The sequence below is a fragment of the Micromonospora sp. 067-2 genome, from assembly GCF_046549295.1.
Taxonomy (GTDB): domain Bacteria; phylum Actinomycetota; class Actinomycetes; order Mycobacteriales; family Micromonosporaceae; genus Micromonospora.
In genome coordinates, this window is sequence record NZ_JAJPWB010000004.1 from 456,278 (window position 1) to 639,599 (window position 183,322).

169 protein-coding genes, 2 tRNA genes, 1 rRNA gene, 3 pseudogenes and 1 riboswitch (1 of these 176 only partly in view) are annotated in these 183,322 nt (G+C 71.4%); of the genes and pseudogenes, 63 read left to right on the top strand and 112 right to left on the bottom strand.

The window, feature by feature from the left end; all coding sequences use genetic code 11:
* A protein-coding gene (locus ACLJN9_RS11895) for a site-2 protease family protein (protein ID WP_410811267.1) crosses the window boundary here: on the top strand, position 1 shows a 1-nt sliver of it. It extends 1,148 nt beyond the left edge of the window; only 1 of the gene's 1,149 nt is visible here; its start codon lies off the left edge, out of view; only part of the stop codon is in view: it crosses the left edge, with 1 base visible at position 1.
* 75 nt (positions 2 to 76) lie between these two features.
* Here the strand turns inward: ACLJN9_RS11895 and ACLJN9_RS11900 are convergent, their stop codons facing one another.
* The 3 genes from ACLJN9_RS11900 to ACLJN9_RS11910 form a co-directional block, all read right to left on the bottom strand.
* Entirely contained in the window at positions 77 to 982 is a 906-nt protein-coding gene (locus tag ACLJN9_RS11900; protein ID WP_410811268.1) for an alpha/beta hydrolase, read from the bottom strand.
* Between the two features lie 146 nt (positions 983 to 1,128).
* Entirely contained in the window at positions 1,129 to 2,367 is a 1,239-nt protein-coding gene (locus tag ACLJN9_RS11905; protein ID WP_410811452.1) for an FAD-binding protein, read from the bottom strand.
* Between the two features lie 32 nt (positions 2,368 to 2,399).
* Positions 2,400 to 3,155: a hypothetical protein gene (locus ACLJN9_RS11910; RefSeq protein WP_410811270.1), complete on the bottom strand. Its 756-nt coding sequence runs from the start codon at positions 3,153 to 3,155 to the stop codon at positions 2,400 to 2,402.
* A 119-nt stretch (positions 3,156 to 3,274) separates the two neighbouring features.
* Here ACLJN9_RS11910 and ACLJN9_RS11915 point away from each other — a divergent pair, with 119 nt between their 5' ends.
* The gene (locus ACLJN9_RS11915; protein ID WP_410811272.1) at positions 3,275 to 3,712 is read left to right on the top strand and encodes a hypothetical protein; all 438 of its coding nucleotides are present in this window, start codon (positions 3,275 to 3,277) and stop codon (positions 3,710 to 3,712) included.
* Between the two features lie 33 nt (positions 3,713 to 3,745).
* Here ACLJN9_RS11915 and ACLJN9_RS11920 read toward each other — a convergent pair whose 3' ends face one another.
* The 4 genes from ACLJN9_RS11920 to ACLJN9_RS11935 all read right to left on the bottom strand — a co-directional run bounded on the left by ACLJN9_RS11920 (position 3,746) and on the right by ACLJN9_RS11935 (position 7,082).
* Positions 3,746 to 4,675 carry an LLM class F420-dependent oxidoreductase gene (locus tag ACLJN9_RS11920; protein ID WP_410811273.1) on the bottom strand — a complete coding sequence of 310 codons (930 nt, stop codon included), beginning with the start codon at positions 4,673 to 4,675 and terminating at the stop codon, positions 3,746 to 3,748.
* A 49-nt stretch (positions 4,676 to 4,724) separates the two neighbouring features.
* Entirely contained in the window at positions 4,725 to 5,762 is a 1,038-nt protein-coding gene (locus tag ACLJN9_RS11925; protein WP_410811275.1) for a hypothetical protein, read from the bottom strand.
* On the bottom strand, positions 5,762 to 6,031 hold the full coding sequence (locus tag ACLJN9_RS11930) for a hypothetical protein (RefSeq protein ID WP_410811277.1): 270 nt from the start codon (positions 6,029 to 6,031) through the stop codon (positions 5,762 to 5,764). The genes ACLJN9_RS11925 and ACLJN9_RS11930 overlap by 1 nt, the downstream gene beginning before the upstream one ends.
* A 307-nt stretch (positions 6,032 to 6,338) precedes the next feature.
* Positions 6,339 to 7,082: a PH domain-containing protein gene (locus ACLJN9_RS11935; RefSeq protein ID WP_410811279.1), complete on the bottom strand. Its 744-nt coding sequence runs from the start codon at positions 7,080 to 7,082 to the stop codon at positions 6,339 to 6,341.
* A 387-nt stretch (positions 7,083 to 7,469) separates the two neighbouring features.
* On the opposite strand from ACLJN9_RS11935, the pseudogene ACLJN9_RS11940 reads away from it, so the two are divergent.
* From ACLJN9_RS11940 to ACLJN9_RS11955, 4 genes and pseudogenes are all read left to right on the top strand, one after another.
* Positions 7,470 to 9,671: pseudogene (locus ACLJN9_RS11940) on the top strand (OmpL47-type beta-barrel domain-containing protein); the annotation flags it as partial.
* Between the two features lie 137 nt (positions 9,672 to 9,808).
* Entirely contained in the window at positions 9,809 to 10,768 is a 960-nt protein-coding gene (locus ACLJN9_RS11945; RefSeq protein WP_410811280.1) for a sugar phosphate isomerase/epimerase family protein, read from the top strand.
* The gene (locus ACLJN9_RS11950) at positions 10,765 to 11,988 is read left to right on the top strand and encodes a multicopper oxidase domain-containing protein (protein WP_410811281.1); all 1,224 of its coding nucleotides are present in this window, start codon (positions 10,765 to 10,767) and stop codon (positions 11,986 to 11,988) included. Before ACLJN9_RS11945 ends, ACLJN9_RS11950 begins: the two co-directional genes overlap by 4 nt.
* A 104-nt stretch (positions 11,989 to 12,092) precedes the next feature.
* Positions 12,093 to 16,130: a ThuA domain-containing protein gene (locus ACLJN9_RS11955; protein ID WP_410811282.1), complete on the top strand. Its 4,038-nt coding sequence runs from the start codon at positions 12,093 to 12,095 to the stop codon at positions 16,128 to 16,130.
* Between the two features lie 117 nt (positions 16,131 to 16,247).
* Here the strand turns inward: ACLJN9_RS11955 and ACLJN9_RS11960 are convergent, their stop codons facing one another.
* Positions 16,248 to 16,802, bottom strand: a complete 555-nt coding sequence (locus ACLJN9_RS11960; protein ID WP_410811283.1) for a Uma2 family endonuclease — start codon at positions 16,800 to 16,802, stop codon at positions 16,248 to 16,250.
* 251 nt (positions 16,803 to 17,053) lie between these two features.
* Between ACLJN9_RS11960 and ACLJN9_RS11965 the strand changes: the two genes are divergently transcribed.
* The 9 genes from ACLJN9_RS11965 (at position 17,054) to ACLJN9_RS12005 (ending at position 25,917) form a co-directional block, all read left to right on the top strand.
* Positions 17,054 to 17,533 carry a hypothetical protein gene (locus ACLJN9_RS11965; RefSeq protein WP_410811284.1) on the top strand — a complete coding sequence of 160 codons (480 nt, stop codon included), beginning with the start codon at positions 17,054 to 17,056 and terminating at the stop codon, positions 17,531 to 17,533.
* A gap of 76 nt (positions 17,534 to 17,609) precedes the next feature.
* The gene (locus ACLJN9_RS11970) at positions 17,610 to 18,806 is read left to right on the top strand and encodes an MFS transporter (protein ID WP_410811286.1); all 1,197 of its coding nucleotides are present in this window, start codon (positions 17,610 to 17,612) and stop codon (positions 18,804 to 18,806) included.
* A gap of 74 nt (positions 18,807 to 18,880) precedes the next feature.
* On the top strand, positions 18,881 to 19,828 hold the full coding sequence (gene sigJ / locus ACLJN9_RS11975; protein ID WP_410811287.1) for an RNA polymerase sigma factor SigJ: 948 nt from the start codon (positions 18,881 to 18,883) through the stop codon (positions 19,826 to 19,828).
* Between the two features lie 82 nt (positions 19,829 to 19,910).
* Positions 19,911 to 21,095: an NAD(P)/FAD-dependent oxidoreductase gene (locus tag ACLJN9_RS11980; RefSeq protein ID WP_410811288.1), complete on the top strand. Its 1,185-nt coding sequence runs from the start codon at positions 19,911 to 19,913 to the stop codon at positions 21,093 to 21,095.
* A 142-nt stretch (positions 21,096 to 21,237) separates the two neighbouring features.
* Positions 21,238 to 22,002: an alpha/beta fold hydrolase gene (locus tag ACLJN9_RS11985; RefSeq protein ID WP_410811290.1), complete on the top strand. Its 765-nt coding sequence runs from the start codon at positions 21,238 to 21,240 to the stop codon at positions 22,000 to 22,002.
* 273 nt (positions 22,003 to 22,275) lie between these two features.
* Positions 22,276 to 22,638 carry a hypothetical protein gene (locus ACLJN9_RS11990; RefSeq protein ID WP_410811291.1) on the top strand — a complete coding sequence of 121 codons (363 nt, stop codon included), beginning with the start codon at positions 22,276 to 22,278 and terminating at the stop codon, positions 22,636 to 22,638.
* 192 nt (positions 22,639 to 22,830) lie between these two features.
* Positions 22,831 to 23,118 (top strand): hypothetical protein, encoded by a 288-nt coding sequence (locus tag ACLJN9_RS11995; RefSeq protein WP_410811292.1) that lies wholly within the window; start codon positions 22,831 to 22,833, stop codon positions 23,116 to 23,118.
* Positions 23,119 to 23,446: 328 nt separating this feature from the next.
* The gene (locus ACLJN9_RS12000) at positions 23,447 to 24,604 is read left to right on the top strand and encodes a glycoside hydrolase family 88 protein (protein WP_410811293.1); all 1,158 of its coding nucleotides are present in this window, start codon (positions 23,447 to 23,449) and stop codon (positions 24,602 to 24,604) included.
* 26 nt (positions 24,605 to 24,630) lie between these two features.
* On the top strand, positions 24,631 to 25,917 hold the full coding sequence (locus ACLJN9_RS12005; RefSeq protein WP_410811294.1) for a BNR-4 repeat-containing protein: 1,287 nt from the start codon (positions 24,631 to 24,633) through the stop codon (positions 25,915 to 25,917).
* Between the two features lie 64 nt (positions 25,918 to 25,981).
* On the opposite strand, the gene ACLJN9_RS12010 is transcribed toward ACLJN9_RS12005, so the two are convergent.
* Positions 25,982 to 26,344 (bottom strand): MerR family transcriptional regulator, encoded by a 363-nt coding sequence (locus tag ACLJN9_RS12010; protein ID WP_410811295.1) that lies wholly within the window; start codon positions 26,342 to 26,344, stop codon positions 25,982 to 25,984.
* A 58-nt stretch (positions 26,345 to 26,402) separates the two neighbouring features.
* Here ACLJN9_RS12010 and ACLJN9_RS12015 point away from each other — a divergent pair, with 58 nt between their 5' ends.
* From ACLJN9_RS12015 to ACLJN9_RS12025, 3 genes are all read left to right on the top strand, one after another.
* Complete coding sequence (locus tag ACLJN9_RS12015) at positions 26,403 to 27,113, top strand: SDR family oxidoreductase (RefSeq protein WP_410811296.1); 711 nt, start codon at positions 26,403 to 26,405, stop codon at positions 27,111 to 27,113.
* A 109-nt stretch (positions 27,114 to 27,222) separates the two neighbouring features.
* Complete coding sequence (locus ACLJN9_RS12020) at positions 27,223 to 27,753, top strand: GNAT family N-acetyltransferase (protein WP_410811297.1); 531 nt, start codon at positions 27,223 to 27,225, stop codon at positions 27,751 to 27,753.
* Between the two features lie 743 nt (positions 27,754 to 28,496).
* On the top strand, positions 28,497 to 29,810 hold the full coding sequence (locus ACLJN9_RS12025) for a pentapeptide repeat-containing protein (RefSeq protein WP_410811298.1): 1,314 nt from the start codon (positions 28,497 to 28,499) through the stop codon (positions 29,808 to 29,810).
* A gap of 373 nt (positions 29,811 to 30,183) precedes the next feature.
* On the opposite strand, the gene ACLJN9_RS12030 is transcribed toward ACLJN9_RS12025, so the two are convergent.
* A complete protein-coding gene (locus ACLJN9_RS12030) occupies positions 30,184 to 30,642 on the bottom strand; it encodes a hypothetical protein (protein ID WP_410811299.1) in 459 nt (152 codons plus the stop codon).
* A 136-nt stretch (positions 30,643 to 30,778) separates the two neighbouring features.
* Between ACLJN9_RS12030 and ACLJN9_RS12035 the strand changes: the two genes are divergently transcribed.
* Positions 30,779 to 31,795 (top strand): tyrosine-type recombinase/integrase, encoded by a 1,017-nt coding sequence (locus ACLJN9_RS12035; protein WP_410811300.1) that lies wholly within the window; start codon positions 30,779 to 30,781, stop codon positions 31,793 to 31,795.
* A gap of 14 nt (positions 31,796 to 31,809) precedes the next feature.
* Here the strand turns inward: ACLJN9_RS12035 and ACLJN9_RS12040 are convergent.
* From ACLJN9_RS12040 to ACLJN9_RS12055, 4 genes are all read right to left on the bottom strand, one after another.
* Positions 31,810 to 31,886: transfer RNA gene (locus ACLJN9_RS12040), tRNA-Ile, on the bottom strand.
* Positions 31,887 to 32,008: 122 nt separating this feature from the next.
* On the bottom strand, positions 32,009 to 33,247 hold the full coding sequence (locus tag ACLJN9_RS12045) for an FAD-dependent oxidoreductase (protein WP_410811301.1): 1,239 nt from the start codon (positions 33,245 to 33,247) through the stop codon (positions 32,009 to 32,011).
* Positions 33,237 to 35,360, bottom strand: coding sequence for an MMPL family transporter (locus ACLJN9_RS12050; protein ID WP_410811302.1), 2,124 nt, complete (start codon positions 35,358 to 35,360; stop codon positions 33,237 to 33,239). The genes ACLJN9_RS12045 and ACLJN9_RS12050 overlap by 11 nt, the downstream gene beginning before the upstream one ends.
* Positions 35,361 to 35,562: 202 nt before the next feature.
* A tRNA-Asn gene (locus tag ACLJN9_RS12055) sits at positions 35,563 to 35,635 on the bottom strand.
* A 258-nt stretch (positions 35,636 to 35,893) separates the two neighbouring features.
* Between ACLJN9_RS12055 and ACLJN9_RS12060 the strand changes: the two genes are divergently transcribed.
* Positions 35,894 to 36,310, top strand: coding sequence for a hypothetical protein (locus ACLJN9_RS12060; RefSeq protein ID WP_410811303.1), 417 nt, complete (start codon positions 35,894 to 35,896; stop codon positions 36,308 to 36,310).
* Positions 36,311 to 36,374: 64 nt separating this feature from the next.
* Here the strand turns inward: ACLJN9_RS12060 and ACLJN9_RS12065 are convergent, their stop codons facing one another.
* The 25 genes from ACLJN9_RS12065 to ACLJN9_RS12185 all read right to left on the bottom strand — a co-directional run bounded on the left by ACLJN9_RS12065 (position 36,375) and on the right by ACLJN9_RS12185 (position 67,342).
* Positions 36,375 to 37,382 carry a sugar phosphate isomerase/epimerase family protein gene (locus ACLJN9_RS12065; protein WP_410811304.1) on the bottom strand — a complete coding sequence of 336 codons (1,008 nt, stop codon included), beginning with the start codon at positions 37,380 to 37,382 and terminating at the stop codon, positions 36,375 to 36,377.
* A gap of 239 nt (positions 37,383 to 37,621) precedes the next feature.
* Positions 37,622 to 38,455, bottom strand: coding sequence for an ABC transporter permease (locus tag ACLJN9_RS12070; RefSeq protein WP_410811305.1), 834 nt, complete (start codon positions 38,453 to 38,455; stop codon positions 37,622 to 37,624).
* Complete coding sequence (locus ACLJN9_RS12075) at positions 38,452 to 39,393, bottom strand: ABC transporter ATP-binding protein (RefSeq protein ID WP_410811306.1); 942 nt, start codon at positions 39,391 to 39,393, stop codon at positions 38,452 to 38,454. Before ACLJN9_RS12075 ends, ACLJN9_RS12070 begins: the two co-directional genes overlap by 4 nt.
* Positions 39,394 to 39,483: 90 nt before the next feature.
* Positions 39,484 to 40,161, bottom strand: coding sequence for a response regulator (locus ACLJN9_RS12080; protein WP_410811307.1), 678 nt, complete (start codon positions 40,159 to 40,161; stop codon positions 39,484 to 39,486).
* Complete coding sequence (locus ACLJN9_RS12085; RefSeq protein WP_410811308.1) at positions 40,158 to 41,345, bottom strand: sensor histidine kinase; 1,188 nt, start codon at positions 41,343 to 41,345, stop codon at positions 40,158 to 40,160. Before ACLJN9_RS12085 ends, ACLJN9_RS12080 begins: the two co-directional genes overlap by 4 nt.
* 1,209 nt (positions 41,346 to 42,554) lie before the next feature.
* A complete protein-coding gene (locus tag ACLJN9_RS12090) occupies positions 42,555 to 44,672 on the bottom strand; it encodes a ThuA domain-containing protein (protein WP_410811309.1) in 2,118 nt (705 codons plus the stop codon).
* 77 nt (positions 44,673 to 44,749) lie between these two features.
* Positions 44,750 to 47,623, bottom strand: coding sequence for a PQQ-dependent sugar dehydrogenase (locus tag ACLJN9_RS12095; RefSeq protein WP_410811310.1), 2,874 nt, complete (start codon positions 47,621 to 47,623; stop codon positions 44,750 to 44,752).
* Positions 47,624 to 47,845: 222 nt separating this feature from the next.
* Positions 47,846 to 48,913, bottom strand: a complete 1,068-nt coding sequence (locus ACLJN9_RS12100; RefSeq protein ID WP_410811311.1) for a polyprenyl synthetase family protein — start codon at positions 48,911 to 48,913, stop codon at positions 47,846 to 47,848.
* Positions 48,910 to 50,331: an alkaline phosphatase family protein gene (locus tag ACLJN9_RS12105; RefSeq protein ID WP_410811312.1), complete on the bottom strand. Its 1,422-nt coding sequence runs from the start codon at positions 50,329 to 50,331 to the stop codon at positions 48,910 to 48,912. The genes ACLJN9_RS12100 and ACLJN9_RS12105 overlap by 4 nt, the downstream gene beginning before the upstream one ends.
* The gene (gene eboE / locus ACLJN9_RS12110) at positions 50,328 to 51,527 is read right to left on the bottom strand and encodes a metabolite traffic protein EboE (protein WP_410811313.1); all 1,200 of its coding nucleotides are present in this window, start codon (positions 51,525 to 51,527) and stop codon (positions 50,328 to 50,330) included. Before eboE ends, ACLJN9_RS12105 begins: the two co-directional genes overlap by 4 nt.
* Positions 51,527 to 52,381 carry a TatD family hydrolase gene (locus ACLJN9_RS12115; protein WP_410811314.1) on the bottom strand — a complete coding sequence of 285 codons (855 nt, stop codon included), beginning with the start codon at positions 52,379 to 52,381 and terminating at the stop codon, positions 51,527 to 51,529. The genes eboE and ACLJN9_RS12115 overlap by 1 nt, the downstream gene beginning before the upstream one ends.
* Positions 52,382 to 52,990, bottom strand: coding sequence for an EboA domain-containing protein (locus ACLJN9_RS12120; RefSeq protein WP_410811315.1), 609 nt, complete (start codon positions 52,988 to 52,990; stop codon positions 52,382 to 52,384).
* Positions 52,991 to 53,067: 77 nt separating this feature from the next.
* The gene (locus ACLJN9_RS12125; protein WP_410811316.1) at positions 53,068 to 54,048 is read right to left on the bottom strand and encodes a sugar phosphate isomerase/epimerase family protein; all 981 of its coding nucleotides are present in this window, start codon (positions 54,046 to 54,048) and stop codon (positions 53,068 to 53,070) included.
* Positions 54,045 to 55,058, bottom strand: a complete 1,014-nt coding sequence (locus ACLJN9_RS12130; RefSeq protein WP_410811317.1) for an SCO3242 family prenyltransferase — start codon at positions 55,056 to 55,058, stop codon at positions 54,045 to 54,047. The genes ACLJN9_RS12125 and ACLJN9_RS12130 overlap by 4 nt, the downstream gene beginning before the upstream one ends.
* Positions 55,042 to 56,208: an inositol-3-phosphate synthase gene (locus tag ACLJN9_RS12135; protein ID WP_410811318.1), complete on the bottom strand. Its 1,167-nt coding sequence runs from the start codon at positions 56,206 to 56,208 to the stop codon at positions 55,042 to 55,044. The genes ACLJN9_RS12130 and ACLJN9_RS12135 overlap by 17 nt, the downstream gene beginning before the upstream one ends.
* A gap of 530 nt (positions 56,209 to 56,738) precedes the next feature.
* Complete coding sequence (locus ACLJN9_RS12140; protein ID WP_410811453.1) at positions 56,739 to 57,932, bottom strand: Gfo/Idh/MocA family protein; 1,194 nt, start codon at positions 57,930 to 57,932, stop codon at positions 56,739 to 56,741.
* 53 nt (positions 57,933 to 57,985) lie between these two features.
* Positions 57,986 to 59,038: a substrate-binding domain-containing protein gene (locus tag ACLJN9_RS12145; RefSeq protein WP_410811319.1), complete on the bottom strand. Its 1,053-nt coding sequence runs from the start codon at positions 59,036 to 59,038 to the stop codon at positions 57,986 to 57,988.
* Between the two features lie 98 nt (positions 59,039 to 59,136).
* Positions 59,137 to 60,264 (bottom strand): ABC transporter permease, encoded by a 1,128-nt coding sequence (locus ACLJN9_RS12150; protein ID WP_410811320.1) that lies wholly within the window; start codon positions 60,262 to 60,264, stop codon positions 59,137 to 59,139.
* Positions 60,261 to 61,769, bottom strand: coding sequence for a sugar ABC transporter ATP-binding protein (locus tag ACLJN9_RS12155; RefSeq protein WP_410811454.1), 1,509 nt, complete (start codon positions 61,767 to 61,769; stop codon positions 60,261 to 60,263). The genes ACLJN9_RS12150 and ACLJN9_RS12155 overlap by 4 nt, the downstream gene beginning before the upstream one ends.
* A 235-nt stretch (positions 61,770 to 62,004) precedes the next feature.
* The gene (locus ACLJN9_RS12160; protein WP_410811321.1) at positions 62,005 to 63,183 is read right to left on the bottom strand and encodes an ROK family protein; all 1,179 of its coding nucleotides are present in this window, start codon (positions 63,181 to 63,183) and stop codon (positions 62,005 to 62,007) included.
* 259 nt (positions 63,184 to 63,442) lie between these two features.
* On the bottom strand, positions 63,443 to 64,456 hold the full coding sequence (locus tag ACLJN9_RS12165) for a YihY/virulence factor BrkB family protein (protein WP_410811322.1): 1,014 nt from the start codon (positions 64,454 to 64,456) through the stop codon (positions 63,443 to 63,445).
* 65 nt (positions 64,457 to 64,521) lie between these two features.
* A complete protein-coding gene (locus ACLJN9_RS12170) occupies positions 64,522 to 65,331 on the bottom strand; it encodes an ABC transporter permease (protein WP_410811323.1) in 810 nt (269 codons plus the stop codon).
* Positions 65,332 to 65,341: 10 nt separating this feature from the next.
* Positions 65,342 to 66,142 carry an ABC transporter permease gene (locus ACLJN9_RS12175; RefSeq protein WP_410811324.1) on the bottom strand — a complete coding sequence of 267 codons (801 nt, stop codon included), beginning with the start codon at positions 66,140 to 66,142 and terminating at the stop codon, positions 65,342 to 65,344.
* Between the two features lie 214 nt (positions 66,143 to 66,356).
* Positions 66,357 to 66,548 carry a DUF397 domain-containing protein gene (locus tag ACLJN9_RS12180; RefSeq protein WP_410811325.1) on the bottom strand — a complete coding sequence of 64 codons (192 nt, stop codon included), beginning with the start codon at positions 66,546 to 66,548 and terminating at the stop codon, positions 66,357 to 66,359.
* Positions 66,539 to 67,342, bottom strand: coding sequence for a helix-turn-helix domain-containing protein (locus ACLJN9_RS12185; protein WP_410811326.1), 804 nt, complete (start codon positions 67,340 to 67,342; stop codon positions 66,539 to 66,541). The genes ACLJN9_RS12180 and ACLJN9_RS12185 overlap by 10 nt, the downstream gene beginning before the upstream one ends.
* Positions 67,343 to 67,758: 416 nt before the next feature.
* On the opposite strand from ACLJN9_RS12185, the gene ACLJN9_RS12190 reads away from it, so the two are divergent.
* Positions 67,759 to 67,986 carry a flavin reductase gene (locus tag ACLJN9_RS12190; protein ID WP_410811327.1) on the top strand — a complete coding sequence of 76 codons (228 nt, stop codon included), beginning with the start codon at positions 67,759 to 67,761 and terminating at the stop codon, positions 67,984 to 67,986.
* A gap of 79 nt (positions 67,987 to 68,065) precedes the next feature.
* On the opposite strand, the gene ACLJN9_RS12195 is transcribed toward ACLJN9_RS12190, so the two are convergent.
* The 3 genes and pseudogenes from ACLJN9_RS12195 to dnaG form a co-directional block, all read right to left on the bottom strand.
* Positions 68,066 to 68,998, bottom strand: coding sequence for an ABC transporter ATP-binding protein (locus tag ACLJN9_RS12195; protein WP_410811328.1), 933 nt, complete (start codon positions 68,996 to 68,998; stop codon positions 68,066 to 68,068).
* A 103-nt stretch (positions 68,999 to 69,101) separates the two neighbouring features.
* Positions 69,102 to 69,635: a hypothetical protein gene (locus ACLJN9_RS12200; RefSeq protein WP_410811329.1), complete on the bottom strand. Its 534-nt coding sequence runs from the start codon at positions 69,633 to 69,635 to the stop codon at positions 69,102 to 69,104.
* Positions 69,636 to 71,538, bottom strand: a pseudogene (gene dnaG, locus ACLJN9_RS12205) (DNA primase). It abuts the gene before it with no gap.
* Between the two features lie 114 nt (positions 71,539 to 71,652).
* On the opposite strand from dnaG, the gene ACLJN9_RS12210 reads away from it, so the two are divergent.
* The gene (locus ACLJN9_RS12210) at positions 71,653 to 72,861 is read left to right on the top strand and encodes a low temperature requirement protein A (protein WP_410811330.1); all 1,209 of its coding nucleotides are present in this window, start codon (positions 71,653 to 71,655) and stop codon (positions 72,859 to 72,861) included.
* Positions 72,862 to 72,868: 7 nt separating this feature from the next.
* Here the strand turns inward: ACLJN9_RS12210 and ACLJN9_RS12215 are convergent, their stop codons facing one another.
* The 3 genes from ACLJN9_RS12215 to ACLJN9_RS12225 are packed head-to-tail and all read right to left on the bottom strand — an operon-like array spanning position 72,869 to position 75,349.
* Positions 72,869 to 73,699: a siderophore-interacting protein gene (locus tag ACLJN9_RS12215; RefSeq protein WP_410811331.1), complete on the bottom strand. Its 831-nt coding sequence runs from the start codon at positions 73,697 to 73,699 to the stop codon at positions 72,869 to 72,871.
* 15 nt (positions 73,700 to 73,714) lie between these two features.
* Positions 73,715 to 74,983: a deoxyguanosinetriphosphate triphosphohydrolase gene (locus ACLJN9_RS12220; protein WP_410811332.1), complete on the bottom strand. Its 1,269-nt coding sequence runs from the start codon at positions 74,981 to 74,983 to the stop codon at positions 73,715 to 73,717.
* Positions 74,984 to 74,995: 12 nt separating this feature from the next.
* The gene (locus tag ACLJN9_RS12225) at positions 74,996 to 75,349 is read right to left on the bottom strand and encodes a VOC family protein (protein WP_410811333.1); all 354 of its coding nucleotides are present in this window, start codon (positions 75,347 to 75,349) and stop codon (positions 74,996 to 74,998) included.
* 253 nt (positions 75,350 to 75,602) lie between these two features.
* Between ACLJN9_RS12225 and ACLJN9_RS12230 the strand changes: the two genes are divergently transcribed.
* Complete coding sequence (locus tag ACLJN9_RS12230) at positions 75,603 to 76,103, top strand: roadblock/LC7 domain-containing protein (protein WP_410811334.1); 501 nt, start codon at positions 75,603 to 75,605, stop codon at positions 76,101 to 76,103.
* 58 nt (positions 76,104 to 76,161) lie between these two features.
* Here ACLJN9_RS12230 and ppdK read toward each other — a convergent pair whose 3' ends face one another.
* A complete protein-coding gene (gene ppdK / locus ACLJN9_RS12235) occupies positions 76,162 to 78,870 on the bottom strand; it encodes a pyruvate, phosphate dikinase (RefSeq protein WP_410811335.1) in 2,709 nt (902 codons plus the stop codon).
* A gap of 375 nt (positions 78,871 to 79,245) precedes the next feature.
* On the opposite strand from ppdK, the gene ACLJN9_RS12240 reads away from it, so the two are divergent.
* Both ACLJN9_RS12240 and ACLJN9_RS12245 read left to right on the top strand, forming a co-directional pair.
* Positions 79,246 to 80,910 carry a beta-N-acetylhexosaminidase gene (locus ACLJN9_RS12240; protein ID WP_410811455.1) on the top strand — a complete coding sequence of 555 codons (1,665 nt, stop codon included), beginning with the start codon at positions 79,246 to 79,248 and terminating at the stop codon, positions 80,908 to 80,910.
* Positions 80,911 to 81,350: 440 nt separating this feature from the next.
* Positions 81,351 to 82,010, top strand: coding sequence for a C39 family peptidase (locus ACLJN9_RS12245; protein ID WP_410811336.1), 660 nt, complete (start codon positions 81,351 to 81,353; stop codon positions 82,008 to 82,010).
* 702 nt (positions 82,011 to 82,712) lie between these two features.
* Here ACLJN9_RS12245 and dusB read toward each other — a convergent pair.
* From dusB to ACLJN9_RS12265, 4 genes are all read right to left on the bottom strand, one after another.
* The gene (gene dusB / locus ACLJN9_RS12250) at positions 82,713 to 83,885 is read right to left on the bottom strand and encodes a tRNA dihydrouridine synthase DusB (protein ID WP_410811337.1); all 1,173 of its coding nucleotides are present in this window, start codon (positions 83,883 to 83,885) and stop codon (positions 82,713 to 82,715) included.
* Positions 83,886 to 83,949: 64 nt separating this feature from the next.
* Complete coding sequence (locus ACLJN9_RS12255) at positions 83,950 to 85,329, bottom strand: glycine--tRNA ligase (protein WP_410811338.1); 1,380 nt, start codon at positions 85,327 to 85,329, stop codon at positions 83,950 to 83,952.
* A 114-nt stretch (positions 85,330 to 85,443) separates the two neighbouring features.
* Positions 85,444 to 85,923, bottom strand: coding sequence for a hypothetical protein (locus ACLJN9_RS12260; protein ID WP_410811339.1), 480 nt, complete (start codon positions 85,921 to 85,923; stop codon positions 85,444 to 85,446).
* 24 nt (positions 85,924 to 85,947) lie between these two features.
* The gene (locus tag ACLJN9_RS12265; protein ID WP_410811340.1) at positions 85,948 to 86,289 is read right to left on the bottom strand and encodes an antibiotic biosynthesis monooxygenase family protein; all 342 of its coding nucleotides are present in this window, start codon (positions 86,287 to 86,289) and stop codon (positions 85,948 to 85,950) included.
* A 29-nt stretch (positions 86,290 to 86,318) separates the two neighbouring features.
* On the opposite strand from ACLJN9_RS12265, the gene ACLJN9_RS12270 reads away from it, so the two are divergent.
* The 8 genes from ACLJN9_RS12270 (at position 86,319) to ACLJN9_RS12305 (ending at position 90,808) form a co-directional block, all read left to right on the top strand.
* Positions 86,319 to 86,576 (top strand): hypothetical protein, encoded by a 258-nt coding sequence (locus tag ACLJN9_RS12270; protein ID WP_410811341.1) that lies wholly within the window; start codon positions 86,319 to 86,321, stop codon positions 86,574 to 86,576.
* Between the two features lie 54 nt (positions 86,577 to 86,630).
* Complete coding sequence (locus ACLJN9_RS12275) at positions 86,631 to 87,578, top strand: metal ABC transporter substrate-binding protein (protein ID WP_410811342.1); 948 nt, start codon at positions 86,631 to 86,633, stop codon at positions 87,576 to 87,578.
* A complete protein-coding gene (locus tag ACLJN9_RS12280) occupies positions 87,575 to 88,336 on the top strand; it encodes a metal ABC transporter ATP-binding protein (protein ID WP_410811343.1) in 762 nt (253 codons plus the stop codon). The genes ACLJN9_RS12275 and ACLJN9_RS12280 overlap by 4 nt, the downstream gene beginning before the upstream one ends.
* Before the next feature lie 2 nt (positions 88,337 to 88,338).
* On the top strand, positions 88,339 to 89,205 hold the full coding sequence (locus ACLJN9_RS12285; RefSeq protein ID WP_410811344.1) for a metal ABC transporter permease: 867 nt from the start codon (positions 88,339 to 88,341) through the stop codon (positions 89,203 to 89,205).
* A gap of 43 nt (positions 89,206 to 89,248) precedes the next feature.
* Positions 89,249 to 89,548 carry an ArsR/SmtB family transcription factor gene (locus ACLJN9_RS12290; protein ID WP_410811345.1) on the top strand — a complete coding sequence of 100 codons (300 nt, stop codon included), beginning with the start codon at positions 89,249 to 89,251 and terminating at the stop codon, positions 89,546 to 89,548.
* Positions 89,545 to 89,943, top strand: a complete 399-nt coding sequence (locus ACLJN9_RS12295) for a Fur family transcriptional regulator (RefSeq protein WP_410811346.1) — start codon at positions 89,545 to 89,547, stop codon at positions 89,941 to 89,943. Before ACLJN9_RS12290 ends, ACLJN9_RS12295 begins: the two co-directional genes overlap by 4 nt.
* Positions 89,944 to 90,022: 79 nt before the next feature.
* Positions 90,023 to 90,631 carry a hypothetical protein gene (locus tag ACLJN9_RS12300; RefSeq protein ID WP_410811347.1) on the top strand — a complete coding sequence of 203 codons (609 nt, stop codon included), beginning with the start codon at positions 90,023 to 90,025 and terminating at the stop codon, positions 90,629 to 90,631.
* A 9-nt stretch (positions 90,632 to 90,640) separates the two neighbouring features.
* Complete coding sequence (locus ACLJN9_RS12305; protein ID WP_410811348.1) at positions 90,641 to 90,808, top strand: hypothetical protein; 168 nt, start codon at positions 90,641 to 90,643, stop codon at positions 90,806 to 90,808.
* Positions 90,809 to 91,013: 205 nt separating this feature from the next.
* Here the strand turns inward: ACLJN9_RS12305 and ACLJN9_RS12310 are convergent, their stop codons facing one another.
* The 5 genes from ACLJN9_RS12310 to ACLJN9_RS12330 all read right to left on the bottom strand — a co-directional run bounded on the left by ACLJN9_RS12310 (position 91,014) and on the right by ACLJN9_RS12330 (position 96,204).
* Entirely contained in the window at positions 91,014 to 93,020 is a 2,007-nt protein-coding gene (locus ACLJN9_RS12310; protein ID WP_410811349.1) for an acyl-CoA dehydrogenase family protein, read from the bottom strand.
* A gap of 119 nt (positions 93,021 to 93,139) precedes the next feature.
* A complete protein-coding gene (locus tag ACLJN9_RS12315) occupies positions 93,140 to 93,643 on the bottom strand; it encodes a DUF6328 family protein (RefSeq protein ID WP_410811350.1) in 504 nt (167 codons plus the stop codon).
* A gap of 151 nt (positions 93,644 to 93,794) precedes the next feature.
* Positions 93,795 to 94,544, bottom strand: a complete 750-nt coding sequence (locus tag ACLJN9_RS12320; protein WP_410811351.1) for a sugar isomerase domain-containing protein — start codon at positions 94,542 to 94,544, stop codon at positions 93,795 to 93,797.
* Positions 94,541 to 95,347: an aminoglycoside N(3)-acetyltransferase gene (locus ACLJN9_RS12325; RefSeq protein WP_410811352.1), complete on the bottom strand. Its 807-nt coding sequence runs from the start codon at positions 95,345 to 95,347 to the stop codon at positions 94,541 to 94,543. The genes ACLJN9_RS12320 and ACLJN9_RS12325 overlap by 4 nt, the downstream gene beginning before the upstream one ends.
* Before the next feature lie 26 nt (positions 95,348 to 95,373).
* The gene (locus ACLJN9_RS12330) at positions 95,374 to 96,204 is read right to left on the bottom strand and encodes an alpha/beta fold hydrolase (RefSeq protein ID WP_410811353.1); all 831 of its coding nucleotides are present in this window, start codon (positions 96,202 to 96,204) and stop codon (positions 95,374 to 95,376) included.
* Positions 96,205 to 96,310: 106 nt separating this feature from the next.
* A riboswitch (TPP riboswitch) is annotated at positions 96,311 to 96,415 on the top strand.
* Between the two features lie 78 nt (positions 96,416 to 96,493).
* Here ACLJN9_RS12330 and ACLJN9_RS12335 point away from each other — a divergent pair.
* From ACLJN9_RS12335 to ACLJN9_RS12345, 3 genes are all read left to right on the top strand, one after another.
* A complete protein-coding gene (locus tag ACLJN9_RS12335) occupies positions 96,494 to 97,084 on the top strand; it encodes an ECF transporter S component (RefSeq protein WP_410811354.1) in 591 nt (196 codons plus the stop codon).
* Positions 97,085 to 97,228: 144 nt separating this feature from the next.
* The gene (locus ACLJN9_RS12340; protein ID WP_410811355.1) at positions 97,229 to 98,662 is read left to right on the top strand and encodes an ABC transporter ATP-binding protein; all 1,434 of its coding nucleotides are present in this window, start codon (positions 97,229 to 97,231) and stop codon (positions 98,660 to 98,662) included.
* Positions 98,659 to 99,459, top strand: a complete 801-nt coding sequence (locus tag ACLJN9_RS12345) for an energy-coupling factor transporter transmembrane component T family protein (RefSeq protein ID WP_410811356.1) — start codon at positions 98,659 to 98,661, stop codon at positions 99,457 to 99,459. The genes ACLJN9_RS12340 and ACLJN9_RS12345 overlap by 4 nt, the downstream gene beginning before the upstream one ends.
* Before the next feature lie 167 nt (positions 99,460 to 99,626).
* Here the strand turns inward: ACLJN9_RS12345 and ACLJN9_RS12350 are convergent, their stop codons facing one another.
* Positions 99,627 to 100,196, bottom strand: a complete 570-nt coding sequence (locus tag ACLJN9_RS12350; protein ID WP_410811357.1) for a hypothetical protein — start codon at positions 100,194 to 100,196, stop codon at positions 99,627 to 99,629.
* A 289-nt stretch (positions 100,197 to 100,485) separates the two neighbouring features.
* Here ACLJN9_RS12350 and ACLJN9_RS12355 point away from each other — a divergent pair, with 289 nt between their 5' ends.
* Positions 100,486 to 100,782, top strand: a complete 297-nt coding sequence (locus ACLJN9_RS12355; protein ID WP_410811358.1) for an MTH1187 family thiamine-binding protein — start codon at positions 100,486 to 100,488, stop codon at positions 100,780 to 100,782.
* A 120-nt stretch (positions 100,783 to 100,902) separates the two neighbouring features.
* On the top strand, positions 100,903 to 102,345 hold the full coding sequence (gndA, locus tag ACLJN9_RS12360; RefSeq protein WP_410811359.1) for an NADP-dependent phosphogluconate dehydrogenase: 1,443 nt from the start codon (positions 100,903 to 100,905) through the stop codon (positions 102,343 to 102,345).
* Positions 102,346 to 102,513: 168 nt separating this feature from the next.
* Here gndA and ACLJN9_RS12365 read toward each other — a convergent pair whose 3' ends face one another.
* The 5 genes from ACLJN9_RS12365 to recO all read right to left on the bottom strand — a co-directional run bounded on the left by ACLJN9_RS12365 (position 102,514) and on the right by recO (position 105,762).
* Entirely contained in the window at positions 102,514 to 103,275 is a 762-nt protein-coding gene (locus ACLJN9_RS12365) for a pirin family protein (RefSeq protein WP_410811360.1), read from the bottom strand.
* Positions 103,272 to 103,499: a thioredoxin reductase gene (locus tag ACLJN9_RS12370; RefSeq protein ID WP_410811361.1), complete on the bottom strand. Its 228-nt coding sequence runs from the start codon at positions 103,497 to 103,499 to the stop codon at positions 103,272 to 103,274. Before ACLJN9_RS12370 ends, ACLJN9_RS12365 begins: the two co-directional genes overlap by 4 nt.
* A gap of 321 nt (positions 103,500 to 103,820) precedes the next feature.
* Positions 103,821 to 104,006: a hypothetical protein gene (locus tag ACLJN9_RS12375; RefSeq protein WP_410811362.1), complete on the bottom strand. Its 186-nt coding sequence runs from the start codon at positions 104,004 to 104,006 to the stop codon at positions 103,821 to 103,823.
* Positions 104,007 to 104,077: 71 nt separating this feature from the next.
* A complete protein-coding gene (locus ACLJN9_RS12380; protein ID WP_410811456.1) occupies positions 104,078 to 104,854 on the bottom strand; it encodes an isoprenyl transferase in 777 nt (258 codons plus the stop codon).
* A 32-nt stretch (positions 104,855 to 104,886) separates the two neighbouring features.
* Positions 104,887 to 105,762, bottom strand: coding sequence for a DNA repair protein RecO (gene recO, locus ACLJN9_RS12385; protein WP_410811363.1), 876 nt, complete (start codon positions 105,760 to 105,762; stop codon positions 104,887 to 104,889).
* A gap of 102 nt (positions 105,763 to 105,864) precedes the next feature.
* Between recO and ACLJN9_RS12390 the strand changes: the two genes are divergently transcribed.
* Positions 105,865 to 106,299 (top strand): hypothetical protein, encoded by a 435-nt coding sequence (locus ACLJN9_RS12390; RefSeq protein ID WP_410811364.1) that lies wholly within the window; start codon positions 105,865 to 105,867, stop codon positions 106,297 to 106,299.
* On the top strand, positions 106,223 to 106,672 hold the full coding sequence (locus ACLJN9_RS12395) for a DUF4097 family beta strand repeat-containing protein (RefSeq protein ID WP_410811365.1): 450 nt from the start codon (positions 106,223 to 106,225) through the stop codon (positions 106,670 to 106,672). Before ACLJN9_RS12390 ends, ACLJN9_RS12395 begins: the two co-directional genes overlap by 77 nt.
* 51 nt (positions 106,673 to 106,723) lie before the next feature.
* Here ACLJN9_RS12395 and era read toward each other — a convergent pair whose 3' ends face one another.
* The 7 genes from era to ACLJN9_RS12430 all read right to left on the bottom strand — a co-directional run bounded on the left by era (position 106,724) and on the right by ACLJN9_RS12430 (position 112,825).
* Positions 106,724 to 107,614 carry a GTPase Era gene (era, locus tag ACLJN9_RS12400; RefSeq protein ID WP_410811366.1) on the bottom strand — a complete coding sequence of 297 codons (891 nt, stop codon included), beginning with the start codon at positions 107,612 to 107,614 and terminating at the stop codon, positions 106,724 to 106,726.
* Positions 107,611 to 107,997: a cytidine deaminase gene (locus ACLJN9_RS12405; RefSeq protein WP_410811367.1), complete on the bottom strand. Its 387-nt coding sequence runs from the start codon at positions 107,995 to 107,997 to the stop codon at positions 107,611 to 107,613. The genes era and ACLJN9_RS12405 overlap by 4 nt, the downstream gene beginning before the upstream one ends.
* Entirely contained in the window at positions 107,990 to 109,411 is a 1,422-nt protein-coding gene (locus ACLJN9_RS12410) for a hemolysin family protein (protein WP_410811457.1), read from the bottom strand. The genes ACLJN9_RS12405 and ACLJN9_RS12410 overlap by 8 nt, the downstream gene beginning before the upstream one ends.
* Positions 109,387 to 109,860, bottom strand: a complete 474-nt coding sequence (gene ybeY, locus ACLJN9_RS12415) for an rRNA maturation RNase YbeY (RefSeq protein WP_410811368.1) — start codon at positions 109,858 to 109,860, stop codon at positions 109,387 to 109,389. The genes ACLJN9_RS12410 and ybeY overlap by 25 nt, the downstream gene beginning before the upstream one ends.
* A 15-nt stretch (positions 109,861 to 109,875) precedes the next feature.
* Positions 109,876 to 110,934 carry a PhoH family protein gene (locus ACLJN9_RS12420; protein ID WP_410811369.1) on the bottom strand — a complete coding sequence of 353 codons (1,059 nt, stop codon included), beginning with the start codon at positions 110,932 to 110,934 and terminating at the stop codon, positions 109,876 to 109,878.
* 131 nt (positions 110,935 to 111,065) lie between these two features.
* Positions 111,066 to 112,469: a serine hydrolase domain-containing protein gene (locus ACLJN9_RS12425; RefSeq protein WP_410811370.1), complete on the bottom strand. Its 1,404-nt coding sequence runs from the start codon at positions 112,467 to 112,469 to the stop codon at positions 111,066 to 111,068.
* On the bottom strand, positions 112,466 to 112,825 hold the full coding sequence (locus tag ACLJN9_RS12430) for a histidine triad nucleotide-binding protein (RefSeq protein ID WP_410811371.1): 360 nt from the start codon (positions 112,823 to 112,825) through the stop codon (positions 112,466 to 112,468). The genes ACLJN9_RS12425 and ACLJN9_RS12430 overlap by 4 nt, the downstream gene beginning before the upstream one ends.
* A gap of 96 nt (positions 112,826 to 112,921) precedes the next feature.
* Here ACLJN9_RS12430 and ACLJN9_RS12435 point away from each other — a divergent pair, with 96 nt between their 5' ends.
* Positions 112,922 to 113,683, top strand: a complete 762-nt coding sequence (locus tag ACLJN9_RS12435; protein WP_410811372.1) for an SDR family NAD(P)-dependent oxidoreductase — start codon at positions 112,922 to 112,924, stop codon at positions 113,681 to 113,683.
* A gap of 72 nt (positions 113,684 to 113,755) precedes the next feature.
* Complete coding sequence (ppk2, locus tag ACLJN9_RS12440) at positions 113,756 to 114,667, top strand: polyphosphate kinase 2 (protein WP_410811373.1); 912 nt, start codon at positions 113,756 to 113,758, stop codon at positions 114,665 to 114,667.
* Positions 114,668 to 114,678: 11 nt separating this feature from the next.
* On the opposite strand, the gene ACLJN9_RS12445 is transcribed toward ppk2, so the two are convergent.
* The 3 genes from ACLJN9_RS12445 to hrcA all read right to left on the bottom strand — a co-directional run bounded on the left by ACLJN9_RS12445 (position 114,679) and on the right by hrcA (position 117,678).
* On the bottom strand, positions 114,679 to 115,413 hold the full coding sequence (locus ACLJN9_RS12445) for a 16S rRNA (uracil(1498)-N(3))-methyltransferase (protein WP_410811374.1): 735 nt from the start codon (positions 115,411 to 115,413) through the stop codon (positions 114,679 to 114,681).
* Positions 115,414 to 115,436: 23 nt separating this feature from the next.
* The gene (gene dnaJ / locus ACLJN9_RS12450; protein WP_172899204.1) at positions 115,437 to 116,582 is read right to left on the bottom strand and encodes a molecular chaperone DnaJ; all 1,146 of its coding nucleotides are present in this window, start codon (positions 116,580 to 116,582) and stop codon (positions 115,437 to 115,439) included.
* Positions 116,583 to 116,655: 73 nt separating this feature from the next.
* On the bottom strand, positions 116,656 to 117,678 hold the full coding sequence (hrcA, locus tag ACLJN9_RS12455) for a heat-inducible transcriptional repressor HrcA (protein WP_410811375.1): 1,023 nt from the start codon (positions 117,676 to 117,678) through the stop codon (positions 116,656 to 116,658).
* A 200-nt stretch (positions 117,679 to 117,878) separates the two neighbouring features.
* Here hrcA and ACLJN9_RS12460 point away from each other — a divergent pair, with 200 nt between their 5' ends.
* A complete protein-coding gene (locus ACLJN9_RS12460; RefSeq protein WP_410811376.1) occupies positions 117,879 to 118,511 on the top strand; it encodes a DUF4870 domain-containing protein in 633 nt (210 codons plus the stop codon).
* Between the two features lie 67 nt (positions 118,512 to 118,578).
* On the opposite strand, the gene hemW is transcribed toward ACLJN9_RS12460, so the two are convergent.
* Positions 118,579 to 119,802 (bottom strand): radical SAM family heme chaperone HemW, encoded by a 1,224-nt coding sequence (gene hemW / locus ACLJN9_RS12465; protein ID WP_410811458.1) that lies wholly within the window; start codon positions 119,800 to 119,802, stop codon positions 118,579 to 118,581.
* A gap of 19 nt (positions 119,803 to 119,821) precedes the next feature.
* On the opposite strand from hemW, the gene ACLJN9_RS12470 reads away from it, so the two are divergent.
* The 3 genes from ACLJN9_RS12470 to ACLJN9_RS12480 all read left to right on the top strand — a co-directional run bounded on the left by ACLJN9_RS12470 (position 119,822) and on the right by ACLJN9_RS12480 (position 122,806).
* Positions 119,822 to 120,631 carry an enoyl-CoA hydratase-related protein gene (locus ACLJN9_RS12470; protein WP_410811377.1) on the top strand — a complete coding sequence of 270 codons (810 nt, stop codon included), beginning with the start codon at positions 119,822 to 119,824 and terminating at the stop codon, positions 120,629 to 120,631.
* 197 nt (positions 120,632 to 120,828) lie between these two features.
* Positions 120,829 to 121,683, top strand: a complete 855-nt coding sequence (locus tag ACLJN9_RS12475; RefSeq protein WP_410811378.1) for a hypothetical protein — start codon at positions 120,829 to 120,831, stop codon at positions 121,681 to 121,683.
* Between the two features lie 220 nt (positions 121,684 to 121,903).
* Positions 121,904 to 122,806, top strand: coding sequence for a phytanoyl-CoA dioxygenase family protein (locus ACLJN9_RS12480; RefSeq protein ID WP_410811379.1), 903 nt, complete (start codon positions 121,904 to 121,906; stop codon positions 122,804 to 122,806).
* Positions 122,807 to 122,876: 70 nt separating this feature from the next.
* Here ACLJN9_RS12480 and ACLJN9_RS12485 read toward each other — a convergent pair whose 3' ends face one another.
* Complete coding sequence (locus tag ACLJN9_RS12485) at positions 122,877 to 123,518, bottom strand: MOSC domain-containing protein (RefSeq protein WP_410811380.1); 642 nt, start codon at positions 123,516 to 123,518, stop codon at positions 122,877 to 122,879.
* A 140-nt stretch (positions 123,519 to 123,658) separates the two neighbouring features.
* On the opposite strand from ACLJN9_RS12485, the gene ACLJN9_RS12490 reads away from it, so the two are divergent.
* Both ACLJN9_RS12490 and ACLJN9_RS12495 read left to right on the top strand, forming a co-directional pair.
* Entirely contained in the window at positions 123,659 to 124,141 is a 483-nt protein-coding gene (locus ACLJN9_RS12490) for a hypothetical protein (protein ID WP_410811381.1), read from the top strand.
* On the top strand, positions 124,138 to 124,452 hold the full coding sequence (locus tag ACLJN9_RS12495) for a winged helix-turn-helix domain-containing protein (protein ID WP_410811382.1): 315 nt from the start codon (positions 124,138 to 124,140) through the stop codon (positions 124,450 to 124,452). Before ACLJN9_RS12490 ends, ACLJN9_RS12495 begins: the two co-directional genes overlap by 4 nt.
* 36 nt (positions 124,453 to 124,488) lie before the next feature.
* On the opposite strand, the gene ACLJN9_RS12500 is transcribed toward ACLJN9_RS12495, so the two are convergent.
* The 7 genes from ACLJN9_RS12500 to ACLJN9_RS12530 form a co-directional block, all read right to left on the bottom strand.
* Positions 124,489 to 125,319, bottom strand: a complete 831-nt coding sequence (locus ACLJN9_RS12500) for a carbohydrate ABC transporter permease (RefSeq protein ID WP_410811383.1) — start codon at positions 125,317 to 125,319, stop codon at positions 124,489 to 124,491.
* Positions 125,316 to 126,302 (bottom strand): carbohydrate ABC transporter permease, encoded by a 987-nt coding sequence (locus ACLJN9_RS12505; protein ID WP_410811384.1) that lies wholly within the window; start codon positions 126,300 to 126,302, stop codon positions 125,316 to 125,318. The genes ACLJN9_RS12500 and ACLJN9_RS12505 overlap by 4 nt, the downstream gene beginning before the upstream one ends.
* Complete coding sequence (locus ACLJN9_RS12510; protein WP_410811385.1) at positions 126,299 to 127,585, bottom strand: sugar ABC transporter substrate-binding protein; 1,287 nt, start codon at positions 127,583 to 127,585, stop codon at positions 126,299 to 126,301. Before ACLJN9_RS12510 ends, ACLJN9_RS12505 begins: the two co-directional genes overlap by 4 nt.
* Before the next feature lie 223 nt (positions 127,586 to 127,808).
* Positions 127,809 to 128,093, bottom strand: coding sequence for a GlsB/YeaQ/YmgE family stress response membrane protein (locus ACLJN9_RS12515; protein WP_410811386.1), 285 nt, complete (start codon positions 128,091 to 128,093; stop codon positions 127,809 to 127,811).
* A gap of 268 nt (positions 128,094 to 128,361) precedes the next feature.
* On the bottom strand, positions 128,362 to 128,646 hold the full coding sequence (locus ACLJN9_RS12520) for a GlsB/YeaQ/YmgE family stress response membrane protein (protein WP_410811386.1): 285 nt from the start codon (positions 128,644 to 128,646) through the stop codon (positions 128,362 to 128,364).
* A 391-nt stretch (positions 128,647 to 129,037) separates the two neighbouring features.
* Positions 129,038 to 130,915 carry a translation elongation factor 4 gene (gene lepA / locus ACLJN9_RS12525; RefSeq protein WP_410811387.1) on the bottom strand — a complete coding sequence of 626 codons (1,878 nt, stop codon included), beginning with the start codon at positions 130,913 to 130,915 and terminating at the stop codon, positions 129,038 to 129,040.
* Positions 130,916 to 131,030: 115 nt separating this feature from the next.
* Positions 131,031 to 131,567: a DUF4240 domain-containing protein gene (locus ACLJN9_RS12530; protein ID WP_410811388.1), complete on the bottom strand. Its 537-nt coding sequence runs from the start codon at positions 131,565 to 131,567 to the stop codon at positions 131,031 to 131,033.
* A gap of 61 nt (positions 131,568 to 131,628) precedes the next feature.
* Here ACLJN9_RS12530 and ACLJN9_RS12535 point away from each other — a divergent pair, with 61 nt between their 5' ends.
* Both ACLJN9_RS12535 and rpsT read left to right on the top strand, forming a co-directional pair.
* The gene (locus tag ACLJN9_RS12535; protein WP_410811389.1) at positions 131,629 to 132,621 is read left to right on the top strand and encodes a phosphotransferase; all 993 of its coding nucleotides are present in this window, start codon (positions 131,629 to 131,631) and stop codon (positions 132,619 to 132,621) included.
* A 182-nt stretch (positions 132,622 to 132,803) separates the two neighbouring features.
* Complete coding sequence (rpsT, locus tag ACLJN9_RS12540; RefSeq protein ID WP_410811390.1) at positions 132,804 to 133,070, top strand: 30S ribosomal protein S20; 267 nt, start codon at positions 132,804 to 132,806, stop codon at positions 133,068 to 133,070.
* Positions 133,071 to 133,201: 131 nt separating this feature from the next.
* On the opposite strand, the gene ACLJN9_RS12545 is transcribed toward rpsT, so the two are convergent.
* The 5 genes from ACLJN9_RS12545 to ACLJN9_RS12565 form a co-directional block, all read right to left on the bottom strand.
* The gene (locus ACLJN9_RS12545; RefSeq protein WP_410811391.1) at positions 133,202 to 133,621 is read right to left on the bottom strand and encodes a hypothetical protein; all 420 of its coding nucleotides are present in this window, start codon (positions 133,619 to 133,621) and stop codon (positions 133,202 to 133,204) included.
* Positions 133,618 to 134,598 (bottom strand): DNA polymerase III subunit delta, encoded by a 981-nt coding sequence (gene holA, locus ACLJN9_RS12550; RefSeq protein ID WP_410811459.1) that lies wholly within the window; start codon positions 134,596 to 134,598, stop codon positions 133,618 to 133,620. The genes ACLJN9_RS12545 and holA overlap by 4 nt, the downstream gene beginning before the upstream one ends.
* A gap of 201 nt (positions 134,599 to 134,799) precedes the next feature.
* Positions 134,800 to 137,187 (bottom strand): ComEC/Rec2 family competence protein, encoded by a 2,388-nt coding sequence (locus ACLJN9_RS12555; protein ID WP_410811392.1) that lies wholly within the window; start codon positions 137,185 to 137,187, stop codon positions 134,800 to 134,802.
* Entirely contained in the window at positions 137,184 to 138,008 is an 825-nt protein-coding gene (locus ACLJN9_RS12560; protein WP_410811393.1) for a helix-hairpin-helix domain-containing protein, read from the bottom strand. The genes ACLJN9_RS12555 and ACLJN9_RS12560 overlap by 4 nt, the downstream gene beginning before the upstream one ends.
* Before the next feature lie 116 nt (positions 138,009 to 138,124).
* Positions 138,125 to 138,841 carry an alpha/beta fold hydrolase gene (locus ACLJN9_RS12565; protein ID WP_410811394.1) on the bottom strand — a complete coding sequence of 239 codons (717 nt, stop codon included), beginning with the start codon at positions 138,839 to 138,841 and terminating at the stop codon, positions 138,125 to 138,127.
* Between the two features lie 157 nt (positions 138,842 to 138,998).
* Between ACLJN9_RS12565 and ACLJN9_RS12570 the strand changes: the two are divergent.
* Positions 138,999 to 139,505 (top strand): annotated as a pseudogene (locus ACLJN9_RS12570) (alpha/beta hydrolase fold domain-containing protein); the annotation flags it as partial.
* A 50-nt stretch (positions 139,506 to 139,555) separates the two neighbouring features.
* Here the strand turns inward: ACLJN9_RS12570 and ACLJN9_RS12575 are convergent.
* The 4 genes from ACLJN9_RS12575 to nadD all read right to left on the bottom strand — a co-directional run bounded on the left by ACLJN9_RS12575 (position 139,556) and on the right by nadD (position 142,223).
* The gene (locus ACLJN9_RS12575) at positions 139,556 to 140,410 is read right to left on the bottom strand and encodes a DegV family protein (protein WP_410811395.1); all 855 of its coding nucleotides are present in this window, start codon (positions 140,408 to 140,410) and stop codon (positions 139,556 to 139,558) included.
* A 72-nt stretch (positions 140,411 to 140,482) separates the two neighbouring features.
* A complete protein-coding gene (locus ACLJN9_RS12580; RefSeq protein WP_410811396.1) occupies positions 140,483 to 141,112 on the bottom strand; it encodes a histidine phosphatase family protein in 630 nt (209 codons plus the stop codon).
* Positions 141,109 to 141,516 (bottom strand): ribosome silencing factor, encoded by a 408-nt coding sequence (rsfS, locus tag ACLJN9_RS12585; protein WP_410811397.1) that lies wholly within the window; start codon positions 141,514 to 141,516, stop codon positions 141,109 to 141,111. The genes ACLJN9_RS12580 and rsfS overlap by 4 nt, the downstream gene beginning before the upstream one ends.
* A 107-nt stretch (positions 141,517 to 141,623) precedes the next feature.
* Positions 141,624 to 142,223 carry a nicotinate-nucleotide adenylyltransferase gene (nadD, locus tag ACLJN9_RS12590; RefSeq protein WP_410811398.1) on the bottom strand — a complete coding sequence of 200 codons (600 nt, stop codon included), beginning with the start codon at positions 142,221 to 142,223 and terminating at the stop codon, positions 141,624 to 141,626.
* Positions 142,224 to 142,368: 145 nt separating this feature from the next.
* On the opposite strand from nadD, the gene ACLJN9_RS12595 reads away from it, so the two are divergent.
* A complete protein-coding gene (locus tag ACLJN9_RS12595; RefSeq protein WP_410811399.1) occupies positions 142,369 to 143,031 on the top strand; it encodes a PadR family transcriptional regulator in 663 nt (220 codons plus the stop codon).
* A 162-nt stretch (positions 143,032 to 143,193) separates the two neighbouring features.
* Positions 143,194 to 144,408, top strand: coding sequence for an FAD-dependent monooxygenase (locus ACLJN9_RS12600; RefSeq protein WP_410811400.1), 1,215 nt, complete (start codon positions 143,194 to 143,196; stop codon positions 144,406 to 144,408).
* A 49-nt stretch (positions 144,409 to 144,457) separates the two neighbouring features.
* Here the strand turns inward: ACLJN9_RS12600 and pepN are convergent, their stop codons facing one another.
* On the bottom strand, positions 144,458 to 146,974 hold the full coding sequence (gene pepN, locus ACLJN9_RS12605; RefSeq protein ID WP_410811401.1) for an aminopeptidase N: 2,517 nt from the start codon (positions 146,972 to 146,974) through the stop codon (positions 144,458 to 144,460).
* Between the two features lie 69 nt (positions 146,975 to 147,043).
* Between pepN and ACLJN9_RS12610 the strand changes: the two genes are divergently transcribed.
* Positions 147,044 to 147,262, top strand: a complete 219-nt coding sequence (locus tag ACLJN9_RS12610; protein WP_410811402.1) for a DUF397 domain-containing protein — start codon at positions 147,044 to 147,046, stop codon at positions 147,260 to 147,262.
* Positions 147,263 to 147,349: 87 nt separating this feature from the next.
* Here the strand turns inward: ACLJN9_RS12610 and ACLJN9_RS12615 are convergent, their stop codons facing one another.
* A complete protein-coding gene (locus tag ACLJN9_RS12615; protein WP_410811403.1) occupies positions 147,350 to 147,757 on the bottom strand; it encodes a hypothetical protein in 408 nt (135 codons plus the stop codon).
* Positions 147,758 to 148,020: 263 nt separating this feature from the next.
* Between ACLJN9_RS12615 and ACLJN9_RS12620 the strand changes: the two genes are divergently transcribed.
* Together ACLJN9_RS12620 and ACLJN9_RS12625 are read left to right on the top strand one after the other, a co-directional pair.
* Positions 148,021 to 149,310 (top strand): cytochrome P450, encoded by a 1,290-nt coding sequence (locus tag ACLJN9_RS12620; protein ID WP_410811404.1) that lies wholly within the window; start codon positions 148,021 to 148,023, stop codon positions 149,308 to 149,310.
* Between the two features lie 103 nt (positions 149,311 to 149,413).
* Positions 149,414 to 150,445: a glycosyltransferase gene (locus ACLJN9_RS12625; RefSeq protein ID WP_410811405.1), complete on the top strand. Its 1,032-nt coding sequence runs from the start codon at positions 149,414 to 149,416 to the stop codon at positions 150,443 to 150,445.
* A gap of 96 nt (positions 150,446 to 150,541) precedes the next feature.
* Here the strand turns inward: ACLJN9_RS12625 and ACLJN9_RS12630 are convergent, their stop codons facing one another.
* The 3 genes from ACLJN9_RS12630 to ACLJN9_RS12640 are packed head-to-tail and all read right to left on the bottom strand — an operon-like array spanning position 150,542 to position 152,494.
* Complete coding sequence (locus tag ACLJN9_RS12630) at positions 150,542 to 151,225, bottom strand: DUF3618 domain-containing protein (protein ID WP_410811406.1); 684 nt, start codon at positions 151,223 to 151,225, stop codon at positions 150,542 to 150,544.
* Positions 151,222 to 151,689: a phage holin family protein gene (locus ACLJN9_RS12635; protein WP_410811407.1), complete on the bottom strand. Its 468-nt coding sequence runs from the start codon at positions 151,687 to 151,689 to the stop codon at positions 151,222 to 151,224. Before ACLJN9_RS12635 ends, ACLJN9_RS12630 begins: the two co-directional genes overlap by 4 nt.
* 31 nt (positions 151,690 to 151,720) lie before the next feature.
* A complete protein-coding gene (locus tag ACLJN9_RS12640; RefSeq protein ID WP_410811408.1) occupies positions 151,721 to 152,494 on the bottom strand; it encodes a hypothetical protein in 774 nt (257 codons plus the stop codon).
* A 229-nt stretch (positions 152,495 to 152,723) separates the two neighbouring features.
* Between ACLJN9_RS12640 and ACLJN9_RS12645 the strand changes: the two genes are divergently transcribed.
* Together ACLJN9_RS12645 and ACLJN9_RS12650 are read left to right on the top strand one after the other, a co-directional pair.
* A complete protein-coding gene (locus ACLJN9_RS12645; protein ID WP_410811409.1) occupies positions 152,724 to 153,215 on the top strand; it encodes a DUF4383 domain-containing protein in 492 nt (163 codons plus the stop codon).
* Positions 153,216 to 153,286: 71 nt separating this feature from the next.
* Positions 153,287 to 153,946 (top strand): DUF6766 family protein, encoded by a 660-nt coding sequence (locus tag ACLJN9_RS12650; RefSeq protein ID WP_410811410.1) that lies wholly within the window; start codon positions 153,287 to 153,289, stop codon positions 153,944 to 153,946.
* 30 nt (positions 153,947 to 153,976) lie between these two features.
* Here ACLJN9_RS12650 and ACLJN9_RS12655 read toward each other — a convergent pair whose 3' ends face one another.
* The 11 genes from ACLJN9_RS12655 to ACLJN9_RS12705 form a co-directional block, all read right to left on the bottom strand.
* The gene (locus ACLJN9_RS12655) at positions 153,977 to 154,426 is read right to left on the bottom strand and encodes a GNAT family N-acetyltransferase (RefSeq protein WP_410811411.1); all 450 of its coding nucleotides are present in this window, start codon (positions 154,424 to 154,426) and stop codon (positions 153,977 to 153,979) included.
* 70 nt (positions 154,427 to 154,496) lie between these two features.
* Entirely contained in the window at positions 154,497 to 155,981 is a 1,485-nt protein-coding gene (gene obgE, locus ACLJN9_RS12660) for a GTPase ObgE (protein WP_410811412.1), read from the bottom strand.
* Positions 155,982 to 156,076: 95 nt separating this feature from the next.
* Positions 156,077 to 156,331: a 50S ribosomal protein L27 gene (rpmA, locus tag ACLJN9_RS12665; RefSeq protein ID WP_109818441.1), complete on the bottom strand. Its 255-nt coding sequence runs from the start codon at positions 156,329 to 156,331 to the stop codon at positions 156,077 to 156,079.
* A 10-nt stretch (positions 156,332 to 156,341) separates the two neighbouring features.
* The gene (gene rplU / locus ACLJN9_RS12670; protein WP_074313742.1) at positions 156,342 to 156,656 is read right to left on the bottom strand and encodes a 50S ribosomal protein L21; all 315 of its coding nucleotides are present in this window, start codon (positions 156,654 to 156,656) and stop codon (positions 156,342 to 156,344) included.
* A gap of 166 nt (positions 156,657 to 156,822) precedes the next feature.
* A complete protein-coding gene (locus ACLJN9_RS12675) occupies positions 156,823 to 157,338 on the bottom strand; it encodes a hypothetical protein (protein ID WP_410811413.1) in 516 nt (171 codons plus the stop codon).
* Positions 157,339 to 157,454: 116 nt separating this feature from the next.
* Positions 157,455 to 160,493 carry an Rne/Rng family ribonuclease gene (locus ACLJN9_RS12680; RefSeq protein ID WP_410811414.1) on the bottom strand — a complete coding sequence of 1,013 codons (3,039 nt, stop codon included), beginning with the start codon at positions 160,491 to 160,493 and terminating at the stop codon, positions 157,455 to 157,457.
* Positions 160,494 to 160,624: 131 nt separating this feature from the next.
* Positions 160,625 to 161,344: a TIGR03936 family radical SAM-associated protein gene (locus ACLJN9_RS12685; RefSeq protein ID WP_410811460.1), complete on the bottom strand. Its 720-nt coding sequence runs from the start codon at positions 161,342 to 161,344 to the stop codon at positions 160,625 to 160,627.
* A gap of 240 nt (positions 161,345 to 161,584) precedes the next feature.
* Positions 161,585 to 162,985, bottom strand: coding sequence for a type VII secretion-associated serine protease mycosin (mycP, locus tag ACLJN9_RS12690; protein ID WP_410811415.1), 1,401 nt, complete (start codon positions 162,983 to 162,985; stop codon positions 161,585 to 161,587).
* Positions 162,986 to 162,995: 10 nt separating this feature from the next.
* A complete protein-coding gene (locus ACLJN9_RS12695) occupies positions 162,996 to 164,489 on the bottom strand; it encodes a hypothetical protein (RefSeq protein ID WP_410811416.1) in 1,494 nt (497 codons plus the stop codon).
* 11 nt (positions 164,490 to 164,500) lie between these two features.
* A complete protein-coding gene (locus tag ACLJN9_RS12700; RefSeq protein ID WP_410811417.1) occupies positions 164,501 to 164,941 on the bottom strand; it encodes a hypothetical protein in 441 nt (146 codons plus the stop codon).
* A gap of 227 nt (positions 164,942 to 165,168) precedes the next feature.
* The gene (locus ACLJN9_RS12705) at positions 165,169 to 167,217 is read right to left on the bottom strand and encodes a TIGR03960 family B12-binding radical SAM protein (RefSeq protein WP_410811418.1); all 2,049 of its coding nucleotides are present in this window, start codon (positions 167,215 to 167,217) and stop codon (positions 165,169 to 165,171) included.
* Positions 167,218 to 167,563: 346 nt separating this feature from the next.
* Here ACLJN9_RS12705 and ACLJN9_RS12710 point away from each other — a divergent pair, with 346 nt between their 5' ends.
* Both ACLJN9_RS12710 and ACLJN9_RS12715 read left to right on the top strand, forming a co-directional pair.
* Positions 167,564 to 168,541 (top strand): hypothetical protein, encoded by a 978-nt coding sequence (locus tag ACLJN9_RS12710; RefSeq protein ID WP_410811419.1) that lies wholly within the window; start codon positions 167,564 to 167,566, stop codon positions 168,539 to 168,541.
* A 51-nt stretch (positions 168,542 to 168,592) separates the two neighbouring features.
* Positions 168,593 to 170,065, top strand: a complete 1,473-nt coding sequence (locus tag ACLJN9_RS12715) for a cryptochrome/photolyase family protein (RefSeq protein ID WP_410811420.1) — start codon at positions 168,593 to 168,595, stop codon at positions 170,063 to 170,065.
* A 39-nt stretch (positions 170,066 to 170,104) separates the two neighbouring features.
* On the opposite strand, the gene ACLJN9_RS12720 is transcribed toward ACLJN9_RS12715, so the two are convergent.
* Positions 170,105 to 170,794 carry a lysophospholipid acyltransferase family protein gene (locus tag ACLJN9_RS12720; protein ID WP_410811421.1) on the bottom strand — a complete coding sequence of 230 codons (690 nt, stop codon included), beginning with the start codon at positions 170,792 to 170,794 and terminating at the stop codon, positions 170,105 to 170,107.
* A 137-nt stretch (positions 170,795 to 170,931) separates the two neighbouring features.
* Positions 170,932 to 174,078, bottom strand: a complete 3,147-nt coding sequence (gene ileS / locus ACLJN9_RS12725; protein ID WP_410811422.1) for an isoleucine--tRNA ligase — start codon at positions 174,076 to 174,078, stop codon at positions 170,932 to 170,934.
* A 385-nt stretch (positions 174,079 to 174,463) separates the two neighbouring features.
* Between ileS and ACLJN9_RS12730 the strand changes: the two genes are divergently transcribed.
* On the top strand, positions 174,464 to 175,636 hold the full coding sequence (locus ACLJN9_RS12730; RefSeq protein WP_410811423.1) for an acyltransferase family protein: 1,173 nt from the start codon (positions 174,464 to 174,466) through the stop codon (positions 175,634 to 175,636).
* Positions 175,637 to 175,781: 145 nt separating this feature from the next.
* On the opposite strand, the gene ndk is transcribed toward ACLJN9_RS12730, so the two are convergent.
* Positions 175,782 to 176,207 (bottom strand): nucleoside-diphosphate kinase, encoded by a 426-nt coding sequence (ndk, locus tag ACLJN9_RS12735; RefSeq protein ID WP_410811424.1) that lies wholly within the window; start codon positions 176,205 to 176,207, stop codon positions 175,782 to 175,784.
* Positions 176,208 to 176,348: 141 nt separating this feature from the next.
* On the opposite strand from ndk, the gene ACLJN9_RS12740 reads away from it, so the two are divergent.
* Positions 176,349 to 177,800 carry a VOC family protein gene (locus tag ACLJN9_RS12740; RefSeq protein ID WP_410811425.1) on the top strand — a complete coding sequence of 484 codons (1,452 nt, stop codon included), beginning with the start codon at positions 176,349 to 176,351 and terminating at the stop codon, positions 177,798 to 177,800.
* Positions 177,801 to 177,830: 30 nt separating this feature from the next.
* On the opposite strand, the gene ACLJN9_RS12745 is transcribed toward ACLJN9_RS12740, so the two are convergent.
* The 3 genes from ACLJN9_RS12745 to ACLJN9_RS12755 are packed head-to-tail and all read right to left on the bottom strand — an operon-like array spanning position 177,831 to position 182,247.
* Positions 177,831 to 178,301, bottom strand: coding sequence for a DUF4233 domain-containing protein (locus ACLJN9_RS12745; RefSeq protein ID WP_410811426.1), 471 nt, complete (start codon positions 178,299 to 178,301; stop codon positions 177,831 to 177,833).
* Positions 178,298 to 179,632 (bottom strand): bifunctional folylpolyglutamate synthase/dihydrofolate synthase, encoded by a 1,335-nt coding sequence (locus ACLJN9_RS12750; protein WP_410811427.1) that lies wholly within the window; start codon positions 179,630 to 179,632, stop codon positions 178,298 to 178,300. The genes ACLJN9_RS12745 and ACLJN9_RS12750 overlap by 4 nt, the downstream gene beginning before the upstream one ends.
* Positions 179,629 to 182,247 (bottom strand): valine--tRNA ligase, encoded by a 2,619-nt coding sequence (locus ACLJN9_RS12755; RefSeq protein ID WP_410811428.1) that lies wholly within the window; start codon positions 182,245 to 182,247, stop codon positions 179,629 to 179,631. The genes ACLJN9_RS12750 and ACLJN9_RS12755 overlap by 4 nt, the downstream gene beginning before the upstream one ends.
* 70 nt (positions 182,248 to 182,317) lie before the next feature.
* On the opposite strand from ACLJN9_RS12755, the gene ACLJN9_RS12760 reads away from it, so the two are divergent.
* Positions 182,318 to 183,004, top strand: a complete 687-nt coding sequence (locus tag ACLJN9_RS12760; protein ID WP_410811429.1) for a hypothetical protein — start codon at positions 182,318 to 182,320, stop codon at positions 183,002 to 183,004.
* A 197-nt stretch (positions 183,005 to 183,201) separates the two neighbouring features.
* Here the strand turns inward: ACLJN9_RS12760 and rrf are convergent.
* Positions 183,202 to 183,318: ribosomal RNA gene (rrf, locus tag ACLJN9_RS12765) — 5S ribosomal RNA — on the bottom strand.
* Between the last annotated feature and the right edge of the window lie 4 nt (positions 183,319 to 183,322).

Here is a 183,322-nt window from a genome sequence, read left to right on the forward strand (position 1 = left end):
ATCATGGAGTTAGCGGCGCGACACGCCGACACCGACGCCGCTAACCTCATGATCGACCTCTCTCGGCGGCGTGCGGTCAGGAGTGGGGACAGGTGTCGCGGTACTCCTGGATGGTGCTGGCGCGCGGGGCGGGACAGAGGAACTGCTCGTAGCGGGTGTCGTCGTCCACGAAACGCTTCAGCCAGGAGATGCTGTACTTCGCGATCGTCACGTTCGGCGAGGTGGGCGCCGAGTGGCTGGCGGCGTTCAGTTCCAGGTACGCCTTGTCCAGGCTCGCCGGCAGGCTCGTGTAGAACGGCTCCGAGTGCGACGTCACCGGCGCCACCGAGTCGTTCTCGGCGCCTACCACCAACGTCGGCACGGTCACGCCCGACCAGTTCTTGACGGTGTGCCACCCGGTCAGCGGGATGGCTGCCTGCAACTGCGGCCTGGTGTTCGCCGCCGACAGGCTGCCGCCGCCACCCATCGAGTGGCCCATCACGGCGAGCCGGCTGCGGTCGATGCGGGTACGCACGGTGCTGGTGTTGCTCAGGTAGTCCAGGGCGGCGAGCAGTTGGGTACCCCGGCTGGCCGGCTGGTCGTACCGGGACAGCGTGTCGATGGTGATCACGACGAACCCCTGCGAGGCCAGTCGCGGCCCGAGCCAGGCCACGCTGGACTGGGTGGCGGTGTAGCCGGGCGAGATCGCCACCGCGCCGAAGGTGCCCTCGGCCGTGCTGGTCGGGTAGTAGATCGTGCCGCCCCGGAATCCGGTGACGCTGGCGGACGGGACGGTGCTCTGGGCGATGGCGAACGGCCCGCGGGTGGCCTCGATGCTGGCCACGGTGGGGGCCGGGCCGCGCTGGTAGGGGCTGGCTGCGGCGTGGGCGGCGGGCGCGGCGCCCAGGCCGGCACCGAGCACGGCCAGGGCGATCGCCCAGCGGGCGGCGCGCCGCGGCCGGCGCGCCGGTGGTACTCCGGTGATGGCGGGTACGGGCTGCATGTCTCCTCCGAGGGGGAAGGAGCCGACGGTCCCGGGACGGGGACCGGCCGAGGGCATCCATCGACATTCGTCATTGTCGTCGGATACGGCTGCCCACATCAATCCCAGCCGCCCCATGCCACCGCGGTATGGCACCGGGTGCGGGGTCAGCGGGGGAAGTAGCGGTCCAGCTGGTCGGTGCGGAACGTGCCCCTGGCGTCGAGGCTGCCCAGCAGGGCGGCGAAGTCCGCGTACCGGGGGTAGCGGGCCGCCAACTCGGCCGGGTCGGTGACGAAGACCTTGCCCCAGTGCGGCCGCGGCGCGAACGGCGTCAGTCGGTCCTCCACCGCGGCCACCACCGGCAGCACCGCGGCGGTGTCGGCGATCCACGTGAAGTGCAGGGCGAGGCTGTCCCGCCGGTGGTTCGGGCTGAGCCACAGCTCGTCCGCCGCCACCGTACGCAGCTCGCACACCTGCAGCACCGGGGCGATCAGATGCGCCACGTCGTCCAGGGCGGCGAGCGCGTCGGCCGCCGCCGCGCGGGGCACGTGGTACTCGGACTGGAGTTCGTCGCCGCTGCTCGGGGTGAAGCCGAGCCGGAAGTGCGGCAGCCGCTCGTGCCACGGGCCGGGCACGCCGAGCTGCGGGGTGCAGTTCTCCGCCGGCATCCCGAGCACCGGGTGCCGCGGCTGGTCGGCCGCGGTGGTGCCGAGCCAGTCCGCCGGCGGCGGCGGTTGGTCCGCCAGTTGTTTGCGCCACACCTCGCGCAGTCGCGGCGTCCGCCAGTCGGTGAACACGCTGACGCTGTACGCCGAGCCGAGCGCCTCGTCCAACGCTTCCCTGGGTAGGTCGAGCCGCGCGTACTGGCGCACCTCGAAGGACGGCACCAGGTCCAGGGTGACCCGGGTGACCAGGCCGAACGCGCCGAGCCCGACCACCATGCCGGCGAAGGTGTCGCCGTCGGTGTCGCGGTCGAACCACAGCAGGTCGCCGTCGGCGGTGACCAGTTCCAGGCCGGCGACCGAGGTGGCCAGGTTGCCGTGGGTCTGGCCCGAGCCGTGGGTCGCGGTGGCCACCGCACCGGCCACCGAGATGTGCGGCAGCGAGGCGAGGTTGGCCAGCGCGTACCCCTGGGCGTACAGCTGTCGGGCGACGTCGCCGTAGCGCAGCGCGCCGGAGACGGTGACCCGCGCCCGGTCGGGCTCCACGTCCACAGCCGGCGGCAGCCCGGCCAGGGTGACCAGGTCCCCGTCGGTGTCACCGAAGCGGTTGAACGAGTGTCCGCTGCCCACCGCCCGGATCCGGTTGCTGCCGGCGACCAGCCGGCGCAGCTCGTCGATGGAGGTGGGTCGGTGGTACGCCCGAGCGGCGTAGCGCACGTTCCCGGCCCAGTTGCGGCGCGGCACGTCGGCCACCGGGCGGTCCTGCTCTGTTGCGGTCACGTGGCGGTCTTCCGATCGGTGGACGGTTGGTCGGCCAACGCGGCGAGGAGTGCGTCCAGCACCGCGTGGACCTGGGCCCGACCGTACCCGCGCTGGGCGACCGGCAGGCCGGCCGTCACGATCCGTTCGATCGCCGCCCGGGCCGCCTGCCGGGTGGTGGCGTCACCGGACACCAGGGCGTCCTGACCCCGCCGGATCAACTGGTCGACCTGGTCCATCCGGTAGCCCCGCACGCCCGCCGGAAGGTCCGGGTCGGCGAAGGCGGCACGGCGTAGCACCGGCAGGTCCACGAATCGCTCGCCGGCGTAGCGGCTGAGCGCGGCGGACACCTGCTCCGGCTGCTCCCGGATCTGATCGAGGATGAGCAGCTCGACGGCGGGCCGGCCGTCGAGTGGGTGGCTGGCGGTCACCGGGGGGCCCAGGGCCACGTCCGGCGTGGGCACCAGCAGCAGTCGCGGTGGCTCCGGCCGGCCGTCGCGCCGGGGTGGCTCGTCGAGGACCAGGGCGTCGACCTCGGCCCACGGGATCGACCGGCGCAGACCCGGCCGCCGGATGGTCAGGCCGTCCGCGTCGATCCCGAACCGGAACGGCCGCAGCGCGCTGGCCAGCGCCACGACGCCGAGCACGACGGCTCCCACCGCGATGATCGTCCGTAGCAGGGCGCCCTCGCGGGGCAGGGCCAGCAACACCACCCCACCGAGTACGCAGACCAGGGCGAGGACAAGGGTTCCCCGACTCCGGCGTAGTTCCACGCTCGGACCCCCGTTTCTGACCGTGGCGTCGGTTCCCGCATCCTCCGACAGACGGGGCGCCACGGACACCGGACGATCGGGCACGGTTGTTCTCGCCATCGTCGGGGAACCCTACGCTCATGAGCACCTATCGTGATCCGGCCGCGCGGGGCGACGTCTTTCCCTCCGAGGAGGAGCTGGACCCGACCGGCAGCGGTGTCGAGCCGGCCAGCGCTCCACCGGTCGGCGGGATGTCGAGCCATCCGTCGCCGACACCCGGTCCCCGACCGACGCCGGCACCCGCACCGGCCCCCACGCCGGTGCCCGCGCCCGGGCCGCCGCCTCGTGCCCCCGGCGCGGGCGGGCAGTCGATCGTGACCCGACACCTGGACGGGTCGGTGGAGGTCGTCACGGACCTCGACGGCGACGGTGTCGCCGACATCGTGCAGGTCGACCTGAACGGCGACGGCGTGACCGACGTCACCTACCTGGACAGTGATCGGGACGGCCGGCTGGACACCGTGCTGCGTGACCCCGGCACGGTCTCCACGGGCGGCGGGGCGCACCGGGACCTCTGACCGCGCGCAGCCCAGCCGCCGCCCGGGTCGGGCTCAGAGCTTCGCCATCACCTCGCTGGCGACCAGCTCGATCTGCTCGAGGTCGGCGAGGTCAAGCACCTGCAGGTAGATCCGCTGACTGCCGTTCTCCGCGTACCGGCCGATGGTGTCGAGGACCTCGGCGGGCGTGCCGGCCAGGCCGTTGGCCCGCAGCTCGTCGGGTTCACGGCCGATGGCGGCGGCCCGCCGTGCCACCTCGGCGTCGTCGCGGCCGCAGCAGAGCACCAGGGCGTTGGACCAGACCATCCCGGTCGGGTCCCGTCCGATGTCCGCGCAGGCGGCACGGACACGGTCGAACTGCGCCGCCGTGTCGGCCGTCGAGGCGAACGGCAGATTGAACTCGTCGGCGTAGCGGGCGGCCAGCCGCGGGGTGCGCTTCGGTCCCATCCCGCCGAGCAGGATCGGCGGGCGGGGCTGCTGGACCGGCTTGGGCAGGGCGGGCGAGTCACCGATCGGGTAGTACCGGCCGGCGTGGTCGAACCGCTCCCCCGCCGGCGTTGCCCAGAGCCCGGTGATGACGTCGAGCTGCTCCTCCAGCCGGTCGAACCGCTCCCCGAGGGACGGGAAGGGAATGCCGTACGCGGTGTGCTCGTCGGCGTACCAGCCGGTCCCGATGCCCAGCTCCACCCGGCCGCCGCTCATCTGGTCGACCTGCGCCACGGTGACCGCCAGTGGGCCGGGCAGTCGGAAGGTGGCCGCCGTCATCAGTGTTCCGAGTCGGATCCGGCTGGTGTCCCGGGCCAGGCCGGCGAGCGTGGTCCAGGCGTCGGTGGGGCCGGGCTCCCCGGTCACCGCGCCCATCATGAGGTAGTGGTCGGACCGGAAGAACGCACCGTAGCCGGCGTCCTCGGCGCAGCGGGCCACGGCGAGCAGCTGGTCGTAGCTGGCGCCCTGCTGGGGTTCGGTGAAGATCCGCAGTTCCATACGTCGAGCATAGGAACCCGGGCCGGGGCGCCGGCCGGGACCGGACCGGTCAGACGTACGGCCGGGTGGCGTACGCGGTCCGGAGCGCGGCCATCCCGGCCGATTTCGGCGACAGGGTGCCCCACCCGGAGTTGAAGTAGTTGGTCCGGGCGATCCGTGGCCCGCGCTCGGCGTTGAGCTTCGCCACGGCGGCCGGGACGGTGGCGATCCAGCCGGGCTGGTCCGGGATCTCGGCCGCTCGCACCCCCCACTCCGCGATGATCACGGGCCGGGACAGCGCCACCGGGCCGAGATCCGCGACCGCCCAGTCCTTCGCGCGCCGAAACCGGGACAACGCGGTGTCGTTGGCGTTGGTGGCGTAGGCGTTCCACTGGAGGAAGTCCAGCCGGGACATCAGTGACTCCGGATGCGTGCGCTGGAAGCAGGCCCGGTCGAAGCCGCCGAGGCCGACCGAGAAGGTGGTGCCGGCCGGCAGCGTCCGCGCCTTGAACCAGGTGAGGATGTAGTTGATCGCCTGCACCGCCCGCGCGTCCGACTCGGCCCAGGTGTACGCCTTGCCGTCCTCCGTGGTGCCGAACTCGTGGTCGGTGTCCAGCTCCGAGGCGAGCTGGATGTTCACCCCGAAACCGAGCGTGCGGTACTGCGCCAGGGCGCGGTGGAACAGCCCGTCGCACTGGCCGTTGAGCACCTGGGTGTAGCCGTACGCCCTCGGCCAGGTCGCGCCGGGACGCTGCTGGATGGTCATCGACGGCGCCGGCACGGTGTAGCTGGTGCCGTCCACGGTGAAGCTCTGCGAGCCGGCGTTCGGGGCCCCGTAGTGCTTCAACTCGAGGACCATGTTCATCTGCACCCCGGTCCTACCCAGGCTGGTCAGCCAGGGCCGGTTGTAGCCGGGGAAGATGTAGCCGTCGGCGAAGCTGCGGTACTGGGTGAGCGAGCGGAAGTTGCCGCCGGCCATGTCGGCGGTCGGATCGGCACCACCGGAGAGGTAGTAGCCGCCGAGCACGGGCTGACTCAGGGCGTAGTCGGCGGTGGCGGTCGCGGTGTTCCCGGCGCCGTCGCGGACCTGGACGGTGACCCGGGGCATCACGCCACCGCCCGGTACACGGCGACCGCGCCGTTGTCGGAAACCCGGGTCCAGGTGCGTCCGGAGTCGTCGGTGACGGTCAGAGCGAGCGGGTCGATGATCGCGCTGACCCTGACCGGGGCGCTGCTGTTGCCCTGCGCGTCGGTGACCACGATGGTGACGGTGAGCGGTTTGGTGTCGGCGTCGGCGTACGTGACGGTCAGCAGCATCTGATCACCCGGTGTGTAGACCGATGCGTTCAGAGCTGCGATCGCGGTGGGAGTGGCCATGTCGGGCCCTCTCTGGTTCGGTCGCCGGGGGCCGGGGCGCGGGAGAGCGACGCCGGACCGACGGGGTCCACGGTGCGGAGAGGCCGGTGGGGCGCGGGGCACGGCGGCGCGGAGAAGAAGCGGCGTCGCCCGGCTTCCGGCGGGTGATGACGTCCTTGTCCCGGTGGGCGGTCGTACCGCTGCGGGCGCCCGGAGCGGTGTGGGGCGCCGGTGCGGACGATGCTGTCCCCGCCGGGCCGGAGGAGTGGGATGTGGCCCGACATCCGTCAGCCTCTCCACCTGCCCCAACAGTGCTCTACCAGGGGCTTTACCGTCTTGTCCGGTTTGCGACACCGTCGATCTGGTCGCCGCCGTGGATCTTCGCCAGTTGCGCGGCGAACTCGGCGTCGGTGAGCGCACCGCGCTGGTGTTGCCGCGTCAACGCGTGGATGTCGCGCCGCCTGTCAGCGACGGGCACCTCACGGAGGGCGCCTGTCCGGTTCACTCGGAGGGACGGGCTCGTCGGTCGGGTACCCGTCGAGGAGGCGTCTGCCACCCGACCGGTGGTCTGCGTACGGCTCTGCCAGTCGCGGTGACATGCCCGCAGCGTCGCCAGGATCTCGTCGTAGTGCTCCGGCCAGGTGGTCAGACGGCCCAGTTCGGGCCGGAAGGTGAACGGCCGGAGGATGTCGCCGCGTTGCAGCGGGGTCTGCACCGGCCCACCGTCGGTTCGGTCGATGGTGATCGCGGCGCGGCCCATGTCCAGGCCCGCCATGGTGGCCACACCGTTGCGGATCTCCGAGACCGATGCCCACGGCACCGTGGTCGTTCGCAGCATGGACCGGGACCGGACGCCGTCGTCACCGACGTAGACCCCGAGCATCGCCTGCCGCACCGCGCCGACGAGGCAGACGGCCGTCCACACCAGCAGGGGGATCACGATCAGTGCTGGTATCCGTCCGTGCACGAACTGGATCACCATGAACACCGCGAAGCCGATGACACCGGGCGGCCCCAGCACCGCGAGGCTCATCGCGAAGTCCAGTGAATAGGGTCGCTGCCATCGGCGCATGCCGCCATGGTGCCCAGCCCTGTCCACCTGGGCCAGACATGGCGGAGAGCTCGGATCCGGTCGGACCTCCTGGCCGCCCGTCCGCCTGCCACCCGCCGGGGTCACGCCACCGGTGATCCAGGTGACGGTTCGGGCACCGGCCATTGTGGACTTTTGTTGCTTTGTAAAAAAGTTGGCATCACATCGACAAAAGATGTAGACGCTTCGATGCCAAGTCAGTAGTGTCGGCGTTCGTAAATATGTTTCATCGAGTAACGCGGGCGTGGCACCGCTTGACCGCGCCCGAAACGCGGCGGGTGCGCTGACCAGCCTCGCGGCCAGCGGCGGTCGGCAGCGCCGTGGCCGGCATGCCGTCGTCCGACCCGGATTCACCTGATGGGGGTATCGATGAGCGGTTATCCAAGACCCGGTCGCCGGCTGACGAGAGCCGGCGCGGCATGCGTCGCAGCAGCACTACTGCTGTTCGGCACGTTGGCCGCGGCACCGACGACCAGCCACGCGAACGACCAGCAGCGGACGCCGACAGCCGGGGCCGAGCGCCGGCAGGCACAGGCACAGGTGCTCACCTGGACCGCCGGTGACGACTTCCGGGCGTACCGCTCCGCACCCGCCACCGCCGTGGCGGGCCCGACCACGCTCGTCTTCGAGAACAGCGCCGCGACCGGCAACACCACCGGCATGCAGCACACCCTGACGTTCGACACGGGTGATCCGGCCTACAACAGCGACGTCGACGTGAACATCCTCGCCGACCCGAACGACGCCAACGGCGGTCGGTGGACCGTGGACGTGGTGCTGACACCCGGGACGTACCGGTACTTCTGCGCGATCCCGGGTCACGGCGGCATGACCGGCCAGTTGGTCGTCACCGGCGGCGGCGCGGACACCACCGCACCGACGGTGACCGCGGCGGTGACCGGCGATCGGGACGCCAGCGGCGCCTACCTGGGCAGCGCCACGGTGACGCTGTCCGCCACGGACGCCGGCTCGGGGGTGGACAAGGTCGAGTACGCGCTCGACGGCGGCCCCTACGGCGTCTACTCCGCCCCGGTGACCGTCAACGCCCCGGGCCAGCACACGGTGAGCTACCGAGCTACCGACAAGGCCGGCAACACCTCTCCGGTGGAGTCGGTGTCGATCACCGTGGTGGCGCCTCCGTCGGAGGACACCACGCCACCCACCGTGACGGCCGCCGTCACGGGCCAGCAGGACGCCGGTGGCGCGTACCTGGGGGCGGCCACGGTGACGGTGTCCGCCACGGACGCCGGCTCGGGAGTCGACACCATCGAGTACTCCCTCGACGGCGGTGCCTACGCCGCCTACGCCGCACCGGTCAGCGTCAACACCCCGGGTGAGCACACGGTCGTCTACCGGGCCACCGACAAGGCCGGCAACACCTCCGCGGCGCAGTCGGTGGCGTTCACGGTGGTGGCACCACCCGCGGAGGACACCACGGCGCCGGCCACGACGGCGGCGGTCACCGGTGAGCGGGACGCCGGTGGCGCCTACCTCGGCGACGCCACGGTGACGCTGACGGCCACCGACGCCGGCTCCGGCGTCGACACCATCGAGTACGCCCTCGACGGGCAGCCCTACGCGACCTACTCGGCGCCGGTCGTGGTGAACCAGCCGGGCGCGCACACCCTGACCTACCGGGCCACCGACAAGGCCGGCAACACGTCGACGGTCCAGTCGGTCTCGTTCACCGTGGCGCAGTCGCCCGGCCCGGACACCGAGGCGCCGACCGCGTCGGCCGCGCTGACCGGTCAGCGCAACGATGCCGGCGCGTACGTCGGCACCGCCACCGTGACGCTGTCGGCCACCGACGCCGGTTCCGGCATCGAGAAGATCGAGTACGCCCTCGACGGTGCCGCGTACGCCACCTATCCGGCGCCGGTGAGCGTCACCGCGCTCGGCGCACACACGCTGAGCTACCGCGCCACCGACAAGGCCGGCAACACCTCCGCCGCACAGTCGGTCACGTTCACCGTGGTGGCAGCGCCGCCGGCGGACACCACGGCGCCGACCACGCAGATAGCCGTACAGGGCCAGAAGAACGCCCAGGGCGCCTACGTCAGCAGTGCCACCGTGGTGCTGGTCGCCAGCGACAGCGGTTCCGGCGTCGACACCATCGAATACTCCCTCGACGGGCAGCCCTACGCCGCCTACACCGCGCCGGTCACGGTGACCCAGCCCGGCGCGCACGCGCTCAGCTACCGGGCCACCGACAAGGCCGGCAACACCTCCGCGGTCAAGTCGGTCTCGTTCAGCGTCGTCGCGCCGCCGTCGGACGACACCACGGCACCCACCGTGACCGCCTCGGTGACCGGCAAGGTCGACGGCCGCGTCTACGTCGGCAGCGCCACCGTGACGCTCACCGCCGAGGACGCGGGCTCCGGCGTCGCCCGGGTCGAGTACGCCCTGGACGGCGGCGCGTACGTCCGCTACCTGCGGCCCGTCACCGTCGACGTGCCGGGGCTGCACAGCCTCAGCTTCCGCGCCACCGACAGGGCCGGCAACACCTCCGGCACCGCCTCGACGACCTTCCGGGTGCGGGCGAGCGCCCCGAAGCCTGCCCCGATGACGGACCGGCCGAGTGAGTCCCCGCACCAACTCTCGGTGGTCGACCACGCCGCGCTCGGCCGTCCGGCCGAGGCGGGCCCGAACCAGCACGACGCGCACCAGCACGACGCGCACCAGCACCACTGAGCGAAGGGACCATCACCATGGCACAGCAGAAGATCGACCGCCGGACGTTGCTGCGGGGGCTCGCCGCCTCCACGGTGGCGGTCAGCGCCGCCAGCCTCGTCGACGCCCCGGCCGCCCTCGCGGGCGAGAAGGGCCGACTGATCCCGAAGGACCACCTCGGCATCCAGCTCTACAGCGTCCGCGACCGGATCGCCCAGGTCGGGTTCGCCGCCGTCTTCGAGGAGCTGTCCCGGATCGGCTACCGCGAGGTCGAGTTCGCCGGCTACACCCAGGATCGCGTCGGCACGATCACGCCCCAGCAGATCCGCCGGCTGCTCGACGACAACGGTCTGAAGGCGGCGGGCAGCCACCGCGGCCTGGGTGACTTCCGCACCAACCTGCAGCAGGAGCTCGACATCGCCGAGATCCTCGGCATGCCCGCCCTCGGCACCGCCTCGGCGCCCACCAACAACCGCACGATCGCCGGATACCAGGCGGCGGCGGCGGAGTTCAACGCCTGGGGCGAGGCCGCCACCGCGCGGGGCATCAAGCTCTACCAGCACAACCACACCATCGAGTTCAGCTTCGCGGTCGACCAGCCCAGCGTCCGGCTGTACGACCTGTTCCTGCAGCTGACCGACCCCCGCTACGTGTTCCTGGAGATGGACATCCTCTGGGCGTACGGCGGGGCCCGTAAGTACCCGGGTTTCAAGCCGGTCGACTACATCAACGCCCACCCGGAGCGCTACCCGCTGTTCCACGTCAAGGACGGCGTCCCGCTGCCCGACCCGCAGCAGGGCAACTCCTATCTCGACGTCGAGTTCGGCGCCGGCGTCATTCCGTACACCGAGTTCCTCAGTGAGCTGAAGGACCGGCAGCGCTTCGAGTTCCTGTGGGAGCAGGACTCGGCGCCGAACGCCCAGCCCAACCCGCCCGGCTCGTTGGGCGCCGCCCAACGCAGCTACCGGCGGCTGCGCCAGCTGCGGGCCCCGAAGTGACCACCTCCGCGTGGCGGCTGGTCGAGGACCCGCAGCCGCACCCGCAGACCCCGGCCTCGCCGCGCCGGTCCGGCTCGGTCAGCCGTCGGATGCTGGTCATGGCCGCGGTCCTGCTGCTCACCCTCGTGGGCGCCGGCGGACTCGCCGCCGCCGACTCCGCCGCCGTCGCGCTGCCCGAACGACCCGACGGGTGCGACCGACCCGACCGCAGCATCAAGCTGTACGCGGTGGAACTGCCCCGCGACGGCAACCTGATCCGGCTCGGCTACGGCCTGACACCGGAGACGGCCTCCTATCCGGGCCCGACCATGGAGATGACCGAGGGTGAGTGCCTCTCCATCACCCTCTACAACCAGGTGCCCGTCGCGACGCTGGAGCAGCTGCGCACCAACCCGTTGCACCCGCTCGGCGTCTCCCTGCACGTGCACGGGGTGAAGTACACCCAGCTGTCCGACGGCACGGCGCAGAGTTCCTCGTACGTGCCGCCCGGCCAGTCGCGCACCTACACCTGGTACGCCGCGAAGCGCAACAAGGCCACCGGCTCCCCCGGCACGGCCGGCTACTGGTGGTACCACGACCACGTGGTGGGTGGCCCGCACGGCACCCAGGGGCTCGGTGCCGGCCTCTTCGGCGGCCTGGTCGTCCGGCGGTCGGGCGACCCGAAGCCCGATCGGACGTACGTGACCGTCTTCGGTGACCAGCAGAGCATCAACCTGCGCCGGGGTGCCGCCACCGACACCTGCGACGAGACGAACCCGCAGCCCGGCCCCACCTGCCTCATCGCCCGCAAGGGAGAGAAGGTCGAGTTCATCGTCGTCGGCATCGGCAACGACATGCACACGTTCCACGTGCACGGGCACTCCTGGGCCGACACCCGCACCGGACGACTACCCACCCAGGGGGACGTCGACTCGGTGCAGATCATCGACAACAAGACGCTCGGCCCGGGTGACTCGTTCGGGGTCCAGGTGACGGCCGGTGACTCGGTCGGGCCGGGGCACTGGATGGTGCACTGCCACATGCAGTTCCACTCGGATGCCGGCATGTCCACGATGCTGCACGTGCTGGACGAGAACGGGAACATGCCGCCGGGCCACGACCACGCCCACGCCGGGGCCGCAGCGAGAGGCGCCGGCAACGCCGCACCGAACGCCGCACCGGCCAACGGGGCCGCACAGCCGGCCAGCGGCGGCCAACAAGCCACCCACCAGCACAGGTGATGTCACCGATCCGCGTGGCCGTCGGATGCGACGGCCACGCGGGCGCCCGGCACCGCCACATCGCCCGGACAGCCCAGGCCAGCCTTCGACCTGAAGGAGTCTAGATGGCTCACGACCACCCGTCCCCGATCACCACGGAACCCGGCCGCCGACCCGATCCGACCATGCCCGTCGCACTACCGCACCGTCGGCGCGGTCTGCTCCGTCGGGCCGTCGCCCTCGCCGGCGTCGCCGCCCTGGCGCTCGGCCTGCAACCCCTGCCCGGCCAGGCCGCCCAGGCGGCACCGGCCGCACCGGCGGCCGCCGCGGCCGTCCGGGTGCTGGTCTTCCACGGCGCAGCCGGCAAGCAGGACGACCCCGTCGCGCAGGCCGCCGAGTCGATCAAGAAGTTGGGCCGTCAGAACGCCTTCACGGTCGACACCTCGGCCGACCCCGGGGTGTTCACCTTCGACAATCTGGCCCGCTACCGCGGGGTCGTGTTCCTCTCCGCCAACGGCGTCACGTTGAACGACGCCCAGGAGGCGGCCTTCCAGGCGTACATCAAGGGGGGTGGTGGTTTCGTCGGGGTCCACGACGCCGTGCGCGCCCAACCCAGCTCGACCTGGTTCACCGGCCTGCTCGGCGCGCGGCCGGGAACCAGCCTGCCGAACGCCGAGAAGGTCGTCTCCGCCACGGCGAGCGGCGAGAACGCGCCGAACGAGACGGCAGCGAAGGCGGTCGACGGGTCGACCGGCACCAAGTGGCTGGTCTTCACGAACACCGCCTCGCTGACCGCGCAGCTCGCCAAGCCCGTGGCGGTGAGTCGGTACGCGCTGACCTCGGCCAACGACTTCCCCGGCCGCGACCCGAAGGACTGGACCCTGCAGGGTTCCACGGACGGTACGACCTGGACCGACCTGGACAAGCGTACGGGTGAGAGCTTCGGCCAGCGGTTCCAGACCAAGCAGTACACCTTCGCCAACACCACGCCCTACCAGCACTACCGGCTGAACGTGACGGCGAACGCCGGTGAGCCGTCGATCCAGCTGGCCGAGCTGTGGTTGATCGGCCCGGACGCCGGCCCCACGCCCGACGCCGGCGTGCAGGAGGCGGTGGTCGACCTCGTCGACCGGCAGCACCCGGCCAACAAGGGTCTGCCGCTCACGCTGACCCGCTCCGACCAGTGGATCAACTGGGATCCGAGCCCGCTCGGCAAGGTGCACACCGTCGCGCAGGTCGAGGAGGGCACCTACCGGCCGGGGCTGAGCGGCAACGGGTCGTTCCACCCGATCTCCTGGTGCCAGGACTACGACGGCGGCCGCTCGTTCTACACCGGCATGGGCCGCACCGGAAACAGCTGGTCGGGCGACCAGCAGTTCCAACGCCACCTGACCGGTGCGATCAAGTGGGCCGCCGGGATGGTCCGCGGTGACTGTCAGGCGACCATCGCCGCCAACTACCGCGTCGAGCGGTTGACCGCGGCCAACCAGCCTGGCCAGCTCGACCAGGTCGGCGAACCGCACGGGCTGACCGTGGCCCCGGACGGCACGGTCTTCTACGTCGGCAAGGCGGCCTGCCCCACCGGCCCGATCGTCAGCTGGGACGACCCCAAGGTCGGCCTGGGCTGCGGCACCATCCACCAGTGGGATCCGCAGACCAAGCAGGTCAAGCTGCTCACCACGTTGCCCGTGATGGGCAACCGGGGCAGCGGCAGCGAGCTGGTCAAGAACGAGGAGGGTCTGCTCGGCATCACCCTCGACCCGAAGTTCGAGGAGAACGGCTGGGTCTACGCGTACTGGATGCCGCACGACTCGATCGACCGCGAGCGGCGCGTCGGCAAGCGGACGATCTCACGGTTCACCTACGACGCCGCCAACACGTCGATCGACCAGGGCACCCGTAAGGATCTGCTCGCCTGGGAGACCCAGATCCACAGCTGCTGCCACGCCGGCGGTGGCATGACGTTCGACGAGAGCGGCAACCTCTACGTCGGCAGCGGCGACAACAACTCCTCCGGCGGCTCCAGCGGTTACTCCGGCAACAACTGGACCCAGGAGTACGCGGGCATCTCGTTCCAGGACGCCCGCCGGACCTCCGGCAACACCAACGACCTCAACGGCAAGATCCTGCGCATCCACCCGGAGGCCGACGGCACCTACACCGTCCCCGCCGGCAACCTGTTCACCGGCCAGGAGGAGGGCGGCGGCAAGACCCGACCGGAGATCTACGTGATGGGCGTCCGCAACATCGCCCGGATCGCCTGGGACCCGGTCAACCACTGGCTCACCGCCGCCTGGGTGGGCCCGGACGCCGGTGCCCCCGACCCCGAACTCGGGCCGGCCAAGTACGAGACGGCGACCATCATCACGTCCGCCGGCAACCAGGGCTGGCCGTACTGCATGGGCAACAAGCAGCCGTACCGGGACCGCAGCAACACCGACGCCACCGTGCTCACCGGCTGGTACGACTGCGACAACCTGAAGAACACCTCGCCACGCAACACCGGCCTGGTCGACATCCCGCCCGCCCGCAACAACATGATCTGGTACTCGCCGCAGGGCGGCGGCCCGGTCTTCGGTGAGCGCGCGGACGGCTCGGGGTTGCCCAGTTACAAGCTCGACGACCAGACGTTCACCGAGCCGTGGCTCAAGGGTGGCGGCCAAGCCATCATGGACGGCCCCACCTACCAGCGCGAGCAGGTGGACACCACCAGTGGCGTGGCGTGGCCGGCGTACTGGGACAACAAGTGGTTCATCGGTGACCAGTCGAACGCCAACAACCGGATCGCCGTGACGGCCGACAAGAAGGCCGTCAAGAACCAGAGCAGGCCGGCCTTCGCCGAGGACCTGCGAGCGATCATCCCGGGCGGCACCGGCGCCAATCAGGTGCAGTCGTGGATGGACGCCAAGTTCGGGCCCGACGGCGCGCTCTACCTGCTCGACTACGCCGGTGGGTTCTTCAGCCTGCACCCCAACCAGAAGCTGGTCCGGATCGTCTACACCGGGGGTTCGGCCACACCGAGGCCGAGCGACGCCACCATCGGGGCCGTCACGTCCAGCGACCCGAAGCTGGTCCAGTTCTCCAGCGCCCGCGCCGGAGGCGTGGCCTGGGAGTGGAACTTCGGCGACGGCACCCCGCCGTCGCAGGAGGCCAACCCCACCCACCGGTACACGGACTTCGGCGCCCACCAGGTCACCCTGGAGGTGACCTACGCCGACGGTGAGGTGGCCACCAGCATCAGGCAGGTCGACGTCGGCTGCACGGCGCCCGACACGCGGCCCACCGTGCACCTGCTCGACACCGACACCGGGGTGGCGAACTACGCCGTCGGCGGCGGGTGCACGGTCAACGACCTGATCGACGACGAGCGCAGCTGGCCCGACCACCAGCAGTTCGTGGCGCACGTCGACCGGGTCACCAGCGAGCTTCGCCTCGACGGTGTGCTCGACAAGAAGGACACGGCGGCGCTGAACAAGGCGGCGGCCCAGTCGAACGTCGGCACGGTCGCCGGTTACGGCAGCATCTTCGACGGCAGCGCGAAGTCCCTCGCCGACTGGCGACAGGCACCCAGCGGGTCGTTCGCGCTGCGCGGCGACGGCTCGATCCGCAGCAGCGGCGGGCTCGGCATGCTCTGGTACGCCGGCCGCGAGTACGCCGACTTCTCGCTGCGGCTCAAGTTCCGCGACGTCTCCGCCGGCACCACGTACGCGAACGGCGGCGTCTTCACCCGGTTCCCCGATCCGCGTACTCCACTGGCGGATCGGCCCGAGGGAAGCTGCGGCACGGTCGGTTCGGCCCGGTCCTCGGAGGCCTGGGTCGCGATCTACTGCGGCCACGAGATCCAGATCTACGACGGCCCCACCGGTGAGCCCCAGAAGACCGGCTCGGTCTACAACTTCGATCCGGTCGACCTGGGCCAGGCCCGACCGACCCCGAAGGGCCAGTGGAACGACTACGAGGTACGCGTGGTCGGGCAGCACTACACGATCATCCGCAACGGTGTCGTGATCAACGAGTTCGACAACACGCCGGGCAAGACGTCGTCTCGTCCCAGCGACCCGCCCACCGACCTGCGTCAGTTCCTCAGCGGGTTCGTCGGGTTGCAGAACCACGGCACGAACGACCTCATCGAGCTGCGCGACGTGCGGGTGCGGGTGCTGTAGCGAGGTGGTCGCCGGGTGCGGGGCAGCACTCCCGCACCCGGCGCCCGAGAGTCCCTGACGTGGCGCCACCGGCCAGCTGGCCGGTGGCGCCACTCGTCGCCCTGTTCGCGCTGGCGTTCAGTCGAAATGGTCGGCGGGAGCAGTCTGGAGCAGCCAGGCCAGCGGCATTCGTGCAGAGTCCTCGTAGGCACCATCCCGGCTCAGCCGGTGCAGGGTGACCGTCTGCGCGCCGTCCCGGTCGACGACCCAGTACTGCGGGATCCCCGCCGACGCGTACTCACGGACCTTGGTCACCGAGTCCATCGCCTCCGAGCCTGGCGAGACAATTTCCACGACGAGTACGACGTCCGCGACCGTGGCCCAGACGCTGCGGATCGGCGGCTTACGCCACACACTGAGGTGGGGAATCCGGCCACCGTCACCGTCCGGTCCGGAGATGCGCACACCGGCGGCCTGAAGCACCTGATCCGCGGGCCATCCGGCCATGATCAACCAGGCGAAGAGGCGGCTGGCGATCATGGCGTGTTCCGAGTCGGGTGGCGGCACGACCGACAGGACACCCTCGGGGCTGGTCTCGTAGCGGTGACCGTTCGCATCGGCAGCGTTCATCGCCGCCACGTCGTTGAGCGTCACAACGGCGGGCATGTGCATGCCAACAGCCTCAGCGCTCATGGGCCCTATCCTAGGCGACCAGCGACGCCGATCACCGCAGCGAAGAAGCGCGTCACCGCTGCGGGCCGTGCGTCTGAGCAACACGACTGACTCCAGCGAGGTCGCCCAACGCACTTGCCGGGGCACGGATCGCGCCCGACGGCCAGCCTGACGCAAGGGGGCTCCACGCGAGCACGCCGAGCCCGTACTGCTCGGTCACGGGCAGGATGTGCGATGGTGCCGCCGTGAGTGTGTCAATGTAGCGTTGACACATGACGTCGGAGCTGGCCGGGTTGGCCGAGGTTCGTGCCACCCGCGCCCGCCTCGACGAGGAGGAGTTGGACCTCATCGACCGGGCGCGTCACGACGGCGCGACGTGGGCGCAGATCGCCACGGCTCTGGGTTTCGGCAGCCGGCAGGCCGCTGAGCAGCGCCGGCAGCGACTGGTTGCCGCGCGGTGGTCACGACGCCAGCAGCTCGACCTCCGGTTCGCACCGCGCATCGTGGCGCTGCGAAACGCCGTGGCCGAGCTCGGGCGGTGGATCGCCGCAGATCGCCGCTGGGACGCTCGGTTCGATCGGGCGGGGCTCGTCCGGAGCACGGTGGAGGTCGCCCTGGATGCCGCCCCGGGTTCGCTGTACGCGTTGGCCCAGTATCTCGTTGCCGATCTCACCGAAGCGGGCGAGCGCCTGCCGGCACCCGTTCGCCTCACCACAGCGAAGATCAAAGCGGCCCTGTCAACGATTGATTGACAGAGTCGCCAGAGCCTTGCCTGCACCGGACTCAATATTCAGGATGTGAGTCATCTTGGCTCAACCTGGAGGGCTCATGCGGCGCAACGCGGGACTGTTCGTGGCGATCTCACTGCTGTCCGGCTTCGGCAGCAGCGCCATGACCCTGGTGGCCGGCATCTGGCTCCTCGACCTCACCGGCTCTACCGGCCTCGCGGCCCTCGCCGGGCTCTGCGTGTACGCCCCGGTCCTCGCCGGTCCGTGGCTGGGCGGTCTGCTCGACCGTGCACCCCGGCGACCCGTGGTCATCGCCGTGAACCTCCTGTTGGCCGCCGCGCTGCTGGCGCTCCTCGCGGTGCGCGGGCCGGGACAGACCTGGCTCATCTTTGCCGTTTCGTGCGCCTACGGCGTCAGCTACGTGCTGATCGACGCGGGTGAGACGGCGCTGCTGCCGTCCGCGCTGTCCCCGACGGAACTCGGCGACGTCAACGGCTGGCGCTCCAGCGCGCAGGAAGGCACGAAGCTCATCGCTCCTTTGGCCGGGGCGGGCCTCTACGCTTGGCACGGCGGTCACGCGGTCGTCGTCCTCAGCGCGGCCGCGCCGGTCCTGGTCGCCATTCTGTACGCAGCGGTACGTCTGAGCCGGACGCCACCCGACCAACCCACGGCGCGGCGTGATGGCCTGCGTACCGGGTTGTCGGTCCTGTTGGGACAGCGAGCGACGCGGGTGCCGGTTGCACTCGCCGCCGTGTCGATTGCCATGTCCGGCTTCACGACCGCGGCGATCTACGCGATCGTCGTCAGGGAACTGCGCCTACCGACGACTTTCCTGGGTGTGCTGGCCAGCGCGCAGGGCGCCGGTTCCATCATCGGTGGGCTGATCGTCGGCCGGCTGCTCACTCGACACGGTCCCGTTGCTGTCGGCGTCGCCGGGACGATGCTGTTCGCCCTCGGCTGCCTGGCGCGTTGCCTGCCGTGGTGGCCGGCCACGATCGCCGGAGCGCTGGTCGCCGGCGTTGGCCTGCCCTGGACCCTGGTCGCGGCGGTGACCGCCGTGCAGACGCACACGCCGTCGGCGCTGCTGGGCCGGGTCTCCGCGACGGCCAACACCGCGATGTTCGGGCCGCTCGTCGTGGCAATCCCCCTCGGCGGCGCGGCCGTTCACCTGGGTGCCCGGCCGCCGCTCCTCGCCGCCGTCGCGATCTGCCTGAGCGCCGCGGCCGCCTCGGCCGACCGAGCGCTGAGGCCGCGCCACGCCAGCCGAACGGCCGGACCGGGTCCTGCGACCCACTGACACGGAGGTCCCTCGCCCCGTGCTGGCGCCGCTGTCACTCGTGCTGCTGGTGGCATCGTGGATATTGTCGAGGCATGCCGCTCGGTCCGGACGAGGTTGAGCTGTTCGAGCGCTCCAGGGCGCGCCTGGAGGCGATCGCCTACCGCCTGCTCGGCTCGGCGAGCGATGCCGAGGATGCCGTCCAGGACACGTTCCTGCGCTGGCAGGCGGCCGATCGGGGATGGGTCGAGACGCCCGAGGCGTGGCTGACGAAGGTGCTCACCAACGTGTGCCTCAACCAGCTCACCTCGGCACGGGCCAGGCGTGAGACCTACGTGGGCACGTGGCTGCCCGAGCCGGTGCTCGCCGGAGACCGGATGCTCGGCCCGGTCGACACCGCCGAGCAGCGCGAGTCGGTCTCGATAGCGGTGCTCACCCTGATGGAGCGGCTGTCGGCCAAGGAGCGTGTCGTGTACGTGCTGCGGGAGGCCTTCGGCTACTCGCACGGCGAGATCGCCGAGATCCTCGGCGTCACCGAGTCGAGCTGTCAGCAGACCTACCGGCGTGCCAAGCAGCGTGTCACGACCCCCGAGCGGGCCCGCGCGGAGCTCGACAGGGCGGCCGTACGGACGATCGTCGCGGAGTTCCTGGCCGCCGCCACCAGCGGGGAGATCTCCCGGCTGGTGGAGCTGCTCAGCGACGACGTGACGAGCATCGGCGACGGCGGCGGCAAGATCCCGGCCCGTACCAGCCCGCTCGTTGGTGCGCCGGCGGTGGCGAGGTTCCTGCGCGGACTGTTCAAGCCCACCGACGTCAAGCGGAACCTGGTCGGCGGCAGCCCCGCGTTCTACGCCGAGGTCGTCAACGGTGGTCCCGCAGTGGTCGTCGTCATCGACGGCCAGGTCCTCGGCGTCATGTCCCTGGAGGTGACATCGGAGGGTGTCGCTGCCATTCAGAGCCAGGTGAACCCCGACAAGCTCGTACGGGCCACGCGCCAGTGGGCCGCCTCCGAGCACGGGGAACCTCTCCACGGCGGCTGGTGACCCAGGTCATAGCCCACTCCTGTCAGGAATCGCGTCGCTGTCCGGTTCAGGAAGCGACCACGACCGAGACAGGAGTACCACCATGAAGCACCGCATCGTCGTCCTCGGGGCCGGATACGCCGGCGCCACCGCTGCGGGGCGCCTCGCCAGGCGGCTGCACCCCGGCGACACCGAGATCACCGTCGTCAACGCCGACACTGACTTCGTCGAGCGGGTCCGCATGCACCAGCTCGCCACCGGACAGGACCTCAAGCCCCGCCCGCTGAGCAACATCTACGCCGGCACCGGCGTCACGGTTCGCCCGGCGCGGGTCACCGCCGTCGACGCGGATCGCAGGACCGTCGCGCTCGTCGACGAACAGGGCGCCGAGGAGATCGCGTACGACACGCTCGTCTACGCCCTCGGCAGCGCGTCCGCGGACCACGGCGTTCCCGGCGCCGTCGAGCACGCGTACGACATCGCCGGTAGGCCCTCGGCGCTGCGGTTGCGCGACCGCCTCGACCAGGTCGCAGCCGGCGGGACCGTGCTCGTCGTCGGCGGCGGCCTCACCGGCCTCGAAGCGGTCACCGAGATTGCCGAGGCCCGGCCGGACCTCGACGTCGCGATCGCCGTCCGCGCCGGCCTCGGCGACTGGCTCAACGAGAAGGCGCAGCAGCACCTGCACAGAGTCTGCGACCGCCTCGACATCACCGTCCACGAACACACCGACATCGCGCGGGTTCAGGCGACCGGCGCGATCACCGTCGACGGTCGGGCCATCCCTGCCCAGGTGACCGTGTGGGCGGCCGGCTTCGCCGTCCACCCCATCGCCGCCGCCACGACCCTGACCGTCGCGGCGACCGGGCAGATCATCGTCGACGCCACGATGCGCTCGGTCTCACACCCCGAGGTGTACGCCGTCGGCGACGCCGGGCTCGCCGAAGGTCCGGGTGGCAGGCCACTGCGGATGTCCTGCGCCTCCGGGATCCCGATGGCCTGGCAGGCTGCCGACGCCATCGCCGCGCGCCTGACCGGTCGGAAGATCCCCAGGGCGCCGCTGCGCTACTTCAACCAGTGCGTCAGCCTCGGCCGCCGCGACGGCATCATCCAGTACGTGACAGCCGACGACCGGGCCAAGCCGTCCCTCCTCACCGGAAGGCTGGCGGCCCGCTACAAGGAGGTCGTCTGCAGGGGCGCGGCCTGGGGGATCTCCCACCCGGTGCTGTACCCGGTACGCCGCCACCGCATCGTGACGGCCCGAACGGGGATTCGCGCAGCGGCCTCGTAGAGACGGGTGCCAACCGAGTTGCGTCGAGCATCGACAGGGGCGGACGCCTCAACGATCATCACGAGACGCTTCTCTGTGGTCCGCGCTGCTCCCGCCGATCGACTTGGACGGCGATCGGTACTCGGATCTACCATTCCCGGTCATGCGTGGGTTCTTTACGGCTGGGCGCCGAAGGCTGTCGTATCTGGACTTCGGCGGTTCGGGTGCTCCGCTCCTGGCTCTTCACGGGCACTACAACGAAGCGTCGGCATTCGCACCACTGGCTGAGGCGTTGGCACCGCGGTGGCGGGTGATCGCCCTCGATCAGCGTGGGCACGGCGCGTCGGATCGTGCCGAGAGCTATGAGCGTGACGACTACGTCGCCGATGTCGCCGCCTTTCACCGGCATCTGCGGGTCGGCCCTGCGGCGGTGCTGGGTCACTCTCTCGGCGGTGTCAACGCCTACCAGTACGCCGGCCGGCACGCGGACCGGGTGACCGCGCTGATCGTCGAGGACATCGGCGCGGTCGTGGACTGCGACTGGTCGTTCACCACCAGGCTCCCCCGCCACGCGCCAACCCGCCATGCGCTGGCCGCCGCCCTGGGCACGGCGGCTCCCTACCTGGAATGTTCCTTCCGCCGGTCGAAGGACGGCTGGGGCTTCTCGTTCGACATCGACGACACGGTGGCGTCCCAGAAGGCACTCAACGGGGACCACTGGAAGGACTGGATCTCGGTGAGCTGCCCCACCCTGCTGATCCGTGGAACGCGCAGTGATGAGCTGGCCGCCGAGCACGCCCGCGAGATGATCACCCGTCGCGCCGGACGGGCCCGTCTCGCCGAACTGCCAGCCGGTCACGTCGTGCACCACGATGCGCAAGCGCAGTTCGCCGCCACCGTCAGTACCTTTCTGTCCGTGCCCGACTGAATCTGGGAGCCCCAACCCGGCCTCGTCCTCGGTGCGCCGGTGGGTCAACGCCGCACGGTCGCCCGCCACCCGCCGAGGATGAAGAGGGCTCCTTAATTGATCTACCCCTTCGACCGCGACTGGTAGCGTGCAGCCCGACCTGAAGATCACGGGGGAACATCGATGCACCGGAACCAGTTAGTCCTGAGCGGTTTGTCTGTCGCAGCGGTAATCGTGATGTCGGGATGCGACCCGCAACCAACGTCGGAGGCAACCACAGCCTCGCCGGCCCCAGTGGCCACGAGTGCTGCCCCTGCGGCCACGAGCGCTGCCCCGACCAACGACGCGGCCACCGCGAAGGTCTGCGACGCCATCAGGAAAGATATTAAGGACAACGCGGATAAAATTGCCAAGGCCGAGAAGATCGGTCCGCCGGCCGGACACATCGCGGTGAGTGCGCAGTGGACCGCTGGCTCGGCCGCAGTCATCGCGCACTCTATCGGCGCGAGCGAGACGGTCAGCGCTGCTGCCGACAAGGTTCAGCAGGAGATGATGGGCCTGAGCGACGAGTACAACAAATCCGCCAATGCCAAGCCCAGCAGGAAGAAACTGGAAGCAGCCATCAAGGATCTGGACGCCGCCTGCTCGGTGCCCTGACCGCGCTCCGACCAGCCGATCGGCTGTGACCGTCATCGGGCGGGCACAGCCGATTCGCATGTCGGCACCGAGTTCAATCTGAGGGAACTGCTGTCACTCGTCCCAGAAGTCAAGGTCACCTCCCGTGGCCGTTCGCGTTCCGGGGCAGTTGTCGTGCGCGAAAGGGCGCAGTCCGGGATATCCTTGGCGCATATGGCTACCTATCGCAGCGCCTCAGTGCTCCTCTCCTCGGACGGCACCAGGACCCCCGGCACCGCCGCCCTCTTCGCCGAGCCCGCCCGCAGGGGTGGGACCCCGCCCTGGGCAGGCGACTTCCGACCCGCCAACAGCGCCGGCAACGGCCCCAAGAACGCGGTCGGAAAGACCTTCACGTTGGAGCTGCCCGACGGCAGCACCGGCAGGGTCGTGGTCCAGAGTCTCAAGAGCGGCAAGGGTGGCGTCGTGCTGGCGTTGATGGGCGAGGACGCACCTCCCTTCTGACCAGGAACTGATCGCCGTGGCCTGCCGCTACGCGACTCCGCTGATGTCAATGCGCTCGGCTGCTGCCGGGCGCATTGCTCTGTCCGCGGCTGGCGTCATGACCGGACCGCCCATCCCGCTTGGGCGGTCAGTGCCTGCGCGAGCGGCCGCACGGGTTGACATCCATCCATGTCTTCGACTAGACATCAGATGTATGACCGGATGAGCGCCGCGCGGGTCGTGCTTGCCACGCAGCACCGGTGTTTAGGTCAGATGAATCGAGGTTGATCGGCAGCTCGGCGGGACCCTGCAACGCGGGCGACCGGCTGACACGGCAAGGGAGACGTCGATGAGCGACGCTACGATCGGCCGGCGCACCCTGCTGCGTGCGGCTGGCCTGACCGGTGCCGCCGCCGTCGGTGCGGCACCCGCGATGCTCGGGCCGGCTCCCGCCGCCGCCGCGGTGCCCTCGACGCTACCGACGCGGTCCGACCTCATCGCGGTCTGCCGGCGGGTCAACGACCACTGGATCGGAGCGCACGCCGATCCCGGCGACAACCAGTGGGCGCGCGCCACCTACTTCAGCGGCGACATGGCACTGCATCGCGTCACCGGCGAGGCCCGCTATCTCAGCTACGCCCGGCGATGGGCCGAGCAGGCCAACTACGGCCTCAACGGCGGGACGGCGACCCGGCACGCCGACAACCACACGGCCGGGCAGGTCTACTACGACCTCTACGACACCTCGGCCGATCCGGCGACGCTCACGTCGACCAACGAGTCGATCCGACTCATGGTCTACGGCGCCCAGGCGAGCAAGATCAACGACTGGACCTGGGTCGACGCGCTGCACATGGCCATGCCGGTCTTCGCGCGGGTGGCCCGCTTCCGGCGCGACGACGCGTACCTGACCAAGATGTTCGGCCTCTACACCCACACCAAGAAGACCACCAGGCTGTACGACTATCCCGCCGAGCTCTGGTACCGGGACAGCAAGTTCGTTCCGGGTGGCTCCGAGAGCACCACGAAGAACGGCAAGCCGGTCTTCTGGTCCCGGGGCAACGGCTGGGCGATCGCCGCGCACGCCAAGACCCTCGGCCTGCTCGACGCCACCGAGACCCGCTGGCCGGAATACCGCGCCAACCTTCAGGGCGTGGCCCGCTCGCTGGCCCGTACCCAGCGCAGCGACGGCTTCTGGAACGTCAATCTCGGCGACTCCGCCGACTACCCGGGCCCGGAGACCAGCGGCACCGCCCTGTTCGTCTTCGGGCTGTCGTACGGCATCCGGGTCGGCCTGCTCGACCGCGCGACCTACCTGCCGGTGGTCGCGCGGGCCTGGAACGGCATGGTCGCCACCGCGGGACAGGCCGACGGGTTCCTGGGCTACGTCCAGGGGGTCGGGCACAAACCGTCGTCGAGCCAACCGGTCACGGTCACCAAGACCGCCGACTTCGGGGTGGGCGCCTTCCTGCTGGGTGGCTCGGAGTTGTCCAAGCTGGCGTCGTAGGCAATCGATCGAGAGAGGACCGCCCGATGGTGAACCTTCGGCGGCGGGTGACCGCTGCCCTACTGACCGGCGCGCTACTGGCGGCGACGCCGGGTGTGGCCCAGGCCGCCGGCAGCACGGAGACGGTCGCGTCCGGGGTGTACAACTGCCCACGGACCGATGGTGTCGCGCTCTACGACGCCACGGCGAACAAGACGTTCACCGCCTACGGCGGCACCAACCACGACATCTACGTCAAGGCGTACGACCACGCGAGCAACGCCTGGTCGGCTGCGGTGAGGGTGGCGACGCTGAACCTCACCGACGACAACGCCTACCACGACTACCCGGTGCTGACCCAGCTCAGCGACGGACGCCTGGCGATCTTCCGGGCGCAACACAACAAAGCCGCCTGGCTGTACGTCTCCCCCACGCCGCGGTCGATCACCGGCACCTGGTCGGGACGGCGGATCAGCACCGACCTGAACACCTATCCCGAGCCGGTCGTGGTCGGTGCCACGATCTACCTCTTCTACAGCCAGAGCACCGACCTGCACTATCCGTACCGGACGTACCGGGTGATCAGATCGCTGGATTCGGGAAACACCTGGTCGGCGCCGCAGACGGTGATCGACTCGGGCCGCATCGCCGACCAGTTCGCCGAGGTCTACACCTTCGGTGTCTTCCGGCGGGACAACCGGATCTACCTCTCCTGGTCGATGCACGGCGGCCCGCAGGGCCACAACAAGCAGGGCAGGAACATCTACACGGCATACTTCGACACCGCCGACTCGAGCATGCGGACGGTCGCCGGGGCCAGCCTGGGCACGACCATCGACGGCAGCGAGCTGGGCAGGGTCACGGCCGTCACCACCAACCCGGCAGACATCCCGGCCGACAAGTTCCTGCCGGAGGAGAATCCGGTGACGGTGCGGCTCGAGAACGGGACGATCGTGCTCGGGTACGGGGTGCACACCAGGACGACCCGACGCATCGTGCTCGCCACCTTCAACGGCAGCGGCTGGACCAGCACCACCCTCGACTCGACCACGTCGAACTTCAAGGACCTGGTCGCGAGCGGAAGCAGCGTGGAGATCGTCTACGCGAGCGTGGACAACAAGCGACTGCTGTCGAAGCGATGGACGCCGGCCGGCGGTGCCGTGGCGACCAGGTTCGACGTCGCCGTCCCGTACAGCGGAGGGGCGGACACGGTGTTCTACGCCGACTTCGTGGAAAACCGCAGCTCGATCAGCGTCATCGCGTCCACCATCAACCAGGCCACCAGGAACACGGTCGACGACGCACGCTGGCCCGTCTTCGCCGTCCGCGCCTGACGCCACCGCGACAGCCTCGCCGTGATCCACTGTCCCGGCATCGGCCTGCATCGCGGACCAACACTCACAGGTAGTCGCACTCCGGGCTCGGCCCCGACGTCACGTCGATGATGTCGTTGAGCCTGTCCCGGGCGACAGTCAGCTCGGCGATCTGCGTAGTGATCCGGTCCCGCTCCCACACCAGCCGCTCCCGCGACTCCGGCGTGCTCACCTTGGCATCGACGCACGGCAGCAGCTCCGCGATCGTCTTGCTGGACAGTCCCGCGCCGTACAACTGCTGAATCAGCCGCACGCGGCTGACCGCCGCGTCCGCATAGAGCCGCTGCCCGCTTCCACTACGCGTCGCGGCCAGCAAACCCTGCTCCTCGTAGTAACGGAGCGCCCGCACACTCACGCGCGTCCTGCTTGCCAGGTCCCCGATCCGCACAGTGATCCACCTCGCAATACTTGCCTCTGACGTCGGCGTCAGGTTTTAGCGTAGCGACATGCAGATCAACGGTGCAAAAGCTCTCGTGACCGGCGCCAATCGCGGACTCGGCAGGGCGTTCGCCGAGGCTCTCCTCGCCCGCGGCGCCACCACCGTCTACGCCACCGCCCGCCGCCCCGAACGCATCAACATCCCTGGCGTCGTCCCCCTCCAACTGGACATCACCGACCCGACGTCCATCGACGCCGCGGCGGCCGAGGTCGGCGACCTCGACATCCTCGTCAACAACGCCGGCATCTCCACAGATGCCCCCCTACTCGGCTCCTCCATCGAAAATGTCCGCCGCGAGTTCGAGACCAACTTCTGGGGGACCCTCAACGTCACTCGGGCCTTCGCCCCCCGACTTGCCGGCGGCGCGATCCTCAACGTCATCTCGGCGCTGAGCTGGTACACCTTCGCCCCCGCCAGCAACGGCTACGCCGCCTCCAAGGCGGCGGAATGGTCTCTCACCAACGGCGTCAGACTCGAACTGGCCGACCAGAGAACCCAGGTCACCGCCTTGGCCCTGGCCATCGCCGACACCGACATGATGGCCGCCTACGACATCCCCAAACTCCCGCCCCACGAGGTGGTCGCCATGGCTCTGGACGGCCTGGAAGCGGGCCGACTCGAAGTGATCGCCGACTCTCCGACCGCCAACGTCAAGGCCTCCCTGTCACAGGACCCCGCCCTCTTCTACGCCGACATCCCGACTGCCCTCTTCGGCTGACGGAGAGGACGTCCACGGCGGCCGATGATCCCTCGTGGCCAGGGCCAGTAGGGTTGCCCACGGTGGGCGCAGAGGAGCGTCCTCGTCCATCGCGGAACGGGGCGATGATATGCCGAGCGAACACTCCATTCGGTTACGGCCGGTAGTCGAAGTGGACTTGGCCATGTTCCGTCGATTCGCGACGGAGCCAGGCCTCATCGGCCTGGACTGGACCGGATTCAAGGACCCGCAGGCACCGGCGCGGCGCTTCGCCACCGATAGTTACCTCGGGGCGGAAAGCGGCCGGCTCATGGTCGAGGTAGAGGATGAACAGGTCGCGGCCGGGTTCGTGAGTTGGGCGCTGCGGGACTTCGGTGGCCCGACCAAGCACTGGGAGATTGGGATCGCGCTGCTGCCGGAGCGGCGCGGACACGGGATTGGCTGGCGTGCGCAGGCGATGTTGTGCGACTACCTGTTCACGCACGCGCCGTTACAGCGCATCCAGGCCGGCACCCACCCAGAGAACATCGCCGAACAGAAGTCTCTGGAAAAGGCCGGATTCCAGTTGGAGGGCGTGGTGCGAGCGTGTGAGTTCCGGGACGGCCGATGGTGCGACGGGTACCTGTACAGCCGCCTGAGGAACGACCCGTCGCCGTTGTGAGCTGAGCACACGCAGTGGCGCAGCAATCAGGTTGAAGCGGATCTCCTCGTCGGGCAGTCGCCAGACCGTCCAGCGTCCCAAGACGGGGACATGGCGGAGCGCCGCACCAGCCGAACGGCCTTGGCCCCGTCCGGGGACGCTGGACGTGTACGCGGACCTCTTCGAGGACGACCTGGACCAGGTGGCGGACCGTCTCGACCGGGCGGCGGGTCGTGCTGCTGCGGACTCGGTGCGGGACTGAGGGCGTCGGTCCGGACCTCGATGCGCTTCGCCCGGGTCGCCGGCAAAATGGCTGACCAGGGAAGACTGCTGGTGGGGCGGGCGGGACTCGAACCCGCGACCGAGGGATTATGAGATCAAGATGGGCGGCCCGGCGACCTGCCCGAGTGGCCTACTAGCAGCGGAAACGCCTCTCGACATCTCTCACCACTCCCCCGCCGTCCGTCGACCTCTTGCGGACTGGATGCGGACTGCATGGCCTCGGGATTAGAAGAAGATCGCCGATGGCTGGTCGGGTGGCTGCGCACCTGGTGAGGCCGTCCGTTGTTGTCGGATGGCGTCGGGGTCGGACGGTGCTCTTGGCTGTACGGATGGCTGTACAGCCACTAGCCAAAGGAGACGGCCCTGCCTTGAAGATCAAGGCCACTCTCGGCTCTCGTCGGCTCCGTGCTGCCGACCCGGCAACATCCGCCCGACCCTCTCTTGGTGCTTGCCGGTGTTGACGCAGGGGTGATGATCGAGTCATGCCTAGAAGGATCAGGCCCGGCACCCTCGTGCAGTCGCTCGGTCTTGCCCTCTTGATCGCTGGAGCAACTCTAGCCGCGTCGCCGTGGCAGTGGAACGTTTGGCCTTGGCTTGTACGTCATCCCGCGACGTTTGTCATGGCGGCTGGGCTAGGCATTTTCGCTTCAGTGCGCTCGCGCCGGCTAATTGCCAAGTGGTCAGCGCGGGGCAAGGGCGGTATGCAGAACTCCGAGCGAGCCGAGCTTCATTGGATTCTTTCTGACGTTGGCATCGGGTCGACAACAACAGCGGTCGCTCTCGTCGGTGTCGCCGCTTTGATCGTGATGCTGGCGGTTGCCAAAAGCGCTTCCCCAGGCAATGAGCAAGCAAAGCTGCAAATGGAGGCGATTAAATACGGTCTGGGATTTGTCGCCAGCGGCGGTGCGCTAGCAGCTCTACTTCTAGCTGTTCGCCGACAACGGCTAGCGGAGAGATCGCATGAACTAGCGGTTCGGGCGCAGGAGTTGGCAACCAGGTCCCACGAGCATACGGAAAGTGACGCTACGGAGCGTCGAGTAACCGAACTCTACTCAAAGGCCGTCGAGCAGCTGGGGAGCAGCAGTGCGGCTGTGCGGCTGGGCGGCCTCTACTCGCTTGAGCGAGTAGCGCAGGGGAACCCGCCCCACCGCCAGAGCATTGTCGACATAATCTGCGCTTACCTCCGCATGCCCTTCGACCTGCCAACAGGGGCCGCAAGCGGGAACCCAGACCTCAGTCAACGCGCAGAGGTCAAGGACGCGCGAGAAGAGCTGCTGGTCCGCAGGGCGGCCCAAGATATGCTGGCCCGACATCTCAAGAAACTCAGTTTCGACACGGGGAAAGCGGCACCAAGCTTGCACTACTGGGGTCGCCTGAACATCGATCTGTCGGGTGCCTCATTGCATGATCTCGACTTGTGGCATTGCCATGTTGAGGATGCGATCTTTACTGGAGCTAATTTTTACGGTCACGTCCAGCTTCACGGGTGCACATTCGATCGTCGCGCTTTCTTCAGTGGAGCGACGGTTTACGGAACCGCCTATATCGTCGCCTGCGAGTTTGACGGTGTTGCTTGGTTTGACGACGCGACGTTCCATGGTAATACCTACTTCGAAGGATCTAATTTTGCCGGCTACGTCACTATGGAGAATTGTCTCCTGGAGGGAAACGTAGACTTCGACGACGTGAACTTCCGCAAACCGCCGGCAGCCAAGGGGATAGTTTTCAAGGGGCAGGTGAAGAACCCGCCAGAGGTGCTGCGTCCTTATGCCGAAGCGGCTGAGAAAGATCGCTGATGGCTGCCCGTCTCTTCAGTGAGCACCCCGGAGATGCGCGCTGCGCTCCGCCTGCGCCATCCCGTCTGCCGCCGACCCACACACCGTGGAGCGGGCCAGGGCCAGGGCGCCAAGGTGGAGCGCCCTACCGGACGAACGACCTTGGCGCCCTGGCCCTGGTCTGCTCGGCTCGCCTGGGTCGGTGGCTGGCGGGATGGCATCCCACCACCCACGAACCGGAACCGTTCGGCAACTCCATCTCGGAGTCGTCTGGCCCCCGCCGGAGGCATGCCCTTAATCGGCCGGCGCGCCGGCCGATGCCGGCGCTTGCGCCGCCAGCAGGCCGAGCGCGTCCGGCGCGGCTCGCTTGCGGGCCGCCTTGATTCTTAAAAGGTCAATTCGGCAGTGAAACCGTCTCGCCAAGCTGAGTGCAGTAGGCCAGGGTGGCGTCGTCGTGGGTCTTGCCACGCGGCCACTTCCTACCCTGCGGATCGCTGCCTTCCGCTGCTCGGACTTGCCTGATGACTTCGGCTGGTCCCGACTTAGTGATGAGGGCGAGAACTTCCGGCCAGTCTGCGAGTGCGAAGCGATCCGCGATGCGGCTTGCCCCATCACTGAGCAGGACGGCGCTGGTGAGGCCCTGGATTGGTCGGCTTCCGATGAGGGCTTCGGATGCTGCCTGAGCGTCGCCCGCGGCTACCCAGAAACCGCCGGGCTGGTTGCGGTAGGCACGCAGAGCTTCGATGTATTCGCGTCGGGCTTGATCGTGCTCCGGGGTTCCGTTAACGGCGGCGTCCATGGCAGCGCGGTAGTGGCTGCCGACGATTGCCTCTCGGTCGTCGGTGACCACCACGGGGGCGTCTCCGGCTTGGTCGAGTACGAGCACCGAGTCAGCAAGGACGAGGTAGTCCGCGCGCTCGTTGTTGACGCGGAAGGAGCACGCTCGGCACTTCGACCGCAAGGTCGACGCTGAGCGGTGGCATGCCTCAATGAAGACGGCACTCGCCCGCGGTGAGTGGGTTGATCCGGCCCTTGCCCGGATCACCGTTGGTGACTGGGCTGCCCGGTGGTTTGCCAATCAGGTGCAGCTCAAGCCGTCGACTCGCCAGCGGTACGCCAGTCTCCTTCGGATGCAGGTGCTCCCGGTGTGGGAACGGGTCCCGCTTTCGGCAGTCACGCACGCGGACGTGGGCGAGTGGGTGCGCCGCATGACGCAGGCCGGCCTTGCTCCGTCCACCGTTCGGCAAGCCCACCGGGTGTTCTCGCTGCTGCTGGCCCTCGCCGTTCGGGATGGCCGGTTGACCCGCAACGTCACGACCGGAGTGCGGCTGCCACGGGTGGGCCGCGCCGAGAAGGTGTTCCTGACGCACGTCCAGGTGGCCGACCTCGCGGCGGGGGCAGAGCCGCATGGGCTGATCATCAGGGTGCTCGCCTACACGGGCCTTCGCTGGGGCGAGCTGGCGGCGCTGCGGGTGCGACGCGTGGACCTGGTGAAGCGTCGGCTGCTCGTGGCGGAGTCGGTGACCGAGGTAAATGGTCGGGCCGTGTTCGGCACGCCGAAGACGCACCAACGCCGTTCGGTGCCGCTTCCCCGGTTTCTGGTCGAGCCGCTCTCTGGGCAGATCGCTGATCGCGCGGGTGACGAGCTGCTGTTCACGTCCCCGGCCGGCGGGGTGCTGCGCAACAACAACTTTCGCCGTCGGGTCTTCGATCGGGCTGCGGAGTCGATCGGCCTCGCCGGCCTGACACCGCACGAGCTGCGGCACACAGCGGCAAGTCTGGCGGTGGCTGAGGGAGCCAACGTGAAGGCGGTGCAGCGGATGCTCGGGCACGCCTCGGCGGCGATGACGCTGGACGTGTACGCGGACCTGTTCGAGGACGACCTGGACCAGGTGGCGGACCGCCTCGACCGGGCGGCGGGTCGGGCTGCTGCGGACTCAGTGCGGACTGAGAGCGTCGGCCCGGACCTCGACGCGGTTCACACGGATCGTCGTCATCATGCCTGATCAGGGGATTTGCTTGGTGGGGCGGGCGGGGCTCGAACCCGCGACCGAGGGATTATGAGTCCCCTGCTCTAACCGGCTGAGCTACCGCCCCGAACACCGCGCCGGATCTTATCCCGCCCGGCGGTCAACAGCCAGCACCGAGCCGGCCGGCACCCACGCCCTGCACCAGCACGATGGGCAACAGGAATATAACAGCGCGCTCCGCAATGGCGGTTAGCTCGCCCGTAGCTCGTCCAGGACCGCCCCGGCGGCGCGCCAGCCGCTGGCCAGCGCCCCCTGGATGGACGGGCTGTCCCGGTGGTCACCGGCCACGAACAGCCCCTCCCCCAGCGCCACGGGCTTGCGCAGCCGCCCCTGGGGTGGCGGTGCGGCGGGCAGCGCGTCCGGGATGGACACGGTGGTGAGGTGGGTCCAGTCGGCAGTGGAACGGCCGTACAGTCGGCTCAACTCGACCCGTACGGTCGGCTCGGGTGGGGCCGTCGGGCCGACCACCGACGTGGCCATCAGGTGCCGGCCGGTTGGCGCGTACGTCGAAGCGGCGTTGCTGAGCACCACGGTGTTGGCGACGAGCTCGCGTCGGTCGCCGTCGACGAGCAGGATCGGCTCGGTAAGCGGCGGCTCGGGAGCGCTGTGGTAGTAGGTGGTGTAGCTGTGCATCCGTACCGTCGCCAGGGCCGGCAGCAGCGCGGCCGCGGCGGGCGGGTCGACGGCGACCACGACGGCCCGGCAGTGGATGTCACCGGCCTGGGTGCGGACCCGGCGGGGCACGACCTCGGCGACGGGAGTGTCCAGGTCGATCAGGTCGGCCGGCAGCGGGTCGGCGATGGCCCGGGGCAGCGCGGCCATCCCCTCGGCGGGCAGGCCGATTCTGCCGCGCGCGAAGGAGCGCAGCACCATCGCCAGCACGTGGCTGGAGGTCGCCAACTCCCGGTCGACGAACACGCCGGACAGGAAGGGCCGCAGCAGCTCCTCGATGATCGTGTCGGAGAGCCCGGCCCGGCGCAGCGCCGCCTCGGCGCTGGTCTCCGGTGCGGCGAGCAGCCGGGAGGTGGGCAGGGTGGCGCAGCCGGCGGCGAGTGCGGCGAAGCGGAGTCGGTCGCGCAGCGAGCCGACCCCGGCGAGCGCGGTGCGCGGCCCGCCGGTCGGCTCACGCAGCGGGTTGACCAGCCGCAGCAGGTCGTCGCCCTTGCGCACCAGCACCCCGGAGGTGAAGTAGCCCAGGTTGAGCCGGTCGGTGTCCAGCAACGTGCCGAGTCGGGGGTAGGCGGTGTTGAGCACCTGGAAACCGCGGTCGATCAGGTAGCCGTCCACGACGTCGGTGGCGACGCGACCTCCGAGTCGACTGCCGGCCTCCAGGAGCCGCCAGGGCACGCCGGCGCGGTGCAGTCGGCGGGCGGCGGCGAGACCCGCCAGACCGCCGCCGACGATGACGACGTCGGTCTCAGCCAGCATCGCGCGCCTCCCGTTCACCGTTGGCCCGGGACATCCGGCCCGGCCACCAGATCTTCGGCCCGATGTCGTACGCGAGCGCGGGCACCAGCAGCGACCGGACGATGATCGTGTCGATCAGTACCCCGATCGCGACCGCCGTACCCAACTCGACGAGCACCACCAGCGGTAGGACGGCCAGCGCGGAGAACGTGGCGGCGAGCACGATGCCGGCGGAGGTGATCACTCCACCGGTTACGGCGAGGCCGGCCAGCACCCCGGGCCGCGTGCCGCGTCTGATCGACTCCTCCCGCACCCGGCTCATCAGGAAGATGTTGTAGTCGATGCCGAGGGCGACCAGGAACACGAACGCGAACAGCGGGAACGACGAGTCCACCCCGGGAAAGTCGAAGGCGTGGCGGAACAGCAGCGCGCAGAGGCCGAGGGTCGCGGCGAAGCTGAGCAGCACGGTGCCGATCAGCAGCAGCGGCGCGAGCAGTGCGCGCAGCAGCAGGGCCAGGATGACCGCGATGACGACCAGCACCACCGGGATGATGACGTCCTGGTCGCGCCTCGCGGCGTCGGAGGTGTCCACGTTGATCGCCGTGAAGCCGCCGACCACCGCGTCCGCACCAGCCACCTGGTGTACGGCCACCCGCAGGTGACGGATGGTCCGCTCGGCGCCGTCGCTGTCGGGCGGATCGGCCAGGGTGGCCTCCAACTGGACCCGCCCGTCGACGACCTTCGGCGCGGCGGTGGGGTCGGGCGGGCCGGTCTGCTGGCCGGCGCCGACCGGGCGGACCGCGGCGACGCCGGGCACGGCCTGCGCCACCTGGGCCACCTGCCGGGCGGTCCGTTCGGTGGCGAAGATGGTGGCCGGGCTGCCGGTGCCGGCCGGGTAGTGCCGGGAGATGACGTCCTGGCCGTCGACCGAGTCGGTGCGCTGGGTGAACAGGTCGGACTGTCCGAGGGTGGTCGCGCCGAGCTGGGTGAGGCCGAGCGTGAGGATGGCCAGGACGACGGCGGTGCTCAGCCAGATCGGTCGGGCGTGCCGGGCGACGAAGCCGGCGATCCGGCTCCAGACGCCGTGCTCGGCCGTCGGGTCGGTCTGGTCGACCGGGGGTCGCCGGGGCCAGAACGCCCACCGGCCGCCGAGCACCAGCAGCGCGGGCAGGAAGGTGAGCATGACCAGCAGGGTGGCGGCGATGCCGATGGCAGCGACCGGGCCGAGCGCCCGGTTGGAGTTGAGGCTGGACAGCAGCAGGCAGAGCAGACTGACGATGACCGTGCCGCCGGAGGCGATGATGGCCGGCGCGGCGCCCCTCCACGCCGTACGCATGGCGTGCCAGGGTCGTTCGTGCCGGTGCAGTTCCTCCCGGTAGCGGGCGATCATCAGCAGTGCGTAGTCGGTGCCGGCGCCGAAGACCAGCACGGTCAGGATGCCTTGCGCCTGCCCGTTGAGCTTCAGCACGTCGGCGTCGGCGAGCAGGTAGACGAAGACCGACGCCAGGGCGTAGGACATGCCGGCGGCCAGCAGCGGAAAGATCCAGAGCACCGGGCTGCGGTAGACGATCAGCAGGATGATCAGCACCACGACCAGCGTGACCAGCAGCAGTGGTCCGTCGATGGCGGAGAACACCTTGATCAGGTCGGCGAGCAGACCGGCCGGTCCGGCGACATCGACGCTGAGCCCGTCCCGGTCACCGCCGGTGATGTCGCGCAACTGGTCGACGACCGCGCCGATCTCCTCCCCCTCGGCGTCGTCGACCGGCACGACGACCTGGAGTGCCTGACCGTCCTCGCTGGGGATCGGCGGGGGCAGTGGCGCGACCACACCGGGGATCTGGGCGAATCTGGCCGCGTCGGCGTTCACCCGTTGACGGTCGGCATCGGTGATCCCGGCGGTTCGCTCGTAGACGACCAGCGCCGGGACGGTCTGCCGGTCGACGAACTCGCCGGCGAGGTCCTGGGCGCGGGTCGCCTCGGCGTCGGTGGGCAGAAAGGCGGCGTTGTCGTTGGTGGCGACATCGCTGAGGCGTCCGGAGTACGGCCCGGCCACGCCTCCGATGACCAGCCAGGCGAGCACGACCGCCACCGCGATCAGCGTGGCCCGGCCGCGTCCCCCTCTTCCGGACACTCGCACTCACCCCACGATTCGACGCATCAATCGACGCAGCAAGAGCCTAAGCCGACATCCACCATCCTGCCGGGCAGGAAACCCCAGGGAGGCCCAAACACCCATCCCCGGCGAGGCGGGCAGGACACTTCCATGATCGGAGAGCGTCGCCCGGGTACGCACGAACGCCCGTCGGCGCGTGCCGACGGGCGTTGGTGGAAAGCTCCCCCGATTGGACTCGAACCAATAACCTGCCGGTTAACAGCCGGCTGCTCTGCCAATTGAGCTACAGGGGATCGAACATCGCCCGGCGCCGGATCTCCCCGGTGCCCTGCGACGGGACAAGAGTACAGGACATTCGGGGGTGGCGGTCCAGTGGGTTCCGCCCCCGGCGACCCAGCGACAATCCGGATAAATCGTCATCCCCGCACAAGCAGGTATGAGCGGGTAGCAGGATGGGTAGTTAGCTGCGGACAGAGGACGCAGGCGCGAATTGGTCGCTCCCGACGGGCAACCGCCGGGACGACAGCGCGTCAGGTACGGAAGGAGCCGCCATGCGCGGAAAGATCATGTTCCTTGGCGGGCTGGCTGCGGGATTCGTCCTGGGCGCTCGTGCCGGCCGGGAAAAGTACGAAGAGCTCGTGGTCCGGGGCCGCAAGGTGCTCGACCACCCGACCGTCCAGGAGGCGGCCGGGGTCGCGCAGGCCCAGGCCAACCGGCTTTACAGCGAGGGTAAGGACAAGCTCGGCCAGACGAAGCTGGGCGAGAAGCTGGGCAACGGCAGCACCAGCACGCAGCAGCTGACCGCTGCCGACGACGCGTTCGCCGGCACGCCCGCCACACTGGGCGCCAAGGCGGGCTCCGGCTCGGCGGGCACCAGCAGCACGGTCGGCACGACCTCCGGGTCGCCGTCGACCACCACCCCCCGCACCAAGCCGGCTGGCTCGGGCACCAACGCCAGCACGCTCTGACCACCCGCACACTCACGGGCCGGTCGCCGCAGGGCGACCGGCCCGTGGTCTGTCCGGGTGCGGTCTAGTCCTTGCTGCTGAACGCCGCGTCGAAGGCGGCGCTCGGAGCGTCGAAGGCGAGCCGACGAACGAACTGCAACGCCTCCGGGGCGCCGACCAGCCGGTCCATCCCCGCGTCCTCCCACTCGATGGAGATCGGGCCGGCGTAGCCGATCGCGTTCAACGCCCGGAAGCAGTCCTCCCAGGGCACGTCGCCGTGCCCGGTGGAGACGAAGTCCCAGCCGCGGCGCAGGTCCGCCCACGGCAGGTGCGAGGCGAGCCGGCCGCGCCGGCCATCCCCGGTACGCACCTTCGCGTCCTTGCAGTCGACGTGGTAGATCCGGTCGGCGAAGTCGAAGATGAAGTTCACCGGGTCCAGTTCCTGCCAGACGAAGTGCGACGGGTCCCAGTTCAGCCCGAACGCCGGCCGGTTGCCGATCGCCTCCAGCGCCCGCTTCGTCGTCCAGTAGTCGTACGCGATCTCGCTGGGGTGCACCTCGTGGGCGAACCGCACCCCCACCTCGTCGAACACGTCGAGGATCGGGTTCCACCGGTCGGCGAAGTCCTGATAACCGCGCTCGATCATCGACGGCGGCACCGGCGGGAACATGGCCAGGGTGTGCCAGATGGACGAGCCGGTGAAGCCGATGACGGTGTCGACACCGAGCTTCGCCGCCGCCCGCGCGGTGTCCTTGATCTCCTCGGCGGCCCGCTGGCGCACGCCTTCCGGCTCGCCGTCGCCCCAGATCCGGCCGGGCAGGATGTCCTGGTGCCGCTCGTCGATGGGGTGGTCGCAGACCGCCTGCCCGACCAGGTGGTTGGAGATCGCGTACACGTTCAGGTTGTGCTTGGCCAGGGTCTCCCGTTTGCGGTCGACGTACGAGTCGTCGGCCAGCGCCTTGTCGACCTCGAAGTGGTCGCCCCAGCAGGCGATCTCCAGACCGTCGTAGCCCCACTCGGAGGCGAGCCGACAGACCTCCTCGAACGGCAGGTCGGCCCACTGGCCGGTGAAGAGCGTGATGGGTCGCGCCATTGTCCTTCTCCCCTGATGTGATGGGGATTCCGTGTGCGGGACCGGGGCGAGGTGACCGGCCGAGCCGGTGCGGTGACGACCGTGGCGGAGCGCCGGTGAGTGCGGGACACACCAGGGCCCGGCGGGTTGCGCCTCCCACCGGGTCACCGGCCACCACCAGGGTCGCCGCCCACACTCTATGTGCGCCCCGCCGCCCCGCGAAAGCCCCGCGGCCTCGCGGGAGCCCGGCGCCGGACCCCTCAGGCGTCGCGGCGGCGCAGGGCGAGCGTCGCCGCGCCGACCGACACCACCAGCCAGCCCACGAAGACCGCCAGGCCGGCGTCCGGGGAGAGCTGGCCCGAGCTGGACGTGATCGACGTGATCGCCGCGCCCGCGTTGGACGGCAGGTACGGCGAGATGGCGTCCGACCAGCTGTCCGGCAGCAGCGAGGTCACGCCGGGCACCACGAGCAGCAACGCCACCAGGCTGGTGATCGCACCGGCCGTGTTGCGCAGCAACGCGCCCAACGCCATGCCGAGCACCCCGATGCCGGCCAGGTAGACGGCGGCGCCGAGCACCGCCCGCAGCACGCCCTCGTCGCCGAGCGAGATTCCGTCCGCGCCGAGGATGCCCTGGGCGCCGAGGAAGGTGAGCACCGCGACCGGTGCGAACACCGCGAACGAGACGGCGGCGAGAACCACGACCTTCGCGCCGAGCACCGGCCAGCGCCTCGGTACGGCGGCCAGCGACGACCTGATCATGCCGGTGGAGTACTCCCCCGCGACCAGCAGCACACCGAGCGTGCCGATCAGCAGTTGGGCGAGGTTCACCCCGCCGAGGCTCGCGCCCAGCGGGTCGAGGGAGGACGGACCGCCGGGGGCTGTCGGGCCGCCGGGCTGGGGTGGGTTGTTGGCCAGTACGGCGGAGAAGGCCAGGCCCAGGCCGGCCAGGAGAACCACGCTGGCCGCCAGCATGATCAAGGAGGAGCGTAACGAACGAAACTTGATCCACTCTGAGCGGACCACCCGCCACCAGGTGACCCGGGCGTCGGCCGGGATGGTGGCGGTACGGGGGGCGAGCGTGCCGGCGGTCATCGGGCGGTCCTTCCGGCCGGGACTCTCCCGGCGGTCGGCTCGGCGGTGTACTCCACCGCGTCGCGGGTGAGGGTCATGAACGCCTCCTCCAGGGAGGTCTGCTGCGCGGAGAGCTCGTGCAGGGTGAGGCCGGCCGCGGCGGCACGGTCCCCAACCTGCTCCAGGGTCAGGCCGGTCACCTCCAGCAGGCCCGGCTCGCCGCCGGTCACCGTCACGTCCGGCCCGACCAGCAGGTCGCGCAGCATGCCGGCCTGCGGCGAGCGCACCCGTACGGTGTCGTGCGCGGCCTGCGCCACGAACTCGGCGACCGGCACGTCGGCGATCAACCGGCCCCGGCCGATGACGACCAGGTGCTCGGCGGTCAACGCCATCTCACTCATCAGGTGGGAGGAGACGAAGACCGTCCGCCCCTCGGCGGCCAGGCCCTTGAGCAGGTTGCGGATCCACAGGATGCCCTCGGGGTCGAGGCCGTTGACCGGCTCGTCGAGCATCACCACCCTCGGGTCGCCGAGCAGGGCCGCCGCGATGCCGAGCCGCTGGCCCATGCCGAGGGAGAAGCCACCGGCCCGCTTGGCGGCCACCTCGCGCAGCCCCACCAGGTCGATCACCTCGTCGACCCGCTGCCGGGGAATGCCGGTGGTTGCGGCCATGGCGAGCAGGTGGTTACGCGCGGAACGGCCGGTGTGCACGGCCCGGGCCTCCAGCAGCGCGCCGATCTCGCGCAGCGGGGCGGGGTGCTCGGCGTACCGGCGGCCGTTGACGGTCACCGTGCCCGCGCTCGGCGCGTCCAGGCCGAGGATCATCCGCATGGTGGTGGACTTGCCGGCGCCGTTGGGGCCGAGGAAGCCGGTCACGATGCCGGGCCGGACCTGGAACGTCACGTCCGCCACGGCGACTTTGTCGCCGTAGCGCTTGCTCAGGTTGGTCACCTCAATCATGGGCCAACGATGGCCCGCGTACCCGGGGCGCGACGTCGGCCAGCGGCGGACACTTCGGCATACCGCGACCGTGGTACGCCGACCGCCCGACTACCGCGGCGGCTCGGCCACCCGGACCAGACCGCTCTGGTACGCGATCACCACGAGCTGCGCCCGGTCCCGAGCGCCGAGCTTGGTCATCGCCCGGTTGACGTGCGTCTTGGCGGTCAGCGGCGAGACCACCAGCCGTTGCGCGATCTGCTCGTTGGACAGTCCCGCGGCGACCAGCGCGAGCACCTCGCGTTCCCGTTCGGTGAGCGCCCGCAGCCGCTGCGGGTCGGCGCGCGGGTCGGCCTCCGGCTGGGCCAGGAACCGGGCGATCAGCCCACGGGTGGCCGTCGGGGAGAGCAGCGCCTCACCGGCCGCGACGGTACGGATGGCGTCCAGCAACTCGGCCGGCTCGACCCCCTTGCCGAGGAACCCGCTCGCACCGGCCCGCAACGCGCGGAAGACGTGCTCGTCCACCTCGAAGGTGGTCAGGATCAGCACCCGTACCCCGGCCAGCTCGGGATCGGCGGTGATCTCCTCGGTCGCGGCCAGACCGTCCAGCTCCGGCATCCGGATGTCCATCAGCACCACGTCGGCGCGGGTACGGCGAACCAGGTCGACCGCCTCCCGGCCGGTGGCCGCCTCACCCACCACGCTGAGGTCCGGCGCGGAGTCGACCAGCGCCCGGAAGCCGGCGCGGATCAGCTTCTGGTCGTCGGCCAGCAGCACCCGGATCGTCACTCGGCCATCTCCTCGGGAGCGGGCAGGATCGCGCGGACGAGGAAGCCGCCGCCGGGGCGCGGGCCGGCGGTGTAGCTGCCACCCACCGTCTCGGCGCGCTCACGCATACCGAGCAGCCCCAGCCCGGCGCCCGGCGTTCCGTGGTCGGCCGGCGCGGGGTCGACGCCGTCGTCGCGTACCTCGATGGTGATGCCCTCGGGGTCGTAGCGCAGCCGAACCGCGACCCGCGCGCCCGGGGCGTGCTTGTGCGCGTTGGTCAGCGATTCCTGGATGATCCGGTACGCGGCGACGTCCACCGCGCTGGGCAGCGGTCGGGGCTGCCCGGCGAGGGTCCAGTGCACCGGCTGGCCGGCGGCGAAGCCCTCGACCAGCGCGTCCAGACGATTGAGGCTGGGCGCCGGCTCGGTCTCCGCGCCCGGCTCGTCGGCGCGGCGCAGCACCCCCAGCAGGGTGGCCAGCTCGTCGAGAACGGTACGGCTGGCCGCGCGGACGTGGGCCAGCGCCTCCTCGGCCGCCTCCGGCTGCCCGCGCAGCAGATGCCCGGCCACGCCGGCCTGCACACTGATCAACGCGATGTGGTGCGCGACCACGTCGTGCAGCTCCCGGGCGATGCGCAGCCGCTCCTCGGCGACCCGCCGCCGGGCCTCCTCCTCCCGGGTCTGCTCGGCCCGCAGGGCCCGCTCCTCCAGCACGACGACGTAGGCGCGGCGGCTGCGGACCGCGTCACCACCGGCCACCGCGACGCCGAACCACAGCAGCAGCACCACCACCGCCGGGTCGAGCCAGGCCACGCCGAGGGCGGCAACCGCCGCGAGGCCGACCAGCAGTGCGCTCACCCCGCCCGCGACGCCGGCGGTCCGCCGGTCGGTCAGGGTCGCCACGGTGTACGCGGCGATGGCCACCGAGATCACGAACGGTCCGCGGCCGTGGTCGGTGAGCAGTGCCAGCACCACCGCGGCGGTGACCACGGCGAGCACCGGCAGTGGATGGCGGCGACGCAGGGCCAGCGCCGCGCAGCCGACCAGAGCGATCAGCACCGCGCCGCCGCTCAGCGGCGCGCGCGCCGGACCGCCCGGCGGGTCGACCGGCAGCAGCGAGAGTACGAACAGCGCGCCGGCCAGCAGCACGTCGGCGACCGTTGGATGCGCCCGCGCCAGCAGACGCCACCGCGCGAAACGCTCCATGCCGGTCAAGGTACGGCAGCAGGCTGTGCGCCGGCCCGGGTGTCGGCAACGCGCGTCCCCACCTCGGCCTGCCGTCGCGCCATCGGCGGCCTCGGCCAGGGATCCGGCCCAGCCTCGTTGCCCGCCGTCGGTCCACGGCCCGGCCAGGCATTGCCCCAGCCCCCGACTCAGCCCGGCCCAGCCTTTGGCCAACCGCCTCAGCCCGGCCTGGCCTCCGCCTCCGCCTCCGCCTCCGCCCGGCCCGGCCCCCGCCCCCGCCTCAGCCCGGCCCAGCCTTGGCCCCCGCTTCAGCCCGGCCCAGCCTTGGCCCCGCGCCTCAGCCCCGCCCAGCCTTAGCCCCGCCCTCGCCTTGGCCCCGCCGTATTGGCCCCGCCCTCGCCTTGGCCCCGCCGTATTGGCCCCGCCCTCGCCTTGGCCCCGCCGTATTGGCCCCGCCCTCGCCTTGGCCCCGCCGTATTGGCCCCGCCCTCGCCTTGGCCCCGCCCCGGCTCCGATCTCTCCCTTTTCCAGTCCCGGTCCCGCCGGAGCGGTGATGCCCATGAGGCATAAAGATGACTCACAGGCATCACGCTCAACCGAGCGGTACTACCTCCTGCATCCTGCCCCGGCCCCTCGACCCTCGGCCTGGGCCCGGCCCCGCCAGGAGCGGCGATGCCTGTGAGGCATCAAAATGCCTCACAGGCATCACGCTCAACCGAGCGGCATCGCCTCCACCCTCGACCCGGACCCTCGGCGTCGGCCCCTCGACCCGGGTCTGGCTCGCCGAAAGCGGTGATGCCCGTGAGGCATAGAGATGACTCACGGGCATCACGCTCATCCGAGCGGCATCGCCTCCGCCCGTCCACCCCACAGCCCCCGGTCTCCGGATCCCGGGGGCCGGGAGCCGGGAGCCGGGAGCCGCGAGCCGGAAGCCGCGAGCCGCGAGCCGGAAGCCGCGAGCCGGAAGCCGCGAGCCGGAAGCCGAAAGCCGGAAGCCGCGAGCCGCGAGCCGGAAGCCGCGAGCCGGAAGCCGCGAGCCGGAAGCCGCGAGCCGCGAGCCGGAAGCCGCGAGCCGCGAGCCGGAAGCCGCGAGCCGGAAGCCGGAAGCCGGGAGCCGGGAGCCGGGAGCTGAACCGGCCCGCCGGGCGGGGGACGCCTGGCGGGCCGGATCACCTGGGGTTGGCGGAAGGGTCACTCGTCATGGCGGGCGACCCCTGCGCGCTCAGCCCGTCAGGGCAGCGTCCACTTCTGGTTGGCCGCGCCGCTGCAGGTCCAGAGGTGCACGATCGTGCTGTCGGCCGAGTTGCTGCCGGAGACGTCGAGGCACTTGTTCGACGAGGCGTTGCGCAGGGTGCCGTCGACCTGGGCCGCCCAGTTCTGCGCGCCGGTGCCGTTGCAGGTCCAGAGCTGGATCTTGGTGCCGTCGGCGGTACCGCTGCCCGACACGTCGAGGCACTTACCGAGCGCCTTGACGGTCGAGTTCGGCGTCACGGTCCAGGTCTGCGCCGTACTGCCGTTGCAGGTGTAGATCTGGATCTGCGTGCCGTCGGCGGTGCCGCCGTTGCGCACGTCCAGACACTTGCCGCCCAGGCCCTTGACCGCCCCGACCCCCGGCGTGCCGCCGCCGCCACCCTTGACCAGCGTGAAGTCGTCCACGTCGAAGAGCCCCGTGCCGCTACCGGTGAACGTGAGGTAGAGGTTCTGGGTCCCGGACGGGACGTTGGACAGCGTGGTGGTGACGTTGGCATAGGTCGTCCAGCTGCCGGTGTTCGGCACCGCGACCGAGCCGAGCACCGGGCCGGTGGCCGAGCCGGTTCGCACCTGGATGGTGCCGCCCGCACCGCCGGAGACGACCCGCGACGTGAACGAGGTGACCCCGGTCAGGTTCACACCGTTGTACGCGGCCCAGTCACCCGGGTCGATGTAGCCGAGCGTCTGGCCGCCGTTGGCGCCCGCCTTGGTGAACGGGGTGACCCCGCTGGCCGAGCTGAACGCCTCGGCCTGAACTGTGGTGTTTCCGGTGGGCGGCGGGGTGGTGCCCAGCTCCTTGATCCGGACGTTGCGGAATGAGGCGTCGTCACCGTTGCCGTGGTTCTGGATGCCGATGTGGCCGGCCAGTGAGCGGGCCGGGTTGGTGTTGGTGAAGTCGTTGATCTTCACTCCGTTGAGGAAGATCTGCAGCCGCTCACCCTCGACCAGGAGTTCGTAGGTGTTCCACTCGCCCGGCGCGTTGAGCGCCGCGTCCCGGGCCGCGATGTCGGCGGACTTGAACGTGTAGACCGCGCCGGTGGTGCGGTCGGCCGCGTCGGTGGCGTCGATCTGGATCTCGTAGCCGTTGTTCACCGCCGACCACGGGTCAGTCGACGGGGGGAAACCGATGAACACGCCAGAGTTGTCGTCGCCGGCCAGCTTCCAGTCCAGCTTCAGGGAGTAGTTGGTGAACTCCTTGGCGTTGTACCAGAACAGGCCCAGCCCACCCACCGAGGTCAGGGTGGCGTCGGAGTTGGTGAAGCTGCCCGGGCCGGCCTGCGACCAGCCGGCGGTCGAGCCGTTGTAGAGCGACGTGTAGCCGGTCTCGGGCCGGCAGTCGGCCTTGCTCCGACCGGCCGCGTACCGGATGCCACCGAGCAGGTGTGCCCGGAAGGCCGGCTCCGCGTACGACGCCTGGGTGTGCCCGCCGCCGGTGTAGAAGGACCGGCCGCCGCTGTAGCTCTTGCACCACGAGTGCGGGTGATCGGCGCCCATTCCACCGCCGGAGTACGACGACTCGTCCAGGGTGGCCAGCACGTGCGCGGTCGACCGGGCGTTGGTCTGGTAGTTGTACCACTCGTCGGTGCGGGTCCAGGTCTGCGGCAGGTGTCCGGTGGCCGCGTGCCCCCGGTCCTCCACCTTGACGTTGGCCTGCTGAATGGCCGGGTGCGAGGCGAACCACGCGCCGACCAGGTTGCCGTAGAACGGCCAGTCGTACTCGGTGTCGGCCGCCGCGTGCACACCCACGTACCCGTGGCCCGAGCCGATGTACGACTCGAAGGCGGTCTGCTGGCTGGCGTTGAGCACGTCGCCGGTGGTGTTGAGGAAGACCACCGCCTCGTACTGGTTGAGGTTGGCGGTGGTGAACGCGGCGGCGTCCTCCGTGGCGGTGACGGTGAAGCTGTTCGCCGCGCCCAGGTCCCGGATGGTCTGGATGCCGACCGGGATCGCGTCGTGGCGGAAGCCGGCGGTCTTGGAGAAGACCAGCACGTCGTAGGGGGCGTCGGCGGCGCTGGCCGGGGTGGCCGGCGTGGTGCAGGCAAGGACGGCGAGGACGGCGGTGGCCGCGCCGAGGACGGGTCGCAGGAATCTGCGCATGTCGCTCTCCCTTTCGGTGGCGGGGGCCCCGGCGGACCGGGGGGGTGGGCCGTCGGGGCCCCCGCACGCTCACTCGGTTAGGGCAGGGTCCACTTCTGGTTGGCGGCTGCGGTGCAGGTCCACAGGTGCACGGCGGTGCTGTCGGCGGAGCTGTTTCCGGACACGTCCAGGCACTTGGCCGACTGCGGGTTACGCAGGGTGCCGTCGGCCTGGGCGGACCAGTTCTGGGCACCGGATCCGTTGCAGGTCCAGAGCTGGATCTTCGTGCCGTCGGCGGATCCGCCACCGGAGATGTCCAGGCACTTGCCCAACGCCTTGACCGTCGAGTTCGGCGTCACGGTCCAGGTCTGCGCCGCACTGCCGTTGCAGGTGTAGATCTGGATCTGCGTGCCGTCGGCCGTCGCGGCGTTGCGGACGTCCAGGCACTTGCCGGCCAGGCCGGTGATCGGACCGGTCCCGCCGGTGCCACCGCTGCCGGTGGTGAACGTGAACGCGTCCACGTCGTAGAGCGCTCCGGTGCCCGTTCCCGCGAAGGTCAGGTAGAGCGTGGTCGTGCCGGTGGGTGGGTTGGTGATCGCCCCCGTGACGGTGGCGAACGTCTCCCAGCCACCGGTGACGGGGACCGTGGCCGAGCCGAGCACCGTGCCGGTGGCCGAGCCGGCCCGGACCTGGAGGGTGCCACCGGCGCCGCCCGAGGAGACCCGGGCGCTGAACGAGGTCACGTTGCCCAGCCGGTACGGCTGGAACGCGATCCAGTCGCCGTTGTTGATGTCGCCGACGGTCTTGCCGCCCTCGGCCGCGGTCTTGCTGAACACGTTGATCCCGGAGGAGGTGCCGAAGAACTCGGCCTGCCGGTGTCGCGGCGGCAGCGTGTGCTGGGTGTGCGTGGTCAGCCCGCCGGCGTCGGTGTACTCGGCGTCGAAGATGGCGAAGATGTTCGCCGCGTCGTCGTGCTCACCGTCGACCGGGATGGTGATCGTGCCGGAGCAGCCGGTCTTCGAGGTGATCTGGTGACCGTGCTGGTCGTGCCCGAGCACGTAGGTCATCTTGACCTTCGTGCAGTCGATGGTGCCGTCCTCCGGGTCGGTGACCGTGATGCTGAACGGCACCGTGTCGCCGAAGCTGAACAGCTGCCCGTTGCCGGGGTTGTTGATGGTCACCGTGGGCGCGGTGTTGCCGACGCTGATCGTCACGCTGGCGCTGCCGGTGGCACCCTGCGGGTCCCGTACGGTAAGCGTCGCGGTGTAGGTGCCGTTGGCGGTGTAGGTCTTCGACGGGTTGGCCGCCGTCGAGCTGGTGCCGTCGCCGAAGTTCCACGAGTACGTCAGCGCGCCGCCCTCGGGGTCGGACGAGCCGGCCGAGGAGAACGTCACCGCCAGCGGCGCGGCACCGGAGGTCTTGTTCGCGCTGGCCGTGGCGCTGGGCGCCCGGTTGCCACTGCCGACGTAGTCGAAGCGGTACAGCGCGGAGTTGGCGTCACCGTTGAAGTAGCCGGTGCCGTAGTCGAGCACGTAGTACGCCCCGTCCGGGCCGAACGCCGAGTCCATCACCTGCTTACCGACCCAGGGGAAGGTGTCGATGGTTCCCGGGGAACCGTCGGCGTTGACGTGGATCGGCTTGATCCAGCCACGGCCGAACTCGGTGGCGAAGAACTGCCCGTCGAACGACTGGGGGAACTTCGTCGTCGAGGTCGACGAGGCGTTGTAGCGGTAGACCGGGCCGCCCATCGGCGACTCGGAGCCGCCGCCGAACTCCGGAGGGGTGCCGGCGTCGCCGGCGTACCGGATCCAGGCCGGCCTGGCCGCGGGCAGCGTGCCCAGGCCGGTGTTGCGGAACGAGTTGTTGGTCGGCCCGCCGGCGCAGTTGTACTTGGCCCCGCCGGTGTTGGCGGCGAAGTCCCACTCGTTGTAGGTCTCGTTGGTGGTGTTGGTGCCCGTGCAGTACGGCCAGCCGTAGTTGCCCGGCGAGGGGACCCGGTTGAACTCCACCTGACCGGACGGCCCACGGGTGGCGCTGGTGGAGCCCGCGTCCGGCCCGTAGTCGCCGACGTAGACGACGCCGGTGGCCTTGTCCACGCTGATCCGGAACGGGTTGCGGAAGCCCATGGCGTAGATCTCCGGCCGGGTCTTCGCCGTGCCGGGCGCGAACAGGTTGCCGGTGGGGACCGAGTACGTCCCGTTCGTGTTCACCTTGATCCGCAGGATCTTGCCCCGCAGGTCGTTGGTGTTGCCGGCGCTGCGCTGGGCGTCGTACGCCGGGTTGCGGTTGGTCCGCTCGTCCAATGGCGAGTAGCCCGCGGAGTCGAACGGGTTGCTGTCGTCGCCGGTGGAGAGGTAGAGGTTGCCCGCGGCGTCGAAGTCGATGTCCCCGCCGACGTGGCAGCAGAACCCGCGGTCGGCCGGCACGTCGAGGACGTCGACCTTGCTGGCCTGGTTGACGGTGAAGTCGGCGTTGAGGGTAAACCGGGAGAGCCGGTTGACGCCCTGCCAGGCCGAGAAGTCGGTGCCGGTGGCGGGCGCGTCGCCGCCGGGGGTGGAGAGCGGCGGGGCGTAGTAGAGGAAGATCTGCCGGTTGCTGGCGAAGTTCGGGTCGACCCCGACGCCCTGCAACCCCTCCTCGTCGTGGGTGTAGACCGCCAGGGTGCCGATCACGGAGGTGTTGCCGGCCGAGTCGGTGCGGCGCAGCGTACCGTTGCGGGCGGTGTGCAGGACCGAGCGGTCCGGCAGCACGGCCAGCGACATCGGCTCACCCATGTCGGCCACACCGCGGGCGAGCTCGACCTGCTGGAAGTCGGTGGCGTTGATCGGGTGCGCCTGGGCGGCGGTCGGGCCGCCGACTGCGGCCGGGCCGGCGCCGAGGGCGACAGTGCCGGCCGTGGCCGCCAACAGCAGTGCCGATCCGGCGGAGAACCATCGTCGGGATCGATGAGTGGGAGCGTCCTTCATGGACATTTGTGCTGTCCCTTCCTGACGAATGACTGCCAGGCCGGGCGCGCGCCGTCGCGCCAGATGCCGTAGCGGTGGTGGGGTGGTATCGATGCTTACCGCGCCGCCGGTTCACCTCGACGAAACATTGTCGTGTTGGCCACGACACTAAATTGCACGTGTCGATGTGTCTATACCTTCCGCCGAATCGCCGTGAACTTTCGTCGATTCAACTGAAAGTCGCTCAGCTCAGGCGCGGCGGTCGATCGCCTGCCCGGCCAGCGCGACCAGAGCGGCACGGGCCTCCGCGGCCACCGTCGCGTTTTCCAGCGCGGCCAGCGCGGCCTCGGTGCGGACCCGGATCATCTGCTCGATCCGCTCCCGGGCGCCGGTCGCCTCGATGATTCCGCGCAGCTCAGCCGCGCCCTCGGCGTCCAACGCGGGGTTGCCGAACAGCTCCCGCAGCCGGGCGGTCTGCTGCCGGTCGGCTGCGCTGCGGGCCAGCGCCATCATCACCGTCGCCTTGCCCTCGCGCAGGTCGTCCAGGACCGACTTGCCGGTGACCGCCGGGTCGCCGAAGACGCCCAGCACGTCGTCGCGGAGCTGGAACGCGTCGCCCAGCGGATCACCGAACTCGCCCAGCGCGGCGATCAGCTCCGGCCCCGCGCCGGCCAGCGCCGCGCCGATCTGCAACGGCCGGGTCACCGTGTAACGGGCCGCCTTCATCCGGATCACGGTGAGAGCGCTGGCCACCGAGCCGTCACCCACCCCGGAGACCAGGTCCAGGTACTCCCCCGCGATCACCTCGGTCCGCATCAACGCGAACACCCCGTACCCCCGGTGCACCTGCTCGGTGCTCAGGCCGCACTCGTGAAACATCTGGTCCGACCAGGCCGCGCAGAGATCCCCGCAGAGCAGCGCGGTGTTGCGCCCGTACGTCTCGGGGTCGCCGCGCCACGACGATCGGGCGTGCAGGTCGGCGAAGAGCCGGTGCACCGACGGCTCGCCCCGGCGGCGGTCGCTGCCGTCCAGGATGTCGTCGTGGATCAGCGCGAACGCGTGGAAGAGCTCCAGAGCCGCCGCGGCCACCACGATGGGGGTGCCGTCGGACGCCCCGGCGCCACGCCAGCCCCAGTAGCAGAAGAGCGGACGCAGCCGCTTCCCGCCGGCGAGCACGAAGCGGTACAGCGCGGTGAACACGCCTCGCGGCGCGCCGTCGGGCCAGTCCGGGCCCTGCCGGTCGAGGAAACCGGCCAACTCCGCGTCGAAGCGCGCCCGCAGCCCACTCGCGTCGGCCGGCGCGACGGTGACCGTCATGATTTCTCCCCCGGCCGGTCCGCCTGCGTGCCGTCGACGGCCAGCCCGGCCAGCTCCAGCAGCAGCCCCTTGACCTCGGTGGCCGCGATCCGGTCGCGCGCGGCGGCCGGGTCGGAGCAGAGCAGCACCGGGGCGTCCGCCGGGTCGGTCGGCAGCCGCCCGTGCGAGCCGCGTACCGCCCGTGCGCCGGCGTCCAGGCCGATGGCGCTCATGAGGTAGCGCATGCCCAGCTTCTTGCGGGCCAGGGCGACGCCTGCCCGGCGCTTCGCCGCTCCCGGCGCGGCCGGGTCGAAGAACAGCTCGGCCGGGTCGTAACCCGGCTTGCGGTGGATTTCCACGAGCCGGGCGAAGTCCGGGGCGCGGGCGTCGTCCAGCCAGTAGTAGTAGGTGAACCAGGCGTCCGGCTCGGCCACCAGCACCAGTTCACCGGCGCGCGGATGGTCCAGCCCGTGCGCGGCCTTGCCCTCGGCGTCGAGCACCTCGGCCACGCCGGGCAGCCCGGCGCAGAGCTTCGCCACCGTCGCCACGTCGGCCGGGTCCCGGACGTAGACGTGCGCCACCTGGTGGTCGGCGACCGCGAACGCCCGTGACGTCCACGGGTCGAGGTACTCCATGCCGGCCTGGGTGTGCACCCGCAGCAGCCCCTCGGCGCGCAGCAGCCGGTTGACGTCCACCGGCCGGGACACGTCGGTGATGCCGTACTCGGACAGCACCACCACGGTGGCGTCGCGCGCCCGGGCGGCGTCCAGCAACGGCCCGAGCACCGCGTCCAGCTCAGCCGCCGCGGCCGCGGCCTGCGCCGAGGACGGGCCGAACCGTTGCAGGTCGTAGTCCAGGTGCGGGACGTAGACCAACGTCAGGTCCGGTGACACGTCGGCCAGGATCTGCTCGGCCGCCTGACAGATCCACCGCGACGACGGCAGCCCGGCCGTCGGCCCCCAGTAGGTGAACAGCGGAAAGGTGCCCAGCCGACCGGTGAGCGCGTCGTGCAGCTCCGGCGGGTCGGTGTAGCAGTCCGGTTCCTTGCGCCCGTCGGCGTAGTACACCGGGCGTGGGGTGACCGTCCAGTCGACGTCCGCGCCCATCGCGTACCACCAGCAGACGTTGGCGACGGTGTAGCCCGGCTCGGCCCTGCGGGCCGCCTGCCAGAGCTTCTCCCCACCGACCAGCGCGTTGTGCTGCCGCCACAGCAACACCTCACCCAGCTCCCGGAAGTACCACCCGTTGCCGACGATCCCGTGCCCGCTCGGCGGCTCGCCGGTGAGGAACGTGGACTGCACCGAGCAGGTCACCGCGGGCAGCACGGTGCCCAGCTCGGCGGAGAAGCCGCCGTCGGCGACCCCGCGCAGCCGTGGCATGTGCGCCAGCAGCCGCGGGGTCAGCCCCACCACGTCGAGCACCACCAGTCGCCGGCTCATCGCGTCACCCCCATGCTCACGGTTCGCTCTGCGGTCAGGCCGAGGCCGACCAGTTCGTCCCGGGCGAAGGCAAGCTCCGCGGCGATGCCGGCGGCCAGCTCCCCGTCGGTGCCAGGCCGCCGAGCGGCCGGCAGCACCCCCCAGGTGTACGTCTCCACGTCGAGGTGGTCACAGCCGGCGGTCGGGCCGTCGAAGAGCGCTCTCAGTGCCGCGCGGAGCACCGGCAGGGTCGAGCCGAGCGGTTCCTCGGGTGGGGCGTGCAGCGGCACGTGGTAGTGCACCCTCCACGCACCGGGCAGCGCCGCGTCGAGCGCCTCGTCCAGGTCGTCGGCCGCGTACGCCGGATCGGCCGGGTCCGACCCGCCCGCGCAGCCGGCGCCCCGGGTCTGGTGCAGGAAGCGCGGCTCCACCCAGCGGCGCAACGCGTCGGCGCCGCCGGCCGGGTCGGCCGCCTCCACGGCGGCGGAAACCTGCACCTTGACCACGGGCAGGCCGGCCGTCCGCAGTCGTTGCAGTGCCTCGGCCGGCTCCTCCCAGGCGCAGGCCAGGTGGGCCAGGTCGAGGCACACGCCCAGGCGGTCGGTGTCCATGCCGGACAGCAGCGCGGCGGCCTGGCCGGTGCTCTCCACCACGCAGCCCGGCTCCGGTTCGAAGCCGACCCGCACCTCGCGGCCGGTGTCGCGCTGCACAGCGGCCAGGCCGGCGGCGAGCTGGTCCAGCCGACGTCGGGCCGCATCGGCCTGGTCGGCGCCCCAGGGCTGGCGCCAGGCCAACGGCAGGGTGGAGATCGACCCGCGGGCCGCGTCGTCGGGCAGCAGGTCCGCGAGCACCCGGGCCAGGTCCAGGGTGTACGTCAACCGCCGCTCGGTGGTCCAGTCGGGTCGGTAGACGTCGTGCTTGACCACCGGCGCCTGGAAGGCCGCGTACGGGAAGCCGTTGAGGGTGACGACCTCCAGCCCTCGCACGTCCAGCTCGGCGCGCAACCGGCGGCGCAGCGCCGGGTCGGCGGCCAGCTCGGCGGCGACCGGCGCGGCCAGCCACAGGCCGAGCCCGAGCAGGTCGCCGCCGAGCGCCTCGCGGACCGGCACGGCGTAGGTGTCCAGTTGGGCGAGGATGCCGGCGAACTGCTCGGCGGGGTGCACGTTGGTGCAGTAGCCGAGGTGGACGGTGTCGCCGCCGGCGTGCCGCAGCCGCATCAGCTGCCGCCGCGCAGGATCGAGTTGCCGGTCCGCGGGTCCACGGCGGTGGTCTCCTCGTCGGCCAGGTCGAGCCGACCGGACTGCCCGTAGAACTCTACCGGGTTGCGCCACAGCACCTCGTCGACGTCGTCGTCGCCGAAGCCGGCCAGCAGCATCGCCTCACCGGTGGCCCGGGTCAGCAGCGGGTCGGAGCGCCCCCAGTCGGCGGCCGAGTTGACCAGCATCCGGTCCGTTCCGTACTCCCGCAGCAGCTCGACCATCCGCAGCGGGGTCATCTTGGTGTCCGGGTAGATGGAGAAGCCCAGCCAGCATCCGGTGTCCCGGACGAGCTTGACGGTCACCTCGTTGAGGTGGTCGACCACCACCCGGCCCGGGTCGATGCCGGACTCGTTGACCACGGCCAGGGTTCGTTCGACGCCCCGGGCCTTGTCCCGGTGCGGGGTGTGCACCAGTGCCGGCAGGTCGTGCGCCACGGCCAGCGCGAGCTGGGCGGCGAACGCCTCGTCCTCCTCCGGGGTCATCGAGTCGTACCCGATCTCGCCGACCGCCACCACCGCGTCCTTGTCCAGGTAGCGCGGCAGCAGGTCGAGCACCGCACGACAGCGCGGGTCGTTGGCCTCCTTGGGGTTCAGTGCCACGGTGGCGTGGTGCCGCACACCGAACTGCCCGGCCCGGAACGGCTCCCAGCCGATCAACGAGTCGAAGTAGTCGGCGAACGAGGCGACGCTGGTGCGCGGCTGGCCCAACCAGAACGCCGGCTCCACCACCGCCCTGACCCCGGCGGCGGCCATCCGTTCGTAGTCGTCCGTGGTGCGTGAGGTCATGTGGATGTGCGGGTCGAAGATGCGCATTCACGCCTCCGTGGGGGTGCGGGCGGTGAGCCGGTCGAGCAGGTCGGTGGCGTCGGCGGGCAGCTCCCGACCGGCGGCGTGCCGCTCGGCGGCCAGCGCGGCCAGCATCGCGGCCAACTCGGTGTCGGCGCGGGTGTCCAGGTCGGCCACCGCATTCAGCGGCACGCCGGAGAACACGCACTTGAGCACGGCCTGCCGCCAGGCCGCCGGGTCGAGGTGCCGGGCGTACGGGCCGAGCGCCGCGGCGACCAGCCGGGTGTCGTTGGTCCGGATCGCGTCGTGCAGCAGCGGCACCCCGGCGGAGCCGATCGGCAGCAGCGGCAGGGCGCGCAGCACGGCCCGCCGTTCGCCGGCGTCGCCGTGGCGGTAGAGGGCGTCGACGTACGCGGCGTGCTCGACGGGTAGGGCGGTGAGCAGCAGCACCCGGGCCGCGTCGTCGGCGGTCCAGTCGGGGGCGTCGGGCAGCGCGGCCCGCCCGCACCGCCGGCCAGCGGCCGCGAAGAGCCGGATGATCGCGGTGGGCTCGGCCGCGACCCGGCGCAGCGCCGTGTCCAGCCAGTCGGGATCGGGTACGCCCCGCAGCGCGGCCCGTAGTGAATCCGGTGTCATGCCGTCCCCTCCCTCGTGCTGCCCGGCGTGCTCCGCGTGCTCGGCAGGTCTCCAGACACGCACCCCTTTGCTCTGCTTCAACCCAGGCGACGGCCACCGTCCGGTATTCGGACAGTGGCTGTTGCGTCCGCTGAAGCAGAGCAAAGGGGCTCGGCGGAGTCCTCGTTCCCGCCGAGGCCGGCGGCCCGGGCCGCGGCGGCGCGCAGGAAGTCGATCGACCGGGCGGCCACGGCGGGCGCGGCGTGCGAGTCCCGGGGCAGCTCGACGGCGACCAGGCCGCGGTAGCCGGCGTCGCGCAGCGCGGCCAGGACCGGCGGGAAGTCGATCTCGCCGGTGCCGAACTCCAGGTGCTCGTGCACCCCCCGGCGCATGTCGTCGATCTGCACGTTGACCAGGTGCTCGGCCACCTCGTGCACGCACTGCGGCACCGGCCACGGCTCCAGGCACCGGCAGTGTCCGATGTCGAGGGTGATGCCGAATCGGGCCGGGTCGCCGAGCGCGGCGCGCAACCGGCGCCAGCCGGCGATGTCCTCGACCAGCATCCCCGGCTCCGGCTCGAAGCCCAGGGTGACGCCGGCGGTGTCGGCGGCGTCCACCACGGCGGCACAGCCGGCCACCAGCCGGTCCCAGGCGGTCTGCGGTGGTACCGGGGCGGGGCGGACGCCGGCCCAGAAGGAGACCGCCTCCGCGCCGAGATCGGCGCCGACCCGGACGGCCCGACGCAGGAACTCGATCCGCCGGGTCGGGTCGTCGTGCAGCAGCGTCGGGGCGTGCTTGTGCCACGGGTCGAGCAGGTAGCGGGCACCGGTCTCGATCACCACGGCGAGGCCCAGCTCGTCGAGCCGCCGGCTGACGGCGGCGACCCGGCGGATGAGCCCGGGCGCGAACGGGTCGAGGTGGTCGTGGTCCAGGGTCAGCGCCACTCCGACGTACCCGAGGTCGGCGAGGACGGCGAGCGCGTCGTCGAGCCGGTGGTTGGCGAAGCCGTTGGTCCCGTACCCGAGGCGCAGCGTCGAGGCGTCGACCGGTGGCGCGGAGCGGGGCTGCGGCGCGGTCACGTCGGGGAGACCTTCCGGGCCAGTCGCCGACCCAGCGGCGCCGCCGCCGCGACGGCCAGCCCGAGCAGGCCCGCGCCGCCGCGCGCGGTCAGCGCCCCCTGCAGGGCGGGCAGTCCGGTGATGCCGGCGCCGACCGCGGCGCGTACCCGGCCGGCCGACGGGTCCCGGACCACCTGGGCCTGGGCGGTGCCATAGCGGACGGCGTACCAGCCGGCCAGAACCGCGGGCAGCGCCGCAGGACCCAGCGACCACGCTCGGCCGCCACCGCCACCGCCACCGGCACCGCCACCGCCACCGCCACCGCCACCGGCACCGGCACCGGCCGGACCGCCGCTCGCGGTCGGACCCGCGCGGCGGGCGGCGGCGACGGGCCGGACACCACCGGCGGCAACCGGCCGGGTGGCGGGGGCCAGGACGACGGCACTGGCGGCCACCACGGCGGTGCCGGCCAGGGTGCGCAGCGGCAGGGCCACGTCGGCGCCGGTGACCTCGCGGCGGGACAGCGCGGTGACCGTCCAGGTGTGCGCGGCAACGGTCACCGCCGACGGCAGCGCCCGGGTCAACCGGCCGCCGGACGCGCCGAGCAGCACGTCCAGCCCTCGGCAGGCGGCCATCACGGCCGGCCCGGCAGCGGTGTTCTTGGCCAGCAGGTCGTACCCCCAGATGGTGGCTGCCAGCGGCACCGCGAGGGCGGCGGCGCGGCGACCGCCCACGGCGGCGGCCACGCCCACGCCGGCGGCGGTGAGGGCGGCGGCGAGCCCGACCGCGGCGGCCGGCGCCACCCGGCCGCTGGGGATGGGCCGCTCGGGCCGCTCGACGGCGTCCAGCCGGCGGTCGGCCCAGTCGTTGGCGGCCATGCCGGCCCAGTAGAGCAGCACCGAGGCACCGGCCAGGGCGGGCGTACGTCGGGTCAGCGCGCCGGCCGCCGCCGCCCCGGCGACCACGTCCCCGGGCACCGACAGGGCGGCCGGCGCCCGGACCAGCTCGGCAAGGTCAGCCAGCGTGGTCATGGGCACCGTCCCGACCGGCGTGCAGCCGAGCAGTGAAGTCGACCAGTCGGGCCCACTGCTCGGCCAGCGAGTGCGTGGGCGTGCCGAGCGGGTCCTTGAAGAAGAAGCCCAACTCGGCCAGCGGCCCGACGTGACCGGCGGTGTGCGCCGCGGCGGTGAGTCGGGCCAGGTCGAGCACGAGTGGCGCGGCCAGGGCGGAGTCACAGCCGTGCCAGGTGAACTCCATCCGCATCCCGGTGCCGAGGAAACCCGCGAAGGTGATCAGATCCCAGGCGGTCTTGAAGTCGCCCAGCTCCTCGACGTACTCGATCCTGGTGCCGCCCTGCGGCACGTAGCCCAGCGTCTCGCCGAGCACCCGCTGCTTGCTCTGCACCTTGGCCGCGTTGGCGGCCGGGTCGGCCAGTGTGGCGCCGTCGCCGCCGCCGAGGAGGTTGACCCCGGACCAGGACCGCACGGCCAGGTTGCGCATCGCGAACATCGGCGCGAGCACCGACTTGACCAGGGTCTCTCCGGTCTTGCCGTCGTGCCCGGCGTACGGCAGCCGGACCTGTTCGGCCAGCGCGGTGAGGGCCGGCAGCCGCAGCCCGGTGGACGGGGTGAAGTCGACGTACGGGCAGCCGGCCAGCAGCGCCGCGTACCCGTACAGCGAGCTGGGTGGCAGCACCTCGTCCGGGCCGGTGAGGGCGGCGCGCAGGGCGTCCGGATCGGCGTGCCCGGGGTGCGGTCGGGGGGCGGGTTCGGTGGCGGAGACGTTGACCACCACCACCCGGTCCAGCCCGTGCCGTTCGCGGAAGGCGGTGAGATCACGGACCACGGCGGCGGCCCGGTCGGCCTGGGTGGCGCCGACCGGCGCCGGGCGCAGCTCCTGCTCGACCGCGGCCAGCTCGTCGGGGAGCGCGGCGACCAGCCGGCCGGGAATGACACCGGTGTCGGCCAATGCCTCGGCCCGCTTGCACAGCGGAGTGGTGGACAGGTCGTGCCCGCCGAAGACCAGGTCGGCGAAGGACGGCAGGGCGGGGCCGCGCAGGTCCGGAAGCTCGGTGACGCAGCCGGTCGACCCGGCCAGGCCGGCTCGCAGCGCGAGCCCTCCGACGATGCTGGTGGTCGCTACGGAACCGCGCGCTCCTACCAGCCAGACACCCGTTCGCATGGTGCTCCTTCCCGTTCAGGAGGAACCGTCGGTGAAGCTAAATATAGGAATATCAGAATATTTCTCGAAAAGATACGGCCTAGGTGGATGGGCCCCGCCCGCCCGCCTCGCACCGGAAGGACACCGGATTCCGACGTCGGCGTCGGCGGCGACGACGTCGGACCGGCTCCCGGTACGGGTGCAGGCAGACGGGGCTGGTAGGCAGGGTCTGTCGGCGTCTGACCCTGCCTCCCCCGCTATCCAGCCGATCGGGGCATTGGCACACCCCGGCCGGACGTCTCAGGCCGGCGTCTCCGAGGTGTCGCCGGGTGGTGGCGGTCTCCCGGTGCGGCCGGGGAATCCCGGTCCGGCCGCACCGGACGACCGTCCTGCTCGTGCGCCACCGGGCCCTGTGGCCCGGCCGCACACCCTCCGGTGCCGACCTCGTCCCGGCCGCGGGGCGCAAACCGCGGCCGGTCCCTCGCCGGTCGGCTCCGGAAAGCCGGTCGGGCGATGGCGGCGCGAGCACCGCCATCGCGGATGGACAACTGTCAGACGGCCACTGCGGCCAGCGCCGGTTCCACCTCGGTCCAGGAGGAGCCGATCTCCGCCGATCGGGTCACCGCGTCCAGCACCAGCTGGACCTGCAACGCGTCGGCGAACGAGGGAGTCGGGTCGACACCGGTGGCGATCGCCTCGACGAAGTCCCGCATCTGGTGCGTGAAGGAGTGCTCGTAGCCGATGATGTGGCCCGGGGGCCACCACGCCGACATGTACGGGTGCTCACCCTCGGTCACCAGGATGCGGTTGAACCCCTGTTCCACGGTGGGCCGGGTGGCGTCGTAGAACTCGAGCTCGTTGAGGCGTTCCAGGTCGAAGACCACGCTGCCCAGTGAGCCGTTGATCTCGACACGCAGGGCGTTCTTGCGGCCGGTGGCGAACCGGCTCGCCTCGTACGTGGCCAGGGCGCCACCGTCCAGGCGGGCCACGAAGACCGCGGCGTCGTCGACGGTGACCCTCCCGGTGGTCGGACCGTTGCCGTCGACCGGACCGCCGCCGTCCAGGGTGGCCGCCAACCCGCTCGACCCGGCCGGCAACGGCCGTTCCTTGACGAAGGTCTCGGTCACCGCGCTGACGCCGGTGATCCGCTGACCGGTGACGAACTGGGTCAGGTCGATGATGTGCGCGCCGATGTCACCGAGCGCGCCGGAGCCCGCCCTGTCCTTCTGCAACCGCCAGACCAGCGGGAACTGCGGGTCCACGATCCAGTCCTGCAGGTACGTCGCCCGGACGTGCCGGATCACCCCGAGTCGCCCGTCGGCGACCATCTGGCGCATCATCGTGACCGCCGGGACCCGTCGGTAGTTGAACCCGCACATCGATCGGACCCCGGCGACCCGGGCGGTTTCCGCCGCGGCGGTCATCGCACGTGCCTCGGCCACCGTGTTGGCCAACGGCTTCTCGCACAGGACGTGCTTGCCGGCGGCCAGTGCGGCGAGGGCGATCTCGGCGTGGCTGTCGCCCGGGGTGCAGACGTCGACCACGTCGATGTCGTCCCGGTTGATCAGGTCACGCCAGTCCGTCGTGTACGCGTCCCAACCGAGCCGGTCGGCGGCATCGGCGACCTTCCCGGTGTCCCGGCCGCAGATCAACGCCATCCGGGCCCGCGCCGGGAGGTCGAACACGCGGTTCACGGTGCGCCACGCCTGCGAGTGCGCGGCGCCCATGAACGCGTAGCCGACCATGCCGACCCGCAGTTCTTTGTCTGTCGTGGACAAGGTGGGTCTCCCCCCGTGTGTCAGAACCCGAGCTTCTCGTAGCTGCCGGCGTTCTCCTTGGTGATCGTCTCGGAGGCGAGCGTCACTTCCTTGGGCACCTGCAGCTCCGTGAAGTCGCCCAGACCCCGGCCCTGCGCGATGAGTCGCGCCAGCGAGATCGCCGACGAGGCCATCGACGGGTTGTAGGTGACCGTCGCCTTGAGCACGCTGTTGTCGGCCTTGATCGCGTCGATCGCGAGCTTCGAGCCAGCGCCGCCGACCATGAAGAACTCGGTGCGGTTGGCCTGCTTGATGGCGGCGAGCACGCCGATGCCCTGGTCGTCGTCGTGGTTCCAGATCGCGTCGATCTTGGGCAGCGCCTGGAGCAGCTGGGCCGCCTCGCGCTGGCCGCTGTCCGAGGTGAACTCGGCCGAGCGACGGTTGCGCACCTTGAACCCGTACGTCGCCAGGGCCGCCGCGAAGCCGGCGCTTCGCTCGACGGTCAGCGGGATCTCCAGACCGGCGATCTCACCGATCACCGGGTCGCTGACACCCTTGTCCTTGAGCTGCTTGCCGATGTAGTTGCCGGCGGAGACGCCCATGCCGTAGTTGTCACCCTTGATGACCAGCCGCGAGGCCAGCGCGTCGGGGAAGGCGCGGTCGAGGTTGACGATCGGGATGCCCGCCTGCATCGCCTGGAGCGCGACGGCGTTGACCTCCTTGCCGTCGTGCGGCAGCACGACGATGATGTCCGGCTTCTGGGCGATCAGCGTGCCGAGCGTGGAGCGCTGGGCCTCGGAGTTCGACCCACCGTCGACCTCCTTGAACTCCACGTCCGAGTAGGCCCCGGCCTGGGCCTTGGCGTTGGCGTGGATCGCGCCCATCCAGCCGTGGTCGGCGGCCGGGGCCGAGAAGCCGATGACGACCTTCTTGCCCGGGGCGTTGTTGCCGGCGCTGTCTCCGGCGGCCTTGGTCTGGGTGCTGGCCGCCGGGGTGTCGTTGCTGGTGCAGGCGGTGAGCAGGGTGGCGGCGCCGACTGCGGCTCCACCGAAGAGCAACCGGCGGCGCGACAGGTCGCGACTGTGCTGGGTCATGAACGACCTCCTGGGAGCGGGATGTGAGTGGATGAGGGTGTGCGGGGCCCGGCCACTGTCGAGGCTTCTCGACGTCGCCAGGAACAACGTGCGGTGCATCAGGGTGTGGTGGTGAGCCTGTTCCGCGCGAGGAGCCGAGTGAATGACTTGAACTGGAACTGCTGGACCAGGACGGCGGCGACGATAATGCCGCCCTTGACCATGTTCTGCGCCTCGATGGAGAGGCCGTTGATGGCGAAGAGGTTCGTGATGGTGGCGAAGATGATGACGCCCAACAGCGAGCCGACGATCGTGCCCCGACCACCGCTGAGCAGCGTCCCGCCGATGATCGCCGCGGCGATCGCGTCCAGCTCGTACAGGTTGGCCATCGCCGCCTGCGCCGAGGTGGCCTGCGAGGTGAGCATGATGGCGGCGATGCCGCAGCACAGGCCGGAAAGCGCGTAGAGCAGCATGGTGTGCCGGCGGACGTTGATGCCGGCCAGCCGCGCGGCCTCCGGGTTGCCGCCGACCGCAATGGTCCGCCGACCGAACGTCGTCCGGTTGAGCAGGACCCACCCGGCCAGGACCACCGCGCCGAGGATGTAGACGAGGATCGGAATCCCGAGCACCTTGCGCGCCGCGATGTCGTTGATGAACGTGCTGCCCGACACCTGGGTCTGCTTGTTGGAGATCGACGCCGCGAGACCACGCGCGGCCACCAGCATCGCGAGCGTCGCGATGAACGGCACCAGCCGCCCGTACGAGATGAGCACGCCGTTGACCAGGCCGACGCAGATGCCGACGATAAGGGCCGTGAAGATCATTCCAGCGGCGCCGTAGCTCTGGGTGGCCACCGTCGTGCACCAGACCCCGGCGAGGGCGACGATCGCCCCGACCGACAGGTCGATCCCACCGCCGATGATCACGAAGGTCATGCCGACGGTGACCACACCGACGACGGAGGCCAGCTGCAGGATGGCCAGGACGTTGTTCCAGACCCAGTTCGGGTCGCCGTAGAGGTCGGGTTTGGTGACCGCGCCGACCACGATGAGCGCGGCCAGCACACCGACCAGACCGAGGTTTCGCTTGGCGCCGTCGCCGCCGTCCCCCCGCCACCAGGAGAGCCGACCCGTGGATGCTGCCTTGTCGCTGGCCACCGCCGTCTCCGCCGGTTCCACCGGTGGCGACTGCGCCGGAAGCTGCGGGCGCTCCGATGTCGCGGTGGGAGTGGGAGTCGCGTCGCTCATGCCGGTGCGCCTTCCATCAGTGACCCCGCCATCACGAGGTCGAGCACGGTGTTCTCGTCGAGCTCGCCGGCCGCTGCCTCGCGGACGACCCGCCCTTCCCGCATCACCAGCACCCGGTCGGCCAGACCGAGCACCTCGGGCACCTCGCTGGAGACCAGCAGCACCCCGACGCCCTGGGCGGCCAACGCCCGGATGACCTGGTAGAGCTCAGCCCGGGCGCCGACGTCCACGCCCCGGGTGGGCTCGTCCAGCAGCAACAGCTTGGTGCCGCCGAGCAGCCACCGCCCGACCACGACCTTCTGCTGGTTGCCGCCGGAGAGCGTGCGTACCGGCCGATTGACGTCCCGGGGCCGCAGCTCCAGACTCTCGGCGATCCGGTCCGCCTCGGCCCGTTCCTTCGCCGCGTCGGTGAAGCCGAGCCGCGCGTACCGGCCGAAGGTGGCCAGCGTGACGTTGCGGTAGATCGGCTCCCCGAGCAGCAGCGCCTGACTCTTGCGCTCCTCCGGGGCCATCCCCATGCCGGCCCGCACCGCCGCGCCGACGCCGGGACGCAGCACCCGCCCGTCCATCCGGACCACCCCGGTCTCTGCGAGCCGGGCACCGTAGATGGTCTCCAGCAACTCGGAGCGGCCGGAGCCGACCAGGCCCGCGATGCCGACGATCTCGCCCGCGCGCACCGTCAGCGAGACGTCGGCGAACTCGCCGGTACGGGTCAGCCCCTCCACCTGGAGCAGATCGGCGCCGACGGTGTCGTCGGTGGGCCGGTCCGGGAAGACGTACTCGATGGTGCGGCCCGTCATCCGGCTGACCAGGTCGCGGGTCGGGGTGTCGCGCGCCGGCAGGTTGGCCGCCGTGGTCCGGCCGTCCTTGAGTACGGTGACCCGGTCGCCGATCTCGCGGATCTCCTCCAGGCGGTGGGAGATGTAGATGACGGCGATGCCCTGAGCGGTCAACTCACGAATGATCCGGAACAGGTTGCCGACCTCGTCGTGGGCCAGCACGGCGCTCGGCTCGTCCATGATGATCAGTCGAGCCTCGTGCGACAGCGCGCGGGCCATGCTGACGATCTGCTTACCGGCGGCGGGAAGCGACCGGACCATCCGCCCCGGCGGGATCTCACCGTGGCCGAGCCGACCGAGGATCTGCCGGGTGTGCCGGGCCATCGTGCCGCGCCGGACGAACCCGAAACTGCGGTGCTCGTGACCCAGGAAGGCGTTCTCCGCCACCGAGAGATCCTCGACGAGATCGAGCTCCTGGTAGATGGTGGCGATGCCGGCGCGCATCGCGGCCTGCGGGTTGGCGAAGGCGGCCGGCTCACCACGCCACTCGACCTGCCCGGAATCCGGTTGGTGCACCCCGGAGAGCACCTTGATCAGGGTGGACTTGCCGGCGCCGTTCTGCCCGAGCAGGCAGTGCACCTCACCGGCGCGCACCTCCAGTTGTACGCCGTCCAACGCGCGTACGCCGGGGAAGGTCTTGACCAGATCGGTGAGGCGCAGGACCACCTCGCCCGCGACGGTGTCTGCGGGAGCCTCGACCAGCGGCGCCTCGGCGACGGCCTCGGCCGACGCGGTGGCGGGGCTGTCCTCGGGCAGGGCCACGGTCTCCTCCTCGCTCACGACGGTTGTTCGGTCAGCGACTGCGGCCGCACGGTGCCAGCCCTTGTTCGCGACTGCGGGGCTCGCAGAACCGGCTCACTCCTCGCGCTCACGGTGCCAGCCCTTGTTCGCGACTGCGGCCTCATGACGCCTCCGCGAAGGCGACGTCGCTGGCGAGCACGGCCGCGCCGGCGACGCCCGCACGACCGCCGAGCTCGGACAGCACGACGGGCAGGTTGCCGGTGGCCAGTGGCAGCGACCGGCGGTAGACCACGCTGCGGATCTCGGCGAGCAGGATGTGCCCGAGCTGGGCCAGCCCGCCACCGATCACGATCATCGACGGGTTGGTGAAGCTGACCAGGCCGGCGAGGACCCCGCCGACCCGCCGTCCGCCGTCGCGGATCAGCTGGATGCAGGTGACGTCGCCCTCGACGGCACCCTCGGCGACATCGAGCGCGGTCACCGCGCCGCGCAGGGCCAGCCGCTCGGCCAGCGCCGGCGATACTCCGCTGCGGGCGGCGGTGATGGCTTCCTTGGCCAATGCGGCTCCACTGAACAGAGCCTCCAGGCAGCCGACGTTGCCGCAGGAGCACATCGGACCGTGCGCGTCGACCTGGATGTGGCCGATGTCGCCGGCGCAGCCATCGGTGCCCCGGTAGACCTCGCCGGTGAGGTAGATGCCACACCCTATTCCGGTGCCGATCTTCACGAAGAGGAAGTCGTCCACCGAGTGGGCGACCCCGCCGTGACGTTCGCCGATCGCCATGATGTTGACGTCGTTGTCGACCACCGCCGGGCAGCCGTGCTCCCGGCTCAGCAGCTCGCGCACCGGGAACCGGTCCCAGCCCGGCATGATCGGCGGTGAGACCGGGACGCCGTCGCGGAAGCTGACCGGGCCGGGCACTCCGATGCCCACCGCGTCCAGCCGCTCGTACGCGCCGTCGACCCGGGCCTTGTGCAGCAGCTCGTTGACCCGTTGCAGGGTCACCTTCGGTCCGTTGCGGATGTCGGCCGGCTCGGCGTAGTGGGCGACCGGTTCGAGGCGGCCGTTGACCACCTCGACGTCCATCGAGCTGGCACCGAGATCGACGGCGGCGAAGCGCAGCTTCGGGTTCAGCTCGACCAGCGTGGACCGACGCCCACCCCGGGAGGCGGCGAGCCCCGCCTCGGCGACATAGCCCAGCGCGACCAGGCGATCCAGCTCGGCCAGCAGGCGCGGGCGCGGCATCTGGAGCCGGTCACCCAGCTCGGCCCGGGACACGGCCCCCTCGTCGCGGAGCAACCGCAACAGTCGAACGTGCAGGGGGTCGACGGTCCGCACCGGGACTCACCTCTTCATCGGCGTCGTTCACATCGACGCAATGCCGATGTGTTGTGTCCGACACAGTAGGAGCGTTCCGTACCGCCTGTCCAGAGCTTCAGCCGTTCTGTTCCCAACTTTTGTCCGAAAGAACAAAAGCTACTAGTCGATCAAGAAAAGGATCACCGGCCGCCCACGTCCGCTCGCGCGGCGTACCGCTCCCGGACACCAGACCGCCCCGCCTCCCGTTTCCGGATGGCGGGGCGGCTCGTGGGACAGGTCAGTGGCCGTCGGCAGGCTTCCGCTTCTTCTTGAGCTTGCGGTCGTCGCGCAGCTCGACGTACGGCTCGTCGTCGACCGAGTGGCCGGCCGCGATGGCCCGACTGCGCTCCAGCTCGGCGTCGAACTCCGCGCCCAGCAGGATCGCGATGTTGGTCAGCCAGAGCCAGATCAAGAAGACGATCACCCCGGCCAGCGCGCCGTAGGTCTTGTTGTAGGAGCCGAAGTTGCTCACGTACAGGGCGAACAGGCCGGAGATCACCAGCCAGAGCACCACGGCCAGCACGCCGCCCGGGCTGACCCAGCGGAAGCCGCCGTGCCGTGCGTTCGGCGAAGCCCAGTAGAGGATGGCGAACATCAGGCTGACCATGAGGAGCAGGACCGGCCACTTGGCGATGTTCCACACCGTGACCGCCGTCGAACCGACCCCGATCGCGTTGCCGACGATCTCGGCGAGGCGACCGGTGAAGACCACGATCACGGCACTGGCCAGCAGCAGCAGGCCGATCACCGCGGTCACCCCGACCCGGATCGGCAGCGTCTTCCAGATCGGCCGCCCCTCCGGCACGTCGTAGATGGTGTTCGAGGCGCGCATGAACGCCGCGACGTAGCCGGACGCGGACCAGAAGGCGGCCAGTAGACCGATGATCGCCGCGATGCTGGCCAGCCCGCCGCTCTCCTGTGCCTGCTTGATCGCATCGCTGATGATCGTTTGGACCGTATCGTTGGTCACCGCCTGGTTGACGGTGTCCTTGACACCATCGGTGGCGCTCGTGCCGAGCAGGCCGAGGATGGAGATCAGCACCAGGAGGCCGGGGAAGATGGACAGCACCCCGTAGTAGGTCAGCGCTGCCGCCCAGTCGGTCAGGCTGTCGTCCTGGAACTCGCTGACCGTCCGACGCAGAGCCGCCTTCCAGCTGCTGCCGGGAAGGTCGGCGGGGCTGTCCGGCCCGGCATCGGGGCCGACCGGCGCTTTCGCCGGGTCACGCTGGGTGGAAGTCTCGTCGGGGGCCATGGCCCCTCCTCATCGTTGGCGGTGTCACCAGCGAACATGCCCAGATGACGGTGACGAATAACCCACTATGCGTACAGCAACCTGCCCATTCGTCGCGAGGCGACCAGCAGCCCGAGGGCCATCATCGCCAGCAGGTAGAGCACGTCGAGCAGCCACGACCAACCGCCGACGCCCAACGCGACCCCACGGATCAGGTGCACCGACCGGTAGAGCGGAGTGACCTCGACCAGCCAGTGCAGCAGGGTCGGATAGGCCTGCGCCGGCACGAACGTGCCGGAGAAGAGGAAGAGCGTGAACTGGGCGGAGCCCATCAGGTCGAAATCCTGCCAGCTGCGCATGAAGGTGGAGAGCGCCATGCCGAGCGCGCCGAACGCGAAGCCGACCAGTACGGCCGCCGGGAGGGCCGTCAGCGCCCGAGGCACCGAGGTCAGGCCCAGCGCGATCATCACACCGAGGAACGCCGCCGAGTAGGCGCTGCCCCGCAGCATCGCCCAGCCCAGCTCACCGAGGGCGATCTCGAACGGCCGTACCGGGGTGGCGATCACCCCGTCGTACAGCTTCATGTATTTCATCTTGCCGAAGAAGTTGAAGGTGGTCTCCGAGAGCGCGCCGGTCATCGCGGAGGAGGCCAGCATCGCCGGGGCCACGAACTCGGCGTACGAGACCAGCCGCCCGCCCGGCAGCGGCAGGTCGCCGACCAGCGTGCCGACGCCCACCCCGATGGAGAGCAGGTAGAGCAGCGGCTCCACGAAGCCGGAGAGCAGCAGCAGCCAGTAGACCGACTTCAGCGCCGCGACGTTGCGCTCGACCACCGACGCCGACCGCCGGGACGCGGCGGAGACGTCGAGCAGACGAGGCAGGATCAGCGTGACCACGACATCCTCCCTAGACGACGAGCCTGCGCCGGAACGTGCGCAGCGCCAGCAGCCAGCCGGCGAACGCCCAGGCCGCCAGGTAGAGCAGGTGCCCGACGATCGACCACTGTGGGGCGACGCCGAGCGTGGCCGCGCGGCAGAGGTCGACGGCGTGCCAGAGGGGCGTCACGTACGCCAGCCAGCGAAGCGCGTCGGGCAGCGACTCGACCGGAAAGAACACCCCGGCGAACAGCGTCATCGGAATGACCGCGAACCGGAAGAGCATCGCCAGCCAACTGTCGCTGGACACCGACGCGGCGTACGCGAACGTCGGCGCCGCCACGGCCAGCCCGAGCAGTGTCACCACCGGCAGGGTGGCCACCGCCCACGGCGAGCGCAGAGCACCCAACAACCCGGTGACCAGCAGGAACGCCGCGATCGTGCTGAGCACCCGGAACAGCACGAAGGCCAGGTGCCCGGCCAGGATGTCGGCCACCCGCAGCGGCGCCGCGCCCTGCGCGAAATAAGTCTTGATCCACTGGAAGTTGCTGAACACCGGCCAGGTCGAGTCGCCCACGGTCACCTGGAGGGCGGTCGAGGCGATCAGCCCGGGGACCAGCCAGTCGAGGTAGGACACCCCACCGACGCCCTGGTCGACGTACGCACCGACGCCCAGCCCGAAGCCGAGCACGGTCAGCACCGGCAGCAGGAACGAGGAGAACACCCCGGCCCGCCAGGTGCGCCGGTAGCCGACCAAAAAATATTCGAACACGGCGAGCGCCGGCACCCGTGGCAACGCTGGCCCAGCCCGCTCCGATCCCGCCACGCTCACCACGACCACCCCCGCCACATCGCGCCCGCACCCACCGCCATTCCTACCCGAGGGGTACGACAGGCCGCCGGTCGCCCTACGGCGGCTCGCCCGGGTTCGCCCTGCTGATCAACTCAGCTTCCTGGATGTCGAGGTGCCCGCCTCACCCCGACCCTGATAAAGCCAAGCGGATCTTCGTGCGGGTCGGGGCGACAGGCGGATGCCGTCGGGGACACTACCGACGGATGGAGTCCGACCTTACGAACGCGCGCCAGGCGTCGGCCGCAAAGGTCAGCACCGGGCCGGTCGGGTCCTTGGAGTCGCGGACGGCCACCAACCCGGGAAGGTTGTCGGCGACTTCCACGCAGGCGCCGCCGCTGCCGTTGCTGCGGGTGCTCTTGCGCCACCGGGCGCCGGTCAACTCCATGTCTCCGCCACTTCCGCGATCAGGTCGAGGGACTGCTGCTGCGATAGTGCCTCACCACGGATCGACTCCCACACCTCGACCATCTGCCGCACGTACTCGGCCCGGTCGATCACCTGGCCGTGGCGCTGCCCGTCGAGGTAGACGACATCCTCCCCGCTGGATGCGGTGGCGATCACGAAGGGACCATCGAGGCCAGCGTACGCACCGGCGGAGAGTGGCACGACCTGGATTCGCACCCGGGGTAGCGCCGAGCCGACCTTCACCAGGTGGCGCAGTTGCTCTCTCATCACCTCCGGCCCGCCGACGTGGCGGCGCAGCGCGTACTCGTCGACGACCACGCTGAGCAGCGGCGGTCGGTCCCGGGTGAGCACGCCCTGGCGGTCGAGCCTGGCGGCCACCTGCTGCTCGATCTCGTCCGCCGCGAAGAGCCCGGCACCGGCCAGGATGGCGCGGGCGTAGCCCTCGGTCTGCACCAGGCCCGGCACGTAGAGCGGCTCGAACCAACGGAGCGCCGTCGTCTCCTGCTCGACGCCGGCCCAGTCGCGGAACCACGGCACCACTGCCTCCCGGCTGATCCGCCGCTGGATGCGTTCGAACCGCCCGTCGACCGTGAACACGGCGTCACACCGGCGGGCGAAATCCAGGCTCGGCCGACGCTCGGAGGTCTCCACCTTGGCGACCAGCGCCCCGGAATAGCTCAACGCCTCGGCCAGCGCAGCCTGGGACATGCCACTGGCGGCGCGGGCCAACCGCAGCTCCTCTGCGAAGTGCTCCAGCATGGACGAACTCTCCACGGACATCCTCCGTACTTCCTCGTACCGCGCTGGGCCGGTCGGCGTACGCGCTGTTCGTCGGCGCGCGTGATCTCCCACCGTAGTCGGGGTCTCAGCAGACTGTCACGCAGCGGGACCGCTCACGGGATCGGACGGCGGGCGGAACCAGGCCGGGAGCGTCCCGTAACAACGAGGTTCGGGGCGCTCCCTCCCCATCCGACGGAGGTATCCGTGCGACTCAGGTTCTGGCGACGCCGCCGCCCCGCACCACCCGCCGCGCTCGCTCGGCGTACTCCGAACGAGCGGCCAACCTGGGCGACCGCCCCCACCGAGGTCTTCCCGTCCGACGGCCCGGGCCGCCCAGGCCGACTGACCCGGGCGCAACAGTGGCGGGCGAACGGGGGCCGCTGGCCAGCTCAGACCCGGGGAGGATTCTGATGCCCCGCTACCACCCGCACGTGGCGGCGCGCCCTTCCTGGCGCTGCCGGGTCTGCGGTGCCGCGTGGCCCTGCTCTCCGGCTCGTCTGGCGCTGCTCGGCGAGTATCGCGAGAATCGGACCGGCCTGCTCATCTACCTCGCCACGCTGTTCGCCGAGGCGGCCGGGGACCTCGCCGGCCAGGATCGGTTGACCGAACGCTTCATCACCTGGGCCAGAGCCCGATGAGCGGCGATCGTTGTCAGCTCACCGGTGTGACACGCCGCGATGGTTGTGCCTGAACTGCCAACGATCGGCCGGAGTCTCGTCAGTCGACCAGGGTGCGGCCGGTCAGATGCAGGAAGACGTCTTCCAGACCGCTGCGTCGCACGAGCACGTTGGCCGGGCTGAGCCCCAGCCTGGAGACCTCGGCGACTGCCGCGTCGCCGTCGGCCACGTAGAGCAGGATGCGATCGGGCAGCACCTCGACCCGCTCCCCCAGCCCGTCGAGCTTGCTGGCGAACGGCTCCTGCGACTCGGCGGCGAAGCGCAGCTCGACCACCTCGCGGGTGGAGTGCTGCTCGATCAGCGCCCGCGGGGAGCCCTCGGCGACGATGCGACCGCCGTCCATCACCACCAGCCGGTCGCAGAGCTGCTCGGCCTCATCCATGTAGTGCGTCGTGAGCACGAGCGTGACGCCCTGCTGCTTCAGCCGGAACAGCCGCTCCCAGACCAGGTGCCGGGCCTGCGGGTCGAGCCCGGTGGTCGGCTCGTCGAGCAGCACGATGTCGGGCTCGTTGACCAGCGCGCGGGCAATGGTCAACCGGCGCTTCATTCCGCCGGAGAGCGGCTCGACCTTGCTGTCGGCCCGCTCGCTGAGCTGGACGAAGTCCAGCAGCTCGGCCGCCCGCTCCCGGGCCACCCGACGCGAGATGCCGAAGTAGCGGGCATAGACGGTCAGGTTCTCCCGGACCGTCAGCTCCGGGTCGAGGTTGTCCAACTGTGGGCAGACACCGAGCCGAGCCCGGATGGCCGGCCCGTCGCGGACCGGGTCCATCCCGAGAATGCGCAGCTCGCCCCCGCTCGGCGGGGAGGTGCAGCCGACCATCCGCATGGTGGAGGACTTGCCGGCGCCGTTGGGCCCGAGGAAGCCGAACGCCTCACCCGAGCGCACCTCGACGTCGATGCCGTCCACGGCGGTGAAGTCACCGAACCGCTTCACCAGCCCGCGAGCCTGAATCAGTGGTCGCCCCGAAGTCACCGCCCGACCCTAGCGGCCCCCACCGACATCCCCCGCCCCCGCGCCCGAATCGTCGATCTAGGGCATATCGTCGTTGCTGGCGATCGACTGGCAGCAATATGCCCTAGATCGGCGCGGCGGTGGCGGCGCGGGCCGCCGCGACCAGGCGGTCGGTTTCGGCTAGCAACGGCTCGTCGTCGGGAGGGGTGCCGGGGTCGAGGCGGACCGTCCAGGTCAGACCGTCCACTCCGGGCGCCCGCCGGGCCGCGACCCGTGCCGCGCCGCCGGGCACCGGCTGGTGGTCGGTGTACGCGACCGAGCGGGTCACCCGCGCCCGCACCTGGTGTGGCAGCTCCCCCGGGTCGAGCAGCAGGTACGTCTCGGCGGTGCCGTCGACGACCGCCGTGTACCCGTCGCGCTCGGCGAGGGTCTCGGCGGGCGTGACGGTCAACTCCCGGCCGGACCAGACCGCCTTGAGGATGTCGTGCCAGCCGAGCCGGTGGCCACGACCGGGCAGCCACAGGCCGAGGTTGGTGGCCACCACCACCCCGTCACCCTCACCGTTGCCCGCCGCCGCCCACGCCAGCACCCGCTCGTCGGCGGCCAGTGGCGGCCGGTCGGCCGGGGGTAGCTTCGGCTTACGGCTGAACAGCCCCATCTACAGCCCTCCTGCGGCCTGCTCGCGCAGCGCCCGGGCGTGCTGCTCCAACGACAGCAGCTCACCGAAGGCGGCGAAGTACTCGTCCTTGTTGTTGACCGGGTTGATCCGTTGGATCCGTGACTTGAGGTCACGGATCCGGGCCGTCACCGACCCGAACTGCACCCGGGCCATCGTGATCGACACGTACCGCGGGTCCGGTTCGCCGTCGATCCGTAGCGGCTCCACCGACAGCTCGCCGACCAGCGCCGCCGACGCCAGGTCGTCGCAGGCGTCGCGGGCCGACTCGATCCAGACGGCGCCACCGGTCGCCGACGCGGCCCCACCAGCCGACGCGATGGCCGCGCGCACCGACACGTGCACCGGGTGCCGGTATTCGGTGGCCTCGACGGCGTCGAACATCGGGCCGGCCAGCACCGGCTGCTGGAGGGCGAGCTTCAACGCCTCCCGCTCGACCATCGACTGGGGGCTGTCCGGAGCCGGCTCGGGACTCCTGGGCGCGGGCCGGGCGGCGGGTGCGGCGTCCCGGGCGCCGGGCGGTGGGGCGTTGGCGGCGGTGAGCACCGCCCGCTGCACCGGCTCGATCTCCATGCCGAGGTCCATGGCGAGCTTGCGGACGTACTCGGGACGCTTCTCCCGGTCCTTGAGTTGCGCGACCAGCGGCGCGGCCGCGCGCATCGCCTCGACCCGGCCGTCGACGGTGTCCAGGTCGTAGCGGCTGATCACGTGCCGCAGCGCGAAGTCGACAAGCGGCTCGCGGCGGGCCACCAGGTCACGCACCGCCAGGTCACCCTTGGCCAGTCGCAGGTCGCACGGGTCCATGTTGTCGGGGGAGACCGCGATGAACGTACGGCCCACGAAGCGCTGGTCGTCGGAGAAGGCGCGCAGCGCTGCCTTCTGCCCGGCCGCGTCCCCGTCGAAGGTGAAGATGATCTCGCCGGCCACCGAGTCGGTGTCCAGTAGGAGCCGTCGCAGCACCCCGATGTGGTCGGCGCCGAACGCGGTGCCGCAGGTCGCCACCGCCGTGGTCACCCCGGCCAGGTGGCAGGCCATCACGTCGGTGTAGCCCTCGACGATCACCGCCCGGCCCTGCTTGGCGATCTCCCGCTTGGCCTGGTCGATGCCGTAGAGCACGTGCGACTTCTTGTAGATCGGGGTCTCGGGGGTGTTCAGGTATTTCGGGCCGTCGTCGTCGTCGAAGAGCTTGCGCGCGCCGAACCCGATCACGTCACCGGCGAGGTCGCGGATCGGCCAGAGCAGCCGGCGACGGAACCGGTCGATCAGCGAGCCGGAGCGCGCCTCCCGGGACAGCCCGGCGGTGACCAGCTCCTGGTGGGTGAAGCCCTGCTGGCGCAGGTGCTTGGTGAGCAAGTCCCAGCCCTCCGGCGCGAAGCCGCAGCCGTACCGCTCGGCGGCGGCCCGGTCGAAGCCGCGCTGGGCGAGGAACTCCCGCGCCGGGCGGGCCCCGGCGGTGCTGAGCTGCGCCCGGTAGAACTCGACCGCGGCGGCGTGCGCGGCAACCAGACGCTGACGCTGGCCCTGCTGCGGTCGGGGGCGCGGGGTGCTCCTGTCGTCCTCCACGTAGCGCAGCTGGATGCCGGCGCGGCCGGCCAGCCGCTCGACGGACTCGACGAAACTGAGGTGGTCGGCGTCCATCAGGAACTTGATCGCGTCGCCGCCGGCCCCGCAGCCGAAGCAGTACCAGACGTTGCGGGCCGGGGAGACGTTGAACGACGGGCTCTTCTCGTCGTGGAACGGGCACAGGCCCTTGAGATTGCCGCCGCCGGCGGACCTCAGGGTGACCGTCTCGGAGATCACATCCCCGATCGAGGTGCGTTCCCGGACCAGTGCGATGTCCTCGTCCCGGATCCGCCCAGCCATGCGCCACCCCCTCGGCGTACATCCTGCCCTGCGCGACGGTCGGCACGCCGGCCGGGGCACGCCGGGTGTGGCGGCCACCGCTCCCGGCTCGCGGGTTCACGCCCGGGAGCCGGGCCGGCGCGGGGACCATGACCAGATGCGGAGGGTACGGACCGTCGGTGCCGGGCTGCCCGGATGGCTGGCCGGCCGGCTGGGCGTACGCGGGCCGGCTCCGCTGACCGACGAGGCCGGGCACCGCCATGCCACCTGGCTGGAACTGTTCCTGGACGTCATCTTCGTGTACGCGCTGGCGGCGGTGGTGGCCCGGCTGGGCAGTGACCCCACCCCGTCGCCGACCGCCGTGCTGGCCGTGTGCGGGCTGTTCCTGGTGGTCCAGTGGGCCTGGCTGGGGCAGCTCTACTACGACACCCGGTTCGACCCGGACGACCTGACGCACCGGCTGCTGGTGCTGGTCGCCCTGGTCGGTGCCGGCGCGATGACGCTCGGCGTGGACGAGGTGCCGGAGAGCGCGCTGCTGCCGGTCGGCTACCTGATCGTCCGGGGTGTGCTGCTCCTGCTCTACCTGCGGGCTCGGCCGACCAGCCCGAGGGCCCGCACGGTGACCTCGGTCTACCTGGTCGGGTTCGGGCTGGGCTGGCTGATCTGGCTGGTCTCGCTGGCCGTACCGCCCGCGCTCCGTCCCCTGCTGTGGAGCGCCGCGATGGTCATCGAGCTGGCCACGCCCTGGGTCGGCCGACGCCGGCTGGAGCAGTGGCCGGTGGACAGCCGGCACCTGCCGGAACGGGTCGGCCAGTTCACCATCATCGTGCTGGGCAGCGCGCTGGCCAGTCTGCTCTTCGCGGTGCCGGACCATCCCCGCCCGTACATGATCGTCACCGCCGGGTTGGCCTTCGTGGTGCCGGCCGCCGTCTGGTGGGTCTACACCACCTTCGTCACCGTCAACCTTGCGACGACCCGTCTGCGTGGCGGACAGGCGTACACCTATCTGCACATCCCGCTCGGCGGAGCGCTGCTGCTGCTCGGCTGGTCGCTCGGGCAGGCGGTCCGCCTGCTCGACCGTGGCGCGAGCCGCCTGCCGCTGGAGCTGCGGCTGCTGCTGGCCGCCTCGGTGGTGGTGTGGGTGGTGTGTGGGCTGGGACTGTTCATGCTCGCCGCCCGGCCAAGCGCGGCCCGGCTGGCGATCACCGCCTACGGGGTGATCTCGGTCAGCCTGATCGGCGTGACGGTCCGCGAGGCCCGGGTGCTGTTGTTGCTGCTCGCCGCGGCGATCGTCGGGTACGCCGTACTGCTCAACCGACGACTCGCCGCGGTTCGCGAGGAGTGGGACCGGCGGACCGGGGGTTGAAGCGTGCTCAGGCGGGGGCGGGCTCCTCGGCCGCCACCTGCCGGTTCCAGTCGGCCTTGGTGGAGCGCCACCCCTCGTCGTCCATGCCGCGTCGCCAGTAGCCGGAGATGGAGAGCCGCTCGGCGGGCACGCCCCGCTCGGCGCGCAGCAGCCGGCGCAGTTCCCGGACGAAGGTCGCCTCGCCGTGGACGAAGGCGTGCACCTGGCCCGGCGGGAACTCCAGGTCCCGTACCGCCGTCACCAGCGCGGCACCCACCGGACGCGCACCGCGGTGCAGCCAGGTGAGCTGGACCGCACCCGGGCTGAGCAGCTTCTGCTCCTCCGCCGGGTCGGCGATCTCCACGAAGACATGGGCCGGGGCGCCCAGCGGCAGCCGCTCCAGGGCCGCGGCGATCGCCGGCAACGCGCTCTCGTCGCCGACCAGCAGGTGCCAGTCCGCGTCCGGGCTCGGGGCGTACGCCCCACCGGGGCCGACGAAGTGCACCGGGTCGCCCGGACGCAGCGCGGCGGCCCACGGGCCGGCCAGCCCCTCGTCGCCGTGGTGCACCACGTCCACGGTCAGCTCCCCGGCCAGCGGATCCCAGTGCCGCACGGTGTACGCGCGCAGCCGAGGCCACTGCTCCCGAGGCAGGTCACGGCGGATCTCGGCGAGGTCCAGCGGTTGCGGGTACACGACGCCGGGCTGTGCGAAGACCAGCTTGACGTAGTGGTCGGTGAACTCGCCGACCGGCAGGCCGGCCAGCTCGTCCCCGCCGAGGACGAGCCGGATCAGATGCGGGGTGGGTCGCTCGGTGCGCAGCACCCGGACCGAGGTGACGTTCCTGGGGCGTTCCGTCATGCCACTTAGGCTAACCTAAGCTCCACGGCTGTCCGCCGGCGGTCCGCCGCCGACGACCAGGCGGGTGTGCCAGGTCACCGCCGCAGGGTCGGTGAGCGAGGCAACCTGGTCGATCACGACCCGCAGCCGGGCGCCGTCGTCCGGCGCGGACCGCCAGAGCGGGGCGAAGACCGGGTCGAGCCCGTCGGGCGCCCGCCGGATCAGCGCGGCCACCAACTCGGCCAGCATCGCCCGCTGCCGCTCGTAGCGGCCCCGGAAGCCGGAGCGGCGCATCACGTAGCGCAGCGCGATGCCCTTGAGCAGGGCGCAGTGCGCCCGGACCAGGCGCGGCACCACCAGGTCGGCGGCGTAGCGGCGGTGCGGGCCGGGGCCGTACCGCTGCTCGGTGGCGGCCACCGCCGCCGAGACGAAGCGGCCGGTCAACCCACTGGTGGTGGCCTTCAGCGCCGCCTGCGCGCGGTGGCTGCCGTCGTAGGAGACGAGTGGGGCGAGCAGCGGGTCGGCCAGCACCTCGACCAGCACCCCGGCCAGGTCGCCCGGGGACTCCCCGGAGTAGGCGGCGGCCACGTCGGCGCAGAGGGCGGCCCGTTCGTCGGCGTCGTCGAGCAACGGGCGCAGAGTGACGTACCCGCCGTGGATGCCGTCCTCCACGTCGTGCACCGAGTACGCGACGTCGTCGGCCCAGTCCATCACCTGCGCCTCCAGGCAGCGCCGGTCGCCCGGCGCACCCGCCCGGATCCAGCCGAAGACGTCGGCGTCGTCGGCGTACACCCCGAACTTGCGCTGCCCCTCCCGGCGCAACCAGGGATACTTGCCGATCGCGTCGAGTGACGCGCGGGTCAGGTTCAGCCCGGCGGACGAGCCGTCCGGGGCGAGCACCTTCGCCTCCAGTCGGGTCAGCACCCGCAGCGTCTGCGCGTTGCCCTCGAAGCCGCCGCACGGCGCGGCGAGCAGGTCCAGCGCAGCCTCGCCGTTGTGCCCGAACGGCGGGTGCCCGAGGTCGTGGGCGAGCCCGGCGACGTCCACCACGTCCGGGTCGCAGCCCAACCGGGCGCCCATCTCCCGGGCGATCTGGGCCACCTCCAGCGAGTGGGTCAGCCGGGTACGCAGGAAGTCGTCGGTGCCGGCGGTGTGCACCTGGGTCTTGGTGGCCAACCGGCGGAACGCGGCCGAGTGCAGCACCCGGGCGCGGTCACGCTCGTACGGTGACCGGCGGTGACCGGTGTCCTTGGGCGGCTCCTCGACCAGCCTGGCGTCCGCGGCGAAGGACCGCGACGCGGTCAACCGGTCACCCGCCTAGCCCCGCTTCGGGCGCAGGACGCAGAACTCGTTGCCCTCCGGATCGGCCAGCACCGTCCACTCCACGTCGCGCTGGCCGACGTCGACGTGCCGGGCACCCATGTCGACCAGCCGCTCGACCTCGGCCTCCTGGTCGGCGGGGCGCAGATCGAGGTGCAGCCGGTTCTTACGCTCCTTGTTGGCGGACACCGGCACGAAGACCAGACCGGGCAGCCGATCGGCGGACTGGCGGATCTCGACCTCGTCCGGCCTCTCGGTGGTGATCTGATAGCCGAGCGCCTCGGCCCACCAGCGGGCCAGTCGGGCCGGATCGCGGGCATCGACGGTCAGGTTCTCCCAGACGCTGGTCATGCGGTCACCCTTCCCCCTCGGCGGCGTGCGCAATCGGCGGTGTGCGAGCGAGCCAAGATTACGCCCGCCGCAGCTACTCGACCTGCCCACGACGCATCGACGATCGGCCCACAACCGCCGATCGGCCTGGAGTTGTCGACCGATCGCTGAGGGTTATGGGCTCGCGGGCGCAGGTGGCCGCCGGTAGCGTTCCCAGCGCGGAACGTGACCAGCCGACCGACACGCGGAGCCCGACCGGTAAGGGGAGAATCTCGTGGACGCAGACACGGTGGTGGGAACGGAACTACGCGGGCTGCGCCGCCGCCGACCCGAGATAGCCGGCACGGTCCTCGCCGGCACCGACGGGCTGCTCATCTCCAGCGATCTGCCCAGCACCGATGCCACCCATCTCGCCGCTCTCGCCGCAGCCAGCTTCGGGCTCGGCCACCGGGTGGCCGACACCGTCCGGCGTGGTGAGTTCCGGGAGTCGGTCGTCCGCACGACCGCCGGTTGCGTGGTCACCTATCCGGCCGGGCGCACGGCCCTGCTGACCCTGGTCACCGTGTCGCCGGCGGAGGACCTGGAAGCGCTGCACGAGGAGGCCCGTGCCGTGGCCCGCCGGGCGGGCTCGGTAGTGGACCTTCGAGGTGGCGGGATCGGCGCCACCTCGTTTCCGGACGCGCATGCGCCGCTGGCCGTGCGTACCCCGATGGCGACCCTGCCGACGCAACTGCGCCGCTCGGCCCGACCGACCTGGCGTCGCCCGCCGATCTGACGGGTCGGCCGGCGCCGGCGGCGAGCCGCAAGCCCACCGCCGGCGTACGCCGGTGTCGTCAGCGGCTGTCCGAGCCGCCGGTCTCCACCACCGCCCGGCCGGCCTCCAGCCGGGCCACCGGCACGCGGAACGGCGAGCAGGACACATAGTCCAGGCCGACCTCGTGGAAGAAGTGCACCGAGTCGGGGTCGCCGCCGTGCTCGCCGCAGACGCCGAGCTTCAGCCCCGGCCGGGCGGCCCGGCCCTCCTCCGCGGCGATCCGCACCAACCGGCCCACGCCGTCCCGGTCGATCGACTCGAACGGCGAGATGCCGAAGATGCCCAGTTCGAGGTAGCGCCAGAAGAACGCGCCCTCGACGTCGTCCCGGGAGAAGCCCCAGCCCATCTGGGTCAGGTCGTTGGTGCCGAAGGAGAAGAACTCGGCCGCCTCGGCGATCTGCCCGGCGGTCAGCGCGGCCCGGGGCACCTCGATCATGGTGCCGATCAGCACCTCGACCCCGCTGTCCCCGACCACCTCGACAATGATCTTCTCGGCCTCGGCGCGGACCGTCTCCAACTCCTGCACGGCACCGACCAGCGGCACCATGATCTCCGGCTTGGCCGTCCCACCGCCGCGGGCGCAGGTGACCGCCGCCTCGGCGATGGCCCGGACCTGCATGGCGAACAGGCCGGGAATGACCAGGCCGAGACGAACCCCCCGCAGCCCGAGCATCGGGTTCTCCTCGTGCATCCGCCGGACGGCGGCGAGCAGAGCCTCCTCCTTGGCCACGTCCTCGCCGCGCTCCTGCGCGACCGCGACGTTGACTGCGAGCTGCTCCAGCGGCGGTAGGAACTCGTGCAGCGGCGGGTCGATCAGCCGGACGGTGACCGGCAGGCCGTCCATCTCGCGGAAGATCTCCTCGAAGTCGGCGCGCTGCAACGGCAGCAGCGCCGCCAACGCCTCCTCGCGCTCACCCTCGGCCCGGGCCAGGATGAGTCGCTCTACCAGCTCGCGCCGGTCGCCGAGGAACATGTGCTCGGTGCGGCAGAGGCCGATGCCCTCGGCGCCGAAACGCCGGGCCCGCGCGGCGTCCGCGCCGGTGTCGGCGTTCGTCCGGACCGCGAGCCGCCGCCGGCCGTCGGCGTGCGTCATGATCCGGTGTACGGCCCGGACCAGCGCGTTGTCGATGTGCGCGGGGTCGAGGCTGCCCTCGAAGTACTGCACCACCTCCGACGGCATGACCGGCACCTCACCCAGGTACACCTTGCCGGTGGTGCCGTCGATGGAGACGACGTCGCCCTCGACCACGGTCTGCCCGGCCACGGTGAACCGCTTCGCCGGCACGTTCACCTCGATGTCGTCCGCGCCGGAGACGCAGGTCTTGCCCATTCCCCGGGCCACCACCGCGGCATGGCTGGTCTTACCGCCGCGCGAGGTGAGGATCCCCTTGGCGGCGATCATGCCGGTCAGGTCGTCCGGATTGGTCTCCCGGCGAACCAGGATCACCGACTGACCCTCGGCGGCCAGCTCGACGGCACGGGCGGAGGTGAAGACCACCGTGCCGGAGGCCGCACCCGGCGAGGCGCCGATGCCCGTGGCGACCGGCTGGAACTCGTGGTCGAGCTGGAAGCGGGGAAACATCAGCTGGGCCAGCTGCGCGCCGTTGACCCGGTGCAGCGCCTCGTCCAGGTCGATGAGGCCCTCGTCGACGAGCTGCCCGGCGATGACGAACGCGGCGGCGGCGGTGCGCTTGCCGACCCGCGTCTGCAGCATCCAGAGCTTGCCGCGTTCGATGGTGAACTCGATGTCGCAGAGGTCCTTGTAGTGCTCCTCCAGCCGGGCCATGATGCCGAGCAACTCGTCGTAGGAGGACTTGTCGAGCTGCTCCAACTCCTGCAACGGCACGGTGTTGCGGATGCCCGCGACGACGTCCTCACCCTGGGCGTTGGCCAGGTAGTCGCCGTAGATGCCCTGCGCGCCGCTGGCCGGGTCGCGGGTGAACGCGACGCCGGTGCCGGAGTCCGGGCCGAGGTTGCCGAAGACCATGGTCACCACGTTGACCGCGGTGCCGAGGTCGGCCGGGATCCGCTCCTGGCGGCGGTAGAGCACCGCGCGCTCGGCGTTCCACGACTCGAACACCGCCCCGATGGCCAGGTCGAGCTGTTCGCGGGGCTGCTGCGGGAACTCCCGACCGGTGTGCTTCACAAAGATCTTCTTGTACGCGTCGACCAGCCCGCGCAGGTCGTCGGCGTCCAGGTCGAGGTCGTTGTGGGTGCCCTTGGCACGCTTGGCGTCGTCGAGGGCGTGCTCGAACTCCTCGCCGGGCACCTCGCAGACGGTCTTGCCGAACATCTGGATGAGGCGGCGGTAGGAGTCCCAGGCGAACCGGTCGTTGCCGCCGGCCTGGGCGGAGAGACCGACCACGCTCTGGTCGTTGAGGCCGACGTTGAGGACGGTCTCCATCATGCCGGGCATGGAGAACTTGGCGCCCGAGCGGACCGACACCAGCAGCGGGTCCCGCGGGTCACCGAGGCGCTTGCCCATGGCGCGCTCCAGCGACTCCAGGTGCGCCTCGATCTGACCGGCGAGCCCGTCCGGCTGCCGGCCGGTCGCGAGGTACGCCTGGCAGGCCCCGGTGGTGATGGTGAAGCCGGGGGGCACCGGCAGACCGAGGTTGGTCATCTCGGCGAGGTTCGCGCCCTTACCGCCGAGCAGATCCTTGAGGTCCTTGTTGCCCTCGGAGAAGTCATAGACGTACTTGTGATCGACGGTCTCTTGCGCTGCCACCAGAGCCTCCCACGCGCGCCGGAACTGACACTTAACGAAGGTTCAGTTGCTCTCATACCCCGGGGTGAGCCGCCGGTAATCCGGACGCTGCCGCCGTTCGGTGGGCGAAGGCTAAGCGACCATCGAGTGGACTGGGGTTGTTCGGTGACAATAGGCACAGTCATCACGACTATCCGTGTTCATACCGGTTTTTGGAAACGCTTCCACGCGCACGAATACGCATCCTGACCTGTCGCCGTACGCTTGACGGCAACGCAGTCGGTGAAACTCACTTTTGCCATAACTGACGCGAATACACCCTCCGGAGCCGCCGTCGTGTCGACCACCCCCTCCCCCGGACCCGCCGTTTCCCCCGCGGCCGGGTCCACCGGCCCGATCCCGCTGCCGACCCGCGAACCGGACGCGGCAACGCTGGCCCGGGTGGCCGAGCAGGCGGCCGCCGAGCTTCTCGCCCCGCCGGCGCCGGCCCGTCTGGCCGAGGTCGTGCCCGCCCCGCAGCGGGTCCTGCCGGACCCGTCCGAGGACTGGCTGCTGACGGCCGACGCGGTCATCGTGGCCACCGCCGACGCCCCCGCGCTGGCGGTCGCCGAACGGCTCGGCGAGCTACTGCGCCCGGCTACCGGCTTTCCGCTGCCGGTGACCGGTGTCGCCCGACCGGCGGCGTCCGGCGGTATCGCGCTGGTCCTGACCGACGACGCCGGGCTGGGCACCGAGGGGTACCGCCTCGTCGTGACCCGGGCCGGGGTCACCATCACCGCGGTCACCGCCGCCGGTCTCTTCTACGGCGTCCAGACCCTGCGTCAACTGCTGCCACCGGCAATCGAGAGCCCGGCCCCGGTCGGCGAACACTGGCTGCTGCCCGGCGGCTCGATCACCGACCAGCCGCGTTTCCCGTATCGGGGCGCGATGCTCGACGTGGCGCGACACTTCTTCGCCGTCGAGGACGTCCTGCGGGTCGTCGACCACCTGGCCCGGTACAAGCTCAACCACCTGCACCTGCACCTCACCGACGACCAGGGCTGGCGGATCGCCGTCGACTCCTGGCCACGGCTGGCCACCGTCGGCGGTGCCACCGAGGTCGGTAACGGACCCGGCGGGCACTACACCAAGGCCGACTACCGAAGGATCGTCTCCTACGCCGCCGCCCGGCACATCACCGTGGTTCCGGAGGTCGACCTTCCCGGCCACACCAACGCCGCGCTGGTCGCGTACCCGGAGCTGGCCCCGGACAAGGTCGCGCCGCCGCCGTACACCGACACCGAGGTCGGCTTCAGCTACGTCGACCCGGCCAATGAGCGGACGTACGACTTCATCGCCGACGTCCTGGGTGAGGTGGCCGCGCTCACTCCCGGGCCGTGGCTGCACATCGGCGGCGACGAGGCGTTCAAGGTCAAGGGTGGGGTCTACACCGGTTTCGTCGAGCGGGTGCAACGGCTGGTCGCTCGAACGGGTAGGACCGTCGTCGGCTGGCACCAGCTCGCCCCGGCCGCGCACGCCGAGGGGCGGGTGCTCCAGTGGTGGGGCACGGATGGCGAGGACCCGGCCACCCTCGACGCGGTACAACGGGGCGCCCGGCTGATCCTCTCCCCCGGCAATCACGCCTACCTGGACATGAAGTACGCCCCGGACACCCCGCTCGGTCAGGACTGGGCCGGCCTGATCGACGTGCGACGCGCGTACGAGTGGGATCCCGGTGCACACGTGACGGGCGTCCCCGAGGCGGCCGTGCTCGGCGTGGAAGCCCCGCTCTGGACCGAATCGATCACCTCGCTGGCCGACATCGAGGTCATGCTCCTGCCTAGACTGCCCGCCATCGCGGAGCTTGGCTGGTCGCCCCGGGCGACACACGGCTGGGCCGGGTTCCGCGACCGTCTCGCCGGCCACGGGCCGCGCTGGGCCGCGGCCGGCATCGCGTTCCACCCCGCGCCCGAGATCCCCTGGCCCGTCAACCAGGCCGACGGGACCAGGCCAACACCGCGTCGCATCCCCATCCAGACCGGCCCGAACCGCGCCCACGTGTCACGAACGGACAACCCCTAACAAACGCGCGGTACGCCCGATACGCCAGCACCTGCCTCTGTCCTGCCGTGGGCACGGAGCGGGTGCGGTGGGGTTGGGTGGCGTCGGTGCGCGAAGGTTCGGGCGCGGGGTTCAGATGTCCGGTTTGGGTGGGTCTGGGCGTGTGCTCTGGGCCGTTCGGGCGCGGACGTCCCGTGGTCGAGGCCACCCGCGCGGCGGAATCGGAGGCGGGGCCGGGGCGTTATACCTGGCATACCACCACCGCTCTCCGGCCCGGGTGGTCGAGGCAGCCGCCGGGAACACCCGCCGGGCCGCGTTGGTTACACCCCCGGACGCCCGAGCAGGTCCCCCCGGATCGCCGGGTGCGTCCCGTTGGACTTTTCCCCTGTACGTCCGTGCGGCCGCGCCGCCCCCCGAGGACGCTGCCGTGCATATCCCCCGAGGCAGAGGAGCACGCCATCATGCGTACCGATCTGATTCGTAAGACCGCGCTCACCGCTGCTGGGCTCGCATTCACCGGTGGTGCCATCGCCGGTCCCGTGACCGCCGCCTACGCCGCCTCCGACGCCAAGCCCGCCACCCAGACCCAGACCGACCGCAAGGGCCGTGGGGACCGGGAGCTCAGCGTCCGGTACGAGGCTCAGCCGAACTTCTACTACTGCGGCCCCGCCGCCACCCGTAACGCCCTGAGCGTCCAGGGCAAGAACATCAACGTGGACGACATGGCCAAGGAGATGGGCACCACCGAGGACGGCACCAACAGCATCAACGACATCACCCCGGTCCTGAACAAGGAGACCGGCAAGAAGGACGCGTACCACAGCGTGGAGATCAGCAGCGCGTCGGCCGACGACAAGCAGACCGGCAAGCTGAGCGGCGACATCGTCCGCACGGTCGACGACGGTCGTGCCGTGGTCGCGAACATCGCCGGCACCACCACCGACGTCGATGGCGGCGTCCACTCCTTCGAGGGTGGCCACTACATCAGCGTCGTGGGCTACCGTGACGGCGGCGAGACGGTGAAGATCGCCGACTCCGCCGACCCGAACATGGCCTCCTACTGGATCAGCGTGGACCACCTGGCCGACTGGATCGCCACCCGCGGTTACTCCGCCTCCTGACCCGCATCAAGCACCACGAAGGGCCGACCCCACGGGGTCGGCCCTTCGCCATGCCTGAAGAGCCACGCGGTACCCGGTCCGTGTCGAACCCGAGCCGGGTCGGGCCGAACGGCTCCGGGTAGGACGAATTGTGCCGGGCCAAGCCAAGGCCAAGCCAGGCCGGGTGGGACCGGGCGGTGCCAGGCCAGGCCGGGTGGGACCGGGCGGTGCCAGGCCAGGCCGGGTGGGACCGGGCGGTGCCAGGCCAGGCCGGACCGGGCAGTGCGGGGTGGGCGCATGCCTCGCCGCCCCTTTGGAGCTGATGTCGTAAACGAGTCGGTGCAGCGCCGCAGCCGGCCGGCCGGCCGACCGGCCGGCCGGCCGGCCGGCCGGCCGCGGAAGGGTTCGGCCCGCGAGAGAGTCCGGCCCGTGAAAGGGCCCGGCCGCGAACAGGTCCGGTCGGGGACAGGTCCGGTCGGGGACAGGTCCGGTCGGGGACAGGTCCGGTCGGGGACAGGTCCGGCCCGCCGACACCCGCCCACGATTCGTTTACGACATCAGCTCCAAAGCGTGCCAACCTTGCTGCCCGCACCGGAGACCGAGGAGGACGACTCCCCTGGTGGGAGCCGGCGCAGGTTCCGTCTGTCGGTTCGCGACGCGGCGCGACGGCGCTCGACAGGCACCACAGGTGCCGCAGCCGATCGCGTGGTGCCTGGCGAGGGGTCAGCCGCCGGAGTCGTCCATCTCCGCGCCCTCGGGGACGACGTCGTCGTCGCGGCTGGCCAGCCAGCCGTCCGGCAGGGAGACCTTGCCCGGAGAGTTCGTACGGCCGCGCGGTTGGCCCAGGGTGGCCTCCGGGAACGGCTCCGCCGGGTCGAGCTTGCCGAGCAGATCGTCGAGTTGAGCCAGGCTCTCGATCATCGCCAGCGAGCGGCGCAGCTCGCCGCCGACCGGAAAGCCCTTGAGATACCAGGCGACGTGCTTGCGGAAGTCGGTGCAGCCATCCCGCTCACCGCGTGCCGGGTTACGTGCGCCCGCCACGAACTGGTCGACCAGCAACTCGGCGTGCCGACGCATGGCCACCGCCACCTCGCCGAGCGTGGGCAGCCGCCGCTCCGACCGACCGTTGAAGGCGGCCTCCAGGTCGGCGAAGAGCCACGGCCGGCCCAGGCAGCCACGGCCGACCACCACGCCGTCGACCCCGGTGTGCGCCACCATCCGCAGCGCGTCGTCGGCCTCCCAGATGTCGCCGTTACCGAGCACCGGCACGTCGAGGGCCTGCTTGAGGGTGGCGATGGCGTCCCAGTCGGCGGTGCCCGAGTAGCGCTGCGCGGCCGTCCGCCCGTGCAGGGCCACCGTGGCCACGCCGGCGTCCTGGGCGGCGAGCCCGGCTTCGACGTACGTCAGGTGGTCGTCGTCGATGCCCTTGCGCATCTTCACGGTGACCGGCACCCCGGCCGGTGCCGCGGCGTCGACCGCGGCCCGCACCAGCCGGGCGAAGAGCCGGCGTCGCCACGGCAACGCCGCGCCGCCGCCACGCCGGGTCACCTTGGGCACCGGGCAGCCGAAGTTGAGGTCGATGTGATCGGCCAGGTCGCGCTCGACGACGATCCGCACGGCCGCGGCGGTGATCTCCGGATCGGTGCCGTAGAGCTGGAGGCTGCGCGGCTTCTCGTCCTCACCGAACCTGATCATGTGCAGCGTCTTCGGGTTCCGTTCGACCAGGGCCCGGGTGGTGATCATCTCGCAGACGTAGATGCCGCCGCCCTGCTCCCGGCAGAGCCGGCGGAACCCGACGTTGGTGATCCCGGCCATCGGCGCGAGCACCACCGGCGGCCACACCTGGTACGGCCCGAGAGTCAACGGACGCAGCGCAGGCACGGGCGAGGCAGTCACCGGACAAGTGTACGGGGCCCCGACCGACGCTCTCCGCGTCGGCCGAGGCCCCGTGCGCAGCGTCTCAGCAGCCGGGGAGGCGTTCGATCAGATAGCGCTCGACCTGGTCCAGGGGGACGCGCTCCTGGACCATGGTGTCACGGTTGCGCACCGTCACGGCGTTGTCGTCCAACGTGTCGAAGTCGACAGTCACGCAGAACGGGGTGCCGATCTCGTCCTGCCGGCGGTAGCGGCGGCCGATCGCCTGCGAGTCGTCGAACTCGACGACCCAGCGCTTGCGCAGCAGAGTCGCGAGGTCCTTGGCCTTCGGCGACAGCGCCTCGTTGCGGGACAGCGGCAGCACCGCCACCTTGACCGGGGCGAGTCGCGGGTCGAACCGCATCACGGTCCGCTTGTCCACGCCGCCCTTGGTGTTCGGGGCCTCGTCCTCGTCGTACGCCTCGAGCAGGAAGGCGAGCACCGCGCGGGTCAGACCCGCGGCCGGCTCGATGACGTACGGCATCCAGCGCTCGCTCTTGGTCTGGTCGAAGTACGACAGGTCGACGCCGGAGTGCTTGCTGTGCGTGGAGAGGTCGAAGTCGGTGCGGTTGGCGACACCCTCCAGCTCGGCGAACTCGGTGCCGCCGAACTGGAAGCGGTACTCAATGTCCACCGTCCGCTTCGAGTAGTGCGAGAGCTTGTCCTTGGGGTGCTCGAAGAGGCGCAGATTGTCTGCCGACAGGCCGAGGTCGAGGTACCAGTTCCAGCGCTCCTGGAGCCAGTAGTCGTGCCACTGCTCGTCGGTGCCCGGCTCGACGAAGAACTCCATCTCCATCTGCTCGAACTCGCGGGTCCGGAAGATGAAGTTACCCGGGGTGATCTCGTTGCGGAACGACTTGCCGGTCTGCGCGATGCCGAAGGGCGGCTTCTTGCGGGCGACCGTCTCGACGTTCTTGTAGTTCACGAAGATGCCCTGCGCGGTCTCCGGCCGCAGATAGTGCAGCCCCTCGTCGCTCTCCACCGGGCCGAGGTAGGTCTTCATGAGGCCGTTGAACATCTTCGGCTCGGTGAAGGTGCCCTTGTTGCCGCAGTTGGGGCAGTTCAGCTCGGCGAGCGAGGTCAACGGCCTGCCGTGCTTCTCGGCGTACGCCTCTTCGAGGTGGTCGGCCCGGAAACGCTTGTGGCAGAACTGGCACTCGGTGAGCGGGTCGACGAACTCGGCGATGTGGCCGGACGCCTCCCACACCTTGCGGGCCAGGATGACGGCGGAGTCGAGGCCGACCACGTCGTCGCGCTGCTGGACCATGGTCTTCCACCACTGCCGGCGGACGTTCTCCTTCAGCTCCACGCCGAGCGGACCGTAGTCCCACGCCGATCGGGTGCCTCCATAGATCTCGCTGGAGGGGAAGACGAAGCCTCGGCGCTTGGCGAGGCTGACGACGGCGTCGATACGGTCGGCTGGCATGTTTCCTCCTACGCCGGCTGGCGGTCGGCGGGGGCGAGTTGTGGATGGAACGGTCGGTTCGGGACAACGGTACGACCACCGCCGCCCCGAGCCCAGCAGAATACCGGTGGCGGGTCAGCTCACCCCGCAGACCTCCACGCCCCCGGTCTGGCCGTCCTGCTCCAGGCTGACCTGCTGCTGCTCCCGGTCGCCACCGTCGAGGGTCACGTCGACCGGCACGCTCAGGGTGGTGGTGTCCACCTCACCCAGCCGGAATGCGGTGACCTGCGGCTCGGCGGCTGCCCGCCGTTCGAACTCGGGGCGGGACTCGCGCCGCTGCGCGTCGTCGCAGAGCTGCTCGTAGGCCCGCCCGTAGTTCCGCTCGACCAACGCCTGGTAGTAGTCGCTGGTCACGGTGCGGGCCTGTTCCCGGATCGCCTGGACACCGCTGACGGCCAGGCCGACCACGGCCGCGCCGCCTCCGCCACAGCAGAGCAGCACGGCGAGCGCGCCGACGCCGAGGCCGATCCAGAGCCGGGTCCGGCGGCCCTCGGTGGGCGGCGCGGCGAACGGCGGAGCCACACCGGGACCGGGCGGCGGGGCGGGTGCGGTCATAGGAGCAGGGTAGTGCCCGACGGCTCAGCGGTAAGGACCAGCAGCCCGATCACTCTCGGCGACGACGACGGCCCCGCCGGGCGCCGCATTGGCCAGGGCCTCGTACGCGGACGGCTCGTCGACCGACTCGGCGAGCAACGGCACGGCGCTCACCTTCACCTCGAAGGCGCCCAGCGCCCGGCGGTAGGTGCCGACCGACTCCCACTCGGTGACCAGGGACCAGTACCGGGGGTCGTCGAGGGCACGGACCAGCTGGCCGCGCAGGTAGCCGGGTCGGGCGGCCAGCGCGGTGAGGGCGGCGTGTGCCCGCTCGGTGAAGTCCTCGGCGACATCGACGTCGACCACGAACCGGTTGGTCACCAGCACCGGGGGTTCCTCCTCGTAGAGTCTGTGGGATGCAGCGTACGCAGCGCCCTCTGCTGGCTCGGTTGGCCGGGGCGAACCCGACATCGGTGTTCCTGCTCACCCTGGTGGTGGTGCTGGTCGCGTTCTTCACGCCCGGGGTGATCGGTGGGCTGCTGACGCTCGCCGTCGCCGCCTGCCTGATCGCACTGTTGGCCACCACCTGGCCGGTTCAGGCGACGCAGACCCGGCTGATCCGGCTGCTGATGCTGACCCTGCTGGTGGCAGTGGGTCTGGCGAAGCTGCTCTGACATGCACTCATGCGTTTTTGACAATCATTGTCGTTCCCACGGACAGTTGAGGGCATGACCAACCGCACCACGTCCCGCGTTCTGGCCGCCGCCACCGCTCTGCTCGCCCTGAGCGCCGCAGCCGGCTGCTCCACCGGAGGCGCCACCGGCGCAGACCCCCAGCGGGTCGACGTGGTGGCGGCGTTCTACCCGCTCCAGTTCCTCGCCGAGCGGATCGGCGGCGACGCGGTCCGGGTCACCAACCTCGCCAAGCCCGGCGCCGAGCCACACGACCTGGAGCTCAGCCCGAACCAGGTCGGTCAGGTCAGCGACTCCGAGTTGATCGTCTACCTCAAGGGTTTCCAGCCGGCGGTGGACGACGCCGTCGCGCAGGGCGGTGGCGACCGGGCGTTCGACGTGACCGACGTGCAGCCGCTGCTGGCCGCGACCGCCGGCGGGCACAACCACGAGGGCGAGGAGGGGCACGGCGAGGAGCACGACGGCGCCAAGGACCCGCACGTCTGGCTCGACCCGACGCGCCTGGCCGGCATCGGCGACCAGCTCGCCCAACGGCTCGGCAAGGCCGACCCGGACCACGCTGCCGACTACACCGCCCGCTCCGCGGCGCTGCGCGCCGACCTGACGAGCCTGGACGACGAGTTCACGCAGGGCCTGCGGACCTGCCAGCGACGGGAGATCGTGACCAGCCACGCCGCGTTCGGCTACCTTGCCGACCGGTACCACCTCGAGCAGGTCGGCATCACCGGGTTGAGCCCGGACGTCGAACCCTCCCCGCAGCGGCTCGCGCAGGTGATCGAGGAGGCGAAGGAGCACGACGCCACCACGATCTTCTTCGAGACGCTGGTCAGCCCGAAGGTCGCCGAGACCATCGCCGGTCACGTGAACGCCAGGACCGTGGTGCTGGACCCGATCGAAGGGCTCGCCGGCGGCAGCGGCACGGACTACCTTTCGGTGATGCGTACCAACCTGCAGACCCTGCGGACGGCGTTGAGCTGTTCGTGAACGCACCTGTCATCACCGTCGCGCACGGTGCGGTCGGCTACGACGGCCGGCCCGTGCTCCGGGACGTCTCGCTCAGCGTGACCGCCGGGGAGGTGGTCGCGGTGCTCGGCGCCAACGGCTCCGGCAAGTCGACGCTGATCCGCGCCGTGCTCGGGCTGGTGCCGCTCAGCGCCGGGACGGTCGCCCTGTTCGACCGGCCGTTGCGCCGGTTCCGCCAGTGGGAACGCATCGGGTACGTCCCGCAGCGCCTGGGCGCGGGCGGCGGCGTGCCGGCCACCGTCCGCGAGGTGGTGGCCTCCGGCCGGCTGGCCCGACGCGGGGTGCTCCGCCCACCGGGTGCGGCAGACCGGGCCGCCGTCGACGCCGCGCTGCGCTCGGTCGGGCTCGCCGACCGGGCCGCCGACCCGGTCGCCACCCTCTCCGGTGGCCAACAGCAGCGCACCCTGATCGCCCGGGCACTGGCCGGCAGGCCCGACCTGCTGGTCCTCGACGAGCCGACCGCCGGGGTGGACGCGGCCAGCCAGGAGGCGTTCGCCGGCGCGCTGGGCGACTTCGTCGCCGACGGCGGCACGGTGCTGCTGGTGGCACACGAGCTGGGCCCGCTGCGTCCGGTGATCAGCCGGGCTGTCGTCGTACACCAGGGTGGTATCTGTCACGACGGCGCGGTGCCGGACCCGGCCGGCCATCACGCGGAGCCCGACCACGACCACGTGCACCCGCACGGTCCCGACGAGCCCGCCGGGCTGTGGAGCAGCTGAGCATGGAACTCTTCCAGTACCCCTACATGCAGCGTGCCCTGATCGGCGCGCTGGTGATCGGCCTGGCCGCGCCGGCGCTCGGCATCTATCTGGTGCAGCGTCGGCTGGCGTTGATCGGCGACGGTGTCGGGCACGTGGCGTTGACCGGCGTCGGCGCCGGCCTGCTGCTCAACCGCTCACCGGTGCTGGTGGCGGTGATCGTCGCCACCCTCGGCGCGATCGCCATCGAACTGGTCCGCGCCCGCGGGCGTACCTCCGGCGACCTGGCCCTGGCCCTGCTCTTCTACGGCGGAATCGCCGGCGGGGTGCTGCTGGTCGGCCTCTCCGACGCGACAAGCGCGAACCTCAACGCCTACCTGTTCGGGTCGCTGACCACCATCTCGCCCGGCGACCTGACCACCATCGGGGTGCTCGGCGCGGCGATCCTGGTCACGATGATCGCGTTGCGGCCGGCGCTCTTCGCGGTCAGCCACGACGAGGAGTACGCCCGTGTCTCCGGCCTGCCGGTACGCACGCTGAACCTGCTGATCGCGGTCGCCACCGCAGTCACCGTGACCATCGCCATGCGGGCCGTCGGGGTGCTGCTGATCAGTGCGTTGATGGTGGTGCCGGTGGCCACCGCCCAGCAGGTCACCCGGGGCTTCCGGAGCACGATGACCGCCGCGATGGCGCTGGGGTTCTTCGCCGCCGGCACCGGAGTCTGGGTGGCGGCGACGGCGGACACCGCACCGGGCGCCTCGGTGGTGCTGGTGGCGATCGCGTCCTTCCTGGTGGTGGCCGTGGGCGGCGGCATCTGGCGGGGGTTGCGCCGCCGGGCGACCCCGACCGCCGCGGTGGCCTCGGAACCGCACGAGGTCGTGCTGCGGTGAACCTCGTCAGCCGAATGTCGGCGGTATTGGTTATCGTTGCAGGGTGACCAGCGCAACGGGCTATGAGGGGTTCGACGGGGCCGGCGAGTTGCTGCGCGCCCTGTCGGCGCCCATCCGGCTGGCCATCGTCAGCGAGCTGGCCGACGGCGAGCGGTGCGTGCACGAGCTGGTGGAGAAGCTCGGCGCCGCCCAACCGCTGGTCTCCCAGCACCTGCGCGTGCTGCGCGGTGCGGGCGTGGTGCGGGGCTCCCGCCGAGGTCGGGAGATCGCGTACAGCCTGGTCGACGAGCACGTGGCGCACATCGTGGCGGACGCGGTCAGCCACGCCGGGGAGGGATCATGAGCGAGAGTGGCACCGCGGTGCGCAACACCCGGCAGCGGTCGGCGGTGAGCGCCCTGCTGGCCGAGATGGAAGGCTTCCACAGCGCACAGGAGCTGCACGCGATGCTCCGCCAGCGCGGCGAGCGGGTCGGCCTGACGACGGTCTACCGCACCCTCCAGGGGTTGGCCGACACCGGTGAGATCGACGTGATGCGCCCACCGGGTGGCGAGCACCTCTACCGCCGGTGCAGCGATGGGCACCACCACCACCTGGTCTGCCGGGCCTGCGGGAGCACCGTCGAGGTGGCGGGGCCGGCGGTGGAGAGTTGGGCCGAGCGGGTCGCCGCGCAGCACGGCTACGCCGATGTCAGCCACACGTTGGAGATCTTCGGCACCTGCCCGGCCTGCGCCCGCTGACCACGCCGCCGGTCGCGTCCGGGCCGCTGGTCGGCCAGCAGGCAGCAACATCCGGGCCGTTCGTGGCACGCTGTCCGGCGTGAAGATCTACGCCGATCGGTTTCCGACCGCCGCCCGTCAGTTGATCACCGACCTGCTCGTCGTCGCCTGGGTGTACGTCGCGATCCGCGGCGCGCTGTGGCTGCACGACCTCGTGCAGAAACTCGCCGTACCCGGGCAGAAGTTGGAGGGTGCCGGCAGTGGCCTCGCCGACAACCTGGCCGACGCCGGTGGCAAGGTCCGCCGGGTGCCTCTGGTCGGCGACGACCTGACCGCGCCCTTCCAGCGGGCCGCCGACGCCGCCCGAGGGCTCGCCGACGCCGGCCGAGACCAGCAGCACCTGGTCGACCAGCTCGCCCTCGCCCTCACCATCGCGGTGCTGATCTTCCCGCTCGGCCTGGTGCTGTTCGGCTGGCTACCGCTGCGGCTGCGCTGGATGCGTCGGGCCGGATCCGCCGCGAAGCTGGCCGCCGGGCCGGCCGGCCGGGACCTGCTCGCCCTGCGCGCGCTGGCCACCCAGCCGCTGGGCCGGCTCACCCGGATCGCGCCCGACGTGGCCGAGGCGTGGCGGCGCGGCGACGACGACACGGTCGACGCCCTGGCCGCACTGGAGCTGCGCCAACTCGGCCTGCGCGGCCGGGGCCGCTAAGGTCTTCGGGTGTTCTACTTCCTGATCGTCATCGCGGTCCTGCTACTCGGCTACGCCGCGGTCCTGGTCTCCTTCGTCCGCCGGGGAAGGAAGATCCCGCCTGCGGCCTATCTGGGCCTGGCGGTGCTCAACGGCCTGATCCTGGCCGGCATCCTGGCCTGGGCGGTCGCGCGCTGACCTGCGCCGCGCCCCGCCCGTGATCGCGCTCGATCCTGGTTGTGGCGGCATCGCGCACCCGTGATCGCGCTCGATCCTGGTTGTAGCGGCGTCGCGCACCCGTGATCGCGCTCGATCCTGGTTGTAGCGGCATCGCGCACTGACGGAGGGCACTACTTCCAGGATCGAGCGCGATCTTCCGGGTGCGGCCTGCTCGGGGCGCGGCCTACCGCCTCGGCGGGATGCGGCGCCGGACGTCCTCGGCGGTGGACGGGCCGGGCGACCAGGGGGCGACCCAGGGCAGCTCGTCGGACGGGGTGATGACGCCCTCCTCCAGGCCGGCGTAGCGGCCGGCGAGGATCCGTTTCGCGGCGGCGGTGTCGACCGAGTCGGTGTTGTCCCAGAGTGCGCCGAAGAGCGCGTCCACCCGCACCCGGGCCTGCCGGCAGAACAGGTCGGCCAGCTCGATGTTCTCCGGACGGCTGGCCCGTTCGGCGGTGGCCCGGACGCACACCGCCGACATCGCGAACAACTCGGCGCCGATGTCCACCACACGGCCGAGGAACGCCTGTTTGCGCTCCATCTTTCCCTGCCAGCGGGACATCGCGTAGAACGTCGACCGGGCCAGCTTGCGTGACGACCGCTCCACCTGCCGCAGGTGTACTGCCAGCGGCCCGTACTCGGCGTACGCCGAAGGGCTCTGACCTCGACCGACGGCCAGGGTGGGTAGCCACTTCGCGTAGAACGCACCGGCGCGGGCGCCGGCGCGGGCCTTGCGGCCGAGCCCCGCCTCCGGGTCGATGATGTCGCCGGCGACCGACAGGTGGGCGTCGACCGCCTCCCGGGCGATCAGCAGATGCATGATCTCGGTGGAGCCCTCGAAGATCCGGTTGATCCGCAGGTCGCGCAGCATCTGCTCGACGGCGGCGGGGCGTTCGCCGCGGGCGGCCAACGAGTCGGCCGTCTCGTAGCCGCGCCCACCCCGGATCTGGATCAGCTCGTCGGCGATCTTCCAGGCCATCTCGCTGGCGTACAGCTTGACCAGCGCCGCCTCGATCCGGATGTCGTTGCGGTCGTCGTCGGCGACCAGGCAGCACAGGTCGAGCATGGTCTCCATGCCGTACGTGGTGGCGGCGATGAAGGACAGCTTCTGGGCGACCGCCTCGTGCTCACCGACCGGCCGGCCCCACTGCACCCGGTCGGCGGCCCAACCGCGGGCCACGTTCAGCGCCCACTTACCGGCGCCCACGCACATCGCCGGCAGCGAGAGCCGGCCGGTGTTTAGCGTGGTCAGAGCGATCTTGAGCCCCTTGCCCTCACCGCCGATGACGTTCTCGGCGGGCACGAACACGTCGTGGAACCGGGTGAGGCTGTTCTCCAGGCCGCGCAGGCCGATGAACTCGTTGCGCCGCTCGACGGTGATGCCCGCGCTGTCGCCCTCCACCACGAACGCCGTGATGCCGCCGCGCCGTCCCTCGGCGGCCGGCACCCGGGCCATCACCACCAGCAGGGTGGCCACGATGCCGTTGGTTGCCCAGAGCTTCACGCCGTTGAGCCGGTAACCGGTGCCGTCCTCGGTCGGCTCGGCGATGGTCCCCAGCCGGGCCGGGTCGGAGCCGACATCCGGCTCGGTGAGCAGGAACGCGGAGACCTCACCGGCGGCGAGCCGGGGCAGGAAGCGCTGCTTCTGCTCGGCGGTGCCGAACATCTTCAGCGGCTGCGGCACCCCGATCGACTGGTGTGCCGAGAGCAGCGCGCCGATGGCCGGGCTGACCGAGCCGGCCAGCATCAGTGCGCGGCAGTAGTGCAGGTTGCTCAGCCCGAGCCCGCCGTACTTCCGGTCGATCTTCATGCCGAACGCGCCGAGGTCGGCCAGCCCCTGGAACACCGAGTCCGGAATGGACGCGTCGCGTTCGATGGCCGCGCCGTCCACCTCGGAGGTGAGGAAGGCACGGAACCGCCCGAGGAACTCGTCGGCGCGGGCCACGTCGTCCGGATCGGGTTGGGGCCACGGGTCGATCAGGTCGAGCCGGAACCGGCCGAGGAACAACTCCTTGCCGAAGCTGGGCCGGTCCCAGGTGGACTCGCGGGCGGCCTCGGCGACCTGCCGGGCCTCCTTCTCGGTGACCTGCCCGGCCTCCGCCGGCAATGGCGCCGCGGCACCGGCCGTGTGAGGGGTGGTCCCGGAATCGGGGCCGTCCGGTGCTGGTCGGCCGTCCTGCGTCGTGGTCACGACTGCCCCCTCGAACCTCGGTGCGGCTGCGTCGGCATACGCCCTCAACGCCACGCTACCCCCGGTTGTTACCCAGGGGTAGCGCTGCGTGAAGATCGGCTTCTGCCCACCCGCCCCGATCAGCGGCCAGTGGTCACGTCCGGGTCGTCGTCCTCGTCGTCGATGTCGTCCTCACCCCAGTTGCGCCTGGCGAACGGCAGGATCATCCAGAACGTGAGGAACCAGAGGCCGGTCAGCGCGCTGAGCACGAAGGCGATCGGCCGGTCCAGCACGAAGTCGGTGATCAGCAGCACCGCGCTGACCATGGCGATCAGCATGAAGGCGAGGCCACCGGTGGCCATCCGGTGGGCGAACCGCACCAGCTCCGGCTTGCGCCCCTGCCGAAACAGCGCCCGGTGGAACGCCACCGGCGAGATGATCAATGCGGTGGCGGCGGCCGCGGCGAGCAGCGCGACGATGTAGACATCCCGCTGAAACTCGGTGGTCCGGGTGAAGCCGTTGCTGAACGGCAGGGTGAGCAGGAAGGCGAAGAGGATCTGCACGCCGGTCTGGGCGACCCGCAACTCCTGCAACAGGTCGGCGAAGTTGCGCTGCCAACGCTGCTTCTCGGTCTCCTTCGACACGTGCTACCTCCGGTCAGACGGTACTGCCGGCGGATCCTGACCGCCGGCAGCAACGCCAATGCCCCACCCGGCCGAGCGTGAAACAGGTTCACGACACCTCCCGGACACCGCCAGGTCGCCCGCCGTTCACCCGTAAATGGCGGGGTTGGTGTCAGGAGCCGCGCCGGAGGCGGCCCGCGTACCGGGCCTCCAGCGCCGTGTTGTGCGCGTCGCCGTCCGGGATGTTCGCCGACAGGTAGACCGGCGGCCGCTCCCCCGCCGCCAGCAGCCGGGCCACCACCTCCACGGTGACCTGCTGGGCCAGCAGCGCCGCGGTGATCGAGGAGACCGCACCGACGGCGCCTCCACCGGGCAACGGCAGCGTCGCGTCGCCGTATGGAGCGCCGTTGTCGAGCACCACGTCGGCGAGGTCGGCGAGCTTGCGCCCGGACGGGTGCCGGGAGGTCATCGCGCCGGAGTGCTGTGCGGAGGTGATCGCCACCAGCCCGTGGCCGCGTTCCTTGACCAGCGTGGCGAACTCCACCATCGCGCCGTTGACCCCGGAGTTCGAGGCGAGCACGAACACGTCGGCGGGCCGGACCGGGGCCAGTTCGTAGAGCCGGTGCGCCACCGCCGGGTCCCGCTCCAGCAGAGGACCGAGCCGGTCGGCCGGCTCCCCACCGAGCAGCACCAGGTCGCGCAGGGCGATCCGGTTGGTCGGCACCAGGCCACCGGCCCGGCCGGCGATCTCCATGGCGAGGGCCTCCGAGTGCCCGGTACCGAACGCGTGCACCACGCCGTCGGCAAGGACGGCGTCGGCGACCAGGTCGGCGGCCCGCCCCACCGCCGCCCGCTGGCTGGCCGCCACCCGGCCGATCGTCGCGGTCACCACGGCCAGGTAGTCCTCGGCGCTCACCGTCATGTGTCCTCCGTCGTCCGGCTGCGGGCCAGCCACTGCACGGCGAAGTCGACCGCGGCCCGCTGGCGCATCAACCTGCCCGTCCCTGCGCCGACCGGTCCGACACGGACCGCCCCGGTGGCCTCCAGGTCCAGGCCCAACACGCCGAAGTCGGTCTCGTCGAGCCGTACCTCCTGCCACCACACCCACTCGCGGCCGCCGTCGGCGGTGCGCACCGCAGCGCCCACCTGCTCCCGGGGCGGAGCCGACCGGCGGTACTCGGCCAGGTGCAGGGACGTGTTCACGCCGTGGCCCACACCGAGCAGCAGCACGTCGGCGTCCAGCTCGTAGAGCCGGGCCAGTGGCGAGCCCTCACCGAGCATGTCGACCCGGGCGTGGCCGGCCACCACCTGCTCGGCTGCCGGCCCGAGCGCGGCGAACGACACCTGCGGATGCGAGCTGCGCAGCGCTCCGGGCCAGCAGCGGACCGTCTCGGCGAGCACACCCATGTACCGACTCGGTGTGACCGCCGGGTCGAAGCCCGGCATCTCGGCACGGATCAGCGGCCACCAGTCCACCGGCACCGGCGGGTTGCGCCACTGGGCGGGGTCGCTGTTGTCCGGCGTGTGGGTGGGCACCACGATCGTGCCGTCCGGCCCGACAGCGTCCCGCAGCGCGAGCGCCACCGCCTGCGGCCCGCCGCACACGAAGCCCAGCGGACGCAACGCCGCGTGCACCAGCAGCGTCCCGCCGGGGCGTACGCCCAGCAGTCGCAGCTGTGCGGCGAGCGCCCGCCGGGTGCCCGGCGCGCTGGCGTCCGTCGTCACGGTGGCCCCTCCCTGCCCGACGCGGCTCAGGCCGAGCCGGCGACCCGGGCCAGGATCGCCTCGGCCAGCGGGCCTGGCGCGGCGTCCGGGATCCAGTGACTCACCCCGCGCAGCTCGATGAGGCGGTAATCCCCGGTGACGTTCGCGGCGCACGCCTCGGCGGCGGTTCGGCCGATGGCGATGTCGCGGTCGCTCCACACGTACGTGGTGGGTACGGCGACCGGGCCGACGCCGGCCAGGTCGGCGCGGGACATCGCCCGGTACCAGTTCAGTGCGGCGGTGAGGGCTCCCGGCTCGCGCATCGGGTCGGCGTAACGGTTCACCCGCGACGCGTCGCCCACCCCGCCGAGCAGTTTGCGCAGCGCGGTCGCGTTCAACGCCAGCAGCACCTTTTCCGCCTTGTCCGGTTTGCGGAACAGCGCGATGTACGACGAGCGGGCCTTCTGCTGGCCGTCGGTGGCCAGAGCGTGCGCCATGGCCGCCGGATGGGGCACGGACACCGCCGTCAGCGTACGGACCCGCTCGGGGTGCCGGGCGGCCACCGCCCAGGCCACGATGGCGCCCCAGTCGTGGCCGACCAGGTGGACGGCGTCCAAACCCAGTGCGTCGAGTACGGCCACCACGTCGGCGACCAGCTCGGGTATCCGGTAGTCGGCGACCGCCGCCGTTCGGGCGCCCGGCGAGTAGCCCCGCTGGTCCAGCGCGTACGTGCGCAGCCCGGCGGCGTGCAGCACCGGGGCGACCTCGTCCCACTCGCCGGAGTGTTGGGGGAAGCCGTGCAGCAGCAGGACGGGCGCGCCGCCCGACGGACCACCGGTGTGCACCTCGAACGTGAGACCTCGCGCGTCGATCCGCATGATCGTGAGCCTACCCAGCCGCGCGGAGGTCGGGCCGTACGCGGAGGTGACGGTCGCCCTGCTGGGCCGGCACCCCTCGTCGGTGCTAGCGTCAGCGAGACAACTTCATATCCGACAGGGGAGCGCACAGCGCTGAGAGTGCGGGCACGCCCGCAGACCCTCGAACCTGATCTGGGTAATGCCAGCGCAGGGAGTTCGGTCGACCTCCAGCCGCGCCGTGGGTCCGGTGCCACCGGACGCGCGGCGTGCGTCTTCTCCTGGTTCTCTTTCCTGAACTGGGAGCATCGACATGAATCACAGCGACACCAATCGCTGGCGTACCGTCGACATCGTGGTCGCCTCGGTGATCGCCGTCGCCTTCGGCGTCATCTTCTGGGCCTGGGGCCTGGTCTGGAGCGCCACCGAGGGGGCGTTCGCCTTCTTCCCGCCGGCGCAGACCCTGCTCTACGGCGTCTGGCTGATGCCGGCCGTGCTCGGCGGCCTCGTCATCCGCAAGCCCGGCGCAGCGCTCTACTGCGAGACGGTGGCCGCGGTCCTCTCCGCGCTGCTGGGTAGCCAGTGGGCCGGCACGGTGATCCCGCAGGGCATCGTGCAGGGTATCGGCGCCGAGCTGGCCTTCGCCGCCTTCCGGTACCGCTCGTTCCGGCTGCCGACCGCGGTGCTGGCCGGTGCGCTGACCGGCGTGAGCGCCGCCCTGTTCGACTTCTTCGTCTGGAACGCCGACTACGCGCTCGGCGACTACCGGATCCCGTACGCGCTGCTGACCGTCGTCAGCGCCACGGTCATCGCCGGCGTCGGCGGCTGGCTGCTCACCCGCGCCCTGGCCAACACCGGCGTCCTGGACCGCTTCCCGGTAGCCCGCGACCGCGCCCCCATCTGACCCGCGCCGCGCCGCGCCCACCCTCGTTGATCATGAGGTTGGCGGTGGAATGGATCTCTGGAACCCCCGCCAACCTCATGATCGATCGGCGGGGCCGGGGCAGGGAACGGGGCAGGGCAGGGGACGGACGGCTGGGGGTGTGGGGTGAGCGGGGTATCGCTGCGGGGGTTCGGGTGGCGGCACGCCGGGCGGAAACGCTGGGCGGTGCGCGGGGTCGACCTGCGGGTCGAGGCCGGCGAGCGGTTGCTGCTGCTCGGGCCCTCCGGCGCCGGCAAGAGCACCCTGCTCAGTGCCGTGGCCGGGCTGCTGCCCGAGGACTCCGGCGAGCAGGAGGGCACCGTCGAGATCGACGGGCTCGACCCGCGCAAGGGGCGGGAACGGGTCGGCATCGTCTTCCAGGACCCGGAGACCCAGCTGGTGATGGCCCGCTGCGGTGACGACGTCGCGTTCGGGCTGGAGAACCGGGGGGTACCGGCCGGCGAGATCTGGCCCCGGGTGGACGAGGCGCTACGTCGGGTCGGTTTTCCGTACTCCCGGGACCGGAGCACCGCCGCGCTCTCCGGCGGGGAGCAGCAACGTCTCGCGCTGGCCGGCGCGCTGGCGCTGCGCCCCGGCCTGCTGCTGCTCGACGAGCCGACCGCCAACCTGGACCCGGCCGGCGCCGATCTGGTCCGCCGAGCGGTGGCCGGCGCGCTGGACACCGACACCACGCTCATCCTCGTCGAACACCGGGTAGCCGAGGCACTGCCGCTGGTCGACCGCGTCGTCGTCCTGGAGCCCGGCGGCGGGGTCCGCGCGGACGGCCCGCCGCAGGCGGTCTTCGCCAGGCACGGTGCCGCCCTCGCCGCCGAGGGCGTCTGGGTGCCGGGTCACTCCATCGCCCCCCGGCCCGCGACCGCCGCAGCCGGCGACCTGTTGCTCACCGCCGACCGGCTCGGCCTGCCGCCCCGGCTGGGCCCCACCGACCTGGGGGTACGCGCCGGAGAGGCACTCGCGGTACGCGGGCCCAACGGCGCTGGCAAGTCGACCCTGGCACTGCTGCTCGGCGGCCTGCTGCGGCCGCTGGCCGGGCGGGTCACCGCGTCCGCCGAGCTGGCCGGGTCAGATCATCACACTCCCCCGCACCGGTGGCGGGCACCCGCGCTCGCCCGCCGCATCGGTTCGGTCTTCCAGGACCCGGAGCACCAGTTCGTCACCAGCACCGTCTTCGACGAGTTGGCGCTCGGCCCGCGCCGGACCGGCCAACCCGAGACCGCCGTCACGCAGACCGTGACCGGGTTGCTGGACCGGCTACGGCTGGCCCCGCTCGCCGCCGCCAACCCGTACACCCTCTCGGGTGGCGAGGCGCGGCGGCTGAGCGTGGCGACGGCCCTGGCCACCGCGCCCCGTCTGTTGATCTGCGACGAACCCACCTTCGGCCAGGACCGGCGCACCTGGCGGGAGCTGGTCGACCTCTTCGCCGACCTGCGCGACGCCGGACACGGCGTCGTCACGGTCACCCACGACGCGGATTTCGTGGCGGCGCTCGCCGACCGCACCGTCACGCTGTCGCCTACCGACCGGGATGGTCAACGGTGATCAGCATCGAGCCGGTCGCCGCGCCCGGTGCGCCGTTGGCCCGCCGCAACCCGGTGGCGAAGCTCGCCGCCGCGCTGCTGTTCTCGTTCACGCTGCTGGCCACCCTGGACCCGGTGGCGCCGGCCATCGCCATCGCGGTGGAGCTCGCCGTGCTGCCGCTGTTCGGCATTCGCTACCGGGTGCTGGCCCGGCGGGCCTGGCCACTGCTGGCCAGCGCCGCCGGAATCCTGGTCACTCTGGTGCTCTTCGCGGCCGACCGGTCCGGCCGGGTGCTCCTGGACGCGGGACCGGTGCTGGTGACCACCGGGGTGCTGCTCACCGCGCTCGGCCTGGTGCTCCGGGTGCTCGCGGTGGCCCTGCCCGGCGTGATCGTCTTCGCCACCACCGACCCCACCGACCTGGCCGACGCGCTGGTCCAGAACGCGAAGGCACCGGCCCGGTTCGCGATTGGCGCGTTGGCGGCGTTCCGGCTGGTCCCGCTGCTCGGCCAGGAGTGGCAGATGATCAGCATGGCCCGCCGTGCGCGCGGGGTCGACGCCGGGCGCAACCCGGTGGCGAAGCTGCGGCTGTTCACCTCCACGGCGTTCGCGCTGCTGGTCGGCGCGATCCGCCGGGGCACCCGACTGGCGGTGGCAATGGACGCGCGGGGCTTCGACGCGGGCACGCCGCGGACCGTGGCCCGCCGCCAACGATTCACCCGCGCCGACACCCTGCTGATCGCCGGCGCCGCGCTGCTGGCCGCCGGCGCCCTGGCGACAAGCGTCCTCCTCGGCACCTTCCGCCCGCTGATCAGCTGAGTCACCCCCTCACGCCGCCCCTGCGCCATGATCCGCACAACAACAGGGATATTGCTGCCTCGCTGAGCGGTGAGGCAGCCATATCCGTGTTGTTGCTGATCATCGCCCCACGACGCCGGGGCGGCGCGGCGGGCAGCACGGCGCGCGGCGCGGGTGAGGCGGGTTGGTCAGCTGCGGCGGAAGGCGTAGCGGCGGCCTTGGCCAGCTTGTTGACCACGGCCACCGGCTGAGCGGCCTCCGCTGCCCGGTGGGGGCCCGGCCTTCGGTGCCTTCGGTGGCCCGGCCGCCTTCGGCAGGTCCGCCACCGTCGGCGCGTCGACCGCTGCCGGCACGTCGACCAGCGGCACCAACTCACCCGACGCCGCCACCGGCAACGCCCCCTGGTTCGTCGCCACCGGCAACGCCGGCTGGGTCAGCACCGCCGGCAGAGCCGGTTGACGCAGCACCGCCGGCAGAGCCGGTTGGGTCAGCACCGCCGGCAGAGCCGGTTGGGTCAGCACCGCCGGCAGCGCCGGTCGATGCAGCACCGCCGGCAGCGCCGGCTCACCCGACAGCGCCGGCTCACCCGACAGCGCCGGTTCATCCGACAGCGCCGGTTCATCCGACAGCGCCGGCTCGACCGCGAGGGCAGGTGCGGGGCGGGTTGGCGGCGGAGCGTCGCGGCCGGCCGCCGGCTGCGTGCCGGGCGGCGGCGGTGCGGGGGTACAGGACTTCTTCGGTGTGCGCCTGGCGGGCATCCGGGCCTCCTTCGGTGCCGACCGTCACGGCCGGTCCCGCGCTCCGGCGGTCGGTCGGATCGGCTGTTGACCACCGCGGCGCGACGGTCGAATGGGGAAGGGACTGCTCACCGGGTCGGGCACGGCCAGCGCCGCCGAAACGGCGGGTCGGTGATGCGGACGCCCGGGAGCGCACGGACCGCGACGCGGGGCGGCGGGTCGGCTCGGAGAGGGGCGTCAGTTACGCATGCCCGCACGCTATCGGGTCGGCCTACGCCGGCGCAGCCGATTTGCTGGCACCATCGACGCCATGCTGATCGCGTTCTCGGTAACCCCGCTCGGTGTCGGTGAGTCCGTCGGTGACCTGGTTGCCGAGGCGGTGCGGGTGGTGCGCGACTCCGGCCTGCCCAACCGCACCGACGCGATGTTCACCACCATCGAGGGCGAGTGGGACGAGGTGATGGCGGTCGTCAAGCGGGCGGTCGACGTGGTGGCCGCGCAGGCGCCCCGGGTGAGCGTGGTGCTCAAGGCCGACGTCCGGCAGGGAGTGACCGACGCGCTCACCGCGAAGGTGGCGCATGTGGAGGAACGCCTGGCGCAGGGCTGAACGCCACCGGCCGGTTACCGGCTGTCCACGACGCGCCCACACCGCTCCGCACCGAGATACGGTCGCAGCACGGCAGTACGACGGTCGACGGCAGTGCGACGGTGAGAGGTGGCGGCACGGATGGCTGAGCAGGCGAGGGCGCAGATCGGGGTGACCGGGCTGGCGGTGATGGGCCGCAATCTGGCCCGCAACCTGGCCCGCAACGGCTTCACGGTGGCGGTGCACAACCGTTCGCCCGAGCGCACCCGCAGCCTGGTCGCCGAGCACGGCGACGAGGGCGCGTTCGTGCCGGGCGAGTCGATGGCCGACTTCGTGGCGTCTCTGGAACGGCCGCGCGCGGTGATCGTCATGGTGAAGGCGGGTGCGCCCACCGACGCGGTGATCGACGAGCTGGTGCCGCTGCTGGAGGAGGGCGACATCATCGTCGACTGCGGCAACGCCCACTTCGCCGACACCCGCCGCCGGGAGGAGGCGTTGCGCTCGCACGGGTTGCACTTCAGCGGCACCGGCGTCTCCGGTGGTGAGGAGGGCGCGCTGCTCGGGCCGAGCATCATGCCGGGCGGCTCCGTCGAGTCGTACGCCAAGCTCGGGCCGATGTTCGAGAAGATCGCTGCCCACGTCGACGGGGTCTCGTGCTGCACGCACATCGGTCCGGACGGCGCCGGGCACTTCGTCAAGATGGTGCACAACGGCATCGAGTACGCCGACATGCAGCTGATCGCCGAGGCGTACGACCTGCTTCGGGCTGGCCTGGACGCGGAGCCGGCGGAGATCGCGGAGATCTTCCGGGGCTGGAACGGCGGTGAGTTGGAGTCCTTCCTCATCGAGATCACCGCCGACGTCCTCGCGCACACCGACGCGACGACCGGCCGCCCCTTCGTGGACGTGGTGCAGGACCGGGCCGAGCAGAAGGGCACCGGGCGGTGGACCGTGCAGAGCGCACTGGACCTGGGCATCCCGATCACCGGGATCGCCGAGGCCACCTTCGCCCGTTCGCTGTCCGGGCACGTCGACCAGCGTGCGGCCGCCCACCGGGCGTTTCCCGACGCCGGCGAGAAGTGGCAGGTGGCCGACCGGGACGCGTTCATCGAGGACGTCCGCCGCGCGCTGCTCGCCTCCAAGATCGTCGCCTACGCGCAGGGCTTCGACCACATCCGCGCCGGCAGCCAGGAGTACGACTGGGACATCGACCTCGGTGGCACGGCGACCATCTGGCGGGGCGGCTGCATCATCCGGGCCCGCTTCCTGAACCGGATCCGCGAGGCGTACGACGAGCAGCCCGATCTGCCGACGCTGCTGGTGGCGCCGTACTTCGCCGAGGCCGTCGGCGCGGGCGTGCCGAGCTGGCGGCGGGTGGTGGCCGACGCCGTTCGGGCTGGGGTGCCGACGCCGGCGTTCTCGTCGTCGCTGGCGTACTTCGACGCGTTGCGCGCCGAGCGGCTGCCCGCCGCACTGATCCAGGGACTGCGGGACAACTTCGGGGCGCACACCTACCAGCGCGTCGACCGCGAGGGTTCGTTCCACACCACGTGGGCGGCTGACCGCACCGAGTCCCCGGCCTAGGTGCGCGACGCGGCGCCCGCCCGCCGCCCGCCGCCCGCCGCCCGCCGCCCGCCGCCCGCCATGATCGTGCTCGATCCAGGATGTAGTGGTCTCGCTGTTTCGTGAGGCCACTACATCCATGTTCGAGCGGGATCATGGGGAGGGCGGGCGCTCCGTCAGAGGGCGACGTCAGGCGATGGTGGCGTGCATCTCCCAGACGAGGATCTCGGCCGGCTCGTCCGCGGTGACCCGTCGGCCGCCGGTCATGGTGAGTCGGGCCGCGTCGCCGGTGCCGAGCGGGCCGCTGTCCTCGAGGGTCACGGTGCCGTTGGGCACGTACAAGTGCACGAAGGGCGCATCCGGGAGGGTGATCTCGTCGCCGGAGCCGAGCCGGGCGGCGTGCAGGGTGGCGTACCGGTTGCGGATGCGGATCGCGGACGCGCCGTCGTAGCGCTCCATTCCGGAGGCGATCGGCACCAGGCCGCCGCGCAGTAGCTCGTCCTCGATCTCCAGCTGCTCGTAGCCCGGGTCGACGCCCTGCTCGTCGGGGAGCACCCACATCTGCACGAAGTGCACCGGGTCGCTGTGCGGTTCGAGGTTGTTGAGCCGCCAGGCGTCGTTCTTCTCGGAGTGCAGGATGCCGGTGCCGGCGCTCATCCGCTGGGCCAGCCCAGGGTAGATCACCCCGGAGTGCCCGGTGGAGTCCTGGTGCACGAGGGAGCCGCGCAGCACCCAGGTGACGATCTCCATGTCCTCGTGCGGGTGGGTCTCGAAGCCGGCACCCGGGCGGACCACGTCGTCGTTGTTGACCAACAGCAGACCGTGGTGGGTGTTCGCCGGGTCGTAGTGCCGGGAGAACGAGAAGGAGTGCTTGGAGTCCAGCCAGGAGATCCGGGTGGCGAAGCGGTCGTCGGCCCGGCGCAGGTCGACCGCCGGGGCGGGCGCGGTCACCAGGCACGCTGCCTGGTGTCGGCGGACGATGGCGCCCAGGTCAGGGCCGGGTCCCCGGTGGCCAGCTCGGCGATCTCACCGCTGCGCAGCTGCGGCGTGTGGCCGAACTCGGCGCAGTGCTGCTCGGCGATCTCGGCGCAGATGTCGGCCACCTGCTCGCACATCGGGTCGCCCAGGTCGGCCGCGTTCAACGCCATGATCATCTTGTACCGGAGATCCCGCACGCCCACCCCCACCGCCGTCGACCCGCCACCTTCGGACCCTATACGCCCGCGACCGCCCACCACCCCGGAACAACGGCACACCCCAGCGCCCACGCCCACGCCCACGCCCACGCCCACGCCCACGCCCACGCCCACGCCCACGAGCAACGCTTGATCGACACCTCGGTGATGTCGGGGCATCCTGGGAAGGCGGACACGCCGACATCGCCGATCCGGAGTGGATCACTGTTGCGACGGCTGGTCTCCACGGTCGACCGGGCAGCCCGGGCACAGCAGAGCGCCGCCCGCACGGGTGCGGGCGGCGCCTGAGGGGTCGAGGGGTCAGAAGAACCGGCGGCGCTTGGCCTTCTGCGGGCGCATCAGGTCGGCGCCCCTGGTCAGCAGCCGGCTCACCCCGGAGGGACCACGACGGGCCTCCAGGGTGTGGCTGAGGCGGCGGGCACCGGCCGCGGCCAGTGGCACCGCGATCGCCATCACCGCCCACTGTGCGATGCGTTTCTGGATCATGTGAGTTCACCTCCGTCAGTGGCTTCTGACGTCTCTGATACCCAGAGTAACGCGAGGATAAGCGCGTCGGATCAGAGCACCGGGGCGACCGGGTTGGGCAACGCGCCGCCGAAGCGTCGGTCCCGCTGGGCGTACAGCTCGCAGGCGTACCAGAGGTGCCGGCGGTCGAAGTCCGGCCAGAGGGTGTCCAGGAAGACCAGCTCGGCGTACGCGGCCTGCCAGAGCAGGAAGTTGGAGATCCGCTCCTCCCCGGAGGGGCGCAGGAACAGGTCCACCTCCGGGATCTCCGGGTGGTAGAGGTATTTCGCCACGGTCTTCTCGGTGACCTTCGCCGGATCCAGCCGGCCGGCCGCCACGTCCCGGGCGATCGCGGCGGCGGCGTCGCCGATCTCGGCCTGTCCGCCGTAGTTCACGCAGAACTGCAGGGTCAGCGTGGAGTTGTCGGCGGACATCTCCTCAGCGGTCTGCAGCTCGGAGATGACGCTCTTCCACAACCGCCCGGGCCGGCCCGACCAGACCACCCGGACGCCGAGGTCGACCAACTGGTTGCGGCGCCGACGGATGACGTCCCGGTTGAACCCCATCAGGAACCGGACCTCGTCGGGCGAGCGCCGCCAGTTCTCGGTGGAGAACGCGTACGCCGACAGGTACGGGATGCCCATCTCGATCGCGCCCTCGATGGTGTCGAAGAGGCTGTGCTCTCCCGCCTCGTGGCCCTTGGTGCGCGGCAACCCGCGGTCCTTGGCCCACCGGCCGTTGCCGTCCATCACCACCGCAACGTGCTTCGGCACCGCCTCCGTGGGCAGCGCCGGCGGGCGGGCGCCCGACGGGTGTGGTGTCGGCGGCATCGGCTCGCGCCGGCCGGCCCTCTTCGATCGGATCACTCGGCTCTCTCTCTGCTCGCACCGTCCGCCCCGGCTCCGACGTCGCCGCGTGGATGGGGCATCGCGGCCCCGGCACCCCCCGGTGGCGGGACCGTGCCGGCCACCGAGGGACCCCGGTCGACCAGCGGCAGCGAGCGTAGCGCGCGTTCCAGATGCCACTGCAGGTGAGCCGCGACCAGCCCACTGCACTCCCGGCGTACACCGGTCTCGGTGGCGTCGGCGACCACCCAGTCGCCGGTGGCCAGCGCGGACATCAGGTCGATGGTGGCCGGCGCGGGGTGGGCCGCGCCCGGCGGCCGACAGTCCGGGCAGACCGCGCCACCGGCCGGCACGGAGAACGCCCGGTGCCGCCCTGGCGTGCCGCAGACCGCGCACGCGATCAGCGCCGGCGCCCAGCCGGCGAGGGCCATCCCGCGCAGCAGGTACGCGTCGAGCACCAGCGTGGTGGCGTGCTCGCCCCGGGACAGCGCCTTCATCGCGCCGACGGTGAGCTGGAACAGCCGCAGTGACGGCTCCCGCTCCACCGGGGTCAGCCGCTCGGCGGTCTCGGCGATCGCACTCGCCGCCGTGTAGCGGGGGTAGTCCCCGAGGAACCGCTTGCCGTACAGGTCGATGCCCTCGACCTGACTGACGGTGTGCAGTGAGCTGCCGTGGTTGCCCTTCGGGTCGCCGGCGAGCTGGAGGTCGACGTGGCCGAACGGCTCCAGCCGGGCGCCGAACTTGCTGGTGGTGCGACGGATGCCCCGGGCCACCGCGCGCAGCCGGCCGTGCCGGCGGGTGAGCAGGGTGATGATCCGGTCGGACTCGCCCAGCTTCTGCACGCGCAGCACCACCGCGTCGTCGCGGTAGAGCTGTCGGCGGTACCCGGCCATCGGACCATTCTCCCTCGGGGTGTGAAATCAGGGTTGGTTCGGGGTGGACGCGCGGACGAACCCCGATGCGCCCGTCGCGTGCCCGGTCGTAGCGTTTCGGCCATGGCACTGCACCGGATCACCGGCAACCCCCGTTCCCGCGCCGTCGCTCCCCTCGCGCTGGGCGCGGCCACCGCGCTCATCCTGGTCACCGGGTGCGACAACCTGTCGTTCCGTCGCCTCGACTACGACAACACCGAGGCGGCGAAGATCACCACGATCCGGGTGCTGCCCGGCGCGGGCGACCTGGTGGTGCAGGGCACCGGCTCGGCGACCGAGGTGCGGATCAAGCGGGTGGTGCGCTACCAGGGTGGCGAACCCAACAGTCGGTACGAGATCAAGGGCAGCGAGCTGGTCCTGGACGCCGACTGCGGCGACCGGTGCACCATCTCCTACGAGGTGACCGCCGGAGGGCGTCGCCGTGCAGGGCGAGACCGGCTCCGGCGACGTGGAGCTGGGCCGGGTCGGCACGGTCGACCTGCGACTGGGCTCGGGTGACGTGCGGATCGCCGGCGCCACCGGCGCGGTCGGGGTGGAGACCGGTTCCGGCGACATCGTCGTGAGCGAGGCCAAGGCGGCGGTACGGCTACGCGCCTCGTCCGGTGACATCACCGCGCGTCGGCTGAACGGCGCTGTGGACGCCGAGGCGGACTCCGGCAACGTCACCGTCGAGTTGGACTCGCCAGCCTCGGCCCGCGCACACGCCTCGAGCGGAAACGTCACCCTGGTGGTGCCGGCGGCGGGCAGCTACCGGGTCCTGTCCACCGCCGGTTCCGGGGACGCGCGGGTCACCGTCGCCAACAACCCGGCCGCGGCGCTGGTGCTCGACGGTTCGGCGGGCAGCGGCGACGTGACGATCAGCCAGCGCTGACTGGCCAACTCCCCCGGTCACCGGCTGCGCCGGGCACGCGACGCGGGTCGGTCAGAAGCCCAGCTTGCGCAGCTGCTTCGGGTCGCGCTGCCACTCCTTCGCCACCCGCACGTGCAGATCGAGATAGACCCGGGTGCCGAGCAGTTCCTCGATCTGCTTGCGGGCGTTGGTGCCGACCTCCTTGAGCCGGCTCGCCTTGTGACCGAGCACGATCGCCTTCTGGCTGGGCCGTTCCACATACAGGTCGGCGTAGATCTTCATGACCTGACCCTCGGGGATCATCTCCTCCACCACCACGGCGATGGAGTGCGGCAGCTCGTCGCGGACTCCTTCCAGGGCCGCCTCCCGGATCAGCTCCGCGACCAGCACCTGCTCGGGATCGTCGGTCAGCATGTCGTCCGGGTAGAGCTGCGGAGACGGCGGCAGGTAGCTGGTCATCACGTCGACCAGCGTGTCCACCTGATGTCCGGAGACCGCGCTCACCGGCACGATCTCGGCGAACTCCCCCATCTTGCTGACCGCGAGCAACTGCTCCGCCAGCCGACGCTTGTCCACCAGGTCGGTCTTGGTGACCACCGCCAGCACGGTCGCCTTCAACTCGGCCAACTCGCCGGTGATGAACCGGTCACCGCGCCCGACCGGCTCGTCCGCCGGGATGCACAGGCCGATCACGTCGACCTCCGTCCAGGTGGACCGGACCAGGTCGTTGAGGCGCTCGCCGAGCAGCGTACGAGGGCGGTGCAGGCCCGGCGTGTCGACCAGGACCAGCTGTGACTCCGGCCGGTGCAGCACGGCCCGGATGATGTGGCGGGTGGTCTGCGGCTTGTTCGAGGTGATCGCGATCTTGGTGCCGACGATGGCGTTGGTCAGCGTGGACTTTCCGGCGTTCGGCCGGCCCACGAAACAGCCGAAGCCTGCCCGGTAGGGCTGACGGTCACTCATGCCGTCACCGTGCCGAGCACCGTGCCGTCCGGCGCCGCCAGGTGGATCGGCGCGTCGACGGCGAGATCGCGTACGGCGGCGTGCCCGGCGCCGTCCAGCGTCGACGCCTCGGTCACCACCGCTGCCGCCTCCAGCCGGCTCGCTCCGGCCGCCACGGCGGAGGCCACCGCCAACTGCAACGCGGTGAGGGTCAGCGAGGGCAGCGCGACGCTGGCCGCCGCGTACGTCCGGCCGTCGGAGTCCCGGACCGCGGCACCCTCCACGGCGCCGACCCGTCCGCGGGCACCCCGGGCCAGGACGACGAGCTTGCCGTCCTCGGTGCTCAGCGGAGCCGGCGCGGTGGGGGCGGGCCGGGCGGCGGGCGCGGTGGGTGTGTCAGGCATCGGCGGGTTGCCTCTCCTCGTTCCGGTTGTGACCTTGGTCGTCTCCGGGGCCGGCGTGCTCGCCATGCCCCGCGTTGTCCTGCTCGTCGCCCGGTGCCACGCGGCTGACCAGCACCGTGTCGATCCGGTTGCGCCGCCCGGTGGTGCCCTCGGCGACCAGCCGGAGGCCGGCCACCTCGACCTCCGCTCCGGGGATCGGCACCCGCCCGAGCGACTGGGCGAGCAGACCACCGACCGTCTCCACCTCGTCGGCGGGCAGGTCGGTGTGGAACAGCTCGCCCAGGTTCTCCACCGGCAGGCGGGCGGTGACCCGCACCGAGGAGTCGGTCAGGCGTTCGACCGGCGGGCGTTCGACATCGTACTCGTCGGTGATTTCGCCGACGATCTCCTCCAGGATGTCCTCGATGGTCACCAGGCCGCCCGTGCCGCCGTACTCGTCGACGACGATGACCAGGTGGTTGCGGGCCGCCTGCATCTCCGACAGCAGGTCGTCGACCGGCTTGGACTCCGGCACGAAGGTGGCCGGGCGCATCAGCTCGGCCACCGGCAGCTGCTCGGCGGCCGGGTCACCGCCCCGGGAGCGCCGGATCAGGTCCTTGAGGTAGAGCACGCCCAGCACGTCGTCGACGCTCTCGCCGATCACCGGGATGCGGGAGAAGCCGGACCGCAGGAAGAGCACCAGCGCCTGCGAGAGGGTCTTGCCCTCTTCGATCCACACCATCTCGGTACGCGGCACCATCACCTCGCGGGCGATGGTGTCGCCGAGCGCGAAGACCGAATGGATCATCTGTCGTTCGCCGTGCTCCACCACGCCGCGCTGCTCGGCCAGGTCGACCAGTTCACGCAGTTCCACCTGGGTGGCGAACGGCCCCTCCCGGAAGCCGCGGCCGGGTGTGACCGCGTTGCCGATCAGGATGAGCAGCGACGCGAGCGGGTTGAGCGCCCGACCCAACCAGCGGACCAGGGGCGCCACCGCCCGCCCCACGGCGTACGCGTGCTGCCGGCCGATGGTGCGCGGGGCGACACCGACCACCACGAAGCTGACCACGGTCATCGCGCCGGCGGTGACCAGCGCCGCCCGCCAGCCGGCGCCGAAGGAGTCCACCGCGACCAACGCCACCAGCGTGGTGGCGGTCAGCTCGGCGAGCAGCCGCAACAGCAGGAGTAGGTTGAGGTGCCGGACCACGTCGCCGGCAACGGCCTGGAGGGTACGGGCGCCGCGTACGCCGTCCCGGGCCAACTCGGCGGCTCGGGCCGGGGAGACCGCGGCGAGCGCCGCCTCGGTCATCGCGATCACACCGGCCAGCACGACCAGGCCGGCCGCGAAGACGATCAGTTGCAGGTCAGGCAGGCCGGCCGTGGGGCCGGCCGCCAGCAGTGAGGTGGACATCACTGGTTGCGGGTCGACCGCCAGCTCGCCAGCAGTCGGGCCTGGAGCTCGAACATCTCCCGCTCCTCCTCCGGCTCGGCGTGGTCGTAGCCGAGCAGGTGCAGCACCCCGTGCACGGTGAGCAGGTGCAGCTCGTCGGCCGAGGCGTGCCCGGCGGTCGCCGCCTGCTTGGCCGCCACCTCGGGGCAGAGCACGATGTCACCGAGCAGGGCGGGCTCGCCGCCAGCCGGGGCGCTCTCGCCCGGGCCGTGGTCGACGCTGCCCTCGTCCATGGGGAAGGCGAGCACGTCGGTCGGGCCCTCGCCACCCATCCAGCGGTGGTTCAGCTCGGTCATGTAGTCGATGTCGACCAGCAACACGGACAGCTCGGCGAGGGGGTTGACCCCCATCTCGTCGAGGGCGTGCCGGGCGACGGCGAGCACAGCGTCGGTGTCGACGTCGACACCGGACTCGTTGGCGATCTCGATGGACAACTGCTTTCCTCTGCTTTAGCGGCGTCGGCCGGCACGGCCGCCCTGGGCGGGTCGCCCGGGCACGGCGTGAACGCCCTGCGCCTGCTGGTTCTCCCGCTCGGCGTCCCAGCGGGCGTACGCGTCGACGATCTGACCGACCAGCTGGTGGCGGACCACGTCCGAGCTGGACAACTGGGCGAAGTGCACGTCCTCGACGTTCTCCAGGATCTCCCGTACGACCCGCAGACCGCTGGTCGTCCCGCCGGGAAGGTCCACCTGGGTGACGTCACCGGTGACGACGATCTTGGAGTTGAAGCCGAGCCGGGTGAGGAACATCTTCATCTGCTCGGGCGTCGTGTTCTGTGCCTCGTCCAGAATGATGAACGCGTCAGAGAGGGTCCTGCCCCTCATGTACGCCAGCGGAGCGACCTCGATCGTCCCCTGGGCCATCAGCTTCGGGATCGTCTCCGGGTCGAGCATCTCGTGCAGCGCGTCGTAGAGCGGCCGCAGGTACGGGTCGATCTTGTCGTTCAGCGTGCCGGGCAGGAACCCCAGCCGCTCACCCGCCTCGACCGCCGGCCGGGTCAGGATGATCCGGTTGACCTGCTTGGCCTGCAACGCCTGGACGGCCTTCGCCATCGCCAGGTAGGTCTTGCCGGTGCCGGCCGGACCGATGCCGAAGACGATGGTGTTCGAGTCGATCGCGTCGACGTACCGCTTCTGCCCGAGCGTCTTGGGACGGATGGTGCGCCCACGCCGGGAGAGGATGTTGAGCGTCAGCACCTCGGCGGGCCGCTCGGCGGTGCCCTGCTCAAGCATGCCGACGGTGCGTTTCACCGCGTCAGTGGTCAGGGTCTCGCCCTTCTCGATGAGTTCTAGCAGCTCACTGAAGACCCGCTCGGTGAGGGCGTTGTCCGCTGGGGCGCCGGTGATGGTGATCTCGTTGCCACGGACGTGCACGTCACTGGTGACCGAGCGTTCGACGAGTCGGAGGATCTCGTCACCCGCGCCGAGCAGATTGACCATGATCTTCGAGTCGGGAACGGTGATCCTGGTCTGCACCCGGGGCGGGCCGGGAGGTGGGGTGCCGGTCATAGGTTGGGCCGAAGGGCCCTGCGCACCTGCTCTCGATCTCGGCGCCGGCCCTGCTGGCACGACGTGCGGACGTTACACCCATCGTATCCGTTCAACACGGCCCGCATCGCGCCCATTTCCGCTGGCCGCGATCAACTCCCGGCCCGGAAGTCGTACCGGTCGAAGGTCTCCTGGTGCCGGGTGAACCGGTACGTCGCCCAGTGCATCCGGACCACCGCGCCGGCCTCGTCCCGGGTCAACCTCAGCAGCTCGCCGGCCTCCCTCCCGGAGACGGTGCGCAGGACGTCCGGACGGTCCGGCAGTGGGGTGAAGACCGCCGGCGGGCGGCCCGCGGGGTCGCCGGCTCCACGCGCCCGCAGGGTGCCGTCGTGCCAGGAGAAGACGTACTCGAAACCCTCGCCCCACCAGCGGCCGAGCACGCCCCGCAGGGGCGCCGGAGCGGGTGGGCCGGGCCGCCACGGCTCGATCTCGGCCGGGTCGTGCGCGACCGCCTCGGTGAGCAACCGGTGCGGCAGGTCGAACAGCTCCGCCGCCGTGCCGGAGGAGCCGAGCACCGCGGCGCCCATCGCTCCCGCCGTGCCCTCGCCACCTCGCCGGCCGTAGACCGCCGCCAGGAATCCCGGCATCGCCCCGTCGTGCCCCACGTGCACCACCCGTTCGCCCTGCGGGACCAGGATCAGCCCGAGCCCGAAGCCGGCACCCCAGAGCGTCTCGTCGGTGGTGGTGACCGGCCAGCGCATCTCGTTCAGGGTGTCGGGGGCGAGTACCGCGCCGGCCGGGTCCAGCGCCGCCGGGTCGGCGAGGAACGCCGCCCAGCGGGCCATGTCGGTCGCGGTGCTCCAGAGCTGGGCGGCCGGGCCGACCGCGCCGAAGTCGGTCGGCGGCTCGGGACGGGCCTCGTCGGAGTACGCGTCGACCAGGAACCCGGTGGCCGCCGCCGGCCCGGGAGTCACGGTGGTGTCGGTCAGCCCCAACGGCGTCAGCACCCGCTCGGCGAGCACCTGCGCCCAGCTACCGCCGCGCAGCCGGCCGACCAGTTGCCCGAGCACGGCCATGCCCAGGTTGGAGTAGTGGAAGCGGCGACCCGGCGGGAGCACCCGTTCGGCCCGGTCCAGCTCGGCCACCAGCTGGTCGGCGTCCGGTGCGCGCAGCGTGTCCCAGACCTCGCCGAACGGCTCGCGTTGCAGGCCGGAGGTGTGTGACAGCAGCCGACGGACGGTCAGCTCGCCGTGCGCCGGCAGGTCCAGGTGCCGGCCCACCGGGTCGTCCAGGTCCAGCAGCCCGTCGTCGCGGCACTGCAGGGTGAGCACCGCGGTGAACGTCTTGGTCACCGAACCGATCCGGAACCGGGTGTACGCGCCCAGCGCGTCGTCGGTGCCGGTGCCGGTGCCGCCCACGGTGTGCTGCCACAGCGGCCGGTCGGCCCGGTGCAGGGCCGCCGACACTGCCGGCACCCGCGCGTCGGCCTGCACCCGACGGACCAGCCGGCCCAGCCGCTCGTCCACCCGTGCGTCGGGCGTCGGCGCAGGACTCACGCGAGGTCCCGGGCGAGCATCGGGCCGAGCGGCGCGCCACCGAGCAGGTGCGCGTGCGCGTGGAACACCTCCTGCCCGCCGTACGCGCCGGTGTTGAACATCAGCCGGAAACCGTCGCCGAGCAACCCCTCGTCGTCGGCCACCGCGGCGGCCGTGGCCAGCACCTCACCGGCCAGCGCCGGGTCACCCTCGGCGAGGGTGGCGACGTCGACGTAGTGCTCCTTGGGGATGATCAGCACGTGTACCGGGGCCTTCGGCTCGATGTCCCGGAAGGCGAGCGTCGTGGCGGTCTCCCGGAGCACGGTGGCCGGGATCTCCCCGGCGACGATGCGGCAGAACAGGCAGTCGGATCCCATCCGGGCAGTGTAGGGACTGACGGGCCGGGGGCGCCTGTGCGCAGCGTGCGCCGCCGGCCTGTCAGCAGGACAGCCGGCTAGGGCAGGATGCCCTGCATGACGGATCGGGCGGTACTGGTGACCGGGGCCTCGCGCGGGATCGGACGGGCGGTGGCGACGGCGTTCGCCGGCGGCGGCGACCGGGTGGCGATCCACCACCGCGACTCGGCGGACGCGGCCGAGGAGCTGCGCGCGCAACTGCCCGGGGCGGGGCACGTGGTGGTCCGCGCCGACCTCACCGACCCGGAGGCCGTACGCGCCATGGTCGACCGGGCCGCCGAGCTGCTGGGCGGGCTGGACGTCCTGGTCAACAACGCCGGGGTGTACGGCGACCGGGACGACCCGCACCCGATCTTCGGTGCCTCCTACGAGCAGTGGCAGCAGCGCTGGCGGCAGGTGCTGGAGACCAACCTGACCGGCGCCGGCAACGTCACCTGGTGCGCCGCCCAGCACATGCGGGAGCGCGGCGGCCGGATCGTCAACGTCTCATCCCGTGGCGCGTTCCGCGGTGAGCCACAACAGCCGGCGTACGGCGCCAGCAAGGCGGGGCTGAACGCCCTGGGTCAGTCCCTGGCCGTGGCACTCGCGCCGTACGGCATCGCGGTGGCCACCGTCGCGCCGGGCTTCGTGGCGACCGACATGACCACCGAGCACCTGCGCGGCGAGAGCGGCGCGGCGATCCGTGCACAGAGCCCGTTCGACCGGGTCGCCCGCCCGGAGGAGATCGCCGCCGCGGTGCACTGGCTGGCCTCACCAGAGGCCGAGTGGGCCTCCGGCACCATCATCGACCTCAACGGCGCCTCCTACCTCCGCAGCTGATCCGGGGATCCGCGGCAAATCACCGGGGCCGAAAGGTGGCCGTCGGTGGGACGGCGGGTAAGTCTTGCCCCCATGGGTGACTCCACGCTGCTGGACCTTTCCGCCGACTACCGGGTGGTCGACGGCCACGACGACGATCCGGTGCTGCTGCGCCCCGACGGCACCCCCGTCGAGACCTGGCGCGAGACCTACCCGTACGACGAGCGGATGGACCGCGACGAGTACGACCACCACAAGCGGCTGCTCCAGATCGAGCTGCTGAAACTCCAGGACTGGATCAAGGAGTCGGGCGAGCGGCTGGTGATCCTCTTCGAGGGTCGGGACGCGGCCGGCAAGGGCGGCACCATCAAACGGTTCATGGAGCACCTCAACCCGCGCGGCGCATCCGTGGTGGCGTTGACCAAGCCCGACGAACGGGAAGCCGGCCAGTGGTACTTCCAGCGTTGGCTCGCGCACCTGCCGGCGGCCGGTGAGATCGTGCTGTTCGACCGGTCCTGGTACAACAGGGCCGGCGTGGAGCGGGTGATGGGTTTCTGCAGCCGTAAGGAGTACCTGGAGTTCCTCCGTCAGGCGCCCGAGCTGGAACGGATGCTGGTGCGCTCCGGCATCCGGCTGGTCAAGTTCTGGTTCTCGGTGTCCCGCGACGAGCAGCGCACCCGTTTCGCGATCCGCCAGGTCGACCCGGTGCGGCAGTGGAAGCTGTCCCCGATGGACATCGCCTCACTGGACCGGTGGGACGAGTACACCGAGGCCAAGGAGGCCATGTTCTTCTGGACCGACACCGCGGACGCACCGTGGACGGTGGTGAAGAGCAACGACAAGAAGCGGGGCCGGATCGAGGCGATCCGGCACGTGCTGCACCGCTTCGACTACACCGACAAGGACCCCGAGGTGGTGGGCACACCCGACCCGCTGATCATCGGCCCAGCCGGCCTGGACCTGAACCCCGAAGAGGAAATAGTCCCAGTCTTCCCCCGCCCGTGACGCCCGAGGAACTACCAGCGGTTCAGTCGGGTGGAGAGCACCGCGAGCGCTGCCACACCGGCGGTGGAGGTGCGGAGCACCGCCGGCCCGAGCCGTACGGGTCGGGCGCCGGCCTCGCGGAACGCGGTCAGCTCGGCGGCGTCGATGCCACCCTCGGGGCCGACCACCAGGACGATCTCACCGGTGGCGGGCAACTCGGCGGTGGTCAGCCGCTCGTCGGCCTCCTCGTGCAGCACGAACCCGGCTGCGGCGCCGGCGATCCGACGCGCCACCGTCGCGGTGGGCTCGTCCGGCGCACCGGCCACCACCGGCAGCCAGGGCCGGCGGGCCTGCTTGGCGGCCTCCCGGGCGGTGGCCACCCACTTCTCCCGGGCCCGTACGCCCCGGTCGCCGCGCCACTGGGTCACCGAGCGGGACGCCGCCCAGGGCACGATCTCGTCGACCCCGGCCTCGGTCATCGCCTGCACGGCCAGCTCACCCCGGTCGCCCTTGGCGATGCCCTGCACGACGACCAGCCGGGGTACGGGCGCGTCGGCGTACCCCCGGGAGGTGACGGTGAGCTCCAGGCTGCCCCGGCCGACGGCGGTGACCACGGCGGCGGCCGTGCCGCCCCGGCCGTCGGCGAGCAGCAGCTCCTCGCCGACCCGTAGCCGTTGCACGGTGGCGGCGTGGTGCCCCTCCGGCCCGTCCAGGGTCAGCGCGTCGGAGGTGGGCAGGGACTCGACCAGGAACAGCGGCGCGGACACGATGATCAGGCTAGCCGCGCCGGTCAGGCGTGGCCGTTGAACGCGTCGCGCATCCGGGAGAAGAAGCCGCCCTGCTTGGTCAGCTCGGCGACCTCCTCGCCACGGGTCTTGGCGAAGTCGCGCAGCATCTTCTCCTGATCCGGGTCGAGCTTGGTCGGAGTCCGGACGTCCAGGTGCACGTAGAGGTCGCCGCGGCCGGTGCCACGCAGGTGCGGCACCCCGCGGGCACGCAGCCGCAGGGTGCTCGCCGGCTGGGTGCCGGCCTTGACGTCGACGGTCTCCTCGCTGTCCAGTGTCTTGATGGTCAGCCGGGTGCCGAGCGCCGCCGCCGTCATCGGCACGGTGACCCGGCAGTGCAGGTCGTCGCCCTTGCGGGAGTACACGTCGTGCGGCCGCTCGTGGATCTCCACGTAGAGGTCACCGGCGGTGCCGCCACCCGGGCCCACCTCACCCTGCTGGGCCAGCCGGATCCGCATGCCGTCCTCGACGCCGGCCGGAATCTTGACGGTCAGCGAGCGGCGGGTGCGGACCCGACCGTCGCCGGCACAGGTGGGGCAGGGGTGCGGGATGGTGGTGCCGTAGCCCTGGCAGACGGTGCACGGCCGGGCGGAGACGACCTGACCGAGGAAGGTGCGCTGCACCGACTGCACCTCGCCCCGGCCGCCGCACGCCTCGCAGGTGGCCAGGTGCGTGCCGGCGGCCGTACCGGCGCCGGAGCAGGTGGTGCAGAGCACGGCGGTGTCGACGGTGATCGGCGCCTCGACGCCGAACGCCGTCTCGTGCAGGTCGAGTTCGAGTCGCAGGATCGCGTCGGCGCCGGGCCGGGTGCGCGGACGCGGGCCACGGGCGCCGCCTGCCGCGCCGCCGAAGAACGCGTCCATGATGTCCTGGAAACCGACGAACGGGCCGGCCCCTCCCGGACCGCCCGGACCGCCGGCGCCGCCGCCACCCGGTGCGAGCGGGTCGCCGCCCAGGTCGACGATCTGCCGCTTCCGGTCGTCGGAGAGGACCTCGTACGCGGCGTTGATGTCCTTGAACTTCTCCTGTGCCTCCGGGTCCGGATTGACGTCCGGGTGGAACTGGCGCGCCAGCTTGCGGTAGGCGCGCTTGATCTCGTCGTCGGAGGCTTCCCGGCTCACACCGAGGATGCCGTAGTAGTCCCTGGCCACTGCGTTCCGTGTCCTCATGTTCGTCTCGCGTTGCGCCGGTCGGCGGCCGCAGCCGGCCGCCGGCCCTGACTGGTCAGTTCTGGGCCAGCAGCTCGCCCACGTAGCGTGCCACGGCGCGCACCGTGGCGATGGTGCCGGGGTAGTCCATCCGGGTGGGCCCCAGCACCCCCAGGCCGCCCACGATCGTGGCGCCCGGGCCGTACCCGGTGCTGACCACCGAGGCGGCGCGCAGGTTGTCGAACTCGTTCTCGTCGCCGATCAGCACCCGGGTCGTGCTCGGTTCGGTCTCGCCGATGAGCTTGAGCAGGACGACCTCCTCCTCCAGCGCCTCGAGGATCGGCCGCAGCGAGCCCTGGAAGTCGAGCAGACCGCCGCGGGTGAGGTTGGCGGTGCCGGCCAGCGCGATCCGCTCCTCGTGCCGCTCGACAAGCGTCTCCAGCAGCACGGTGGCGAGGGTCGTCATCGTCGGCCGCAGCTCGGCCGGGGCCTCTTCCACCAGCACCTGCACCAGCGGCGGCGTGTCGGACAGCCGGGCCCCGGCGAGCTTCTCGTTGACCAGCCGGCGCAGGTCGGTGACGTCGTCGGCGGGCACCGGCCCGGGCAGCTCCACCAGCCGCTGCTCCACCCGCCCGGTGTCGGCGATCATGACCAGCATCAGTCGGGTGGTGGAGATCGGCACCAGCTCCAGGTGCCGGACCGAGGAGCGGGCGAGGCTCGGGTACTGCACGACGGCCACCTGGCGGGTCAGCTGCGCGAGCAGCCGCACGGTGCGGTGCACCACGTCGTCGAGGTCGACCGCGCCGACCAGGAAGCGCTCGATGGCCCGGCGCTCGGCCGGGCTGAGCGGCTTGACCCGGGACAGTCGATCCACGAAGAGCCGGTAGCCGCGGTCGGTGGGCACCCGACCGGCACTGGTGTGCGGCTGCCGGATGTAGCCCTCCTCCTCCAGCACGGCCATGTCGTTGCGGACCGTGGCCGAGGAGACACCGAGCTGGTGCCGCTCGACGAGCGCCTTGCTGCCGACGGGCTCCTGGGTGGAGACGTAGTCCTCGACGATGGCGCGGAGCACGGCGAGCTTCCGGTCGTCGAGACCCATCCTCCGCACCTCCTGTCGCACGTCGGCCGCCGACCACGGTGGGGTCGGCGGGCCGTCCTGGCACTCGACTGTAACGAGTGCCAGTCTACGTCGGCGTACCCGCCGGCGCGATGATCAAGGTTGTCGCTGTCCGTTCAGCCGGGCCGGCCCGGCGGTGTCGCTCTGGTGCGGCGTTGCCACGGGCCCTTACCGTGACATCCATGACTGAACCACCTCGCCCTCCCGGTTCGGGAGACCCTGGCGCCTTTCCGTCGGACCCGACCTCGGCGCCGACGCCTCCGGGCGCCCCGTACGAGCCGCCCACCGCACCACTGTCCGGGGCATCCGACCCGGGCGGCTATCCCCCGGCCGGTGGCTATCCGCCGCCCACCGGTGACCAACCGCCGTCGGGCGGCTACCCTCCGGCTGGTGGCTACCCACCGCCCGGCGGCCACTCCCCTGGCGGGTATCCGACCGGCGGTGCCTACGGCCCGTCCGGTGGTGGCTTCGCCAACAACGAGGACAAGACCTGGGCGCTGGTCGCGCACTTCGGCGGCGCCGCCGGAATGATCGTCAGTGGCGGCGTGCTCGGCTGGATCGGCCCCCTGGTGGCGCTGCTGGCCCGGGGCAACCAGTCCCCGACGGTCCGGGCGCACGCCGTCTCGGCGCTCAACTTCCAGCTCATCTGGTCGATCGTCGGCCTGGTCGGCTGGGTGCTGTCCTGCATCCTGATCGGCTTCATCGGAGTCGGGGCGGCCATCATCCTCGGTGCCGTGTTCGGCATCATCGCCGGGATCAAGGCCAACGAGGGCGCCCCTTACCGCTACCCGCTGTCCGTCAACCTCATCAAGTGACCCGGGTCGGCCGCTCCCCCGGCCGGCCCGGCGCACCGCCCGAGCCGAGCCGGGGGCGGCGGGCCGCTCAGGGCAGCAGGTCGCGGACCACGGCGTCGGCGAGGAGCCGGCCGCGCAGGGTGAGCACCGCCCGGCCGGCAGCGTACTGCGGGGCGGCCAGCAGGCCGTCGGCCAGCGCACGCTCGGCGCCGGCCCGGCCGGTGGCGTCGAGCACCGCCAGCGGCAGCCCACTGGCGAGCCGCAGGCGGAGCATGACGTCCTCCATGTGCGCCTCGTCGACCGTGAGCACCTCCCGCGCCAGGCCGGGCGACGCGCCACCGGCCAGCCGCTGCGCGTACGCCGACGGGTGCTTGACGTTCCACCAGCGCACCCCGCCGACATGGCTGTGCGCCCCCGGGCCGAGGCCCCACCAGTCCGCGCCGGTCCAGTAGAGCAGGTTGTGTCGGCACCTGGCCTCGTCGGTGCGCGCCCAGTTGGAGACCTCGTACCAGGACAGGCCGGCCGCGTCGAGGGCGGCCTCCGCGGCCAGGTAGCGGTCCGCCGCGACGTCGTCACTGGGGTACGGCAGCTCGCCGCGACGCATCCGGGCGGCCAGCCGGGTGCCGTCCTCCACGATCAGGGCGTACGCGCTGACGTGGTCCACCCCGGCGGCCACCACCTGCTCCAGCGAGGCGGCGAAGTCCTCGGCCCGCTCCCCGGGAGCGCCGTAGATCAGATCCAGGTTGACGTGCTCGAACCCGGCGTCGCGCGCCTCCAGGGCTGCGGCGGTGGCCCGCCCGGGGCTGTGCCTGCGGTCGAGGATCGCCAGCACGCCCGGTGCGGCGGACTGCATGCCCAGCGAGATCCGGGTGTAGCCGGCGGCCCGCAGCAGCTTCAGCGATTCCGGGGTGACCGATTCCGGGTTGGCCTCGGTGGTCACCTCGGCGTCGGCGGCCAGCCCCCAGGTGCGGTCGATGCCGTCGAGGATGCGGGCCAGGTCGTCGGCCGGGAGCAGGGTGGGCGTGCCACCGCCGACGAAGACCGTGTCGACCCGGGGCGGTGGGGTGTCGCCGAGGACCCGGGCGGCGAGTGCCAGCTCGGCGAGCACGGTGTCGGCGTACCCCTCGCGGCTGGCGCCCCCGCCCAGCTCGCTCGCCGTGTACGTGTTGAAGTCGCAGTAGCCGCAGCGGCTGGCGCAGAAGGGCACGTGCACGTACACGCCGAAGCCGCGCTGGCCGACCGCCGCGGTGGCGGCGGGGGGCAGCGATCCGTCGACGGGGACGGTCTCACCATCTGGAAGGACGCCGGGCATGGCCACTAGTGTGCCCGGCATGACCTCTCCCGACGTTCTCGTGCGGGTCGCCACGGCCCGCGGGGTGACCACCCTCACCCTGGACAGCCCGCACAACCGCAACGCGCTCTCCAGCAGCCTGATGACCCAGCTGCTGGCCGGGCTGGCCGACGCGGTCGCCGACGAGGCGGTCCGGGTGATCGTGCTCGACCACACCGGCCCGGTCTTCTGCTCCGGCGCGGACCTGAAGGAGACCGCGGCGGCGTACGCCAGCGGGACGGTGCCGGCCGCGGTGCTCGGCGATGTGCTGGCCGCGCTCTGGGAGTGCCCGAAGCCGGTGCTGGCGCGGGTGGCCGGTCCGGCACGGGCCGGCGGGCTGGGCCTGATCGCCGCCGCCGATCTGGCGGTCTGCGCCGAGGAGGCGACGTTCGCCTTCACCGAGGTGCGGATCGGGGTGATCCCGGCGGTGATCTCGGCGACCGTGCTCCCTCGGCTGCACCCCCGCGCCGCCGCCGAGCTGTATCTGACCGGGGACACCTTCGACGGCCGGCGGGCCGCCGAGATCGGTCTGGTCACCGCCGCCGTACCGGCCGACGAGCTGGACGCGGCGGTCAGCCGGTACTGCGACTCGCTGGTGCGCGGCGCACCCGGAGCGCTGGCTGGCGCGAAGGAACTGCTGCGCCGACCGGGCACCGCCGAGTTGCGCGGCGAGCTGGCCCGGCTGTCCGCCCTGTCGATCGGCTTCTTCCTCTCCGACGAGGGGCGGGAGGGCGTGGCGGCGTTCCGGGACAAAAGACTGACTCGATGGGTGGCCGCTCTGGACGGGGGTCACTCCGATCATGCCGGCTAGGTCGGCGACGGCTGGTCGGCGACGGCTGGTCGGCGACGGCTGGTCGTGGCAGGGGTGGTCGCGGCAGGTGAGATCGCGGCCGTAGCGGGAACGTCGCCGATCGGTACGGGCCGGCAGGCGGGCCCCGAATCGGTCGGACGACTCGGACGACGCCAACGGGGACGTACGCTTGTGGGACTGTCGATCTGGGGGTGTGAGTGCGAACTCGGGCAGCCGTGGCGGGTGGAGTGGTTCTCATCCTCGTCGCCGTGATCGCAGTCTGGCTCGTCGTACGTCAGGTCGGGGACCGTCTGCAGCTGCCGCTGTCGGCACGGAAGTGCACCGTCCAGGCCGACGGCAGGGTCGCCCTGGACGCCGACCAGATGGCCAACGCGGCGACCATCGCGGCTATCGGCACCCAGCGCGGAATGCCGGAGCGGGCCGTGGTGGTCGCGCTGGCCACCGCCTACCAGGAGTCCGGGCTGCGCAACCTTCCCGACGGCGACCGTGACTCGGTCGGTCTCTTCCAGCAGCGCCCGAGCCAGGGCTGGGGCACTCCCACGCAGATCCGCGATACGCGCTACGCGGCGAACCGCTTCTACGCGGCGCTGAAGAAGGTGCGCGGCTGGGAGAAGATGCGGGTCACCGACGCCGCCCAGCGGGTGCAGCGCTCGGCCTTCCCCGAGGCGTACCAGAAGTGGGCCGACAACTCCGAGGTGCTCAGCCGGGCACTGCTGGGCGAGGCCACCGGCGCGGTCGCCTGCACGGTGGGGCGTACCCCGGTGATGCACGGTGCGGCCGCGGTCGCGCAGCTCACCCGCAACCTGGTGCTGGACTGGGGGTTGTCGGGCACGGACACGACGGATCAGACCGGTCTGGCGGTGACCGCGGGCGACCAGCGCGACGGCTGGCGGTACGCGCACTGGCTGGTCTCGAACGCCCAGGACCACGGGGTGAAGCGGGTCCGTTTCGGCGACCAGGAATGGACCGCCCGGGACGGCACCTGGGGGCGGGTGGCCGGCGAGCACGGCGCGGCCGGCCAGGTGGTGGCCGAGGTGTTCGCCGAGGGGTGAGCGCCCGGATCTCCTAACCGGCAGTCACCGCACAATCGGACAAAAGCCTATGCAAGCGGTAATCGATCACGGAAATCTGACGCACCGGAGCGATAGCGCTGCACATGGTCCGCCGGCGAAGCAATCCGGCCGCACGCCCTCCCCGCCGCCGAGGTGATCGCGTTACGATCGGCGGCCTGTGCCAGAAATGGTTTCACCTCATGGGGAGGGGTACGACGCGGTGTTCGATTACGGCGACCGGACCGGCTACGAACCGATCAGCGACACTGACCGCAAGGAGTTCCACGAGCAGGGCTTCCTCCTGCTGCGCAACGTCCTGACCGAGGACCACCGGGCGGCGCTGGAGGCGGCAGTCGACCGCGTCTACGCGGAGGAGCAGGCAAAGGGCAACACCAAGAAGGACGGCACCCTGCACCTGCTGGGCTTCCTGGAGCGCGACGAACTCTTCGGCGAGTTGCTCACCCACCCGATCGCCTTCCCGTACATGTGGGGGCTGGCCGGCTGGAACATCTACACCCACCACAACCACCTGGACGTCACTCCCCCGGCCCTGGAGCCGGAGAAGCCGTACTGGGGTTGGCACCAGGACGGGTACCGGCAGAACTCCGACCCGGAGACGATGGACCCGAACCTGCCCCGGCCGATGTTCTCGCTGAAGGTCGCGTACGTGCTCTCCGACCTCTCCGAGACCGGTCGCGGCGCAACCAAGGTCATCCCGGGCAGCCACCTGAAGAACTCGCTGCCCCGGCCGGCGGACCTCACCGTGCAGAACCCCGACCCGGAGGGCACGGTGGAGATCACCGCCAACCCGGGCGACGCCTTCATCTTCGACCGCCGGCAGTGGCACTCCCGATCGACGAACCTGTCGGCCATCACCCGCAAGATGCTCTTCGTCGGCTACACCTACCGGTGGATCCGCCCGCTGGACGAGCTGCACCCGGACCTTGACGGCGAGTGGTACCGCAACCGCACGCCCGTGCAGCGCCAGCTGATCGGTGAGGGCACCCACACCGCGAACTACTGGGGCATCAACTGGGACGGGTACGTCGACGACGAGATCCCGCTGCGCAAGGAGCTCAAGGAGCGCGGCCGGCTGGACCGCAGCGTCCCCTGGCTCCGCTGAGCCGATCAGCACGAGAGCCCCTGCCATCTCACGACGGCAGGGGCTCTCCCGCGTTTTTCGGGGGTGGTCCTCAGGCGCGGCTGTCGAGCCGGCGGCGCGCGTTCTCGCGGATCTGCTCCGGCAGGTCGTCGGCGTCGAGCAGCCGGGGCAGCAACTCCGGCTCCAACGTCCTGGCTCGGAACACCTCGCCGATGGTCACCCCGTGGGCCGGGCGGTCCAACACCTCGACCGGGTCGCCGGCGCCCACCTCGCCCTCTCGGAGCACCCGCAGGTACGCCCCGGGCGTCGCCCGCACGGTGAACCGCCGGATCAGGTCGCGCACTCCCCAGAAGCCGGCGAACGTGGTGCACGGGGTACGCGGCATCGTCACCTGGAGCACCGCCGTCCCGACCATCCACTGCTCGCCGATCACCGCGCCGGTCACGTCCACGGCGTAGGTGGTCAGGTTCTCGCCGAAGCCACCGGAGCGGATCGACCGGTCCAGCTCACCCGCCCACCAGAGGGCGTCCTCCTCGGCGTACGCGTAGACGGCCTTGTCCGGCCCACCGTGGTGGGCCCGCTCGGCGATGAAGTCACCGGCCAGGCCGCCGGCCCGCACGAGCACCGGCCCGTCCACCGGTCGCTTGTCGATGCCGCTGCGACCACTCGCGTCGCCGGCCCACTGCGCCTCGGTCACCACGCCGAGGTTCACCGCTGCCACCCTGCCCGTCATGACCATCAGCCTAGTGGCGCGTCGGCACCCGGACGTACCCACTTGGTCAACGAAGGAAAGTACTTGCCTATTAGGCAAGTGAGTGGTGTGCTCTTTACCAGGAGCCACGACAGCAGCCACCTTCCCCTCAAGGAGCAGCCATGACCGAGTCGGGCCTCACCCCCACAGCGGCCGCCGACGCTCTCGCCGAGATCCAGGCTCGCCGCGACCAGGCGGTCACCGCCACCCTCGTCCCCGACTGGTACTGGCCCACGTTGGGCGGGCTCATGACGGCCTTCACCGCGGCCGTGGAGAGCCGCCGGCCGTGGTTGGTCGCGGTGGGTTCGGTGGCGTACGCGATCGGCCTGGCCGCCGCCGTGGCCCGGGTCGCGCTGCTGCACCGGGCCCAGGTCCGCAACAGCCTGATCGGTGTACGGGGCGCAACGGCGATCGTCGGCTATGTGCTCGCCCTGGTCGCGCTCGGCCTCAGCGCTGGATTCGCCGCCGAGGCGGCCGGCATGAGCTGGCCGGCAACGGTCGGCGCGGCGACCACCGCCGGCGCGATGACCGCTACCGGGCATCCGATGATGGGTTACCTTCGTCGGGTGATGACCGCCCGACCGCTCGTCAGTGGCGGCCGGTGAGTACCGCCCGTTTCGACGAGCTGATCCACGCACCGACGCGGCTGTCGCTCGTGAGCCTGCTCGCGGCCACCGAGTGGGCCGAGTTCCGCTATCTGCGCGAGCAGCTCGGGCTCTCCGACTCGGCACTGTCCAAGCAGCTCACCACGCTTGAACAGGCCGGCTACGTGGAGATCCGCAAGAGTTTCGTGGGCAAGCGCCCGCGTACCTCGGCGGCCCTGAGCCGGGCCGGCCGGGCGGCGTTCGACGGGCATGTGGTGGCGTTGCAGGAAATCGTCGCCCGCGCGGGGTCCACCCTCCTGCCCGGCGGCTGACGCACAGGCCGGACGCGGTCCTACCCGGTCGACGTGTCAGCCCTTGACGGCGCCGGCGACCAGACCGGAGACCATCCGCCGCTGCACCAGGAGGAAGAAGAGGATGACCGGCAGGGTGAACAGGGTGGACGCGGCCATCACCGGCCCCCAGTTGGTGTCGTCCCTTCCGAAGAAGAAGGTCATCGCCACCGGCAGCGTGTAGCGACCCTGGTCGTTGATGAACGTCAGCGCGAAGATCAACTCGTTCCAGGCGGTGATGAAGGAGAAGATGCTCGTCGCCACCAGCCCCGGTGCCACCAGTGGGAAGAGGATCCGGCGGAAGGTCTGGGCTCGGCTGGCCCCGTCGATGGCCGCCGCCTCCTCCAACTCCTTGGGCACGGCGGCGACGAAGCCACGGAGCATCCAGACCGCGAACGGCAGCGAGAAGCCGAGGTACGTGAGGATCAGACTGGGCAGGGTGTTGTAGAGCCCGAGCCGCTGGATCATCAGGAACAGCGGGATGACCAGCGCCTCCAGCGGGATCATCTGCACCACCAGCAGCATGATCAGGAAGCTGGTCCGCAGTTTGAATCGGAACCGCGCCACCGCCGTCGCGGCGAGCAGGGCGACCAGACCGCTGAGCACCACCGTCGAGACCGCGACCAGAGCGCTGTTGAGGAAGAAGTCGAGGAAGCTCACGCCGGGGATCAGGTTGCCGGTCAGGATCTCCCGGTAGTGCGTCAGCGTCGGGTGGGTCGGCACCGGCTGCGGCGTCGCCGAGAAGATCTCGCTGCTCGGCTTCAACGACGTGGAGATCATCCAGTAGACCGGGAACGCCGCGAAGAGCGCGACCAGCAGCCCGGCGGCGTTGAGGGCGACCTTCTTCACGACTCGTCCTCCTGCCTGAGCACCATGCGTACGTAGAAGCCGGTGACCACGAGCAGGATCACCGTGAGGATCACCGCGATGGCCGCGCCGAGGCCGTACTTCGGCGGTGGCGAGAACGCCTCCGCGTAGGAGTAGATGGACAGCATGAACGTCGGCCGGTCCTGGGTGCCCCCGGCCAACACGAACTGCTGGGTGAAGACCTTGAAGTCCCAGATGGTGGAGAGCACGATCAGGATCCCGAAGACCGGGCGCAGCAGCGGAAAGGTGATCTTCCAGAACACCCGCCACGGACTGGCGCCGTCCACCCGGGCCGCCTCGTGCAGCTCGCTCGGCACACTCCTGAGCCCGGCGAGCACGCTCACCGCGATGAACGGGAACGAGTGCCAGACCACCACCAGGGTGAGGATGGCGAAGAAGAGCAGCGGCGAGTTGAACCAGCCGTAGCCGGTCCAGTCGCTGCGGCCGAACAGGCCGTTGGAGAGCGCGTCGGGCAGCGCGTTGAACAGCCAGGTCACCAGGCCGCTCGTGTCGTCGAAGATCCACTTCCAGACGATCGTCCCGGTCAGCGCCGGGGTGGCCCAGGCGAGCATCACGCAACTGGCCACGAAGGTCGCCATCCTGCGACCGAGCCGGTTGAGCAGCAGCCCGACCAGGGTGCCGAGGACCATCGTGAGCAGAACGTTGGCCGCGGCGAACAGGACGGTGTTGCGCAGCACGGTCAGAAAGAACGGATCAGACAGGATCTCGGTGTAGTTGCCCAGCCCCACCCAGGGCCACTCCCGGTCGCCGCGCAGTTGCCGGACGCTGTTCAACCGGTAGAAGGACATCGTCACCACCTGGCCGAGCGGCCAGAGCAGCAGCACACCGATGATCGCCAGTGCGGGCAGGAGCAGCAGGTAGGGCAGGCGGTCCACCCGGCGACGCCGCCGCGCGGGGGTCTCCCGCGCGGCGGCCGTCTCCGGGGCTCTTGTCAGCGCGGTCACTTCTCGTTGAGGACCTTGTCCATCTCGGCCGCCGCGTCGGCGGTAGCCTTCTCGACCGTCTTCTGACCCTTCATGACCGAGCTGTTCATCGCCTGGGTCACCGTCTTGGTGCGGCTGACCTCCACCCACTTCGGGGTGAGCGGCGTGAGCTTGGTGTTCTGCATGGTGGTGGCGAACGCTGCCATGACCTTGTCGTTGGCGTACGTGTCACCGGCGACGAGGTCCTGGTAGACCGGGAAGAAGCCGAGGCTGCTCGCGAAGCTCTGCGAGTTCTTCTTGTTCAGCAGCACGGTCAGGTAGTCCCAGGCCAGGTCCTGGCGCTCGCTGTCCTTCCAGATCCCCAGATCCGAGCCGCCGGCGAAACCGGGTGCCGCCTTGCCGTCCGGGCCGGGGATCGGGAACGTACCCCAGACCTTCGCGATCTCGGGGTTGTCCTTCTTGATGGCATTCTGCTGCCAGCTGCCGGCGAAGGCCATCGCGGCCTTACCGGTGGCGAACTGGGTACGGGCGTCGATCTCGTTCCAGCCCGCCGCGGCCGGCGGGGCGACCTTGTGGACGGTCACCAGGTCGGTCCAGAACTTGACCGCCCGCTGCGCCTCCGGCGTGGTGTAGCCGGACTTCCAGGTGTCGCCCTGCTTGCTGGCGATCTCGCCGCCGGCGCCCCAGAGGAAGGAGTAGAAGGGCAGCTCGGAGTTGCCCGGCAGGGCGATGCCATAGGTGCCCGGCTTCTTCGCCTGCACCGTCTTGGCCACCGTAACCAGGTCATCCCAGGTCTTGGGGGGCTGCACACCCGCCTCGGCGAACCAGTCGGTGCGGTAGTAGATGGCCCGCACACCGGCGTACCAGGGAACGCCGTACTGCTTGCCGTCGAGCTGCGCGTTGCGCACCAGGCCGGGCAGCAGGTCCTTGCCGTCGGCCCAGCCGCCCATCCGCCCGGTCACGTCGGCGAGCGCCTCCTGCGCGGCCCAGCCCTGGGTCTCGGTGTTGCCCAGCTCGGTGATGTCCGGACCCGCACCGCCGGCCAGCGCGGCCTGGAACTTCTTGGGCGCCTCGAGCCAGGGGATGTACTGCACCACCACGTCCGTGTCGGGGTGCTTCTGCCGAAACTCGGTCTCGACCCCGTCAAGGAAGGCGTTCTGTGCCTGGCCGCCCTCGCCCATCATCCAGACCGTCAGCTTGCTGTTGTCGGCCGCGTCTTCTCCGGAGTCTCCGCAGCCGGTCAGCACCATCGCGGCCGAGGCCACCACGGCGGTGACCGGGGCCAGCCGCTTCCACCTGTTCACGCCATTTCTCCCCTCGCGCCGCCTGGAACTAACCTTCCACGCCGCACCTTAGTACGAAGATTTCCTTTACGACAGTGGGAGGATCGGCGGAGGCGTGGCGACCGTACCGCAGGGGATCGGCGCACGGCGCTGTGGCGTCGGAGGCGAAGTCGGGCACTCCAGCACGAAAGAACGCCCGGCCGATGGCCGGGCGCTCTTTCCGTGGTGCGGTGCTGCGGGGTCGTTACCGGGTGACGCTGCGGCGGCGACCCACACCGGCCACCAGCGCGACCGCGATGGCCGCCACGACGACCTGCACCAGCAGCTCGGTCCAGTCGATACCGTCGGTCTCCGTCGCGATGCCGACGGCCCGCGCGATCACCGTGCCCAGCAGGGCCGCCCCCACACCGATCAGCAAGTGCAGCCAGATCGGCATGTTCTGACGGCCCGGAACGACCAGGCGGCCCAGCGCGCCGACGATGAGACCAACAACGATGGCAGTGATGATGCCCCACACGGTGAGCTCCACGGTCGCCCTCCTTCTAAGAATGTCTGACACACAATGTGTGCTTCCTGTCGTGACCGCTAAGTTCCCGACCCACCAAAATCCCAAACCGACAGATGATCACGATCGGGTATACGCGGGCCGGTTCCACCGCTGGCCGCCCACACCGCCCAGCGGCGAGGCCGGCCGGCGGACCGACCGCCGACCCGGTGGGGAACGCCGATGGGCGCCCGACCAGTCGGTCGGGCGCCCATCGGAAGTGGTGCGGTGGTACGGGTGGTGCTGGGGAGTGTTATCGCGTGACGCTGCGGCGACGACCCACACCGGCCACCAGCGCGACCGCGATGGCCGCCACGACGACCTGCACCAGCAGCTCGGTCCAGTCGATACCGTCGGTCTCCGTCGCGATGCCGACGGCCCGCGCGATCACCGTGCCCAGCAGGGCCGCCCCCACACCGATCAGCAGGTGCAGCCAGATCGGCATGTTCTGACGGCCCGGAACGACCAGGCGGCCCAGCGCGCCGACGATGAGACCAACAACGATGGCAGTGATGATGCCCCACACGGTGAGCTCCACGGTCGCCCTCCTTCTAAGAATGTCTGACACACAATGTGTGCTTCCTGTCGTGACCGCTAAGTTCCCGACCCACCGAAAATCCAAACCGACTCATCTTCAGAGAAGGCGGCTCACGTCGATGCACGGGGAGTGCGTCGATTGGCGCGCGAACGCGTCGACCCAGGTAGGGGGCCTTTTGCCGTAACGCCGACCCCTCGACAGGATCCAGAAAAATTCTTCGCGCCGCTGGTGTCATCACCGGTGCAGCACCCAGCCCGCAACGTAACGAGCCGGCGAAGCCGCCAGCACCCGGCGCTCGAAGCCCGCACACCGGCGCGGGAAGGTCCGACCTGGTGCGACCGGCCCGGCCGGTGTACCGGTCGTGAGTCCGGCCCCCGGGTGCCGGGGGCTTCTACTTCTTGCCGGCTGCCTTGCCGTCGCCGGAGTCGGAGGAGAGGGCGGCGATGAAGGCCTCCTGCGGCACCTCGACTCGGCCGACCATCTTCATCCGCTTCTTGCCCTCCTTCTGCTTCTCCAGCAGCTTGCGCTTACGGCTGATGTCACCGCCGTAGCACTTGGCGAGCACGTCCTTGCGGATCGCCCGGATGGTTTCCCGAGCGATGACCCGGCTGCCGATGGCTGCCTGGATCGGCACCTCGAACTGCTGGCGCGGGATCAGGGTGCGCAGTTTCGCGGCGATGGTGACGCCGTAGTTGTACGCCTTGTCCTTGTGCACGATGGCGCTGAACGCGTCCACCGGCTCGCCGTGCAGCAGGATGTCCACCTTCACCAGGTCGGATGCCTGCTCGGTGGAGGGCTCGTAGTCGAGTGAGGCGTAGCCCTTGGTCCGGCTCTTCAACTGGTCGAAGAAGTCGTAGATGATCTCTGCGAGGGGCAGCGTGTACCGCAGCTCGACCCGGTCCGCGGAGAGGTAGTCCATGCCGAGCAGGTTGCCGCGCCGGCCCTGACAGAGCTCCATCACCGCGCCCACGTAGTCGTTGGGCGTCAGGACGGTGGCCCGAACCACCGGCTCGTACACCTCGGCGATCTTGCCGGTCGGGTACTCGCTGGGGTTGGTGACGACGATCTCCTCGCCGTCGTCGGTGATCGCCCGGTAGACCACGTTGGGCGCGGTGGAGATCAGGTCGAGGTTGTACTCGCGCTCCAGCCGCTCCCGGATGATCTCCAGGTGCAGCAGGCCGAGGAAGCCGCAGCGGAAGCCGAAGCCGAGCGCGCCGGAGGTCTCCGGCTCGTAGTCCAGTGCGGCGTCGTTGAGCTTGAGCTTGTCCAGAGCCTCGCGCAGGTTGGGGTAGTCCGATCCGTCGATCGGGTAGAGGCCGGAGTAGACCATCGGCTTCGGGTCCTTGTAGCCACCCAGGGCCTCGCGCGCCGGCCGGGTGTTGATGGTGACCGTGTCACCGACCCGGGACTGCCGGACGTCCTTCACGCCGGTGATGAGGTAGCCGACCTCGCCGACACCCAGCGCCTCGGCCTTCACCATCTCCGGTGAGATGACGCCGATCTCCAGCAGCTCGTGCACCGCCCCGGTGGACATCATCTTGATCCGGTCGCGGGCGCTGATCCGGCCGTCGATGACCCGCACGTAGGTGACCACGCCGCGGTAGACGTCGTACACCGAATCGAAGATCATCGCCCGGGCGGGCGCCGCGGCGTCGCCGACCGGCGGGATGAACTGCCGGACGATCTCGTCGAGCAGGTACGGAACGCCCTCGCCGGTTTTGCCGGAGACCCGGATGCAGTCGGCGGGATCGCCGCCGATGAGGTGGGCCAGCTCCTCGGCGTACTTCTCCGGTTGGGCGGCCGGCAGGTCGATCTTGTTGAGCACCGGAATGATGCGCAGGTCGTTCTCGAGGGCCAAATAGAGGTTGGCCAGGGTCTGCGCCTCGATGCCCTGCGCGGCGTCGACCAGCAGCACGGCCCCCTCACAGGCCGCGAGGGACCGGGACACCTCGTAGGTGAAGTCGACGTGCCCCGGGGTGTCGATCATGTTGAGCACCGCGTGCTCACCGGCCCGCTCGCCCTCGCGGATGGTCCACGGCATGCGGACGGCCTGGCTCTTGATCGTGATGCCGCGCTCGCGCTCGATGTCCATCCGGTCCAGGTACTGGGCGCGCATCTGCCGCGGGTCGACCACGCCGGTGAGCTGCAACATCCGGTCGGCCAGGGTCGACTTCCCGTGGTCGATGTGGGCGATGATGCCGAAGTTCCGGATGCGACCGGGGTCGGTGGCACCAGGGGCGTTCGCGCCGGGATCGAGCTTCGGTGGCACAGCGGTCCGTTCTGGTCGGCTGACGGAAACAGGCCGGCGCGCCGCCGACCCCCTCCATGTTCCCACGCCGCCGGGGTACACCCGCTGCGCGGGCGATGGATCGGCCCGAGGACCCTCACTCCATCGGCGGCTCCACGAACAGCGCGGCCAGCCGGGGCAGCCGGCGGCGGGCCTCCTCCTCGTCGTCGAAGTCCCAGAAGTCGTTGAGGTCCGGTGCGCGCACCGGCTCCCGGTCCGCCGGCAGCTCCACGGCGGTGGCCTTGCGGTACGCGTCCCAGGGCACCGCCAGCATCTGCTCGGCGGAGAACTCCTCGCCGCTGAGCGACGCGGCCCGCACCTGGGGCAGCTCGGCCAGCGAATCCGGCTCGGTGACCGCGCGGGCGAAGACCGCCCGGCCCTGGGTCATCAGCCAGCCCCGGAAGTGCTCGAAGCCGTCCGCGGACGCGCCGCCGTTGATCAGGTACGCCGCGCCCCAGAGGTCGACCTTGTGTGAGGCGGCCAGCACCCGCGTCTGGTGGCGGGCGTACCCGGTGATGTCCTCGGGGTCACGCTCGGCGAGCAGCGCGACGGCCCGTGCGGCGACCGGCCCCGGTTCTCCCCCGCCGCCAGCGCGGGCCTGGTCGATCAACTCCCAGAAGTCCTCGGTCCTCATGGCTTGGCAGTCTCGCAGTGTCGCCGCGCACCGCGCACGCACCCCGGGGCAGCATGGTGGGGTGTCGTCCCCCACGCCGTTGCCTCCGGTGCCGTACCACGCCAGTGCCCTGCGGCCGTCGTGGCCGGCTCTGCCGGCGGCGCTGCGGAAGGCGGTCGTCGACCGGCTGGGCGCGCCGGTGGTCACCGCCCGCGTCGCCGGCGCGGGCTTCACCCGCGGCTTCGCCGCCGTCCTCGAGACCGCCGACGGCGGCCGGGCCTTCGTCAAGGCCGCGGCCTCCGCCGAGCAACCGCACCTGGTCGACTGGTACGCCCGGGAGGCCGCGATCCTCGACCGGCTGCCGGCCGGCCTGCCGGCGCCCCGCCCCCGGTGGACGCTGTCCGAGGCTGGCTGGTTCGTGCTCTGCACCGACGCCGTCGACGGCCACACGCCCCGGCTGCCCTGGGTGCCGGCCGAGCTGGACGCCACCCTCTCCGGGTACGCCGGTCTCGCCGCCGCGCTGGCCGACCCGCCGGCCGGGCTGACCGCGCTCGGCCTGCCGCACCTGGCCGATCTGGCGCGGTCGGACATCCTGTGGTGGGCGGAGGTCGCCGCCGGTCGGGAGCCGACGCCGGCGCTGCCACCCCCGGCGCGGGACCGCCTCCGCGAGTTGGTCGCGCTGGAGACCCGCCTCCCCGGGTACGCCGCCGACGCGACCGGTCTCATCCACGGTGACCTGCGGGTGGACAACGTGCTCGTCGACGCGGACGGCCGGGCCTGGTTCTGCGACTGGACGTGGGTCTGCCACGGGCCGGCCTGGTTCGATCTGGCCGGCCTGCTGCTCACCGCGTACGCCGGCGGCCTGGACGCGGACCGGCTCTTCGCCGCGCACCCGGCGACCGCGGGCGCACCCGAGGACGCGTTGGACGCCACCCTGGCCGCGTTGGCCGGCTACCACCTCACCGGCGCCGAGGCGGCAGCGCCCGTGACGGCCTCGCCGCACCTGCGCGCGCACCAGCGGTGGAGCGGTGAGCAGGCACTCGACTGGCTCGCCCACCGCCAGGGTTGGTGGTGACCGGCCGGAGGGGTCGGAGGGCGTAGTCTGGTCGCCGACGGGCCGGGTGACCGGCGCTGCCGACGAGCCGTTTTGGCTCGTCGCGGGCGACCTGGTAGCCTGGCTCTTCGCGCAGCGATGACGCATGTTCGTCATCCCGCGCACAAGCTGACCAACCCGAGCTATCAAGACGAGGCTGTCGCGTGGCGAACATCAAGTCCCAGATCAAGCGCAACCGGCAGAACGAGAAGGCCCGGCTGCGCAACAAGTCGGTCAAGTCGTCGCTGAAGACCGCCGTCCGGAAGTTCCACGAGGCTGCCGAGGCCGGTGAGGTCGAGAAGGCCACCGCGCTGATGCTGGACGCCTCGCGCAAGCTGGACAAGGCCGTCAGCAAGGGCGTGATCCACTCCAACCAGGCTGCGAACCGCAAGTCGGCGATCGCCAAGCGCGTGGTGGCTCTCTCCGCCTGACGATTTGCCGTCAGACTGATTCGGAAAGCCCCGGACTCCGGTCCGGGGCTTCCGTGTGTCCAGCCGCAACCCGCCCGCCCCCGAGATCGTGGCGGGAAACTGCCCCCGCAGGGGCCGTTTCGCTCCACGGTCTACTGCGGGTCGATCGCGTGCGAGGTGGTTGGCCTCTCCACCGTCACCACGATGCCCGGCACGGCGTGCGGCAGCCACTCGACCTGGGCCCGGCCGACCACCGGCTCCCTCTGCCGGCGGAAGCGGTCCCGTTCCTGCTCGGGCACGAGCGCGGCGGAGCGGACCACGATCGCGGCCACCATGTCGTTGAGTTTGACCATCGCCGCCACCGCCGCGGGCAGCACCAGCACAGCCCACCAGGTGACCAGCTCGGCGAGGGCGAGCAGCACGGCCAGCGCGACGGTGCCCTCGAAGAAGAGGAAGCAGAGCACCCCACCGGGGTTGACGAACCGCAGGCCGAGCAACCGCGCGTAGAGCGGCCGGTAGCGCTCCTCGTCGGCCTGGATGGTGGCCCACGCCGTACGGTTCGGCCCGGTCACCGGTTGGTGCCCTGCCGCGCCGCCGCGACCGAGAAGACGGCGCGTTCCAGGGCGTACGCCCGGTCGTCCGAGCCGCCCTTGACGGCCGCGTTGCACTCGGCGGCGACCTGCATGGCCCGGACCAGACCGTCGGGCGTCCAGCCTCGCCCCTGCCGCTGCGCCCGCTCGATCTTCCAGGCCGGCATTCCGAGGCTGCTGGCGAGTTGGTACGGGTTGCCGCGCCCGGCCGACGCCACCCGGGCCACGGTGCGCACCCCGTCGGCCAGGGCGTCGGCGATGGGCACCGGGTCGACCCCGACGTGCAGAGCCCAGCGCAGCGCTTCCAGGGCCGCCGGCACGTCACCGACCATGGTGGCGTCCGCAACCGTGAAGCCGGTCACCTCGACCCGGCCTCGGTAGTAGCGGGCTACGGTGTCGGCGCCGATCCGACCGTCGGTGTCGGCGATCAGTTGGGAGCACGCGGCGGCCAGCTCGCGCAGGTCGTTGCCCACGGCCGCGATCAGCGCCTCGGCGGTGTCGTCGGTGCACCTGCCGCCGAGCCGGCGGATCTCGTCGCGGACGAAGGTGACCCGGTCGCGGTGCCCCTTGAGCTTCACCGCCGGGATCACCGTCGCGCCCGCCGCCCGCAGTCCGTCGGCGAACGCCTTGCCCTTGGCGCCGCCCAGGTGCAGCACCAGTAGCTGGACCTCCGGGTCGGGGTTCTCCGCGTATGCCAGCAGCGCGGCGACCAGGTCCTTGCGGGCGTCCTGGCCGGAACGCAGGATCAGCAGCCGTCGCCCACCGAACAACGACGGGCTGAGCATCTCGGCGATCTCGCCGACGGTGAGCGCGGCGCCCTGGTATTCCCGGACGTCAACCTCGGGATCGATGCCGCGGACCTTCTCGACAGCTTCGCTCACGGCGCGCGTGGCGAGCAGTTCCTCGTCACCGAGGACGAGCAGAATGGGGGCGAGGCCGGCGGGGGTCACGCCGCCCATATTCGCACGGCCCACCGTGGGATCGTGCCTGGTCATCCACCGTTCAAGCGGCGGAGCCCGCACTCAGTGCAAAACTCGACATCTATCTCATACGTCGCTTAATCCGCAATTCGTGGGCCGGGTCGAGTCCGACGTGCTGGACGTCGGGCCCCGCGGCGGGTGAGGCAACGAGGACGAACGACCTCCCGGAGCGACGTCGGCTCAGGATCGTCGGCCCGGCGGCACTCCCCGACGGACCACCGCCAGACCGCCGCCCACCCGGGTCGCGGCCAGGTCACCGTCGGTGTCGGTACGCATCACCCGGGCGCCACCCCTGCTCAGCCGAGCGAGCAGCCCCGGATTCGGGTGTCCGTAGGCGTTGCCGGTCCCCACCGGAACCAGCGCGACGGCTGGCCGGACCGCGTCGAGGAAACCCGGGTCCTGGTACGCCGAGCCGTGGTGGGCGACCTTCAACACCTCCGCACGTAGCTGACCCGGTGCCGCCCGTGTCAGCACGGCGTGCTGCTCCTCGGTCTCGGCGTCGCCGGGCAGCAGGATCCGCACCCCGGCCACCGTGGCGAGCAACACCAGCGAGTTGTTGTTCGGGTCGGACCTCGTGCCGGTCAGCGGGTACGGCGGACCCAGCACGAGCAACTCGACGCCACCGACGGGAAGGCGGGCACCGGCCACCGTGCTCAGCAGAGCGGCCCGTCCGGCGGTCGCGGCGGCGAGGACCAGATCCCGGCCGCTCGCCGGATCCGTCGAGGGTGGCGTCAGCACGGCAGCCACCCGGCGCCCCCGGAACACCCCGGCCACCCCGCCGACGTGGTCGGCGTGGAAGTGGCTGACGACCAGCAGCGGCACCTCCCGGACACCGAGCCGGCGCAGGCAGCCGTCCACTGCCCCGGGCTCCGGTCCGGTGTCCACCACCACCGCCCGACCGGGGGCGACCGGCAGCACGAGAGCGTCGCCCTGACCCACCGCGCAGGCCACCACCACCCAGCCGGACGGCGGCCAGCCGGCCGCCACCAACCGGACCGGGAGGGAGCCCAGCAACGCGGCGACGCCGACCACCGCCACCAGCCGGCGCACCAGCGGCCGGCGCGCCGCGACCAGCAGTGCCACGGTCAGCCCGGCCAGCACCAGCGCACCCCACACTCCACCCGGCCACGGCAGGTTGCCCGCCGGCAGCCGGGCGCCCTGCTTCGCGATGACCACCAGCCACCAGGCCGGCCAGCTCGCCAGCCACGCGGCGAACTCCGCGCCGGCCGGCCAGACCGGTGACACGATGGCCGCCAGCACACCCAGCACGGTCGCTGGCGCGATGGCCGGCACCGCGAGCAGGTTGGCCGGCACCGCCACCAGGCTGACCGTGCCGGAGATGCCAGCGACGACCGGCCCGCAGGCCAGTTGCGCGGCCGCCGGCACGGCCAGCGCCTCGGCCAGCCCGGCCGGAACGCCCCGCCGGCGCAGCCCGTCCCGCCAGCGCGGAGCGAGCAGCAACAGGCCACCGGTGGCCAGCACGGACAGCGCGAACCCGGGGTCACCTGCCAGCTCCGGGTCGGCCAGCACCAGCACCGTGATGGCGGCCGCCAACGCGGGCAGCGCGGCCCGGGGCCGACCGGCGGCCAACGCGGCAAGGCCGATCGCGCCCATCGTGGCGGCCCGGACGACACTCGGTGACGGCCGCACCAGCAGGACGAAACCCACGAGCGCCACCCCGCAGAGCCCAGCGGCGAGCCACGGGCCGGCGCGCCCCCACCGCGCCAACAGCAGCACCGCGCCCACCACGATTGCCGCGTTGCTTCCGGAGACGGCATTCAGATGCGTCATGCCGGTGGCCTGGAAGTCCTCCTCCAGGCTGGGTGACAGCCGGCTGGTGTCGCCCACCACCAGCCCGGGCAGCAGACCACCCGGCTCGTCGGGGAGCGGTTCGCAGGCCCGTTGCAGACCGGCGCGCAGCGTTCCGGCGGCACGCTGCGCCCAGGACGACGCGCCGTGCCGTACGGGTGGGCCCGTGGTGCTGAGCACCGCTCCGGTCAGATCACCGCCGCGCGGTACTCCGAGCCGACCCTCGGCGCTCAGGCGCTGCCCGGGCAGCAGCCCTCGCCAGGCCGGGTCGGTGGCCAGGACCAGCAGCCGCATCGACGTGCGCAGCCGTCGCCCGTCCGGGCCGGTGACCCGCACCAGCTCGGTCGGCACCAGCAGCATGCCCGGACGCCCGACGGACCGGATCGGACGCGGATCATCGCGGACGACGAGGTCGGCGGTGACCGTGGCGCGCTGCTCGGCCAGGGCGCGGACCGGCGGTGCGTCCCGGACGACGAGCCGGGCTGCGGTGGCCGTCGCACCGCAGACCACGCCGAGGCCGACCGCGACGGCGATCCAACCGAAGCGGCGGACGGTAGCCCGTGGGCGGCCGAGCAGGTGCAGGGCGCCGACCGCCGTCAGGCCGGCAGCCGCGCCGGCCAGCAGCAGGACCACACGGGTGCCGAGGTGCAGGCCGGCCAGTGCGCTCAGCCAGGCGGCCACGGCCAGACCGGCCAGCCGCAGATCCGGCGGCGAGGGGTCCGGCGACGACGCGTCAGCGCTCACGGGGTGGCCGTTCACACCGTCACCAGGTCCTTGAGCTGCTCGTAGCGTGCGTCGCCGATCCCGTCGACCTGACGCAGGTCGCCGACGGACCTGAACCCGCCGTGCTGGTCCCGGTGCGTGACGATTCGCTGGGCGAGCACCGGCCCCACCCCGGGCAGCGCGTCGAGCTGCGCCAGCGTGGCCGTGTTGAGGTTCAGCGGCCCGACAGCGGGCGCCGCTCCACCCGCCGCCGGCGCACCTGCACCGGCCGGCACCGGCGGTGACGTTACCCCGACCACGATCAGCTCACCGTCGGTGACCTTGCGGGCGGGGTTGAGCAGCGCCACGTCGACACCGGGCAGTGCGCCCCCGGCCGCCTGCACCGCATCGGCGAGCCGGGATCCGGCCGGCAGCCGCACCAGCCCGGGCCGGCGGACCTTTCCGGCCACCGCCACCACCAGCTCGCCCCCGCCGGTCGCACCGGGCTCACCCGCCGAGGCGACCGGCGTCGCCGCGCCGCTCAGCGGGACGACCGGCTCCTGCTGCGGCCGGGCACGCCAGGCCCAACCAGCGGCACCCAGCACCACCATCGCGGCGACGACCGCCAACGCCCGCACACCACGCCGCCCCGGGTCGAAGGCGCCAGGCCCGGGCAGCCGCGGCGCCGCGGCGCCTTCCGCAGCAAGGGGTACGCCGGCGTCGGGCTCCACAGGCGGCGCCCCGGCCCGCGGCGGCAGCACCCCCACCGGAGGTACGCCCACGAGCGGTGCGCCTGCCCGGACTGGCGACGCGTCAACCGGCGCGTCCATCAGCCGGCGCAGGCGCTGGCGTACCTCTGTCTCTTCGTCGTGCGACACAGCGCGACGCTATGGCGCCGCCCGGGACGGTGAGGTGTGGTGGCGCCGCCCTGTGGACAACCGACGCCGCTGTGGACAAGGCCCTGATCAAGCCGGAATCTGCTAACGACTGCCGATCAGGGTCGTGCGGTCGAGGCACCTCGCGTGGCCATGACGATGAGGTCGGCTATCGCCTCCGGGTGGGTGACCATGGCGAGGTGCGACGAGTCGACCTCGATCGTCGTGGCGTTCATCCGCTTGGCCAGGAACTGTTCGAGCTCGGGCGCGGTGGTGCGGTCCTGTTTGGAGACGGAGTAGTAGCAGGGTTTGTCCCGCCAGGCCGCGGTCGTCGTACGGGATGTGAAGAGGTCGCCGGCGATCGGCCCCTGGACCGCGTAGAGGGAGCGCGCTCGGGCCTTGTCGACGCCGCCCGCGAAGTCTTCGAGGAAGGCGCTCTCGCTGAGTTGGGCGTACCCGTCGTCGTGGACGAGGCCGGCGTTCGCCGGCGGGGTGGGGAACTTCGCGGCGAGCGCGGTGAAGTCCTCGCCGGCGTCCGGTGCGCGGGCGGCAACGTAGACCAGGGCGGCGACCGACGGATGGTTTCCGGCCTCGGTGATGACGGTTCCGGCCCACGAGTGGCCGACCAGCACCGTCGGCCCGTCCTGCCGGTCGAGGACCCGGCAGGTGGCGGCGACGTCGTCGGACAGGGAGGTCAGCGGGTTCTGTACGGCGGTGACGGTGAGCCCGGCCCGCTGGAGGATGGGGATGACGTCGGACCAGGAGGAGCCGTCGGCGTACGCGCCGTGCACCAGGACGACGTTGCGGACGGGCTCGGCCCGGGATTCCTCGCTCATCTGAGCCTCCTACGGGGGACGCCGAATCGTCACCTGACCGAACCCCAACAGCCGCCTCACACGACGCGAAAGCCCTGGCTGTCACCCGATCGCTGGACAGGCCGTCGACACGCTGGTCCTGCCCGGACCGCACGGGTCCCTGACCGTACGAAAACACATCCCCACCCAGGCAACCAGCACTCCGACGGGAGCGCTGGCCTACATCCACGGCGGAGGGTTCACTTACGGGACGCTCGACGAGTTCGAAGTGCCGATGCGGCTGATCGCCGAGCGCGCCGGCATCGTCACGTACGCGATCGAGTACCAACTCGCCCCCGAGGCCAAGTTTCCGGTGCAGATCGACGAGGTCGAGTTCTTCGTCCGCTGGCTCTTCGACAACGCCGATCAGGAAGGCGTCGACCGCGGCAAGATCGCACTGGGCGGCGACTCCGCGGGAGGCAACATGACCTGCGTCGTCGCGCTCAAACTCCGCGACGAGAAGGGTCCGCGGCTCGCGTTGCAGGTGCCGCTCTTTCCCGAGGCCGCCTTTCCGGGCGACACCCTGTCGGGCAGCGAAAACCGCGTCGGGCTCTATCTGGAGACCAACGGGATCTATGAGATGGTCCGCAACTACGTCAAGAACTCCGACGACGGGCGTCACCCGTACATCACCCCTCAGGAAGCACATCGGCTGACCTGGTTCCCGGGAAAGCCGGCCACGGGACCGGCGGTGGCTCAGCCTGCCGGTCGGCGGTGCACGACCACGCAGGCCAGCCCCGGGCCGGCGTGCGCGCCGACCACGGCGCCCGCTTCGGAGACGTACGTGTCGTGCAGCCGTTTCCCCAGCCGCTGGGTCAGCGCGACGAGCAGCGCCTCGGCCCGTTGCGGCGCCGCCAGGTGGTGCACTCCGAGGTCCACCTCGTCGTCCCCGGCCGCCTCGACGGCCAGGTCGACGAGCCGGGCGACTCCCCGGCTGGCGGTGCGCACCTTCTCCCGCAGCACGATCGCGCCGTCCGGCATGTGCATGATCGGTTTGACCGACAGGGCGGTGCCGAGCAGCGCCTCTGCGGCGTTGATCCGGCCGCCCCGGCGGAGGAACTCCAGCGTGTCGACGTAGAACCAGACGGTGGTCCGGGCGACGGCGGCGAGCGCGGCGTCGCGTACCCCGGCCAGGTCCGTGCCGGCGTCGGCGGCCCTGGCGGCCGCGATGGCCGGGAAACCGAGGCCCATGCCGGCCGACCGGCTGTCCACCACCTCGACCCGACCGTCGGAGTCGGCGGCGGCCAGCCGGGCCGCCTCCACGGTGCCGGAGAGGCCGGCGGAGAGGTGCACCGAGACGATCCCGTCGGCGCCGGCGTCGAGCAGCCGGCGGTACGTCTGCGCGAACTGTTCGGGTGCCGGCCGGGACGTGGTGGCCGTGACCCTCCGGCCGCTCAGCGCCAGGGTGGCGTCGGCGGGCTGGGTCTCGACTCCTTCGAGCCCTTCAGCGCCGTTGAGCACGACGGTCAACGGCACGACGGTCAGTCGGTGCGCCTGCACCAGGTCGGGCGGAAGGTAGGCGGTGGAGTCGATGACGACCGCGACAGGCATGCCCGGCACGCTAGCCGATCGAGGCGCCGAACGCCGAGGCGCAGGCACGCCGAGGCAGCGCGGGGGCCGTGCTCAGACCGCGTCGACGACGGCCGGGGCGGTGACCAGACCGGCGTTGTGCGCCCGCAACTGCCAGCCCCGGACGTCGTCGTGCCGCAGCTCGGTCCAGTGGCAGTTGGCCAGCGAGCCGATGGTGCGCAACACGGCGGAATCCCAGCCGAGCAGATGGCCGATGCCCTGCCGGGAGCCGCCACCGTGGGTGGCGATCACCACGGTGCCGCCGTTCGCCGCGTCGGCCGCCTCCCGCAGCGCGGCACCGACCCGCTCACCGAGGTCGTGCAGGGGTTCCAGGCCGGCGCCCGGGGCCGGGTCACCGGCGCGCCATCGGGCGTACTCGTCGGGGAAGCGCTCGGCGACCTCGGTGAGGAGCAGGCCCTGCCACTGGCCGAAGTGCCGCTCGCGGAGCCGCGCGTCGCTGCGGACCGGCAGCCCGGTCAGCGCCGCGACCGCGGCGGCGGTCTCCGCGGCGCGGCTCAGGTCACTGGACACGATCGCGTCGGGACGCAGCGACGCGAGCAGCGGAGCGGCGGCGTGGGCCTGGTCGCGGCCCCGCTCATTGAGGGGTACGTCGGTCTGGCCCTGGACGCGGTTGGCGGCGTTCCAGTCGGTGTTGCCGTGCCGCCAGACGATCAGACGGGTCATTCGGCTGCGGCGGACCCGCTGGCGTCTGCCTCGACGAGGTCGCGGTCGACGAACGGGATGGTGGGGCAGTCCTTCCAGAGCCGGTCGAGCGCGTAGAACTCGCGCTCCTCGGTGTGCTGGACGTGCACCACGATGTCGACGTAGTCGAGCAGCACCCAGCGGCCACCCCGCTCACCCTCGCGCCGCAGCGGCTTCGCCTTCTCGGGAAGCTCCAGGAGGCGCTCCTCGATGGCGTCGACGATCGCCAGCACCTGACGCTCGCTGGGAGCGGCGGCGAGCAGGAACGCGTCGGTGATGGCGAGCTGGTCGCCGACGTCGATGATCGCGATGTCCTGCGCCTTCTTGTCGGCGGCGGCCTGGGCGGCAGCCATTGCCAGCTCGTGAGCGCGTTCGGAAACTGTCACCGTTCTCCTTCGATCAACCGTGCGATCCACCAAGCGTCTCATACCCGGCGGCACCCCGACTTGTCAGTTCTGGTCGATTAGGCGCACGAAACGGGCTATAAAGGGCGTCACTTCCGCTGATAGAGGCGCCGCTTGGCGATGTACTGCACCACACCGTCGGGCACCAGATACCACACCGGCTCGCCCCTTCCCACCCGGTCGCGGCAGTCGGTCGACGAGATCGCCATCGCCGGCACCTGGACCAGGCTGACGGTGTCGGCCGGCAGGTGCTTGTCGGTGAGTGCGAAGCCGGGGCGGGTCACCCCGATGAAGTGGGCCAGCTCGAAGATCTCCTCCAGATCCTTCCAGGACAGGATCCGTTGCAGCGCGTCCGCGCCGGTGATGAAGAACAGCTGCACCTTGGGGCCGTACTCGGACTGGAGGTCGCGCAGCGTGTCGACGGTGTAGGTCGGCCCACTCCGGTCGATGTCGACCCGGCTGACCTGGAAGCGGGGGTTGGAGGCGGTGGCGATGACCGTCATGAGGTACCGGTCCTCGGCGGGGCTGACCGGCTCGTCGGATTTCTGCCACGGCTGCCCGGTGGGGACGAAGACCACCTCGTCCAGACCGAACCGGTCTGCCACCTCGCTTGCCGCCACGAGGTGCCCGTGGTGGATCGGGTCGAAGGTGCCACCCATGATCCCGATCCGCCGGATATCTTCCTCCACCCCGTGATCGTAGAGCGGGTGTCGTGACCCACCGTCCCGGCCCGGCGAGGGGCGCACCCGAGTTCGTCGGAAACGGTGTCGCCATCGCAAGGCTCGTACACGTATACTCGTTAGCAAGTAATCGGGCACGAGAAGAGGAGGCGTCGTGCCGAAGCGGCGCAAGGTCGGCAACCTGTTGGCGCTGGCCGTGCTGTCCGCCCTGGTCCAGCGGCCGATGCACCCGTACGAGATCGCCACCGCACTGCGAGCCTGGGGCAAGGACCAGGACATGGAGTTCAAGTGGGGCTCGTTCTACACGGTGATCCGCAACATGGACAAACACCACCTGATCGAGGCGGTGGAGAGCGTCCGCGACGGGCGGCGACCGGAACGCACCGTCTACCGGATCACCGACGCCGGGCGGTCGGAACTGGTCGACTGGGCCCGCGAGCTGGTCTCCACCCCGGTGCCGGAGCATCCCCGCTTCCGTGCCGGTCTGTCCGTGCTCGCCGCCCTGCATCCCGACGAGGCCACCGACCTGCTGCGACAGCGCCTCGACCTGCTGGAGGCCACGGTCCGCCAGGATCGCGAGACGCTCGACGCGCACCTGCGGGAGATCCCGCGACTGTTCCTCGTCGAATCCGAGTACGACCTGGCCATGCGGGCCGCGGAAGCGTCCTGGCTGCGGGCACTGCTCGCCGAGCTGACCTCCGGCAGCTACCCGGGGTTGGACACCTGGCGGGCCTACCACGAGACCGGCGAGGTGCCGGCGGAACTGACCGAGCTGGCAGAAAGGACCAGCAGCCGGAGCCTGGACACACCCGACTGACGGACGGCCCCGGCGGGGTGCGCCAACACCCCGCCGGAGCCCTGACCTCGAACCGACACCTGGACAGGCACCCGGCCCGAAGCGGCAACCAGAGGATAACCGGGTTTCCTCCCAGGTCGGTTCGTCCGCGTACGGACGACGACGACACCCAGGGAGAAGACCATGACCACGGTACGAACCGCGATCGTCATCGGCGGCGGCATCGCCGGCCCGGTGACCGCACTCGCGCTGCACCGCGCCGGCATCACCGCCACCGTCCACGAGGCGTACCCCGCCACGGCCAGCGGGGTCGGCGGCATCGGCGGCACCCTCGCGCTCGCGCCCAACGGTGTGGCGGCCCTGCGCACGGTGGGCGCGGACGAGGCGGTGACGGCGACAGCCACCCCGATCGGGCGCACCGTCATGGCCGTCGGCCGCCGCCGCATCGACCTGCCTACTCTGGCCGGGGTGCCGCCGCTGCGGGTGGTGCACCGGGCTGAGCTGCACCGGGTGCTGCACGACCGGGCGGCGGCCGAGGGCGTGTCCTTCGCGTACGGCAGGCGGCTCATCGCCGCCGAGCAGACGGCAGGCGGCGTGACCGCCCGTTTCGAGGACGGCAGCAGCGCCACCGCCGACATCCTGGTCGGCGCCGACGGCATCCGGTCGACGGTCCGCGGGCTCATCGACCCGGCCGCGCCCGGCCCACGGTTCACCGGGATGCTCAGCTTCGAGGCGGTGGCCCGGCACGAGGTGGACGTCGAGCCCGGCACGATGACGTTCGCGTTCGGGCGCCGCGGCTACTACCTGTACTGGCCGGAGCCGGGCGGTGGCACCCGGTGGGGGGCCAACCTGCCGTACCAGCGGCCAATGAGCCTGGTCGAGGCCCGCACGGTGCCGTCGGCGCAGTGGTTGGCCACGCTGCGCGACACCTACGGCGACGACGACCCGGGCCGGGAGCTGATGGCGACCAGCAGCGCCGCCGACCTTCAGGTGGTCGGGTCGTTGCAGATCATGCCGCCGGTGCCGCACTGGCACCGGGGCCGGATGGTGCTCGTCGGCGACGCGGCGCACGCGCCGTCGAACAGCTCCGGTCAGGGCGCGTCGCTGGCCATCGAGAGCGCGGTGCAGCTCGCCCGCTGCCTGCGTGACCTCCCGGACGTGGCGTCGGCGTTCACCGCGTTCGAGCGACTGCGCCGGGCCCGCGTCGAGAAGGTGGCCGCCCGGGCGGCGCGGATCAACCACGCCAAGGCGCCGGGGCCGGTTGCCCGGACGCTGATGCCGCTGTTGATGCCCCTGCTGGTGCGTACGGCCCTGGACCCGGAGAAGACGGTCGCCCACGAGCAGCGTTACGTCATCGACTGGGACGCGCCGGTCACGGCGGAGCCCGCGCTGCGCTGAGCCCCGGGCGCGGGGTGGCCGGTGTGCCACCCCGCGCCCGACCGGTCTCTCAAGCCGCCGCGGCGGCCACCGCCGTGCGGGCGACCAGCGCGCGGCGCAGATCGTCGTCGGCGTCGGTGACCACCCGCCGCAGGCCCGCGGTCAGGTCGTCTCGGGCCAGCAGCGCTGCGGCCGCCTCCCGGGTGGGCTGCGCCACGGCGTAGCGGGGGAACGCCAGGGCCGCCACCCGGTCGGCCGTCCACGGGGTACGCCCCCGCGCGGCAGCCGGCATGTCCGCGAAATACCGCTGGACGTACGCGGCGGTCAACTCGGCCTGCTCGGGCTGCCAGAACCCCTCGGCGGTCGCCTCCACCAGCCGATTGGACAGCTCGGTGTCCCGCACGATGCTCTCCCATGCTGCCTGCTTGGCGGCCGGGTCGGGCAGGGCGGCCCGGCAGCGGGCGGCCCGTTCCGCGCCCGTGGAGCTGTTGTCGGCGGCCGCCTCGATGGCGATCTCCGCCTCGCCGGCGGCGCCCAGCACCACCAGCTGGCGCAGCACCGCCCAGCGCAGCTCGGCGTCGACCCGCAGCCCGGCCGGCACGCCCCGGCCGGCGAGCCAGCCGGTGAGCAGATCCGCGTCGGTGGTCGCGGCGATCCAGCCCCGAGCTGCGGCGAGCTGCAACGACTCCCCCGCCGGTGCGCCGTCGAGCAGCTGCCGGCACGCCCCGGCGACCCGGGCCAGCGACGCCGACCGGGTCAGCGGGTCGAGGTAGCGGTCGACCAGCGAGCGGCTGAGGGTGAGCACGTCCTCCGCGATGATCACCTCGGTCTCGGCGGGCAGCGCGGCGACCATCAGGTCGACCAGGCCGATGACCGGCCGCTCCCCGTCGGTCGCCGCGTCCAGCGCCTCGCTCCAGAGCACCGCCCGCGCCAGCGGGTCAGCCAGCCCCGGCAGCACCAGCGGCACGGCATCCGCCGACGCCGCGTCGAGGCGCACCTTGGCAAAGGTGAGGTCGCCGTCGTTGAGCAGCAGCAGCCGGGCCGCCGCCGCGCCCGTGAACCCACCCAGCACCGTCCGGCCACCATCGGTTGTCGGGTCGATGTCCACCTCGTCGCGCTGCACGGTGCCGTCCACCGAGTAACGGCCGACGCCGATCCGGTGCGGGCGCAGCACCGGGTACGACTCGGGCGCGGTCTGCACGACGGCCACCTCGGTGTAGCGGCCGTCGGCGTCGACGGTGACGTCTGCGCGCAGTGTGTTGACCTGCGGCCGGCGCAACCACAGCTCGGCCCAGCCGGACAGGTCCCGGCCGCTCGCGCTGCTGAGACCCGCCAACAGGTCGGCGAGGGTGGCGTTGCCGAAGCGGTGCGCGGCGAAGTGCGCGTTCAGGCCGGCGAGGAACGCCTCGTCACCGAGCCAGGCGACCAACTGCCGCAGCACGCTGGCCCCCTTGGCGTACGAGATGCCGTCGAAGTTGAGCAGGCCCTCGTCGGCGTCGGCCACCTCGACGGGGGCGACCGGATGGGTGGAGGGCCGCTGGTCCGCGGCGTACCCCCAGGCCTTGCGACGCATGGCGAAGGTCGTCCACGCCTGATCGAAACGGGTCGCCTCGGCGGTGACCCGGGTGCCCAGGTACTCCGCGAAGGACTCGTTCAGCCACAGGTCGTCCCACCAGCGCATGGTGACCAGGTCGCCGAACCACATGTGCGCCATCTCGTGGGCGATGGTGGTGGCCCGCAGCTCACGCTGGGTGTCGGTGACCGCCGAGCGGAACACGTAGTCGTCGCGGAAGGTGACGATGCCCGGGTTCTCCATCGCGCCGGCGTTGAACTCGGGCACGAACGCCTGGTCGTACTTGCCGAACGGGTAGCGCTCGGTGAAGAGCTGGTGGAACCGGTCCAGGCACTGCCGGGTGATGGTGAAGATCTCCTCGGCGTCGGCGTCCAGGTGCTCGGCGAGCGACCGGCGGCAGTAGATGCCCAGCGGCACGCCGTCGTGCTCGGCCCGCCGCACGTGGTAGGGCCCGGCGATGAGCGAGAAGAAGTACGTGGCAAGCGGCGCGCTCGGGGCGAACTCCCAGCGACCGGGCGCGGGGTTGGTGGCCACCTCGGCGTTGCTGGCGACCGTCCACTCCGGCGGAGCGGTGACCGCGAGGGTGAACGAGGCCTTGAGGTCGGGCTGGTCGAAGGCCGCGAAGATGCGCTGCACGTTGTCGAGGAAGCTCATCGCGTAGAGGTAGGTCTCGCCGTCGGCCGGGTCGACGAAACGGTGCATCCCCTCTCCGCTGTTGGAGTAGGCCATCTCGGCCTCGACCACCAGGGTGTTGTCTGTGGCCAGGTCACTCAGCGGCAGGCGGTTGTCGGTCAACACCCCGGGGTCGATGTCGCGGTCGTTGAGACGTACTGCCAGGAGGGCGGCGGGTTTGATCTCGGCGAAGGTCGCGGTGCCGGGAGTCGCCCGGAACCGGATCTCGACGCGGGAGCGGAACAGCTCGTCGCCAACGGTCAGGTCGAGGTCCACCTGATAAGACTCGACAGTAATCGCCGCGCCACGCGCGGTCGCCTCTACACGGGTCAGGCTCGGCATCCGCTTATCCTGCCCGATGGGGATCCACACGCGGTCACCACACGACCCTCGGCACTGGAGGAAAGAACCATGGCGCAGCACCCCAAGGGCGACTTCGACCTCTCTCGGGCGGTCTGGCAGCGGGCCGAGGGGGACAGCTCCGGCAGCGCCGTCGAGGTCGCGTTCGTCGATGACCTGATCGGGATGCGCAACTCCGCCGAGCCGGAGGGGCCGGTGCTGGTCTTCACCCAGGCGGAGTGGGACGCGTTCGTCGCCGGCGCGCAGGACGGCGAGTTCGACCTGGACTGACCCGTCGGGCCTGTTGTTGGAGCTGGTTGCCGTGCCGGTGCCCGCCCGCGTGGACACCGGCACGGCGACGACCGTCCTCGACCAGGGTCAGGCATCGCCGGGGCTGTCGCCGTCACCCCAGCCGAGACCACCGGGACCCGGGGCGTGGTGGAAACCGGGATGGTCGGCCACATCGACGCAGCGCTCGCCGTCCGGGCCGATCGCCCCGCAGAACAGCCGCTCGGCCCGCTGCCACGCGTCGGCCGGCGACAGGGCCGCCGCACCGAGGGCCAGCTCCGGGCGGAGCAGGCTCAGCGCCTCGGCGTACGCCACGGCCAGCTCGCGGGCGTCGGCCGCGCCTGGCGCGGTGAAGCCCAGGTGCACGGTGAAGAACCGGTGCGGCCGGTCGGGTCTGCCGGGCGGACGGATGAGCCCCCCGCCGTCCCGGCTCCGCCCGCTGGCGAGCGCCCCGACCACCCGTCTCTGACGCCAGTACGGCGACCTGTTGTCCCGCATCCCCACCCTCCCCATGATCCGTGGTCGCCGCCACGCCGCCGGGCCACCCTGCCCGGCCGCGGTTTCCGGCCGCCCACCCACCGAGAAGCCAACCAGGTTTCCGCGCCGGTGGGAGGGGCCAGCAGACGCCGATCCGGTGGCCGCCGCGCGCCGGCCGGCCCGGCGCTGCGCTGTTGCTGGTGGTGGCGGGATTCAGGAGCGCCGACCTGGGTAGACGCACCCGGCCGGGCAGACCGGCCGGCACCCGAGCGTGAGGAGACCCGATGGCGACCATGCCGGCCGACCGCAGCCCGGACAGCACGCTGTCGTTCCTGCGCTCCGGCTACCGGTTCATCGGCGATCGCTGCGACCGGTACGGCAGCGACGTGTTCCAGACCCGCATCCTGCTGGCCCCGACCATCTGCCTGCGCGGCCGGCCGGCGGCGGCGCTGTTCTACGACACCGAGCGGTTCCAGCGACAGACGGCGATGCCGCTGCGCGTGCAGCGGACCCTCACCGGCCGGGGCGGGGTGCAGGGGCTGGACGGCTCGGCGCACCGCAACCGCAAGGCGATGCTGATGTCGATCATGACGCCGGCGGCCATCCGGCAGTTGGGGCAGCTCTTCGACGACGAGTGGCAGGCCCGAATCCCCGCCTGGGAGGCCGCCTCGGCGGTGGTGCTCTATGACGAGCTGGGCCGGCTGCTCACCCGGGCCGTCTGCGCCTGGGCCGGGGTGCCGCTGGCCACGTCGCAGGTCGACCGCCGTACCGTCGAGCTGCACGCCATGATCGAAGCCACGGCGGCGGTCGGCCCCCGGCACTGGCGCGGGCTCCTGGCCCGTGGCCGCGCCGAACGCTGGCTGGCCGACGTCATCGAACGCACCCGCGTCGGCACCCTGCCCGTGCCGGCCGACAGTCCGCTGAAGGTGGTCGCCGAGCACCGGGATGCCCGGGGCCGGCTGCTTCCCCGGCGGATCGCCGCCGTCGAGCTGCTGAACCTGCTGCGGCCGACCGTCGCCGTGGACCGGTACATCGCCTTCGCCGCGCTAGCCCTGCACGACCACCCGGCCTGGGGCGAGCGGGTCCGCGGGGACGACGAGGCCACCGAGCAGTTCGTCCAGGAGGTACGCCGGTACTACCCCTTCTTCTCGGCCGCCGCGGCCCGGGTCCGGCGCTCCTTCGACTGGGACGGCCACCACTTCCCCCGGGGCCGCAGGGTGCTGCTCGACCTGTACGGCACGAATCATCACCCGGAAGTCTGGCCGCAACCCGAGCTGTTTCGCCCGGAGCGGTTCGCCGGCCGCCGCGTGGATGAGTTCGAGCTGATCCCGCAGGGCGGCGGAGACCCGACGACCGGGCACCGCTGCGCCGGTGAGTGGATCACCATCGACCTGATGAAGCGGGCGGTCACCAACCTGACCAGCACCATGCGCTACGAGGTGCCACCGCAGAACCTGGCCCTGGACCTGCACCGGATACCCGCCCTGCCCCCCTCCGGCCTCACCCTCACCAACATCCACCGTGTCGCCCGACTCGACACCGCGTCGACGGGTCGTAACGACAGGCCGGTTTGATCGGCCGGAACGGGGGCACCTGCTGCGGACGTCCCGCCTGTTTCACGTGGCCGCCCACCGCCGCCCCGCGCAGGCCGTTGCACACCACGTTCGGGAGGCAGCGTTGCCCTTCGACGCCAGCGAGAACGGCCGGCGCAGAACGGCCGACGGGCTGCCGGGCGAGATCAGCCTGGCACTGTTGGCGTACGTGCTGCCGCTGCACTGGTCCGACGACGCCGGCCTGGCCGAGTTGACCGACTACCTGCGCTGGCTGGCTGGCCGGGTCGAGGTGAGCGTCGTCGACGGGTCGCCGGCCGACCTGTTCGCCGGGCACGCCGCCGCGTGGCGGGGGCTGGTCCGGCACCTCCCGCCCGACGCGGCCCTGCACGGAGTGAACGGCAAGGTGACGGGGGTGCTCACCGGTGTCCGGGCGGCACGGCACGAGCACGTCGTCATCGCCGACGACGACGTGCGCTACGACGAGGCCGCACTGCGCGCGGTCCACCGGCTGCTGGGCCGGGTCGATCTGGTACGGCCGCAGAACTACTTCGAGCCGCTGCCCTGGCACGCGTGGTGGGACACCGGCCGGACGCTGCTCAACCGGGCGCTCGGCGCGGACTTCCCGGGCACCCTCGCGGTGCGCCGCAGCACGTTCCTCGCGATGGGCGGCTACGACCCCGACGTGCTCTTCGAGAACCTGGAGCTGATCCGCACCGTACGGGCGTACGGGGGCACCGAGGCGGCACCGCCCGAGCTGTACGTCCGCCGGCTACCGCCGGACGCCGCGCACTTCCGCGGTCAGCGCGTACGCCAGGCGTACGACGACCTGGCCCAGCCGGCCCGCCTGGCGACCTCGCTCGCGGTCGTGCCGGCGCTGGCGGCGGCGGTCGCGTCCCGCCGGCCCGGGGTGCTGCTCGGCGCGGTGGCCACCACCGTCGTCCTGGCCGAGTTCGGCCGGCGGCGGGCCGGCGGAGCGGCGGTCTTTCCGCCGAGCACCGCGTTGGCCGGGCCGGTGTGGCTGCTGGAACGTGGCGTCTGCGCCTGGCTGGCCGTCGGCCGGCGGGTGCTGTTCGGTGGGGTCCGCTACGCCGGCGGTAGGGTCCGCCGCGCCGCCCACTCCGAACGCGCCCTTCGGCACCGTCTCCTTCCGCACTGACCCCCGCCCCTCACCTCCGGGAGCGGGCAGGGGACGGGGAACGCGACAGCTCGCGGGCATCCGGGGACGGCCGCGAGCTGTCGGGGTTGCGAATGGTCAGGAGGTGACCTGTTGGCGGGCCTGCTGGGCCTGGTCCTTGACGTCCTGCGCGGCCGACTTCGTGTCGTCCTTGACCGCGTGCACCGCGTCCTGGGCGGTGGACTTCACCGACTCGGCGGCGTGCTGGGCCGGCTCGCGCAGCTCCTCCTTGAGCTCGCTGGCCAGCTCGCCCAGCTTCTCCTTCACGGCTCCGCTGTGCTCACCGACCTTCTCCTTGATCTGGGCCGCTGCCTGCTGCTCGCGGCGCGACGCCGGGATCAGCGAGGAGGCCAGCCAGCCCACCCCGAACGCGATCAGGCCAGCGGCGAGCGGGTTGCCCGCGGACTTCTGCCGGATCACCCGCGGAGCGCTGTGCGCGGCGTCGCTGACACTCGATGCCGCCGAGTGCGCGGCGTCACTGACGCTCGAGGCTGCCGAGTGTGCGGCGTCACCGACGGTGGAGGCCGCCGACGAGGCGCGGTCGCCCACCGAGTGGGCGGCGTGGCCGGTGCCGTGGCCGAGGTCAGACGCGGTACCCATGACCTTGTCCCTCACATTCTGCAGCGCGGAACGGGCCCGCTGCTTGCGGTCGTCGACGATGCGGCTGGGGCTGACCTTGTATGCCAGCGCGTCCACATCAGAGCTGAGGCTGTTGCGGGTGGCTTCGATCTCCCGGCGGATCTGATCGGGATCGGTGCTCATCGGGTGACTCCCTCCGGGTGAGGCTTGAGCGCGTCGGGGATCCGCTGCACGCTGTCGTTGGTCTGTTTGAGGCCGCGTATGCGCTGGGCGTTCTTCCTGGCCAGGGAGTAGAGGACCGCGGCGATCGCGGCCCAGAGAAGGGCCACGATCAGCCCTGCCCAACCGGCGTCCATCACGTTGGACAACCCGGCCCAGAGGGCCAGCGAGAGGAAGAGCGCCACCATGTAGCCGCCGAAGCCGGCGCCGCCGAAGAGCCCTGCGGCCTTGCCCGCCTTCTTGCCCTCCTGGCGGATCTCGGCCTTGGCCAGCTCCACCTCCTGGCGCATCAGCGTCGACATGTCGGTGGTGACCTGGCGCAGCAGCTCACCGATGGAGCTGCTCTTCACCTCCGCCGCGGTGTGCGGGGCACCCGCGTCGGAGTGGTTACCGGAGCCCAGTCCGGACCCTTGCGTCGGCATGGTCATGCCGTCGCCTCCCTTCGGATGACTTGGTGGTTCACGGGCGGGTGGTGCCGCTGGACGGCACGCCCGGCAGCGGGTCGGTCTGGGTCACCGGCGGCAGCGGCTGGCCGGTGCCGGCGTACCCGCCGGAGGTCGGCTCGGCGTAGGTGCCGGGGGTCGGGTCGAGGTGACCGCCCGCGGGGACGGCGTCCGGCACGGCGCGGGGCGCCGGCGGCGTCGGGATCACCGCGGTCCGCTCCGGGTCGTACGCCCCGGCGCCCCGATAGGTCGAGGAGCCGTGGCCGGAGTCGTTGCCGGAGTCGTCGCTGGCGGCGGAGATGCCGCGGGTCAGCCGCCCGGCCAGCACCCCGAGAACCGCCGCGCCGACCAGGAAGGTGCCCGGGTTGCGTCGCGCGTAGTCGCGTACCTCGTTGATCAGGTCACCGGGCTCGCGCTCCTCGAGCCAGCCGGCCACGCCGTGGACCCGGTCGGCGGCCTGGCGGGCCAGCTCGCTCACCGGGCCGGCCTGGCCACCCTGCTCGGCCATCGAACTCATCTCGTCGGCCAGTGACCGCAGCCCACCGGCGGCCCGGCGCTGCTGCTCACCGGTCTGGCTGGCGAGCTGCGTGCGGGCCTCTCCGTACAGGTTGCGGGCCTGTCGGGCCGCCTCGCGGCCGACCTCGGTGCCCTGCTCCTTGGCGGTCTGCGCGACCGCACCGCCGGCCTGCGCCGCCTCGGAACCGACCTGACGGGCCTGGTCGCGGACGCCGCCGCCGTTGGTCGACTCCTCGCTGTACGTGGAAGACGTGGGTGAAAGATCGTAAGTCATGATTTCCCTTCCGCTCGGAAAGTCGTCGCGGTTGTGCTGGGGGTTGCGGCCGCGTTGCCGCCACCGCTGACCACTCCCCTACCCTCCGTTCCGGCTTCCATACCTCTTCGTGCATTTCTCTGCGGGACCAGTCGGATCGTCTTCACAATGGAGGATCGTCGGGCTGCGTGACGTCGCCGCTGCGGACAGTGAGGCGCGCAGGGCTGACAGATTCACGGAGGTGGCAGCGGTGGCACGAGACCCACGAGGTGGCCGAGCGGCCGGCCCCCGACCCCGGGTGCAGTCGGTCGCGCTGGCCGTGGCCGCTGTGTTCCTGCTGATCGGCATCCTCGGCTACATCCCCGGCATCACCACCGACTACGGCGGGTTGAGGTTCGCCGGCCACCACTCGGACGCGAAGCTGCTCGGGCTGTTCCAGGTCTCGATCCTGCACAACGCGGTGCACCTGTTGTTCGGGTTGGTCGGCCTGGTGCTGGCCCGCAGCGTCGCCGGCTCCCGACTCTTCCTGGCCGGAGGCGGCGCCGCCTACCTCGCCCTCTGGCTGTACGGGCTGGCCATCGAGGCGGTCGACCCGGAGAGCGGGGCGAACATCCTGCCGATCAACACCAACGACAACTGGCTGCACCTCGCGCTCGGCTTCGGCATGCTCGCGCTGGGGCTGCTGCTGTCCAACCAGGCGGGCGCCGGTGGGCGGCTGGACACCCCCATCGACCGACCCTGACCTGGCAATCCGGCCGGTTCCGCGGTCGTGGCGGTGTGGGTATCGGGGGCTGATCCTTGAAGGAGGACGACATGCCTCGTTGGCTACGTGACAACGCGCTGAGCATCGCCATGCTCGGCGCGTTCCTGGTCTTCCTGGTCCTGCAGAGCGTCTTCGGGTGGCAGACCCACAACGAGGAGCTGACCGAGTTCGGCGCCGCGCCGCTGAGCTGGCCTGCGTACCTGACCACCGGCCACTTCGCCGAGGCGGTCTTCGAGAACTGGGAGTCGGAGTTCCTCCAGATGGGTGGGTACGTGCTGCTCACCGCGTACCTGGTGCAGCGGGGTTCGGCCGAGTCGAAGCCGGTCGACCAGACCGACCGGCCGGAGGACAACGAGCGCAACGCCACCCCGCAGTCGCCCTGGCCGGTGCGCGTCGGCGGCCTGCCGCTGGTGGTCTACCGCAACAGCCTCTCCATCGCCCTGCTGCTGATCTTCGCCGGCTCGTTCGTCGGCCACCTGCTCGGTGGCACCGCCACCTACAACGAGGAGCAGGCGTTGCAGAGTGGAGCACCGCCGATCGGGGCGTTGGACTTCCTCGGCACCAGCGACTTCTGGTTCCAGTCCCTGCAGAACTGGCAGAGCGAGTTCCTCGCGGTCGGCGCGCTGATCCTGCTGAGCGTCGTCCTACGCCAGCACGCCTCGCCGGAGTCGAAGCCGGTGACCGTCGCGCACGCCAGCACCGGCGCCTGAGCGCCGGCGCCGGGCACGGCGACGGGTTCCTCAGGCCGCGACCGGCAGCCGCTTGGCAAAACAGACGCTGTACGGATTGTGCACGTACTCGCCGTAGACCGGGATGGGTTCGTAGCCGCACGAGGTGTACAACCCGATCGCCGCCGGCAGGTAGGTGCCGGTCTCCAGGCAGACCAGCGAGTGGCCCTGCCGGAACGCGCACTCCTCCAACGCGGCGAGCAGGTGGCGGGCGATGCCCCGACCCCGGGACGCCGGCCGGACGTACATCCGCTTGACCTCGCCGGTGGCGGCGTCGAGCGACTGGAGACCACCGCAGGCGACCGCCCGGCCGTTCACGACCACCGCGAGGTAGCGGATGTCGTGATGGGTGATGGTGACCTGCCCGTCCAGGCCGCCGTCGGCCTCCCGCAGCTCACGCTGCTGGGCGAGGATCAGGGCGGCGATCTCCGGATCGCTGGCGGGCCGCGCTTCGATCAGCATCACCCAACGCTAGGTGGGGGAAATTTCGCGAAGGTTTCCGGCAGTCAACCCGATCACGGAGCGCAACCGGCTACTCGGCGTCGTCCTCGTCCTCGTCCTCGTCCTCGATGTCGTCGACGTCGTCGGACGCGTCGGCGCCCACCTCGTCGGCCGACCGCACCCGGCGGGCCTTACGCGCGGCGAGCCGGTCCGCTGCCGAGGCCCGGTTCGACTTCTCCTCCAGTCGGACGTCCGTGCCCCGGTTGCCGGGCGTGAACTCCACCCCGGCGTAGAGCGTCGGCTGCCAGTCGAACTCGCGGTCACCGATCCGGACCAGGTCACCCGGCTGTGCGCCGGCCTTGGCCAGCTTCTCCTCCACCCCGAGCCGGGCCAGCCGGTCGGCCAGGTAGCCGACCGCCTCGTCGTTGTCGAAGTTGGTCTGCTTGATCCACCGCTCCGGCCGGACGCCACGGACGGTGAAGGAGCCGTCGGTCTCGGTCGTCACGGTGAAGCCGGCGTCGTCCACGGCCAACGGGCGGATCACGATCCGGGTGGGTTCAGCCGGCGGTGCTGCCTTACGCTCCGCTTCGACCAGCTCGGCCATCGCGTAGGTGAGCTCCTTCAGCCCTTCCCGGGTGGCCGCGGAGACCTCGAACACCCGGTAGCCGCGCTCCTCCAGGTCGGGGCGCACGATCTCGGCGAGGTCACGGCCGTCCGGCACGTCGACCTTGTTCACCGCCACCAGCCGCGGGCGGTCGGCCAGCCCGCCGTACTCGTTCAGCTCGGCCTCGATGGTCTCGATGTCGGCGACCGGGTCACGGCCGGGCTCCAGCGTCGCCGAGTCGATGATGTGCACCAGCACCGCGCAGCGCTCGATGTGCCGCAGGAACTCCAGGCCCAACCCCTTGCCGGTAGCCGCACCGGGGATCAGACCCGGCACGTCGGCGACGGTGAAGGTGTGGTTGTCGACCCGGACCACGCCGAGGTTGGGCACCAGGGTGGTGAACGGGTAGTCGGCGATCTTCGGCTTCGCGGCGGAGATGACCGAGATCAGCGACGACTTGCCGGCCGAGGGAAACCCCACCAGGCCGACGTCGGCGACGCTCTTCAGCTCCAGCACCACGTCGAGCTGATCGCCGGGCTCGCCCAACTCGGCGAAGCCGGGAGCCTTGCGCTTGGCGTTGGCCAGCGAGGCGTTGCCCCGCCCGCCGCGCCCGCCACGGGCCACCTCGAAGGTGGTGCCGTCACCGACCATGTCGGCGAGCACGGTGCCGTCGGAGGTCTGCACGACGGTGCCGTTGGGCACCTTGAGCACCAGGTTCTGGCCGTTGGCCCCGTCCCGGTTCGACCCCGCGCCACCCTTGCCGTTGTCGGCCTTGATGTGCGGGCGGAAGTGGAAGTCGAGCAGCGTGGTCACCTGCGCGTCGACGACCAGGGTCACGCTGCCGCCGTGCCCCCCGTTGCCGCCGTCCGGCCCACCGAAGGGCTTGAACTTCTCGCGGTGGATCGAGGCACAACCGTGCCCGCCATCGCCGGACTGCAGGTGCAGAACGACCCGGTCAACGAACGTCGCCACGGCGTCAATCCTTCCAGCGAGGCCTGACCCCGCACTGCGAAAAAAAAGCCAAGCGGGCCGGGACCCGGAGGTCCGCGGCCCGCTTGGCCGAAGAGCTACTGCTGCGGAACGATGCTGACGGTCTTGCGACCGCGCTTGGTGCCGAACAGGACCGAACCGGCGGACAGCGCGAACAGCGTGTCGTCGCCGCCACGGCCGACCAGGTCACCGGGGTGGAACTTGGTGCCACGCTGCCGGATGAGGATCTCACCGGCGCTGACGACCTGACCGCCGAAGCGCTTGACGCCGAGTCGCTGGGCCGCGGAGTCACGACCGTTACGCGAGCTGGACGCACCCTTTTTGTGAGCCATTTCCGACGACCTACTTCCCGCTGGAGATGCCGGTCACCTTGACCTGGGTCAACGGCTGGCGGTGACCCTGGCGCTTGTGGTAGCCAGTCTTGTTCTTGAACTTGTGGATCTTGATCTTCGGGCCCTTGGTGTGCGCGGCGATCTCGCCGGACACCGCGACCTCGGCAAGCTTCGCCGCGTCGGTCACCAGGTCGTCACCGTCGACGAGGAGCACCGCGGTGAGCTTCACCGCGTCACCGGGGGCGCCGGTGAGCTTCTCGACCTCGATCACGTCGCCCTCGGCGACCTTGTACTGCTTGCCGCCGGTCTTGACGATCGCGTACATCGGAGGCGGACTCCCTGTCGTTGAGGCTGCTGGCGGTCGTTCCCGCGGCGGCTCGCCGGGTGGTGGTGCACGGCAGCGCGGGCACACGGGAACTCGGCACACCAAAAGTGCGCCGCAGGCAAGAGTACGCCATTGCTGGCCCCGGCCCCAAACCGGCCCGCCCCGGTCAGCGCGTGCAGAGTTGGTCGAGGCGCTGCTGGAGCCGGTCGAGCTCGGTCTCGTCGATCGACTCGACGTCGACACCGAGCGCGGCGACCTCGGTGCCGATGTCGGTGAGCAGCGTCTTGAGCTGCGGATCGGTAGCCCGGGCCGACTGCTCCCGCAGCGCCGCCCGCCAACCCGTCAGCGCCGCCTCGGCCCTCTTGCGGGCCGCCTCGGCCGTGGCGCTGTCCCCGGCACCCACCGCGGCGATCATCTGGCCCAGCTCCGCCACGTACGTCCGGACGGCCGTGGTGCCCGCCTCCTGCGCTGTGGCGCAGACCTGCGCGGCGCTGCCGCCCGCCACGCCACCACCTCCGGGCGTACCCGTCGATCCGGCCGGGATGCCCCCGGGCCCGGCGGCCGGGCCGGAACCCCCGCTCGTCGCGCCGGCTGGACCCTGCCCTGCGGGCCGGTCGGTGGAGCAGCCGCCCACGGCGGCGAGCGCGGTGACCAGCACGGTGACGGCGAGCAGGCGACGCATCTTCTTCTCCTGACCGGGATGGCCGATCCTGGGCCGGGGTGGCCCGAACAGCGAGGTCCCTCCCCCGTCACTTTGCCGGGAGAGGGACCTCGTCAAACACCAGGCCGGTCAGGCGGTCAGGGGCGGGTCCGCCGTCGGGCGCCGCCCCGCCGGGAGCGGCGACGGCCGGTGCCACCATCGGTGCTCTCGTCGTCGGCGTCGCCGTCGGCGAGCGCATCCGGGTCGTCCGCGGCGGCCAGCCGGGCCGACTCGCCCTGCTGGGCGTCGGAGACAACCGGCGCGGCGGCGGTGTCCGCCTCGTAGCGGGTCAGGTCGTAGCCCATGGTGTCCACGTAGTCGGCGTCCGGCGCGGCGCTGGTGCCGGTCTCGACGACCTCGACCGCCGTCCGTTCGACGGGGGCGTTCTTGCGGGCCCGACGACGGGAAGACGCCGTGCCCTGCTCGACGGCCGGGGCGGCGGCGACCGCCGAGGCGACCGCCTTGACCTTCTCACCGGCGCCGCCACCGGCACGCGGCTTCTCCGGCACCGGCTCGGTGTGCATGATGACACCCCGACCCTTGCAGCACTCGCAGGTTTCGCTGAATGCCTCCAGCAGGCCCGCGCCGATCCGCTTGCGGGTCATCTGCACCAGGCCGAGCGAGGTGATCTCGGTGACCTGGTGCTTGGTGCGGTCCCGACCCAGGCACTCGGTGAGCCGCCGCAGAACCAGCTCACGGTTGGACTCCAGCACCATGTCGATGAAGTCGATCACGACGATGCCGCCGATGTCCCGCAGCCGGAGCTGGCGGACGATCTCCTCGGCCGCCTCCAGGTTGTTACGGGTCACCGTCTCCTCCAGGTTGCCCCCGGAGCCGGTGTACTTGCCCGTGTTGACGTCGACGACCGTCATGGCCTCGGTGCGGTCGATCACCAGCGAACCGCCGGAGGGCAGGAAGACCTTGCGGTCCAGACCCTTGATGATCTGCTCGTCGATCCGGTACTCGGCGAAGATGTCGGTCGTGCCCACGTGCCGGCGCATCCGGTCGACGAGGTCCGGGGAGACGTGCGACAGGTACGACTCGACCACGCCGTACGACTGCTCGCCCTCGATCACCAGCTCGCGGAAGTCCTCGTTGAAGAGGTCCCGGACGACCCGGATGACCAGATCGGGCTCTTCGTAGAGCAGCACCGGAGCGCCGCCCTCGGCAGCCTTGGCCTGGATGTCCTCCCACTGCGCCTGGAGCCGCTTCACGTCGCGAGCCAGCTCGTCCTCGCTGGCGCCCTCGGCGGCCGTCCGGACGATCACGCCCGCGCCGTCCGGAACCAGCTTCTTGAGCACGTCCCGCAACCGCTTGCGCTCGTTGTCGGGAAGCTTGCGGCTGATCCCGGAGGCGTTGCCGTTGGGTACGTAGACCAGGTGCCGGCCGGAGAGCGCGATGTGGCTGGTCAGCCGCGCGCCCTTGTGCCCGATCGGGTCCTTGGTGACCTGGACGAGCACCGAGTCGCCCGAGCGCAGCGCCTGCTCGATCGAGCGGGCCCGCCCCTCCAGACCGGAGGTGTCCCAGTTGACCTCACCGGCGTACAGCACCGCGTTGCGACCACGGCCGACGTCGACGAAGGCCGCCTCCATGCTCGGCAGCACGTTCTGCACCTTGCCCAGGTACACGTTGCCGGCCATCGTGCCGGAGGAGTTGCGGGTGACGTAGTGCTCGACCAGGACGCCATCCTCCAGGACGGCGATCTGGGTGCGATCGCCGCGCTGGCGGACCGCCATCACCCGGTCGACCGCCTCGCGGCGGGCCAGGAATTCCGACTCGCTGAGGATCGGCGGACGCGTACGCCGCTGCTCCCGGCCGTCGCGGCGGCGCTGGCGCTTGGCCTCCAGCCGGGTGGAGCCGGACACACCCTGCACCTCGTCGACGGTCCGGCGCGGTTCACGGATCTTGACCACGGTCGGGACGCCGTCGTCCGCGGCCCCCTCCGCGTCCCCGGCACCCCGACGGCGGCGCCGACGGCGTCGACGGGTCAGCCCGTCCCCGTCCCCGCCCTCGGACTCCTCGTCCTCGTCACCCTCGGCCTCGGCGGTCTCGTCCTCCTCGGCCTGCGCCGACTCCTCGGACTCGTCGTCCTCGGCGTCGTCGGCACCGCCCTTGCCCCGGCCCCGGCCGCGGCGACCACGCCGGCGGCGACGGCGGGCAGCGGCGCTGTCCTCGTCGTCCTCATCCGCCTCGTCGGCCTCGTCGGCCTCCTCGGTCGGCTCCTCCTCGGCTTCGACGGCCTCGACCGGCTCGGCGTCGCGGCGACCGCGCCGCCGTCGGCGGGACGGCTCGGCGGCCTCCTCCACGGCCGGCTCCTCGGCGACCGAAGCGGGTTCCGCCGGCCGGGTGACCGGTACGGCGTCCGGCTGTGGCGCCATGAACAGCACGGTGGGCGCGGAGAGCGCCGCGCGCCGGCGGCGGGTCCGCGGCTGCTCCGGCTCGACGACCTCGACCGGCTCGATCGGCTCGTCCGCCACACCGGCCACGGCCACGCCCGGCGGCACCTCGCCGGAGCGGTCCTGTGCCCCGCTTGTCCGGGTCGGCTCGGCGGGGGTCCGCACGACGGTGGCCTCCGACTCGTCGAGCTGGGCCTCCGCCTCGCGCAGGTCGGACTCCTCCGGAGCCTCGGCGGCCGGCTCCTCGACGACGGCGGGCTCCTCGGCAACGGCTGCCGGCGTGGCCTTCTTCCGCCGAGTGCGGGTCACCTTGACCGGCGGGACCACCTCGGCCGACGCCTCCTCCGCGGAGGCCGCGACCAGCGGCTCGTCGGCGGTCTTCTCCACGGGGGTGGCCTTACGACGGCGCCGGGGAGTCTTCGGAGCGACGTCCAGGTCACCGGAGACCGGGGCGTAGACCTCCGCCTGCGGCGTCTCGTCGCTGCCGACCCCGCCGGTGGACGCCTCGACCGGTGCATCGGTCTGCTCCGGTTGGTTGAGCGGAGCGGCCCGGCGGCGGGTCGTCCGGGTACGCCGCACGGGAGCGGCGGGCTCGGCGCTCTCCGCGCCGGCCGGCCCCGCGGTGGCGGCGCCAGTGGGGTTCGCCGCGGCGGCGCCGTCGGCGGTGGTGCTCTGGTCAGCGGTGTCGCCGGCCGGCTGTGAACCGGTCCGTTCGCCGCCCTCGGGCTCGTTCTCGAGCATGGACGTTCTCCAGTTCTGGCTGCCCCGGGCGCGTGTGAGCGCTGCCACGCAGGGTCGCCGCAAAAGTGTTTCCGCCGGGCGCGCGTGGTGCGCGACCGCCGAAGTCTGCCTGCCAGAGCACTGACCGTCGGTCAGTGCCCAACGATGGCTGCCCCGTCGCGATCCGCATCCAACGGATCCACGATCGCACCCTGCGCGGTCAACGTGCCCTGAGCCAGCCGGGTCACCCTCGGCGAGACCGGCGGCTCCAGGTCGGCCACCACGCGGAGGCCGGAAAGGACGTCATCGGGCCGTACGGACGGGGTGACCTGCCGCACGACCAGTTCGAGTATCGCACACGGTACGGCCGGCGCCCCGGAAGGCGTCGGCGTCGCCTCGGCGACATCGATCGACATCACGGCCGCGCGGGCGTCGAACGTGCGCCGGCCCTGCTTGGTCATCCGCTCGACCAGCACCTCGTCGGCGGCGCGGAAGGCATCCACGGCGTCGCGCACCACCGCCGGCTCGACCTCGGGCAACTCGATGTGCCAGCGCGACGCCTCGATCCGGTCCGGCAGGCTACCGCCGACGACGATCACGGCGTCCAGCACGTCGAGCCCGGGTGACAGGGCCGCGTCCAGAGCGGCCCGCAGCGCCTCCGGGTCGACCGGCGTCTGGAGGCCGATCTCCAGATATTCCGCCTCGCTGGCCACCCCGGTGGGCGCGGCGCTGGCGTATGAGATCTTCGGGTGCGGGGTGAAGCCCTGGGAGAAGGCGATCGGAACGGCGGCCCGACGCAGCGCGCGCTCGAAGGCCCGGGCGAAGTCCCGGTGGGAGGTGAACCGCAGCGGGCCCCGCTTGGCGTACCGGATGCGGACGCGCTGGACGACCGGCGCCTGGCCGCCCTCGGGTTGAGGCTTTCTGGCGATCGTGGGCTCCTCGGGTGGACCTGCGTGTCCGGTCCATCCTGGCGCAGGGCTCGTGACGGTACGCAGCCGGGGCCGCCGAACGGCCTGACGAAACGGGGTCAAATCGGTCGCTCGGACCCTGGTGACCCGACGCGGAACGCCAATGGCCGGCCGGCGACGCAGGTCACCGGCCGGCCATCACGATCAGGACCGGTTGCCGCTGCCGCTTCCCGGCGGCGCGGGCGGCGCTCCCGGAGGCGGGGCGTGACCGGTCGGTGGGGGGTACCCGGGCGTTGGGGCGTAACCGGGTGGCGGGGCGTAACCGGGTGGCGGGGCGTAGTCGGCCGGGGCGGGCGGTTGATAGGCGCCCGGCGGGACGTAGCCGCCGGGAGGCAGCTGGTCGAGCAGGTCCTCCGGTACGTCGACCGATCTGCTCGCCTCGCGGCGGTACCGACGCCGGTTGAAGATCAGGAAGACCGCCAGCCCCAGCAGCAGCACGAGCGCCACGGCAACGCCGATGACGATCACCATGACCTGCTGGTCCGTGGGGCCGCCGCGGTCGCCGTGCTTGGTGACGTCGAACTCGTCGGCCGCATCCGCGGTCTGGGCGGGTGCCGGGTTGGCGGCGGCCGGATCGAGCAGAGGATTGGCGGTGACCGGCGGCACGTTCGCGCTCAGCGCGGTCACCGGGTCGATCAGGCCGAAGCCGTACTGCGGGTCCCGGCCGGACGGACCGGCGTCCCGTGCGGTCCGGATGATCCGGTTGATCACGTTGGGGGCGTCGAGGTTCGGGTACTTCGAGCGGATCAGCGCCGCGAGACCGGAGACGATCGCCGCGGAGTCCGAGGTGCCGTCGCCCCAGCCGTAGCCCTGGTCGGGGCCGATGTTGAAGATGCTGTCGCCGGGCGCCGCGATCACCGCGGCCCGCCCCTGGACCGAGCCGGACCAGAAGGTGCCGCCCCGGGTCGTCCCGGTCACCGCGACCATCCCGGGAACGTTGGCAGGACTGTCCACGTCGGTGCTGCCCCTGGCGGTGTTCCCGGCGGAGGCGACCACCACGACGTCGTTGTCCAGTGCGTACTTGATCGCACTCTCCTCGTCGGCGCCGGCGAACCCCGGCGAACCCTGGGACAGGTTGATCACCTTGGCGCCGCCGTCGACGGCCATCCGGATGCCGAGAGCGACCACGGCGGGGGGGTTGTCTCCGGAGCCCTGCCGCAGCTTGATCGGCAGGATCTTCGCGCCGGGGGCGATGCCGTCCACGCCGTCGCGGCTGGCATTCGTGGCCGCGATGATGCCCGCCATGTGCGTGCCGTGGCCGTCCTCGTCGGCGCGTCCGTCGCCGGCGGCACCGTAGCTGCGGCCGCCGGGAAGCACCTGGCCCTTCAGGTCCGGATGCGTGGCGTCGACACCACTGTCGATCACCGCCACGACCACGCCCCGCCCGGTCGACAGCCTGTGCGCCTGGTCGATCCGGAGCTCGTCCAGATACCACTGCTCGGCGCGCCGGGGCGCGGCAGCCGCCGGTTGGGCAGCCCCCAGCACCAGGAGCCCCGCCACCAGGCAGGACGTGATCGGTCGACGTGCCCCGACGTTCACCCTCATCCGTCCGTCCTCATCGCAGGATGCCCGGGGACGCTCCGTCACCGGAGCCCCACGGATCGTCGTCCTCAGTCAACCACGACGAGTGGTCGGAGCCGGTGCCGCCGTGCCCGGCGCCGCCCTGGCCGCCCATCATGCCGCCACCTGCCACTCCCGCGCCGGCCATCCCGCCACGCGCGCCTCCCGCGCCCGCGCCCGGGGCGCCCGCGGCGTTACGCAACGCGGCCGCGGCGCTCGTCATGGGCGGGACCTTGCCGTTGCCGCCGCCCACCATGCCGGGGATACCGCCCATGCCGATCCCGCCGGCCGAGCCCACGCCGCCACCGATCCCGCCGGCCGAGCCCACGCCACCGCCGATCCCGCCGCCGGCACCGCCGAGACCGGATCCACCGCCGAGCCCGCCGCCGAGACCGGCACCGCCGACGCCGGGGCCGCCACCCAGGCCACCCAGACTGCCGACGCCGCTCGGCGCGGCGCTGGCCAGACCGCTGCTGTAGCCATCGTCGCCACCGGGATAACCGGACCCGGACAGTGAGGGCGTGAACTGGCTCGAGCCGCCGGACGAGGACCCGCCCCCGCCGAACTCACCGGTGGCCGGCGTGGAGAACGGGCCGCCGCCGGAGGTGGGGCCTCCGATGTCGCCGATGCCCGGCGGCCTGCTGCCGATCGACGGGCCGCCGCCGATGCCGGAACCGCCGCCACCGCCGATGCCGGAACCGCCACCACCACCGATGTCCGGTCGTCCCAGCGGCGGGTTGCGGTCTTCGGGGCGGAAGTCGTCCGCCCCGCCTCGGTTCGGAGCGGCGAGCGTCAGCTTGGGACGCTCGGTCACCACCGCCACCGGCAGCGGCGACATCGCCGTGGTGGCCGCGTTCTGGTTGTCGCGGTACCAGTTGTCCAGGTGGGACTTGGTGTCCCACCAGCCGCCCCGCTTCTGGTCACCCGCCTGGCCGTCGACCTTCATGGTCGCCTCCAGGTCGTCGGCCTTGTCGCGGAACGCGCCGTCGGCGTACGACGCGGGGTTGCTCTGGTAGTCCTTGCGGAGCGCGGCGAGGAAGCCGGACGTGCTCTCGCCGTCGCGGGCGTCGTCCAGCTCGGTGCCGTTGGGCAGGCTCCACTCGTTGAAGCCGAAGTCGTCCATCAGGGGAACCGGGATCGTGGAGACCGCCTTGCGGATGTCACCCTCGATCCGTGACAACGCCCCGCTGACGTTGCCGGCGTCGGTGATCAGATCCTCGATCTGCTTGCCGATCTCGCCCAGGTGCTCGCGGTACGCGTCACCGCCGCTGCCCTTCCAGCCGGCGAGCATGGCGGGCAGACCGCCGGTGTGCGGGCGCTCCGTGCCCGGCAGGATCGGCCCGACGAACGACCGGCCGACGAGCGCGTCCCGCAGATAGCCCAGGCCGGACGAGAGGTTGCTCCACCCCACCCCGACCGAGCCGACCGTCTCCGGGTCCGCGGAGAGCGTCACCTCGCGGACGCACTGCTCCCAGGTTCCTCCAGCCATGACGTCCCCCTTCAGGCCGTGTACGGGTAGGTGGGCGCGCCGCCGGCAGGAGGTGGCGGAGCCGCAGATTCCAGCAGCCGCTCGATCTCCGATCCGTTGGCGGCATTGCGTGCCTCGGTGTCGCGGAACGCCTTGGCGATGTCCTCGGTGCCCTTCTTGAGCGCGGCGAGTTTCTGGGAGAGCGACGTGAGGTGCGCCTCCATGTTGACCGTCGACCGGGTCAGCGCCTGCCACTGCATCCGGGCGTCCTCGTACGCCCCGAAGGGGGTGCCGTTCGGAACGGTCTGGGCGTTGTTGCTGTCGCCCTTCATCCGCTCCTTGACGCGCTCCATCTCGTAGCTGATGGTGTCGTCGACATACTGCTTGAGGCGCTCGACGTACGCTGCCGCGGCGTCCAGATCCTCAACGCTGACGTGCAGATCGCCGGTGTTCGGCGGCGTGATGCCAGCCATGCGCTTCCTCCCCCGTTTTCCGACCGCGAGGTCGGTCCATGTCAGACTCAGCGTATCGAGTGACGCCACGTAACGGCAGCCCCGAGCGCCGTCATCTCCCAACCAGCGCTGTCGATGTCATCGGCGCCGCTGCGGACGCCTCCTCCGACAGCACCTCGCCCACCGGGTGGACCCGGTGGGCGAGGTGTCGATCATGGAGGGCTGCGGCTGTTGGAACCGCCCCGCGCTCAGGCGGAGTGACCGCCCGTCGGCACCTTCATGCCGTTGCCGCCCAGCGGCGTGAGCGGAAGGAGCTTCCTACCGGTCGGGCCGATCTGGATCTCGGTGTCCATCGAGGGGCAGACCCCGCAGTCGAAGCACGGCGTCCACCGGCAGTCGTCCTGCTCGTACTCGCTGAGCGAGTCCTGCCAGTCCTGCCAGAGCCAGTCCTTGTCGAGGCCCGAGTCCAGGTGGTCCCAGGGCAGGACCTCCAGTTCGTCGCGCCGGCGGGTGGTGTACCAGTCGAGGTCCACCCCGAAGGCGGGCAGCGTCTCGGCCGCCGCGTCCACCCAACGCTGGTAGGAGAAGTGCTCGCTCCACCCGTCGAACCGGCCGCCGTTCTCCCACACCTTGCGGATCACCGAGCCGACCCGACGGTCGCCCCGGGAGAGCAGGCCCTCGATCAGCGACGGCTCGCCGTCGTGGTAGCGGTAGCCGATCGCCCGGCCCAGCGACCGGTCCGAGTTGATCGCCTGCTTGAGGATCTTGAGTCGGTGGTCGATGACCTCCGGGCGCTCCATCGGCGCCCACTGGAACGGGGTGTGCGGCTTCGGCACGAACCCGCCGATGGAGACCGTGCAGCGGATGTCCTTGGAACCTGTCGCGGCACGACCGGCCCGGATCACCTCGTGCGCCATGTCCGCGATCTCGAGGACGTCCTCGTCGGTCTCGGTGGGCAGGCCGCACATGAAGTAGAGCTTCACCTGCCGCCAGCCGTTGCTGTACGCGGTGACGACGGTGCGGATCAGGTCTTCCTTCGACACCATCTTGTTGATGACCTTGCGGATCCGCTCCGACCCGCCCTCCGGGGCGAACGTCAGGCCGGTACGCCGCCCGTTGCGGGACAGCTCCTGCGCGAGGTCGATGTTGAACGCGTCCACCCGGGTCGAGGGCAGCGACAGCGAGACGTTGGTGCCCGCGTACTGCTCGGCCAGGCCCGAGCACATGTCGCCGATCTCCGAGTGGTCGGCCGAGGAGAGCGACAGCAGGCCCACCTCGGAGAAGCCGGAGAACTCCAACCCCTCGCGCACCATCTGCCCGACCGTGGTGATCGACCGTTCCCGCACCGGCCGGGTGATCATGCCGGCCTGGCAGAAGCGGCAACCCCGGGTGCAGCCGCGGAAGATCTCCACGGCGTAACGCTCGTGCACCGTCTCGGCGAGCGGAACGAGGGGCTTCTTCGGGTACGGCCAGGCGTCCAGGTCCATCGTCGTGCGCTTGTGCACCCGGAACGGCACGTCCGCGCGGTTGGGCACGACCCGCTGGATCCGGCCGTCGGGGAGGTAGTCCACGTCGTAGAACCGCGGCACGTAGACGCTCTCGGTGCGGGCGAGCCGCAGCAGCAGTTCGTCGCGGCCACCGGGCGAGCCCTCGGCCTTCCACTCCCGGACGATCGCGGTGATCTCCAGGACCGCCTCCTCGCCGTCGCCGAGCACCGCGGCGTCGACGAAGTCGGCGATCGGCTCCGGATTGAACGCGGCGTGCCCACCGGCCACGATCACCGGGTCGGCGTCGGTGCGGTCGGCAGCCAGCATCGGAATGCCGGCCAGGTCGATCGCGGTGAGCAGGTTGGTGTAACCCAGCTCGGTGGAGAACGAGATGCCGAACACGTCGAAGTCGCGGACCGCCCGGTGCGCGTCGACGGTGAACTGCGGCACGCCGTGCGTGCGCATCAGGCTCTCCAGGTCCGGCCAGACCGCGTACGTCCGCTCGGCGAGGGTGTCGGGCAGCTCGTTGAGCACCTCGTAGAGGATCTGCACGCCCTGGTTGGGCAGGCCCACCTCGTACGCGTCGGGATACATCAGCGCCCAGCGCACGGTCGCCGCGTCCCAGTCCTTGACAACCGCGCCCAGCTCACCACCGACGTACTGGATGGGTTTGGTGACCTGGGGCAGCAGCGGCTCCAGCAGGGGCCAGACCGACGGCTCCAGGTTTCGGCGCGGCGTCGGACGCCCCGAGCTGGAGTCGTCGCGAGAATCGGTCGCGGCCGCGCGCGGCGTCGTGGACGGGGCACTCATGATGCCCAAGGGTACGCGCCTGCCCGTCCGTGGCCGCGCGGACGCCGCCAGGACGCCCGGTCGGCGGAGCTGGCGGCGCGGTACTAGCCTCGGACCGGCGCGAGAGGAGATTGCCGCGATGCCGGAGCCCCAGCCGGGAGCAGGCCGTCCGGCCGACGGGAGCACCCCGGGCACGCAGCCGGACCGGGATCCGGCGGTCGCCGACGAGCCGACCTCCCCACCCGTACCGTCGGACCAGCCGGAACCCTCGGACCAGCCGCAACCCTCGGACCAGCCAGAACCCTCGGACCAGCCGGAACCCTCGGACCAGCCGGAGGCAGCCCCGCGATGGAGCGGGTCCGCGCCGGTGCCGCCTCCGCTGCCGCGGCGGCGGGCCTGGGGTGCGTCCGCCGAGCCGACCCCTGCCCCGCCTCCGCCGGACGAACCGCCCGAGCACCGGACCCCGGTCGACCCGTGGGCCGGCGTGGACACCGGCAGCTGGGACGTGCCGCACGTCGAGCTGCCCCCGCTGCCTCCGACGCTGCCCTACCCGGCGCCGCCGGCGACCCGGCAGTGGTCCGGTCCGCCTGCTCCCCCGGTCGGTCCGCATCCGGTGTCGCCGCCGGCCGCCCCACTACCGCCGGCCGTTCGGCCCACCACGCCGACCCCACCGGCACCCGCGCCCGTGGTGCCCAGGCAGCGCCGGGGCCGGCGCTCCGCCGCGCCCCCGCCGGTGACACCGCCGCCGGACTGGCAACCCCCCAAGGGGTACGTTCCGGTCACGGTCCGTCGGCGTCGCCGCTGGCCATGGGTGCTGCTGCTCACCCTGGTCTGCTGCTGCGGCTGCCCGGCCTACTACGGGTTTCCGATTTCGGCCCAGTACCCGGCCCGAGCGGCACTGCCCGGGCAGGTGGCCGACCTGAGCCTGCGCCAGGACGACCGCAGCGCGGAGACCGCCCGCCAGTTGGAGAACGAGGTACGCCAGCAGCACTGGCTGGCCGAGGACACCTTCGCCGGCGTCTACGCCACGGCGGACGGCAAACGGGTGACGGTCTTCGGCGGCACCGGCTTCCGGCTCACCCCGGAGGAGGACGCGGATGCCGAGATCACCAGGCTCCGCGAGCGTTACGCGCTGGACACTCCCGAGACGGTGGACACCGGCGTACGGGGCCGGCACGAACGCTGCGCGCAGGGCCGCTCCGGCGGCAACGCCGTGGTGGTCTGCACCTCGGTCGACCACGGCAGTATCGCCACCGGTGTGTTCACCCGGCTCTCCGTCGCCGACAGCGGCGCCCTGCTGAACACCCTGCGCAGCCAGATCATCACGCCCGAGCAGCAGAGCTGAGCTTTCCCGCTTCGAATGGCGGGCCGCCGTCTTCGGGGGACAATCAGCCCTGTGTCACGGCGTTGGCTCTTCGCTGATCAGCTGGGTCCGCATTTCCTCGACGACCGGCACCAGCCGGTCCTGCTGATCGAGTCGAAGGCGGTCTTCCGTCGCCGAGCCTTCCACCGGCAGAAGGCACACCTCGTCCTCTCCGCGCTGCGGCACCGGGCCGCCGAGCTCGGCGACCAGGCGACCTTCCTGCGCACCGAGACGTACGCCGACGCGCTGCGCAGGATTCGCGAGCCGCTGGACGTCTGCCATCCCACCTCGCAGGCCGCGCTGCGATTCGTCGAGGGTCTGGACCAGGTCACCGTGCTTCCGCCGCGCGGCTTCGTGACCGGCCTCGACGACTTCGCGGCCTGGGCCGACGGAAGGCGCGGCGCGCTGCGGATGGAGGCGTTCTACCGGTTCGCGCGCCAGCACCACCAGGTGCTCGTCGAGGGCGACGAGCCGGTCGGCGGGCGGTGGAGTCGGGACACCGAGAACCGGGAGCCCCCGCCGAAGGACGTCCAACGGTTGGACGTCCCACCACCGCCGATGCCCCGGGAGGACGACATCGACGCCGAGGTCCGCGCCGACCTCGACCGGTGGGAGCGGGAGGGCATCCGGTTCGTGGGCCGGGACGGGCCGCGGCGGTTCCCGGCCACCGGTAGGGAGGCCAGGGCCCGGCTGCGGCACTTTCTCAAGCACCGGTTGGGGCAGTTCGGCCCGTACGAGGACGCCATGCTCTCCACCGACCCGTGGATGGCGCACAGCATGCTGTCGTCGTCGTTCAACCTGGGGCTGCTCGACCCTCTGGAGGCGGTCCGCGGCGCCGAGCAGGCGTACCGCAGGCAGGACGTGCCCCTGGCCAGCGTCGAGGGCTTCGTCCGGCAGATCATCGGCTGGCGGGACTTCGTCTGGAACCTGTACTGGTACTTCGGCCCCGACTACCCGGCCAGCAACGAGCTGGCCGCCCGCCGGTCGGTGCCCGACTGGTTCCACGACCTCGACGCCGACGCCGTGCGGGCGCACTGCCTGTCCGACATCCTCGCCGACCTGCGCGACCACGGCTGGGTGCACCACATCCCACGGCTCATGGTGCTCGGCAACTACGCGCTGCAACGGGGTTGGCGGCCGGCGGAGCTGGTCGACTGGTTCCACCGCAGCTTCGTCGACGGGTACGAGTGGGTGATGACGGTCAACGTGGTGGGCATGAGCCAGTACGCCGACCTGGGCCGGATGTCCACCAAGCCGTACGTCTCCGGCGGGGCCTACATCAACCGGATGAGCGACTACTGCGGCGGCTGCCGCTACGACCCGAAGCAGCGTCTCGGCGAGCATGCCTGCCCGTTCACCGCCGGCTACTGGACCTTCCTGGCCCGTAACCGCGACCGGATCCCGGGGAACGCGAGGATGGCCCAGCCGATGAGTCGCCTCGATCGGCTGGCCGACGTCGACCGAGTGATCGACCAGGAGGAACACCGGGGCGACGGCCCGCCCTGACCTCGGCCCGAACCCGGCCGGTCGCGAGGCGGGGCCGGGTCAGGCGTCGCGGGTCGGGTCCGGGTGGGCGCGTGGCGGCGCGTAGCGGGGAACGTACTCCTGGCCGGTGAGCTTCTGGATCTCGTTCATCAGCTCGTCGGTCATCTGCCGCAGCGAGGTGCGGTCATCGGGCCGGCCGGTGAAGTCCAGTGGCTTGCCGAACCGAACGGTGATCTTGGCGGTGCCGGGGCGGGGCAGCCGCGCACCGATCGGCTGCGCCTTGTCCGTACCGATCATGCCCACCGGGATGATCGGCACGCCGGCGGAGATCGCCAGCCGGGCCGCGCCGGTCCGCCCTCGATAGAGCTTGCCGTCCGGTGAGCGGGTGCCCTCCGGGTAGACCACCACCAGGTCGCCGCCCCTGAGCGCCGGAATGGCCGCGTCGAACGCGGACAGCGCCGCCCTTCCGCCGGCCCGCTCGACCGGGATCGCGCCCAGGCCGGTGAGAACGAACTTGGAGATCGCACCCTTCACGCCGGTGCCCTTGAAATACTCCGACTTCGCCCAGAACGCCAGGTGCCGCGGCACCACCGTGCCGAGGAACAACTCGTCGGCAACCGAGAGATGGTTGCCGGCGAAGACCGCGCCGCCGGTCTCCGGCACGTGTTCCAGCCCCTCCACGGTCGGGCGGAACGCCAACCGCAGCGTGGGCGCCACGGTGAGCTTGCCGATGGTGTAGAGCAGGGGCACTGGTCCTCCGGCGGTCGTGTGTTGCGCAGGCGGTGTCACGTTAGCCGACGCCCGCACCCCGTCCGGAGCGGGCCGGCGGCGTCCCAGACCTCAGGGGACGGACGGGCCGAGCTCGACCCGTCCGTCCCCGGGCCACCTCACACCCGGCGGACCACGACGGTCACCCGGTCGCCGTCGCCGACCTCGCCGACGAAGCCGTCGACGCCCTCGGCGAAGTCGACGGAGTCCGCCAGCACCTCCCCGGTCACGAAGTCGGTGTACGCGGCCACCGCCGCGCGCACCTCCTCCGACGCCGAAACCGACACCGCGATCCGGTCCGAGACGTTGAGGTCGGCGTCCCGGCGGGCCTGCTGCACCACCCGCACCACGTCCCGCGCCAACCCCTCGGCCGCCAACTCCGGGGTGACCTCGGTGTCCAGCACGACCACGCCCTCACCACCGGGCAGCGGCGCGGAGTGCTCGGCGTCGGCGGCGACCAGGCGCAGCTCGTACTCCCCCTCGGCCAGGGTGACGCCGGCCGCCACCGGGGCGCCGTCGACCAACTCCCACTCGCCCGCCTTGACCGCCTTGATCACCTGCTGGACCTGCTTGCCGACCCGCGGGCCGAGCGCCCGGGGCACCACGCTCAACACCTGCTGGCAGTACTCGGACAGCTCCGCGCTGAACTCCACCGCCTTCACGTTGACCTCGTCGGCGACCAGGTCGGCGAACGGGCGCAGCTGCTCCGCGACCGGCGAGGCCACGGTCAGCCTGGACAGCGGCAGCCGCACCCGCAGCCCCTTGGCCTTGCGCAGCGACAGCGCCGCCGAGGCGACCGCCCGGGTGGCGTCCATCGCGGCGACCAGGTCGTGGTCGGCCGGGAACTCGCTCGCCTCCGGCCAGTCGGTCAGGTGCACCGACCGCTCCCCGGTCAGGCCACGCCAGATCTCCTCGGCGGTCAGCGGCGCGAGCGGCGCCACCACCCGGCACAGCGTCTCCAGCACGGTCGACAACGTGTCGAACGCGTTGGCGTCGCCGGACCAGAACCGGTCCCGCGAGCGGCGCACGTACCAGTTGGTCAGCGCGTCCAGGTAGGACCGGACGGTGGCGCAGGCACCCGAGATGTCGTACGCGTCCATCTGCGCGCCGACCGTCGACACCAGCTCGTTGGTCTTCGCCAGCACGTACCGGTCGAGCAGGTGGGTGGAGTCGGTGCGCCGCCGCGCCTGGTACCCGTCCGCATTGGCGTAGAGCGAGAAGAAATACCACACGTTCCACAGCGGCAGCAGCACCTGCCGGACGGAGTCCCGGATGAGCGTCTCGGTGACCGCCATGTCGCCGCCGCGCAGCACCGGCGAGGACATCAGCATCCACCGCATCGCGTCCGAGCCGTACGCGTCGAAGACGTGGTAGACGTCCGGGTAGTTGCGCAGGCTCTTGGACATCTTGCGCCCGTCCGAGCCGAGCAGGATGCCGTGGCTCAGGCAGTTGCGGAACGCCGGCCGGTCGAACAGCGCCGTGGCCAGCACGTGCATCGTGTAGAACCAGCCGCGGGTCTGCCCGATGTACTCGACGATGAAGTCACCCGGGTAGTGGTGCTCGAACCAGTCCGCGTTCTCGAACGGGTAGTGCACCTGGGCGAACGGCATCGACCCGGACTCGAACCAGCAGTCCAACACCTCCGGCACCCGGCGCATCATCGACCGGCCCGTCGGGTCGTCCGGGTTCGGGCGGACCAGGTCGTCCACCGCCGGCCGGTGCAGGTCGGTCAGGCGTACGCCGAAGTCCCGTTCGATGTCGGTCAGCGAGCCGTAGACGTCGAGCCGGGGGTAGTTCGGGTCGTCGGAGCGCCACGCCGGGATCGGCGAGCCCCAGAACCGGTTCCGGCTGATCGACCAGTCGCGGGCGTTGGCCAGCCACTTGCCGAACGAGCCGTCCTTGATGTGCTCCGGCGTCCAGTTGATCTGCTGGTTCAGCTCGACCATCCGGTCCTTGAACCGGGTCACCGCGACGAACCACGACGACACCGCCTTGTAGACCAGCGGGGTGTCGCAGCGCCAACAGTGCGGGTACGAGTGGGTGTAGGTGTCCTGCCGCAGCACCACCCCCCGCTCCCTGAGCTCCCGGATCACCGGCTTGTTGACGTCGAAGACCTGCTCACCCTGGTAGGGCGGCACCAGGGCGGTGAACCGCGTGTGGTCGTCGACGGTGACGATGGTGGGGATGCCCGCGGCGTTGCAGACGTTCTGGTCGTCCTCGCCGAAGGCCGGGGCCAGGTGCACGATCCCGGTGCCGTCCTCGGTGGTGACGAACTCCGCGCCGAGCACCTGGTAGGCGTTCTCACCCGCCTGGTCGACGAGGAAGTCGAACAGCGGCGTGTAGCGGCGTCCGACCAGGTCCCGGCCGTACACGCTGCCGACCTGCTCGTAGCCCTCCAGCTCCTTGGCGTACGCGGCCAGCCGCGCCGCGCCCACCACGAACCGCTGACCCGCACGCTCCAGCACCGCGTACTCGATGTCCGGGCCGACGGCGAGCGCCAGGTTCGACGGCAGGGTCCACGGCGTGGTGGTCCAGACACCGAGCCGGACGGGCCCGCGCACCAGCTCCGGCGCGCCCTCGTCGGCGGTCAGGTCGAACCACACGGTCAACGTCGGGTCGTGTCGGTCCCGGTAGACGTCGTCCATCCGGGTCTCGGTGTTCGACAGCGGCGTCTCGCAGCGCCAGCAGTACGCCAGGACCCGGAAGCCCTCGTAGATCAGACCCTTGTCGTGCAGGGTCTTGAAGGCCCACATGACGCTTTCCATGTAGTCCAGGTCGAGGGTCTTGTAGTCGTTGGCGAAGTCGACCCAACGGGCCTGCCGGTTGATGTACCGCTCCCAGTCCTGGGTGAACTCCAGCACCGAGGTGCGGCAGGCCTCGTTGAACCGGGCCACGCCGAGATCGATGATCTCCGCCTTACTGGTGATGCCGAGTTGCTTCTCGGCCACCACCTCGGCGGGCAGGCCGTGACAGTCCCAGCCGAAGCGACGCTCGACGTGCCGTCCGCGCATGGTCTGGTAGCGCGGCACCACGTCCTTGACGTACCCGGTGAACAGGTGACCGTAGTGCGGCAGGCCGTTGGCGAACGGCGGGCCGTCGTAGAGGACGTACTCGTTCTTGCCGTCCGTCCCGGCGGGGCGGGCCTCGACGCTGGCCTCGAAGGTCTTGTCGGCCGTCCAGTGCTCCAGCACCCGGCGCTCGACCGCGGGCAGGTCCGGGCTCGCCGGAACACCGGCGGCGGTCGGGTCGTGCAGTGGATAGGCCATCGGGGGTCGCTCTCCTCGCAGCTCACTCAACGTGGGTCTGCGAGGACGAACCTTCCGGGTACGCCTGGAACGGCGCTCCCGGGCGGTCCGCGGTACCACCCCGCTTGGCGGTCACGATCGACCGCCCGCTCATTGCCGGCTGTGACGGGCCGCACCCGTCCGGTTCTACTGGGCCGGTTGCCCGGCTGTTCTTCCGGAGGCTCACCGGTGATGGCCGGGTCATCGCCTTACGGTGCCCAACGATACTCGACCCGCCCACCGCCGCGCCGCCGACTAAACGCGTCCGGCAGGACATGGCCGCGATCGGCGCTCCCGGTAACAGGAGTGAGAACGCCGGATGTCCGGCCGGCTTGACCCGGGTGACGCGCTCGCGCAGACTTCGCCGGTGCGTTCGCTTCGATACGACGAATTTCAGGCCATGCGTCGGTTTCCCGCCCTGGACGGGCTGCGGGCGGTGGCCGCCGTCATGGTCTTCGCGTTCCACTACGGTGGCCCGTCCTGGAAGTGGCTGACCGGCTGGATCGGCGTACACCTGTTCTTCGTGCTCTCCGGCTTCCTCATCACGACTCTGCTGCTGCGGGAGGAACACCGGTACGGCAAGGTTTCGTTGCGCGCGTTCTACCTGCGGCGGTTCTTCCGGATCATGCCGGTCTACCTGCTGGTGCTCTTCCTGACCTGGGGGCTGGCCCGGCTCAGCGGCAGCGCCGACACGATCGAACACCTGATGAAGTACTACCTGCTGTTCATCAACGAACTGCTGCCGGGGAACGCGCCGTACCTGCACTCCTGGACGATCGGCATCGAGCAGAAGTTCTACCTGTTCTGGCCAGCCATCGCGTTCGTCCTGGTGACCGCTGTCTTCCGCCGCCGGCTGGCGGTCACCGTCGGCCTGCTCGTGCTCTTCATCGCGCTCATCCCGCCGGACATCGCGTGGCTGAGCTGGCCGATCCACTACGTGGCGATCCTGCTCGGCTGCCTGACCGCGGTGGTCATGCACCACCCCCGAGGGTTCGCACTGGTTCGTCCGCTGACCCACCCGGTGACGGCCTCCGCCGTGATCGTGGTCTTCGTCGCCTTCCAGGTGGCCGTGCAGTACTGGCCGGTCCGGTTCGGTCAGGAGGCGCTGATCGGCAGCTACGCCGCCGCCGCGGCTCTACTGCTGCCGGCTCTGCTCTCGCGCAGCGTGCTCGCCCGGGGGCTGGGGTTGCGTCCGCTGGTCTTCGTCGGGGAGCGGTCGTACTCGATGTACCTCATCCAGTCCATCGCCGCGCGGGTGGCGATCGGGCTGCTGCCCGCGATGGGGCGCCGCAGCACCGCCGTGTTCCTCGGTGCCGTGGTGGTGGCGCTGATCGTCGCGGACGTGCTCTACCGGTGGGTCGAGCTACCCATGATCGAGGTGGGCCGCCAGCTGGCCGCTCGGGTGACCCGGCGCGGGCCGCGTGGCGACAGCGCCGGGCAGGCCGGCCCGACGGTTGGCGCCGAAACGGCCACCGAGGTAGAGCTGACCCCCCGCCCGCGCGAGGTGCTGGCGGACACTGTCCCGGCCGCCCGCGGCTGACGTCCTCCTGGGCCGTCCCGGCCGGCACGACCGGGGACACAGCGGCCGGTTGTCACGGCGTACGCAGGTTGACCCCCGGGCTGCAAAAGTGGCCGGTGCGCTCCAGGCGCACCGGCCGACGCTGCTGGGGGCCGCCTGTCGCCCCTCAGCCGAGGTCGGGAAACCAGAGCGCGATCTCGCGCTTGGCGCTGTCCGCAGAGTCGGAGGCGTGCACCAGGTTCTCCCGGTTGGACAGCGACAGGTCGCCCCGGATGGTGCCGGCGGCGGCCTTGCGCCCGTCGGTCGCGCCAACCAGCCCGCGGACCACCTCGATGACCTGGTCGCCGGAGAGCACCAGGGCGACCAGCGGGCCGCCGGTCATGAAGTCCTTCAGCGGCGGGTAGAACGCCTTGTCGACGTGCTCGGAGTAGTGCTCGTCGGCGAGGGCGGCGTCCATCGTCCGGTACACCATCGCGTCGATTCGCAGCCCCTTGCGCTCGAAGCGGGAGAGGACCTCGCCGACCAGGCCGCGGCGGACCGCGTCCGGCTTGATCAGAACGAGGCTGCGCTCAACCGGGCTGTTGCTGGACACGCTGGGTTCCTCCTGTAAGCGCTGGACGCTCGGGATCGGTACGGTCAGCCTAGCGACCCGGTCCCGGCGCCGGCGCGGCGGCCGGTCTTCCCCCCGGTGGCCGATCCGGCCTAGCCTGGCCCTGACCCCGGGAGGTCCACTGTGGCGAATGGCGGGAACCGACCCATCGCGCCGGTACGCAAGCTGATTGGCACGGTGCTGGGCACCGTGGCCGCGTTCGTCGTCCTCTTCGGGCTCGGCATGACCAGCTGGGCCATCGTGGCGCTCGGCGTCGCGCTGCTGGTGCTGGCGATCGCCCTGGCCACCGTGCGTGGCGGTGGGCGCACCTGGGTGGTCGGCGTCGGGCACGTGCACAGCGCCTCCGAACCACCCACCCAGTACGCGTTCGGCCGCTGTGAGCTGCAACTGGTGATCGACGCGCCCGGGCTGCCCCCGCGCTCCAAGAAGATCATCGAGCCGCGGGTGCCGGTCTCCAAGTGGCCGTCGCTGGGGCAGACCCTGCCGATCCGCGTCGCGCTGGACGACCAGCGGCACGTCAAGGTCCTCTGGGACGAGGTGCTGACCCACGCCGAGACGGCCGCGGCCGTGGCCGACCTGCCGCCGGAGTTCGCCGACGCGGAAGCCCTCGACGACGTGCTCATCCAGCAGGACGCGCCGCCGTGGGCGGATCGCGCGCCGGACGACGACTTCCGGGACGACTTCCGGGCTCCGCGCGGCGGCGATCCCTTTCGCGACCCGCGCGGCGGCGACCCCTTCCGCGATCCGGTCGACTCCGACCCACTGCGCGACGACCTCGGCGTGGCACCCGAGGAACGCGAGCCGGTGGTGGTGCACCAGAGCCCGGGCGGCCCGGTGGTGCTGGAGGGTGTCCTGGTCGAGCAGCAGGCCGGCGGTGGTCTGCCCCGGCGGGCCACTCCCGCGCCGCGTCCGCCCGCCGATGAGCGTTTCGACCAGGCCGACACCAGCCCTTTCGACCAGCCGGAGGACGACCAGCCCGCGCCGCCGGCCGAGGAGCGGTTCGACCCTCCTGCACCGCAACGCTTCGAGCAACCTCCCGCGCAACGGTCTGGCCCGTTCGCGACGGACCCCCTGGACCCGCTCGACCTGCCGCTGGACGATCCCACCCCGCCCGGAGCGGCACGCGAGCCGGTCACCGCCGAGGACCTTGACGAGGCGATCTTCGGGTACGGCGCGTCGGCGGCCGCGGACCCGGCCGGCCCGATCAGTGGGGTTGGCCTCACCCTGCTGGTCACCGATCTGTCCCGGTCGCTCGACTTCTACCGCGACGTCCTCGGCTTCAGCGAGGTCGACCAGGGCGCCGGCAACGCGGTACTCGCCTCCGGCACGACCCGGTTGGTGCTGCGCGAGGTGACCGGCGCCGCGCCGATCAGCCGCCGACTCGTGCACGTCAACCTCGAGGTGGACGACATCGAGGCGGCGTACGGGCGGCTGCGCGGGTCAGGCGTCCGCTTCACCTACGCACCTCGCGTTGTCAACCGGGGCACCCGGCTGGAGGTGTGGGCGGCGGCGTTCCGCGATCCGGACGGCCACGGCATCGCCCTCACCCAGTGGCGCGAGCGCGCGGACGCCTGAGCCCGCTCCGCACGGCCGGCCCGGCGGCGTTCAGCCGAGGATGACCCGGCGGACGTGCAGCGCGTACGCCCAGACGAGGGCGAAGATGACGCCCAACGCGAACAGCGACCAGTGCAGCAGCCCGGCGAGCAGCAGCAGGCCCTGGAGCACGGTGCCGCCGTGCCAGGCCCAGGGGCGGCGCATCATGCCGGCGAGCAGGATCGCGACCACCGCCAGGGCCACCACGGCACCGATCGCGGCACCGCCCAGGTCGCCGCCGACCACCCGGATCGGCTGGATGGCCAGCACCAGCACCAGCGCCTCCAGGCTGAGCGTCCCGGCGCCCAGGCCGCGCACCGCCCGTTCCGGGTTGCGCAGGCCGGACCGCCGCGGCTGCTCGGCCGCGGGCTGATCGGCCGCGGGCTGATCGGCCGCGGGCTGATCGGCCGCGGGTTGCTCGGCCGTGGGCGGATCGGTGGGCGGGAATTCGGGGGCTGAGGGCTCCCGCTCCGGGCCGGTCATCGCTTCAGCAGCCGACGTGCGTCGGCCACCGTCACCACCGACCCGGTGACCAGCACCCCGACCCCGCTGAGCTCACCGGGGACGTTCTCCTCGGCCAGCGCCACCGCCAACTCGATGGCGTCCGGCATCTCCTCGGCCACCTCCACCCGGTCCTCGCCGAAGACCTCGACGGCCAGCGCCTGAAGTTCCGTCGCCGGCATCGCCCGGGGCGAGGAGTTGGTGGTCAGCACCAACTGGTCGACCACCGGCTCCAGCAGCTCCAGCAGGCCGGCGGCGTCCTTGTCGGCGAGCACCCCCAGCACCGCCACCAGCTTGCTGAACGCGAACTCCTCCTGGAGGGCTTTGACCGTCGCGGTCATCCCGTGCGGGTTGTGCGCGCCGTCCAGCAGCACTGTCGGGGCATTACGCACCCGCTCCAGCCGGCCCGGGGAGCTGGTCGCGGCGAAGCCCTCCCGCACCGCCTCGATGTCGAGCTGCCGCCGGGCGCCGGCACCCAGGAACGCCTCGACGGCGGCGAGCGCCACCGCCGCATTCTGCGCCTGGTGCGCGCCGTGCAGCGGAATGAACACCTCGTCGTAGACGCCGCCGAGCCCCTGCAGGCTGAGCACCTGACCGCCCACCGCGATCGCCCGGCTCAGCACGCCGAACTCGGTGCCCTCCCGGGCGAGGGTGGCGCCGACGTCGGCGCTTCGTTCGAGGAGAGGCTGCGCCGCCTCCTCCTCCTGCGCCGCGGTGATCACGGTGGCGCCCGGGTGGATGATGCCGGCCTTGGCCAACGCGATGTCCTGCAGCGTGTCGCCGAGCCACTCCGTGTGGTCCAGGCCGATCGGCGTGATCACACAGACCCCCGCCTGGATGACGTTCGTCGCGTCCTCGGCGCCGCCGAGACCCACCTCGACCACCGCGATGTCGACCGGCGCGTCGGCGAACGTGGCGAACGCCAGCGCGGTGGTCATGTCGAAGTACGTCAGCGGCTCGTCCGACCGCGCGTCGACCAGCTCGGCCAGCGGTTTGATCTCCCGGTACACCGCGGCGAACCGCTCCTCGCTGACCGGCTCGCCGTCCAGGCTGATCCGCTCCCGCACGGTTTCCAGGTGCGGGCTGGTGTACCGGCCGGTGTGCAGCCCGAACGCCCGGAGCAGCGAGTCGATCATTCGCGCGGTGGAGGTCTTGCCGTTGGTGCCGGTCAGGTGGATCGACGGGTACGCCCGCTGCGGGCTGCCGAGCAGATCGAGCAACGACTCGATCCGATCCAGCTCGAAGACCATGCGGGTGAAGCCACGAGCGGCCAGCTCGGCCTCGGCGGTGGTGAAATCGGTATGGTCGGTCACGAGGTAAGCGTCTCCAGAGCAGCGTCGATCCGGACCAGGTCTGCCTCAGCGGTGGTCAGCCGGTCGCGGATCTTCGCGACCACCGGCTCCGGGGCCTTGCCGACGAAGGCCGGGTTGTCGAGCTTCGCCCGGGCCTGCGCGACCTCCTTCTCGGCCGCCGCGCGGTCCTTGGTGAGCCGGGCCCGCTCGGCGGCCACGTCGATCGACCCCCGGGTGTCCAACGCGACACCGACCGCGCCGGGCATGGCCAGCGTGGCGCTGGCCTGGAAGTCCTCGCCGACCGGGTCCAGCCGGACCAGCGAGCGGATCAGCGGCTCGTGGGCGGCGATGCCGGCCCCGGTCAGGCCGTCCAGACGGGCGGCCACTCGCTGCGTCGGGCGTAGCCCCTGGTCGGAACGGAACCGGCGGATCTCGGTGATCACCCGCTGCACGCTGGTCAGCTCCGCCTCGGCGACGTCGTCGACCAGCGCCCGGTCGGCGACCGGCCAGGCGGCCCTCTGCACCGTCTCGCCACCGGTCAGCGCGAGCCACAGCTCCTCGGTGACGAACGGGATGACCGGGTGAAGCAACCGCAGCAGCTGGTCCAGGACGTGCCCGAGCACCCGGCGGGAAGCGTCGGCCCGCTCACCGCCCTCGGCCAGCACCGGCTTGCTCAGCTCCACGTACCAGTCGCAGACGTCGTCCCAGGCGAAGTGGTAGAGCAGGTCACACACCTTGGCGAACTCGTACGACTCGAACTGCTCGTCGACCTCGGCGGTGACGTGCGCCAGCCGGGACAGGATCCACCGGTCGACGGTCGAGAGCTGCTCGGCGGGCGGCAGGTCGCCCGTGGTGTGCGCGCCGTTCATCAGCGCGAACCGGGTGGCGTTCCACAGCTTGTTGCAGAAGTTGCGCGAGCCCTGGCACCACTCCTCGCTGACCGGCACGTCCTGGCCGGGGTTGGCACCCCGGGCCAGGGTGAACCGGGTGGCGTCCGCACCGAACCGGTCGATCCAGTCCAGCGGGTCGACCACGTTGCCGAACGACTTGGACATCTTCTTGCCGTGCTCGTCGCGAACCATGCCGTGCAGGGCCACCACGTCGAACGGCTGTTTGCCGTCCATCGCGTACAGGCCGAACATCATCATCCGGGCGACCCAGAAGAAGAGGATGTCGTAGCCGGTGACCAGGACGCTGGTCGGGTAGAACTTGGCCAGATCCGGGGTCTGCTCGGGCCAGCCGAGGGTGGAGAACGGCCAGAGCGCGCTGGAGAACCAGGTGTCCAGCACGTCCTCGTCCTGCCGCCAGCCGTCGCCGGTGGGCGGCTGCTCGTCCGGGCCGACGCACACGATCTCGCCCTGCGGGCCGTACCAGACCGGGATCCGGTGCCCCCACCACAGCTGACGCGAGATACACCAGTCGTGCATGTTGTCGACCCAGGCGAAGTAGCGTTTGGCCAACTCGGCCGGCTCGATGGCGACCCGGCCGTCGCGCACCGCGTCGCCGGCGGCCTGGGCCAGTGGCGCGGTGTTGACGAACCACTGCAGCGACAGCCGCGGCTCGACGGTCGTCTTGCACCGCGAGCAGTGCCCGACCGCGTGCACGTACGGCCGCTTCTCGGCCACGATCCGGCCCTGCTCGCGCAGCGCGGCCACGATCGCGGGCCGCGCCTCGAACCGGTCCAGTCCCTCGAACGGTCCGGGGACGGTGATCACACCGCGCTCGTTCATCACGGTCAGCGCGGGCAGGTCGTGGCGCTGGCCGATCTCGAAGTCGTTCGGGTCGTGCGCCGGGGTCACCTTGACCATGCCGGTGCCGAAGGACGGATCGACGTGGGCGTCGGCGACGATCGGAATGCGGCGGCCGGTCAGAGGCAGCTCGACCTCGGTGCCGATCAGGTGCCGGTACCGCTCGTCGTCCGGGTGCACGGCCACGGCGGTGTCGCCGAGCATCGTCTCGGCCCGCGTGGTGGCCACGACGACCTCGTCGCTGTAGCGGATGGAGATCAGCTCACCGTCGTCGTCGGTGTGCTCGACCTCGATGTCGGAGAGCGCCGTCAGGCAGCGTGGGCACCAGTTGATGATCCGGTTGGCCCGGTAGATGAGGCCCTCGTCGAAGAGCTTCTTGAAGATCGTCTGGACGGCCCGGGTCAGGCCCTCGTCCATGGTGAAGCGCTCGCGGTCCCAGTCGACCGAGTCGCCGAGGCGCCGCATCTGCCCCAGGATCGCCCCACCGGACTCGGCCTTCCACTGCCAGACCCGCTCGACGAACTTCTCCCGGCCCAGATCGTGCCGGGACAGCCCCTCGGCGGCGAGTTGCCGCTCGACCAGGTTCTGGGTGGCGATGCCGGCGTGGTCCATACCGGGCAGCCAGAGCGCCTCGAAGCCCTGCATCCGCTTGCGTCGGGTCAGCGCGTCCATCAGCGTGTGCTCGAACGCGTGACCCATGTGCAGCGAGCCGGTGACGTTCGGCGGCGGGATGACGATGGTGAAGGGCGGCCTCTCGCTGTCGGCGGTGGCACGGAAGTGCCCGGCGGCTACCCACTGCTCGTACCGTCGCTGCTCTACCTCGCCGGGCTGGTACTGGCCGGCCAGGGTGGGGGCATCGGGGCGTCGGGCGTCGAGTCTGTCGGTCACCTGGGAAAGTCTACGGAGGCCTTCGCCGGACCCGACGTGCGCCACCTGCCATTCGCGTACGGTGTCGGCTATGTCCGACGCACATCTCACCGAGCGCCCGCTCGACGACGGTCGCGAGCCGGTTGAGCTGACCGAGGAGCCGATCCAGCTCAGCACCCGCGATCCCGGGGTCGATCCCGACGAGCCGCGGGGCGGGTGGTCCCGGCGACGTCGGATCGGCTGGGCGGCCGCTCTGCTCGTCGGCGTGGCCGGTGCGGGTGTGCTGGGTGTCGGCGGTTGGCGGGTGAACCAGCAGAAGGACACCCAGGTGAGTTCACCGGACCGGGTGACAGGCCTCGTTCGTGACGACAGCGAGCGGGCGAAGAGCACCGCGGACTACCTTCGCAGCGGCCTGGCCGCCGACATCGAGCTGGACCACAGTTTCGGCACCGTCTACCGCGATCCGGCCGACGACAAGCGGTCGGTGCTGATCTTCGGAGGCACCACCCTGCTCTGGCAACCCGAGCGGGACCTGGACAGCCTCTTCGAGCTGATGTCCGACGAGACCGGCAAGGTGACGGGTCTGCGTGAGGTGCCCGCCGGCGAGTTGGGCGGCGTGATGAAGTGCGGCAGCACCAACGGCGAAGGCGGCGACTTCGCGGTGTGCGGCTGGGCCGACCACGGCAGCGTAGTGATGGCGATGTTCCCGGGACGACCAGTCCCCACCGCAGCAAACCTCCTCCGCAAGCTCCGCGAAGGCATGCAAACCCGCGACTAACCCGCCCCCTGCCCCCCGCGCCCTCTCCCCACCGCGCCTTTCTCCACCGCGCCGATCTAGGGCGTATCGGTGTCCAATGGGGATCCACTAGCGGGGATACGCCCCAGACCCACGGGACAGGGTGGGGGGACGCGACGGGGTGCGGGTGGGGATATGCGTCAGGGCCACCCCGGATGGGGTGGCCCTGACGAAAGATTGTCCGGCGGTGTCCTACTCTCCCACACCCTCACGAGTGCAGTACCATCGGCGCTGGAGGGCTTAGCTTCCGGGTTCGGAATGTGACCGGGCGTTTCCCCTCCGCCATGACCGCCGTAACTC

Coding starts and splice junctions, on each gene's coding strand:
- ACLJN9_RS11900 (WP_410811268.1), bottom strand. CDS start 982: ATGCAGCCCGTACCCGCCATCACCGGAGTACCACCGGCGCGCCGGCCG.
- ACLJN9_RS11915 (WP_410811272.1), top strand. CDS start 3,275: ATGAGCACCTATCGTGATCCGGCCGCGCGGGGCGACGTCTTTCCCTCC.
- ACLJN9_RS11920 (WP_410811273.1), bottom strand. CDS start 4,675: ATGGAACTGCGGATCTTCACCGAACCCCAGCAGGGCGCCAGCTACGAC.
- ACLJN9_RS11925 (WP_410811275.1), bottom strand. CDS start 5,762: ATGCCCCGGGTCACCGTCCAGGTCCGCGACGGCGCCGGGAACACCGCG.
- ACLJN9_RS11930 (WP_410811277.1), bottom strand. CDS start 6,031: ATGGCCACTCCCACCGCGATCGCAGCTCTGAACGCATCGGTCTACACA.
- ACLJN9_RS11935 (WP_410811279.1), bottom strand. CDS start 7,082: ATGCGCCGATGGCAGCGACCCTATTCACTGGACTTCGCGATGAGCCTC.
- ACLJN9_RS11945 (WP_410811280.1), top strand. CDS start 9,809: ATGGCACAGCAGAAGATCGACCGCCGGACGTTGCTGCGGGGGCTCGCC.
- ACLJN9_RS11955 (WP_410811282.1), top strand. CDS start 12,093: ATGGCTCACGACCACCCGTCCCCGATCACCACGGAACCCGGCCGCCGA.
- ACLJN9_RS11960 (WP_410811283.1), bottom strand. CDS start 16,802: ATGAGCGCTGAGGCTGTTGGCATGCACATGCCCGCCGTTGTGACGCTC.
- ACLJN9_RS11965 (WP_410811284.1), top strand. CDS start 17,054: ATGACGTCGGAGCTGGCCGGGTTGGCCGAGGTTCGTGCCACCCGCGCC.
- ACLJN9_RS11970 (WP_410811286.1), top strand. CDS start 17,610: ATGCGGCGCAACGCGGGACTGTTCGTGGCGATCTCACTGCTGTCCGGC.
- sigJ (WP_410811287.1), top strand. CDS start 18,881: ATGCCGCTCGGTCCGGACGAGGTTGAGCTGTTCGAGCGCTCCAGGGCG.
- ACLJN9_RS11980 (WP_410811288.1), top strand. CDS start 19,911: ATGAAGCACCGCATCGTCGTCCTCGGGGCCGGATACGCCGGCGCCACC.
- ACLJN9_RS11985 (WP_410811290.1), top strand. CDS start 21,238: ATGCGTGGGTTCTTTACGGCTGGGCGCCGAAGGCTGTCGTATCTGGAC.
- ACLJN9_RS11995 (WP_410811292.1), top strand. CDS start 22,831: ATGGCTACCTATCGCAGCGCCTCAGTGCTCCTCTCCTCGGACGGCACC.
- ACLJN9_RS12000 (WP_410811293.1), top strand. CDS start 23,447: ATGAGCGACGCTACGATCGGCCGGCGCACCCTGCTGCGTGCGGCTGGC.
- ACLJN9_RS12005 (WP_410811294.1), top strand. CDS start 24,631: ATGGTGAACCTTCGGCGGCGGGTGACCGCTGCCCTACTGACCGGCGCG.
- ACLJN9_RS12015 (WP_410811296.1), top strand. CDS start 26,403: ATGCAGATCAACGGTGCAAAAGCTCTCGTGACCGGCGCCAATCGCGGA.
- ACLJN9_RS12020 (WP_410811297.1), top strand. CDS start 27,223: ATGCCGAGCGAACACTCCATTCGGTTACGGCCGGTAGTCGAAGTGGAC.
- ACLJN9_RS12025 (WP_410811298.1), top strand. CDS start 28,497: ATGCCTAGAAGGATCAGGCCCGGCACCCTCGTGCAGTCGCTCGGTCTT.
- ACLJN9_RS12035 (WP_410811300.1), top strand. CDS start 30,779: ATGAAGACGGCACTCGCCCGCGGTGAGTGGGTTGATCCGGCCCTTGCC.
- ACLJN9_RS12045 (WP_410811301.1), bottom strand. CDS start 33,247: ATGCTGGCTGAGACCGACGTCGTCATCGTCGGCGGCGGTCTGGCGGGT.
- ACLJN9_RS12060 (WP_410811303.1), top strand. CDS start 35,894: ATGCGCGGAAAGATCATGTTCCTTGGCGGGCTGGCTGCGGGATTCGTC.
- ACLJN9_RS12065 (WP_410811304.1), bottom strand. CDS start 37,382: ATGGCGCGACCCATCACGCTCTTCACCGGCCAGTGGGCCGACCTGCCG.
- ACLJN9_RS12070 (WP_410811305.1), bottom strand. CDS start 38,455: ATGACCGCCGGCACGCTCGCCCCCCGTACCGCCACCATCCCGGCCGAC.
- ACLJN9_RS12075 (WP_410811306.1), bottom strand. CDS start 39,393: ATGATTGAGGTGACCAACCTGAGCAAGCGCTACGGCGACAAAGTCGCC.
- ACLJN9_RS12085 (WP_410811308.1), bottom strand. CDS start 41,345: ATGGAGCGTTTCGCGCGGTGGCGTCTGCTGGCGCGGGCGCATCCAACG.
- ACLJN9_RS12090 (WP_410811309.1), bottom strand. CDS start 44,672: ATGCGCAGATTCCTGCGACCCGTCCTCGGCGCGGCCACCGCCGTCCTC.
- ACLJN9_RS12095 (WP_410811310.1), bottom strand. CDS start 47,623: ATGTCCATGAAGGACGCTCCCACTCATCGATCCCGACGATGGTTCTCC.
- ACLJN9_RS12100 (WP_410811311.1), bottom strand. CDS start 48,913: ATGACGGTCACCGTCGCGCCGGCCGACGCGAGTGGGCTGCGGGCGCGC.
- ACLJN9_RS12105 (WP_410811312.1), bottom strand. CDS start 50,331: ATGAGCCGGCGACTGGTGGTGCTCGACGTGGTGGGGCTGACCCCGCGG.
- eboE (WP_410811313.1), bottom strand. CDS start 51,527: ATGCGGCTGCGGCACGCCGGCGGCGACACCGTCCACCTCGGCTACTGC.
- ACLJN9_RS12115 (WP_410811314.1), bottom strand. CDS start 52,381: ATGCGCATCTTCGACCCGCACATCCACATGACCTCACGCACCACGGAC.
- ACLJN9_RS12120 (WP_410811315.1), bottom strand. CDS start 52,990: ATGACACCGGATTCACTACGGGCCGCGCTGCGGGGCGTACCCGATCCC.
- ACLJN9_RS12130 (WP_410811317.1), bottom strand. CDS start 55,058: ATGACCACGCTGGCTGACCTTGCCGAGCTGGTCCGGGCGCCGGCCGCC.
- ACLJN9_RS12135 (WP_410811318.1), bottom strand. CDS start 56,208: ATGCGAACGGGTGTCTGGCTGGTAGGAGCGCGCGGTTCCGTAGCGACC.
- ACLJN9_RS12140 (WP_410811453.1), bottom strand. CDS start 57,932: ATGGTCGGCTACGCGTTCATGGGCGCCGCGCACTCGCAGGCGTGGCGC.
- ACLJN9_RS12145 (WP_410811319.1), bottom strand. CDS start 59,038: ATGACCCAGCACAGTCGCGACCTGTCGCGCCGCCGGTTGCTCTTCGGT.
- ACLJN9_RS12150 (WP_410811320.1), bottom strand. CDS start 60,264: ATGAGCGACGCGACTCCCACTCCCACCGCGACATCGGAGCGCCCGCAG.
- ACLJN9_RS12165 (WP_410811322.1), bottom strand. CDS start 64,456: ATGGCCCCCGACGAGACTTCCACCCAGCGTGACCCGGCGAAAGCGCCG.
- ACLJN9_RS12180 (WP_410811325.1), bottom strand. CDS start 66,548: ATGGAGTTGACCGGCGCCCGGTGGCGCAAGAGCACCCGCAGCAACGGC.
- ACLJN9_RS12190 (WP_410811327.1), top strand. CDS start 67,759: ATGCCCCGCTACCACCCGCACGTGGCGGCGCGCCCTTCCTGGCGCTGC.
- ACLJN9_RS12200 (WP_410811329.1), bottom strand. CDS start 69,635: ATGGGGCTGTTCAGCCGTAAGCCGAAGCTACCCCCGGCCGACCGGCCG.
- ACLJN9_RS12210 (WP_410811330.1), top strand. CDS start 71,653: ATGCGGAGGGTACGGACCGTCGGTGCCGGGCTGCCCGGATGGCTGGCC.
- ACLJN9_RS12215 (WP_410811331.1), bottom strand. CDS start 73,699: ATGACGGAACGCCCCAGGAACGTCACCTCGGTCCGGGTGCTGCGCACC.
- ACLJN9_RS12225 (WP_410811333.1), bottom strand. CDS start 75,349: ATGACCAGCGTCTGGGAGAACCTGACCGTCGATGCCCGCGATCCGGCC.
- ACLJN9_RS12245 (WP_410811336.1), top strand. CDS start 81,351: ATGCGTACCGATCTGATTCGTAAGACCGCGCTCACCGCTGCTGGGCTC.
- ACLJN9_RS12255 (WP_410811338.1), bottom strand. CDS start 85,329: ATGCCAGCCGACCGTATCGACGCCGTCGTCAGCCTCGCCAAGCGCCGA.
- ACLJN9_RS12260 (WP_410811339.1), bottom strand. CDS start 85,923: ATGACCGCACCCGCCCCGCCGCCCGGTCCCGGTGTGGCTCCGCCGTTC.
- ACLJN9_RS12270 (WP_410811341.1), top strand. CDS start 86,319: ATGCAGCGTACGCAGCGCCCTCTGCTGGCTCGGTTGGCCGGGGCGAAC.
- ACLJN9_RS12275 (WP_410811342.1), top strand. CDS start 86,631: ATGACCAACCGCACCACGTCCCGCGTTCTGGCCGCCGCCACCGCTCTG.
- ACLJN9_RS12285 (WP_410811344.1), top strand. CDS start 88,339: ATGGAACTCTTCCAGTACCCCTACATGCAGCGTGCCCTGATCGGCGCG.
- ACLJN9_RS12295 (WP_410811346.1), top strand. CDS start 89,545: ATGAGCGAGAGTGGCACCGCGGTGCGCAACACCCGGCAGCGGTCGGCG.
- ACLJN9_RS12320 (WP_410811351.1), bottom strand. CDS start 94,544: ATGACGGTGAGCGCCGAGGACTACCTGGCCGTGGTGACCGCGACGATC.
- ACLJN9_RS12330 (WP_410811353.1), bottom strand. CDS start 96,204: ATGCGGATCGACGCGCGAGGTCTCACGTTCGAGGTGCACACCGGTGGT.
- ACLJN9_RS12335 (WP_410811354.1), top strand. CDS start 96,494: ATGAATCACAGCGACACCAATCGCTGGCGTACCGTCGACATCGTGGTC.
- ACLJN9_RS12350 (WP_410811357.1), bottom strand. CDS start 100,196: ATGCCCGCCAGGCGCACACCGAAGAAGTCCTGTACCCCCGCACCGCCG.
- ACLJN9_RS12355 (WP_410811358.1), top strand. CDS start 100,486: ATGCTGATCGCGTTCTCGGTAACCCCGCTCGGTGTCGGTGAGTCCGTC.
- gndA (WP_410811359.1), top strand. CDS start 100,903: ATGGCTGAGCAGGCGAGGGCGCAGATCGGGGTGACCGGGCTGGCGGTG.
- ACLJN9_RS12375 (WP_410811362.1), bottom strand. CDS start 104,006: ATGATCCAGAAACGCATCGCACAGTGGGCGGTGATGGCGATCGCGGTG.
- ACLJN9_RS12380 (WP_410811456.1), bottom strand. CDS start 104,854: ATGCCGCCGACACCACACCCGTCGGGCGCCCGCCCGCCGGCGCTGCCC.
- recO (WP_410811363.1), bottom strand. CDS start 105,762: ATGGCCGGGTACCGCCGACAGCTCTACCGCGACGACGCGGTGGTGCTG.
- ACLJN9_RS12390 (WP_410811364.1), top strand. CDS start 105,865: ATGGCACTGCACCGGATCACCGGCAACCCCCGTTCCCGCGCCGTCGCT.
- era (WP_410811366.1), bottom strand. CDS start 107,614: ATGAGTGACCGTCAGCCCTACCGGGCAGGCTTCGGCTGTTTCGTGGGC.
- ACLJN9_RS12405 (WP_410811367.1), bottom strand. CDS start 107,997: ATGCCTGACACACCCACCGCGCCCGCCGCCCGGCCCGCCCCCACCGCG.
- ACLJN9_RS12420 (WP_410811369.1), bottom strand. CDS start 110,934: ATGACCGGCACCCCACCTCCCGGCCCGCCCCGGGTGCAGACCAGGATC.
- ACLJN9_RS12430 (WP_410811371.1), bottom strand. CDS start 112,825: ATGGGATCCGACTGCCTGTTCTGCCGCATCGTCGCCGGGGAGATCCCG.
- ACLJN9_RS12435 (WP_410811372.1), top strand. CDS start 112,922: ATGACGGATCGGGCGGTACTGGTGACCGGGGCCTCGCGCGGGATCGGA.
- ppk2 (WP_410811373.1), top strand. CDS start 113,756: ATGGGTGACTCCACGCTGCTGGACCTTTCCGCCGACTACCGGGTGGTC.
- hrcA (WP_410811375.1), bottom strand. CDS start 117,678: ATGGGTCTCGACGACCGGAAGCTCGCCGTGCTCCGCGCCATCGTCGAG.
- ACLJN9_RS12460 (WP_410811376.1), top strand. CDS start 117,879: ATGACTGAACCACCTCGCCCTCCCGGTTCGGGAGACCCTGGCGCCTTT.
- hemW (WP_410811458.1), bottom strand. CDS start 119,802: ATGCCCGGCGTCCTTCCAGATGGTGAGACCGTCCCCGTCGACGGATCG.
- ACLJN9_RS12470 (WP_410811377.1), top strand. CDS start 119,822: ATGACCTCTCCCGACGTTCTCGTGCGGGTCGCCACGGCCCGCGGGGTG.
- ACLJN9_RS12485 (WP_410811380.1), bottom strand. CDS start 123,518: ATGACGGGCAGGGTGGCAGCGGTGAACCTCGGCGTGGTGACCGAGGCG.
- ACLJN9_RS12490 (WP_410811381.1), top strand. CDS start 123,659: ATGACCGAGTCGGGCCTCACCCCCACAGCGGCCGCCGACGCTCTCGCC.
- ACLJN9_RS12530 (WP_410811388.1), bottom strand. CDS start 131,567: ATGAGGACCGAGGACTTCTGGGAGTTGATCGACCAGGCCCGCGCTGGC.
- holA (WP_410811459.1), bottom strand. CDS start 134,598: ATGGGCGGCGTGACCCCCGCCGGCCTCGCCCCCATTCTGCTCGTCCTC.
- ACLJN9_RS12565 (WP_410811394.1), bottom strand. CDS start 138,841: ATGAGCGAGGAATCCCGGGCCGAGCCCGTCCGCAACGTCGTCCTGGTG.
- ACLJN9_RS12575 (WP_410811395.1), bottom strand. CDS start 140,410: ATGCCTGTCGCGGTCGTCATCGACTCCACCGCCTACCTTCCGCCCGAC.
- ACLJN9_RS12580 (WP_410811396.1), bottom strand. CDS start 141,112: ATGACCCGTCTGATCGTCTGGCGGCACGGCAACACCGACTGGAACGCC.
- ACLJN9_RS12600 (WP_410811400.1), top strand. CDS start 143,194: ATGACCACGGTACGAACCGCGATCGTCATCGGCGGCGGCATCGCCGGC.
- pepN (WP_410811401.1), bottom strand. CDS start 146,974: ATGCCGAGCCTGACCCGTGTAGAGGCGACCGCGCGTGGCGCGGCGATT.
- ACLJN9_RS12610 (WP_410811402.1), top strand. CDS start 147,044: ATGGCGCAGCACCCCAAGGGCGACTTCGACCTCTCTCGGGCGGTCTGG.
- ACLJN9_RS12615 (WP_410811403.1), bottom strand. CDS start 147,757: ATGCGGGACAACAGGTCGCCGTACTGGCGTCAGAGACGGGTGGTCGGG.
- ACLJN9_RS12620 (WP_410811404.1), top strand. CDS start 148,021: ATGGCGACCATGCCGGCCGACCGCAGCCCGGACAGCACGCTGTCGTTC.
- ACLJN9_RS12630 (WP_410811406.1), bottom strand. CDS start 151,225: ATGAGCACCGATCCCGATCAGATCCGCCGGGAGATCGAAGCCACCCGC.
- ACLJN9_RS12635 (WP_410811407.1), bottom strand. CDS start 151,689: ATGACCATGCCGACGCAAGGGTCCGGACTGGGCTCCGGTAACCACTCC.
- ACLJN9_RS12640 (WP_410811408.1), bottom strand. CDS start 152,494: ATGACTTACGATCTTTCACCCACGTCTTCCACGTACAGCGAGGAGTCG.
- ACLJN9_RS12650 (WP_410811410.1), top strand. CDS start 153,287: ATGCCTCGTTGGCTACGTGACAACGCGCTGAGCATCGCCATGCTCGGC.
- ACLJN9_RS12655 (WP_410811411.1), bottom strand. CDS start 154,426: ATGCTGATCGAAGCGCGGCCCGCCAGCGATCCGGAGATCGCCGCCCTG.
- rpmA (WP_109818441.1), bottom strand. CDS start 156,331: ATGGCTCACAAAAAGGGTGCGTCCAGCTCGCGTAACGGTCGTGACTCC.
- rplU (WP_074313742.1), bottom strand. CDS start 156,656: ATGTACGCGATCGTCAAGACCGGCGGCAAGCAGTACAAGGTCGCCGAG.
- ACLJN9_RS12675 (WP_410811413.1), bottom strand. CDS start 157,338: ATGCGTCGCCTGCTCGCCGTCACCGTGCTGGTCACCGCGCTCGCCGCC.
- ACLJN9_RS12680 (WP_410811414.1), bottom strand. CDS start 160,493: ATGCTCGAGAACGAGCCCGAGGGCGGCGAACGGACCGGTTCACAGCCG.
- mycP (WP_410811415.1), bottom strand. CDS start 162,985: ATGAGGGTGAACGTCGGGGCACGTCGACCGATCACGTCCTGCCTGGTG.
- ACLJN9_RS12695 (WP_410811416.1), bottom strand. CDS start 164,489: ATGGCTGGAGGAACCTGGGAGCAGTGCGTCCGCGAGGTGACGCTCTCC.
- ACLJN9_RS12700 (WP_410811417.1), bottom strand. CDS start 164,941: ATGGCTGGCATCACGCCGCCGAACACCGGCGATCTGCACGTCAGCGTT.
- ACLJN9_RS12705 (WP_410811418.1), bottom strand. CDS start 167,217: ATGAGTGCCCCGTCCACGACGCCGCGCGCGGCCGCGACCGATTCTCGC.
- ileS (WP_410811422.1), bottom strand. CDS start 174,078: ATGGCCTATCCACTGCACGACCCGACCGCCGCCGGTGTTCCGGCGAGC.
- ACLJN9_RS12745 (WP_410811426.1), bottom strand. CDS start 178,301: ATGACCGGCCCGGAGCGGGAGCCCTCAGCCCCCGAATTCCCGCCCACC.
- ACLJN9_RS12760 (WP_410811429.1), top strand. CDS start 182,318: ATGTCCGACGCACATCTCACCGAGCGCCCGCTCGACGACGGTCGCGAG.